The organism is Bordetella saccharivorans (genome assembly GCF_045862855.1).
Taxonomy (GTDB): domain Bacteria; phylum Pseudomonadota; class Gammaproteobacteria; order Burkholderiales; family Burkholderiaceae_B; genus Bordetella_A; species Bordetella_A petrii_F.
The window spans coordinates 2280488-2507582 of sequence record NZ_BAAFZO010000001.1; the positions used below are offsets into that span (position 1 = coordinate 2280488).

Sequence of the window (227095 nt, forward strand, 5' to 3'; positions counted from 1 at the left end):
GGCCGTGGCGGGCGCGCACCTGGGCGGCGCAGTCGAGTACCGCCGCGCGGTCGGTCACGTCCAGGGCCAGCGCATGGGCCCGGCCGCCGGCCTGCGCGAGGGCCTGCGCGCAGGCGGCCGCGCCGGCGGCGTCGCGGTCGGCCGCCAGCACGATCGCGCCTTCGCGCGCCAGCGCCTGCGCGATGGCGGCGCCCAGGCCGCGCGCCGCGCCGGTGACCAGGGCCAGCTTGTCTTGCATCATGAGCGGCATGACAGTCTCCGGGTGGTGGGGGCGGCGGGGCGCCGGATCAGGGACGTGAATGGCGCGGACATGGCCCTAGCCGCCCAGGTACGCGCGCTGCACGCTGGCGTCGCGCGCCAGCGCGGCGGATTCGCCTTGCAGCGCGATCTCGCCGTTCTCGAGGATGTAGGCATGGCTGGAGACGGCCAGCGCCAGCTTGACGTTCTGTTCCACCAGCAGGATGGTCATGCCCTGTTCGCGGTTCAGGCTTCGCACGATCTCGAAGATCTGCTCGATCACCAGCGGCGCCAGGCCCATGGACGGCTCGTCCAGCAGGATCATGCGCGGGCGCGCCATCATGGCGCGGCCGATGGCCAGCATCTGCTGCTCGCCGCCGGACAGCGTGGCGGCCTTCTGGTCGCGCCGCTCGCGCAGGCGCGCGAAAGTGTCGAAGATCCGCTCCATGTCGGCGCGCGCGGCCGCCCGGTCGGCGCGCAGGTAGGCGCCCATTTCCAGGTTCTCGCGCACGCTCATCTCGCGGAAGATCTCGCGTCCTTCCGGCACCTGCACGATGCCGCGCCGCACGACGGCATCGGCCGGCAGCCGCTGGATCGGCTCGCCGTCGAAGCGCACCGTGCCGGTGCTGGCATTGACCAGCCGCGAGACGACATTGAGGGTGGTCGATTTGCCGGCGCCGTTGGCGCCCAGCAGCGCGACGATGGCACCCTGCGGGACGCGCAGCGATACGTCGTGCAGCGCCTGGATGTTGCCGTAGGCGGCCGACACCCCGCTCAGTTCCAGCAAGGCTTCAGCCATGGGTCGCTCCCTTGCCCAGGTAGGCCTCGATGACGCGCGGATCGTCGCGCACTTGCGCCGGGCTGCCTTCGGCGATCTTCTGGCCGAACGACATGACGGTGATGCGGTCCGAGATGGACATGACCAGCTGCATTACGTGCTCGACCAGCAGCACCGTGATGCCGTCGCGTTCGCACAGCTCGGTGAGCAGGCGGTCGAGCGTCTCGATCTCGCGGTTGCGCAGCCCGGCGGCGGGCTCGTCCAGCAGCAGCAGGCGCGGCCGGATGGCCAGCGCGCGGGCCAGCTCCAGCATCTTCTGGCGCCCGAAGTCCAGGCCGGCGGCGGGCGTGTCCCGATAGGCGGCCAGGCCGACCCGTTCGAGCAGGTGGTCGGCGAACTCGCGCGCCGCCGCCGGGGCCGGGCACAGCCGCGCGGCGCGGTGGGCCGCGGCATGGGTGTAGGTACCCAGCAGCACGTTCTCGCATGCGCTGAGCGCGCCGAACAGCTCCAGGTTCTGGAAGGTGCGGGCGATGCCCAGCGCCGCCATCCGGTGGGGCGGCTGGCGGGTGATGTCCTGGCCCTCGTAGATGATGCGGCCAGCCGACGGGCGGTAGTAGCGTGAAATGCAATTGAAGGTGGTGGACTTGCCGGCGCCGTTCGGGCCGATCAGCGCGTGGATGCGACCGCGCTCGACTTCCATCGACAGGGCGTTGATGGCGGTCAGGCCGCCGAACTTGACGGTCAGGCCTGCCACGCTCAGGCAGGCGGGGGCGGCGCTCATGCGGGCCTCCTGGCGCGGCCGGCGAACAGGCCGCGCGGCGCGAACATCATGAAGCCCATCAGGATCAGGCCGTAGAAGATCTCCTGGAACGACAGCGCCTGGCGCAGCAGTTCCGAGATCAGCCCGAAGCCGATGGCCCCGGCGATGGCGCCGCGCACCGAGCCGATGCCGCCCACCACCACCATGGTCAGTACCAGGATGGTGGTCTGGAAGCCCAGGCTTTCGGGGTGGATATACGAGGCGAACAGGGTGTACATGCCGCCGGCGACGCCGGCGTACGCGGCCGACAGGGTGAAGGCGGTGCGCTTGACGGCGTTGACGTTCACGCCCATGGCCTGCGCCGCCACTTCGCTTTCGCGCACGGCCCGGAACGCCGAGCCGAGCTGCGAGCGGCACAGCGCCACCGTGGCCCACAACAGCAGCGCCGCCAGGATCACGACGAAGGGATAGGCGCGCGTATCGGACACCAGCTCGTAGCCGAACAGGCTGGCCGGCGACAGGCGCAGCCCGTTCGAGCCATTGGTCACGGCCTGCCAGTTCAGGAACACCCATTGCATCGCCTCGCCGAAGGCGAAGGTCGACAGCGCCAGGTAGATGTCGCGCATGCGCAGCGCCAGCGCGCCGATCACGAAGCCGAGCGCGGCGGCCAGCAGGCCGCCGGCGGCGATCGAGACCGGGAAGGGCGGATGCCACAGGTTGTTGATGAGCCCGGCCGTGTAGATGCCGACGCCGTAGAAGGCGGCGTGCGACAGGGCGAACTGGCCGGTTTCGCCGATCACCAGGTGCAGGCCCAGCGCCAGCACCATGAACACCATCAGCAGGTTCACCAGGTACAGCACGTAGCCGCTCGCCACGAACGGCAGCGCGGCCAGCAGCAGGGCGGCCAGCGCCAGCAGGATGCGGTCGAAATGGGCGCTCATACTTTCTTCACCTGCAGTTTGCCGCCCAGCAGGCCTTGCGGGCGCAGCAGCAGCACCACCATGATGGCGACGAAGGGCGCGACCACGATGGCGTTGGTGGAGATGAACAGGCCGACCAGGTTCTCGGCGATGCCGATCACGAAGCCGCCCAGCACCGCGCCCGGCACGCTGTTGATACCGCCGACGATGGCGGCCGCGTAGGCCAGGATAGCGATGTGGCCGATGTCCGGCGTGATGAGGATCTTGGGCGTGATGAGCAGGGCCGCGACGGCCGAGATCAGGCCGGACAGGGCCCACACCATCATGCGGATGCGCGCCAGGTTGACGCCCACCAGCCGTGCCGCCTTGGGGTTCATGCCGACCGCGCGCATGGCCTTGCCGGCGCGCGTGTAGGCGAACATGGCGAACAGCAGCAACATGACCAGCACCGCCGTGGCGAAGATGGCCAGGTCCAGCGTGGTGAGCACGGCGTCGCCGATGATGACGGGGTCGCCGGGCAGCAGCGACGGCAGCGAGCGCGGCGTGTCGCCCAGCCCGCTTTGCCGCACCAGCCCCTTGAGCGCATAGGCCAAGCCCAGCGTGGCGATCACCAGCTGCACGCCGACGCCCTTCGAGGCGATGACGCGCTCCATCACCATGCGCTGGAACAGGCCGGACAGCGCGGCCACCGCCGCCAGCGTCACGACGATGGCGGCCGCGTAGCGCCAGCCGGCCACCAGCATCAGGAACAGGGCGATGTAGCCGCCCAGCATGAAGATCTCGCCCTGCGCGAAGTTGGGCACGTCGGTGGTCTTGAAGATGATCACCACCGCGATCGCCAGCAGCGCGTACACGCTGCCGGTGACCAGGCCGGACAGCACGCCCTGTTGCAGGAACAGCCAGATGTCGCCGTAGCTCATGGGTGCGCGGGTCCTACGGCTGGTACTGCCACACGCTGGCGTAGGCGCCGGGCACCAGGGTCATGGCCTTGCCGTCGAACTTGATGTAGATGGCCGCTTCCTGCGCCGCGCGGTCATTGGGGCCGAAGGCGATGGGGCCGGCCATCACGCCGGAGTCGAACTTCATGGTTTCCAGCGCCTTCAGCACTTTTTCGCGGGTGGGCTGCGGGCCGGCCGCCTCGAGCGCGTTCACCACCGCCATGGCCGACGGGATGCCATAGGGCATGTAGCTCTGGGGATGGCCCGGCTTGGCCGCCAGGTCAGGGTAGGCCTTCTTGTACAGTTCGTACACCCATGCCACCTTGGGGCCGCCCGGCAGGTCGGCCAGCACGTCCTGGATGTACACGTTCTTGAAGGCGGCCGGGTCGCCGACGTTCTCGACCAGCTGCTTCAGGTCCGCCGTGCCGTTGACCGCCAGCACGATGGGCTTGGTCCAGCCCAGCTGGTGGGCCTTCTTGATGATGAGCGCGGCCGGCCGTGCATAGGTGGTCAGCAGCAGCACGTCCGGATTGGCGGCGCGGATCTTCAGCATCGGCGCGGTGACGTCGGTGATGGACGGGTTGACCGACTGGACTTGCAGCGCCACGTTGCCCAGGTGCCTGGCCTGGGCCTGCGCCGCTTCCAGGTTCCAGCCGCCGTAGGCGTCGTCGTGGTTGATGTAGCCGATCTTGGCCGCCTTGAGATGCTCCGCCGCGAACTGCACCATGGAACCGCCCACCGCGTGCTGCGAGATCGAGAAGGCGCCGTAGATGTAAGGCGAGGGCGGGTACAGCGCGCCGTCGCCGGAGGCGTTGAGCATGACCAGCGGGATCTTGCTGCGCTCGACATACTCGCGCGCGGCCACCACCGCCGCCGAGCACGAACCGCCGTTGAGCATGAACACGCGGTCCTGCTCGGTCAGCTTCTTCACTGCGGCGACGAGGTCGTTGGCGTTGCAGCGGTCGTCCTCGATCACCAGCTCGATCTTGCGGCCGTGCACGCCGCCTTCCTGGTTGACCTTGTCGTACCACATGCGCGCCGCGTTGACCACGTCGAAGCCGTAGGCCATGCCGCTGCCGGACAGCGGCGAGAACAGCCCGATCCGGATGCTCTTGTCGGTGATGCCGGGCTCGGCCTGGGCCCAGGCCGATGAGGCGACGGCCAGCGCCGCCAGGGCGGCCGCCGTCGCAAGACGACTGTGCGATTTCATGCTTGTCTCCTGTTGCTCTTGTGGGTGCGCGAGGGCGCGCGGCGAGCCTGCCTACTGCATGCGATAGCCGCCGTTGACGTCGATGATGCTGCCGGTGATGTAGCCCGCCGTTTCCGAGGCCAGGTAGCGCACCGCGTCGGCCACTTCCTCCGCCGTGCCGATGCGGCCCAGCGGGATGGCCTGCGCCGCGGTCGCCAGCGCGCCGCTGCTGGTGACCGTGGCGCGCAGCATGTCGGTGTCGATCAGGCCGGGCGCGATGCCGTTGACGGTAATGCCCAGGGGCGCGGCTTCGCGCGCCATGGCCTTGGTCAGGCCCAGCACCGCCGACTTGGCGGCGATGTACGAGGCGCTGGAACGGTAGCCGCCCAATTGCGCGGCCACCGAACTGAAGGTGATGACGCGGCCGTGCCGCACGGGGCGCTGCTCGCGCCGGCGCAGGTAGGCGCGCCCGCACAGGAATACGCCGCGCGCGTTGACGGCGAAGCTGCGTTCCCACAGCTCCAGCGAGGTGTTCTTGATCAGCGGCCGTTCGCCATCGGGCTGGAACAGCAGCAGCCCGGCGGCGCATACCAGGGTGCCGATCGGGCCGTGCTGTTGTTCGATGTCCTCGAAGGCGCTCTCCACCGCCTGTTCGTCGCTGACGTCGAAGGCGTGGGCCAGGTGCGGCCGGCCCAGCTCGTCGGCCACGCGCCGGGCGCGGCTGGCGTCGAGGTCGGCCGCGACCACGCGCTGGCCGGCCGCGGCGAGCGCGCGGCAGACCGCTGCCCCGATGCCGCCGCCGGCTCCCGTTACCAATGCCAGCGACGCGGTGTCGCCGCTGGCGGGCGTGGATACATTGGCCATCGAATTCCCCCGGATAGTGGCCGCCAGGCCATCTTTTGCAGCATGGAGAAAGCTAGAGTTCGGATGATTATGTATACATGGAAGTTTGGCGAGTATAGGGACTAACCCTTGCAAGAGCGGATATACCCGGTATTTTGAGTTAATCGACCCGGGAAGAATGGTCCATGTATTCTTCGTGTATACAATAACGGGCATGGACACCCTTTCCCAACACGTCACCGAAACCCTGCGCGACTGGGTCCTGCACGGCAAGTTCAGCCCCGGCGCGCGGCTGGAGGAAATCCCCCTGGCCGAGATGCTGGGCGTGTCGCGCACGCCGGTGCGGGCGGCGCTGGCCACCCTGGGCAGCGAAGGCCTGCTGGAGCACATGCCCAAGCGCGGCTATACCGTGCGCGCCTACGACCTGGACGAGATCGTGGCCGCCTACGAGGTGCGCGCCACGCTGGAAGGGCTGGCGTGCCGGCGCGCGGCGCATGCCGGCCTGAGCAACGACGCGGTGGCGGTGCTGAAGAACTGCCTGGACGAGGGCGACCGCATCCTGGGCAAGGGCGTGCTGCTGCCGGAGGACCACCTGCCCTACCAGCAGGTCAACATCACGCTGCACAACACCATCCTGGAAGCGGCGGGCAACCCGTGGCTGCGGCGTTTCGCGGCGCAGGCCCAGGCCATCCCGTATGCCTCGGACCGCATCATCCTGTGGGAAGACCACGGCATCATCCTGCGCTCGCACGATGATCACCACCGCATCGTCACCGCCATCATTGCGCGCGACGGCGCGCGCGCCGAAGCCCTGATGCGCGAGCATGTCTACTACGCCGGCATCATCCTGAAGAACAACTATGAACGCCTGGCGCGCGGCTACGGCGCGCAGGGCGAGCGGGTCTAGGGCGGCGCCCGGGGCGCGTGGGCCCTAGTCGATCTGGTAGTCCATCCAGGACGCCACCATGTCGCGCAGCCCGCCGTCGTGGCCGAACTGTTCGCGCGTGCCCTCGGCCTTGTTGCGGCCCAGCTCCAGGATGACCATGCGGTCGGCGATCTCGGCGCAGCGGCGCACGTTCTGGTCCACCAGCACCACCGTCATGCCTTCGTCGGCGAAGCCGCGGATCAGCGCGTAGATTTCCTTGGAGATCTTCGGCGCCAGCATGGCGGTGGGTTCGTCGAGCAGGATCACCGACGGCTCGATGAGCAGGGCGCGGCCGAACTCCACGAAGCGCTGCTGGCCGCCGCTCATGCTGGCGGCGGGGTCGCGGCGCTTGGCGGCCAGCACCGGGAAACGCTGGTAGACGGCGTCGATGCGGCGCCGCACGCGCGCCTTGTCGCCGCGGAACGGCCAGCAGCCCAGCAGCAGGTTGTCCTCGACCGACAATTCGCCGAACAGGCTGCGGTGCTGCGGCACGAAGGCCACGCCGCTGGCGGCGCGCTGGTGCGAGGGCTGGCGGCTGATGTCCTGGCCGTGCAGCGTGATGCGGCCGGCGCGCAGCGGCAGGAAGCCGAACAGGGTCTTGAGCACCGTGGATTTGCCGGCGCCGTTCGGGCCGATGATGCCGGTGACCTGGCCGGCGCGCGCCTGCACGCTGACGTCGTTCAGGATGGTGATGTCGCCGTGGTAGGCGACCGTGGCGTGTTCCAGCGACAGGGCGGGCGCGTCGGCCATGGTCAGGCTCCCAGGTAGGCCTCGATCACGCGCGGGTCGGCGCGCACGTGTTCGGCATTGCCCTCGCTGAGGATGGCGCCTTCGTTCATGACGACGATGTGGTGCGAGAGCTGGTAGATAGAGGTCAGGTCGTGCGACACCAGCACCACCGCGCAATCGTGCTCGGCGGGCAGTTCGCGGATCACGCCGATCAGCAGCTGCGCCAGCGACGGGTTGACGCCGGCGAAAGGCTCGTCCAGCAGCACCAGGCGCGGCCGCGCCGCCATGATGCGGGCCAGCTCCAGCAGCTTCTGCTGGCCGCCCGACAGTTCCTCGGCGTGGTTGTGGCGCAGGCGGTGCAGCTCGACCTTGCGCAGCCAGTACTCCGACTGCGCATAGCGCTCGTCGGCGCCGCGGCCGGTCTGCTGCTGCGCCACGTCGAGGTTGTCGAGCAGGCTCAGGTGGGCGAACACGCGCGGCACCTGGAAGGTGCGGCCGATGCCCTGGCGGGCGACCTCGTGCGTGGGCTTGCCGGTGATGTCCTGGCCGCCCAGCGCGATGCTGCCGGCGTCCGGGCGGTAAATGCCGTTGATGCAGTTCAGCAGGGTGGTCTTGCCCGAGCCGTTCATGCCGATGATGCCCAGGATCGAGCGCGGCGGCACGCGCAGGTCCACGCCCTGCAGCGCGACCAGGCCGCCGAAGCGCTTCTTGAGTTGGGTGACGGTGAGCACGGCGGGTTCCTCGCTTCAGCGCAGCATGCGATGGCCGAACAGGCCGGTGGGGCGGGCGAAGATCATGCCGACCATCAGCGCGAAGCCGCAGATGGTGGCGATGGACGGATTGAAGAACACCACCGAGACCTGCTCGGTGACGCCGTACAGCAGGGCGCCCACCAGCGCGCCCACCGGATGGCCCAGGCCGCCCAGCACGATCACGATGAAGCCGATCAGGGTGTAGTCGTTGCCCATGAAGGGCGAGAAGGCCGGGAACACCATGGCGATCAGCACGCCGCTGACGGCGGCCAGGCCGATGCCCAGCGCGAAGGCCACCGCCGACAGCCGCTCGGCGTCGATGCCGACGATGCGCACCGCGTCGCGGTTCATGATGATGGCGCGCAGCGCCTTGCCGGGCGTGGTGCGGTACAGGAACCACGCCAGCGCGCCGATGACGGCCAGCGCGACGGCCAGGGCCACCAGGCGCGCCGTGGGGACGAGCACCGGACCGAATTTCAGGAACACCGGCTCGATCTGGTAGGGCAGCGAGCGCGCGTCGGCGTCGAACGCCAGCAGCATCAGGGCGCTGAGCATGATGGACACGCCGAACATCAGCAGCAGCGAGCTGATCTCCGGGTCGTCGGCGCCGCGCAGGCGCGGGATCAGCACGAAGTACAGCAGGTAGCCGGCCGCGAAAAAGACGGCGAAGCCCAGCGGCAGCGCCAGGAGCGGATTGACCCCGGCGTTTTCGAGCAGGTAATAGGCGAAGTACGCGCCCAGCACCAGGAACTCGCCGTGCGCGAAATTGACCACGCGCAGCACGCCGAAGATGACGTTCAGGCCCACGCCGATCAGGCCGTAGAGGGTGCCGAGGATGAGGCCGTTGACGAGGCCCTGGATGACGAGTGCGGTCATGCGTTGGCTTCCTGGTCGGGGCGGTGGCTCAGGCGATGTAGCGGCGCCATTGCGGCTTGCGTTTCAGCAGGCCGCCGACGATGCCGCGCGGCAGGAACAGCATCAGCAGCACGATGACCAGCCCCAGCAACAGCAGGTTCAGGAGCGGGAAGCGCTGCCAGATCAGGTGGTCGACGCCGACCAGGGCCAGGGTGCCCACCACCGGCCCGAGGATGGTGCCGAAGCCGCCCGCCATGGCGTAGATGATGCTCTTGGCCGTGACCAACACGTGGAAGGCGTATTCGGGGTCCACCACGTTGGTGTACCAGGCCTCGATGCCGCCGGCCAGCGCCGGGAACAGCGCGGCCAGCATCCAGGCCTTCAGGCGGGTGTTGGGCACGTGGATGCCGACGCAGGCCGCCGCCGCGTCATCGTCGCGGATGGCCTTGAGCGCCTTGCCCAGCGACGAGGCCGACAGCCAGGTCACGGTGGCCAGGGTCGCGGCCATGACCGCCAGCATGGCGTAGTAGCTGTGCACGGGGCTGTTGGCGCTGGACAGGATCAGCCCCATGCTGCCGCCGGTGAGGTCGTCGGGCAGGTTGGCGATCAAGAGCCGCATGATGGTGGCCAGCGCCAGGCTGACGATGCCGAAGTACACGCCGCGCAGCCGCAGCGTGGGGGCGAACAGCAGGGACACCGCCAGGCCGGCCGCGCCGGCGGCCGCCAGCGCCGGCACGATGGGCCAGCCCAGCACCTTGTAGCAGATGCCGGTGGCATAGGCGCCGACCCCGTAGAACACCACGTAGCCGAACGGCAGGTAGCCGGTGAAGCCCACGCAGATATTCATGGCGCTGGCCAGCGTCACCCACAGCATCAGGTAGAACGCCAGCGACAGGTTGCCGGTGGCCAGCGGCACGGCCGCCAGCGCCGCGCCCAGCGCGATGAAGACGCCGGCCGCGATGCGGGTGCGCAGGCGTTCGGCGCGCCGGTCCTGGGCGCGATGCGAGGCCGTTTGCGCCGTGGGGGCGGCGGGGCTGTTCATGGGAGATCCTCCGGGCCGGGCTGCGGTTGGGGGCTTGCCGGAAATTATGAACAGTTTGCGCCCACAAAACCATAACTACAGGTTAAGTGTTAACCCTGGTTTTGGTCGGAAAAGGCCTCTTGCAGCACCGTGCGCAGGTCGTCCAGGAACTGCGCGCCCAGTTTCGACAGCGGCCGGTTGGTGGCGTGGACGGCGCTTATGTGCAGGGGGATCTCCTCGGCCAGCGGCACGATGACCAGCCCCGGCCACTGGTTGCTCATGACGGTGAACTCATCGACGATGGCGATGCCCACGCCGGCGTTGACCAGCGCGCAGGCCAGGTTGCTCCAGGGCACGTCGGCGCACATTCGGCACGGCAGGCCGGCCTGCTCGAAGGCGGATTGCACCAGCATGCCGTACGGCATCCGCGTGCCGACCACGATGTGGGGGTGCGGCGACAGGTCGGCCAGCGCGACCCGCGAGCGCTGCGCCAGCGGGTGGTCGCGCGGGATGGCGGCCACCATGCGGCCGGTGTGCAGGGGGTGGGCCTTCAGGAACGGGTGATCGGTCTGCATCACCACCAGGCCGAGCTCGGCCTCGCCCTGTAGGACGTCGGCGATCAGCGGCGGCAGCGCGGCGGCGTTCATGCGCAGCAGGATGTCGGGGTGGCGGCGCTGGAAGCGCGCCACCGCGCGCGGCACCAGGTACTGCGCCAGGCTGGGAATGGACGCCAGCCGCAGCACGCCGGCGCCGTGGCCGGCCAGGGCGTCGGCCAGGTCGTTGACGCGCTGCATCATGCGCTGGGTCTTCTCGATTTCCTCGAACAGGCTGTGCACCTGGGTGGTGGGCTGCAGGCGCCCGCGCACGCGTTCGAACAGGGTCAGGCCCAGCTGCTTTTCGGTCTGGGCCAGCATGCGGCTGACGGCCGGCTGGCTGATCGCCAGCAGCCGGGCGGCGCCGCTGATGGAGCCGGCCATGACGATGGCCCAGAGCATTTCGGTTTGCCGGTAACTCAGTTTGTTGTTCAAGGCGTGCGCTCCATGCCTATTTGTTATACGCTATCTTGCCCGTTGCGCAAGTATTGCTCAGTTTCTGCGCGCTTGCCATGCCGGGTCGGCTTCCATGTTGTCTCTCTCATACCCATGACAGGAGAAGTCTCATGTGCGGAAAATCGTGGTGGTCGCGGCTGCCGGCGCTTGCGCTGGCCGCCGCCCTGGTGCCGGCGGCCGGGTTGGCGCAGACGTCGGACAAAATACGCATCGGCATGACCGTGTCGTCCACCGGCAGCTTCGCGCTGGCCTCGCAGTCGGGCGTGCGCGGCGTGGAAGTGTGGGTCGACGACGTCAACCGGCGCGGCGGCATAGAGATCAAGGGCAAGAAGTATCCGGTGGAACTGGTCAAGCTGGACGACCGCAGCGACAAGCAGATGGTCACGCGGGTCTACGAGCGCCTGATTGTGGACGAAAAAGTCGATCTGGTCTTCGCGCCCTTCGGCTCGACCCTGACGGCCGCGGCCGCCACCGTGACCGAGCGCCTGGGCAAGTACATGATGGTGTGGTCGGCGGCCAGCGACGACCTGTACAAGCAGGGCTTCAAGTACATGGTGTCCGGCACCCAGATGCCGGTGTCGGCCATGCTCAGCGCCTCGATGGCGCTGGCCGGCAACCTGGGCGTGAAGAAGGCCGCCATCCTGTATTCGGACGAGCCGTATCCGGCCGGGCTGGCGCAGAGCGGCAAGGACCAGGCCGCCAAGAACGGCATCGAAGTGGTGATGTACGAGAAGTACCCGAAGGGGCAGAAGGACTTCAGCACGCTGCTGCAGAAGGCCAAGGCCTCGGGCGCGGAGGCGCTGTTTCCCACGCCGTATGAAGGCGACCTGATCAGCATGACGCGCCAGCTCAAGCAGTTGGACATCAACTTCCCGTTCATCTTCATGGTGTACGCGTCCACGCCGCAGTTCCAGGCCATCGGCGCCGACGCGCACTATATCTTCAGCCATACGAACTACCATCCGGCGATCAACTGGAAGGTCACGGCCGGCCTGTCGCGCGAGGAATTCGCCAAGGCCTACGACCGCCTGTATCCCAAGGCCGAGTTCCCGCCCGACTTCCAGACCGCGCTGGCCTATGGCGCGGCGGCGCTGACCGAGGAGATCATCGAGAAGGCCGGCGGCACCGACGCGGCCGCGCTGAAGCAGGCCTCGCTCGACCTGTCGGACAAGGTCACCGTGATGGCCGGGCCGTACGCCATCGACGATACCGGGCGCCAGCTCAAGATGCCGTTCCCGGTGGTGCAGGTGCTGCCGGGCAAGGGCATGGCGCCGGTCTGGCCGCAGGACGTGGCCGTACAGAAACCCGTGTATCCCATCCCCGCGTGGGACAAGCGCTGATCCTGGAGACGTATCGGCATGGCTGACCTGGCTTTTTCGACATTGTCCGAACTGGCGGCCGGCCTGGCCGCCGGGCGCTACAGCGCGGTCGAGCTGGCGCGCCACTACCTGGCCCGCATCGAGCGCGCCAACCCGGCCCTGCACGCCTATGTGCAGGTGGACGCCGAAGGCGCGCTGCAACTGGCGGCCGCCGCCGACGCGCGACGCGCGGCCGGCTATGTGCTGGGGCCGCTCGACGGCCTGCCGATCGCCGTCAAGGATTTGTGCGAGGTGCAGGGCCAGGTCACCACGGCCGGCTCGCAGGCCTGGCGGCAGCGCCGCAGCAGCTTCACCGCCACGGCGGTGCGGCGGCTGCTGGATGCCGGCATGGTGATCCTGGGCAAGACGCACATGGTCGAGTTCGCCTTCGGCGGCTGGGGCACCAACCCGGTCATGGGCACGCCCCGCAACCCGTGGGACCTGGCCTGCCACCGCATTCCCGGCGGTTCGTCGAGCGGCTCGGGCGTGGCGGTGGCCGCCGGCCTGGCGCCGGCGGCGCTGGGGTCGGACACGGGCGGGTCGGTGCGCATCCCGGCGGCGCTGAACGGCATCACCGGCCTGAAGACCACCCGCGGGCTGATCAGCCTGCACGGCGCGGTGCCGCTGTCGCATACCCTGGATTCGATCGGGCCCATGACGCGCGATGCGCACGACGCCATGCTGCTGGCCCAGGCGCTGGCCGGCCCAGACCCCCACGACGCGGCCACGCTGGCGGCGCCGCGCCTGGACTACGCCGCGCCGGGCGAGGATGATGCGCCGCTGGCCGGCGTGCACATCGCCGTGATGGCGCCGCGGCAGTATCCGGTGGCAGTGGACGCGGACATGGAGCGGTCCCTGCAGCAGGCGCGCGCAGTCCTGCAGGCGCTGGGCGCGCACGTGCAGGAGCGCGAGCTGCCGTTCGATTTCCATGCCATGATGCTGGCCAATGGCCGCATCATTGCCGCCGAGGCCTACGCCCGGCATCGCGGCTACATCGAGGATGCCGACCTGCCGCTGGGCGAATTCGTGCGCGCGCGGGTGCTGGGCGGCAAGGCGCTGTCGGCGGCCGAGTACATCGAGGCCATGCAGTGGCATGCCCAGGCATGCCGGCAATGGCGCGACTGGATGCGCGGCATCGACGCGCTGCTCACGCCCGCCCAGCCGTTCGCCGCCTGCCCGGTGGCCGAGGTCGACGAAGCGCAGACCCCCCTGGCGGCATTCAGCCGGCCGGGCAATTTCCTGGGCGCGGCGGGGCTGGCGCTGCCGGCCGGGTTTTCCGCGCAAGGGCTGCCGCTGGGCATCCAGCTGCTGGGCAAGCCGTTCGCCGAGGCGACCCTGGGCCGCATCGGCGTGGCGTTCCAGCGCGCCACCGATTGGCACCGGCGTACGCCGGACCTGGCGGCTGCGGGGTTGTAAGGCTTCTCGGGCAGGCCGGGCGAGGCCTGCCCTGGGGCGTCAGGCCGCCGGCTGCGCCTGGCAGGGCGAGAATTCGCCGGTGGCGGGATCGCGCAGGAACAGCAGGCCGGTGGCCACGCCGAAGTAGGCGCCATGCAGTTCCAGCTTGCCCTGCTGGACCCGGGCGCGGATCGACGGGAAGGTCATCAGGTTGGCCAGGCTGTGCCCCACCACCGCCCATTCGAGGCGCTGGATGTCGGTGGCGCGGTCGCCGGTGCGCGGCAGGTTTTCGGACACCGGCGTGATCTGCGACATCCACTTGCCGACGAAGTCGATCTTGGTCAGCGGTTCGGCGTCGTCGAACACCGCGCGCACGCCGCCGCACGAGGCGTGGCCCAGCACCACGATGTGCTTGACCTCGAGCGCGTTGACGGCGAATTCGATGGCCGCGCTGGTGCCGTGGTACGAGGACGATTCGGCTTCCCCTTCATAGGGCGGCACCAGGTTGGCGACGTTGCGGATCACGAACATCTCGCCCGGGCCGGCGTCGAAGATGACCTCGGGCGAGACGCGCGAATCGCAACAGCCGATGAGCAGGATTTCCGGGCTTTGCCCGGTTTCGCCCAGTTGCTCGTAGCGGGCGCGCTCGTTGTGGAAGCGGCCTTCCAGGAATGCCTGGTAGCCGTCGGAAAGTCGTTTCGGGAACATGGGGGATATCCTTTTGTTGTTATGGTTCACAACGGTCTCTATTTTCCCATACTGTGCTGACAGCCCGCTGGGGGCCTGCGACCGGGGCGAGGGCGCTATTGCGACTTGATGTCCAGGGCAGTGAAGCGGGTGAACGCATGCGGGGTGGCGGCGCGCACCAGCCAGGCTTCGCCCGGCGCCAGCGGGGCCTCGCGCTGGTCGGAGGTGCGGCCCACTTCGCGGCCGCCGGCGTCGTACAGTACGAAGGTGACCGACAGCCCGTGCACGGGCCGCTTGCCATAGTTGCGCACCGTGCCCGTGATGACCGACAGGCCATCGGCCTGGCGGAACGCGGCCAGGTCGTTGATCGACACGCCGTAAGGCAGGCTCTGGGCGCCGGCCGCGGCGCAGCCGAGGGCCAGCAACAGGCCGGCGAGACGGGATTTCATGGCGGCTCCTGCGTTGCGGGGCTGAGCGTTCAACATAAAGCCGGCCCGGGCGCCGCGCAACCACGGTTGGTAACAGGAATTTGATGCAGGCGCGGGCCGGCAGGGGCGAGTGCGAGGTGTCTGACACCCCCTGGGACGGTGCTTGCTGGCAGGGGGGCATCGCCAGGGGGTGTCAGACACCTGGGTGCTTGGGTGGGCGCGGTGGTGTTTTGGCGAGGTGTCTGACACCCCCTGGGACGGTGCCTGCTGGCAGGGGGGGGATCGCCAGGGGTGTCAGACACCTGGGTGCTTGGGTGGGCGCGGTGGTGTTTTGGCGAGGTGTCTGACACCCCCCTGGGACGGTGCTTGCTGGCAGGGGGGCATCGCCAGGGGTGTCAGACACCTGGGTGCTTGGGCGGGCGCGGTGGTGTTTTGGCGAGGTGTCTGACACCCCCCGGGACGGTGCCTGCTGGCAGGGGGGAATCGCCAGGGGTGTCAGACACCTGGGTGCTTGAGCGGGCCGTGGTGTTTTGGAGGTGCCAGACACCTGGCCCCGCGAGGGCTAGACCGTCGCGATGGGGGTGACCGGCGAGCCGATGGCGTGCGGCATGCGCAGGGGCGGGGCGGTCAGCATGAAGTGATGCCGGCCATTGGCGTGCAGCCAGTCGGCCAGGTCCTTCAGGTACCACAGTTCGGCCAGCGGCAGGCCCAGCTTGAACAGGCAATGGTGGTGCAGCGGCAGCATGGCGCGCGGGCCCTGGCGCTCGCGCGCGGGGTAATGCTCGACCGCGTAGTTGTCGGCGCAGATCGCCACGATGCCGCTGTCGGTGATCCACTGCAGCAGGGCCGCGTCGGTGCCGTCCAGCGCCGCGCCGTAGGCGTGCAGGACTTCCGGATCGGGCTGGCCGGCCATCTCGACGATTTTCTCGGCGAAGCCGGTGCGCAGCACCAGCATGTCGCCCGGCTCGATGGCGATGCCGGCGGCCTGCAGCGCCTGCATCAGCTCGGCGTGGCCGACCAGGGTGCGGCCGGTGCCGAAGTGGCGCGCCAGGTCGACCAGCACGCCGCGACCCTGCATGCCATGCTGCGCCAGGTTTTCCACGCCCAGCCGCAGGGCGGCGGACGGGCCGCCGCTGTTGCAGCCGCAGCCGACATGGTCGCCGTCGGCCGGCCCGACCACGTCGACGCCGGCCCGGTAGCCGTTGTAGTAGCAAAGCTCGGCGCGGCCGTCGCCGTCGGCGTCGAACAATGCGCCCACGTGGGCCAGCGAGTCCCACTGGGTGGAGTACTGCATGGACAGCAGCACCTGGTCGTCGCTGAGCACGTCGACGGCATCGGGGTTGAGGTTGCGCAGCGGGAAGTTCAGGTAGGGCGTGTCCTGCAGCCGGGTCGGGCTGAGCTGGGGCGGATGGCGGCGCGGGTTCAGCACGTTGCCGCCGGGCAGGTCCAGCGGCAGCGACAGGCAGAAGCTCTTGCCGGCGCGGATCTCGCGCGCGCCCTTGAGCACTTGCTGCTCGGTCAGCAGGTTGAGCCGGCCGAGCTGGTCGTCGGGGCCGAAATCCCCCCAGTTGGACCCTTCCGGGCGTTGCTTCCAGCGTTGCATAGGCTTACTCCGAAAGGAAGTCGGCCACCGCGCGGGTGTAGGCTTCCGGTTGTTCCCAGTTGGAAATGTGCGAGGTATCCAGCTCCAGGTAGCGCGCGCCGGCGATGCCGGCCGCCAGCTCGCGGCCGTCCTGCGGCGTGGCGGCCGGGTCCTGCGTGCCGGCGATGACCAGCGTGGGCACCTTGATGTCGGCCAGCCGGCCGCGCAGGTCGGCGTCGCGCAGGGCCGCGCAATTACCGCTGTAGCCGGCATCGGAGGTGCGGCGCAGCATGTCCACCAGCACCTGGGTCAGGCCCGGCTCGGCGGCGCGGTAGGCCGGCGACAGCCAGCGTTCGACCAGGGCCGGGGCCATGTTCGCCAGGCCGTTCTGCGCCACCGCGGCGATGCGGGCGGACCAGCTTTCGACGCTGCCGATGCGCGCCGCGGTATTGCACAGCACCAGCTTGCGCACCCGCTGCGGGTGGTCCAGGGCCAGTTGCAGGCCGGTGGGGCCGCCCATCGACAGGCCGCAGAAGTAGGCGTGGGGGATATCCAGGTGGTCGAGCAGCCCGGCGACGTCGCCGGCCAGCTGGGCGAAGCTGTATTCGCCCGCCGGCACCGACGACTTGCCGTGGCCGCGGGTGTCGTAGCGCAGCACGCGGAAGCGCCGCGACAGCTCGGGCACCTGGCGGGCCCACATGTCGGCGCAGGTGCCGAGCGAATTGGACAGCACCAGCACCGGCGCGTCGGCCGGGCCGTCGATGACGTAGTACAGGCGTACCTGGTCGAGATCAGCGTAAGGCATGGATGAATTCCTACAGCAGGCACTGCCCGCCCACGTAGGCCTTGCGCCAGCGGGTGATCGCCACGCGCTCGAACAGGCCGGCCTGGTGGAACGGGTCAGCGGCGATGAAGGCCTCGGCCGCCTCGCGGGTGTCGAGGTCGACCACATAGAGCCCGCCGCCGGCATCGGCGCCGTCGTCCTGCAGCTTGGCGCCGCACGCCAGCAGCAGGTGCTTGTTGGCGTCCAGGTATTCCAGGTGCGTGGCGCGATGCTGCTGGCGCACGGCCTGGTGGCCGGGCTTGTCGAAGGTTTCGATGATGTAGGGCATGGCGGGCTCCGGCGGGATCAGATGGCGGACGGGTGGCGCGCCAGCGCCGTGACCTGGATGTCCATGTACGGGAACAGCGGCAGCGACGACAGCAACTGGTGCAGTTCGTCGTTGTGCTCCACGTCGAAGATGCTGACATTGGCATAGCGGCCGGCCACGCGCCACAGGTGCGGCCACTTGCCGTCGCGCTGCAGCTGCTGCGCCAGGGCTTTTTCGTCGGCCTTGAGCTTGTCGGCGCGCTCGGCCGGCATGTCGGGCGGCAGGTTCACTTGCATCTGGACCATGAAAAGCATGGGGATCTCCGTTCGTGATTCGGTTTCAGCGGGAAAACTTCAGCGGCAGGCCGGTCAGGCGCAGCAGGTCGTCGGCGGTGGTGTCGCCGAACACGTCGGTGACGGTCACGCCGTCGGGGCGGATGTCGAACACGGCCACATCGGTGTACACGCGCGATACGCACTGCACGCCGGTGAGCGGATAGCTGCATTCGGCCACCAGCTTGCTCTGGCCGTCGCGGGTGAGCAGTTCCATCATTACGAAGACATCCTTGGCGCCGATGGCCAGGTCCATGGCGCCGCCCACGGCGGGAATGGCGTCCGGCGCGCCGGTGTGCCAGTTGGCCAGGTCGCCCTTCTGCGAGACCTGGAAGGCGCCCAGCACGCAGATGTCCAGGTGGCCGCCGCGCATCATGGCGAAGGAATCGGCATGGTGGAAGAACGAGCAGCCGGGCAGTTCGGTGACCGGCTGCTTGCCGGCGTTGATCAGGTCATAGTCTTCCTGGCCCTTGGCGGGCGCCGGGCCCATGCCCAGCATGCCGTTCTCGGTGTGCAGGATGACTTCGCGGCCGGCCGGCAGGTGATTGGCCACCAGCGTGGGCAGGCCGATGCCCAGGTTGACGTAGGCGCCCTCGGGAATGTCTTGCGCGACGCGGGCGGCGATCTGGTCGCGGTTCAATTTGCTGCTCATTGCTGCTCCTTGGCGGCCGGGGCGGCGTCGATCTGCACGACGCGCTTGACGAAGATGCCGGGGGTGACGACGGTCTCGGGGTCGAGCTCGCCCAGCTCGGCGATCTCGCGCACCTGCGCCACCGCCACGCGCGCGGCGCTGGCCATGATGGGCCCGAAGTTGCGCGCCGTCTTGCGGTACACCAGGTTGCCCCAGCGGTCGCCGCGTTCGGCCTTGATCAGCGCGTAGTCGGCGTGCAGCGGGTATTCCAGCACGTAGTGGCGGCCGTTGATCTCGCGCACTTCCTTGCCGTCGGCCAGCGGCGTGCCGTAGCCGGTGGGCGTGAAGAAGGCGCCGATGCCGGCCCCGGCGGCGCGGATGCGCTCGGCCAGGTTGCCCTGTGGCACCAGTTCGAGCTCGATCTTGCCGCTGCGGTACAGGCCGTCGAAGATCTGCGAATCCACCTGGCGCGGGAACGAGCAGATGATCTTGCGCACGCGGCCCGCGCCCAGCAGGGCGGCCAGCCCGGTGGTGCCGTTGCCGGCGTTGTTGTTGATGATGGTGAGGTCCTTGGCGCCCTGTTCGAGCAGGGCGTCGATCAGTTCCATCGGCTGGCCGGCGGTGCCGAAGCCGCCGATCATGACGGTCGCGCCGTCGGGTACGTCCGCCAGGGCGGCCGCCGCATTTGCAACGAGCTTGGAGATCATGGGTGTCTACGATAAAAAGGGCGTGTCATAATTTGTTCTGTATTAGAACTTTCGTTCTTTTTAAGAACATCGTTTCATGGTGACCGGGGGGTGTCAAGGCGGGTGCGCGCAGCGCCGCTCCGGGCGCCGGCCGGCGCCGCCTTCATGGATATGGATACGCAAGAATCCCTGCAACCCAGCGACAGCTACGTGCAATCGTTCGCGCGCGGTCTGTCGGTCATCCGGGCGTTCGGGCCGCAGCGCCCGCAAATGACGCTGTCCGAAGTGGCCGCCGCCTGCGGCCTGACGCGCGCGGGCGCGCGCCGCATCCTGCTGACCCTGGCGCACCTGGGCTACGTGACGGTCGAGGGCCGCAAGTTCGCGCTGACCCCGCGCATTCTCGAGCTCGGGTATTCGTACCTGTCGGCCACGCCCTTGTGGGACCTGGCCTTGCCGTACATGGAAGAGGTGGCCGAGACCACGCGCGAATCGTGTTCGGTGTCGGTGCTGGACGGCACCGACATCGTGTACATCCTGCGGCTGTCGACGCACAAGGTGATGAGCATCAACCTGTCGGTGGGCAGCCGCCTGCCGGCCTGGGTGACGTCCATGGGGCGGGTGCTGCTGGCCGGCCTGCCGCCGGCCGAGCAGGAGCGCCTGCTGGCTGCCAGCGACATCCGCGCGCACACGCCGCATACCGTCACCGACCTGGGCGAGCTCAAGCGCATCCTGGCCGGCGTGCGGGCCGACGGCTATGCCTGCGTGGTGCAGGAGCTCGAGCCGGGCCTGCAGTCGGTGGCGGTGCCCATCGTCGACCGCGCCGGGCGCGTGATCGGCGCCATGAACGTCAGCGGCCATGCCAACCGCTATTCGCGCGAGGCCATGCTGGAGGCGTTCCTGCCGCCGCTGCGCCGCGCGGCCGAGCACATCGACCAGGCGCTGCGGCGGCGCTGAGGCGCGACGCGCGCGGGCGGGCGTGGCGCGGCCGTCCATTCAGACCGGCGCCACGCCCAGCGTGGTGCCGCCGCATACGTACAGCATCTGGCCGGTCACGAAGCCGTTGTCGGGCGAAAGGAAGAACATGGCCGCGCGCGCCACGTCCTCGGGCGTGCCCAGCCGCTTGACCACGATGCTGTTGATGATGCGCTGCGTCTGCGGCGCGCCGTCGGGATTGCTGTTGCGGAACAGGTCGGTGGCGATGGGCCCGGGGCCGATGGCATTGACGGTGATGCCGTCGCCGCCCAGTTCCATGGCCAGCGTGCGCGTCAGCCCCACCAGGCCGGCCTTGGTGGCCGAATAGACGACGCGGTCGGGCTTGCCCAGCGCGGCGCGCGAGGACATGTTGACGATGCGGCCGAAACCGGCGGCGCGCATGTCGGGCAGCACGGCCTGGACCAGGATCAGGGCGGTGCGCAGGTGCAGGGCCACCACGTAGTCGAGGTCGGCCAGCGTGGCGGTGTCGGCGGTGCCGGGCCGCGTGGCGCCGGCGTTGTTGACCAGCCCGACGATGGCGTGGTCGCGGGTGGCCTGGGCGGCCGCCGCCTTGGTCTGCGCCTCGTCGGTCAGGTCGGCCTGGATCGACACCAGCCCTGCCGGCGGGTTGTCGGGCAGGCGATAGTCGATGTTGACCACGCGGTGCCCCGCGTCCAGCAGCGCCCGGACGATGGCGGCGCCGATGCCGGCGCTGCCGCCGGTGACCAGGTAAGCCTGGGGTTTCATAGGGATAGCCTCTTACGGATCAGTGGGTCAGGATGCCCCATGCCAGCACGGCGGTGATGTGGATGACGCCCACCCACAGCATCATGATGACGGTGTAGCCCATCACGTCGCGCAGTTTCAGCTTCGACAGCGCCAGCGCGGGCAGAATCCAGAACGGCTGCACCAGGTCGTTCCAGGCGTTGCCCAGCATGACCGACATCGAGGTCTGGCTGATCGAGCTGCCGATTTCCTTGGCGGCGTCGATCATGAAGGGGCCCTGGATGACCCAGTGGCCGCCGCCCGAGGGCGCGAAGAAGTTGATGAAGAACGAGCTGATGAGGCCCCAGAACGGCAGCGTGCCCGGCGTGGCCACGTCCACGAACACATGCGAGATGGTGTTCACCAGCCCCGAGCCGGCCATGATGGCCATGATGCCGGCGTAGAACGGGTATTGCAGGATGATGCCCGAGATGGTCTTGATGCCGTCGTTCAGCTTGGCCACGTAGGCGGCCGGCGTGCCCAGCAGCAGGATGCCGAGGAACAGGATGATGAAGTTGATCAGGTTCAGGTCCAGCGAGCCGCCATCGACGAAGTGGAAGGCCACGTAGGCCATGCCCAGCAGGCCGATCACCAGGCTCAGCAGGCGGCTGTTGTTCAGCTTCGAGGCAATCGTGTTCTGTTCGAGCAGGTCGCCGGCGGCCGAAGGCTCGGTCGATTTGTCGATGGCCGGGTCCACTTCCACCACCTTGTCGCCGGCGCGCGGGTGCAGCCAGGCATTGAGCAGCGGCAGCGTCACGATGATGACCAGGCTGGTCACCAGCATCGGCACCGAGAAGATCGTCTCCGACAACGGAATGACGCCCATCTGGTCGGCCATGGGATGGCCCGGGGTGGCGATCAGCACCGGGATGCTGGCCGACAGGCCCAGGCCGTACATGGTGAAGCCGCTGTACGCCGCCGCGATGATCAGCGGGTAGTGCACGCCCTTGACCTTCAGCGCCAGTTTCTTGGCCACGATGCCGCCGATCACCAGGCCGAAGCCCCAGTTCAGGTAGCTGCCGATGCCGCCCACCAGGGTGGCCACGATGATGGCCGTGCGCGGCTGGTGCACATGGCTGACGATGCGGTTGAGCAGGCGGTCGGTAAGCGGCGCGGTCGCCAGCACATAGCCCATGGCCAGGATCACCGCCATCTGGGTGGTGAAGGCCAGCAGGCTCCAGAAGCCCTTGCCCCATTCGCGGGTGATCTGGCCGATGCCCTGGCCTTCGATGCCCATGGCCATCAGCACGGTCAGCAGGGTCAGCGCAATGGCGAACACGAAGGGATCGGGCAGATACTTGCGCATCAGCTCGGTGAAGAAAGAGGCTAATTTGTTCATGCTGCTTCCAGCTCGCTACGGTAGGTCTTGTTCAAGGCTGCGCCGTGCCGGGGCAGCCGTGGGCGCGCTGCCGGGGCGGGCGCGCCGCCGGTTTGGATAAAGGGAATGTGTCAGCCGCTCTGGCGGCTGTTGAGCCACGCCACCAGTTCGCCCAATGCGGCGCTCTTGTCGCGCAGGACTTGCTCGCGGCGCTCGGCGGGCCAGGCGTAGAAGCCCTGGCCGCTCTTGGCGCCGATCTGGCCGCTGGCCACTTTTTCCGCCAGCAGGGGCGAGGGCGTGGTGCGGTTTTCCAGGTCGGCGTAAAGATAGGTGGCAATGGCGTGATGCACGTCGATGCCGTTCATGTCGCGCTGTTCCAGCGGGCCGGACAGCGCCAGGCGGATGCCGAGGCTCCATTTGACGACTTCGTCGATGTCTTCGGCGCTGGCGATGCCTTTTTCGAGCAGCGAGATGGCCTCGCGCGCCAGCGCGTGCTGGATGCGGTTGGCGATGAAGCCGGGGATGTCGCGCTTGACCAGCACGGGACGCTTGCCGACGCCGCGCAGCGCCGTCATGACGCGCTCGACGGTCGCGGCCGAGGTGTCGTCGTTGCGCACGACCTCGACCAGCGGGATGACGTCGGCGGGGGTGAAGAAGTGGGTGCCGACGAAGCGGTCGCGGCGGGTGACGGCTTCGGCGATGGCGTTGATGGACAGGCCGGAGGTGTTGGTGGCGAAGATGGCGCCGGGCTGGCACAGGGTGTCCAGCCGGGCGAAGATATCGCGCTTGAGCTGCAGTTTTTCGGGCACCGCCTCGATGACCAGGTCGCAGGAGCAGGCGGCTTCCAGGCCGGTTTCCATGCGGATGCGGCGGCGCGTTTCGGCGACGGCGTCGGGGGCGTAGACCCCGAGCTGCCGGTCGATGACGCCGGCGGCGCGCTCCAGCGCGCCTGCCACGGGGTCGATGAGAACTACGTCGAGCCCTTTGGCGGCAAACAGGGCGGCGATGCCGCTGCCCATGGCGCCCGCGCCGATGACGGCCAGGCTCTGGATAGGAAGATCCATGTCGATACGCTCTCGAGATGCTCGCGCAAGGCGGTCGGGCGCGACGGAGCGCGTCTCATCCTGAAGTGCCTTCCCGCGGGCCGGGAATCGTTATGTTCTATATGCGAACATTTGTGCGTATATAGAATTATCTGGGGATAGTACTAAGAAAGTCGGGGGAGCGCCAAATTGGGGGATGCGGAGGGGGGCTTCGTGGGGCGTCCTGGGCGTGCCGGGGCGCGCGGGCCGGCACGCCCAGGATCCACGGTGGCGGCTGGCTGTTCGCCTGTATTTGAGCGCTGGGGGTGTCCGCATTGGCGTGAGGGTATTTGCCATCGTATCCTCCCAGGGAGGATATGATGCGGCATGAGCAAAACTGATCCGCACCATCACCATGATGCGGTGGCCAAGCGTCTCAAGCGGGCGGAGGGCCACTTGCGCAGCATCCTGCTGATGATGGAAGAGCACCGCCCCTGTCTTGAACTGGCGCAGCAGTTGCATGCCGTCGAAAAGGCGATCTCGCAGGCCAAGAAGGTCTTGATCCAGGACCATATCGACCACTGCCTGCAGGATGCCGTGGGCAACTTGGACCAGGACCGGCAGCGCGCCATCGACGAGTTCAAGGAAATCACCAAGTACCTATAAGGCCCATTCCATGCTGTCGTTCGGCGAATTGATTGCCCAAGGGGCTGCGCAGGCCTGGCTGTTCATCCCCAGCGCCATCTTGCTGGGCGCGCTGCACGGGCTGGAGCCAGGCCATTCCAAGACGATGATGGCGGCCTTCATCGTCGCTATCCGGGGAACGGTATGGCAGGCGGTGCTGCTCGGCATCGCCGCGACCATTTCGCATACCTTGATCGTGTGGGGCATCGGCCTGGGCGGCATGTATCTGTGGCGCGGCGTTGCGGCGGAGGAACTGGAGCCGTACTTCCAGCTCGCCTCCGGGGCGGTCATCGTGCTGATCGCGGCGTGGATGTTCTGGCGGACCTGGCGCGAGCAGCATGCCGGCGCCAACGATCATCCGCACGCCGGCCATGCGCACAGCCATGGCACTGCCCATATGGAGACGCATGACGGCGGGCACGATCATGTTCACCAGGCACTGCACGGGTGGGAAGAGGCCGGCCAGGGGCACCAGGATGCCCATCAACTGGCGCACGCCAATGACATCCGCCGCCGTTTCGCCAACCGGAGCGTGACCAACTGGCAGATCGCCCTGTTCGGGCTGACTGGCGGCCTGATCCCTTGTCCCGCGGCCATTACCGTGTTGCTGCTGTGCCTGCAGCTGAAAGAATTCGCCCTGGGAGCCGTGCTGGTACTGTGCTTTTCCATCGGGCTGGCCATTACCCTGGTCACCGTCGGCGCCGCCGCCGCGCTCGGCGTGCGCCACGTCAATGCGCGCGCACCCTGGCTCGGCACGCTCGCCCGCCGGGCTCCCTACCTGTCGAGCCTACTGATCATCGCCGTCGGCCTGTACGTGGCCGTCCATGGCTGGCTGGCCCTGTCGACTCGATAGGACGCCTTCGCCGCTGAACGGAACCCGCATAGCCCGGCCGCGCGGCATTCCAATGGCGGATATCGCGAGCCCGCGCGTGCCGGCGGGGCCTGGGCGGCCAGTTGGAGCGAGGGCAGCCCCCGCAGGGGGCCGAGGGCGCCTGGTGGCGCGCCCGAGCCGAGCGACGTGGCCGGCCAGGCCCCGCCGGCACGCGCGGGCGCCTCAAGAACCCAAACGCCCCAACCCCCGCAAAAACACCCCTCAGCCGGAATTACGCAATCCTGCCGCGATCCCGTTGATGGTCAGGTGGATGGCGCTGCGCACCCGCTTGTCGGGTTCGGCCGAGCCGTCCCGCTGGGCGGCGCGCCAGCGGCGGATCAGTTCGATCTGCAGGTAGTTCAGCGGGTCGATATAGGCGAAGCGTTCCCGCAGCGAAGCCAGCAGCGCCGGGTTGTCGGCCAGCAGCTCGCGCTGGGTCAGCAGGCGCAGCATGGCGATCGTGCGGCCGTGCTCGGCGCTGATCTGGCCGAAGATGCGATTGCGCAGGTTGCGGTTCGGCACCAGCTGGGCATAGCGCGCCGCAATGGCCAGGTCCGACTTGGCCAGCACCATTTCCATGTTGGACAGCAGCGTGCGGAACGCCGGCCACTCGCGCGCCATCTCGCGCAACTGCGCCAGCCGCGCGCGGCGCGAGCGCGGCGCGCCGGGCGCGCCGGTTTCCAGGTAGGCCTCGATGGCCGACCCCACCCCGTACCAGCCGGTCAGCATCAGCCGGCACTGCGCCCACGAAAACCCCCAGGGAATGGCGCGCAGGTCGTCGATGCGCTGGCCCTGCTTGCGCGAGGCCGGGCGCGAGCCGATGTTGAGCCCGGCGATCTCGGTAATGGGCGTGGCCGCGAAGAAGTACTCGGCAAAGCCGGGGGTGTCGTAGACCAGGCCGCGATAGCTGCGCTGCGCGGCGTCGGACATGAACGACATGGCCGGGCCGTAATGCGCCATGTGCGCGTCTTCCGCGCTGGTGGCGGCCGCGCGCGGCGCCAGGGACGATTCAAGCGTGGCGGCCACCAGCAGTTCCAGGTGCCAGCGGCCCACCTCGGCATCCTTGTACTTGCTCTGGATGACCTCGCCCTGTTCAGTCAACCGCAACTGGCCGGCCACGGTGCCCGGCGGCTGCGCCAGGATGGCGTCGAAGCTCGAGCCGCCGCCGCGGCCGACCGAACCGCCGCGGCCGTGGAACAGGCGCAGGCGCACGCCGCGCGCGCTGAACACATCGACCAGCGCGCGCTCGGCCTGGTAGAGCGACCAGTTCGACGTGAGGAAACCGCCGTCCTTGTTGCTGTCGGAATAGCCCAGCATGACTTCCTGGGTGCCGTCCTGGGCCTGCTTGACGCGCTGGCGCACCTCGGGAAGATCGAGCCAGGCCGCCATGATGTCCGGGCCGCGCTGCAAGTCGGGGATGGTCTCGAACAGCGGCACCACCATCAGGCCGTCGCCGGCGGCGATCTCGCTGCCCGGCTCGGGATCGACGATGAGGCCGGTTTCCTTTTGCAGCACCAGCACCTCGAGCAGGTCGCTCAGGGTTTCGGTATGCGACACGATGGTCTGCTGCACCGCCAGCTTGCCGTAGCGGGCGCGGGCCGCGGCCGCGGCCCGCAGCACGGCCAGCTCGCGCGTGGTTTCCTCGCTGTAGGTGATCCAGGGCGAGACCAGCGGGCGCGCCAGCGCCAGCTCGGCGCGCAGCAGCGCCACCCGGCCTGCTTCATCGAGCGCGGCATAGTCCACCGGCTTGCCGTCATGCTGCGCGCCGGCGCGCTTGAACAGCTCGCCCAGCACACGTTCGTGCACATCGGAACTTTGCCGCAGGTCGACCGTGGCCAGGTGGAAACCGAAGACCTCCACCGCCTGCTGCAGGCCTGACAGGCGCAGCCGCGCGATCGGCGCGGCGTGGTGCGCCGACAGCGACGCGGCGATGACGGCCAGGTCGTCGGCCAGTTCGCGCGGCGCCCCATAGGCAGGCGCCGGGTGGGTGACGCGGCGCGCCAGGTCGCGGCCGGTGAGCTGCTGGGCGGTGGCGGCGAGCCGCGCATAGATGCCGACCAGCGCGCGGCGATAAGGTTCGTCGCGCCGATGGGGGGAGTCGTCGCCGCCGGCGTCGGCCAGGGCATGCAGCGCCGGATCGGCGCCGATCAGCAGCGTGGTGATCGACAGCTCGGCGCCCAGCGCGTGCACTTCCTGCAGGTAATACTCGAACAGCACCGTGGCCTGGCGCAACAGGGCCAGTTCCAGCGTGCCGGCATCGACGTTGGGATTGCCGTCGCGGTCGCCGCCGATCCAGCTGCCCATGCGCAGGAACGGCTCCAGCGGCGCGGGCGGGGCGGCGAAGGGCCTGGCCGAGTCGCGGCCCAGCAGGCGCGACAGTTCGGCGTACACGCGCGGGATGACGTTCAGGAAGGTGCTGCGGTAGTACGACAGCGCGTTCTCGATCTCGTCGGCCACGGTCAGGCGCGTATAGCGCAGCATGCGGGTCTGCCACAGCGTGGCGACGCGGCCCAGCAGGGTCAGGTCGAGTTCGGCGATTTCCTCGGCCGTGAGGGGGCCCTCGCGCTGCAGCAGCGCCGCGGCGATTTCGCGGTGCACGTCCAGCGTGCTCTTGCGCTGGACTTCAGTGGGGTGGGCCGTCAGCACCGGCACGACGCGGGCCTCGGCCAGCAGGCGGCGGATGCGGGCGGGGCTGACGCCCTGCTCCTTCAGCAGGGCCACGGCCTCGCGCAGGCTGCCGCGCGGCGGCGTGCCGTCGGCCAGGGCGCGCAGGCGCTGGGCGCGGTTCTGGTCGCGGTCCTCGGCGATGTTGGACAGGTGCAGGAAGTAGCTGAAGGCGCGCGCCACCGAGTTCGGATCGTTCTCGCGCAGGCGCTTGACGCGTTGTTCCAGCAGCTTGCCGTCGGCCTCGTTGCCTTCGCGGCGGAAGCGCACCGCGGTGCGGCGCAGCGTCTCGATGGTGTCGAATACCCGCTCGCCTTCGCAGGCCTGGATGACCTGGCCCAATAACCGGCCCAGCAGCCGGATGTCGTTGCGCAAGGGTTCGGCAGTGTCGGACTGCGGGCGGATGGCTTTCATCGGGCGAGGGATCCGTCAGGCAAGGGTTGCGAAGGGGGGCTTTGGGCGATACGGAGAACAGCGGATAAGGCAACGGCGGCCATTTTACGCATCCATCCTTACGGCTCGCCTTGCGGTACAGTTCCAGCATGGCGCCGTGCCTGGCTATTTGTTCAAGTGTGCTCATGCAGAATCATCAACGTCGCGCGCTGGTCCTGTTTTCCGGCGGCCAGGATTCCACCACCTGCCTGGCCTGGGCGCTGGACCGCTATGCCCATGTCGAGACCGTGGCGTTCGATTACGGGCAGCGCCATCGCATCGAACTGGACGCGCGCCTGGACGTGCTGCGCGAGCTGCGCGCGCGCTTTCCGCAGTGGGCCGCGCGGCTGAGCGAAGATCATCTGCTGGACTTGCGCGTGCTGGGCCAGGTGGGCGACACCGCCATGACCTCCGAGCGCGCCATCGAAATGCAGGCCAACGGGCTGCCCAATACCTTCGTGCCGGGGCGCAATCTGCTGTTCCTGACCCTGGCGGCGGCGCTGGGCTACCGGCGCCAGCTCGACGTGCTGGTGGGCGGCATGTGCGAAACCGACTTCTCGGGGTATCCCGACTGCCGCGACGACACCATCAAGGCCCAGCAAGTGGCGCTGGGCCTGGGGCTGGGGACGCGCGTCACGATCGAGACCCCGCTGATGTGGATCGACAAGGCGCAGACCTGGGAACTGGCGCAGCGGCTGGGCGGGCAGCCGCTGGTGGACCTGGTCGTCGAATACAGCCATACCTGCTACCTGGGCGAGCGCGGGGCGCGCCACGACTGGGGCTACGGGTGCGGAAAATGCCCGGCCTGCGCGCTCAGGCAGGCCGGCTGGCAGCGCTGGCAGGGATAGCGCTTGCCGCGCGGCCTGGATAGCGGGCCGGCGCGCCGACATTTGCGGAAAGGAAAGCGGCACACGGCGATTTCGTCGAGGGAATCGGCGGTTTCGTCGAAAAAAGCTGGTTGATCCTGCGACCTCTGGTTAATTTTTCACCGGTCCACGATCCATCCGGAAGGCTTCCCATGCTCGCCCGCCGCTCTCCCAAGAACCATCAGATCGCCTGCAAGACCATTCTGGCCATGAGCCTGGGCATGGTGTTCGGGCCATCGTCGGTACGGGCCGAAGACATGGAATGCTCCTCGGGCACGACATGCATCAAGCTCACCGAGGGCGCCGTCCGGACGACGGCCGCCGGCGTGGCCAGCGCCGGAGCCGACGGCAGCCACGATACCGGCAGGAACGGCAAGCCAGGCGGCAGCGTCGAATTGCTGGACCAGGGCGCTGTGTTCAACCTGGATCCCGCGGCCGGCGGATTTCCGCTGACTTCCTGGACAGGGGTGATGTATGCCACGTCGACGGGCGGCGACGGCAGCGAAGACGAGGACGCCGGCGCCGCCGGCGGCGTCAGGCTGGAAAGCGCCGGCCAGGTGAACTTGGTGGTGGGCGACCAGAACGGCTTGGGCCAGGTCGCGGCCGTGCTGTACGGTAAAAGCAGCGGCGGCCATGGCGACAGCGATGAGCACGATACCGACGGCCATGGCAACGGCAATACCAATAACGATACGGACGGCGGCCATGGCGGCGCGGGGAACCGGGTCGATGTCCGCACGTACAGCACCAGCCGGTACCAGGTCGCGGGCAAGATCACCAGCGACATGTCCGGCATTTTCGCCGCCAGCGCGGGCGGCGATGGCGGCGAGCAGAATTCATCCGACCTGGGCATCGGCAACCAGGTCGGCGGCGCCGGCGGCATCGGCGACGACGTGTATGTGCTCAATGCTGGCTCGTTCATTTTCGCCGGCGACGCCCTGGCGGGCGGCACCGGCGGCAAGCTGACCATCAACGATAACGTCCTAGTGGGCTTGATCCGGGGCGACTCGCATGGCGGCAAGGGCGGGCCGGACAACGGGGCGGCGGGCAGCGGCGGCGATGTCCGCATCGATCACCAGGCCGGATTGCTGCAGTTGGTGGCCGACGGGGCCAGCGGCACCACGGTATACGGCCTGCGCGCCACGTCAGAGGGCGGCGAGGGCGATGAGTCGAACGATTCGTCGGATCCGGGCGGGCAGGGCGGCCAGGCGGGCCATGCCACCATCTACGTCTCCAGCGCGATCGAAATCGACGTATCGCACGCCAAGGGTGCCGCCATCCAGGCGGTGTCGCAGGGCGGGCGGGGCGGAGACGGCCCCCGAAAGGACAAGAGCGGGGGCGCCGGCGGCGCGGGCGGCGATGTGTACGTCTCATTGAGCGCGGCCACGCCGTATACGATCCGCACCGCGGGCGGCTCGCACATGTATGGGGTCGAGGCGCAATCGAAAGGCGGCTTTGGCGGCTCCGGCAACGATTCCCTTGCGCTGGCGGGCGAACCCGGCGGCGCCGGGCAGGGCGGCGATGCCGGCGACGTGGCCGTCGATATCGGCGCCAACGTCGCGATATCGACCGGCGGCGATTATTCCTCCGGCGTGGTGGCCTATTCCGTGGGAGGTGGCGGCGGCACCGGCGGCGATTTCTACGCCATCCTGGGCGGCGGCGGCAAGGGCGGGGATGGTGGCGAATCCGGCACCGCGACGGTGCACAACTCGGGGGCCATCCAGACCGTGGGCGGCTGGGCGTTCGGCATCGATGCGCAGTCCAACGCGGGCGGCGGCGGCGCGGGCGGGATAACCGCGGGTATCGTCAGCGTGGGGGGCGATGGCGGGATCGGCGGCAAGGCCGGCAACGTCGATGTCGTCAATTTCGGTTCCATCGCGACCCAGGGCTACGGCGCCATCGGACTGAGCGCGCAGGCCGCCGGGGGTGGCGGCGGCAATGCGGGCGTGACGGCCGGCGTGGTGGCGGTCGGCGGCGGCAGCTACTCGTCGCTGGCGGGATCGTCCTCCCAGGACGCGGATGGCGGCATCGTGTACGCGTGGAATTCCGGCATCATCACGACGCAGGGTGACGCGGCCCCGGCGATCAGCGCGCAGTCGATCGGCGGCGGCGGCGGCAATGCCAGCGGCAATTTCGGCATCATCACGGTGGGGGCCACTGGCGGCGCCGGCGGCGATGGCGACGCCGTTCACTTCGACGGAGGGGGCGGACAACTGGGCACGCTCCAGACGTCCGGCGATTTTTCGTACGGCGTGATCGCGCAGTCGATCGGCGGCGGCGGTGGCAACGGCGGAGATACGCTGGACGTCGGCATCCTGGGCGCCGTGAGCGTCGGCGCGTCGGGAGGCCCCGGCGGCGATGGCGGCACGATCAACTTCCAGGGCACGGAACCCGCGACGATCACGACCGCGGGGCAGAACGCGCACGGCATCCTCGCGCAGTCGATCGGCGGCGGCGGCGGCACCGGAGGCGACATGTGGCACGTCGGGCTGGAGGCCCTGGCCGTGCTCGTGGGCGGCCAGGGCGGCGACGGGGGCGACGGCCATGATGTCGATCTCGACTGGCGGGGCCTGACGGTGAATACCTACGGCAGCGCGGCGCGCGGCGTTGCCTTGCAGTCGATTGGCGGCGGCGGCGGCAGCGCCGGCGGCCTGCGCGCCGACGTCGGCGGGATCGAGGGCCAGCTCATCGTCGGCGTGGGCGGGAGCGGCGGCGATGGCGGCAACGGCGGCGACGTCTATACCCGGCTCGGCGCGTCCTCCATCCATACCCACGGCCCGGATGCGTCGGATTCCGGCAACGACACGGGCAACGGCGGCCAGACCGATGGCGACGGCTATAAGGTCGCCGATGCGTCGGCGGTGGTCGCGCAGTCGATCGGCGGCGGTGGCGGGTCGGGCGGCAACGTGAAAGACCAGAGCGCCATGGTCGGCGTCATCTTCACGGAGATCGGCACCGCCGCCGCCTGGGAAAACTTGATCATGGTGGGCGGCCAGGGCGGCAACGGCGGCGATGGCGGCAAGGTCGACACCGCGGTCTGGGATTCGGCCCTGGGCACCGAAGGCCAGTTTTCGCATGGCGTGTTCGCGCAATCGGTGGGTGGCGGAGGCGGCGACGGCGGCTCGGCCTCGACATTTTCGGTCGACGCGGTGATCGGCCTGCAAAGCATCAATGTCCAGGACGAGGCGGCCGTGGGCGGCCGCTGCATCACCTCGGACGACGGTGACAATAGCTGCGGGGGTGGCAACGGCGGCGAGGTCAACGTCAACCTGGGCGATGGAGACGGCGCGGGCCGGACCGTGGTGCGGACCAGCGGCGACTATTCGAACGGCGTGCTGGCGCAATCGATTGGCGGTGGCGGCGGCGACGGCGGTTCGGCCAATGCGTATGCCTTCGATTTCGAGACCGGCGCGGCGATCAGCGTCGATGCGCTGGTCAGCGTGGGCGCCAAGGGCGGCAAGGGGGGCGACGGCGGCGCCGTCACGGTCGCGACGCTCGACGATACGCATATCCGGACCACCGGCTCGGGCGCGCGCGGCATCGTGGCGCAAAGCATCGGCGGCGGCGGCGGCACGGGGCAGGGCACCGCGGTGTTCCTGGGCGCGGAGGGCCAGGTCACGAAAGCGCTGGAGGCCGGCTTCAGCGTCGACGTCGGCGTGGGCATGACGGGAGGCGAAGGCGGCAATGCCGGGCAGGCCACCGTGAACAACTTTGGCCACATCGTCACCACCGGCCGCGACAGCGACGGCGTGCTGGTGCAGTCCATCGGCGGCGGCGGCGGGGTGGGCGGATCGATGGGCGCCGACGAAGGCGATATCCTCGACAATGTCTTCAATGCGATCAAGGCGCTGCTCGACCACAACCCGTTCACGCTGAACGGCAGCATCACGGTGAACGTGGGCGGCCGGGGCGGCACGGGCGGCGATGGCGCCGCCGCCACCTTGCATCAGTACGGCGTCGTGTCGACCTCGGGCGATTACGCGGACGGCGTCGTGGTGCAATCCATCGGCGGCGGCGGCGGGGCCGGGGGCGGCAGCTATTCGCAGAATTACGAGGACTGGCTGGACTTGAACATCGCCGTGGGCGGCAGGGGGGGCACGGGCGGCAAGGGCGGGCAAGCCTCGGTGACGCTGGAACGCACCGCGCTGGTCCAGACGCAGGGGTATGGCGCCTACGGCGTGCTGGCGCAGTCGATCGGCGGCGGCGGCGGCCAGGGGGGCAGCGGTACCCTGGCCACCAAGGGGCGGCTCGAGATCGGCGCGGGCGTCGGCGGGACCGGGGGCGACGGCAACGACGGCGGCACAGTCCTGTTCCAGTCGGACAGCAGCAACCGCATCCAGACGTTCGGCGAGGCGGCCCACGCGATCGCCCTGCAATCCATCGGCGGCGGCGGCGGCACCGGCGGGCTGACGCAGGGCGTCGGCGGCACCCGCATCGGCACCTCGCTGAATTTCACGGTGTCGGTCGGCGGGTCGGGCGGCGACGGCGGCGATGGCGGTGTGGTGGACATGTGTGCCAGCGCGGGGTGCCGGCCGGTCGATATTTATACCGGCGGCCACATGGCAAGCGGCGTGGTGGCGCAATCGATCGGCGGCGGCGGCGGTATCGGCTCGGTCGGCAGCCCCGACCAGAAGCCCGGCCTGGCCACCAGCTTCAGTCTCGACCTGTTGCTGGGCGGCGCGGGTGGCAATGGCGGCGATGGCGGCACCGTGAACATCGGCGGCGAGCACGACATCACGACCCGCGGCGATTTTTCCCACGGGATCGTGGCGCAGTCGCTCGGCGGCGGCGGCGGGATGGCCGGCATCAATGATCCGCTCGGCCTCGATTTCAGCTTGACGCCGCCCAGCGCTCAGTTCCAGCTGGTGGTCACGCTGGGCAGCATGGCCGACGGCCACGCCGGTGACGGCGGCGTCGTCGACGTGGCCAGCAGGGGCGAGATCGTGACCCTGGGAGACGGATCGCACGCGCTGGTGGCCCAGTCCATCGGCGGGGGCGGGGGCATGATGGGCGCCGTGCTGAAGGACGACGACGATAGCGATGCGCCCGATGGCTGGCCGGATGACGTGGAAATCGAACGGTCGTTGACACTGGGCGCCGGCGGCGATGCCGTCGGCACCGCGGCCGGCAGCAGCGGCGATGCCGCGGGCTCCGAGACCGGGGCGAGCCTGCCCGTGGTCCGCGTTTCGCACGACGGCACCCTGGCGACCAGCGGGGCCTGGGCCATGGGCGTGCTGGCGCAATCGATCGGCGGCGGCGGCGGTGTCGGCCATGCGGGCCTGGCGGTGGACGGCACGTTCGACAACGGCGCCGCCAGTATCCAGGTGGGCAGCCTCGGGCGTACCGGCGGCGCGGGAGGCGTGACGGTGGACGTGTCGCGCCAGGGCGGCAAGCTGCTCACGACAACCGGGGCGGGCGCCTACGGCGTGCTTGCCCAGTCGATCAGCCAGGGCGGCGGACTGGGCACCGGCATGGTGGCCGACAGCGCCGCGGTCATACAGGTAGGGGGCGGGTCGGATACGATCAAGGTGGCATCGGGCGATGCCGCGGGCGATGTGTCCGTGAACGTGCACACGAACGTCTTGACCTGGGGCGACGATGCAATCGGCATCGCGGCCCAGTCCATTGGCGGCGGCGGCGGGGTGGGCGGCGTGCAGGCGCTGGAGGGCACCCGCCTCGATGGCGCCCGCTTGCGGGTCGGCGGCTATATGGCGGGCCAGGGCGGGGCGGTTTCGCTCGCCTCGGACTGGACTGTCAACACCGCGGGAGACGGCGCGCACGGCATCGTCGCGCAATCGATAGGGGGCGGGGGCGGGATAGGCGTGATCGGCCTGACCGACTCGGCCTCGCCGGACGGCACTACCGTGCTGATCGGTGGGTACGATCCGGCGAACGAGGACGATGACATAGGCGACAACGGCGCCGGCCATATCGACCTGGACCTCGACGGCGTGATCTCGACCGGGGGCGCGGGGGCCCATGGCGTGGTGGCGCAAGCCATCGGCGGCGGCGGCGGGCTGGGCGGCGCGACCGGCAGCACCGCATCCGGCACGATGGCCGACGCAGCCAATGCGCCTTATAACGTGAGCCTGCTGGTTGGCGGCTCGGCGGCTGTCGGCGCGGGGGGTGCGATCGGCAGCGCCGACGACTATGCCCGCCTGGCGGCCCGCGTGACGACCTATGGCGATTTTTCCGACGCGGTGCTGTTGCAGTCGATCGGCAGCGGAGGCGGCCTGGGCGGGGCCTCGGCATCGGGGCCGGCGCCCATCTCGCTGGACCTGCGTGTCGGCGGCAATTCCAAGCCGGCGACGGCAACTTCCGCCGACCAGTCGGGCGGCGGCGCCATCGCCGTGGAATTCGATCCCGCCGGCGACAACAATGCCGCCTTCACCTATGGCTACGGGGCCAACGGCGTACTCGTGCAGTCGATCGGCGGCGGCGGCGGTGTCGCGGCGTCGGTGGCGGCTGGCGGCACGGGCACCGTCCGAGTGGGGGGCAGCAACGGGGCATGGGGCGCCGGCGGCCACATACAAGTATCGCCATCTAGCTGGGTCAGGGCGGGCACCAAGGGGCAGAGCGCCCACGGCCTGGTGGTGCAATCCATCGGCGGCGGCGGCGGACTGGCCACCGTCTACAGCGGCGATGCCGCGACGGGCGTGGTGGGGCAATTCGGCCTGGCCCTGGGGGCCGGCCAGGCGGGCAGCGGGGACGGCGGCAAGGTCGAGCTGACAACGGGCGGCGACCTGACTACCGAGGGCAAGGGATCGATCGCCATCATCGCGCAGTCGGTGGGCGGCGGCGGCGGCATTGTCAGCGCGGGCGACGGCGCTGCTTTAAGCAGTGTCAGCCTGGGCGGCGACAAGGATGTCCAAGGCAATGGCGGCGAAGTGTCGGTCGCGCTGACTGGAGGCACGGTCACCACCAGTGGCGCGGGCGCGCATGGCGTGGTGGCGCAGTCCGTTGGCGGTGGCGGCGGCATTGCCGGCGACCTCGCGCAAGCCATTTCGCTCGACCGCGACGGCTGGGCCAAGACCAGCGGCCAGGTCAGCGGCACGGGCGCCGATGTCGCGGTCGTGATCCAGAACACTGTCGTCACTCGCGGCGCCAACGCCCACGGCGTGATCGCCCAGTCCATCGGCGGCGGCGGCGGGCTGGCCGGCGCCGCGCAAGGCGGCTTTGCCGGCAGCGTGAATGCCGCTGATGGCAATACCGAGAACTGGGCGGGCCACGTCGACGTCACCGTCGATGGCTCGGTCAGCGCCACCGGCGACGGCAGCACCGGTGTCTTCGCACAGAGCGAAGGCTCGGACGAGAAGGGCTTTCCGGTCACTGTCACGGTCAACGGGACCGTGGCGGGCGGTTCGGGCAGCGGCGCGGGCGTCTGGGTGGCCGGCAACGGCGTGGGCGCCAGCCTGGTGGAGATCGGAACCGAGGGGGTCGTGACCGCGCTGTCCGGCGTCGCCGTCCGCTACGACGGCACGGCGGGCATGAACGTGCGCAATCATGGCTTGATGGAAGGCGGCACTCAGTGCGACAACCCGGGCCCTTGCGCGATCGAGAACACGCCGACCGGCAAGCTGGTCGGCGCGTCCCTGTACCAGGCCGACGTGACCAACGCGGGCCACCTGACGGTGGGATCTGCCGGCCGCTTCGGCCGCCTGACCGTGTCGGGCGACTACACCCAGGCCAGTTCCGGCGTGCTGCGCGCCGATATCGACTTTGCCGCCATGCGCGCCGCGCACATGACGGTGCAGGGCGATGCACAGCTCGATGGGCAGTTCGAGCTGGCCGCCACCAGCCTGCTGCCCGGGCGCGAACTGGCCGTGCTCGATGTCGAAGGCACATCGACGGGCGCGCTGCAGGCCAAGGATTCGCCCATTTTCGACTTCGCGGTGCGGCAGGTGGGCAAGCAGCAGCGAGTCAGCGTGCAAGGCGCCGATTTCAATGCCGCCAGCCAAGACCTGGCGCGCAACCAGCGCGCTGTCGCCGGGCATTTGCAGGAAATCTGGGACCAGGGAGGCACGCTCGAGCTGGCGCCGTTGTTCGCGGTGTTGAACACGGCGGCCAGCCACGGGTCGGGCGCTTACCGCGAGAAGCTGACCGACCTGTCGCCCGGCGTGAGCCTGGCGCCGGCGGCGCAGATGGCGGCCGGCATGGCGCGCTTTACCGGCTCGATGATGTCGTGTCCCGACATGGCAGGCGCCGGCACCGACGGGCGCGAGCAGGATTGCTTCTGGGGCCAGGTGTCGCGCCGCAGCGCCGACCAGGACGCGGTGCAGGGCACGCCGGGCTATTCCTTCGACAGCAACACCTACCAAGTCGGCGGGCAGCGCGAGTTCCGCCCGGGCTGGTTCATCGGCGGGTCGGCGGCCTACCAGAACAACAGCCTGCGGGCCGACAACGGCCGCGCAGGCGGCAGCGGCGACGCCGGCTATGCGGGCGTGGTGCTGAAGCACCAGGCGGGGCCGTGGGTCTATGCAGCGGCCATCGGCGGCGGCTACGGCTCGTACGACCTGGACCGCAGCCTCGGCATCGACGGCTACGACCGCCAGGCCAGCAGCAGCCCTGATGTCTACAGCGCCGGCCTGCGCCTGCGGGTGTCGCGCCACATCGGCATCACCGAGCAGTTCTACCTGAAGCCCTATGTGGACCTGGACGCGCTGTATGCGCGCATGCCCGGCTATACCGAGTCGGGCGGGCCGTTGAGCCTGGAGGTGGACAGCAGCGACCAGTTCGTGGTGGGCCTGTCGCCGATGCTGGAGGTCGGCGGGCGGGTGGACCTGCCCGATGGCGCGACCATGCGTCCGTATGCTTACGCCGGCGCGTCGTTCCTCAGCGACGACTCGTGGGATGCCCAGGCGCGCTTCAAGGGCGCGCCGGCCGGCAGCGACGGCTTCAGGGCCTCGCTGCCCGGCGATGATGTGATCGGTCGCTTTGGCGTGGGCGTGCAGGTCAACAACCGTTCGGGACTGGATTTCCGGCTGCAGTATGACGGCGAAGTGTCCAGCCATACGACCAGCCACGCCGGGCAGCTCAAGGTGATCTACCGGTTCTAGCGGCGCTGGCGCCGATGCGCCGCGCGGCTCAGCGCGCGGCGGCCTGGCGGCCGAAGCGCAGCGACAGCCACGCCGACGCCGCCAGGATGGTGGCGGCCAGGACCGTCGACACCACCATCGCGGCGCGCGGTCCGCCCCAGGCGATCAGTTCGGCGTATGCCACCGGCCCCGCGGCCGTCAGCAGGAAGCCCGGCACCAGCAGGCGGCCCACCAGCGCGCCGTATACGCGGTAGTCGAACAGGGCGAGCGGCAGGGTGCCGCGGGTGATGGTCAGCAGGCCGTTGCAGGCCCCGTACAGGCAGGCATAGAGCGCCGCCGCGACCGGGTGGCCGCCTAGCGTGCCGGCCAGGAAGCACAGCGGCAGTACGGCCGCGGTCAGCAGGTTCAGGGCCAGCGGGTGCAGGCGCGCGCCGAACAGCAATTCCAGCAGCCGCGCGCTGACCTGGCCGATGCCCCACAGCGCGGAAATGCCGACCGCCGCCGAGGCGGCCAGCCCCAGGCCGGTCAGCATGGCGATCAAGTGCGTGGCGTTGGCTGCGGCCAGGAAATTGGTGAGCATCGCGATCAGCGCGTAGAGCGCTTGCGCCAGCCGTTGGTCGGCGGGGCTGCGGGCCAGGCCCGGCTGCCGGCCGGCATGCGCCGCCTCGGCCGGGTACCGGCCCGCCGGCAGCGCCAGGTACAGGGGCAGGGTCAGCAAGGCCAGGCCCGCGTAGGCCAGCACGGCGCCGCGCCAGCCGAGCGCCTGCGCCAGCATCTGGCCGACCGGCCACATGACGGTGGAAGCCAGGCCGCCGAACAGGGTGATCTGCGACATGGCGCGCCGCGCCTGCGGGCCGCCGATGCGCGCCAGCGTGGCGAAGGCGGCGTCGTACAGCGACAGCCGCATGCCGATGCCCAGCGCGACCCAGGCGGCGTAGTACGGCACGGCGGCGTGCGCCGCCGCCAGCAGGCCGCAGCCCAGCGCGGTGAGCAGCGCGCCGGCCGGCATGACGCGGTGTCCGCCCCAGCGGTCGATGGCGTGGCCGGCCAGCGGCGAGGCGACCGCCATGATGACGATGGCCAGCGAGAAGCCGCCATAGATGCGCGCGGCGCTCCAGCCCAGTTCGGCCTGCATGGCCGGCCCGAAATTGCTGATCAGGTAGAACGAGACGCCCCAGCCGACCAGCTGGGTGATGCCCAGGCAGACGACCGCGCGGGCGGGAATGGCGGCGGACACGCGCGGATCTCAGGCGCGTTCGGCGGGCGCGCCGCGGTCGCCGTCGCCCAGCGCGCGCTGCATCAGCACCGTGTCGCGCCATTCGCCGAACTTGTAGCCCACCGAGCGCAGCGTGCCGGCCGGATGGAAGCCCTGGCTGGCATGCAGGGCCAGCGAGGCCGCGTTGCGGCTGTCGCCCACCACCGCCAGCATCTGGCGCCAGCCGCCGGCGCTGCAGCGTTCGATCAGCGCCGCCAGCAGCCTGCCGCCAATGCCGTGGCCGGCCTTGCCGGGCTTCACATAGACCGAGTCTTCCACCGTGTAGCGGTAGGCCGGGCGCGGCCGGTACGGCGTGGCGTAGGCATAGCCGACCAGCTCGCCGTCGAGCTCGGCCACCAGGTAGGGCAGCCGCTGCGCCAGCACCGCGTCGCGCCGCGCCCGCATATCGTCGCAGGAGGGCGGCTCCAGCTCGAAAGAGGCCGTGCCGTGTTGCACGTGGTGGGCGTAGATGGCGGCGATGGCGGGGATATCGGCGGCGGCGCTGTCGCGGATGACGAGCGGGGAAGCGGAAGCAGGCATGGAGCTGGGGGCGGCCGGGAGGGCGTTGACGACAAACCCGCAGTGTGCGCCCGGCCCATGCATTAATAAAGCTTTGGTTTATTATGCAATGCATAAGCAATTCTTTGGATATCGGGCACTGCATGCGCGGCCTCAACCTCGACCATCTGCGCATTTTCCTGGACGTGATCGAACTGGGCAGCTTCTCGGCCGCGGCCGACAAGCATGGGTTGACCCAGCCGGCGGTGAGCCTGCAGGTGCGCCAGCTGGAGCGCCGCTACGGCCTGCGCCTGGCCGAACGGGTGGGGCGGCGGGTCGCCGCCACCGCCGCGGGCGCCGACCTGCTGGCCCATGTGCGCGCCATCGACGCGGCGGTCGAGCAGGCCGAGCGCAGCATGCAGGCGCACAGCGCGCAGGTGGTGGGGCGCGTACGGCTGGGCACCGGCGCCACCGCCTGCACGTACCTGCTGCCGCCGCTGCTGGCCGACCTGCGGCGGCGTTTCCCGGCGCTGGAGATCGTCGCCAGCACCGGCAACACCGCCGACGTGCTGCGCGGCATCGAGGCCAATACCCTGGATATCGGCCTGGTCACTTTGCCCGCGCCGGGCCGCATGTTCCAGGTGACGCCGGTGCTCGACGACGAGTTCGTGGCCATCTTCCCGGCCAGTGGCACGCTGCCGGCGCGCGTCACGCCGCAGGCGCTGGCCGAGCGGCCACTGGTGTTGTTCGAGCCCGGCGCGCGCACGCGCGGCCTGGTCGACGACTGGTTCGAGGCCGCCGGCCTGCGCGCCCGGCCCGTCATGGAGCTGGGCAGCACCGAAGCCATGAAGGAGCTCGTGGCGGCCGGCCTGGGCTGCGCCGTGCTGCCGCGCATGGCGGTGCCTGCCGGACGCGGCCGGCCGGGGCTGCGCGTCAAGCCGCTGGCCCCGCGCCTGTCGCGCACGCTGGCGGTGGTGCTGCGCGGCGACAAGCCGTTGCATCGCGGGCTGGGCCAGCTGCATGCGGCGCTGCTGGCGCTGCGCGGCAGCCGGCCCTGAGCCGCGCCGGCCTTCCCGGGGCCACCCCTGTCAATCCGGCGTATTATTTAGCGTTTTGCCAAACCCCGTTTACGGTTCGCTAGCGCAATTCCGTCGTTGCAAGACCGCGTCCAGCGCTTTGCGAACCCCATCCGCCCGAGAAAGACCATGCCGCAATACCGTTCCCGCACGTCCACCCACGGCCGCAACATGGCCGGCGCCCGCGCCCTGTGGCGCGCCACCGGCATGCAGGACGGCGATTTCGGCAAGCCCATCATCGCGGTGGTCAACTCGTTCACGCAGTTCGTGCCGGGCCACGTGCACCTGCGCGACCTGGGCGCGCTGGTGGCCAGGGAAATCGAGGCCGCCGGCGGCGTGGCCAAGGAATTCAACACCATCGCCGTCGACGACGGCATCGCCATGGGCCATGGCGGCATGCTGTACTCGCTGCCGTCGCGCGAACTGATCGCCGATTCGGTCGAATACATGGTCAATGCGCACTGCGCCGACGCCATGGTGTGCATCTCGAACTGCGACAAGATCACCCCGGGCATGCTGATGGCCGCCATGCGCCTGAACATCCCGGTGGTGTTCGTGTCCGGCGGCCCCATGGAAGCCGGCAAGATCAAGTCGCCCACCGGCGGCAAGGTGGTGGCCAAGATCGACCTGATCGACGCCATGATCAAGGCCGCCGATCCCAACATCACCGACGCCGAGGCCGAACAGTACGAGCGCAGCGCCTGTCCCACCTGCGGCTCGTGTTCCGGCATGTTCACGGCCAACTCGATGAACTGCCTGACCGAGGCCATCGGCCTGGCGCTGCCGGGCAACGGCACCATCGTGGCCACGCACGCCTGGCGCAAGGGCCTGTTCGAGCAGGCTGGCCGCCTGGTCGTGGACCTGTGCCGCCGCTACTACGAACAGGACGACGCATCGGTCCTGCCGCGCAGCATCGCCACCAAGAGCGCGTTCCAGAACGCCATGACGCTGGACGTGGCCATGGGCGGGTCGACCAACACGGTGCTGCACCTGCTGGCCGCCGCGCAGGAAGCGGGCGTGGATTTCACCATGTCCGACATCGACCGCATTTCGCGCAAGACGCCGTGCCTGTGCAAGGCCGCGCCGGCCACCGACAAGTACCACATCGAAGACGTGCACCGCGCCGGCGGCATCCTCGGCATCCTGGGCGAACTGGCGCGCGCCGACCTGCTCGACCTGAGCTGCGGCAACGTGCACAGCGGCACCCTGGGCCAGGCCATTGCGCAGTGGGACATCAACGGCGGCGCGGGCGAGGCGGCGCAGAAGTTCTACCGCGCCGCGCCCGGCGGCATTCCCACCACGGTGGCCTTCAGCCAGGACGCCACCTTCCTGACGCTCGACCTGGACCGCCAGGGCGGCTGCATCCGCAGCAAGCAGCACGCTTATTCGCAGGACGGCGGCCTGGCCGTGCTGTACGGCAACCTGGCGCCCAAGGGCTGCATCGTCAAAACCGCCGGCGTGGATGAATCGCAGTGGGTCTTCACCGGCCGCGCGCGCGTGTTCGAAAGCCAGGACGACGCCGTCGAGGGCATCCTGGGCGACCAGGTCGCGCCGGGCGACGTGGTGGTGATCCGCTATGAAGGCCCCAAGGGCGGGCCTGGCATGCAGGAAATGCTGTATCCCACCTCGTACCTGAAATCCAAGGGCCTGGGCAAGACGTGCGCGCTGTTCACCGACGGCCGCTTCTCGGGCGGCTCGTCCGGCCTGGTCATCGGCCACGCCTCGCCCGAAGCGGCCGAGGGCGGCAACGTGGGCCTGGTCGAGGACGGCGATCGCATCGAGATCGACATCCCCAACCGCACCATCCACCTGGCCGTGTCCGACGAGGAACTGGCCAAGCGGCGCGCCGCCATGGAAGCGCGCGGCGCCCGGGCCTGGCAGCCGGTCGACCGCCGGCGCGTGGTCTCGCAGGCGCTGCAGGCCTACGCCGCGCTGGCCACTTCGGCCGACCGTGGCGCCGTGCGCGACGTGTCGCAACTGAAGCGGTAAGCGCTCAAGATACAAGGTGTCAGACCCCCGCGGATGTCAGGCACCTTCATGAAGCGATTTAGGTGCCAGACACTCTTTGGCATTTAGGTGTCAGACACCCAAGGGGTGTCTGACACCTGGCCGCCGGCCCACCGCCCGCGGTTCAGATCACCGAAGACGCCCCGCCGTCGACCGGGATGATCGCCCCCACCACATAGGCCGAGCGCGGGCTGGCGAGGAACAGCGCGACGTCGGCCACTTCTTCGGCCTTGCCGTAGCGGCCCAGCGGTATGCTGGACTGCCCTTCGGCCAGCGCCTCGTCGCGCGTGATGCCGCGGCGCTTGGCGTCCAGTTCCAGCACCTGCTCGACGCGCTGCGTGAAGACCGGGCCGGGGTTGATGCCGTTGATGCGGATGCCGTAGCGGGCGTAGTGCGCCGCCAGGCCCACGGTGGACAGCATCAGCGCGGCGTTGGCCGAGCCGCCGGCCAGGTGCGTGCTGGTGGGGCGCTTGCCGCCGTTGCCGATGATGTTCACCACGACGCCGTTGAGCGCGCCCGCCGGGCGGCTGGCGGCGCGCGCCCGCATGCGCGCCAGCGCGGCATCCTGCACGTGGATGTACGGGAAGAACTTGGCGTCCATGGCGGCGCGCCACTTGGCGGCGTCCAGGTCCTCGGGCTCGTGGCGGCGCGCGGCGCCGGCGCTGTTGACCAGGATGTCGATCGGGCCGATGTCGGTCTCGATGCGCTCGATGACTTGCGCGGCGGCCTGCGGGTCGGACAGGTCGGCCGCGTACACCGCCACGTTGTGGCCGCTGGCCTGCAGCTGCGCGCGCGCCTGCTCCAGGCCATCCGGATTGCGCGCGACGATGGCCACGTATGCGCCTTCGGCGGCGAACGCGTTGGCCACCGCAAGGCCGATGCCCTTGCTGCCGCCCGTTACCACCGTTATCTTGCCGTTCAGTTTCAGGTTCATCTTGCGCTCCCAGGGGACGATGGCGGTCAACGATACTCCATCCGCCCAACGTCCCGCCGCGAGCGCGGCGTCAGTCCCACTGCGGCGCAAGCCCTTCGGGCGACACCAGGCGGCCGTCGGGGCGCGCCAGGCCGGCCAGCGCGCGCATGTCGGCGGCGTCGAGCTCGAAGTCGAAGATGCGGGCGTTGTCGGCGGCCCGCTCGGCGCGCAGCGTCTTGCTCAGGGCAATGACATTGTCCTGCTGCACCAGCCAGCGCAGCGCGATCTGCGCCGGGGTCTTGCCCAGGCGCCGGGCGATGGCGCCGATGACCGGGTCCTGCAGCACCTTGCCATCGGCCATGCCGTAGTAGGCGGTGATGCTCATTCCCAGGCGCTGCGCTTCAGCGCGCACGGCCGACTGGTCCAGGTAGGGGTGGTACTCGACCTGGTTGTTGGCCAGCGGCGCGGCGCTCAGCGCGGCCGCCTCGCGCATCAGCGCGGTGGTGAAGTTGCTGACGCCGATATGGCGCGCGCGGCCGCTGGCATGGGCCTCGTTCAGCGCGGCGATCTGCTCGGCCAGCGGCACCTTGGCGCTGGGCCAGTGCAGCAGCAGCAGGTCGACATAGTCGGTGCGCAGGCGCGCCAGGCTGTCCTGCACCGACTGGCGGAAGTCGGCGCCGCGATAGTGGTCGACCCAGACTTTGGTGGTGACGAACACCTCGTCGCGCGGCACGCCGGATTCGGCCAGGCCGCGCCCGACCTCGGCTTCGTTGCCGTAGATCTGCGCGGTGTCGATATGGCGATAGCCCAGCCGCAGGGCCGTCTGGACCATGCGGACGGTGTCTTCGGCGGCCATGCGGAACACGCCCAGGCCCAGGGCGGGAATGGCGGCGCCGTCGCGGCCCAGGGGTTTGGTGGGGATCATTGCAGAAGGTTCCAGAAGTGAAGAGGGAAAGAAGGAATAAGGGGGGGGCGGCGGTGGCAGGTGTCTGACACCCCCTGGGTGTCAGACACCTTGTAATAGACACCTGGTAATGAGGGAGATAGGAGGCGTAGGGGAAGGCGTCAGACACCCCTGGGTGTCTGACACCTCAAGAGACACCCTGAGGTATCTGACACTCCCTACACCTCCCTACGCGCTGTGTCATGCCCGCGCGCACTCGGCGGCGGGCGCGGCGCGGCCGCGACGGTCCAGGTTCCAGCTGTACAGGGCGATGGCCAGGCCGCTGGCGGTCACGGCGGCGGCGACCAGCGGGGTGGCGGCCAGGCCGGGGCCGTGGTCGATGGTCAGGCCGCCCAGCCAGGCGCCGGCGGCATTGCCCAGGTTGAACGCGGCGATGTTGAAGGCCGACGCCAGGTTCGGCGCGCCGCCGGCTTTTTCCAGCACGCGCATCTGCAGGGGCGGCACGGTGGCGAAGGCAGCGGCGCCCAGCAGCGCCACGGTGGCCACCGCCGCGACCTTGGCGTATACCGTCAGGCTGAACACGGCCAGCACCACCGCCAGCAGGGCCAGGCTGCCGACCAGCGTGGGCATCAGGCGCCGGTCGGCCAGCTTGCCCCCGTAGGTGTTGCCTGCCACCAGGCCCACGCCGAACAGCAGCAGGATGGGCGACACGGCGCCGGGCCCGAAGCCGGTGAGTTCGGTCAGCAGCGGCGCGATGTAGGTGAAGGCGGTGAATACGCCGCCGAAGCCCAGCACCGTCATGGCGAAGCCCAGCAACACCTGCGGGCGGCCCAGGGCGCGCAATTCGCCCCTCAGGTCGCCGCCCTGGTCGCCGCGGCTGCGCGGCACCCAGGTGGCGATCGCCAGCATGGCCACCACGCCCACCGCGGTGACCGCCCAGAACGTCGAACGCCAGCCCCACGCCTGGCCGAGCCAGGTGCCGAACGGCACGCCCAGCACGTTGGCCAGGGTCAGTCCGGTGAACATCAGCGCAATGGCCGAGGCCTGCTTGTCGGGCTTGACCAGGCTGGTGGCGACCACCGAGCCCACGCCGAAGAACGCGCCGTGCGCCAGCGAGGTCAGCACCCGCGCGGCCATCAGGGTGGCGTAGTCGGGCGCCAGCGCACAGGCCAGGTTGCCGGCGGTGAAGATCAGCATCAGGCCGAGCAGCAGCGTCTTGCGCGGCAGGCGCGCGGTCAGGATGGCGACCGGGGGCGCGCCCACCACCACGCCCAGGGCGTAGCCGGTGACCAGCAGCCCGGCGCTGGACAGCGAGACGCCCAGGTCGGCGCCGACTTCGGGCAGCAAGCCCATGATGACGAATTCCGTGGTGCCGATGCCGAAGGCGCCGACGGCCAGCGCCCATAATGCGATAGGCATGAGTCTCTCCTGAGGTTTTTGGGGGTTTACCCGTAGGCCTCGCATTGTGCGCCGCGCCATCTGTGAGAAAAATAGGCCTACAATCACTTCACTTGTGACAGGAGGTCAAATATGGCCCTCAGTTCCGAAGCCTTGCGGGTCTTCCTGGCGGTGGTGGATACCGGCAGCATGAGCGCGGCCGCCGAGTTCCTGGGGCAGACTGCCTCGGGCGTCAGCCGCGGCCTGTCGCGGCTGGAAACGCAACTGGGCGTCACACTGCTGACCCGCACCACGCGGCGCATGGAGCTGACCGACGAAGGGCAGTTGTTCCTGCAGCGGGCGCGGCGCATCGTGGCGGAGCTCGACGATGCCGAAGAATGCATGCGCATCCGCCTGCAGCAGCCGGCCGGCAAGCTGCGCATCGACGCCTCGGCGCCGGTGATGCTGCATTGCGTGGTGCCCCACGTCGGCGAGTTCCGCGCGCGCTATCCCGAGATCTCCCTGGAACTCACCAGCAACGACCGCATCGTCGACTTGCTGGAACACCGCACCGATATCGCGCTGCGCGCCGGCCCGTTGTCGGATTCCAGCCTGCATGCGCGGCCGCTGCGGCCGGCGCCGCGTTTCGTGGTGGCCAGCCCGGCCTATGTGGCGCGGCGCGGCGCGCCGGCCACGCCCGAAGCGCTGGCCGGGCACGAGTTGCTGGGCTTCACGCAGCCCGAGACGCTGAATGTCTGGCCCCTGCGCCACGCGGGCGGCACCGGGCTGGCGATCGCGCCGACCCTGGCGGCGTCCAGCGGCGAGACCCAGCGGCAACTGGCGCTGGGCGGCGTGGGCATTGCCTGCCTGTCGGAGTTCATGCTGCGCGACGACCTGGCCAGCGGGCGCCTGGTGAAGGTGCTGGAACATGCCTACACCGATTACCTGCAGCCCATGCACGCCGTCTACTACCGCAACACCCAGTTGGCGCGGCGCATCGCCTGCTTCCTGGATTTCTTCGCCGAGCGGATCTGAACGGCGGGCTGCCGTCCAGGCTGCCGCTCGGGGTTCAGATATGCAGGGCGCGCCCGTAGGCCGCCAGTACCGATTCGTGCAGGGCCTCCGACAGGGTCGGGTGCGCGAACACCGTGTGCATCAGGTCCGCCTCGGTGGCTTCCAGCGTGGCGGCCACGCCGTAGCCGGCGATCAGCTCGGCGGCTTCCGGATGGATGATGTGCGCGCCCAGCAGTTCGCCCGAATCGGCGTCGAACACCGTCTTGACCAGCCCTTCCGCCTCGCCCATGGCGAGCGCCTTGCCGTTGCCGGCGTAGGGAAAGCGCCCGACGCGGATCCGCCGGCCGGCGGCCCCGGCCTGCTCGCGCGCGCGCGCTTCGCTCAGGCCCACGCTGGCCACCTGCGGATGGGCGTAGGTGCAGGCCGGGATGCGCAGCGGGTCGAGCGGCTGGACCGGCTGGCCGGCAATGGCGTCCACGCACAGCAGGCCTTCGTGACTGGCCTTGTGCGCCAGCCACGGCGCGCCGGCCACGTCGCCGATGGCGTACACGCCGGGTTCGGCGGTGCGGCCCAGGCCGTCGGTGACGATGTGGGTGCGCTCGACGCGCACGCGCGTCTGTTCCAGGCCCAGGTCCTCGACATTGCCGACGATGCCGGCGGCGACGATGACGCGCTCGACGTCGACCTCGCGGCGGCGGCCGCCCTGATCGAGCGTCACGCGCACCCCGGCGGCGGTGGGGCAGGAGGCCGCGACGGTGCAATCCGTCAGCACGCGGATGCCCTGTTTCTCGAACGCCTGGCGCGCCAGGCCGGCGATTTCGGCGTCTTCCTGGGGCAGGATCTGCGGCGCCATTTCCGCCAGCGTCACTTCGGCGCCCAGCGTGCGGTAGAAGCTGGCGAACTCGACCCCGATGGCGCCGCCGCCCACCACCAGCAGGGATGCCGGCAGCGCCGCCGGCGCCAGCGCCTCGCGGTAGGTCCAGATGCGTTCGCCGGCCGGCAGCGCGGGCAGGGCGCGGGGCCGGGCGCCGGTGGCCAGCACGATGTGGGCGGCCGACAGTGTCGCGCCGTCGTCGAGCGCCAGCCGGCCGGGACCGTCCAGGCGCGCGCGCGCCCGGTGCACGGCGACGCCGTTCTTCTTGAGCAGGTGCGCGACGCCGCGCCCCAGCTGGCCGGCCACTTTGCGCGAGCGCGCCACCATGGCGGCCAGGTCGGGGCGGGCCGCGGCGGCGCCGGCCACGCCGTAGTCCGCCGCCGCGCGGCAGGCGCGCAGCACGGCGGCGCTGTGCAGCAGCGCCTTGGTGGGGATGCAGCCCCAGTTCAGGCAGATGCCGCCCAGTTCGGCGCGTTCGACCAGGGCGGCGCGCAGGCCGAGCTGGGCGGCGCGCAGCGCGGCCACGTAGCCGCCCGGGCCGCCGCCCACCACGGCGATGTCGTAATCGTGTCGGCTCATCGCGGCCTCACAGCAGGATGCGCACGGGATGCTCGATCCGGGCGCGGAAGGCGGCCAGCCAGCGCGCCGCCACGGCGCCGTCGACCGCGCGGTGGTCGGCCGACAGCGTGACGGTCATGAGCATGGCGGCGCGGATCTCGCCGTCCTCGTCCACCACCGGCCGGCGCCGGGCCGCGCCGACCGCCAGGATGGCGGCCTGGGGCGGGTTGATGATGGCGGCGAACTGGTCGATGCCGTGCATGCCCAGGTTGCTGACCGTGAGCGAGCCGCCGGTGAACTCCTCGGGCCTGAGGCGGTTGGCGCGCGCGCGCGCGGCCAGCTCGGCGATCTCGGCGGCGATGGCGCCCAGCGGCTTGGCGTCGGCATCGCGCACGATGGGCGTGACCAGGCCGCCGTCGGTGGCGACCGCCACCGAGATGTCGGCGCCGGCATGGTGCAGCAGCGCATCGTCCTGCCACGACACATTCAGCCCGGGTTCGTCGCGCAGGGCCTGCGCGGCGGCGCGCACGATGAAGTCGTTGACCGTGGGACGCGCGCCGCCGTCCTGCCCCGCCTGCGCGCGCAAGGCCAGCAGCGCGTCGGCGCGGCAATCGACCGTCAGGTAGAAGTGCGGCACTGTCTGTTTGCTTTCGCTGAGGCGGCGCGCGATGGCGCGGCGCATGCCGGTATGCGGCACGCGCTGTTCGGCCAGGCGCGCGGCTGGCACGGCGGCCGGCGGCGGCGCGGCCGAGGCCGAAGCCGGCGCGCACCGGGCGGCCGCCTCGACGTCGCGCCGCACCACGCGGCCGCGCGGCCCGCTGCCGGCCAAGGCAGCCAGGTCCAGGTTCCATTGCGCCGCCAGCCGGCGCGCCAGCGGGCTGGCCAGGACGCGGCCGGCGATCGTGGCATCCGGCGCCGGGCCGGGCGTTGGCGACGCGGCCGGCGTGCCGCCGGGCTGGGCCGTCGCGGCATCATCTGCCCCGGCGCCCGCGCCTGCCGGCGCGGAGGCGTCGGCATGGCCCGCCAGCGCCGCCTCGATTGCCGCGGCGTCCTCGCCGGTTTCGAGCAGCACGCCCAGCACCGCATTGACCGGCACCGAGGCCGCGCCGGCCGGCACCACGATGCGGCCCAGCACGCCGGCCTGCTCGGCGTTGATCTCGACGATGGCTTTTTCGGTCTCGATTTCGGCCAGCGGCTCGCCCACGGCGACCGCGTCGCCTTCGCGCTTGAGCCACTGGTGCAGGGTGCCGCCGGACGCGTCGGCCGCCACGGCGGGTAGTCTGATCAGGTTTGCCACGCTCGTGTCCTCGCTATGCGGTTGCGGCCAGGTCGGGACGGTACTGCGCCAGGTCGTCGTATTCGACCAGCTCCAGCACGTTGCCCTCCGGATCGCGGAAGAAGGCCAGCCAGGTGCCGGGCCGCACTTCCATGGGCGCCGGCTGGCTGTCGAATGCCACGCCGCGCTCGGCCAGCCGGGCCGCCAGGCCGGCCAGGTCGCGCACGATGAAAGTCAGATAGCTGGCGTTGCGCCGGTCCAGGATGGCGGCGGTGGCGCCGGCCGCCTGCGGCGGCGCGGCCGGCTGCAGCAATTTCAGGCGCTCGCCATAGGGCGTCTGCAGGCGCGCCACTTCGTAGCCGTGCGGGCTCAGGCCGGTGGCCGCGGCCTTGTCGGCCGGCACGGTCACGCGGTTGACCAGCGCCAGGCCCAGCACGCCGACATAGAATTCCAGCAGGCGGTCCAGGTCGGCGCAGCACAGCCCGACTTCCAGGGGCGCGGCCATGTCCAGGCGGGGGGCGGCATTCATGCGCGTTCTCCTATGTCGGCCAGCGCCTCGCGCAGGCCTTCGATGATTTCTTCCGTGCCGGCGTAGGCGGCCCGTTCCAGCACCTTGGAGATGCTGGGCGAGGCCTCGCCGCCCGTGACCCGTTTGACCGGCTGGTCCAGCCAGTCGAAATAGCGTCGCTGGATTTCGTCGGCCAGCATGGCGCCGTAGCCGGTGCCGCGCGCGCCCTGTTCGACGATGAGCACGCTGTTGGTCTTGCGGATGCTGGCGCCGATGGTGTCCCAGTCGAGGCTGGCGCGGTCGAGCGTGCGCAGGTCGATCACCTCGGCATCCGCGCCGCTTTGCTCCACGGCCTCCAGCGCGCGCTGCACCATGGAAAGATAGGCCAGCACGGTGAGCTTGCCACCGGCGCGGCGCACGCGCGCCTTGCCGAAGGGAATATGGAAGTCCAGGTCGTCCTCGGGGATGGAGCCGCTGCTGCTGTAAAGATCGACATGCTCGATCACCAGCACCGGGTCCTTGGAAGCCAGCGCGGTATTCATCAGCCCCACGTAGTCATACGGGGTGGCCGGCGCCACGATGCGCCAGCCCGGCGCGGTGGCGAAGATGCCGGCCGGGTCCATCGAATGCTGCGAGCCATAGCCGGTGCCCATCGCCACCTTGGTGCGCAGCACCAGCGGCACGTCGATGTCGCCGCCGAACATGTGGCGGGCCTTGCCGATCTGGTTGAAGACCTGGTCGGCCGCCACCCACATGAAGTCGGGGTACATGAACTCGACCACGGGCTTGTAGCGGCCGTCCATGGCCAGCCCGCCGCCCAGGCCGGCGAAGGCGTTCTCGGAGATCGGCGTGCCCAGCACGCGGTCGGGGTAGCGCTCTTTCAGGCCGCGCGTGGCGCCGTTGGTCCCGCCCTTGAGCCGGTGCACATCCTCGCCCAGCACCACCACGCCGGCGTCGGCCTGCATGCGGCGGTCCAGCACGTCGGCCACGGCGTCGACGAACTTGCGCTCGGCCATGGGGCCATCGTGCTGGTCAGCTTCCAGGTAGCGCAGGCCTTGCAGTTCCGCGCCGTCGCTGCGCAGGCCCACATCGCGGAAATCCGGGCTGGGCCAGAGCGCCGCGCGGACGCGGCGCTTACCGCCGTCGGCCGCTTCGGTCAGGCGCCCGGCCACCTCGCGCATGGCCTGCTTGCAGGCCTGGCGCAGCGCGTCGACATCCGGCTGCGACAGCAGGCCGCGCCCGATCATCTCGGCGGCCGCCTTGTCGAGCGGGTCGCGGCGCCGCCATTGGGCTTCTTCTTCCTTGCTGCGATAGCCGAAGGCGCTGCCGGGGAACGGGCCGTTCTGGTGGAAGTAGCGGTACACGTCGGCCTCGACAATGGCGGGGCCGTTGCCCGCTCGCATGTGGGCCACTGCTTCGGACATGGCCAGGTACACCGCCAGCGGGTCCATGCCGTCCACTTTCCACGACGGGATGTTGAAGCCCTGGCCGCGCGCCGACAGGCGCGGCTCGGCGGTGGATTCTTCCACGGTGGTCGAGACCGCGTAGCGGTTGTTCTCGATGAAGAAGCACAGCGGCAATCGCCAGGCGGCGGCCAGGTTCATGGTCTCCAGGACCGAGCCGATATTCACCGCGCCGTCGCCGAAGTAGGTCACCGCGACCCGGTCGGTGCCGGCGTGCCGGTGCGCCCAGGCGGCGCCGGCGGCCAGCGGCACGCCGCCGCCCACGATGGCGTTGGTGCCCAGGGCGCCGGCCTCCAGCCAGCGCAGGTGCATGGAACCGCCGCGGCCGCGGCAATAGCCCTGCGCCAGGCCCATGATCTCGGCCAGGGTGCGCTGCAGGACCTCGTCCACCGCTGGCGTCAGCGGCGCGCGCGGATCCAGCCCGCCGGGCGCTACGTGCTGCAGCGCCTTGGCCAGGAACTGGTGGTGGCCGCGGTGCGAGCCGTTGATCTGGTCGCCCGCGCCCAGGGCCAGCACGGATCCGGCCGCGCCGCCTTCCTGCCCGACGGAGGAGTGGGCGGGCCCGTGGATCAGGCCTTCGGCGGCCAGTTCCAATACGGCTTCCTCGAACGCGCGGATCCAGTGCAGCTGGGTCAGCAAAGTGCCCAGCAGGGCCGGGTCGGCGGCGCGCCAGTCGTCGGACTGGGCGGTCAGTTCCCGCCAGGGCGCCCGCGGCGTCAGCGGTCGGTGTGTGGCCATGAGTGTCTCCAGTAGAACGGTGCGCTACAGGTAGCCGTAGCGGCTCCAGCCGCCGTCGGCCACCAGGGTGTGTCCGGTGATGTAGGCCGCCTGGCGCGAGGCCAGGAAGACGGCCAGGTCCGCCATCTCGCCCGGCTGGCCCAGGCGTCCCAGCGGCGTGCGGCGGCGCAGCTGCTCGGGGTCGAGCCGGCCGCGCGCGGCCAGGTCGCGCAGCAGGTCGGTCTCGATGTAGCCCGGCGCGAGCGCATTGACGCGCACCCCCGCATGGCCCCATTCGACCGCCAGGGTCTCGGTCAGCAGCACCACCGCGCCCTTGGTGGCGCAGTAGGCGGCGCGGTCGGGGGCGGCGACCACGCCGTACATCGAGGCCAGGTTGATGATCGCGCCGGCGCGCTGCGCCACCATGCGGCGGCCGGCCGCCTGCGCGCACAGGAACACGCCGGTCAGGTTGATGTCGACCGCGCGGCGCCACTCGTCGGGCTCGATCTCCAGCGCGGGCTTGTTGGCGGAAATGCCGGCGCTGTTGACCAGCACGTCGATGCCGCCGTGCGCCCGCTCGGCCGCGGCGAAGGCGCGCTCGACCGCTTGCGCGTCGGTGACCGAGGCGGGGCAGGCCACGGCCTGGACGCCTTGCGACTGCAGCGCGGCGGCGGCCTCGGCCAGCGCCGCTTCGTCCACGTCCAGCAGCGCGATGCGCGCGCCCTGGCGCGCAAAGGCCTGCGCGGCGGCCAGTCCGATGCCGCGGGCCGCGCCGGTCACGATCACGCTCTTGCCGCGCAGCTCCGGGTAGCAGGCCGGCGCGGCGGCGGTGTCTTCGATTTGCTTCAAGATAGGAATCCGTCAGGTAAGAGGGAGGGAAGCGCGCGCGCCCTGGGCGCTCGGCTCATACGGCCAGCCATTCCTGGACCACGTCCGGGCGTTCATGCAGCGCGGCGGGCGGGCCCTCGAACACCACGCGCCCGTGGCCCATCACATGCACGCGCGAGGACACTTTCAGCGCGATGGCCAGTTTCTGTTCCACCAGCAGCACCGACACGCCGCGCCGATGGATGTCGCGGATCACTTCGGCGATGACCTCGACGATCTTGGGCGCCAGGCCTTCGGTGGGCTCGTCGATCAGCATGACCTTGGGGTTGCCCAGCAGCGTGCGGCACATGGTCAGCATCTGCTGCTCGCCGCCCGACAGGTTGCCGGCCCGGGTGTTGCGCCGCTCTTTCAGGCGGGGGAAATACGTGAACATCTGCTCGGCGTCCCAGGCGGCCGCGCCGGGACGGGCGGGCTGCTCGCCCATGCGCAGGTTCTCGTCCACCGTCAGGTTGGCGAACACCTCGCGCTCTTCGGGCACGTACCCGACGCCCGCGCGGGCGATCTGGAACGCGCGCAGGTTGGTGATGTCGCGGCCCTCGATGGCGATGCGCCCGCGCGCGGCCGGCACCAGCCCCATGATGGTCTTCATGGTGGTCGAGCGGCCGGCGCCGTTGCGGCCCAGCAGGCTCACCACCTCGCCCTGCCGGATGGCCAGGTCGATGCCGCGCAGGATGTGGCTCTTGCCATAGTAGGCATGCACCTGCTGCAGGCTCAGCAGCGTCGGGTCGGTCATACGGTCTGCTCCCCCAGGTAGGCTTCGCGCACCCCGGCGTCGGCGCGGATCTGCTCCGGCGTGCCGGTGGCCAGGATCTCGCCGTACACCAGCACGCTGATGCGGTGCGCCAGCGAGAACACCACCTGCATGTCGTGCTCGACGATCAGCAGGGTGCAGTCGCGCGTGACCTCGCGGATCAGCTCGACGGTGTAGTCCACTTCATGCTGCGACATGCCCGCCATCGGCTCGTCCAGCAACACGACCTTGGGGCGCGAGGCCAGCGTCATGCCGATTTCGAGCGAGCGCTGCTCGGAATAATTGAGGTCGCCCGCGGCCACATCGCGGCGCGCGGTCAGGCGGATTTTCTCCAGCAGGCGGTCGATGTCCTCGTTGACGCCGCGCTGGCGCGCCACCGGACGCCAGAAGTGATACGTCAGCCCGTGCATGCGCAGCACCGCCAGGCGCAGGTTCTCGCGCACGCTCAGGCGCGGGAAGACGTTGGTGATCTGGAACGAGCGCGCCAGCCCCAGCCCGTTGATGCGTTCCGGCGGCAGGCCCTCGATGCTTGCGCCGTCCAGGCGGATATGCCCGGCGCTGGGCGCGAAGCTGCCCGATATCAGATGGAACAGGGTGGACTTGCCGGCGCCGTTGGGGCCGATCACGGCATGGCGCTCGCCGGCTTGCACCGCCAGGTTCACGCCGCGGATGATCTCGGCGTCGCCGAATGATTTGCGCAGGCCGTCCAGCGCGAGAATGGGAGCGGTCATGGCGCGGCCTCCAGCGACAGCGCGGGTTGGGACGGACGGCGCCACAGGGCGGCCGCCCAGCGCGCCGCCAGCAGGCCGGCGCCCAGCAGCGCCAGCGGCAGCCACCAGGTGGCCGGCGAGACGGGCGCCCACTCGCGGCCGAACAGCTCGATCGGCGGCCAGCCGGACGTGGGGTTCATGGCCAGCATGGCGCGGTAGTCGCGCGCGAACATGCGCTGCAGCAGCTCGACCGTGAACACGGTGGCGGCCGTCAACAGCAGTGCGGCGCCCAGCGACACGCCGAAGGGTGGCAGCCAGCGCGCCAGCCCGCGCTCGCGCAGCGAGTGCGCGCCGCGCTGCAGCAGCCCCACCAGGCCGTCCGGCACGAACAGCATCACCAGCACGAACAGGATGCCCTGGTACAGCAGCCACGAGCGCGTCAGGTCCGACAGGGTCTGGCTCAGGAACGTCAGCACCGAGGCGCCCAGCACCGGCCCCAGGAAGGCGTTGACGCCGCCGATGTAGGCGAACAGCACCGCGTCGGTCGACAGCTTGACTTCGAACAGCACGTAGTTGGCGGCCTCGATGTTCAAGGCCTGCAGGCCGCCGGCCACGCCCGAGAACATGGCCGACAGGGCGAACACCACGGTCTTCAGCGTGTGCGGGCGATAGCCCAGGTAGCGCAGGCGCTGGGTGTTCTCGCGCAGGCCGAGCGCCAGCCGGCCCAGCGGCGTGCGGGTCAGGCCGTAGAGCGCGGCCAGGCAGGCCACCACCCAGACCAGCACCAGGTAGTACACCTCGGAGGTCGAGCCGAAGGTGAAGCCCCAGGCCGGCATGCGCATGCTGGAGACGCCGGCTTCGCCGCCGAACAGGGCCTTCAGGTGCGGCGCCAGCGCGTGCAGCAGTTCGGCCAGGGCCAGCGTGATCATGGCGAAGTACACGCCGGAGCGCAGCGTGGCGAACCAGCCGGCCGCCAGCCCGAACAGCAGCCCGGCCGCGCCGCCGACCAGCGGCATCAGCGGCGTGGGCAGCAGCCCGGCGCCGCCCAGCGCGTTCATGGCGTGGATGGTGGCGAAGGTGCCCACGCCGAAATAGGCGGCGTGGCCGAACGACAGCATGCCGGCCTGGCCGGCCAGCAGGTTGAAGGCGCAGGCGAACAGGGCGGCGATCAGCATCTGCACCGCGGCCACCAGCTGGCCGGCCGGCAGCAGGTAGGGCAGGGCCAGCGCGCCGGCCACCAGCAGCGCGGGCAGGGCGAAGGACAGGCCGCGCTTCATGCCTGCTCTCCCTTCAGCCCGGAGGGCCGAACCAGCAGCACCAGCAGCATCAGCAGGAACGGCAGGGTGGCCGCCAGGCTGGAGATCTTCACCGTCATCAGGCCGCCCACCCGTTCGGCCCATTCGCCCGCGCCGAACAGGCCGAACAAGGTGGCCAGGCTGGCGTCGATGCCGACCGAGAACGAACTGAGCAGGCCGATCAGCAGCGAGGCGATCATGGCGCCTTCCAGCGAGCCCAGGCCGCCCACCACGACCACCACGAACACCAGCACGCCGAGCTCCAGCGCCATGTTCGGGTTGGTGGTGTAGAAGGCCCCGGCCACCGCGCCGGCCAGCCCGGCCATGGCGGCGCCCACGCCGAACACGCTCATGAACACCAGCGGCACGTTGTGGCCCAGCGCCTCGGCCATGCGCGGGCGATAGATCGCCGAGCGCACCACGATGCCGACCCGCGTGCGCGCCAGCAGCAGGTAGATGACGGCGAACATGGCCAGCGACACCACGCCCATCAGCAGGCGGTAGAACGGATAGTCGGCCGCGAACACGCGGAAGGCGGCGAAGTTGAGGAATTCGGGCACCCGGTAGTCGACCGGGAAGTCGCCGTAGAACAGCTTGACGAGCTCGGCCACGATGAAGGCCAGGCCGAAGGTGACCAGCAGTTCCTGCGCGTGGCCGTACTTGTGCACGCGGCGCAGGAAGAAGCGTTCCACGCCCATGCCAAGCAGGCCGGCCACCAGCGTGGCCAGCGCTAGCGCGGCCCAGAAGCCGGTGACCGGCGCCAGGGTGTAGGCGGCGTAGGCGCCGATCATGTAGAACGAGGCGTGGGCGAAGTTCAGCACGCCCATCATGCCGAAGATCAGGGTCAGGCCGGCCGAGACCATGAACAGCAGCAGGCCGTAGATCACGCCGTTCAATAGCGAGATGGTGAAGTATTCCATGTGCGCTCCGGAGAATCGTCCGCGCGGCCGCCTCGCCCCGGTGGCAAGGCGGCCGGACACCCGCGACGCGTGTGCGTATCAGCCCTGGTCGGGACGGGCCATCTTGCAGGTGCCCTGCGGCGGGGCCGACACGTCGCCCGCTGCCAGCACCTTGACCGGCTCGAAGCCCATGTCCGTGCCGTCGGTCTTGTACTGGGCGGTCTTGGTCACCTTGGACACCACCATCGGCAGTTGCACCTGGTGGTCTTCGGCGCGCATCGAGTATTCGCCCAGCGCCGTCTTGACCGTGACCTTCTCCAGCGCGCGCGCCAGGTCGGGCACCGGCAGCCGGCCGTCGCGCGGCTGCACCTGCTGCAGCGCCTGGCCGAGGAACCGCATGCCCATCACGGTCTGCGGCTCGACGTAGCTGGGGTAGTGGCCGGTCTTGGCCTTGTAGTCCTCGGCGAACCGGGCGCCTTCCTCGCCGGCCGCCTGGGCGTTGAAGGGATGGGCGATGTAATGGCCCAGCGCTACTTCGCCGGCGTTGGCCAGGTTGCCGACCTGGTCCAGGAACACCGTGCCGAAGCGCACCTTCAGGCCGCCGGCCTGGGTCGCCTTCATGAGCAGCAACAGGTCGTTGGACCAGTTGCCGGTGATGACGGTGTCGGGGTTGGCCGAACGGATGCGGGCGACGTAGGGGGCGAAGTCCTGGATCTTGTTGACTTCGTGCAGTGTCTTGCCCACCACCTGGTAGCCGTAGTCGTCGGCGTAGCGCTCGGTGGCGCTTTCCATGTCCTGGCCCCAGGAGTAGTTCTGGTTGATGGCGTAGACGCGCTTGCCCAGCGTGCCGTCGGCGGCCATGACGGCGGTCAGCGCCTTGACCCGCAGTTCGGCATTGGTGGTGAAGCGGAAATGATAGAAGTTGCACTTCTCGCCGGTCAGCTCGAGCGCTTCGCCGCCCATGTTCAGGAACACGATTTCCTTGCCGGGATTGCGCAGGTTGTATTTGCGCACGTCTTCGGTCAGCTGGCCGGAGATGGCCGACGAAGCGCCCTGGGCGATGATCTGCACGCCGTCCGCGGCGGCGGCGCGGAAGCGGTCCGACGCGCCCACCGGCCCGCCCTGGTTGTCGAACTCGACCAGCTCCAGCGGTTCGCCGTTCCAGCCGCCGGCGGCGTTGATGCGATCCAGCTCGTATTTGATGGCGGCGCGGAACATCTGGCCGGTCGAGGCCTGCGGCCCGGACAGCGTTTCGATCAAGCCGATTTTCACGGGCGCCGCCTGGGCGGCGGCGGCAAGTCCGGCCACGCATAGCGCGCCGGCGGTCAGGGCCAGTTTCATCGTGTCTCCTCCAAAAGATAGGGCAGGGCTTGCGCCTGCTTGCGTGGCGGCGCCAACTGTTTTACGCTTGGCGCCAAGTTGTCAGATAAATAAAAAAGTTATCAGACAAATTATCGGGCACGCTTTTTTGGCGTGTCAAGCAGGGTTTGCGCGGCCTGATGGCCGCCCGCGATGCCGGAGGAGGCAAGATGATTTCGTACCAGGGCCAGGTGGTGGCGATCACGGGCGCCGGCAATGGCATAGGCCTGGCTGCCGCGCGGTTGATGGCCGCGCATGGCGCGAGCCTGTTGTTGACCGACATCGACGCCGGGCGGCTGGCCCCGCTGGCCGCCGAGCTGCAGGCCGCAGGCGCACCGGTGCTGGCGCGCGCGCTGGACGTGGCGTCGTCGGCGGCATGCGAGGCGGTGCTGGGCGAGGCGGCCGCGCATTTCGGCGGGCTGGACCATGTAGTGCACTGTGCCGGCATCTATCCCGAGAAGCTGGCGCACGAGACCAGCGACGCCGACTGGCAGGCCCTGATGCGGGTCAACCTGGACGGCGCGTTTTATGTGTGCCGGGCCGCCCGGCCGCATTTGCGCGAGGCGGGCTCTATTGTGTTGCTGTCGTCCCTGGCGGCGCACCGCGGCAGCTATGCGCATGCCGCGTATGCGGCGTCCAAGGGCGCGGTGTTGAGCCTGGCGCGCAGCCTGGCGCTGGAGTTCGCGCCGCGCGTGCGCGTGAACGCCGTGTCGCCGGGCATCATCGCCACTGCCATGACGCGCGGGCTGATCGACCAGAAGGGCGGCCAGTTGCTCGACAGCACGCCGCTGCGCCGGTATGGCACGGCCGAGGAAGTGGCGGGCGCGATCGCTTTCTTGTGTTCGCCGCTGGCCGGTTTCGTGACGGGCGAAGTGCTGCAGGTCAACGGCGGCATCTACATGGGGTAGGCGTGTTGCCTGCCTCTATACTTCCCCATTCCCGCGAGCGCCGCCATGACCGACCTGTCCCGCCCCGAAGCAGCCCCTGAACCGCCGCCGTCCGGCGCCGCGCGCGGCTCGCTGTCGGCCGGCGTGGCCGATGCGCTGGCCGAGCAGATCCGCCAGGGTGTGCTGGCCCCGGGCGACCGCCTGCCCACCGAGAAGCAATTGACGGAACGCTATGCGGTCAGCCGCGCCGTGGTGCGCGAGGCCATGGCGCGGCTCAAGTCGGAAGGCATGGTGGTGTCGCAGCAGGGCAGCGGCGTGTTCGTCGATCCCAATGTGCACAAGAATGCGTTCCGCGTGTCGGCGCTGAAGCCGCACGACAGCAAGGAGCTGGAGCATATTCTCGAGCTGATGTTGTCGATCGAGGTCACGGCGGCCCGCTATGCGGCCGAACGCCGCAGCGAGGCCGACCTGAAGAAGATCCGCCAGGGGTTGGTGGGCATGGAGTACGCGCTGCTCAACGACCAGCTTGGCGACGAGGAGGACTACCAGTTCCACCAGGCCATTGTGCAGGCGACGCACAATCCATACCTGGTGGCGCTGAGCGAGCATCTCGAAGCAAGCGTGCGGCGCGTCATCCGCAGCGCACGCCACAATACGGCGCGCCGCTATGCGGAGCGCATGGCCGCGGTGCAGAGCGAGCACCAGGCGATTTTCCAGGCCATCGCAGCGGGCGACCCGGAAGCGGCCGGCCGCGCGGCCGAGCAGCACCTGCGCAACGCAGCCGACCGCCTGCGGTTGTTTCGCGCCGAGCGTCGCTAGGGAAAGGGTTGGCTGGCTTGGCCGGAGGGCGGTTGTCTTGAGCAGGGCAAGGTCTTTCTTGGGGCGTCCTGGGCGGGGCTGGGGAGTGCGGGCCGGCCACGTCGCTCGGCTCGGGCGCGCCACCAGGCGCCCTCGGCCCCCTGCGGGGGCTGCCCTCGCTCCAACTGGCCGTCCCGCACTCCCCAGCCCCGCCCAGGACTCGCAGCAGCGGCATGCGGCGGTCCGTTGGACCATTTGGGAACGGGGGGTCAGCGATTGCGTAGGCAGGTGTCAGACACCCCTTGCGACAGTCCCGCCTATCCGCCCCAACCGAGGCAGGGGTGTCTGACACCTGGGCAATACATGAGGGGTCTGATACCCGGGCAACACCAACGTAGGTGTCAGACACCCCCGTGCACATCGTCTCTTCAAGCACGACCGTCGCAAGGGGTGTCTGACACCTGTTAGACCAGCACAAAGGTATCCGACGCCGACCTACCCGAGATCCTGCGAGCCCGGGCGTGCCGGTGGGGCCTGGGCGGCCAGTTGGAGGGAGGGCAGCCCCCGCAGGGGGCCGAGGGCGCCTGGTGGCGCGCCCGAGCCGAGCGACGTGGCCGCCCAGGCCCCACCGGCACGCCCGGGCGTCTCAAGAACTCAGAAATCCCCTCGGACAAATCCCCCAGACTCCTTCACCGACAGCCCCCCGGGAGCTCTCCCCGGCAAGTCACGCGAAAGTCTGCTCCATCTCGCGCCGGAACTGCACCGCCGCGGCGCGTTCGTCGAAATCCACGTCGTGCCAGCGGATCGGCTGCGACTGCCGCACCGGATTCTTCAGCTTGACCTTGTGCGCCAGCCCCAGCGGCAAGTAGCCGTCGGCCACCGAGTCGCGCGCCGGCATCAGCTTGCCGTACACCGTGTAGCCGCCCTCGCCGTCCAGCTCGTCGCCCGGCGCGAGGTCGCGCTTGGCGGTGGCCACCACGTCGCCATGCCAGCCGGAGGCCGAGCCGGTGGGCTCGTGCCGCAGGCCCACGCTCGCCACGCTGATGCCCAGCTCAAGCCCGATCAGGTGATACGGCTTGTACATGGCCGCATAGTTGCCGCTCGGGTCGGTGATCAGGCCGTACTCCTTGAAACAGCGGCGTACGTAGTCGCTGTCCGCCGCCAGGGTCACGTACACCCCCCAGCGCAAGTCGCGGAACACCGGCCGGCCGTCGCGCTCCAGCGAGGAGATCACTTCCACCTGCCCGCGGTGGTGCAGCATGCCGCCTTCCTCGCGCGGGCGCAGCACCCGCGCCAGGTCATCCACCCCGCAGGGCGGGAAATGCAGCCCGGACGGCGCCGGCAGCAGGCCGGTGGCGTTGGCCACCGCGGCCATTTCGATGGCGCTCTTGGTGCCATCCAGGAAGCTGTTGAACATCTGCGCGTTGAAATCGCCCGCGGCCACCATCTCGTCGGTGAACCCGTAGTACGGCCAGACCGTGTCCGGGGTGGACGTGTGGAACTCCGGCAGGTACTTGGTGCCCTTGCCGGCGGCGATGACCTCGAAGCCACTGGCGCGCGCCCAGTCGACCATCTCGCAGATCAGGGCGGGCTGGTCCCCGTAGGCCAGCGAATAGACAATGCCGGCCTCGCGCGCGCGGCGCGCCAGCAGCGGACCGGCCAGCGCGTCGGCCTCGACGTTGACCATGATGATGTGCTTGCCGTGCTCGCAGCAGGCTTGCACGTGGGCGATGCCGGCGGCCGCCTGCCCGGTAGCGTCGATCACGATCTCGACTTCCGGGCTGGCGATGACCGCGGGCGTGTCGTCGCTGAAATAGACCCGCCCGGAGCGCGCCGCGTCATGCAGGCTCTCGGCGCGCAGCGCGTCGGCCGGCCATCCCACCCGCGTCAGCGCCGCGCGGGCCCGGTCCGGCCGCAGGTCGGCTACCGCCACCAGCTGGATGCCGGGCGTGCGGCGCGCCTGGCTGAGGAACATGGAACCGAACTTGCCGGCGCCGATCAGCGCCACCCGCAGTGGCTTGTGGTCGGCCTGGCGCTGCTTGAGCAGGCGGTGCAGGTTCATTGTGCAGTCTCCTCCAGGCGTTCGAGCGAGGTCCGTGCCGCCTCGGCCGGCGTGCCATTTTTCCATGGCAGTTCCACAGCATAGTCCTTTTGCAGGCAATCGTCGGGCAGGCAATCGATCGGCGTGAAATCCCGGTGGGCGATCCATTCCACCCGCTTGAAGCGCCGGATATGGTTCGATACCGCGCACAGGCTCAAATAGACGCTGACGCGGTTCCAGGGGCTGAGGTTGGAAGACGACGCATGCACCAGGCACGAGTGGAACAGCAGCATCGACCCGGCCGGCCCCTTGGGCGCGACGATGCCGCCGTCGCGGCCCCCGGCCTTTTCCACCATGGTGCGGATGTTGTCGTTGTTGATGGTCCAGAGCGGATAGCTGGTGGTGGTGGTGTCGTGGCCCGCCTCGAGCACGCCCAGCCGGTGGCTGCCCGGGATGAACATCAGCGGCCCGTTGTACTCGTTGACCTCGTCCAGGAAGATGGCCACGTTCATGGCCCGCGGGGTGGGCATCAGGTCGTCGTTCAGCCAGGTGCCGTAGTCCTGGTGCCATTGCCATACGTCGCCGTCGAACGCGTTCTTGCCGTTGATCTTGAACTGGTGCATGTACACGGGTTCGCCGAACAGCTGCTCGACCGGGCGCACCATGCGCGGATGCCGGGCCAGGCGCGCGAACGGCGCGCTGTACAGGTGGGCCGCGAAATTGGTGCGGACCGCGCCGCCGTGCTTTTCGCGCACGTTCTCGGGCCGGTCCTGCGCGTAAAGGCGCGGCACCTCCTCGGTGAGCGTGGCGATTTCCTGCGGGGAAAACAGGGCGGGGAAGAACAGATACCCGTCCCGGTCGAATTGATCGCGTTGCGCTTGGCTCAGTTGCATCGTCGTCTCCGGGTGGGGCCGGCTGCGGCCGGCTCTGGTGCTTCCGGCGTCGCGCGCCGGTGTAGGGAAAATCGCGCCTCAGGCGCGCGGGGCGTCGCGCAGGCGCGGGATCAGCCCGGCCGCGGCGCGTTCGGCATGTTCGCGCGACAAGGCGGCGGCGCGCTCGTCGTCGCCGGCGTTGATCGCGTCCACGATGGCAATGTGCTCGTCCCACAGGCCCGCGCGCACGCCGGCCGGCTCGGAGACGGCGCACATCACGCGCTCCAGGTGGCCCCATTGCGGCTGCATGACCGAGGCCAGCAGCCGGTTGCCCGATGCGTCGTAGATGGCATGGTGCAGCCGCGTATCGGCGGCGATCAGGGCCGGCATGTGGCCGCGCCGCATGGCGGCCAGGCCGCGCTCGACCAGGGCGGCGGGCAGCGGCGGCGCGGCGCCGGCCGCCACGCGCCGGGCGGCCAGCCGCGCCGCCAGGGCGTCCACCTCGGCGCGCAGTTGATAGAACTCGGCCACCAGTTGCGGGTCGAGCGGCGCGACCTGCAGGGTGCCGCGGCCGTCGGCGCGTATGGCCAGGCCATCGCGTTCCAGGTGGGCCAGCGCTTGCAGCACCGGTTGGCGCGAGATCCCGAAGCGCGTGGCGAGCTCTTCCTGTCCCAGCCGCAGGCCGGGGGCCAGCTGGCCGCCGATGACGGCTTCGCGCAATTGCGTGTAGACGGTGTGGGCCAGGTCGCTGGCGGGAGGCAGGGGCTTGAGCATGGCGCGGTCCGTGGATTTCTGTATTCAGAATACAGAAATCCACGGCCTTGTCACGCTGCGGCGCCGCATTGGCGCCGGCGCCGGCCCCTAGCGGTCCGCGCTGTAGAGTTCGCCGGCCAGCACGTTGCGCCAGTTGGCCCAGGTCAGGCGCGGCCGGTCGGTTTCCTGGCGGTTGTAGGGCGCGTCGTAGATGATGTGGCGCCAGCTGGGGCGCACCGCGCCGGTAATGCGCGGCTTGTCGTCGATCAGCAGGTCGCCGCGCACCAGGGTCTTGTCACGGGTCAGGATCAGGCGTTCGGTGGCGGCCCGGCCCAGGTGGCGTTCCACCCACAGGTATTTCTCGGCGACGCAGTTCTCGAACTGGTGCAGCGGCGACGAGCAAATGCGCACGTCCATGCCCAGCGCGGTCAGTTCGCGGTACGCCTCGATCGCGCCGGCCACTGGCGGCAGGTTGCGGATGAAGCCGGGCGCGGTATAGATCGCCTCGGCCCGGGCGCGCAACGCGGGCGGATAGTCTTCCAGGATGCGGAACGACTGGCGCTGCTCATAGGCGACCGGTTCGATGTCGGGGTGCCGCTGGCGCCAGGCGGCCAGGAAGGCGTGTTCGAAGTCGGCCAGGACGCCGTCTTGGTCTAGCAGGATGAGCATGGTGCGCGTGCGGCGGGGGCGGGGCCCCGATTTTGCCATGCGCCGCGGGGCCGCGCTCAGGCTGCCGAGCTGGCCAGCATGCGGTAGCGCGCCGTGCCTTGCTGGGGGCGCGATTCCATCAGCAAATAGCGGTCGTAGCGCCATTGCACCGGCGGCGGCGCTTGCGCGGGCCAGTCCAGGCTGGCGGCGCGGCGCAGCAGGGTGACGTGCGGGCGGAAGGGCTGCGCCGGGCGGTGCCAGCCCAGCGGCTCGAGCCAGTCCCACAGCTCGTCGTAGGTGCGCCGCAGCGCCGCGCCGACCTCGGGCGGGCCGGCCCAGACGATGCCCTGGCGCGCGAAGGCGCCGTAGCGGTCCAGGGTGATGCTGCCGGGCGTAGCGCGCCGCCGCGCCGTGCCGGCAACCAGCTCGGGCACGCGTTCAGCGTCGACCGCGCCCAAAAATGCCAAGGTCAGGTGCAAGGTGTCGGGCCGCATGGCGCGCCCGCCGCAGGCGGCCCGGGCTTGTGCGGCCCAGTCCGCCAGCGTGGCGGCCAGTGCGGGCCCAGGCCATAGTGCGAAGAACAGCCTGGCCCGGCTTGGCGGGACTGCACGGGCAGGCGCATCGGAAGGGGAAGAGGCGGGCATGACGCCACATTATGGCCGACTCCCGGCTGGTCGGGCGAGGACCCCTCGCCCGACCGCCTAGCGCTGCGCCAGCGCCGGCGGCAGCGGCGTATCCCAGCCGCCGCCCAGCGCGCGGATCAGGTCCACCGCCGAACGCGCCCGCTCGCCGTCCAGCTGCACGGCCACGCGCTGCTGCGCCAGCACGGTGCGGTCGGCTTCGATCACGTCCAGATAGCTGATAGAACCTTCGCGGTACTGCGTCAGCGAAATGCGCGCCGCCCGCTGCGAGGCCTGCAGCGCCGCGTCATGCACTTCGGTCTGGGTAGAAAGGATGCGCAGGTTGGCCAGGTTGTCTTCCACTTCGCGGAACGCCGTCAGGACCGTCTGGCGGTAATTGGCGACGTCTTCCTCGTACTCCGCGCGGGCGCGGTCCAGGCCGGCCTGGCGGCGGCCGCCATCGAAGATCGGCAGCGACAAGGCGGCTCCCACCAGCGGCCCCAGCAGGAAGGTGCGGCTGGACCATTCGAACAGGTCGCCCAGTTCCGCCGACTCGAACCCGGCCGCGCCGGTGATGTTCAGGCTGGGGAAGAACGCCGACTTGGCCACGCCGATGCGCGCATTGGCGGCGGCCATGGCGCGCTCGGCCGCGGCGATGTCGGGGCGGCGCTCCAGCAGGGTGGACGGCAGGCCCGCCGGCACGTTGATGGAAATCCGCGTCAACGGCTGCGAGGGCAGCGAGAATTCCGACGGCGCCTTGCCCAGCAGCACGGCCAGCGCGTGTTCGGCATTGGCGCGGCGGCGTTCGAAGCCCAGCGCTTCCGAGCGCGCCGATTCCAGTTCCGAGCGGGCGCGCGCCAGGTCCAGTTCGCTGATGTCGCCCGCGTCGTAGCGGCGCTGGATCAGTTGCAGCGTGTCCTCGCGCAGCTTGACGGTCTGCCGGTACAACTGCAGCCCGGCGTCCAGTTCGCGCACCTGGAAGTAAGCCGACGCCACGTCGGCCTGCAGGGCCAGCAGCACCGAGCGGTACAAGGCTTCGCTTTGCTGCGCGTCGGCGGTGGCGGCGTCCACGTTGGAGGCCACGCGGCCGAACAGGTCCACCTCATAGGACACGCCCGCCTGGACGCGCCATAGCGTCGAGGGGTCGGTCGAGGCGTCCGCCGCCAGGCCCTGCGAGGCGGGCGAAGGGCGCTGGCGCGTGGGGCCGAAGCCCGCGTCGAGGGTCGGGAACTGGTCCGAGCGCGCCGTGCCCAGCAGCGCGCGCGCCTGCTTCAGGCGGGCGGCGGCGGCCTGCAGGTTCTGGTTGGCCTGCTGCGCCTCGATCTCCAGCGCGTTCAGGGTGTCGTCGCCGAACAGCTTCCACCATTCGCCGCGCAGGGCCTGCTCGGCCGGCTGGGCCGTCTGCCAATTGCCGGCTTCGTGCGGGGCCAGGACGGGTTGCGCCGGGGCTTCCTTGTAGGCGGCCGGGGTGGCGACGTCGGGCCGCTGGTATTCGGGGCCCACCGCGCAGCCGGCCAGCACCAGCAGCATGGCCAGCAGGGCGGAAACACGAGTCGTTGAGTGCTTCATGATCAATCTTTCTCTTCAATGGCTGGCGTGCGGCGCGGTGACGGGCGCCTCGTGCGGGGCGGCCGAATGCAGCTTGCGCGCGCCCAGGGACCGCAGCAGCACATAGAACACCGGCGTCAGGAACAGGCCGAACAGGGTCACGCCCAGCATGCCGAAGAACACCGCCACGCCCATGGCATGCCGCATCTCCGAGCCGGCGCCGGAGGACAGCACCAGCGGCACCACGCCCATGATGAACGCGATCGAGGTCATCAGGATGGGACGCAGGCGCAGGCGGCTGGCCTCGATGGCCGCCTGCAGCGGCGTGCTGCCCTGCATCTCCAGTTCGCGCGCGAATTCCACGATCAGGATGGCGTTCTTGGCCGACAGCCCCACCAGCACCATCAGCCCTATCTGGGTGAAGATGTTGTTGTCGCCGCCGGTCAGCCATACGCCCGCCAGCGCCGCCAGGATGCTCATCGGCACGATCAGGATGACCGCCAGCGGCAGGGTCAGGCTTTCGTACAGCGCGGCCAGCACCAGGAACACCAGCAGCACGCTGATGGGGAATACCCAGATGCCGGCATTGCCCGCCAGGATCTGCTGGTACGTCAGGTCGGTCCATTCGAACTTGATGCCGCGCGGCAGCGTTTCGGCGGCGATGCGCTCGGCCGCGTCCTGCGCCTGGTCCGACGAATACCCGGGTGCCGGGCCGCCGTTGATGTCGGCGGCGGTGAAGCCGTTGTAGCGCACCACCATTTCCGGGCCGTAGGTCTGCTTGACGTCGACCAGCGCCGACAGCGGCACCATCTGGCCGTCCAGGTTGCGGGTCTTCAGCTGCAGGATGTCGTCCGGATGCGAGCGGTACGGCGCGTCGGCCTGGGCCCGCACCTGGAACACGCGGCCGAAGCGGTTGAAGTCGTTCACGTACATCGAGCCCAGGTAGATCTGCAGCGTGTCGAACACGTCGGTGACCGGCACGCCCAGCTGCTTGGCCTTTACCCGGTCCAGGTCGACGTCCAGTTGCGGCACGTTGATCTGGTAGTTGGAGAACGTCGGGCCCAGCTCGGGCGTCTGCCGCGCCTTGGCCAGGAAGGCCTGGGTGGCCTTGTCCAGCTCGGCGTAGCCCAGCGCGGCGCGGTCCTCGATCTGCAGCTTGAAGCCGCCCATGGTGCCCAGCCCCATCACCGGCGGGGGCGGGAACACCGCGATGAAGGCGTCCTTGATGCCGGCGAACTTGGCATTCAGCTTGCCCGTGATGGCGTCGCCCGACAGTTCGGCGCCGTGGCGCTCGGCGAACGGCTTGAGCGTCACGAACACGATGCCGGCGCTGGAACTGTTGGTGAAGCCGTTGATCGACAGGCCGGGGAAGGCAATGGCGCTTTCCACGCCGGGTTCCTTCAGGGCGATGTCGGACATGCGGCGGATCACGTCCTCGGTGCGGTCCAGCGAGGCGCCGTTGGGCAACTGCGCGAAGCCGATCAGGTATTGCTTGTCCTGCGCCGGCACGAAGCCGCCGGGCACGATGTACGAGATGCCCACGGTGGCCGCCAGCAGCAGGGCGTACACGCCCATGGCGCCGGCCTTGCGGCGGATCACGCCGGTCACGCCGGTGGCGTACGCATCCGACGAGCGCCCGAAGAAGTCGTTGAACCAGTTGAAGAACCGTCCGAACACCCGGTTCATGGCGCGCGTCAGCCAGTCGGGCTTGTCATGGTGGCCCTTGAGCAGCAGGGCCGACAGCGCCGGCGACAGGGTCAGCGAATTGAAGGCCGAGATCACCGTCGAGATGGCGATGGTCATGGCGAACTGCTTGTAGAACTGCCCCGACAGGCCGGTCATGAAGGCCAGCGGCACGAACACCGCGCACAGCGTCAGCGCGATGGCGATGATGGGCCCGCTGACTTCGCGCATGGCACGGTAGGTGGCCTCGCGCGGGGTCAGCCCGGCGGCGATGTTGCGCTCGACGTTCTCCACCACCACGATAGCGTCGTCCACCACGATGCCGATGGCCAGCACCATGCCGAACAGCGATAGCGCGTTGATTGAATAGCCGAACAGCAGCAATAGCGAGAACGTGCCCACGATCGACACCGGCACCGCCAGCAGCGGGATGATGGAGGCCCGCCAGGTCTGCAGGAACACGATCACCACCAGCACCACCAGCGCGATGGCTTCCAGCAGGGTCGAGATCACCGCCTTGATGCTGGCCCGCACGAATTGCGTCGGGTCGTACTCGATGCGGTATTCCACCGACGGCGGGAAATCGGCCGACAGTTCCTGCATCACTTCGCGCACCTGGGCCGACACGTCCAGCGCGTTGGCGCCGGGCGACTGCATGATGCCCATGCCGATGGCCGGCTTGTTGTTCAGCAGCGAACGCAGGCCGTATTCCTGCGCGCCCAGTTCGATGCGCGCCACGTCCGACAGGCGCGTCACGGCGCCGTCGGGCGATGACTTCAGGATGATGTTGCCGAACTCCCGCTCATCCTGCAGCCGGCCCTGCGCATTGACGGAGAACTGCATGGGGACGTCGCCCTGGGTGGGCGAGGCGCCGATCACGCCTGCCGCCACCTGCACGTTCTGTTCGCGGATGGCGTTGACCACGTCCATGGCGGTCAGGCCGCGCTGCGCGACCTTCTGCGGGTCCAGCCAGACCCGCATCGAGTAGCTGCCCGAGCCCCAGATCTGCACTTCGCCCACGCCGCTGATGCGCGACAGCCGGTCCTTGATGTTCAGGACCGCGTAGTTGCGCAGGTAGGTGATGTCGTAGCGGTCGTCCGGCGAGATCAGGTGCACCACCAGGGTCAGGGTGGGCGAGCTCTTGGTGGTGGTCACGCCCAGGCGCTGCACGTCCGGCGGCAGGCGCGGCAGGGCCTGCGACACGCGGTTCTGCACCAGTTGCTGGGCCTTGTCGGGGTCCACGCCGAGCTTGAAGTACACCGTCACCGCCAGGTTGCCGTCGCTGTTGGCCTGCGACTGCATGTACAGCATGTCTTCCACGCCGTTGATGGATTCCTCCAGCGGCGAGGCGACGGTGGCGGCGATGACTTTGGGGTTGGCGCCGGGATACTGGGCCCGCACCACCACCGAGGGCGGCACGACTTCGGGGTACTCGGAGATGGGCAGCTGGAACATGGCCAACAGGCCCGCCAGCAGCACCACCACCGACAGCACGCCCGCGAAGATCGGCCGGTCGATGAAGAACTTGGAGATATTCATGCTTGTGTCCGGTGACTTACTTCAGGCTGGCCGCGGCGGTCTGGACAGTGGCCGGGGGCGTGTCCATGGAAACCAGGTTGGGGGCCACCGTCTCGCCGGGGCGCACGCGTTGCAGCCCGTTGACGACGATGCGCTCGCCAGGCTGCAGGCCGCTGGTGATGACGCGCAGCTTGCCCTGGCTGGCCCCCAGCGAGACCTGGCGGTAGGCGGTGCGGTTGGCGTCGTCCACCACCAGGACGAACCGCTTGTCCTGGTCGGTGCCGATGGCGCGCTCCTCGACCAGCACGGCCTCGCGCGGCTCGGTGCCGCCCAGGCGGATGCGGGCGTACATGCCCGGCACCAGCAGGCCGTCGGCGTTGTCGAACACCGCGCGCACGCGGATGGTGCCCGAGGCGGTGTCGATGCGGTTATCCACCGAATACACCACGCCCTGGCGCGAATAGCCCGCCTCGTTGGACAGGCCCAGTTGCACCGGCACCTGCGCGGCGCCGCCGCGGGCCGGGCTGACATACTTCAGGTAGGCCTCTTCGTCGACGTCGAAGGCCGCGTACATGCGCGATACCGACACCAGCGTGGTCAGGGGCACCGAGCCGGCGCCGGCCGCCACCACGTTGCCGACCGTGACCTCGGCGCGCGACACCCGGCCGGACACAGGCGCCACGATGTTGGTGTAGCCCAGGTTCAGGCGGGCGGCGTCCAGCGCGGCCTCGGCGGCCTGCAGGTTGGCGGCGGCCTCGCGCGCGTCGTTGCGCTTGGATTCGAAATCGCGCCGGGCGATGGCATTCTCGGCCAGCAGGCGCTTGCCGCGCGCCAGTTCCGAGGCGGTGAAGGCGACCCGAGCGCGGGTCGCCGCCAACTGGGCTTCGGCGCGGGCCACTTCGGCCGCGTAGGGGCGCGGGTCGATGGTGAACAGCGGGTCGCCCTGCTTGACCAGGCTGCCGTCCTGGAAATGCACGGCGGTCAGGGTGCCCGACACCAGCGGCCGGATGTCGACCCGGTCGATGGCTTCCAGGCGGCCGGAATAGTCCTGCCAGTCGATAATGGTCTTGCCCAGGGCGGGCGCCACGTCCACCGCGGGCGCCGCCGGGGCGGCCTGGGCCTGGGCGGTGCCGGTCCCGGCCGGGCCGCGCAACAGGGTATAACCGCCGCCGGCGGCGATCAGGGTCGCGAAAACCGCCAGCAATACAATGCGTTGGCGCGAAACAATCATGGTGTTTCCTTGAGCAGAATAGGGGACGAATGACCGGGGCGGGCGGGGGAGGGAGCCCCTGCGGGCTATGGCCAGTGCGATTGCATTGGCCTCAGGCTATCGGTCGATCCAAGACGATTGCATTCTGAATGTTTTGTGGTGGGGGATAAACATCGCCAGGGCGTCAACACTGTTCGCCGTGAACGAACAATATCGGCACAAAGCGCGGTATGCTGACGCACTTCACCATCCAGGACACGACCATGGACCGCTTCCAAGCCATGCAGGTCTTCGTGCGCGTTGTCGACGCCAATAGCTTCACCCGCGCGGCCGACAGCCTGGCGTTGCCCCGCACCACTGTCACGACTGCCATCCAGAACCTAGAGCGCCGCCTGGGCGTGCGCCTGCTCAACCGCACCACGCGCCGCATCAGCCTGACGCCGGACGGCGCGGCCTACTACGAACACAGCACCCGCATCCTGGCCGAGGTCGAGGAAACCGAGGCCTGCTTCCAGGAAGCCGCCCTGCGGCCCAAGGGCAAGCTGCGCATCGACGTGCCGGCCAGCATCGGCCGGCTCATCCTGATCCCGTCGTTGTGTGAATTCCACACTCGCTATCCCGACGTGGAGCTGGTCATCGGCATGGGCGACCGGCGGGTCGACATGGTGCAAGAGGCCGTCGACTGCGTGATCCGCGGCGGCGAACTGGAAGATTCCAGCCTGGTGGCGCGCCGCATCGGCACCTTCCAGAGCCTGACCTGCGCGGCGCCGTCGTACCTCGAGCGCCAAGGCATGCCGCATACGCTGGAAGACCTGAAGAGCCATTATGCGGTGCATTATTTCTCGAGCCGCTCCGGCCGCAACTGCAACTGGGATTTCGTCATCGACGGCAAGACGCGCGAAGTGGACGTGCCCGGCTGCGTCTCGGTCAACGACTGGAGCGCCCACCTGGCCTGCGCCCTGCAGGGCTTCGGGCTGGTGCAGACCGCGCGCTTCATGGCCCTGCCGCACCTGCAGGCGGGCGAGCTGATCGAGGTGCTGCCGCAATGGAAGCCGCGTCCGGTGCCGATCTCGCTGCTGTATCCGCAAAGCCGCCAGTTGTCGCCCAAGGTGCGGGTGTTTTCCGATTGGGTGGCCGAACTGTTCGCGCGCTGCCCGCTGCTCAGCGGCGGCGACGGCACCGAGGGCTGCTATGGAATCGAGAAGGCCGAGCTGACCCCGGCCGCCGAAAAGGCCACCCGGCGCGGCGTGGCGGTGGAAGCCGAGTACGTACTCTGACGCCCCCCCTCCCGGGGGCGTTGCGCGCTTCCCTCTCAAGGGGGCGAAGCTGGCGGACCGGCGGAGCCGGCTCCGCGGCGTCCCCGGTCCAGCCGCGCCTGCCTGGGTGCGGGCGCCCCGATGAGCCGGCGTGGTCCGCCTGCCGGTGGCGGGCGGACCGGTACTGTATATTTGGGCGTCGCATTCACCCCCAGCCACCGCCCGCCCATGCAGCAGCCTGTCCTACCCGCGTACCTGATCGCCCGCTGGTTACTCCTGCTGGTGCTGCTGGCGGGTGCTTATTTCCTGAGCGGCTTCCTGGTGCCGGCCCTGGCGGCGCTGATCATCGGGCTGGCCACGTGGCCGCTGTACCAGCGGCTGGTCGAGCGCTGCGGCGGCCGGACCGTGCCCGCCGCCACGCTGGCCCTGGTCGGCGTCATCCTGGTGCTGATCATTCCCCTGACGCTGGCGCTGTCGTACGCCGTGCAGGAGGCCAGCAACTTCTTCGCGTGGGCCCTGGCCGCCAACCGCCACGGCGTGGCGGTGCCGGGCTGGATTTCCTCCCTGCCGGTGGTCGGCCCGCGGCTGTCGGTCTACTGGCAGACCTACCTGGGCGAGCCGCACGCCCTGGGCGCCCTGGTCGAGATGGTCAGCGGCGAACACCTCGGCAACATCTACCGCATGGTGCTGTCGGCGACCGGCAACGCGTTCCAGTTGCTGCTGAACGTGGTGTTCATGCTGATCACCCTGTTCTTCGTCTACAAGGATGGCGACCGCATGATCGCGCAGCTCGACGTGCTGGGCGAGCGCATCCTGCCTTCGCGCTGGCTGCGCTTCTCGCGCGTGGTGCCGGCCACGGTCGGGTCCACGGTCACCGGCATGAGCCTGATCGCCGTCGGCGAAGGCGTGGTGCTGGGCCTGGCGTACTGGGTGGCGGGCGTGCCGTCGCCCGTGCTGCTGGGCGTGGTCACCGGCTTCATGGCGCTGATCCCCGGCGGCGCGCCGCTGTCGTTCACGCTGGTGTCGCTGTACCTGGTCGGTTCCGGCCACTTGGCGGCCGGCCTGGCGCTGTTCGCCTGGGGTACCATCGAATTGTTCATCGTCGACAAGACGCTGCGGCCGCGCCTGGTGGGCGGGCCGGTGAAACTGCCGTTCCTGCCCACTTTCTTCGGCCTGATCGGCGGCGTCAAGACCATGGGTATCGTCGGGCTGTTCGTCGGCCCGGTGTTGATGGCGTTGCTGGTGGCAGTATGGCGCGAATGGGTGCGCAACGTCGAGCGCGAGCGCGACGCCGCCCGCCTGGAAGGCGTCGGCGAGCCGCGCGGCGACTGACCTCGGAGGAAGCATTCGTGTCGACCATCGCCGATCAAGTGGCGATATTGCGCCAGCAGGGTTTCGTGGTGGCGCGGCGGCTCGCCGCGCCGGATGTGGTGGCCGCGTTGCGGGACGAGGCCGAGCGCCAATTGGCGCAGGCCGTCGGCCCGCTCGAATACGAGGCCGACCTGCAGTATCCCGGCGCGCCCGCCTCGCGCCAGGCGCAGGGCGGCGCCACGGTGCGCCGGCTGCTCGGCGCCTATGGGCGCGGGCCGCTGTTTCGCCAGTGGGCCACCACGCCGGTGGTGGCCGAATGGCTGCGGGCCTATTTCAACGACACGCCGGTGCTGTCCACCGTGCACCACAACTGCGTGATGACCAAGCATCCGGCCTACGGCAGCCTGACCGGCTGGCACCAGGACATCCGCTACTGGTCGTTCAGCGCGTCCGACCTGGTGTCGACCTGGCTGGCGCTGGGCAACGAAACCGCCGACAACGGCGGCCTGTTCTTCCTGCCCGGCTCGCACTCCGTGTCCTTCCCGGCCGAGCGGTTCGACGACAAGAAATTCTTCCGGCCGGAACTGCCCGAGAACCGCGCCTGGATCGACCGCGCGGTGTGCCCGGAACTGCAACCCGGCGACGTGGTGTTCTTCCACTGCCGCACCCTGCACGCCGCGCGCCAGAACAGCAGCGACCGCGTCAAGCTGTCGCTGGTGCACACGTATCATCCCGCCAGCTGTACGCCGCTGCCCGGCACGCGCTCGGCATCGTCGCCGGGCGTGCCGCTGGACCCCGCCGGGCGCTGAATCCATCCCCCGCGGCCGTCCAGCCGCAAGACCTGGTCGTGAAACGCGTCCAGGGTATTGCGGTGCCCCACGCTGACCACCGTGCAGTCCGGCAGCGCGCCGCGCAGCAGGCTGTAGAGCGTGTGTTCCAGGCCGTCGTCGGTGGCCGACGTGGCCTCGTCCAGGAACACGATGGCCGGGCGATTGAACAGCACGCGCGCGAATGCCAGGCGCTGCTGCTCGCCCAGCGACAGCACGCGCGTCCAGTCCGCCGCCTGGTCCAGCATGGCGCACAGGTGGCCCAGGTTGACGCGCCGCAGGATCCCGGCGATGCGCGCATCGTCCGCGGCGGCGGCCGCGGACGGATAGGCTACCGCGGTGCGCAGGTCGCCCAGCGGCAGGTAGGGGCGCTGCGACAGGAACAGCGCGCGTGCGCCGAGCGGCCGCCACACCTGTCCGCTCGCGTATGGCCACAGGCCCGCCACGGCGCGCAGCAGCGTGGTCTTGCCGCTGCCCGAGGGGCCCTTGACCAGCAGCGCCTGGCCGGGCGCCAGCCGCAGCTGCAGCCCGGCGAGCAGCGGGCGGCCGTCCGGATAGCGCACATCCAGCGCATCGATGCGCAAGCCATGCCGGCAGTCGCCGGTCTCGACGCGGGGCAGGGCGCGGGCCTGCCGGTTGGCGTCCTGGAACCCGTCCAGCCGCGCCAGCGTGGCGCGGTATTGCGCAAAGCTGTCATACGACATGCGGAAGAACGACAGCGCATCCTGTACCTGGCCGAACGCCTGGGACGTCTGCATGACGTCGCCCAGCTTGATGGCGCCACTGAAAAAGCGCGGCGCCTGCAGCATGAACGGGAACACCACCGCCACTTGGCTGATGGCCAGGTTCAGGCCGCTGAATTTCAGCGTGCGGCGCACCAGCGCCCACAAGTTGGCGATATACGCCGCGAAGCGCGCGCGCAGGGTCCGGCGTTCGACCTCCGCGCCTCTGTAGAAAGCGATGTTCTCGGCATTCTCGCGCAGCCGCACCAGCGCGTAGCGGAAATTGGCGGCCAGTTGCTCGCCCAGGAAATTCAGGCGGATCAGCGGCCGGCCTATCTTGAACGCCAGCAGCGTGGCCAGGATCACATACAGGTAGACCAGCAGCACCATGGCGCGCGGCAACTGCAGCCCGCCCAGTTGCAGCGGGCCCGACAGGTTCCACAGGATGAGCGTGAACTCCACCAGCGACACCAGCGCGCCGACCGCGCCCAACGCCAGCGTGCGCGAGCCGCTGACAAAGGCGGCGATATCCAGCTCGATGCGCTGGTCGGGGTTGTCGACCGGCGAGTCCAGGAACTGGCCGCGGTAATAGGCGCTGCCGGCCAGCCAGTCGTGCGTCAGGGCTTCATTCAGCCAGCTGCGCCAGCCGATCTCGAACGACTGGCCGACGTAGTAGTCCAGCAGCGCGCGCAGCACGTGCACCGTCGCCAGTACGCCGAACACGGCCAGCATCGTCCAGAACGCGCGCGCGTTCAGCGCTTGCAGCGCGTTGTAGAACCCCTTGTACCAGTACGAGAACAGCACGGTCATGCGCACCGACCACAGGGCCAGCAGCAGTTGCAGCGCCAGGCTGGCAAGCGGCCGCCAGCCGCGCCGCGGCGTCAGGTAGGGCCAGGCCAGGCGCCAGAATTGCCGGCCCCAGCGCGTGCCGCGGACCAGGGCCCAGGCCATCGCGATGGCGCCGGCGCCGGCGATGGCCCAGGCGTAAAGCAGCCAGAGCAGGCTGTCGCCCAGTTGCCGATGCCAATTCAGGTCCATGAAAGGTGCGTCTTGTTCTTTTGCAAGTTAGACGCGCCCTGGAAGAATAGTTCCTGCTAGCCGGGGTGGGCGGCCGCCGCCGCGTCCCAGAAGGCCTCGGCCGCCGGCGTCTGCGCGGCGGCGGCGCGGAACAGGCGGATCTCGGCCTGCAGCCGCCAGGCCGCGTCGCCCGCCTCGACCAGCCGCCGCTCGCGCAGTTCGGCATCCACCATGCTGTGCGGCAGCCAGGCCACGCCGCGCCCGTCCAGCGCCATGCTCTTGAGCACCGCCGCCAGGTGCGCCGTGAACACCGGCTCGACCCGGGTGCGCTGCAGGGCCGGGCCCAGCAGGGCGCCCACCAGGCGGCCCAGGCCGGACTCGGCGCTGTAGGCCAGCATGGGCACGGCCTTGCGCGCGCCGCCGCCCAGGGCGTGGCGCGGCCGGCCCGCGCGATCCGGCGCGCAGACCGGCACCAGCGTCTCGGCGCCGACCCGCACGGAACGGTAGGCGGAGGTATCCAGCCGGCCGGGCGCCTGGGGGTGGGTATGGCACAGCAGGAACTGCACCCGGCCCTGCTGCATCCAGGCTTCGCACTGCTGCAGCATGTCCGAGACCAGTTGGATGGGGCCGACCGGTACGCGCGCTTCCAGGCCGCGCAGCCACTGCGGCAGGAAGGTCAGCGACAGCGCATGGGTGGCGGCGAAGCGCAGCGTCGCCGCGCCGGCCTGCGCCACGGCGCGCGCCTCGTCGGGCACGCGCGCCACGCGCGCGAGGATTTCCTGCGCCGTGGCGCGGAACCATTCGCCGGTTTCGGTCAGCGTGACCGGGTGGGTGGCGCGGTCGAACAGCGTCACGTCCAGCCAGGACTCCAGCGCGCGGATGCGGCGGCTGAAGGCCGGCTGGGTCATGTGGCGTTCCTGCGCCGCGCGCGAGAAATTGCCGCTGGCGGCCAGCGCCAGGAAGTCTTCCAGCCAGGACAGGTTCATGGGCGATGCCGGGAAAGCATGAAGGCAGAAAAAAACGGCATTGGGCAAGCCCGCCGCACGGCTCCGATAATACGCCGCATCATTCCCCGCGCTGGAGCCCGCCATGAAAATCGTCGACATCCGCGAATCGACGCGCCCCATACAGTCCAACATCCGCAACGCCTACATCGATTTTTCCAAGATGACACTGAGCCTGGTGGCGGTGGTGACCGATGTCGTGCGCGACGGCAGGCCGGTGGTGGGCTACGGCTTCAATTCGAACGGCCGCTATGGACAGGGCGGGCTGATCCGCGAGCGCTTCGCCCCGCGCGTGCTGGCCGCCGATCCCGCCAGCCTGCGCGACGACGCGCGCGACAACCTCGACCCGCACAAGATCTGGGCCGCCATGATGACCAACGAGAAGCCGGGCGGCCACGGCGAGCGTTCCGTGGCGGTCGGCACCATCGACATGGCGGTATGGGACGCGGTGGCCAAGATCGAAGGCAAGCCGCTGTACCAGCTGCTGGCCGAGCGCTACGGCGACGGCCAGGCCAGGCGCGAGGTGTTCGTCTATGCCGCCGGCGGCTATTACTGGCCGGGACAGGGCCTGGACGGCCTGCGCCGCGAGATGCAGAGCTACCTGGACCGCGGCTATTCCGTGGTCAAGAAGAAGATCGGCGGCGCCTCGCTGGCCGAGGATTGCGCGCGCATCGAGGCCGTGCTGAAGCTGCTGGGGCCGGGGCAGCGCCTGGCGGTCGACGCCAACGGCCGCTTCGACCTGCCGACGGCCATTGCCTATGCCAAGGCGCTGTCGCAATACGACCTGTTCTGGTACGAAGAGGCGGGCGATCCGCTCGACTATGCCCTGCAGGCCGAGCTGGCCAACCACTACGCCGGCCCGATGGCCACCGGCGAAAACCTGTTCTCCATGCAGGACGCGCGCAACCTGGTCCGCTACGGCGGCATGCGGCCCGACCGCGACTGGCTGCAGTTCGACTGCGCATTGAGCTACGGGCTGGTCGAGTACCTGCGCACCCTGGACATGCTCAAGGACCATGGCTGGTCCGCCAGCCGCTGCATCCCGCACGGCGGCCACCAGATGTCGCTGGCCATCGCGGCGGGGCTGGGGCTGGGCGGCAACGAGTCGTATCCCGACCTGTTCCAGCCCTATGGCGGCTTTCCGGATGGCGTGCAGGTGCGCGACAGCATCGTGACCCTGCCGGAACTGCCGGGCATCGGCTTCGAGGGCAAAGCCGACCTGTACGCCGAAATGCGCGCGCTGGCGGCGTAGCGGCGGGCCTCAGGGCGCGCGCACGGCGATGCCGGCGTCGCGCAGCGCATCGCGCAGGCCCTGCGCGAACACCAGCGCGTTGGGCTGGTCGCCGTGGATGCACAGGGTATCGGCGCGCACCGGCACTGCGTGGCCGTTGACCGAGCGCACCATGCCGTCGCGCACCATGCCCAGCACCTGGGCCACCGCCGCGTCGAGGTCCTCGATCATGGCACCGGGCTGGCTGCGCGGCGTCAGCGAACCGTCGTCCTGGTAGGAGCGGTCGGCAAACACTTCATGGGCGGCACGCAGCCCCAGCTCCTGCGCGGCGCTCACCAACTGGCTGCCGGCCAGCCCGTACAGCACCAGGCTGCCGTCCACGTCGCGCACGGCGCGGCAGATGGCCTGCGCCAGGGCGGCGTCCTTGGCGGCCATGTTGTACAGGGCGCCGTGCGCCTTGACGTGGTGCAGGCGGGCGCCCTGCGCCGCGGCCACGGCCGCCAGCGCGCCGACCTGGTAGACCACCATGTCATAGGCTTCCTGCGGCGTGATCTGCATGGGGCGCCGCCCGAAGCCGACCAGGTCGGGCAGGCTGGGATGCGCGCCCACCGCCACGCCGCGCGCCTGCGCCGCCGCGACGGTCTGGCGCATCGTCGACGGATCGCCGCCATGGAAGCCGCAGGCCACGTTGGCCGAGCTGACGAACTGCAGCACGGCCGCGTCGTTGCCCATGTGCCAGGCGCCATAGCTTTCGCCCATGTCGCAATTGAGATCAATGGCGGTACTCACGGCGGGTCTCCTCCGGCAGGCAGCAGGGCGCGCAAGGGATGCAGCGCGCTCTGCAATTGAATGAATGCTTCCTCGCGCTCGGCATCGAGCCGCTGCGCCTCGTCCAGCCCGACCGGGGCGAAGCGCACGGTCTGGCCAGGCCGGCGCTGCGCCAGCGCGGGCAGGTCGACGGTGATCACCTGGGCAATCTTGGGATAACCGCCGGTGGTCTGGCGATCCGCCATCAGCACGATGGCCTCGCCGCCGGCCGGCACCTGCACCGTACCGTAGCTGGCTGCCTCGGAAAGGATCTGGCGCGGCGCCGTCATGGCCAGGGGCGGGCCTTCCAGACGGTAGCCCATGCGGTCGGATTGGGCGCTGATGCGGAATTCGGCATGCAGCAGGGCGTGGCGCGAGGCGGCGTCGAATTCTTCCCAGTGTACGCCCGGCAGCACTCGCAGATTGGCGCGCGCGCGGCCCGCCAGACTGGCGGGCAGGTAGGCGCGCACTTGCCACAGTGCCTCGGCCAGGCGCGCCAGCGCGGCCGGGTCGCCGGGCAGCGGGGCGTGCAACCCGATCGAGTCGCCCCTGGCCAGCGCGCGCCCGGCGTGGCCGCCGAACCCGCCGCGCAGGTAGGTGCTGGCGCTGCCCATGACCGGCGTGAGCGCATAGCCGCCATGCACCGCCAGATAAGCGCGCAGGCCGGCCTCGGGCGCGGCCGCGCCGAATGCCAACACATCGCCGGCGCGCGCCACCAGCGGGCGATGGCACGGCGCCGCGGCGCCGTTCAAGGTGGCGCCCAGGTCGGCCCCGGCAATAGCGAAGCAGGCCGGCGCCTCGAAGCGCAGCATCGGTCCGGCCAGGGTGATCTCGAGCGTGGCGTGGTCGGCGTCATTGCCGGCCAGCAGGTTGGCCAGGCGGTGGGCCCGCTCGTCCATGGCGCCGCAGACCGGCACGCCCAGGTGCTGGCTGCCGGTGCGGCCGCCGTCCTGGAAGGTGGACAGCAGGCCCGGCTTGAGGACGGTCAGGCTCATTGCGCGACCTCGCGCTGCCGGCGGAACTCGTCGGCGTCGATCGGTACGAAGCGCACCCGGTCGCCCGGCTGCAGCAGGGCGGCCGGCTGGCGCGCCGGGTCGAACATCACCAGCGGCGTGGCCCCGATGATGTTCCAGCCGCCCGGCGACTGGCTGGGATAGATCATGCTCTGGCGGTTGGCCACCGCCACCGAGCCGGCCGGCACGGCGGTGCGCGGCGAAGCGCGGCGTGGAATGTTCAGGCGTTCGTCGTGCACGCCCAAGTAGGCCGCCCCGGGCGCGAAGCCCAGCATGAACACCAGGTTGCCGGGCTGTCCGTGCAGCGCCACGACTTCCTGGGTGGAAACGCCGGCATGGCGCGCCACGTCTTCCAGGTCCGGGCCGTGTTCGCCGCCATAGCACACCGGGATATCGACCTCGCGCCCCGCCAGGGCGTCGGGCGCGACGCCGCGCGCCAGGATCTGTTCGATCTGCTCGACCCGCTGCGCATAGCGCGGGCCGTGCCGGCCGTCGGGCCGGTAATGCACTGCCACCGCCACGAACGAGGGCACGACGTCGGTGACGCCGGGCAGCCGCGCCTCGCGCAGCAAGCGCGCCGCGGCCAGGCACAGCCGGCCGGTGTGGATATCGATGCCGTCGCCGAAGTAGACGAGCAGGCAGCGGTCGCCTTGCGGCTGGATGCGCCAGGCGACCGTGGCGCGGGGGGCGTTATCGTTCAACGGCGCGGCAGCCTCCGTGGCTTACTTGGCGAACAGGGAATCCAGGTTCTTGAACGACTTGAATTCCAGCGCGTTGCCCGACGGATCCAGGAAGAACATGGTGGCCTGTTCGCCGACTTCGCCCTTGAAGCGGACGTACGGCTCGATGACGAACTTGGTGCCCGCCTCGGTCAGCTTGCTGGCCAGCGCCTCCCAGTCCTGCATGGGCAGCACGGCGCCGAAGTGGCGCACCGGCACGTCGTGGGAATCGACCGAGCTGGTGGACTTGTGGCCGCACTCATCGGGCGACAGGTGGGCGACGATCTGGTGGCCGTAGAAATTGAAATCGACCCACTCATCGGAGCTGCGGCCCTCGGGACAGCCCAGCAGTTCGCCGTAGAACTTGCGGGCCTCGGCCAGGTCGCGGACGGGGAAGGCCAGGTGGAAGGGGGGCAGGGTGGCTTGTGCGGTCATGGAATGCTCCGGATTCGGCAAGAGTAAAACAAAACGCCCGGCTCCGCCGGCGGCGGGGCCTGGTTGCTTGCTTATCATTCTAGTGATTGTTTTTTTGATCGAAAAACGATATTTTTTTGCCCTGAGCATCGAAAAAATCGATTGTGATACGCGAATTCAAGACCTTTATCGCGGTCGCGCGCGACGGCACGTTTACCGGCGCGGGCCGCCAGTTGGGGCTGACCCAGTCCGCCGTCAGCGCGCAGATGCGCCGCCTGGAAGATTACCTGGGCGTCGCGCTGTTCGAGCGCACCGGCAAGTCGGCGGCCCTGAACGCGGCCGGCCGCGAAATGCTGCCGCAGGCCGAGGAGCTGGTCGCCATGGCCGAGCGCATGGTCAGCACCGCCGGGGCCGGCCACGTCAGCGGCCTGCTGCGCGTCGGCGCCATCGCGTCGGTGCAGCAGGCCGCGCTGGTGGCCGCGCTGGCGGATTTCCGCGACACTTTCCCCGATGTGCGGGTGCGCGTCGTGCCGGGCGTGTCGCTGTCGCTGCTGGGCCAGGTCGATGCCGGCGAGATCGACCTCGCCGTGCTGATCCGCCCGCCGTTCGCGCTGCCGCCGGAACTGGCATGGCGCCCCTTGTTGCGCGAGCCGGTGGTGCTGGCCGCGCCGACCGGACTGCCGCCGCAGTCCTGGCGCGAGCTGCTGGCCGGCCAGCCGTTCATCCGCTATGACCGCTCCTCGTTCGGCGGGCGCCTGGTGGACCTGTTCCTGAAGAAGCAGCGCATCGCCGTGCGCGAGGCCGTCGAACTGGACGAAATGGACGCCATTGCCAACCTGGTGCGGCGCGGGCTCGGCGTGGCGCTGCTGCCGCATACGCGGCAGCTCGATCCCCGCGGCCTGCGCCTGTACGACCTGGGCGAGGCCGGCTTCGACCGGGAGATCGGCCTGGTGGCCCGCCTGCCGCACGACCCGGCCACGCCGGCCGGGCATCTTGCGGACTGCCTGGCGCGCGCGGCCGGGACGCCTACAGCAGGTCGCAGCGCACCGTGACCGGGTGGGCGCGCAGCGCCGCCATCACGGTATCGCTCACTTCGCCGTCCACGTCGGTGACCACGTAGCCGATCTGGCCGCGTGTCTGCAGGCTCTGGCTGACGATGTTCAGGCCCTGCTCGGCCAGCAGGTTGTCCAGCGCGCCCAGCGCGCCGGGGGCGTTGCGGTGCACGTGCAGGATGCGGGCCGCGCCGGCGCGTTCCAGGTAGGGCAGTTCGGGGAAGTTGACCGCGCTCTTGGTGGTGCCCGCCTGCAGGAAGCGCACCAGCTTCTCGGCCACTTCGCGGCCGATGTTCTCCTGCGATTCCTGCGTGCTGCCGCCGATGTGCGGCGTGAGCAGCACATTGGGCAGGCCGATCAGCGGGCTGGCCAACGGTTCGTCGACGCCTTTGGGCTCGGTCGGGAAGACGTCCAGCGCGGCGCCGGCCAGGTGGCCGGAAGTCAGCGCCGCGTGCAGCGCCGCGATGTCGACCACGGTGCCGCGCGAGGCATTGATGAGAATGGCGCCGCGCTTCATCTGCTTGAGGGCGACGGCATCGATGAGGTTCTCGGTGCTCTTGCCGCCGGGCACGTGCAGCGTGACCACGTCGGCTTGTCCGAGCAGCTCGGCCAGCGAGCCGGCCGCGCGCGCGTTGCCTAGCGGCAGCTTGGCCTCGACGTCGTGGAAGACCACGCGCATGCCGATGCTCTCGGCCAGGGTGCTGATCTGCGAGCCGATGTTGCCGTAGCCCACGATGCCGAGCGTCTTGCCGCGCGTCTCGAAGGCGCCGGCGGCCGACTTGTCCCAGTGGCCCAGGTGCACGCGCGTGTTTTTCTCGGGGATGCGCCGCAGCAGCAGGATGGTCTCGCCCAGCACCAGTTCGGCCACCGAGCGGGTGTTCGAGAACGGTGCGTTGAAGACCGGAATGCCGCGCTGCATGGCATTGTTCAGGTCGACCTGGTTGGTGCCGATGCAGAAGCAGCCCACCACGCGCAGGTCGGGCGCGGCGCCCAGCAGTTCGGCATCCAGGTGTGTGCGCGAGCGGATCCCCGCCACCTGCGCGCCGCGCAGGGCCTCGCGCAACTCGGCCGGCGGCAGCGCGGACGCATGCGTGGCGATGTCGGTGTAGCCGGCCGCCGCGAAGACTTCGCGCGCGCTGGGATGGATATTCTCGAACAGGACGATTTGGGCCATGACTGCTGCAACAGGGAAGGGTGGAGGAAAAGCCTGCCCCTATTGTGGCGCAGTTTGGCGCGCCGATCGCCAGAGGCCATTCGGCCGGTGTGGCGATCAGGCGGACACGATGCGTTCGGCCGGGAACTGCAGTGAAAAGGTGCTGCCCTTGCCCACTTCGCTGGCGATCAGCAGTTCGGCGTCGTGGCGGATGGCGATGTGCTTGGTGATGGCCAGGCCCAGGCCGGTGCCGCCGGCGGCGCGCGAGCGGCCCCGGTCGACGCGGTAGAAGCGCTCGGTCAGGCGCGGCAGGTGCAGCGCGGCGATGCCGATGCCGGTATCCTGCACGCTGAAGCAGGCGCCGCCATCGGCGGCGCTGCGCCAGCGTACGGTGATCGAGCCGCCGTCCGGGGTATAGCGCACCGCGTTGGTCAGCAGGTTCGACACGGCCGAGGCCAGCTCGGTCTCGGCGCCCAGCACGTCGAGCGATTCGTCGATATGCCAGGTGAAGCTGTGGCGTCCGGCCGACAGCGCCTCGATCTGCTGGCGGGAGGTCTGCAGCAGGGCCGGCAGATTGACCGCGCGCGGGTCCGAGCCGGGCGAGGACTCCAGCGTGGACAGCGTCAACAGGTCCTCGACGATGGCCTGCATGCGCTGGGCCTGCTCGTGCATCATGGTCAGGTACTGCTCGCGCTGCTCGCTGCTGAGCGCCTCCGCCGGCATGTCGCGCAGGGTCTCGAGAAAACCGGCCAGCACGGTCAGCGGCGTGCGCAGCTCGTGCGAGACATTGGCCACGAAGTCGCGTCGCGTGGTCTCGAGCTTCTCGATCTGGGTGACATCGCGCGAGATCAGCAGCCGGCGATTGCTGGCATAGGCCGCCAGGTGCATCATCATGACGCGTTCCTGGCCGCCGTGCGCCAGGCGCACCAGGATGGGCTCGGGCCAATCGTCGCGATGCGCATAGGCGACGAATTCCGGCGCGCGCAGCAGGTTCAGCAGGTTGTGGCCGCGGTCGGCCGGCAGGCTCAGCCCCAGGTGGTGGCGCGCCATGCGGTTACACCACTCGATCTGGAAGTCCTCGTTCAGCGTCACCACGCCGTCGGGCAGCGCCTGCGCGGCGGCCAGCATGCCCTGCATGGTGCCGCGCGTCTCGGCCAGCTCGCGCGCGCGGGCCCGCGTGTAGCGGTACAGCGGCGCCAGGATGTCGTCCCAGGGGCCGACCGAGGCGGGCGGCGAAGTCTCGGGGTGGTGGGCCCAGTGCGACACCGCGCGCAGCCGCCAGCTGCGCCAGAACAGCATCACCAGCAAGGCGGCGCAGAAGACCACCCAGCCGGCCGGATCGCCGACCAGCCATTGGGCAAGCAGGGCCATGATCGCCCACAGGGCGACCAGGAAGAAAGTGCGCAGCCAGATCATCGTGGCGATGTTTTACCGTGTCGGCAGCTGTGCGGTAAACCGGTAGCCGCTGCCGCGCACGGTTTCCACATGCGCGTCGTGGCCGGTGGGCTCCAGGGCCTTGCGCAGGCGGCGGATGTGCACATCGACGGTGCGTTCTTCGACGAACACGTGATCGCCCCAGACCTGGTCCAGCAATTGCGAGCGCGAGAACACGCGCTCGGGGTGGGTCATGAAGAAGTGCAGCAGGCGGAATTCGGTCGGGCCGATCGACAGCGACTGGTCGTTGCCGGACAGGCGGTGAGTGACCGGGTCGAGCTTGAGGCCGCTGACATCGATGATGTCGTCGGTCAGCTGGGGCGCGCGGCGGCGCAGCACGGCCTTGATGCGCGCCATCAGCTCCTTGGGCGAGAACGGCTTGGTGATGTAGTCGTCGGCCCCGGCCTCCAGGCCGTCGACCTTGTCCTGCTCGGCGCCCTTGGCGGTCAGCATGATGACCGGCACGGCGCGGGTGCGCTCGTCGTCGCGCAGCTTGCGGGCCAGCGTCAGGCCGGAGGTGCCGGGCAGCATCCAGTCGAGCAGGATCAGGTCGGGCAGCTCGGCGCGGATGAGCGTCTGCGCCTGCTCGGCGTCGAAGGCACGCAAGACTTTATGGCCGGCGAACGACAGATTGACGGCGATCAGTTCCTGGATGGCGGGTTCGTCTTCGACGACGAGAATGGTGCTGGACATGGCGGCGTGGAATCGGGGCGGTGAGCGCCGTGCGGCGCGAACATTGCGATAGTATGGCCGGAATATTTCAGGTATGTGACCGAGGGCGGATGGTTCCGGGTTCTTGACGCGTCGGCGGGCGGGACCCTGCGCTTCCTCGCGCAGGTGTCAGACACCCCTTGCGCACCGTCCTGCCTGGCGGGATGACGCACAAGGGGTGTCTGACACCTATTCCCCAGGCGCCGCCCGTACGTCCGCGCTGCCTCGATCGGCTACCATTGAGCCATATATTGGGATCCGACCATGCAAAACCCCGCTTCTTCTTCCGATTCGTCCACCACCCATTTCGGCTTTCAGTCTGTCCCTGAAAGCGAGAAGGCCCGCAAGGTGGCGGAGGTTTTTCATTCGGTGGCTTCGCGCTACGACGTCATGAACGACCTGATGTCGGGCGGCCTGCATCGCGCCTGGAAGGCTTTCACCATTGGCCGGGCCGCGATCCGGCCGGGCATGAAGGTGCTGGACATCGCCGGCGGCACGGGCGACTTGGCGCGGGCTTTCGCCCGCCGCGCCGGGCCGACGGGCGAGGTCTGGCTGACCGACATCAACGATTCCATGCTGCGGGTCGGCCGCGACCGGCTGACGGACGCCGGCCTGCTGCTGCCCACCGCGGTCTGCGACGCCGAGCACCTGCCTTTTCCCAGCGGCCACTTCGACCGGGTCAGCGTGGCGTTCGGGCTGCGCAACATGACGCACAAGGACCGCGCGCTGGCCGAAATGACCCGGGTGCTCAAGCCCGGCGGCAAGCTGCTGGTGCTGGAGTTCTCCCGGGTGGCCAAGCCCCTGGCGCCCGCCTACGACTGGTACTCCTTCAACGTGCTGCCCTGGCTGGGCAAGAAAGTGGCCGGCGACGAGGCCAGCTACCGCTACCTGGCCGAGTCCATCCGCATGCATCCCGACCAGGACACCCTGGCCGACATGATGCGCATCGCCGGCCTGGAGCGCGTGCAGTACTTCAACCTGACGGCCGGCGTGGTTGCCCTGCACGAGGGCGTGCGGCTGGCCTGAGCGCCGCCGCGGGGGCGTCGGGGCGCCTGGCGGGGAACTTGTCGCCCGCCGGCTTGTCCGTTATTCTTCAAGTGTTCAGTTTTTTGTAAGAAAACCCCGACCAAGAAAAAATGCCGGCGCCTCGCGGGGGCCGGCGGCGGCGGCCAGCCGGCCGGCGCCATGCGCTCTAGGAGTCACACAATATGTCCCGATCCGGATTCACCCGGCTGTTTGCCGCCGCCTTGATCGCCGTCGCCGGCACCGCCATGCTGGCGGTGTCCTTCGACGCCGAGGCGCGTCGCATGGGCGGGGGCAGCAGCATTGGCCGCCAGTCCACCAACATCACCCAGCAGCGCCAGGCTGTCACGCCGTCCACGGCTACCACCACCAACCGCAGCACGGCGCCGGCCACCGGCGCCGCCGCCGGCACCGCCGCGGCGGGCACGGCCGCCAAGAGCGGCATGTCGCGCTGGCTGGGCCCCATCGCCGGCATCGCCGCGGGCCTGGGCATCGCCGCCCTGCTGTCGCACCTGGGCCTGTCCGGCGCTTTTGCCGAGTTCCTGTCCAGCATGCTGCTGATCGCGCTGGTGGTGTTTGCCGTGATGTTCATCGTGCGCCGCCTGCGCGGCGCCGGCCCGCGCCACGCCACCCAGGGCGCCTATGGCCCCGGCGCGGCCCGTGAAGCCAGCCAGCAGCAGTCCCAATCGACCTGGCGCCAGGCCATGCAGCCGTCCGCCGCTCCGGCGCCCGCAACCGCCCCGGCCGCGGCATCGGCCGCCGCCCCGCTGTCCGCCGCCGGCGCCGCCGACAACTGGTACATCCCTGGCGACTTCAACACCACCGAGTTCCTCAAGCACGCCAAGGACCAATTCGTGCGCATCCAGGCCATCTGGGACAGCGGCGACACCGACCGCCTGCGCGAATTCCTTACCGACGACCTGATCGCCGAGCTCAAGCAGCAACTGGCCGAGCGCGGTGCCACGCCGAACAAGACCGAAGTGGTGCTGCTCAACGCCGAACTGCTGGGCATCGAGACCGTCTCCGACGGCCACCTGGCCAGCGTCCGGTTCTCCGGCATGCTGCGCGAGGCGCCGGGCACCGAGGCCTTCCGTTTCGAGGAAGTCTGGAACCTGTTCAAGCCCGAGCAAGGCGGCTGGCTGCTGGCCGGCATCCAGCAGATCCCGGTCGAATACGCCAGCTGACGGGCCGCCGGGCGCCCCGCGCGTCCGGCCAGCCCGGGCGCGCGGCCCGCTGCGCGGGCGGCGCGCCGCTGCGCTTTCAGGGTGAAAGCGCCTCAACCCGGTAAACTCCGGGTTTGTCCTTTTTTCCGGTCGGGCTTGCCACGCGCCAGTCCGGCAAGCGTCGATGCTGCCCTTCTCCATTTTGCCCACTCCGCCGCGGCTGGCCGTGCGCGCGCTGAATACGCTGCTGGCGCGTGAAGCCTGGGCGCGCGAGCGCCTGGCGCGCCATGCCGGCAAGACGGTGCGCTTCGTCACCGGCGGTTTCACGGCAGGGCTGGCCATCGACAGCGAAGGGTATGCCGGCCTGGCCGACGCCGCCGTGGTGCCCGACGTCACCCTGACGGTCGACCTGGCCAGGCTCAACCCGCTGCGCTTGCTGTCCGGCCAGGACAAGCCCGACATGGCCGAGGCCACCCATATCGAGGGCGACGCCGCCCTGGCGCGGGTGGTGGCCGACCTGGCGGCCGACCTGCGCTGGGATGCCGAGGACGACCTGGCGCGCCTGGTCGGCGACATCCCCGCCGCGCGGCTGGTGGCCGGCCTGCGCGCCGCCGGCGAAGGCGCGCGCGGCGCGGCCGGGCGGCTGGGCCGGAACCTGTCCGAATACCTGTCTGAAGAACGGCCCGTGCTGGCCGGCGCGCCGCTGCTGGCGCAGTGGCGCCAGGACCTGGCCGACCTGGCCGCGCAGAACGAAGCGCTGGCGCGCGCCGCCGAGGCCCTGGATGCGCGCCTGGCGCGCCTGGCCGCGCGACGGGGCGCCTGACGCCATGCCGAGCCTGCTGCGCGTACTCCGTATCCTGTATGTGTCGTTCCGGTTCGGCCTGGACGACTTGGTGCTGTCCAGCCTGAATCATCCGCTGGCCTCGGCCCTGCGCTGGCTGATCCGGCTCGGCATGCGGCCGCGCGCGCCGCGCGGCTTGCGGCTGCGCCGGGCGCTGGAGTCGCTCGGCCCCATTTTCGTGAAATTCGGCCAGGTGCTGTCGACCCGCCGCGACCTCATCCCCGCCGATATCGCCGATGAACTGGCGCTGTTGCAGGACCGTGTCCCGCCGTTTCCGTCCGCCCAGGCGGCCGCCTGCATCGAGGCGGCGCTGGGCGCGCCTCCCGCGCAGCTGTTCGCGCAGTTCGACGTCGATCCGGTGGCGTCGGCCTCCATTGCCCAGGTGCATTTTGCCGTCCTGCATGACGGCCGCGAGGTGGCGGTCAAGGTGCTGCGTCCCGGCATGCGGCAGGCCATCGAGCGCGACCTGGCGCTGTTGCGCATCGTGGCGGGCATCGTCGAGCGCGCCGGCGCGGATGGCCGCCGCCTGAAGCCGCGCGAGGTGGTGGCCGAATTCGACAATTACCTGCACGACGAGCTCGACCTGGTGCGCGAGGCGTCCAATTGCAGCCAGTTGCGGCGCAATTTCGACGCGGCCTCGGGGCGCGGCGACATGCTGATCGTGCCCGAAGTCATCTGGGAATACACGGCCTCTACCGTATTCACCATGCAGCGCATGTATGGCATTCCGGTGGGGCAGGTCGACCGCCTGCGTGCCGCCGGCATCGACATTCCCAAGCTGGCGCGCAGCGGCGTGGATATCTTCTTCACCCAGGTGTTTTCCGACGGCTTCTTCCATGCCGACATGCATCCGGGCAATATCTATGTGTCCGACCGCCCCGAGACGCTGGGGCGCTATATCGCCCTGGACTTCGGCATCGTCGGCTCGCTGTCCGAATTCGACAAGAACTACCTGGCGCAGAATTTCCTGGCCTTCTTCCACCGCGACTATCGCCGCGTGGCGCAACTGCACATCGAATCGGGCTGGGTGCCGCCCGATACGCGCGAAGAGGAGCTCGAAGGCGCCGTGCGCGCCGTCTGCGAACCGTATTTCGACCGCCCGCTGGCCGAGATCTCGCTCGGGCAGGTCCTGCTGCGGCTGTTCCAGACCTCGCGCCGCTTCAATGTCGAGATCCAGCCGCAACTGGTGCTGCTGCAGAAGACCCTGCTGAACGTCGAGGGGCTGGGGCGCCAGCTCGATCCCAACCTGGATCTCTGGAAGACCGCCAAGCCTTACCTGGAAAACTGGATGCGGCAGCGCATGGGCCTGGACGGTCTGCGCAAGGCCCTGGCCAAGGAAGCCACGCAGTGGTCGCAGACCCTGCCGGCCCTGCCGAGGCTGCTGCACGAGCGGCTCAGCCGGCCCGATCCGGCGCCGGCGCTGCTGCTCGAAATGACCCGCCTGCGCAAAGCGCAGGAACAGGGCAACCGCCTGCTGGCCGCGCTGACGGCCGTGCTGGCGGTGGCCGTGGGCGTGGCTCTGTGGGCGCTGACCCGCTGATGCAGCCGCGTTCCTGTCGTCGCGCCACGTTTGTCATGAATTCGTCACCGGATTGTCATGACAGTTTCGTACGGGGCGGCGATAAATAACCCTGCGCAAACCACGCGCGCGGTCCGGGCCGTGCATGCACGGCACTTCTCTTTACCAAGCCCCATGCGGGACCAACAAGGGCACACCATGCTTTATCCTGAACTCTTCAAGACCATGGAAGCCGTGCGCTGGAACATGGCGAGCGATATACCCTGGGACGACTTCGACCGCAGCAAGCTTTCGGACGAGCAGGCATATACCATCAAGATGAATGCCATCACCGAATGGGCGGCGCTGCCTGCCACCGAGATGTTCCTGCGCGACAACCGCGACGACAGCGATTTCTGCGCATTCATGTCGGTGTGGTTCTTCGAAGAGCAGAAGCATGCGCTGGTGCTGATCGAGTACCTGCGCCGCTTCTGCCCCGACCTGGCGCCGACCGAGGAAGAGCTGCACAAGGTGCGCTTCGAATTCGATCCCGCGCCCGAGCTCGAGACGCTGATGCTGCACTTCTGCGGCGAAATCCGGCTCAACCATTGGTACCGGCGCGCCGCCGAATGGCATACCGAGCCGGTCATCAAGGCCATCTACCAGACCATCTCGCGCGACGAGGCGCGCCACGCCGGCGCGTACCTGCAGTACATGCGCCGCGCGCTGCACGACCGCGGCCAGCGCATCAGCGAGCAGGCGCGCCTGGCGTTCTCGAAGATCGGCGTGCTGATGGCCTCGGCCAGCCGCACCTCGCAGGCCATGCATCCCACCAACCTGCACGTCAACAAGGCGCTGTTCCCCAACGACACGGTGCAGTCGCGCCTGCCCGAGCCGGGCTGGCTGGAGCACTGGCTGGACACGCAGATCCGCTTCGATGGCGTGTGGGAGCAGAAGGTGGCCAGCCGCATTCTCCACATCCTGTCCACGTTGATGGACCGCAGCTTCGAAAGCGTCAAGGACCTGAACCGCTATCGCAAGGAAATGGCCAGCCTGGTGAGGCCGGCGGGGCAGCCGGAGCTGATCGTGCCGGCCGGCGCGTGAGCCCGCGCCGGCTTCAGCCTTCCTGGGCCAGCAGCACCGTCGCCCGCGGCCCCAGCGCCCTCAGGTAGGGGCATAGTCGCCGCGCCCGGTCGGCCAGCGCCCGGGCATCCTCCGGCGCGCGCCCAGGCAGGCTCACGCGCAGCACCACGCCCAGCTCGAAGCGCCGTTCGGCGGTGGCATATAGCGCGGCTTCGGCCCGCACCGCCGACTCGCCGCCGGCGATGCGGCCCAGCGTGGCATGGAACCCCGCCGCGCAGGCCGCCGCGAAGACCTGCAGCGGCGCGATCCGGTTGTCGTCGCCGGCCGTGGCCTGGCCGGCCGCCAGCAGGTCCAGGTCCAGCAGGCCGTCCGCGCCTTGCACGTGGGCATGGCGCGCATCGCGGGTCGAGACCGCGTCGGCCGCGTCCAGGCGGAAGTGGGCTCGCATGGCGCATTCCTCGTGTCGCGTGCCGGCGCGGCTCAGGCCAGGTGCGAGGCCGCCATGTCCTTGTCCCCGTGGCCGGCCGCCTGCGCCCGCTGGAACCGCTGCAGGCCGGCGGCCGCGCCGTCCAGTGTGATGCCGGCCTGTGCCGCGGCCTCGACGATCAGTTGCGAGTCCTTCAGCGCGTTGGTCACCGAGAAGCTGGGGGTGTAGTCGCCGCCCAGCATGGCGGCCGACTTGCCCTGGAAGTAGCCGTTGTCCAGCGGGCCGCCGCTCACGGCTTCGATTACCAGCGCCGGGTCGACGCCCAGGCCCTTGGCCAGCGCCAGGCTTTCGGCCACGCCATGCGTCAGCGCGAACACCCAGTGATTCAGCGCCAGCTTCAGCCGGCTGCTGGCGCCGCTGTGGTCGGATACCCAGATGGTGCGCTTGCCGATCGCGTCGAACGCCGGCTGGACAGTCGCGCGCGCGGCCGCCGGCCCGGCCGCCAGGATGATCAACTGGCCTTGCTCGGCGGGCTGGCGGGTGCCCAGGACCGGCGCGTCGTAGAACACCAGGCCCAGGTCGCGGGCCTGCGCGGCCAGCTGGTCGATCTCGGCGATGCCGACCGTGCTGAGCTGCAGCCACACGGCGCCGGGCGCCAGCCCCGGCGCAGCGGCCTGCATGGCCTGGCGCACCGCCACGCCGTCGTTGAGCGCAGTCAGCACCAGGGCGGCGCCGCGCACCGCCTCCGCCGGCGTGTCGCAGGGCTGCACGCCATCCGCGGCCAGGGCTTGCGCCTTGGCCGCGGTGCGGTTCCAGGCGCGCACCGTGAAACCATGCTTGCGCAGGTTGCGCGCCACCGGCGCGCCGATGATGCCCGTGCCCAGCACGGCGATGGTCCGCTCGTTCGACATGAGAATGCTCCTGTGAGGTAACGCGCTGCGCCGCCACGGCGCCGCACGGTTTTGGACTGATCAGTCCAGAATTGGCAAAAAGAAACGCGCCCAACGGCGCGGCGGGCCTGCCATTACAGATTGCTCATGGCGACCTCGACGATATCGTGCAGGCGCTGGCGCCGGTGGCGGCGCGCGCTGCCCTTGCCCAGCACCCGCAGGCCCTGGATGGTGCACAGCAGGAAACTGGCGAGCGCGCGGGGCGCCTGGCGGGCGGCGATCTCGCCGCTTTGCTGGCCCTCGCGCAGCGCCGCTTCCAGTGCGTTTTCCAGGCGCTGGAAATTCTGGCCGGTCAGTTCCGCCACTGCTTCGTCGCGGCCGGCCAGCTCGATCGCCGCATTGACCGCCATGCAGCCGCGCCGCAGCGGGTTGCCGAGTTCGTCCTCGACGATACGCGCTAGCAGTTGGCGGATGCGGTCCTTGACGGGGCCGGGCCCGGCCAGCAGGGCGACATTGGCCGCCGTGAACGCCTGGTAGCGCTGCAGGGCGCGCTGGTACAGGCCGTGCTTGCTGTCGAAGGCGTTGTACAGGCTGCTGCGCGCCAGGCCGGTGCCCTCGACCAGGTCTTGCACCGATGTCGCCGCATAGCCGCGCTGCCAGAATACCTGCAGAGCGGCGTCGGCCACGTCGTCGGGTTCGAAATCCTTGGGGCGCATGGCGAAAGCTATTTTGGAATGATCGTTCCCAAACTGTAGCCGCCGCGCCGCGCGTGTGTCAAGCCGCGCGCCGCGCGGGGGACGTACAATCCGGCACATGCCCGCCGCCCGCTTCGAATCCAAAATCCTGTCCCGCGACGCCGTCGCCGTCGCCATTGCCCAGGGCAAGCTGCCCCGGCCGCTGGTGTTCACCAATGGGGTCTTCGACATCCTGCATCGTGGCCATGCCACCTACCTGGACCAGGCCGCGCAGTTGGGCGCCACGCTGGTAGTGGCCATCAATACCGACGATTCGGTGCGCCGCCTGGGCAAGGGCGCCGACCGGCCGCTCAACGGCCAGGACGACCGCGCCGCGCTGCTGGCGGCGCTGGGCTGCGTCAGCGCGGTCACCATGTTCCACGAAGACACGCCGGTGGAAATCATCGGCGAACTGCGTCCCGACCTGATCGTCAAGGGCGGCGACTACGACATGGAAACCCTGCCGGAAACCGCCCTGGTCAAGAGCTGGGGCGGCCGCGCCGTGGCCATACCGTTCGAATTCCAGCGTTCCACGACGACGCTGGTGAAGAAAATCCGCGGTTAGTCCGGCAGCCGCAACAGCCGGTTGATGGCCTCCAGGTCGGCCTCGGCCAGGATGCCGCCGGCCGCCTTGAGCCGCAGCCCGTCGAGCAGGGTGCGGTAGCGCGCCTGCGCCAGGTCGCGCTGGGTGGCGTACAGCTGCTGCTGCGCATTGAGCACGTCCAGGTTGATCCGCACGCCGAGTTCGTAGCCGGTCTGGTTGGCCTGGACCGCCGCGCGGCTGGATTGCTCGCCGGCCTCCAGCGCGCGGATGCGCGCCAGCCCGGCCACCACGCCGGTGTAGTACTGGCGCGCCGACTGCACCGCCTGCCGGCGCGCGGCTTCGTAGTCCTTGCGCGCTTTTTGTTCGAGCTGGACTTTTTCTGTTACCTGGGAGGAGACCCCGCCGCCGGAATAGATCGGCACGGACAAGACCAGCCCGATTGTGTTGTCGACCGCCCGGCCGCCCGCGCTGTCGCGGTTGTTGCCATCGGCGTTGCCGCTGGTGGCGCGCAGGCTCAGGGTGGGGTAGTGGCCGCTGCGGGCGATCTGGATGTCGCGCGAGGCGATGCGGGTCTGCAATTGCGCCCGCGCCACTTCCAGGCTGGCGGCCTCGGCCTGGGTGGCCCAGTCGCTCAGGCGGGCCGGCTGCGGCGGCGGCAGGGGCAAGTCGCGCGGCAGTTCGGCCAGCGCGCCGGGCGGTTCGCCGATGATCTTGGCGAGCTGGTCGCGCAGCACGACCAGGGTGTTTTCCTGCAGCAGCGCCTGGGCGACCACCAGGTCGTAGCGCGACTGCGCTTCGTAGGTGTCGGCGATGGTGGCGTTGCCGAGCTCGAAGTTGCGCTTGGCGGATTCGAGCTGCGCGGCCACGGCGGCTTTTTCGCCTTCGGTGGCGGTCAGGGTGTCCTGGGCGGCCAGCACATTGAAATAGGCGTCGGCCACGCGCAGGATCAGGTCCTGGTAGGCCTGTTGCAACTGCAGTTCGGCATCGGCTACCCCCAGCTTGGCCTGCTCGTACTGCTGCCAGCGCGACCAGTCGTACAGGGGCTGGGTCAGGACCAGGTCCCAGGTGCCGCGGGTGCCGTCGCGGCTGCGCGACGAGAAGCTGCGCGTGGCGCGGGTTTCTTCGTACCGGCCGCCGAGTTCGGCGCTGACGGCCGGCAGCAGGCCGGCGCGGGCCTGGGGCAGTTGCTCGATGGAGGCGCGATAGGACGCGCGCGCGGCGGCGTAGGTGGGGTCCTTGGCGAGGGCGTCGCGCCAGATCTGCACCAGGTCCTGGGCCTGGGCCGCCGCGGCGCACCAGGCCCCCAGCGCCAGGACCAGCGTAGCCGCAAGTGGTCTGGCGCGCATGCCAGCCAGGTCAGAACCTGAACTGCGACACCGTGGCGCCGCGCAGCGGTTTGACGACCGTTTCGAACAGATTGACGGTTTCGAAGCTGGCGGCGGTGGTGCGGGTGATGCGACAGGCGGTCATGATGGGGGCCTGGCCCACGATGACGACCAGGCGGCCGCCGACGCGCAACTGGTACTTGAGGGCATCGGGCACGACGGGCACCGAGCCGGTGACCAGGATGGCGTCGTATTCGGTGGTGCCCCAGCCGTTGCGGCCGTCGCCGGTCTCGACCTTGACGTTGGTGACGTTGTTCATCTGCAGGTTCTGCTGCGCGAACGCCACCAGGCGGTTGTCGATCTCGACCGAGGTGACCTGCTGGGCCAGGTGGGCCAGCAGCGCGGCCTGGTAGCCCGAGCCGGTGCCGATCTCGAGCACGCAGTCGGTGGGGGTGAGCTGCAGTTCCTGGGCCAGGCGGGCCTCGACCTTGGGCGCCAGCATGTTCTGGCGGGTGTCGACGGCATTGATTTCCAGCGGGATTTCCAGGTCGGAGAACGCCAGCGCGCGCATCGCCGGCGGCACGAATTGTTCGCGGCGCACCGCGAACAGGGCGTCGAGCACCTTTTGGTCGAGCACCTCCCAGGGGCGGATTTGCTGCTCCACCATGTTGAAACGGGCTTTTTCTACGTCGGGCAGGGTCGAAGCGTTCATGACGGCAAAGAGGAAATCAGGAAGAACCAACCGGACATTGTACTGATTCGTAGCATTTCTGCGCGGTGGCGTCCCCGGATAGGACCAGGCTTACCACCAGGCGTGGAAGTGATGGGCGGGGCCGTGGCCCGAGCCCACCTGCAGGCGGTCGGCGTGGCGCAGCGCCTCGGCCAGGTAGGCCTTGGCGCGGCGCGCCGCTTCCGGCACGTCGGCGGCCTGGGGCAGCAGGGCGGCCAGCGCGGCCGACAGCGTGCAGCCGGTGCCGTGGGTGTTGCGGGTTTCGATGCGCTGGCCCGGCAGTTCGATCATGCGGTCGCCGTCGTGCAGCAGGTCGATCGTGTCGTTGCCCGGCAGGTGGCCCCCCTTGAGCATGACCCAGCGGTGCCCGGCGTGGGCCATCTGGTTGCGCAGGCGTTCGGCCACCCGGCGCATTTCCTTGAGGGTCTCGACCGGACGCTCGCCGAGCAGCACGCCCGCTTCGGGCAGGTTGGGGGTCAGCAGGGTGGCCTGCGGCACCAGCGCCTCGCGCAGCGCCCCCACGGCGTCGCGCTCGAGCAGCAGGTCGCCGCTCTTGGCCACCATGACCGGGTCCAGCACCACGTGCGGCGGCTGCCAGCGGGCCAGCTTCTCGGCCACCACCACGGTGACCGGCTGCTGGCCCAGCATGCCGATCTTGACCGCGTCGATGCGCACATCGGCGAACAGCGTGTCGATCTGCTGGCCGACGAAGGCCGGGGGGACCGGGGCGATGCCGGTGACGCCCTGGGTGTTCTGGGCGGTGAGCGCGGCGATGACCGCGCAGCCGTAGGCGCCCAGCGCGCTCATGGCCTTGACGTCGGCCAGCACGCCGGCGCCGCCGGAGGGATCGACACCGGCGATGCTCAACGCATTGGGAATGGGCCGCTCGCTGCCGGCCCGGTGCGGGGCGTTCATCGGGCGGCGGCGGTGATCAGGCCTTCGGTGGGCGAGCTGGGCGCGCCGCTGTACAGCTTGCGCGGCATGCGGCCGGCGCGGTAGGCCTCGCGGCCTGCCTCGACCGCTTTTTTCATGGCGCTGGCCATCAGGATCGGGTCTTGCGCGCCGGCGATCGCGGTGTTCATCAACACCCCGTCGCAGCCTAGTTCCATGGCGATGGCGGCATCGGAGGCGGTGCCCACGCCGGCGTCGACCAGCACCGGCACGCGCGCCTGGTCGATGATCAGGCGCAGGTTCCAGGGGTTGAGGATGCCCATGCCCGAGCCGATCAGCGAAGCCAGCGGCATGACGGCCACCACGCCCAGGTCTTCCAGCATGCGGCACTGGATCGGGTCGTCGGTGCAATAGACCATGACCTTGAAGCCGTCGTCGACCAGTGTCTTGGCGGCCCGCAGGGTTTCGGGCATGTTGGGGAACAGCGTGTGCGAGTCGCCCAGGACCTCGAGCTTGACCAGGTCGTGGCCGTCGAGCAGTTCGCGCGCCAGGCGCAGCGTGCGCACGGCGTCGTCGGCCGTGTAGCAGCCGGCCGTGTTGGGCAGCAGGGTGAATTGCGAAGGCGGGACGTAGTCGAGCAGGCTCGGCTCGCCGGGATTCTGGCCGATATTGGTGCGGCGGATGGCGACCGTGACGATCTGCGTGCCGCTGGCGTCCAGCGCGGCGCGGGTCTGCTCGAAATCTTTGTACTTGCCGGTGCCCACCAGCAGGCGCGACTGGTATTCGCGGCCAGCGATGGTCAGGGTATCTGGAGAAGTCATGGCGGTGCTTGCAAATAAGAGGAGGCGCCGGCCGCGCGCGGCGCGGCCGGCGATATCTTCATGATAAAGCACGCGGCGGCGGCCGACGGCACGGGCGCATGGGCACGGCGCAGTATGCCAGATCGCCGCGCCCGGCGCGGGGCGCGCCGTTCCGGATTTGGCGTTTCGCGTCGCGCGCGGGGGGGGGGCCGCGGCCGGCGTCAGCGCCGCGCCTGGTCCAGCGCCGCGCAAAGCTGTTCGGCGGCATCCACCAGGCGCGGGCCGGGCCGGTACAGCAGGTCGGCATCGAGGCTGATCACGCGCCCCGGCGCCGCCGCCGGCAGGCCGTGCCCGCGCCAGGCGCGCCGGCTGGCCTCGGCATCGGCCGGGCCGAGCGTGCCCGCCACCACGGCCTGCGGCCGCGCCGCCAGCACGCTTTCCAGCGACACTTGCGGGGCCAGCACGGGCGCGTCGGCGAATACGTTGACGCCGCCGCACAGGCGCACCGCATCGCTGACGATGCTGGCGCCGTTCAGGGTATAGAGGGGCTGCAGGCCGGCCTGGATGAACACCCGCACCGGCTGGCGTCCCGCATAGCGCGCCTGCAGCGCCGCCAGGCGCGCGCGCAGGGCGGCCGCGGCGGGCGCGGCCCGGTCTTCGGTGCCGAACAGCCGGCCGAGCGTTTCCACCGAATCCGCCACGGCGGCCAGTGTGCGCGGATCGCTGTAGTAAACCGGCACGCCCAGGCGCCGCATCAGGTCGGGCAGCGGTTCCGGCACGGCGGGCTGCCAGGCGATCAGCAGGTCGGGCCGCAGCGCCACGGCGCGTTCCAGGCTCGGCCGCAGGCTGTCGCCGATGGACGGCAGGGCGCGGGCTGCTGGCGGATAGTCGCTGCCGAGCACGGTGCCGGCCAGGTAGCCGCCGGCGCCGGCCGCGTAGGCCAGCTCGGTGGCGTGCGGCGCGGTGCTGATGGCGCGCCGCGCCGGGGCCTGCAGTGTCACGTGGCGGCCCTGGTCGTCGCGCACGGTGATGGGGCCGTCCGCCGCCTGCGCGGCAGCCGCGGCGCAGGCCAGCGCCGCCGCCAGCCAGCGCCGCCGTCCCGCCACGCGGCCAGCGATCGAGGCAGCGGCTGCAGACTTCGGTGTCTGACACCCTTGGGGTGTCAGACACCTGGCGGCCGAGCCGGTGATCGAGGCAGCCGCTGCGGACTTCGGTGTCTGACACCCGCCGGGTGTCAGACACCTGGCGGTGAGCGAGATTGTCGCCGCGGACTGCGGTGCGGGGGTGGGGCGCATGCGTATCAATAGCGGATGGTCAGCGCGGCCTGCACGTTGCGGCCGGCCGCGGGATACAGGTTGTACGCGCCGGTCGGACCCGTGCTGCCGGAGCGGATGCCATACGTGGCGTACTCGCGATCGAACAGGTTGTTGACCGCCAGGGTGCCGGACACATGCTCGGTGAAGGCGTAGCCGATCTTGCCGTTGACCAGCACGTAGTCGTCGAGGCGGGTATCGAACTCATTGGCCTGGTCGTTGTCCATGCGGGCCTTGCCGACATACTGGGCCGCCACGCTGACGAACAGCCGGTCGTCGGGCCGCCACGTGGCGCCCAGGTTGGCCATCCACTTGGGCACCAGCGGCACCGTCTTGCCGGCCAGGTCCACGCCGCCGTAGGTGCCGGAGCGGAATTCGGCTTGCAGCCAGGTCACATTGGCGTCCAGCGTCAGCGAGCGCGTCAAGGTGTGGCGGCCTTCCAGCTCGACGCCCTGGCGCCGGGTCGGCTCCAGGTTGGTGTTGGAGAACGTCACCGGGTTGTACTGGATCTCGTTGGTCAGATCGTAGCGGAACCACGCCAGCCGCGCGCTGGAGGCGTGCGATTGCCACAGGATGCCCAGTTCCTTGTCGGTGGAGGTCTGCGGCTTGAGCGGGGTGGCCACGTACAGCAGCTCATCGGAATTGGCCAGGCGGAAACTGCGCCCGACCTTGCCATAGGCGCTGAAGCCGCCGCCCATTTCCTGGCGCAGCGCCAGTTGCCAGGCGCCCAGGTGGCGCGTCTCGTCAGAATTGCCGCTGAAGCCCGCCAGGGTCTCGAGCTGGTCGCGGGCGTACTGCCGCCGGCCGCCCAGCGTCACGCGGGTGCTGTCGGTGGCCTGGATTTGCGCTTCGGCGAAGACGCCGTGCTGGCGCTGCTGCGCTTTCCAGCGGTCGCCCACGGGCGAGAACGAATATTCATTGGTGGCGTCCAGGTCGCTGTCGCGCATGTCCACGCCCACGACCAGGGCGTGCCGCTGCGCCACGGGCAAGTGATAGCGCAGGCTGCCCGTGGTCTCGTCCAGGTCCTGGCTGCGCGTGGTGTCGCCGAAGGCGCTGCCGCTGAAGCCGGTCAGCGACTTGTCGCGCTGACCCAGGTCGGCGTACAGCGTGCCGGCGCCCAGCCGCTGCTCGACCTGCACGCCGAAGGCGTCGGTCTGGGTCCTGATGAAGTCGTCGGGGGTGGAAGTGCCGCGCGGGTCGTCCTCGTATTCGTCCAGGCCGGTGGCCGGGTCGACCCGGCGCGGGCCGGGCAGCCCCAGCTTCTGGCGCGTGGTGCGCGCATACAGGCGCACCGAGCCGCTGTCGTGGTGCAGGCCGATGCCCACGCCGCCGCTGTCGCGGCTTTCCCGGTTGTTGTCACGGTAGTTGTCGGCGCGCAGGGTCTGGCCGTAGACATCCACGGTGACGCGCTCGTTCTGCAGGCCGATGGCCGCGTCGAGCTGGTGCAGGCCGTAGCTGCCCACCGTGCCAGTCACGCTGGCCGAGACGGGCTTGCCGGCGGCGCCGCCGCGCTTGGTGATGATGTTGATGACGCCGCCGGTGGCGCCCCCGCCGTATTGCACCGAGCCGCTGCCGCGCACGATCTCGATGCGCTCGATGCGCTCCAGCGGCACGGTGCCCAGCGAGGGCGCCGACAGGTCATTGTTGTTCTGCGGCACGCCGTCGATCAGCACCAGCGTGTTGCTCGGACCCGTCAGGCCGAAGCCGCGGATGTCGACCGAAGCCTGCTCGGCCGCGCCGGTGCTGTTGATGACATGGATGCCGGCCTGGCCGGAGAGCAGCTCCTGCACCGTGACGGCGCTGCTGGTGCGGATCTGCTCCGCGGTCAGCACCGATACCTGGACCGGCTGGTCGCGGGCCTCGGTGGGCACTCGCGAGGCGGTGATGGTGACCGTGTCGAGCTGCGGGACGGCGGCGGCGGCCGGATCTTGCTGGGCGGCGGCCAGAGCGGGCACGGCGCAAGCCAGCATGCCGGCCGTGCGCCGGAGGAGGGGGGATTTCATCGGCGAACCTCGGTGTGACGCGCGACCCCGCACGTCGTTCTCGGTATGGGGGCGCGCCAGGCGCGTCCCCGGTGGGCGAACCGGCCGGTATCGGGCTGCCATGCAGCGCAGGGCGCGGCATGGGGACCGTTGCGGGGGCAGCACAGGCTGGGCGCGCGGCGCCTTCCTGTTTCCCGTTTACCTTCCGCGCGCAGGCTGCGCCGGAAGCACCAGTTCGGGGCGGAACTGTATCATCCGCCGGCGGGCGGCGATCCATTTTGTTACCATCAAGCGTTGGTTTTCGGGCGTTTTTTGCCTTTTCGCCACATTTCCGAGACTCGCCGTGCCGTATCCCCGCCTGCCCTATCCGCCATCGTCGTACACCCGTGGCGGCGACTTTGCCCGCCTGCTGGGCGAACGCATCCTGATCCTCGACGGCGCCATGGGTACGATGATCCAGCGCTACAAGCTGGGCGAGGCCGATTTCCGCGGCGAGCGCTTCGCCGGCCACGGCAAGGACCTGAAGGGCGACAACGAGCTGCTGTCGCTGGTGCGGCCCGACATCATCGACGAGATCCATCGCCAGTACCTCGAGGCCGGCGCCGACGTCATCGAGACCAACACCTTCGGCGCCACCTCGGTGGCGCAGGCCGACTACGACCTGCCGGAGCTGGCCTACGAACTGAACCTGGCCTCGGCGCGCCTGGCGCGCGCCGCCTGCGACGCCTACAGCACGCCCGACCGGCCGCGCTTCGCGGCCGGCGCCCTGGGGCCGCAGCCCAAGACCGCATCCATTTCGCCCGACGTCAACGACCCCGGGGCGCGCAACATCACTTTCGATGAATTGCGCGACGCCTATATCGAGCAGCTCAACGGCCTGCTCGACGGCGGCATCGACATCGTGCTGATCGAGACCATCTTCGATACGCTGAACGCCAAGGCCGCCATCTTCGCGGTCGAGTCGGTGTTCGAAGAGCGCGGCGAGCGGCTGCCGGTCATGATCTCCGGCACCGTCACCGACGCCTCGGGCCGCATCCTGTCGGGCCAGACGGTCGAGGCGTTCTGGAATTCGGTGCGCCATGCGCGGCCCATCACCATCGGCCTGAACTGCGCGCTGGGCGCGGCCCTGATGCGCCCCTACGTGGCCGAGCTGGCCAAGCTCTGCGACACCTACGTTTGCGTGTATCCGAATGCCGGCCTGCCCAACCCCATGGCCGAGACCGGTTTCGACGAAACCCCGGCCGATACCTCCAGCCTGCTGGAAGAGTTCGCGCGCGCCGGCCTGGTGAACATGTCGGGCGGCTGCTGCGGCACCACGCCCGATCACATCCGCGCCATTGCCGCCAAGGTTGCCGGGCTGGCGCCGCGCGTGGTGCCCGAGGTCCCGGTCAAGACGCGCCTGTCGGGCCTGGAGCCGCTCAACATCGACGAGGAATCGCTGTTCGTCAACGTCGGCGAGCGTACCAACGTCACCGGCAGCAAGATGTTCGCGCGCCTGATCCGCGAGGAAAAATACGACGAGGCCCTGGCCGTGGCCCGCCAGCAGGTGGAGAACGGCGCGCAGATCATCGACATCAACATGGACGAGGCCATGCTGGATTCGGTGGCCTGCATGCGCCGTTTCCTCAACCTGATCGCCTCCGAGCCCGACATCGCGCGCGTGCCGATCATGATCGACAGCTCCAAGTGGGAAGTGATCGAGGCCGGCCTGAAGTGCGTGCAAGGCAAGCCCGTGGTGAACTCGATTTCCATGAAGGAAGGCGAGCAGGCCTTCCGCGAGCATGCGCGCCTGTGCCGCCGCTATGGCGCGGCGGTGGTGGTGATGGCCTTCGACGAGCAGGGCCAGGCGGACACGCTGGCGCGCCGCCGGGAAATCTGCGGGCGCGCCTACAAGATACTGGTCGAGCAGGAACAGTTCCCGCCCGAGGACATCATCTTCGACCCCAACGTGTTCGCCGTCGCGACCGGCATCGACGAGCACAACCATTATGCGATGGACTTCATCGAGGGCACGCGCTGGATCCGCCAGAACCTGCCGCACGCGCGCATCTCGGGCGGCATCTCGAACGTCAGCTTCTCGTTCCGCGGCAACGAGCCCATGCGCGAGGCCATCCATACGGTGTTCCTGTATTACGCCATCCGCGAAGGCCTGACGATGGGCATCGTTAACGCCGGGCAGCTGGGCGTGTACGCCGACCTGGCGCCGCAGCTGCGCGACCTGGTCGAGGACGTCATCCTGGACCGGGCCGAGCCGGTCGGCCGGCAGGACGCCGCCGACGACCGCAGCCCCACCGAGCGCCTGGTGCAATTCGCCGACAGCGTCAAGGGCGCGGGCGCCAAGAAGGAAGAAGACCTGGCCTGGCGCGCCGGCCCGGTCGAGGACCGCCTGTCGCACGCGCTCGTGCATGGCATCACCACCTTCATCGTCGAAGACACCGAGGAAGTGCGCCAGAAGATCGCCGCGCGCGGCGGCCGCCCCATCGAAGTGATCGAGGGTCCGCTGATGGACGGCATGAACATCGTGGGCGACCTGTTCGGCGCCGGCAAGATGTTCCTGCCGCAGGTGGTGAAGTCGGCGCGCGTCATGAAGCAGGCGGTGGCCCACCTGATCCCCTTCATCGAAGAAGAAAAGCGCCAGATCGCCGCCGCCGGCGGCGACGTGCGCGCCAAGGGCAAGATGGTCATCGCCACCGTCAAGGGCGACGTGCACGATATCGGCAAGAACATCGTCTCGGTGGTCCTGCAATGCAACAACTTCGAGGTGGTGAACATGGGCGTGATGGTGCCCTGTGCGCAGATCCTCGAAAAAGCCAAGGAAGAGCAGGCCGATATCGTCGGCCTGTCGGGCCTGATCACGCCCAGCCTCGAGGAAATGGCCTACGTGGCTTCGGAAATGCAGCGCGACCCGTATTTCCGCGAACGCAAGATCCCGCTCATGATCGGCGGCGCCACCACCAGCCGCGTGCACACGGCCGTCAAGATCGCGCCGAATTACGAAGGGCCGGTCATCTATACGCCGGACGCCAGCCGGGCGGTCGGGGTGGCCGCCAGCCTGGTGTCGGACCAGGCGCAGGCTTATATAGACGAAGTGGCGCAGGAATACGAAGAAGTGCGGCGGCGTCACGCCAACCGCAAGGCCACGCCGCTGATTTCGCTGGCCGAGGCGCGCGCGGCGCGTCCGCAGATCGACTGGTCCGCCTATACGCCGCCGCGCCCCAAGTTCATCGGCCGCCGCGCCTTCAAGAGCTACGACCTGGCCGAGATCGCCAAGTACCTGGACTGGACGCCGTTCTTCCAGACCTGGAGCCTGTTCGGGCAGTTTCCCGCCATCCTGGAGGACAAGGTGGTGGGCGAACAGGCGCAAAAGGTCTATGCCGACGGGCAGGCCATGCTCAAGCGCATCATCGACGGCCGCTGGCTGACCGCCAATGGCGCGGTGGCGTTCTATCCCGCCAATACCGTCAATGACGAAGACATCGAGGTCTACACCGACGAGTCGCGCAGCGAAGTGCTGTTCACCTATCGCAACCTGCGCCAGCAGGGCGCCAAGCGCGAGGGCGTCAGCAACAAGTGCCTGGCCGACTTCATCGCGCCCAAGTCGAGCGGGGTGGCGGACTACATCGGCATGTTCGCGGTGACAGCCGGCCTGGGCATCGAAAAGAAAGAGGCCGAGTTCCAGGCCGCGCTGGACGACTATTCCAGCATCATGCTCAAGGCCATGGCGGACCGCCTGGCCGAGGCGTTCGCCGAATGCCTGCACGCGCGGGTCCGCCAGGACCTGTGGGGCTATGCGCCGGACGAGGCCTTGTCCAACGACGACATGATCGCCGAGAAATACACAGGCATCCGGCCCGCGCCGGGCTATCCGGCCTGCCCGGAACACGTGGTCAAGCGCGACCTGTTCCGCGTGCTGGATGGCGACGACATCGGCATGGCCCTGACCGACAGCTACGCGATGTACCCCGCATCCAGCGTGTCGGGTTTCTATTTCAGCCACCCGCAATCGCAGTACTTCAACGTCGGCACCATCGGCGCCGACCAGTTGGCCGACTACGTCGCGCGCAGCGGCCGCAGCGAGGAAGACGTGCGCCGCACGCTGGCATCCAGCCTCGGATGACCGACGGCGGCCGGCGCGCAGGCGCGCCGGCCGCGCGGTGGTCCGGCTCAGTCGCGCCGCGCTACCAGGGTGGCGGTGTCGCTGCTGAACGAGCCGTCCGCCGCGATCGCATAGTGGCGGTGCACGGGTTCCGGCGCATGGGCCAGCATATGGCGCAGCGCCGCCACCAGCGGGGCCGGCGTGCGCATGCGTTCGACCCACGCGGCGAAATCCAGCGTGATGCGGCGCGGGGTGCAGCCGCGCAGCACGAAGCCGGACTCGGCCAGCAGGCGCAGCCATTCGGCCACCGAGTAGTTGCGCACGTGCGAACTGTCGCGCAGCACTTCCAGGGCCTGCAGCCAGGTATCGAGCAGCGGTTCTCCCGGCGACACCACATCGGCGAAGGCGGCGACGCCGCCCGGCTTGAGCACGCGCCGCGCTTCGCGCAGCGCCAGGCCCGGGTCCTGCCAGTGGTGCGTGGAGTAGCGGCACAGCACCAGGTCGAATTCGCCGTCGGCGAATGGCAGGCGCTCGGCCTTGCCGCGGCACGTGGCCAGGTTGCCGAGCCCGCGCCGCGCGGCTTCGGCCGCCACCACGTCCAGCATCGCTTGCGACAGGTCGTAGGCCGTCACGTGCGCCACGTGCGGCGCCACCTGGAAGCTCACGTGTCCGCCGCCACAGCCCAGGTCGAGCACGCGCGCGCCGGCATGCTCGCGCGCCAGCGCGGCGAACTGTTCCAGGTCCGCGCCTTGCGCATGGACCGCGCTGCTCAGGTAGGCGGCGGCGCGCGGGCCGAACTGGCGGTCCACCGCCTGGTCATGGGAAACGGGTGAGTTCATGGTTGGTCCTGTTAGCGAGGGAAACGGCCGCCGGCGGCCGCGGCACAGCGTGCCGGGAGTAAGATAGGCAACCTGATATACGCGTACAAGACCATTGCTTATCCTGGTATGAATGCTTCCCCCCAAGCCGGCCAAGGGGCCGTCCACGAGAGTTCGGCACGGCGCCGCCAAGCGCTCGGCGAGTTCGTGCGCGCAGCCCGCGCGCGCATTACGCCGCAGATGGCCGGCCTGCCTGAAGGCATGCGGCGCCGCACGCCGGGCTTGCGGCGCGAAGAGGTGGCCCAGCTGTGCGGCATCAGCGTCACCTGGTATACGTGGATCGAGCAGGGCCGCGAGGTGTCGGTGTCGCCCGCGGTGTGGGCGCGCATTGCCGGCGTGCTGCAACTGGCGCGCGCGGAACGGGCGTATCTGTTCGAGCTGGCCGAGTGCGCCGACCCCCGGCATCCGCGCGACGACGCGAGCGAGGCGCCCGGCCTGCTGCGCGAATGCGTGGATGTCATCGCGACCCCGGCCTATGTGCTGGACCGGGCCTGGAACGTGCTGGTGTACAACGCCCCCATGCGCGACCTGTTCGACGACTGGCCGGTGCGCGACCCGCGGCCCAACCTGCTGCGCTATATCTTCCTGGACCCGGCGGCGCGGCAACTGGTGGTGGACTGGGACCAGCGCGCGCGCCGGGTGGTGGCGGAATTCCGCGCCGACGCGGGAGCGCACTTGGACGAGCCGGATGTGCTGGCGCTGCTCGACGAGCTGAACCGCGACAGCGAGGTGTTCGCCCATTGGTGGACGCGCCATGCCGTGGTGGAGCGCGAGGGAGGCTTGCGGGAGTTCCAGCACCCGCGCCGCGGCCGGCTGGCCTACCAGCAGACGACCTTCCGGCTGGCCACGCATCCGGACCTGAAGCTGGTGATGCTGCTGGAGGGCGGCGCGGCCGGCGATGCCTGAGGCGCGCGCCTACCCGCCCACGCGGGTGATGACATAGACGGCGCTGGTCAGCAGGGTGCAGATGCCCGTGGTCCAGGCGATGACCTTCCAGGTGAGCTTGCCGATCTCGTGGTGCAGTTTGTTGATCTCGTGGTGCAGATCGGCCTTGGTGGTGTAGTTCGACAGCACGACCGCCAGGTCCTGGCGGATGAGCGCGACGTTGTGCTCCAGCGTGTTGACGCGAGTTTGCATGGGGCAGGCTTTCTTGCGCGGGGGTTCCATGGACGCAGGATAGGCTTGGCCGCGTCGCCGGTCTATGCGTAGTTGCCGAAGTCAGACTGTCGGCATGATTCCACGCAGGCTCATTCCGGCAGGCCCGCCGCCAGCAGGCCGTCCAGCAATTTGCGGATGGGCGCCGGCAGCGCCAGGCCGGGCAGTTCGGCGGCGCTGGCCCAGCGCTGGGGCAGGGCGGGCTCGGCCAGCGCGGCGGCCGGTTTCACCGGCAGGTACCAGGGCTTGATGTGCAGGCGGTAGTGCGTGAACGTATGCGCGAAGGCGGCCAGCTCGTAGCGTTGCAGCGGTTCCAGGCCGAGCCGGCGCGATGCCTGCGTCGGGTCGCCGCCGGCGTCGAATTCGGGCAGGCTCCAGAGCCCGCCCCAGATGCCGGGGGCGGGCCGCTGTTGCAGCAGGATGGCGCCGTCGCGCTGCAATACCAGCATGCCGGTCTGGCGTTCGGGGACGGCCTTGCGCGCCTTGGGGCTGGGCAGTTCCGCCTGGCGGCCGTCGCGCCGCGCGATACAGGTGCCGGCCACCGGGCAGCGCGCGCAGTCGGGCTTGCCGCGCGTGCACAAGGTGGCGCCCAGGTCCATCAGGCCCTGGGTGTAGGCGGCCATGTCCAGGCCGGGGGCGGCGGCGACCTGCGCCTCGGCCAGGGCCCACAGCCGCTGCTCGACGTCGCGTCGCGCCGGGTCGCCGTCGATGCCGAAATGCCGGGTGAACACCCGCTTGACGTTGCCGTCCAGGATGGGCGAGCGCTCGCCGTAGGCGAAGGCCGCGATGGCGGCGGCGGTGGAGCGCCCGATGCCGGGCAGGGTGGCGATTTGTTCGGCACTGGGGGGGAAGCGTCCGCCCCAGTCGCGCACGACCGCCTGCGCGCAGCGGTGCAGGTTGCGGGCGCGCGCGTAGTAGCCCAGCCCGGCCCAGTAGGGCATGACATCTTCCTGGCTGGCGGCCGCCAGGGTGGCCACGTCGGGAAAGCGTTCGAGGAAGCGCTGGTAGTACGGGATGACGGTGGCTACCTGGGTCTGCTGCAGCATGATTTCCGACAGCCAGATCCGGTAGGGGTCTTGCGTGCGCTGCCAGGGCAGGCCATGACGGCCGTGGCCGGCCTGCCAGGCGACGATGCGGGGAGCGAAATCCATGATGGGGGATTATCGCATTGCCATGTCGTCATGGTTGACGCACTTGTTGGGATTGAGTCTGGGCGTGGACGGGATCTGTTCTTGCCCCGTTCCGCGGCGTCCGGGCGGGCGGCGTCGGCGACGTCCGTCGGGCTCGGGCGCAACACCAGGCGCCCTCGGCCTGCTGCGCAGGCTGCCCCGCCGTCCAACTCGCCGCCCCCACCCGCCCGGACGCCACGGAACTCCACCAGCCCCAGCATGGCGCGCCGTGTCACCGCCTGCAGATGCCAAGCCCATGAGGTGTCAGACACCCACGAGAAAGTCAGGCAAATTCCGGACTGTCTCCCCCGGGTGTCTGACACCTGGATGAGATGCTGCCAGCCGCGCCTCCACCCCGTCTACCCTCACGCCCTATTGCGCCAACCTGCCGGCCCGGGTACAACCTGGATCAGAACAAAGCACAAAGGCACCCCGCCCGGACCGGCCCGCCCCCCGCTTCACGAGAGCCGGCGCGCGCAGCCTGCCCGGGCATTCCTGGACCCTCGGAGTAGACATGAATGCCCCTCTCACGCCCGCGCAGCGCGCGGCGCTCGAATCCGTCCAGCTGGACGACAAATACACCCTGGAAACCGGCCGCGCCTGGATGAGCGGCATCCATGCGCTGGTGCGCCTGCCCATGATGCAGCGCGTGCGCGACCAGCGCGCCGGGCGCAACACCGCCGGCTTCATTTCGGGGTACCGCGGCTCGCCGCTGGGCGGGGTCGACCTGAACATGTGGAAGGCCGCCAAATACCTGAAGGCGCACCACATCGAGTTCCAGCCGGGCATCAATGAAGACCTGGCCGCCACCGCCGTGTGGGGCTCGCAGCAGGTCAACCTGTTTCCCGGCGCGCGCTACGATGGCGTGTTCGGCATGTGGTACGGCAAGGGGCCGGGCGTGGACCGTTGCGGCGACGTCTTCAAGCACGCCAACGCCGCCGGCACCTCGCCGCACGGCGGCGTGCTGGTGGTGGCGGGCGACGACCACCCCGCCAAGTCGTCCACCCTGCCGCACCAGAGCGACCACATCCTGAAAGCCTGCATGATCCCGGTGCTGTTCCCGGCCAGCGTGCAGGAAGTGCTGGACTACGGCCTGCACGGCTGGGCCATGAGCCGCTACGCCGGCGTCTGGGCCGGCATGAAGTGCATCACCGATATCGTCGAAGTGTCCGCCTCGGTCGAAGTCGACCCCGAGCGCGTGCAGATCGTGCTGCCGGACGACTTCCAGCTGCCGCCCGACGGGCTCAACATCCGCCTGCCCGACACGCCCCTGCAGCAAGAGGCCCGCCTGCTCGACTACAAGCTGTATGCCGCGCTGGCCTACGCGCGTGCCAACCGGCTCAACCGCGAGTTGTGGCGCGTGCCCAATGGCGAGGCGCGCTTCGGCATCATGACTTCCGGCAAGGCCTACCTGGATACCCGCCAGGCCCTGGCCGACCTGGGCCTGACCGAGCCCGTATGCCGCCGCATCGGCCTGCGCCTGTTCAAGGTGGGCATGGTGTGGCCGCTGGAATCGACCGGCATGCAGCAGTTCGCCGAAGGGCTGGACGAGATCCTGGTGGTCGAGGAAAAGCGCCAGGTGCTCGAATACCAGTTGAAGGAAGAATTGTTCAGCTGGATCGGCACGGGCAAGAAGATTCCGCGCGTGGTGGGCAAGTTCGACGACAAGGATGGCGGCGAATGGTCGGTGCCGCAAGGCAACTGGCTGCTGCCGGCGCACTATGAGTTCTCGCCCGCCATGGTGGCCAAGGCGGTGGGTGCGCGGCTGCTGCGCTTCGCGCTGCCCGACGACGTGCGCGCCGGCATCGAGGCGCGCCTGGCCTTCATCGAGGCGCGCGAACGGGCGCTGGCCAGGCCGCGCGTCACCGCCGAGCGCAAGCCGTGGTTCTGTTCGGGCTGTCCGCACAATACCTCGACCCGCGTGCCCGAAGGCTCGCGCGGCATGGCCGGCATTGGTTGCCACTACATGGTGACCTGGATGGGCCGCAACACCCAGGCCTATACCCAGATGGGCGGCGAGGGCGTGCCCTGGCTGGGACAGGCGCCGTTCACCGACGAAAAGCACGTATTCGCCAACCTGGGCGACGGCACCTACTATCACTCCGGCCTGCTGGCCATTCGCGCGGCGGTGGCGGCCAAGGCGCCCATCACCTACAAGATCCTGTTCAACGACGCGGTGGCCATGACCGGCGGCCAGCCGGTGGACGGGCCGATCGACGTGCCGATGATCACCCGCCAGGTGGCGGCCGAGGGCGTCGAGAAAATCGTCATCGTCACCGACGAGCCGGACAAGTACCGGGGCATCGCCAACCTGGCGCCTGGCGTGCCGGTCCGCCATCGCGACGAGCTGGACGCCGTCATGCGCGAACTGCGCGAACATCCCGGTGTTTCGGCCCTGGTCTACGACCAGACCTGCGCCACCGAGAAGCGGCGCCGCCGCAAGCGCAATGCGTACCCCGATCCGGCGCGCCGGGTGGTCATCAACGAGCGGGTCTGCGAGGGGTGCGGCGACTGTTCCGAGCAATCGCATTGCCTGTCGGTCGAGCCGCTCGAGACCGAGTTCGGCCGCAAGCGCACCATCAACCAGTCCAGCTGCAACAAGGACTATTCCTGCCTGAAGGGCTTCTGCCCCAGCCTGGTCACCGTCGAAGGCGGCGCCTTGCGCAAGCCGAAGGCGCTGGCGCAAGAAGGCGATATCGATGGCGGCCTGCCGCAACCGCCGCTGCCGGGCCTGGCGCAGCCGTATGGCGTGTTCATTGCCGGCGTGGGCGGTACGGGGGTGGTCACCATCGGGCAATTGCTCGGCATGGCCGCCCACCTGGAAGGCAAGGGTTGTTCCGTGCTCGACATGGCGGGGCTGGCGCAGAAGGGCGGCGCGGTGTTCTCGCACGTGATGCTGACGCAGGCGCCCGATGACTTGCTGAATACGCGGGTGGCCATGGGCGAGGCCGACCTGGTGCTGGCGGGCGACCTGGTGGTGGCCGCCAGCCAGGAATCGGTGGCGCGCATGCGCGCCGGCCGCACGCGGCTGCTGCTCAACAGCGACGTGGCGCCCACCGCCGCGTTCGTCCAGGATCCGGACTGGCGCCTGCCCGGCGCCGACCTGCAGGCCGACCTGCGCGCCGCCTGCGGCGAGGGCGGAATGGACGCGGTCGATGCCGCCGCGCTGGCGCTGGGCCTGCTGGGCGACGCCATCTATGCCAATCCGCTGATGCTGGGCTATGTCTACCAGAAAGGCTGGCTGCCGCTGGGCGAAGCGGCGTTGCGGCGCGCCATCGAACTCAATGGGCAGCAGGTGGCCAGCAACCTGGCCGCCTTCGCCTGGGGCCGGCGCGCCGCCCACGACCTGGCCGAGGTGCAGCGCCTGGCCGGCCGCGCCGCCGCGCCGCAGGACGATGGCTTCGTCGAGGTGAGGCGCGGGCAGGCCGGCGCGGCCGTGCTGGACATGCGGCGTCCCGCCGGCGAGGTCGATGCACTGGTGGCGGTGCGCAGCGAGTTCCTCACCGCCTACCAGAACGCCGCGTATGCGGCGCGCTACCGCGAGCTGGTCGAGCAGGTGGCGCGGGCCGAGCAGGCCGCCACCGGTACCACGCGGCTGGCCGCCGCGGTGGCGCGCTATTACTTCAAGCTGATGGCCTACAAGGACGAGTACGAAGTGGCGCGCCTGTACACCGACGGAGAATTCCTGCGGCAGGTCGACGCCCAGTTCGAGGGCGACTGGAAGCTGCGCCTGCACCTGGCGCCGCCCCTGCTGGCCCGCCGCGATGCCCAGGGCCAGCTGATCAAGCGCGCCTACGGGCCAGGGGTCCTCAAGCTGTTCCGTGTGCTGGCGCGCCTGCGCTTCCTGCGCGGTACGCCGCTGGACGTGTTCGGCCATACCGCCGAGCGGCGGGCCGAGCGCGCACTGATCGAAACCTACCGCAGCGACCTGCTGGCGATCCTGCCCAAGCTCACGCGCGCCAACCTGGACCGCGCGGTGGCGCTGGCCAGCCTGCCGGACACGATCCGCGGCTATGGCCACGTCAAGGAAGCCGCCATGCAGCGGGCCGCCGTCCGCCGGGCGGAATTGCTGGGCGGGTTCAGCGCGAGCGTGGTGCCGATCGGGACCCGCGCGGCCTAGAACGCACCGGCCGGGGCGCGGCGGGCTCAGCCCGCCGTGGCGCCGGGGCGGCTGAAGCGCTCGAAGCGGGGCGCGCCGAACCGTTCTACGCGGGTCGGCTTGTGGGCCGCCGCCTGCGCCGTCTGGGCCGCCGCCTGCTCGCGCTGCGCGATCAGCGCCTCGGCCTTGTGGTGGTGCGGCGCCAGCCGGCGCACCATGACCCGTCCGTCGCGCGGGAAATAACCGATGCGCCGCGCGTGGACGTCGCCCAGGTCCTGGGCCAGCACCGGGATGCCTTCCGTCTTCAGGTAGTTCAGCACGAAGCGCGCATTGCGCTCGCCGATATTGAGCTGCTGCATGGCGCTCAGCACCGCGCCGCCGCCGAATACCTTGGCCTCCAGGCGTTCGCGCGCCGCGCCTGCCTTGAGCAGTTCGTTGACCAGCACTTCCATGGCGAACGCGCCGTAGCGCATGGTGGCCGATGCGGGGGATTCGGTGTCGCCCTCGGGCAGCATGAAGTGGTTCATGCCCCCGACGCCGGCGCGCGGATCGCGGATACAGGCCGCCACGCAGGATCCCAGCACGGTCGAGATCATGATGTCGTCGCGGGTCACGTAGTACTCATTGGGCAGCACCTTGACCGCGGCGCAATGGAACGCGCTATCAAAATAGTGACGCGTTGCGCGGGCATCGGGGCGAGAGGACATAGGAACACGCGAAGAGGGCGCGGGCAACGAAGCGGGGATGACTTCAGTGCCCGGCCGGAGGGATCGGGGCAAACATCTTGTGTAACTAAATTTTTCTAATTTGGCAATGCCATGGCACGGCCGACGGTCCCCGGCGGCGGGCCGGGGCCGCGCCTGCCCGGGAATTGTCCCCAATTCTTAGCGAGGCCGGCGCCGTGCGATGACGCACTGTAGCGGGCGCCGGCCTTTTCCTTTCGGGCTATTAACGGCCTTAAAAGCGCGTATTGCGCGTGACTGACCAGCGCGCCGCCAGGGCACCCAGGATGCTGGTACCCAGCACCGCCGCGGCCAGCACCGGCAGCGCCGGCAGGCGCAGGGCGAAGTCCGCCCCGTAGCTGCGCGCCAGCCCCAGCAGGGCGTCGTTCAGCGGCGCCAGCGCCAGCGCGGCCGCGCCGATGGCCAGCACGGCCGCCAGCGCGCCGGACAGGGCGCCCAGGTACAGGAACGGGCGCCGCACGAACGATTCGGTGGCCCCCACCAGCCGCGCCACGGCGATTTCCTCGCGCTGCAGCATGGCCTGCATGCGTACCGTGTTGAAAACGGCGGCCAGCACCACGGCGGCCACGCAGGCGGCCAGGAACACCAGGCCGACGCGCGCGAAGCGCAGAATGGCTTCCAGCCGCTGCACCCAGGCGCTGTCGAGCTGCACCTGGTCGACGTGCTCCCATTGGCGCCAGGCCTGGGCGAGCTGGTCGGCGCGGCCGGCCAGGTTGTCGCCTTCGGTGAGCGTGGCGACCACTGCGTCGGGCAGCGGGTTGCCTGGCAGCACGGCCAGCGCCTGTTCCCAGGTCGGGTCCTGGCGCAGCGCGGCCAGCGCGTCGTCGCGCGGCACCACGCGCACGGCTTGCACCTGGCCGGCGTACTCGGCGCCGATGCGGCGCGCGATCTCGGCCGCCGCCCCTGCGGGCGCGGCGGTCTGCAGGAACAGGGTCAGTTCCGGCGTGACCGACACCTGCCGCGCCACCGGCTGGGCCGACACGAGGATGGCGCCGCCCAGCAGCGGCAAGGCCAGGGCCAGGGCCATGACCAGCAGGTTGGCCAGCGACGAAAACGGCTGCTTGGCCAGCCGGCGCAGGGTGACGGTCAGCGCGTAGCGGTGCTGTCGTAGCCAGGATCTCATGCTTGGGCTCCCGAGTCGTGGAACTTGCCCGGTTCCAGCCGCAGCGTGCGCGTGGCGTACTGCGACAGCAGTTGTTCGTCGTGCGAGGCGATCAGGGTGGTGACCCCGACGCGGTTGAAGTCGCGGAACACATTCAGGATGCGCCGGGCGGTGTCGTGGTCCAGGTTGGCGGTGGGCTCATCCGCGATCAGGATGGCGGGCCGGTTCACGATGGCGCGCGCGATCGCCAGCCGCTGCTGTTCGCCGCCGGACAGCTCGATGGGGTTCATGTCTTCCTTGCCCGCCAGGCCGACCTTGTCGAGCGCGGCGCGCGCGCGGGCGCCAGCCGAGTCGGGCGACTGGCCGGTCACCGCCAGCGGCAGCATGACGTTCTGCAGCGCGCTGCGGTCGTACAGCAGATGGGTGTCCTGCAGGATGACGCCGACGGCGCGGCGCAAGTAAGGGCGCGCGCGCGCCGGCAGCTTGTCGAGCCGCTGGCCGTTGACCTGGATGGAGCCGCGGCTGGCGGGCTCCAGCCCGCCGATCAATTTGAGCAATGTGGATTTGCCGGCGCCCGAGGCGCCTGACACGAAGATGAATTCGCCGGCGCTGACGCGGAAGTTGATGTCGGCCAGGATGTTGCGGCCGCGCCCGTACGATTTGAAGACGTGCTGGAATTCGATCATGGCGGCAGGGTCGAGATGAAGCAGCAATAGTACCGCGCGGCGATCGCCCGGACGTTTGTATATATTTCCGTCCCTTTTTTTCTGTGGATTCGTCAAGGGATTTCCCCCATGTCCCCGAATAACCCCAGCCGCTACCATGCCGGCGATGCTTTATGCACCCACCGCTGCATGAAAAGCTTCCTACAGGAGATCAATGATGAAAGCACTGAAATTAGCCGCCGTGGCGGCCGCACTGTGCGCGGCATCCACGGCGGCCAACGCTGGCGCGACCTTCGATAGCGTCAAGAAAAAAGGCTTCGTCCAGTGTGGTGTGTCCACCGGCATCCCGGGCTTCTCCATGGCGGACAGCAAGGGCCAGTGGCAGGGTATCGACGTCGACATGTGCCGCGCCATCGCCGCCACCATGTTCAACGACGCGAGCAAGTTCAAGGTCACGCCGCTCAATACGCAGCAGCGCTTCACCGCGCTGCAGTCGGGCGAAGTCGACGTGCTGACCCGCAATACCACCCAGACGCTGACGCGCGACACCACGCTCGGCCTGATCGGCGCCGGCGTCAACTACTATGACAGCCAGGGCGTAATGGTGTCCAAGGAACTGGGCGTCAAGAGCGCCAAGGAGCTGAACGGCGCCACCATCTGCGTGCAGCCGGGCACGACCACCGAACTGAACCTGGCGGACTGGTTCCGCGGCCAGAAGATCGAGTTCAAGCCGGTGGTGATCGACAAGTACGACGAGATCATCCGCGCCTTCTCGGCCGGCCGTTGCGACGCCTTCACGACCGACAAGTCGCAGTTGGCCTCGACCCGCACCACGCTGGAGAACCCCGACAACTACGTCATCCTGCCGGAAGACTTCTCGAAGGAGCCGCTGGGCCCGATGGTGCGCCAGGGCGACGAGCAGTGGTTCAACGTGGTGCGCTGGTCGCTCAACGCCATGCTGGAAGCCGAGGAATACGGCATCACCTCCAAGAATGTCGACGAGATGACCAAGAGCTCCAACCCCAACATCCAGCGCATCCTGGGCGTGACTCCCGGCATGGGCAAGAACCTGGGCGTGGATGACAAGTGGGCCTACAACATCATCAAGCAAGTGGGCAACTACGGCGAGAGCTTTGAGCGCACGCTGGGCATGAGCAGCGCCATGAAGCTCGAGCGCGGCCTGAACGCCTCGTACAAGAACGGCGGTCTGATGTACGGCTGGCCGGTGCGCTGAGCACGGCAGCTGCCGGGCAGGGCGGGGCTCCCCCGCCTTGCCGAGCCCGCCCGCGGCGGGCGGCAGGAGCAAGGTGGCGTCAGGATTCTCCGGCCATCCCTGTTCGACTTCTGTAGATTCATCCCATGACGACAAACAATCAGCAAGTCCCGGTGGCCGCGCCCAAGCGCAGCCTCAGCTGGAACGATCCCGGCGTGCGCGCCGTGGTCTATCAGGTCGTCGCGCTGGCTTTGGTCGCCCTGGCCGTGTGGTTCCTGGTGTCCAACACGCTGAACAACCTGGCAGTACGCAACATCTCCACCGGCTTCGATTTCATCGGGCGCGAGGCCGGCTTCGCCATCGGCGAGACGCCCATCGCCTATTCTCCCGCCGACACCTACGGCCGCGCCATCTGGGTCGGCCTGCTCAACACGCTGCGCGCGGCCGTGCTGGGCATCATCCTGGCCACCATCCTCGGCACCCTGATCGGGGTGGGCCGGCTGTCGAAGAACTGGCTCATGGCCAAGGTGTGCTCGGTCTATGTCGAGATCATGCGCAACGTGCCGCTGCTGCTGCAGCTGTTCTTCTGGTATGCGCTGATCACCGAGAACATGCCGGGCCCGCGGCAGGCGGCCAACCCGCTGCCTGGCGTCTTCATCTCCAACCGCGGCCTGAAGGTGCCGGGGCTGGAAGGCGCTTCGCTGGACTGGATAGTGGTCGGGCTGGCGCTGGCCATCGTCGGCACCATCGCGGCCGCGCACTGGGGCAAGAAGCGCCAGGAAGCCACTGGCCGGGTATTTCCGCTGGGCCGCGTGGCGCTGGGCCTGTTCATCGTCCTGCCCGTCCTGGGCTGGCTGGTGGGCGGCGCCTCGTTGACGCTCGACATGCCGGAGCTCAAGGGCTTCAACTTTGCCGGCGGCCTGACGCTGTCGCCCGAATTCGCCGCGCTGCTGGCCGGCCTGGTGATCTACACGTCGGCCTTCATCGCCGAAGTGGTGCGTTCGGGCATCCAGGCCGTCAGCCACGGCCAGTGGGAAGCGGCCGGCTCGCTGGGCCTGCGGCGCTCGCGCATCCTGCGCCTGGTGGTGCTGCCCCAGGCGCTGCGCGTGATCATCCCGCCGATGACCAGCCAATACCTGAACCTGACCAAGAACAGTTCGCTGGCGGTGGCCATCGGCTATCCGGACATCGTCTCGGTGGTCAACACCACCATGAACCAGACCGGCCAGGCCATCGAGGGCATTCTCATCATCATGGCGGCCTACCTGACGGTCAGCCTGTCCATATCGATCTTCATGAACTGGTACAACAAGCGCATCGCGCTGGTGGAGCGTTGACATGAGCACGACTACGCATATCCCCAGCGAAGGCCTGCCGCCGCCCAGCAACCAGGTGGGCGCGTGGCCCTGGCTGAAAGAGCGCCTGTTCTCCTCGCCCCTGAGCATCCTGGCCACGGTGCTGGTGGCCTGGCTGCTGCTGATGGCGGTGCCGGCGTTGGTCGAGTGGGCGTTCCTGCAGGCCGACTTCACCTCGGCGACTTCGCAGGAATGCCGCAAGGCGGCCGGCGCGTGCTGGGCGTTCATCGTCGAGAAGCACCGCCTGATCCTGTTCGGCACCTATCCGTACGATGAGCAGTGGCGGCCCCTGCTGGCCACCATCATCCTCATCGCGGTGATCGTCTGCAGCGGCCTGCGGCGTTTCTGGAACCTGCGCCTGGCGCTGATCTGGGTGGTCGGCCTGACCGCGGTGGCGATCCTGATGTGGGGCGGCGTGTTCGGCCTGACCTACGTCGAGAACTCGCGCTGGGGCGGCCTGCCGCTGACGCTGATCCTGTCGACCTTCGGCATCGCCTTCGCCTTCCCGTTCGGCGTGCTGCTGGCGCTGGGCCGCAAATCGAAGATGCCCGCCATCAAGGCGCTGTGCGTCGTGTACATCGAGCTGATTCGCGGCGTGCCGCTGATCAGCCTGCTGTTCATGTCGTCGGTGATGCTGCCGCTATTCCTGCCGGTGGGCTTTTCCATCGACAAGCTGCTGCGCGCCCAGATCGCCATCATCATGTTCGCGGCGGCCTATATCGCCGAGACGGTGCGCGGCGGCCTGCAGGCCATCCCGAAAGGGCAGTACGAAGGCGCCGACTCGCTGGGCCTGACCTATTGGCAGCAGATGCGCAAGATCATCCTGCCGCAGGCGCTGCGCATCGTCATCCCGCCCCTGGTCAGCATCTTCATTGCCCTGTTCAAGGACACGTCGCTGGTGGTGATCATCGGCATCTTCGACCTGACGCTGGCGGCCAAGGCGGCCCTGTCGGACGCGGCCTGGCGCGGGTTCGGGGTGGAAGCCTATGTCTTCATCTCGCTGATCTACTTCGTGTTCTGCTTTTCAATGTCGAAATACAGCCAACGCCTGGAAAAACGCCTGGCGACCGGACACAAACGATAGCTGCCGGGCCCGCGCCCGCCGACGGCGGGCCGGGCCGGCGCACCTTATGGGAGTACAGGCATGAGCGATGCCATCATCCGCATGCAGAACGTGAACAAGTGGTACGGCCAGTTCCACGTGCTGCGCAACATCAACCTGGACGTGGCGCCGGGCGAGCGCATCGTGGTGTGCGGCCCTTCCGGGTCCGGCAAGTCGACCATGATCCGCTGCATCAACCGCCTGGAAGAACACCAGCAAGGCCAGATCATCGTCGACGGCACCGAGCTCACCAACGACCTCAAGCACATCGAGACGATCCGCCGCGACGTCGGCATGGTATTCCAGCACTTCAACCTGTTCCCGCACCTGACCGTGCTGGAGAACCTGACCCTGGGTCCGACCTGGGTGTTGAAGAAGCCGCGCGCCGAGGCCGAGGCCACCGCGATGAAATACCTGGAGCGCGTGCGCATCCCCGAGCAGGCCAACAAGTATCCCGGCCAGTTGTCCGGCGGCCAGCAGCAGCGCGTGGCGATCGCGCGTTCGCTGTGCATGAGCCCGAAGATCATGCTGTTCGATGAGCCTACCTCCGCCCTGGATCCCGAGATGGTCAAGGAAGTGCTGGACGTGATGGTGACGCTGGCCCAGGAAAGCGGCATGACCATGCTGTGCGTGACGCACGAGATGGGCTTCGCGCGCAAGGTGGCCAACCGCGTCATCTTCATGGACCGTGGCGAGATCATCGAGCAGAACAGCCCCGACGAGTTCTTCGACAACCCGCAGAACGAGCGCACCAAGCTGTTCCTGAGCCAGATCCTGCACTAGCCTAATGGCGCTCGGCACCCGCCGGCCGCGCGGCCACCGCGCGATACACCCGGGCGGTGTCGTCCAGGAAGGGCCGCAGGTCGAATGCCGCGAGGCTTTTCAGGCGAGCGGCCCGGCCCATTTCCCGCAGGTCGTGGGCGCCGCCGGCAATGCCGCGCAGGACCCCGGCCAGCGCCGCCGGCCGGGCCGGCGGGACGATCCAGCCGTCCCGCCCCGCGTCGATGTTCTCGGGCAGGCCTGCATAGTCGGTCACGATGACGGGCCTGGCCATGGCCATCATTTCCCGGCAGGCGAACGAAATCGTCTCCACGCGCGTGGACAGGACGAAACCGACGTCGATGGCGGCGATGAAAGGCCGCACATCCCGCAGCGCGCCGACATGGGTGATCTGGTCCTGCATGCCCAGGGCCGCGAGGTCGGCGCGCTGCGACGCGCTGAACGGCTCGCCGGCCAGCGCGATGAGGAAGCGGTCGGCGAGCTTGGCGGGCAGCAGCGCGACGGCGCGCACGATGTCGAGCCAGGCTTTGTAGGACGCCGTGCCCGCGTTGCTGCCAAGCACGATGCGGCCCTCGGCGCGCGCGCCCAGCAGCTCGCGCCGGTGCATCGCCGCGGCCTGGTCGTCGAGCGGCTTGAAGTGAGCGGTGTCCACGCCATTGAAAATGACGCTCACCGCGCCGGCGCCGTAGGGACTGGCGCGGACACGCTGCTCGACGTGCCGGCATACGGCGATGACGTGGTGCGTGCCGAAGCGGGCGCGCAACGCGGCGCCGAGGCGGGAGATCGGAATGGTGTTGTGCTTGGTGAAGACAATGCGCGGCGGGTCTTTCATGCACCGCGTTGCCAGGATCACCAGGCGGTGGTCGGCCGATCCGTTGACGTGGACGACGTCGAACCGTCCGGCCTCCAGCGCGGCGCGCAGCGTGCGCAAGGCGGCGGGAAGCTTGTACAGGCGCGACGGATAGTCCTGCGCATGTGTCGTGACGCCGGGCATTTGCGTGGCGAGCGCGTACAGGGCGCTGGAAGGCGGGGCCGCCACCGAGATTTCGAACTGCCCGGCCAGGCCCGCGGCCAGGCGGGATACATAGACCGTGTGTCCGCCAATGTGCGGGCCGGCGTGGAAATTCGTGTAGAGGATCTTCATGGGCATGGGCGCCGGGGGGAGCTTCCCGGACCATACGCGCTGCCGCATGTCGATCCGCTGTCCGCGCGCTGACAAATCCGTCAGCAAGCGCAGCGTGCCCGCCGGCCTTGCCGGGCAACGCCGCCAGGGCCGCTGGAGTATGCTACGTGCCGCACAGAAGCACATCCTGGAGACCAGAAAAAATGCGCAACCCGCTCTCTTGCCCCGTTTCACCCGTCCGCCGCACCCTGGTGGGCGGCGCCGTGGCCCTGGCCGCGACCCTGTCCTGCCTGGCGCCGGCCGCCGCGCAGGGCACCGACTTCCCCACCAAGCCGCTGCGCTTCGTGGTGCCGTATCCGCCCGGCGGCCCGCTCGATTCGACTGCCCGCCTGCTGGCGGAGAAAGTGCGCGCCTCGCTGGGCCAGCCCATCATCGTCGAGAACCGTTCCGGGGCGGGCGGCAACATCGGCGCCGACCTGGTGGCCAAGGCCGCGCCTGACGGGTATACGCTGGTGATGGGCGCGGTGGCCACGCATGCCATCAATCCTTGGCTGTTCGCCAACCTGCCGTACGACCCCATCAAGGATTTCGCGCCGGTCACCATCGTGGCGGCAGTGCCCAACGTGCTGGTGATGAATGTCGATTTCGCCAAGAAGAACGGCATCGAGTCGCTGGCCGACCTGATCGCCTACGCCAAGAAAAACCCGGACAGGCTGAATTACGGCTCGGGCGGCAACGGCAGCGCCGGGCACCTGGCGGGCGAACTGCTCAAGGCGCGCGCCGGCATCAAGGCGGTGCACATCCCGTACCAGGGCGCGTCGCCGGCGCAGCTTGCCCTGCTGGGCGGCCAGTCCGATTTCATGTTCGACAACCTGGCCTCCGCGGCGCCGCTGATCAAGGACGGCAAGGTCAAGGCGCTGGCCGTGACCACGCTGCAGCGTTCTTCGCTGCTGGCCGACGTGCCCACCATGGACGAGGCCGGCGTCAAGGGCTTCGACCTGGGCACCTGGTTCGGCGTGTTCACCACCGGCGGTACGCCGGCCACCGTGGTCGCCAAGCTGAACCAGGCCTATGCCGAAGCGCTGCGCCAGCCCGACGTGCGCCAGCGCCTGCTGGCCATGGGGTCGGAAGCGGAGCCCATGACGGCCGAGGCGTTCGCCGCATTCGTCAAGAAAGAGAAAGACAAGTACCAGGAAATCGTCAAGCTCTCGGGCGCCAGCCTGAACTGATCCGCCCGGCATGCCGCGCCAATGAGGCGCGGTGTCTGACACCTGTTCCGTTCGAGCACCTGCCGTGGCGCGCTGGTGAGGGGCGGTGTCTGACACCCCGTGCGATGTCCGTGGCCGGCCTCGGGGTGGGGCATGGGGTGTCAGACACCTTGCATCCACCCCGGCGGTTATTCCCGGGCGCCGGCCAGGCAGTTTTCCACCTTCCACCCGTACAGCCACTGCAGCGCATCGTAGAACTGCGCCTGGGTGCGGCCGGCCCACAGGCTGTTGCGCACCTGGCGCTCCACGCCCCGGGCGTGGTAGATGCGGCCCATCTCGCGGGTCGACCACACCACGCGTGCGCTGCGCGGAATGCGCACCGACTCGTACAGCCGGAAGGCCGCCTGCAGGTCGCCGTCGCGGGCCTTGACGGCCTCGCCCAGCGTGGCCGCATCCTCCAGCGCCATGCACGCGCCCTGGGCCATGTACTGGGTCATGGGGTGGGCTGCGTCGCCCAGCAGCGTGATGCGGCCTTGCCCCCAATGCTCGACGGGCTCGCGGTCGGCGGTGGCCCAGCGCCGCCATGACGTGGGGCGGTCCAGCATCTGGTGCGGGCGCGGGTGGATGCCCTGGAAATAGCTCAGCACCTCCTGCTTGCTGCCGTCGCGCACGCCCCATTCTTCCTGCTCGCGGCTGTGGAAGGTGACCACCAGGTTGTACTGCTGGCCGCCGCGCAGCGGGTAGTGCACCAGGTGGCAGCGCGGGCCCGCCCACAGCACTGGGGCGTTGATGCGCAATTCCTCGGGCATGTTGTCGCGTTCCACCACCGCGCGGTAGACCACGTGGCCGGTGACCCGGGCGGGGTCGCCCACCATGCGCTCGCGCACCACCGACTTGACCCCGTCGCAGCCGACCAGCGCGTCGCCGCGGTAGCGCCGGCCCTGGGCGTCCGTCACCTCGACCTGCGCGCCGTCCTGCCGTAAGTCCACGATCTGCGTCGAGGTATGGAAACTGATCAGCGGATCGCGCTGCACCGCCTCCAGGATGGACAGGTGGATGTCGGCGCGGTGGATGACCGCGTAGGGGCCGCCGAAGCGCGCGCGGAAGTCGGCGCCGGTGTCGATGCGCACCACTTCATGGGCGTCGACCGCGTCCATCATGATGATGTGGTCGGTGTACACGGCGCGGCCGCGCGCCGTCGCGCCCACGCCCAGCGCGTCCAGCGCCGCGAAGGCATTGGGCCCGAGCTGGATGCCGGCGCCGATCTCGCCGATGTGGCTGGCCTGTTCCAGCAACTGCACGGCGATGCCCTGGCGGGTCAGCGCCAGCGCCGCGGCCAGGCCGCCGATGCCGCCGCCCACCACGATGGCGGTTTGAGTCGTCGTTGTGCTGCTCATATGCGTTGCTCCTGCTGACTGGCCGGGCCGGCAGCCGGCCGGGTATGGCGGGGCTTCATGCCGGCTCCCCCAGGAAGGCGCCCTGGCGGCGCAACTGCTCCTGCACCGCTGCGGCGGGCAGCCGGCCGGGCGCCACGCCCGCGCGCAGCGCCAGCGCCGCGGTAGTGCCAGCGGCCTCGCCCATGACGAAGCAGCTGCCGCTGACGCGGGCGGCCGACTGGCCCTCGTGCGTCATGCCGGCGCAACGGCCCGCCACCAGGACGTTGGCTGCCGCGCCCGCCTGCTGGCGCGGCACGATCATGCGCAGCGGCAACTGGTTGTAGCCGCGCGACTCGGGAATGGGCGGCCAGACCCACTGCACGTCGCCCGCCACATGGATCTCCAGCGGCCAGCCGTTCACGCCGATGCTGTCGGGGAAGTCGGCGCAGCCCAGCACGTCATCGCGGCTGAGCATGTATTCGGCCACTACCCGGCGCGTCTCGCGGATGCCCAGCTGCGGTGCGATGTCCAGCACATAAGCCTGTTCGAAACCGGGCACCCGGGCGCGCAGGAAAGCCAGGTAGTCGACGATCTGGCGGCGGCCTTCCAGTTCGCCGGTCGACAGCGACAGCGCATCGGTGCCGTCGGCGGCCGAGCCGTCGGGGTTGCTGAGCTGTGTCACGTTGACGCGCCATTCATAATCGTGCTTCTGCGGCCGCACGATGGCGCCGCGCCGCGGGAAATGGAAGTCGCCGCTGGCCTCGGCCTCGTCCATCAGCCGCGGGATGGTCTTCCACGCTTCACGCGCGCGTTCGCCGTCGACATTGCCGACCTTGAACATCAGCGTCGGGTACATCATGTGGCCTTGCCCGTCGCCTTTTTCGAAAGGCAGGCCGGCCCAGTGCGCGATGTCGGCGTCGCCCGAGCAGTCGATGAAGACGCGGCCGCGCACCGCGCGGCGGCCCGACTTGGTTTCCAGCAACAGGGCATCGACCGCGCCGTCCGCGCCGCGCACGATGCCGCCGGCCAGGGCGTGGAACAGCACCTGGGCGCCGCTGTCGCGCAGCAGCCCGTCGGCGGCGCACTTGAACGCCGAGATGTCGTACGCCTGGGCGTGGATCTTGCCCAGGATCAGGTGCGGGTCGTTCAGGCCGTCGAGCGCGCGCATGCGGTCCAGCAGCTCATCGGCCATGCCGTGCACCACCTGGCGGATGTCGCCGTGCACATTGGCGTGCAGCCCGCAGAAATTGGACACGCCGGCCGCCGTGCCCATGCCGCCCAGGAAGCCGTAGCGTTCGAGCAGCAGCACGCTGGCGCCGTTGCGGGCCGCGCTGGCGGCGGCCAGCAGGCCGGCCGGGCCGCCGCCCAGTACGACCACGTCGTATTCGCCATGCAGCGGGACCTGGCGGGAGGGTTCGGTAACGTACATCGGTTGCTCCTCGGGGCTGCGCGCTACTGCGCCTGGATGCCCAATTGCTTGATCAAGGGCGCCCAGCGCCGCAATTCGTCATCCATGTAGGCGCGGAATTCGGCGGGGCTGTTGCCGACCGGCTCCATGAACTGGGCCTGCAGGCGCTGCTGCACGGCCGGGTCGCCAATCGCCTGGACCAGCGCGTCGGCCAGCTTCTTCTGGATATCGGCCGGCACCTTGGACGATACGACAAAGCCGATCCAGGCCGAGCCTTCGATGCCCGGCACGCCCACTTCGGCCAGCGTGGGAATGTCGGGCAGCAGCGCCGAGCGCTTGGACGAAGTCACCGCCAGCGCTTTGAGGCGGCCGTCCCGGACCATCGGCATCACCGCGATGGGCGGCAGCGCCGCGAACTGGGTATCGCCGGCCAGCACCGAGCTCAGCGCGGCTGGCGACGAGGGGTAGGGCACGTGCACGGCCTTGGCGCCGATGCGCTGCAGCAGCAGCTCGACCGACAGGTGCGAGACGGTGCCGGCGCCGGGCGACGGGAAGTTGTATTTGTCCGGCTGCGCCTTGAGCGCCTCCAGCAGCTGCCCGATGTCGGCGATGCCGGACTTGGCGGGCACCACCAGCACGTTGGGCTGGTGCACCGCCAGGGTCAGGGCGGCGAGGTCCTTGAAGGGGTCGTAGGGCAACTGCTCGAACAGCACGGTGTTGTTGACCAGCGGGCCGGTGATCGACACGCCGAAGGTGTAGCCGTCGGGCTTGGCATTGGCGATGGCGGCCGTGCCGATATTGCCGCTGGCGCCCGGCTTGTTCTCGACCACGATGGTCTGGCCGAGGATGCTGCCGGCCTTGTCGCCGACGACGCGCGCCACTTGGTCCGGGCTGGATCCGGGGCCGAACGGCACGATCAGCTTGAGGGGTTGCGCGGGCCAGCCGGCCGCCTGCGCGCCGGCCAGCGGCACCAGCGCCGCGGCCAGCATTCCGGCGCAAAGGCTGCGGCGCCAGTGGCGCGCGATGACTTCATTCATGCCTGTCTCCTGTGGGTGTCATTTTTTCGAAGTAGTGCTGCTCATTGGCGATGAAAGCCGCCACCATGGCGCGGTAAGTGGCCTCGACCACCTCCTCCAGGTTCTCGAAGCCGCGGTCGTGGCGGCGCGCCAGTTGCCGCGCCCGCGCATAGACCTCGGCCTGGCGCGCCGGCGCGCTGACCTGGAAGGCGTCGCGCTTGAAGCGGGCGGCATCCTTGACGTACATGGCGCGTTCGGCGATCAGCCGCACGATCTCGTCGTCCAGGCGGTCGATGTGGGCGCGCACTTCAGCCAGCGTGGCGCATAGCGGCCGGTAGGCCGGGTCCTGGTAGGCGCGCAGGGGGCCTGCCTGGGGATCGGGTTCAATGGGCATGGTGCGGGTCTCCCTATGCAAGCGGCCTCAGCCGGCGAAGTCGGGTTGCTGGCGCGGCGCGGCGGCCTGGAAGGCGGGCTGCGCGCTGCAGTGGCCGGCCACGCGCATGACGTTGGGGTAGGCCGACAGGTCGCAGCCCATGCGTTGCGCGTTAGCGACCTGCGGCACCAGGCAGCAGTCGGCCAGCGTGGGGGCCGCGCCGAAGCAGTAGGGGCCGTCGCCATGGCGCGCCAGCAGCGTCTCGACCGTGGCCATGCCTTCGCCGATCCAGTGGCGGTACCAGGCGTTCTTCTGCTCGTCCGACGCGCCCAGCACTTCCTGCAAGTAGCGCAGGATGCGCAGGTTGTTCACTGGATGGATGTCGCAGGCGATGGCGTACGACAACTCCAGCACGCGGGCGCGCCGCGCCGTGTCGGCCGGGACCAGGCGCGGCTCGGGATGCGCGGCGTCCAGGTAGTCGATGATGGCCAGCGACTGGCCCAGCGCGAATGGGCCGTCCTCCAGCAGCGGCACGTTGGCCGACGGGTTGCGCGCCACGTAGTCGTCGGCCCGGTGCTCGAGCCGGCGGATATTGACGGGCCGGTAGTCGTAGGGCAGGCCCTTGAGGGCGAGCGCGATGCGCACCCGGTACGAGGTCGAGCTGTTGAAGAAGCTGTGCAGTTGCATGGGATCTACGGAGTGGGTGGCGGGAAGGGCAGGGGCGCCGCGCAGCCGGCGGCCTAGTCGGCGCTGATGCCGGTGCGCGTGATGACGTCGTCCCAGCGCTTGGCGTCCTTGGCGACCAGTGCGCCGAACTCGGCCGGGGTGGAGGTGGCCGGCACCATGCCTTGTGCGTCGAACGCGGTGGCGGTGGCCGGGTCTTGCAGGATCACGTTGATCGCCTCGTTCATGCGCTGGATGATGGCGGCCGGCGTGCCGGCGGGCGCCAGCACGCCGTACCACATGTCGACATCGGCGCCCTGCAGGCCCGCCTCGGTCAGGGTCGGCACGTCCGGCAATTGAGGCAGGCGCTTGGGGCTGCCGGTGGCAATGACCTTGAGCTTGCCGGCGCGTACTTGCGGCAGCGCCACGTGGACCGGCAGGAACATGTAGTCCAGGCGTCCGCCCAGCATGTCGGTCACCGCGCCCGCGGTGCCTTTGTAGGGCACGTGCAGCATGTCGGCCTGGATGCGGTCCAGGAACAAGGCCATCGACAGGTGGTGCGGGGTGCCCACGCCGGGCGTGCCGTAGGTGAGCTTGCCGGGCGCCGCCTGGGCGGCCCGGGCCACATCGGCCACCGTGGCGGCCGGATTGGACGGATGCGTGACCAGCAGCAGCGAGCCCCACGAGGTCTGGCCGACCGGGGCGAAGTCCTTGAGCGGATCGAAATGCAGCTTGCCTTTGTACAGGCTGCTGTTCATCACCAGCGTGTTCACGGTGACCAGGAAGGTATAGCCGTCGGGGGCGGCGCGCGCCGCCTTCTCGGTGCCGATGTTGCCGCTGGCGCCCGGCAGGTTTTCCACCACCACCGGCTGGCCCAGCTTGCCGGGCAGGTGCGCCGACAACTGGCGGGCGATCAGGTCGATGCCGGTGCCCGGCGTGAACGGCACGATCAGGGTGATGGGGCGCTCGGGCCAGGCGGCCTGGCTGGCGGCGGCCGCCAGCGACAGGGCCAGCGCGCCCAGGGCGCGTATGAGGGTAAGCATGTTTGTCTCTCCTGGTGTTGTTGTGGTGTCGTGGCCGTGCGAGGTGTCTTGTGAGGTGTCAGACACCCTATGCATCCGTGATAAGCGTCTCTGGAGAGGTGCCAGACACCCTGCGGGTGTCTGGCACCTGTTCAACACCTGTTCATCCTTCCGCGTGCCCGGCAGCTGGCCGTCTGTGCGGCGGCCCCTACAGGAACGACGCGCGTGCCTTCAGGCTGGCCGGGTCGAAGCCGGCGATCTGCTTGTAGCGGTTCGAGATGCCTTCCAGTTCCGCGCGGCTGATCACGTCGTCGATGCGCTGGTACGGCCGGTCGCCGGAACGTTCGTAGACTTCCCGCAGGATGGCGTCGGGCGGGTTGGCGCGGTTGGTCAGCACCACGCGCGTGGTGGCCTCGACGCGCACGCGGTCGTATTCCTGCAACGCCGCCGTGCCCAGGCCCTGCCGCTTGAGCTGGCCGGCCAGGAAGCGCGCGTCGATCACCGCCTGGCCGGCGCCGTTCGAGCCGCGCGGCACCATCGGGTGGGCGGCGTCGCCCAGCAGGGTGACGCGTCCGCGCGTCCAGGTCGGCAGCGGGTCCTGGTCCACCATGGGATATTCCAGGATCGATTCGGCGTTGCGGATCAGCGCCGCGACGTCCAGCCAGTCGAACTGCCAGTCGGCGAAAGCGGGGTAGAAGTCGTCGAGCCGGCCGGCGCGGTTCCAGTCGCGCTGCGCGGGTACCGGCGCCTCGATCTCGGCCACCCAGTTGATCAACTGGTTGCCCTCGGCGTCGATGGCGTCGCGGATCGGATAGATGACCATCTTGCCGGTCGCCAGCCAGCCGGCGCGCACCATGCTGCCGCCGCTCAGGAACGGCCGGTGGCGCGTCACGCCGCGCCACATGTTGACGCCGGAATAGCGCGGCGGCCCTTCGTCGGGATAGAGCTGCTTGCGCAGCGCCGAATGGATGCCATCGCAGCCCACCGCGATGGCGCCGCGCACCGGCGGCAGCGCCTGGCCGGCCGCGTCGGTGAAGTGCGCCGTGACGCCGTCGTCGTCCTGGTCGACCCGCAGGCAGCGGTGGCCGGTCACCACGCTGTCCGGGCCCAGGCGCTCGCGTACCGCCGCCAGCAGCGCCATTTGCAGGTCGCCGCGGTGGATCGAGTATTGGGGCCAGTCGTAGCCGGCGGCCTTGCCGGCCGGCTCGCTGTAGATGAACTGGCCGTGGCGGTTGAAGAAGATCGACTCGCGGGTGTGCACGCCCAGCGCATCCAGCGCCGGCAGCAAGCCCAGTTCGTCGAGTTCGCGTGCGGCGTGCGGCAGCAGGTTGATGCCCACGCCCAGCGGCCGGATCTCGGCCACGGCTTCATAGACGCGGCAGCCGATGCCGGCCTGGTGCAGGCTCAGCGCCAGCACCAGGCCGCCCACGCCGGCGCCGACAATGACGACTTCGGTGTCGCGCTGCATGGCTACACCACCTTCACGCGCAGCGTATCCAGCCCGTCGACGCCGCCTTCCATGAGGTCGCCGGCGACCACCGGGCCCACGCCCTCGGGCGTGCCGGTGTAGATCAGGTCGCCCGGCTCCAGCCGGAAGTAGCGCGACAGGTAGGCGATGGTCTCGGCCACCGACCAGATCAGCTTGGCGGTGTCGCTGCGCTGTCGGTCCTGGCCATTGACTTGCAGCCAGATCGCCGCGCGCGACAGGTCGCCCGCCTCGGCGGCGCGATGCAGCGGCGAGATGGGCGCGCTCTGGTCGAACGCCTTGCCCAGCTCCCAGGGCCGGCCGGCCTCGCGCATTTTCATCTGCAGGTCGCGGCGCGTCATGTCCAGGCCCACGGCATAGCCCCAGACGTGGGCCAGCGCGTCGTCCACCGCGATATTGCTGCCCGCCTTGCCGATGGCCGCCACCAGTTCGATCTCGTAGTGGTAGTTGGCGGTCTCGGCCGGATAGGGGATCTCCAGCGTGGCGCCCGGCTCGGCCGGCACCACCGCGTCGGCCGGCTTGCAGAAGAAGAACGGCGGCTCGCGGTCGGGATCGAAGCCCATTTCGCGGGCGTGGGCGGCGTAGTTGCGGCCCACGCAATAGACGCGGCGCACGGGGAAGCGCTCCTGGCTGCCGGCCACGGCAATGGTGGTCGGCGCGGCGGGCGGGAAGACGAGAGACATGGGCAAACCTTCGGTGTTGCGTAAAAGGGGAAAGGGATCAGGCCTCGCGCGACTCGCGCAGCAGGCCCAGCGCGGCCTGCACGGGCCGGTCGGAATAACTGAACAGCGTGGCGTCCTCGAGCGCGCCGAGCTGCACCGGCTGCCAGGACGGCGCCACGAAGATGTCGCGCGGGCCGAAATCGAACTGCTGGTCGCCGATGCGCGCCGTGCCGCGGCCTTCCACCACGCTGTAGACGGTGGAGTCGGTGCTGCGGTAGGTCCTGCCATGAAAGCCGGCCGGCAGGAACTGCATGAAGGTGGCCATGGTCGGCATCGGGTAGCCGCCGGTGGCGGGGTTCACATAGCGCAGCTTGACGCCGTCCCAGGCGTCGAGCTCGCCATGGCGGTACAACTGGTCCAGCGCCTCGCGGCTGCGCTCGTACGGGTAGTTGAAGATCGGCGAGGAGCCGCCGCCCGGCTGGTAGCGCACCGGCAGCATGTTGTGGCTGAAGCGCGCGGCGCTGTCGCCCTCGGGCCGGCTGACCGGCTGCGTGGCGGTCGGATAGTTCTCGGCGAAGCCGGCATCCAGGAACCGCAGCAGGGGAATGTCCAGGCCGTCCAGCCAGATGACCGGCTCGCCGCCGTCGGCGGCCTCCGGGTTGCCGTGGTCGTGCCATGTCCACGACGGCGTGATGATGAAGTCGCCGGGCCGCATGGTGGTGCGCTCGCCGTCCACGGCGGTGTAGGCCCCGCGCCCTTCGACGATGAAGCGCAGCGCCGACTGCGTATGCCGGTGGCTGGGGGCGATCTCGCCGGGCAGGATCAACTGCAGCCCGGCGTACAGGGTCTGGGTGATGCTGGCCTGGCCCGGCAGCCCGGGGTTCTCCAGGATCAGCACGCGGCGCACGGCCTCTTCGGCGCTGATCAGCTCGCCGGAGGCCAGCACGTCGGCGCGCACGTTCTCGTACTTCCAGATGGCCGGCAGGCAGCGCGAGGCCGGCTGGCGCGGCACCAGGTTGTGCAGCGATTCCCACAGCGGGGCCATGTGCTTCTGGGCGATGCGGGCGTAGTAGGCGGCGCGCGCGTCGGCGTTGACTGGGCCGTCGGGCATGATTTGTCTCCGGTTCGGGCCGGCCGGGCATGGCCGGCCGCTGCTGGCGATGTTGTTTCAGCCATTATGCGGCGCCAGGTATGCTCATTAAAATGAAATAATCTTATTATTCATACGTAAAACAATATGGGTGGAGACTCATGGACTGGACCCACCGGCTGCGCCTGCGCAACCTGAAAATGCTGTTGAGCCTGGCGCAGACGCGCAACATCAGCCATTCGGCCGCCATGCTCAACACCACCCAGCCGGGCCTGTCGAAGTGGCTCAAGGACCTGGAAGAGGACATCGGCCTGCCGCTGTTCGAGCGCCATGCGCGCGGCCTGCGGCCCACCCCCTACGGCGAGGCGCTGATCGCGCATGCCCAGCGCATCGACGCGCAGCTCGACCGCGCCAGCGGCGACATGGCGGCGCTGCGCGAAGGCGGGGGCGGGCGCGTGGTCATCGGGGCCTCGGGCGCCTCGGCGTCGGACACCGTGCCGCTGGCGGTCATCCGCCTGCTCGAGCGCATGCCGCAGGCCCGCGTCAAGCTGGTCGAGGGCACCACCGACCGCCTGCTGGCGCAGCTGGCCCAGGGCGAGCTGGACATCGTGGTGGGCCGCTACGCCCCGGAACACCACGACCCGGCGATCCAGTCCGAAGCCCTGTACCTGGAGCCCATCCACCTGGTGGCGCGGCCCCGCCATCCGCTGTTCGCGCTGGCCGCGCCGCAATGGGCCGACCTGCGCGCCTACCGCTGGATCCTCTGGCCCAAGGGCACGCCCATCCGCAACGCGCTGGACACCGCGCTGGAAGCCGTGGGCCTGTCGGCGCCGGCCGACGCGGTGGAGTCGAACTCGGTCACGGTGAACCTCACGCTGATCAACAACAGCGACATGATCGGCGTGGCCTCGCATCGCGCCGCCCTGCGCTTTTCGCAGATGAATGCGATGCGCATCGTGCCGCTGCGCCTGTCGGGCTTCGGCTCGGTGGCCATGTATTGGCGCCGCGAGACTTTCCTGCCGGCCGCGGTCGAGGCCGCCATGGCGTGCCTGCGCCAGGCTGTGGCCGACCATGCCCCGGGCGGCGCGGCGCGCTGAGCACGTGCTGGCGGGCGCGGCCTGCAACAGGGCCGTCCGGGCAGCGCTACTGCCACCTTGAATTGAAGTATTGGCGTCATCCGGCTTGCCTAGCATTGTCGCGGAGCCGCGCGGCTCCGGCCTTGCGCGCCGCACCAGACGGACGAAGCCGGGCCGGTCCCGCGCGTGGTCAATATCTTTACTCGAGGACGCCTGCAGGGATGAGCAACGCCGGATGGTGGGTGATCGGGACAGTGGCGGGGCTGGCGTTCGTGGCGTTCGTGGCCATGATCGTGCGCGACGCGGCCCGCCCGTATGAGGATGAGCGCTCGCTGGCGGAGCGCCTGGCGCGCACCGGCCAGCAGGCCCTGGCCGAGGTGCTGAACCTGGAGCGCCAGCCGGGCGGCGACGTGTACGCCGTGCCGATGAAGCTAGGCCTGCGCTATGGCGATGCGCACGGCCGCCAGCAGCGCGTCGACCTCAGGGTGTACATCGACCGTGAACTGCTGTCGGCTTTCATGCCGGGCAAGATCGTGCACGTGCGCTACGACGCCCGGCATCCTTCGCGCATCGCCGTCGACCGGCAACTCAGTCCCACCGAGATTCCCGCTGCCTGGCGCGAAAAGTAAGCCCTAGCCTCCGTCGCCGGCGCGCGCCCAGCCCTTGGCGTGTTCCACCGCCTGGCGCCAGCGGGCCAGGCGGGCCGCGCGGCGGTCGGCGTTCCAGGTCGGCTCGAAGCGCCGTTCGGCTTCCCACTGGCTGGCGAATTCGTCCAGCCCCGTCCAGAAGCCGGTGGCCAGGCCGGCCAGCCCGGCCGCGCCGCGCGCCGTCGATTCGGATACGCGCGGGCGCACGACCGGCACGCCCAGCAGGTCGGCCTGCATCTGCATCAGCAGGTCGTTGCGGGCCGCGCCGCCGTCGACCCGCAGCTCGGACAGCTCGATGCCGCTGTCGGCGTTCATGCAGGTGAGCAGTTCGGCGCTCTGCAGCGCGATGGCCTCCAGCGTGGCGCGCGCCACGTGCGCGGCGGTGGTGCCGCGGGTCAGGCCCACCAGGGTGCCGCGCGCATACGGGTCCCAGTCGGGGGCGCCCAGGCCGGCGAAGGCCGGCACCAGGAACACGTCGTCGGTATCCGGCACGCTGGCCGCCAGCGCCTCCACCTGGTCGGAGCGCTGGATGATGCCGAGTCCGTCGCGCAGCCATTGCACCGCCGCGCCCGCCATGAACACGCCGCCTTCCAGCATGTAGGTGGGCCGCCCGCCCGGGCCGGCGCCGTCGGCGGGCAGGCCCCAGCCCACGGTGGACAGCAGGTTGTTGCGCGACGCCACCGGGGCGTCGCCCACGTTCATCAGCATGAAGCAGCCGGTGCCGTAGGTGTTCTTGGCCATGCCCGGCACGAAGCACGCCTGTCCGAAGGTGGCGGCCTGCTGGTCGCCGGCGATGCCGGCAATCGGGATGGGGCCGCCGAACCACTCGGGCAAGGCCTGGCCGATCTCGGCGCTGCTGGGCGCCAGCGACGGCAGCACGCTGCGGGGGATGTCGAACAGCGCCAGGATTTCGTCGTTCCAGTCCTGCGTGTGGATGTCGAACAGCAGGGTGCGTGACGCGTTGCTGGGGTCGGTGCTGTGCACCGCGCCGCCGGTCAATTGCCACACCAGCCACGTGTCGACCGTGCCAAAGGCCAGTTCTCCGCGCCGGGCGGCCTGGCGCGCGCCGGGCACGTGCTCGAGCAGCCAGGCCAGCTTGGTGCCGGAGAAGTAAGCGTCCAGCACCAGCCCCGTGCGTTCCTGCAGCAGCCGGTCGTGGCCTTGCTCGCGCAGCTTGTCGCACAGCGGCGCGGTGCGGCGGTCCTGCCAGACCAGCGCGTGCGCCAGCGGGCGGCCGCTGGCGCGGTCCCAGATGAGCGTGGTCTCGCGCTGGTTGGTGATGCCGATGGCTGCCACGTCGGCGGCCGTGGCGCCGGCGTTGCGCAGCGCCTCGCGGGCGACGTCGAGCTGGCTCTGCCAGATCTCGCCGGCGTCGTGCTCCACCCAGCCCGGCTGCGGGTAGTATTGGCGGAATTCGCGCTGGCCCACGCCGCGCGCATGGCCGTCGCGGTCGAACACGATGGCGCGCGAACTGGTGGTGCCCTGGTCCAGCGCCAGGATGAACGATCTCGTCACGGTACCCCCCTGCCTACGACCCCTGCAATTGGGCGCCGGCGGTCGGCGCCAGCCTCCGGAACGACAGGAGGCTGGCCACGCACAGGCCGCCGATCACCAGGAACGCCACCATCACGTCGCCGATGGCGACATGCTGCGCGCCGCGCGCGGCCATGCTGAGATTCAGCGTGACGGCCGCCACCCCCACGCCCAGGCTGATGCCCAGTTGCTGGGCCATGGCGGCGAAACTGCTGGCGCTGCTCATGCGCGCGGGCGCGATATCGGCATAGGTTAGCGTATTTACGGCGGTGAACTGCAGCGAGCGGAAGAACCCGCCGGCCAGCAGGATGGCGATCATCAGCCATACCGGCGTGGCCGGCGTGAAGGCCGCGCAGGCCACGATGAACAACCCGGTCAGGATGGCGTTGATGGTCAGCACGCGGCGGAAGCCGAAGCGCTGCACGATGGGCGTGGCGACGAATTTCATCAGCAGCGCCCCGGCCGCGCTGGCGAAAGTGATCAGGCCCGCCGAGAAGGGCGTCAGGCCGAAGCCCACCTGCAATTGCACCGCCAGCAGGAACGGCATGGCGCCCACCGCGAAGCGGCACAGGTTGCCGCCCAGCACCGAAATGGCGAAGGTCGGCTCGCGCAGCAGGGTCAGGTCGATGATGGGATGCTCGGCCCGCCGGGCATGCAGCACATACAGCGCGCCGCACAGCAGGCCCACGGCGGCCAGCGCCGCCACCGCCAGCGGCGGGATCAGGCTGTGCCCCAGCGCCTCGAAGGCGCTGACCAGGGCGGCCAGGCACACTGCGCTGAGCAGGAAGCCCGGCCAGTCCAGGCGCGGCGCGCCCGCCTCGCGGATTTCCGGCACGTAGCGGCGCACCAGCGCGATGCCCAGGATGCCGATCGGGATGTTGATCAGGAAGATCCAGTGCCAAGACATGTAGGTGACCATGAAGCCGCCCAGGGGCGGACCGATCACCGGGCCCAGCAGGGCAGGGATGGACAGGAACGACATGGCCTTGAGGAGGTCCTGCTTGGGCACCACGCGCAGCAGGATGATGCGCCCGACCGGCACCATCATGGCGCCGGCGATGCCCTGCGCGACCCGGGCCAGTACCAGGTGGGTCAGGTTTTGCGCCAGCGCGCAGGCCACCGAGCTGAGGGTGAACAGGGCGATGGCCGCCATGAAGACGCGCCGCGCGCCGTAGCGGTCGGCCGCCCAGCCGCTGACCGGCACGAACACCGCCACTGCCAGCAGATACGACGTGATGGCCACGTTCAGCCGCACCGGCGTCGAGCCGAGCGCCTGGGCCATGGCCGGCAGCGCCGTGGCGACCACGGTGGAGTCGAGCATCTGCATGAACAGCGCGCACCCGACGATGAAGGGGATCATCCGCGCCGCGCGGGCGGCGTCCGGGAAAGAGGAATGAGAAGGGGAATTACTGGCGGATTCAGCGGACATGTCGGACGGGGACGGGGGGGCAGGTCGATTGTAACGCCGGCGCCCGGGCCGGGCTGAAGTAAACTTGCCGTATCCGCAACCTGCTGAATCCGGTGCCATGGCAAGCAATTACGAATCTGAAATCACCCGCTTCCTCAAGGCGTACAAGGCGGCGCATCCCGATGTGGAGCAGCGCCAGCGCGAGGGCCGCGCCCGCCTGTGGGACAAGCCCCAGGATACGGAACTGCTCGAAGGCTTCCGCGCGGCGCGCGTACCGCAGAAGCCGTACGTGTACCAGGCCGACTGAGCCCCCAGCGGCCGCCCATGCCCTCCCAGCCTCCTGTTTCCGGCGAAGCCCTGGCGGCGCTGGTGGAACCCCCGGTGGACAGCACGCCCGACGTCGTCGACAGCGTGGCGTTCGCGCGCCTGTACGGCGAACCGCTGTTCCAGCTGCCCACCGATCTCTACATTCCGCCCGACGCGCTCGAGATCTTCCTGGAAACCTTCGAGGGGCCGCTCGACCTGCTGCTGTACCTGATCCGCAAGCAGAATTTCAACGTGCTGGACATCCCCATGGCGGATGTCACGCGCCAGTACCTGTCGTACGTCGAGCAGATCCGCCTGCACAACCTCGAGCTGGCGGCGGAATACCTGCTGATGGCCGCGATGCTCATCGAGATCAAGTCGCGCATGCTGCTTCCGGTCAAGAAGAGCGATACCGGCGAAGAGCCCGAGGATCCGCGCGCCGAGCTGGTGCGGCGCCTGCTCGAATACGAGCAGATGAAACTCGCCGCGCAGAAGCTCGATGCCATGCCCCAGCTGGGGCGCGACTTCACCCGCGCGCAGGCGGTGGCCGACCTCAGCGTCGAGCGCATGCTGCCCGAGGTCAGCGTCGACGACCTGCGCGCCGCATGGGCCGACATCCTCAAGCGCGCCAAGCTGAACCAGCATCATCACATCACGCGCGAGCAGCTCTCGGTGCGCGATCACATGACCCACATCTTGCGCCGCCTCAACGACGTGCGCTTCATGGAATTCGGCGAGCTCTTCATGGAGCGCATCCGCGAGGGCGCGCCGGTGGCGGTGGTGGTGGTGCATTTCATCGCCATGCTCGAACTGGCGCGCGAATCCCTGCTGGACATCACGCAGGCCGAACCCTACGCGCCCATCTACGTCCGCCTGGCCTATACCAGCGTGGCGGCGGCGGCCTGAGCCGGCCCGCCGAGCGTTCCCGGAGACCCCCGTGAAAGTCGTACACACGATTCAAGAATTGCGCGACCACCTGCGCGGCCAGAACCGCGTGTCCTTCGTGCCGACCATGGGCAACCTGCACGAAGGCCACCTGGCCCTGATGAAGCTGGCGCGCCAGCATGGCGACCCGGTGGTGGCCAGCATCTTCGTCAACCGCCTGCAGTTCGGCCCCAACGAGGATTTCGACCGCTATCCGCGCACCTTGCGCGACGACATCGACAAGCTCGAGCGCCAGCGCGACGTCTACGTGTTGTTCGCGCCCGATGAGCGCGAGATGTATCCCGAGCCGCAGAACTACCGGGTGCAGCCGCCCGACGACCTGGGCGACATCCTGGAAGGCGAATTCCGGCCCGGTTTCTTCGGCGGGGTCAGCACCGTGGTGCTCAAGCTGCTGTCGTGCGTGCAGCCGCGCGTGGCCGTATTCGGCAAGAAAGACTACCAGCAACTGATGATCGTGCGGAACATGTGCCGCCAGTTCCAGCTGCCCGTGGAGATCGTTGCGCACGAAACCGTGCGCGCCGACGACGGCCTGGCGCTGTCCTCGCGCAACCGCTATTTGTCCGAAGCCGAGCGGGCCGAGGCGCCGGCCCTGTATGCGGCCCTGCAGTCCATCAAGCAGCGCGTCGCCGCCGGCGGGCACGACCTGCCGGCCATCGAGCGCGAAGCCGTCCAGGCGCTGGCCGCCCGCGGCTGGCAGGTGGACTACCTGGCCGTGCGCCGCCAGCGCGACCTGCAGCCGCCTTCGGCCGACGAAGCGCGGGCTGGCGAGCCGCTGGTGGCCCTGGCGGCCGCCAAGCTGGGCAACACGCGCCTGATCGACAACCTCGAGCTGTAGCCGCCCGCGGGGCCGCGCGTCCGTGCAATCTCGAAGCCGGATGAAATAATCCTGTGCGGATTGCCAGCTTTCTAGCAAAAAGATTGCCATGGCAGACTCTCTTGCAACCTTGCAATACAAGAGAGCCTTCAAGAGAGTCTTCATGCTGGATCCCACCGAGCCGCCCGGCGCCGATGCCGTTACCCGGCTGACCGCGCGCGAGCAGCAAATCGTGGCCTATCTGGCCGCGGGCAAACCCAACAAAGTCGTCGCCATCGAGCTCGGTATTTCCCTGCGCACCGCGGAAGCCCATCGCGCGCGCATTTTCCGCAAGCTGGGCGTGCGCAACGCGCTGGAGCTGGCGTGCCGCCTGTGTCGCCATCGCCGCCGCTCCATCCATTCCTGACTGGCGGCCGGCCCGCCATCCCGCGATCGCCAGCTCAGGGTTGCGCCGCCGGGGCCGCCGGCTTGGCGCTCGAAATCGCCAGCACGCCGGGGTCCTGGGCGACGCTGGCGAATGGGCCGCCTCCATTGAGCGGCAGGTCGCCGATCGACGCCGCGGCGGACCACACGCCGTTGCTGCGCGCCAGGACTTGATAGGCCTGCAGGCGTCCAGAGGCGCGCGCCACGATGTACAGGGTGCCGTGCACGAAACGCATGGCCGGCAGCGAGGCGGCATGGGCTTCCAGCTTGGTCGCCCGGCCGTCCTCGATGAGCCATAGCGGCCCGCCCTGGCGTTCCAGCACGGCGACCGCCACGTCGCCGTTGCGGTCCGCGCCGATAGCCGGCTTGCCTACGTACTCCACGCCCAGGTCGACGGCGGCGCTCCAGCGCAGGGCTGCCATATCGGACGGAATGGCCGGATCCTGCACGATGCGCAGCATGCGGCGGCTGTCGCGGGCGCGCAGGTAGAGTTCGATCAACCCCTCGGCATTGCGAATGGCCGCCAGGCCGCCGCCGCACGCGGGCGCGGGCACGATGCGCCAGGGCGACCAGGCGGCCTGGTCGTTCGCGGTGTGCTGCGCGGTGGCGTACAGGCGCCCGGCCTGGTCGATGGCGAAGACCACATAGCGGTTGGCGCCATCGCGGGCAATGGCGGCGTTGCCCATGGCGCCCGGTAGCGGGGGCAGCGCCTGCCAGGGCGTCCAGCTGTGGTCCAGCCCGGTCAGGGTAGTCCAATGGTACAGGCCGTCGTTGCCCATCGCCACGGCGGCCGCGTCGCCGCGCGGCGCTACTGCCGGCGCGCGGGCCGCCCGTACGCCGGCCATGGCTTGCCAGCCTTTCCAGGTGCCGTCGGCGTTCTGCTTGTTGAGCCACAGGCCGCCCAGCGTGTCGCGGGCGAACAGGCCGACGGTCGAGTCCGGGTAGGCGAACGACACCAGCGGCCCGGCGGTGCGCCCGCCCAGCGTGTTCCAGCGGCGCTTGCGTTCGTCCCACATGTTGACCGCATCGTTGGCCTCGCCCGCGGCAAACACCATCAGGCCGCCCTGCGGGTCGGGGAACAGTTCCGGCGCCACATCGTGGCGCGACACATAGTACGAGCGGCGCACCCAGGCCGCGGCGGGGCCGGCCGGTTCCATGCACCCCTGCGGGCCCGAGCAATAGTGATAGTCGTTCCACGCATACTGCCGGAAGATCTCCGACTTGCTGGCGATTTCCGCGTCGGCCAGATTGGCGTCGCGTTCCTGGCTGGGGTAGTCGACATAGCCCGTCTCGGCATAATTGCCCGGCACCCGCGCCATGGCCTCGCGCACCAGGCGCGCGCTGGCGATGTGGTCCGGATGCCCGTGGCCGGCGCAACGCCAGCACAGCTGGGTGTAGGGCACGCTGATGGTGTCGTCGAGGTGGCGCACGGCGGTCGGGCCGTAGTCCTCGATGATGGCCGCGAGCGTGCGCACCAGGTCCTCGCGGGTATATACATCGCGGTACGGGCCAAGCGTATCGGCCGTCTTGCCCGGCACGGACTCGGCCTGGCTCAACGGCGTCAGGCTGCCCCAGCCCTTGCCCAGCCAGGGATCCTCCAGGCGCATGTGCCACAACTGCACGCGCGGGTTGCCCTGCAGCACGAAACGCGCGATATGGTAGGCGCCGACCTCTACCGTGTCTTCTTTCCACAAGTCGGGCTGCCCGGCCATGTAAGCGTAGGCGGCCCGCACGCCGCGCTCGCGGCCCAGCATGTAGCGTTCGCCTTCGCCGGCATCGCTGGCGGTCAGGTACACCACCTGCACGCAGCCGCCCGCGCCGATGTTGGCGGCGATGTCCGGGTTCATGAACAGCAGGTCGTCATCCAGGTGGGCGACGAAGGCCAGGTCCTTGATGCCATGGCATTCGCCCAGGAGCGGGCCGGCGGGGGCCGCCCGGGCCGCCCCTGCGCAGAGCGCGAGGCAGCCCAGCCATGGCAGCGCGAGGCGGACGGCGCGAAGAAGACGGGCCGGAAAGGCGGGCATGATGGGTCAGGCGGCCGGCATCCCGACACGGAGCCTGGCGATGTGCTGCATCAGCCCTGTATCTTGGTATGACGTAACGTTGTTTTTTATGTGGCGCGCTGAGTATAGCGGCTTCGGCCCGGCCGGGCGCCGGGGGTTTCCCCCGGGCCCGTTGCCGTTTGCCTACAGTCCGGTCAGGCGTCGGCCGCCGTGGCGGTCAGGGGCACTTGGGCGCGCTCTGGCCGGACAGTTCGTCGATGGGGTCGAGGTCGGGCTGGCGCGTCATGCTGTAGTTCAGGTTGGGTGTCTTGCCCAGCACCGATTTGACGCGCAGCACGTTATTGGCGGCGACCACGAATTCGACCCGCAGGTTGCCGGCGGCGTCGGACAGCAACACGCGGGCCGGGCGCTCCGCCGTCGCGTCCCAGCAGCCTTGTTCGGCGGTGGGTTCGCTGAGCTTGCCGGCATTGTCGAGGAAGGCGGTGCGGCTGCGCCAGCGGCCGTTGGGGGCGAGGGTCAGCGTGACGCGCTGGGCCACGCATTGCAGCGAGGGCGTCAGGCACGGCAGGGTGCCCATGTAGGTTTGCGCTTGTGGCACCAGGGCCTGCGCGGCGGGCGAGTGGCCGGCCGGCGCGTTGGCGGCGGCCACGGCCTGTTGTTCGGCGTCCGCTTCGGCGGGTTCGCCGGCGTTGCCGGGTTTGCCCTGCTGGCCGGGCGGGCGGCCTTTCAGTTCGATCTGGAGCTGCGGGGGCGCATGCACCACCTGGCGATAGCCGGCCCCCTGGCCCTGGTATTGTGCGTCGGTGATGGTGCTGGCCGACGGCGGGTTGTAGTAGCCCTCGGTGCGCTGCTGGGCGCAGCCCGCCGCCAGTGCGGCGCCGGCCAGGGCGGCCGCGAGCAGGACGGGGGGGCTGCGGCGGGGCGCCGGGGCGGGCACGGGATCAGGCATGATGGCGGTTCGCGGTTGTTGGATACGTACGGAATTCTACGCATTTATGCAAACATCCGATACGCGCGTCCTGGCCATCGTCGTGTTTGAACAATTCGCCGCATGCCGGAATAATGCGGGCTCGCCGGTGCCGAGCCCGGCTGTTGGCCCCGCGCGGGCGTTTCTTTGTATTGTCGAATTCCATGTGGCATGCTTTTGCAGTCGATCCAGGTTGGGCGATCGTGCTGGCCGCGGTGCTGGGGCTGGCGGTCGGCGCCTGGCTGACCGTGCTGGCGCACCGCCTGCCGCGCATGATGGAGCGCGAATGGCTGCAGCAGTACCAGGAGGTCCGCCAGGCCGATCCGGCGCCGCATGAGCCGGTGGGCGAATACAGCCTGTGGCGCCCGGCCTGGCATTGTCCGGCCTGCGAGGCGCCGGTGCGCGGCTGGCGCCGCCTGCCGCTGGCCGGCTGGGCGCTGTTGCGCGGCCGCTGCGCCGATTGCGGCGCGGCGATCGGCTGGCGCTACCCCGTCACCGAGGCCCTGACCGCCCTGTTGTTCGCGCTGTGCGCGTGGCGCTTCGGCCCCACGCCGCTGGCCCTGTGCGCCATGGCGCTGTGCGCGGCCCTGTTGGCGCTGGCCTGGATCGACCTGCAGGCCAGCCTGCTGCCCGACGCGATCACGCTGCCGCTGGCCTGGGCCGGGCTGCTGGTGAACCTGGGCGGCGCCCTGGCGCCGCTGCCGCTGGCCGTGCTGGGCGCCGTGGTAGGGTATGCGTTCCTGTGGCTGCTGTTCCACATGTTCCGCCTGCTGACCGGCCGCGAAGGCATGGGCTATGGCGACTTCAAGCTGCTGGCGGCGCTCGGCGCCTGGTTCGGCCTGGCCGCGCTGCCCGGCGTGCTGCTGGTGGCATCGCTGGCCGGCGTCGCGGGCGCGGGCCTCCTGCGCCTGAGCGGCCAGGCGCAGCGGGGCCAGCCGCTGCCATTCGGGCCTTACCTGGCGCTGGCCGGCGTCGCCATGCTGCTGGCCATGGGGCGGCCTGCCTGGTTCTAGCGGCGCGCTGAATTCGCGGCCCGATGGGCGTATGCTGGCTGGCAACGGAGTTTTTCATGAGCGACCAGGTATGTACAAGATCGGCCTGACCGGCGGCATCGGCTCCGGCAAGACCCGGGTGGCGGACATGCTGGCCGAATGGGGCGCGGCGCTGGTCGACACCGATGAGATCGCGCACGCGCTGACCGCCCCGGGCGGCGCCGCCATGCCGGCCATCCGCGAAACCTTCGGCGGCGCCGCCGTGGCGCCGGACGGCGCGCTCGACCGCGCCTGGATGCGCGACCTGGTGTTTCGCCAACCCGAGGCGCGCGCGCGCCTGGAAGCCGTGCTGCATCCCTTGATCGGCCTGCATGCCGCGCGCGCGGCCGAAGCCGCGCACGGCACCTACCTGGTGTTCGTGGTGCCCCTGCTGGTCGAGTCGGGGCGCTGGCGCGACCGGGTGGACCGCATCTGCGTGGTCGACTGCGATCCCGAAACCCAGGTGGCCCGCGTGCAGGCCCGCAGCGGGCTGACGGAGCCTGCCATCCGGCGTATCATGGCGGCACAGGCCGCGCGGGCAACCCGGCTCGCCGCAGCGGACGACGTCATCGTCAACGATGGCGCCACCACTGCCGAGCAGTTGCGCGCGCGGGCAAAGGCTCTGCACGACCGCTGGTGCCAGTTCGCCACGGCACCGCGCCGGCCGCCGCGTTCCGCGGCCGGCTTCCCTGAATAACCTCGGCCCGCGGGTCGACCACCAACAGGCCTGTATCAAGCGTGATTCTTTACGAATATCCTTTCAACGAGCGTATCCGCGCCTATCTCCGCCTGGAATATCTGTTCGACAGATTGTCCTATTTCGCGCGCGAAGGCGACCCCCGCCAGCACCAGATCGCGGTCGCCACCTTGTTCGATATTCTTGACGCCACCGAACGCACCGACATCAAGACCTCCGTCCTGCAAGACCTCGAACGGCAGCGCGTGGCGCTGCTCGCATTGCGCGACCATCCCGGCGTCGCTCAGGACGCCCTGGAAGCCATGCTGACCGAAATGGAACGCACCGTCGGCGCGCTGGCCGCGCAAGGGCGGGCCGGCCAGCCCCTGCGCGAAAACGAATGGCTGGTCAGCCTGCGCGGCCGGCTGGCCGTGCCGGGGGGCGCCACCCAGGTGGACATGCCTTCCTATCATGCCTGGCAGCACAAGGCCGGGCCGGCGCGCTGCGCCGACCTGCAGGCCTGGTCCGCGCCCTTGCGGCCGCTGCAAGACGCAGTGACCATGGCGCTGCGGCTGCTGCGTGAATCCGGCCGCCGCTCGGACATCGTGGCCGAGCAGGGCGGCTACCAGCAGATGCTGGCGGGCAAGCTGTTCCAGCTGCTGCGCGTCTGGATCGATCCCGCCGCGGGCGTCTTCCCCGAAATCAGCGCCAACAAGTACATGATCTGGATCCGCTTCTCGGCGCAGGACGGCGACGCCAAGCCGCAGCAGGTGGCGCGCGACGTCGGTTTCCAGATGTCGCTTTGCAGCGCCTGAGGCCGGCCCGCGCCAGCGCAAACCCCGGCCGGATTCCTGTTGCGGTGTATTTCAAGGCGGCCCGGCCGGCGCCGTAAACAGGCGCACTTGGGAGACAATAGCGGCTCCTGCCGCCTTGCGCCCGAAGTTCCATGCCTGACCGCCGCCCCGCCACGCCCGCCTCCCGCCGCTCCCGCCTGATCGCACTTGCCCTGGCGCTCGCGGCCGTGGCCGTCGTCGCGTGGCTGGTGGCCAAGCCCGGCGGCAACGGCGGCCAGCGGCCCGGCCGGGGCGGCAATGGCGCCGGCATGGACACGGCAGTGCCGGTGCGGGTGGCGCAGGCCGGCACCCAGAACATCGATATCGTGCTGCGCGCCCTGGGCACGGTGACCGCGTACAACACCGTCACGGTGCGCAGCCGGGTCGACGGCGAGCTGGTGAGCGTCGCGTTCGACGAAGGCCAGCACGTCCAGGCCGGCGACCTGCTGGCGCAGATCGACCCGCGCCCCTTCGAAGTGGCGCTGGCGCAGGCGCAAGGCCAGCAGCAGCAGAACCAGGCCCTGCTGGCCAATGCCCGGCGCGACCTGCAGCGCTACCAGACGCTGTACAAGCAGGACTCGATCGCGCGCCAGCAGCTCGACACCCAGGCCGCGCTGGTGCGCCAGTACGAGGGCACGCAGAAGATCGACCAGGCCGCGGTGGACGACGCCAAGCTGCAGCTCGGCTACACCCGCATCACCGCGCCCATCAGCGGGCGGCTGGGCCTGCGCAAGGTGGATCCGGGCAACCTGGTGTCCACCGGCGACACCGATGGGCTGGTGGTCATCACCCAGACGCAGCCGATCTCGGTGGTGTTCTCGCTGCCCGAGACGCAACTGCCGGAGGTGCTCGAGCAGGTGCGCGCCGGGCGCACGCTGGCCGTGCAGGCCTACGACCGCACCGATACACAGGCCATTGCCGCCGGCCAGCTCGAGACCATCGACAACCAGATCGACGTCGCCACCGGCACCGTCAAGCTCAAGGCGCGTTTCGACAATGCCGACGAGGCGCTGTTTCCCAACCAGTTCGTCAATGTGCGGCTGCTGGTGCAGACGCGCGACGACGCCACCGTCATTCCCACGGCCGCGGTGCAGCAGGGCTCGGCCGGCGCATTCGTATTCCTGCTGCGCGACGACGCCACGGTGGAAGTCCGCCAGGTGAAGCTCGGCGCCATCAATGGCGACCGCGTCGCCGTCAATGAGGGCCTGGCGCCCGGCGACCGCGTCGTGGTCGAGGGCACCGACCGCCTGCGCACCGGCTCCAAGGTGAATGTCGTCGCCGACGCGGCCGCCATCCCCGCCACGCCCGGCCAATCGCTGGGGGCCGGCAAGCCGGCCCTGAAGGCGCCGTGAGCCCGTCGCGCCTGTTCATCCTGCGGCCGGTCGCCACCACGCTGTCGATGGTGGCGATCCTCATCGCCGGCTTCATCGCGTACCGCCTGCTGCCGGTGTCGGCGCTGCCCGAGGTGGACTATCCCACCATCCAGGTGGTGACGCTGTACCCGGGCGCCAGCCCCGATGTCATGACATCGCTGGTCACCTCGCCGCTGGAACGCCAGTTCGGCCAGATGCCCGGGCTGAACCAGATGTCGTCCACCAGTTCGGGCGGGGCTTCGGTCATCACGCTGCAGTTCAGCCTCGACCTGCCGCTGGACGTGGCCGAACAAGAAGTCCAGGCGGCCATCAACGCCGCGTCGAACTTGCTGCCCGACGACCTGCCGGTGCCGCCCGTCTACAACAAGGTCAACCCCGCCGACGCGCCGGTGCTGACCCTGGCCGTCAGTTCGCCGACCATGCCGCTGCCGCAGGTGCGCGACCTGGTCGATACCCGCATGGCGCAGAAGCTCTCGCAGATCCCCGGGGTGGGCCTGGTGAGCGTGGCCGGCGGCCAGCGGCCGGCCGTGCGCATCCAGGCCAACCCGCGCGCGCTGGCCGCCGCCGGCCTGTCGCTGGCCGACCTGCGCACCGCCGTGGTGGGCGCCAACGTCAACCAGCCCAAGGGCAACCTGGACGGGCCGGAGCGTTCCACCACCATCGACGCCAATGACCAGCTCAAGTCGCCCACCGACTACAACGACCTGATCATCGCCTACCGCAACAACGCGCCGCTGCGCCTGTCCGACGTGGCGCGCGCGGTGCAGGGCGCCGAAGACGTGCGGCAGGCCGCCTGGGCGGGCGACCAGCCGGCCATCCTGTTGAACGTGCAGCGCCAGCCGGGCGCCAACGTCATCGACGTGGTCGACCGCATCCAGGCGCTGTTGCCGCAACTGCGCGAGGCCCTGCCCGCCACGCTGGATGTCAGCGTGGTGTCGGACCGCACCCAGACCATCCGCGAGTCGGTGGCCGACGTGCAGTTCGAGATGCTGCTGGCGGTGGCGCTGGTGGTCATGGTGACCTTCCTGTTCCTGCGCAGCCTGACGGCCACGCTGATTCCCAGCGTGGTGGTGCCGCTGTCGCTGATCGGCACCTTCGGCATCATGTACCTGGCGGGCTTCAGCATCAACAACCTGACGCTGATGGCGCTGACCATCGCCACCGGGTTCGTGGTCGACGATGCCATCGTCATGATCGAGAACATCGCGCGCCATCTCGAGGAAGGCGAGACGCCGCTGCAGGCCGCGCTCAAGGGCGCCGCGCAAATCGGTTTCACGCTGATCTCGCTGACCTTCTCGCTGATCGCCGTGCTGATCCCGCTGTTGTTCATGACCGAGGTGGTAGGGCGGCTGTTCCGCGAGTTCGCCATCACGCTGGCGGTGGCGATCCTGATCTCGCTGGTGGTGTCGCTGACGCTCACCCCAATGATGTGCGCGCGCCTGCTGCGGCCCGAGTCGGAACAGCGCCACGGCCGGTTCCACCAGGCCAGCGGCGCCTTCATCGACCGCATCATCGCCGGCTACGACCGCATGCTGCAGCGCGTGCTGGCCCATCAGCCCCTGACGCTGCTGGTGGCGGTGGGCACCTTCGTGCTGACCGCGCTGCTGTATCTGGCCATTCCGAAAGGGTTCTTCCCCCAGCAGGACAGCGGCATGATCCAGGCCATCACCCAGGCGCCGGCCTCGGTGTCCTTCGCCGCCATGGCCGAGCGCCAGCAGGAGGCCGCCCGCATCATCCTGCAGAATCCCGACGTGGCATCGGTCTCGTCCTTCATCGGCGTGGATGGCACCAACGCCACGCTCAACACCGGCCGCATGCAGATCGCGCTCAAGCCGCACGACGAACGCGCCGGCGACCTGGCCGACGTCATCGCCAGCCTGCAGCAGGCGCTGCGCGCGCAGCAAGGCCTGACCGTCTACATGCAGCCCGTGCAGGATCTCACCATCGAGGACCGCGTCAGCCGCACGCAGTACCAGATGACCCTGTCCAACCCGGACCTGGCCGTGCTGGCCGAGTGGGCGCCCAGGCTGGTGGAGCGCCTGGAGCGCCTGCCCGAGCTTACCGACGTGGCCCACGACCTGCAGAACGATGGCCTGCAGACCTGGGTCGAGATCGACCGCGACGCCGCCTCGCGCCTGGGCATTTCCACCGCTACCATCGACGAGGCGCTCTATAACGCTTTCGGCCAGCGGCTCATCTCGACCATCTTCACGCAGTCCAACCAGTATCGCGTCGTGCTGGAAGTGCTGCCGCAATTCAGCCAGTCGCCCGAGGCGCTCGGCCAGATCCACCTGCCCACCGCGTCGGGCGCGGTGGTGCCGCTATCCACCGTGGCGCGCATTTCGCAGGGGCGCACCATGCTGGCCATCAGCCGGCTCGACCAGTTCCCCATGACCACCGTGTCGTTCAACCTGGCGCCGGGTGCCTCGCTGTCGGCGGCGGTCCAGGCCATCGAGGCGGCCGAGGCCGAGATCGGCATGCCGGGCGCCATCGAAGTGCGCTACCAGGGGGCGGCGCTGGCGTTCCAGAATTCGCTGTCGAGCACCCTGTGGCTGATCCTGGCGGCGGTGGTCACCATGTACATCGTGCTGGGCGTGCTGTACGAAAGCTATATCCATCCCATCACGATCCTCTCCACGCTGCCGTCGGCCGCCGTGGGGGCGCTGCTGGCGCTGATGATCACCGGCACCGAGCTGGACATGATCGGCATCATCGGCATCATCCTGCTGATCGGCATCGTCAAGAAGAACGCGATCATGATGATCGACTTCGCCCTCGAGGCCGAGCGCAAGCGCGGGCTGGCGCCGCGCGCGGCCATCCATGAGGCCGCGCTGCTGCGCTTCCGGCCCATCCTCATGACCACGCTGGCGGCGCTGTTCGGCGCGCTGCCCCTGATGCTGTCGACCGGCACCGGCGCCGAGCTGCGCCAGCCGCTGGGCCTGGTCATGGTGGGGGGGCTGCTGCTCAGCCAGGTATTGACGCTGTTCACCACGCCGGTCATCTACCTGATGTTCGACCGCCTGGCGCGGCGCCGCCCGCGGCCCGCCGCAGCGCCGGAGCAGCCATGATCCTGTCGGCGCCCTTCATCGTCCGCCCCGTGGCCACCGTGCTGCTGTGCCTGGGGCTGGTGCTGGCGGGCGTGCTGTCGTTCCGCCTGCTGCCGGTCGCGCCGCTGCCGGAGGTCGACCTGCCCATCATCTCGGTGACGGCCAGCCTGCCTGGCGCCAGCCCGGAGACCATGGCTTCCAGCGTGGCCACGCCGCTGGAGCGCTCGCTCGGCAGTATCGCGGGCGTGACGGAAATGACGTCGCGCAATTCGCAGGGCTCGACGCGCATCATCCTGCAGTTCGACCTGAGTCGCGACATCAACGGCGCGGCGCGCGACGTCCAGGCCGCCATCAATGCCGCGCGCTCGCTGCTGCCGACCGGCCTGCGCAGCAACCCGACCTATCGCAAGGTCAACCCGTCCTCGGCGCCCATCATGGTGCTGGCGCTGACCTCCGACACGCTCAGCCAGGGCAAGCTGTACGACCTGGCCTCCACCATCGTGGCGCAGAAGGTGGCGCAGATCAACGGCATCGGCGAGGTCTCGGTGGGCGGCAGCTCGCTGCCGGCCGTGCGCGTCAACCTGATCCCCGGGGCGCTGTCGAGCCGCGGCGTGTCGCTCGACGAGGTGCGCACCGCACTGACCCAGGCCAACGCCAACCGCCCCAAGGGCATGATCGAGAACGACGACTACCACTGGCAGATCATGGCCAGCGACCAGCTCGAGCGCGCCGAACAGTACCGCCCGCTGATCGTCGCCTGGCGCGACGGCTCGGCCGTGCGGCTGTCCGACGTGGCCACGGTGGAGGACTCGGTCGAGGACCTCTACCAGACCGGCTTCTACAACAACAGCAAGGCCATCCTGCTCATCCTGCGCCGCCAGGCTGGCGCCAACATCATCGAGACAGTGGACGCGGTGCGCGCCCAGTTGCCGCAGCTGGCCGAGCTGCTGCCCGGCGACGTCGACCTGACGGTGGCGCAGGATCGCACTCCCAGCATCCGCGCTTCGCTGCACGAGGCCGAACTGACGCTGGTCATCGCCGTGGGCCTGGTGATGCTGGTGGTGCTGCTGTTCCTGCGGCACTGGCGCGCCGCGCTGATACCCAGCGTGGCGGTGCCGGTATCGCTGATCGGCACCTTCTGCGTCATGTACTTGTGCGGCTACACGTTGAACACCATTTCGCTGATGGCCCTGATCGTCGCCACCGGCTTCGTGGTCGACGACGCCATCGTGGTGCTGGAGAACATCATCCGCCACATCGAGCAGGGCGCCTCGCCCATGCGCGCGGCGCTGCGCGGTTCGCGCGAAGTGGGTTTCACGGTGCTGTCCATGAGCCTGTCGCTGGTGGCGGTGTTCATTCCCATCCTGCTGATGGGCGGGGTGGTGGGGCGGCTGTTCCGCGAGTTCGCCGTGACCCTCTCGGCCGCCATCATGGTGTCGCTGGTGGTGTCGCTGACGCTCACGCCCATGATGTGCGCGCGGCTGCTGCGCCGCCGGGCGCCCGGGTCGCCGCAGCCGCGCGTGGCGCCGGGCCGGATGGCGGCCGCGCTGGAGCGCGGTTTCGAGGCGTTGCTGGCGCAGTACCGGCGCAGCCTGTCATGGGCGCTGGCCCACGGCCGCATCATGATGCTGATCCTGGCCGCCACCATCGGCCTGAACGTGTATTTGTACGCGGTGGTGCCCAAGGGATTCTTTCCGCAGCAGGATACCGGCCAGCTGCTGGGGTTCTTCCGGGTCGACCAGGGGACGTCCTTCCAGGCCTCGGTGCCCAAGCTGGAGTACTTCCGCAAGGTCATCCTGGCCGATCCGGCCGTGCAGAGCATCACGGCCCACGCGGGCGGGCGCGGCGGCAGCAACAGCAGCTTCATGATGATCCAGCTCAAGCCGCAGGCCGAACGCCAGGCCAGCGCCAACGACGTGGTCAACCGCTTGCGCGAGCGCCTGCAGAATACGCCGGGCGCGCGCGTGTTCCTGGTGCCGCAACAGGACATTTTCCTCGGTGGCGGGCAGGGTAGCGGTTCGTACGACTACACCCTGCTGGCCGGCGAACTGTCGCTGCTGCGCACCTGGATGCCCCGGGTGCAGCGCGCCATGGCCGCATTGCCCGAGCTTACCGACGTGGACACCAGCGTCGAGGACAAGGGCCGCCAGGTCGAGCTGGTCATCGATCGCGAGGCGGCCACCCGCCTGGGCATCAGCATGTCGGATATCTCCGCCGTGCTGAACAACTCGTTCAGCCAGCGCCAGGTGTCGGTCATGTATGGCCCGCTGAACCAGTACCACGTCGTCATGGGAGTGGACCCGCGCTTCGCCCAGGATGCCGAGTCGCTCAAGCAGGTGCATGTCATCACCCAGGACGGCCAGCGCGTGCCGCTGTCCGCGTTCGCCCGCTTCGAGACCGGCAATGCGCCGCTCAGCGTGCAGCACAACGGGCTGTTCGCGGCCGACGATATCTCGTTCAACCTGGCGCCGGGCGTCTCGCTGGACCAGGCCATTGCCGCCATCGACGCCGCCGTGGCCCGCATCGGCCTGCCGTCGGACCAGATCCAGGCGGGCTTCCTCGGCACCGCCGCGGCCCAGCAGCAGGTGCAGAGCCAGCAGCCGTGGTTGATCCTCGCGGCGCTGGTCACCATGTATATCGTGCTGGGCATCCTGTACGAGAACCTGGTGCATCCGCTCACCATCCTCTCGACCCTGCCGTCGGCCGGCATCGGCGCGCTGCTGGCCCTGATGCTGGTGGGCAGCGAATTCACCATCATTGCCTTGATCGGCGTGTTCCTGCTGATCGGCATCGTCAAGAAGAACGCCATCATGATGGTCGACTTCGCGCTGGAGGCCGAGCGGCGGCGTGGCCTGGCGCCGCGCGACGCCATTTTCGAGGCGTGCCTGACGCGCTTCCGGCCCATCATGATGACCACGCTGGCCGCCATTTTCGGCGCGCTGCCCCTGGTGCTGGCCACCGGCGCCGGCGTCGAGATCCGCCAGCCGCTGGGGGTGACCATCGTGGGCGGCCTGATCCTCAGCCAGATCCTCACGCTGTACACGACGCCCGTGGTGTACCTGTACCTGGACCGTTTCCGCCTGTGGGCCCGGCGCCGCCGCGCCGGTCTCCATGTCACCGGCCCGCAACCCGACGCATGACCATGAGCCGCGCATTTTCCCGTCTTCCCGCTTTCCCTGGCTCGCGCGCGCCGCGCTGGGCCGGCATCGCGCTGTGCTGCGCCCTGCTGGGCGCCTGCGCGGTCGGCCCCGACTACCAGCGGCCCGCCATCGATGTGGGCGGCGCCTACAAGGAAGGCCAGGACCAGGTGCCCGGCTGGACCCCGGCACAACCGCGCGATACCGCCGACCGCGGCGCATGGTGGCAGGTCTACGGCGACGCCACGCTGGACGGCCTGATGGAACGCCTGAACGCGTCGAACCTGTCCGTTGCCCAGGCCGAAGCCAATTACCGCCAGGCGCAGGCCCTGGTGCAGGGCGCGCGCGCCGGCTTCTTCCCCACCGTGGGCGCCAATGCCGGCGCTACCCGCTCGGGGGCTGGCAGCCGGGCCGGCGGCACCGGCGTTGCCAACCAGTACAACCTGGGCGGCAGCGTCAGCTGGGAAGCCGACCTGTGGGGCCGCGTGCGCCGCGAAGTCGAGGCCAGCCGCGCCGAGGCCGAGGCGAGCCTGGCCGACCTGGCGGGCGCGCGGCTCAGCGCGCAGGCGGCGCTGACGCAAAACTATTTCCAATTGCGCGTCCTCGACGAGCAGAAGCGTCTGCTCGAATCCACCGTGGCCGCCTACGAGCGCTCGCTGCAATTGACGCAGAACCGCTACCAGGCCGGCGTGGCCGGCAAAAGCGACGTATCGGTGGCGTTGGCCCAGCTCGAGGGCGCGCGCGCCCAACTGGTCGACCTGGAATGGCAGCGCGGTCAGTTCGAGCATGCCATCGCGGTGCTGGTCGGGCTGGCGCCATCGCGTTTCACGCTGCCGCCCGAGCCGTTCGGCCAGCAGGTGCCGCAGATCCCGGTCGGCATGCCGTCGCAGCTGCTCGAGCGCCGGCCCGACGTGGCCGCGGCCGAACGCCGCGCCGCGGCGGCCAATGCCCAGATCGGCGTGGCCACCTCGGCCTGGTTTCCCGACCTGGTGCTGAGTGCCGACGGCGGTTTTCGCAGCGGCCAGTTCGCGCAATGGCTGACCGCCCCGGCGCGCTACTGGTCGCTCGGCCCGGCGCTGGCGCTCACCCTGTTCGACGGCGGCGCGCGCCAGGCGCAGATCGACCAGGCCCGCGCCGCCTATGACGCGCAGGCGGCCGCCTACCGCCAGACGGTGCTGGGCGCCCTGCAAGAGGTGGAAGACTACCTCATCCAGCTGCGCGTGCTCGAGCAAGAGCAGGTGGTGCAGCGGCGCGCGCTCGAAGCCGCCCGCGAATCGCTGCGCCTGGCGCGCAACCAGTACCAGGCCGGCCTGATCGGCTACCTGGACGTTGCGGTGCTGGAAACCACCGCGCTCAACAGCGAACGCACCGCCCTCACGCTGCTGGGCAACCGCCTCACCGCCAGCGTCCAGCTGATCGCCGCGCTGGGCGGCGGATGGCAGGGAGTGGACGCCGAACTGGCCGAGCGCGGAAGCGGCCAATAAGGGCTTAGTGCTTGCTTAGGTGTCAGACACCCCATGGGTGTCTGACACCTGTACGCCAGTGTTTTGCGCCCAATTAATGGGTGCCCACCAGCCTTGGCCGCGCACATTCTGTCAAAAAGAGGCGATAAGCCTCGCGTCTGGCCTCATCGCTGTTGCCCATGGCCAGATATAACGGGTGGAAAGCCAGCAGACGGGATGCCGCCATGCCCATGCGCTCGCGGCAACTCGACCAGGGATAGCCGTCTGGCGTGCGCGCCAGTCCGGCGCGTACCGGATTCAGTTCGATATAGCGGCAGCATTCCAGCAGGTAGCGTTCCTCGTCGACGACCCGGGACTTGAACCTGGCTTCCCAGAGCGAGCCTGTCGTCCGTCTCCGGGCGTTCCAGCGTACCGTTGCCCGCCAGGCAAGATACTGCAGTACCCGGGAAATCGTCCGGGGGTCGTCGCCAGGGGTCAAGAGTAGATGGACATGATTCGGCATCAGGCACCAGGCATGCACTGCCACGCCGAGCGCGGATGTTTGCTGGTACAGGTCACTCAGATAAGCGCGATAGTCTGACGGAATGCGGAAAACGGCTTCTTGCCGATGCCCGCGCTGGACGATGTGATGCGGCTGGTGTGCGAGCAGGATACGGGGAGATCTGGGCATGGCTGGGGCCGGAGAACCAATCACGCGGAAGAATACGGCGCGGGGATGCCGTTCGGCGTGGCAGGTAGGCTCGATTGGTCATGCCCGGTGCGCGGAAGGGAGGCCAGAGGTGTCAGACACCCTGCTGGTGTCTGACACCTGACGCACAAGAATCGCCCTCGTCCACGATGACAGGGGAGGTGTCAGACACCCCATGGGTGTCTGACACCTTTGTCGTGGTCGGTCGGTCTTGTGCAACCCGGGTGCCGCCTCGCCGCGGCGGCCGCGCGGCCGCCAGCCTGCACAGCCGGCGAACGGCCGTCTCTGCTATGCGATGATCCCGCGGATTCCCGCCACGCCATGCGCGCCGTGCTGGCGCGCTTCCGCCAGGGTGTCGGCGGATTGGCCGCCCAGCGCGAACACCGGCAGGCCCGCGTCCCGGTTGCCGGCGACGAAGCCCTGCCAGCCGATGCCTGGCATGCCGGGATGCGAGGGGGTTGCCAGCACCGGCCCCAGCACCGCGAAGTCGGCTCCCAGGTCGCGCGCGTGCACTACCTGGGCGTTGTCGTGCGCCGAGACGCCCACCAGCGCGCCGGCCGGCAGGTCGGGCCGGACCTGCAGCGCGGCGGCGTCGGCCCAGCGCAGGTGGACGCCGTCGGCCTGGCGCCACCAGGAGGCCGGGTGGATGCTGTTGACCAGCAGGCGCGCGCCGGCGGCGTGGCAGAGCCGCAGCACGGCCTGCATGGCGTCGCGCAGCGAGGTCGCGCCGGGGCCGTCGGGCCAGTCGGGCTCGCGCAGCTGCACCAGCTTGAGGCCGCGCGCCAGGGCCCGTTCCAGGCGCTCCAGGAACGCCGGCAGGCCGGCGCGGCCGCCGATCGACGAGATGCCGTAGGTGTTGGGCAACTGCAGCCAGCGCAGCGGCGGCAGGGTGGCCGGCAGCAAATCGCCGACCACGTCGGCGCGGGCCGGATCCACCCATTCGAGCCGCTGGTTCTCGAGCCCGCGCGGTTCGCCGCGCCACCCCGTGACATGGCAGAAGGCCAGCCGCACAGTGGTGTGGGGGTAGGCATGCACATACGTCACCCACGGCACGGCCTGCGTGATCTCGATGCCGATTTCTTCGCGCAGCTCGCGCGCCAGCGCCTGCAGCACGGTTTCGCCGGGCTCGAGCTTGCCGCCGGGCAGTTCCCACCAGCCGGCCCAGGGCTTGTCGGCGGGGCGCTGCCCCAGCAGCAACTGGCCGTCGGCGCGCAGGATCAGGCCGGCGGCGACGTCGATGATGCGCTCAGACATGGCGGGCGGCCCAGTCGCGGGCGAACTGGTAGGCGACCCGGCCCGAGCGCGAGCCGCGCTCGAGCGCCCATTGCAGCGCCTCGGTGCGGCAGGCTTCGATCTGTTCGGCCGGGCAGCCCAGTTCGCGCAGCCAATGGTGGACGATGTCGAGGTAGTCGTCCTGCTTGAAGGGATGGAACGACAGCCACAGCCCGAAGCGTTCCGACAGCGAGATTTTCTCTTCCACCGTTTCGCCGGGGTGGATCTCGCCATCGGGCTGGTGCCTGGCCTGCAGGTTCTCGCTCATGTATTCCGGCATCAGGTGGCGCCGGTTCGAGGTGGCGTAGATGAGCACGTTGTCGCCGGCGGCCGATACCGAGCCGTCCAGCACCGACTTGAGCGCCTTGTAGCCGGCCTCGCCTTCCTCGAACGACAGGTCGTCGCAGAATACGATGTAGCGCTCGGGGCGCGCCGCGACCAGTTCGACGATATCGGGCAGGTCGCCCAGGTCGGATTTGTCGACCTCGATCAGGCGCAGGCCCTGGTCGCCGTAGGCGGCCAGCATGGCCTTGACCAGCGAGCTCTTGCCGGTGCCGCGCGCGCCCGTCATGAGCACGTTGTTGGCGGGTTTTTTCTGCAGGAACTGGCGCGTATTGCGGTCGATGATGCCCTTCTGGCGCTCGATATGCTGCAAGTCGGCCAGGTCGATGCGGGCGACGTGGCGCACCGCGTCGAGCCAGCCGCGCGCGCCGCCGCGCTTGCGCCAGCGATAGGCGTGCGCGGACCAGTCGATCCCGGGCGGGGCGGCCGGCAGCCAGGCTTCCAGTTGGGCCAGCACGCGCTCGGCGCGCTCGATCAGGACGGAAAAGTCGGAAGAAGTCACGTCGGTTGTCCGGATGCCGTGGGTTCAGGAACGATAGTCGGCGTTGATGCTGACGTATTCGTGCGAGAAGTCGCAGGTATAGACCGTGTCGGCGGCCTGGCCGCGCGCCAGCGCGATGCGCACGCCGATCTCGGCTTGCTTCATGACGCGCTGGCCGTCGGCTTCCTGGTAGTCGGGGTTGCGGCCGCCGTCGCGCGCCACCAGCACGTCGTCCAGCCACAGGCGCAGCTTGGAGACGGCCAGGTCGTCGATGCCGGCATAGCCGATGGCCGCCAGGATACGGCCCAGGTTGGGGTCGGACGCGAAGAACGCCGTCTTGACCAGCGGCGAATGCGCCACCGAGTAGGCCACCTTGAGGGCTTCCTCGGTGGTCAGGGCTTCTTCGACGCGGATGGTGATGAATTTGGTGGCGCCTTCGGCGTCGCGCACGATCTTCTGGGCCAGGTCCAGCGCGGCGGCCGCCAGCGCGTCGCGCACGGCGGCATAGTGCGGGTCGGCTTCCGAGGCGATGTCGATGCCCGACTGGCCGGTGGCGGCGATGATGAACGAGTCGTTGGTCGAGGTGTCGCCGTCGACCGTGATGCGGTTGAACGAGCGGTTGGCGATTTCCAGCGCCAGCTTGCGCAGCACCGGCTGGGCGATGCCGGCATCGGTGGCCAGGAAGCTCAGCATGGTGGCCATGTTGGGGCGGATCATGCCCGCGCCCTTGCTGATGCCGGTGAAGGTGACCGTCTTGCCGCCGATCTGCACGCGCTGGGAATGGATCTTGGGCAGCGTATCGGTGGTCATGATGCCGTGCGCGGCGTTGAACCACTGGTCGGCGCCCAGGTTGGCCAGCGCGGCGGGCAGCGCGGCGGTCAGGCGGTCCAGCGGCAGCGGCTCGAGGATCACGCCGGTGGAAAAGGGCAGGATCTGCTGGGCCGGCACGCCCATCAACTGGCCCAGGGCGACGCAGGTGTCCTGGGCTTTTTGCAGACCTTCGGCGCCGGTGCCGGCATTGGCGTTGCCGGTGTTGATGACCAGGGCGCGGATGGGGCCGCCGGCCGCCAAGTGGGCTTCACAGACTTGCACCGGGGCGGCGCGGAAGCGGTTGCGGGTGAATACGCCCGCCACGTTGGTGCCTTGCGCCAGGCGGAAAACGGTCAGATCGCGTCGGTTGGCCTTGCGGATGCCGGCTTCGGTAACACCGATTTCAACGCCGGCAACGGGGAAAATATCGGACTCGGAGGGGATCTGCAGGTTAACGGCCATGACGTGGTCTCTGGGGCTTGGGGGACGGGAATGCCGCCGGTCGGGCGGGGTGAAACTGCCTATTATCCCACTGCTGCAGTGGGGGATATCCCTGGGCGGGCTTACGGCTGTGGCTCGGGTGGCGGATGTCCAGGCTGTCCTGGCGTTCTTGGCCCGTCCCGCGCCGCCCGGCCAGGCGGTGGCGGCGACGTCCGTCGGGCTCGGGCGCGAAACCAGGCGCCCCCGGCCTGCTGCGCAGGCTGCCCCGCCGTCCAACTCGCCGCCACCGCCTGGCCGGGCGGCGCGGGACTCCGGTTTCTGCAAGGGTGGGGCATTCCCCTTCTACGGTGGAACGGCGCCTTCAGGAGCGTACGGAGGGCCGGGCTGGCTGGGGTCAGCCGCCGGCTTAGCGCGGCCCGCTGCCGCGCGCGGCCACCACCTGCAGCTTGAGTTCGCCCAGCGCCTGGTAAAGCGCGTCGCGGCTGGCGTCGGGCAGGTCGTTGAACATGCCCTTGACCCAGCTTTCGTGGGCGCGCGCCATGCGGGCGAAGGCACGGCGGCCCTGCGGGGTGAGCTTGAGGACCGAGCTGCGCCGGTCGGTTTCCATCTTGGTGCGCATCACCAGGCCTTCTTTTTCGAGCTGGTCGGTGATGCCGGTGATGTTGCCGTTGGTGACCATCATGCGGCGCGACAGCTCGCCCATTTTCATGCCCTTGGGCGCGCGCTGCAGCTGCGCCATCAGGTCGAAGCGCGGCAGGGTGGTGTCGAACTCGGTGCGCAGGCGGCCGCGGATCTCCGATTCGATCAGGTTGCAGCAGGTCAGCATGCGCAGCCACAGGCGCAAGGCATGATGGTCGTCGGGCGCGGCGCGCGTTTCCAGGTCAGGGGAGTCGGTCATGGTGGGCATCAGTCGGCCGGCAGGCCCATTTGCGCGAAGATGGCGCGGGTCAGGGGGCTGGCGGGGTCGTTCAGCGTGAGCACGATGTCGTAGTGGTTGGTGCCCGGCATGGGCACGTGGCGGGCGGGCAGGCCGCGCGCGCGCCACGCCTGCAGGTAGTCGTCGGTCTGGCGCTTGAATTCGTCGGTCTCGGTAGCCCCGTAGCTGGCCAGCAACGGGCAGGCCGCGCCCGGCGGCAGCAGGGCGGGGCTATTGCGCTCGGCATCGGCCGGGCTCATGCGCATCCACTCGTTGACATGCGTATGCACCAGCGGGCGCAGGTCGAACAGGCCCGACAGCGGCGCCGCGCCGGCCACCACGCCGGCGGGAACGTCGTACGCTGCGTGCCAGCCGCCAGCCAGCAGCATGCCCACCAAGTGGCCGCCGGCCGAACTGCCGCAAACATGGATGCGCCGCGGATCGCCGCCATGGCGGGCGATGTGGCGGTACACCCACGCCAGGGCGCGGCGGTTCTGGTCGACGATGCGGTCCAGCGTCACGGCCGGGGCCAGCGAGTAGTTCACCGCCACCACCACGGCGCCGGCCCGCGTGAAGGCGGGCGCCATGTTGCAGGAATCGTCCTTCGACAGCAGCCGCCAGTAGCCGCCGTGGATGAACACGAATACCGGCGCGCCGGACGGCGGCGTGCTGGCGCGCGGCGCGGCAGGGAAGATGTCGAGCAGTTCGTCGGGATGGTCGCCGTAGGCTACGTCGGCCACGCAGGGCAGCGTGGCGCGGGCGGCCCGGCTTTGCGCCGCATACTGCGCCAGGATGGGCTGGATATCCGGCACCGTGGCGCGCGCGTTGTACTGCACGTCGAGCGCGGCGCGGTCGTATTGGCGATAGAGGGCGGGCATGGCTTGGGCGGCAACCTTGGTAAAAACCCTAGGCTTGTCTTGCCGAATACTTTAAACCTAAACTATACGGCACGCCAGCCCTTGCCGCGTCGTCCGGGCGATGCCGGATTGGCGACAGAAGCATCCGCAATCGAACTATTCCATAAAAACGTCCGCTGCGCGTCGCGCAAGGAGCTTCAAGATGCGTTTCCTGACTACCCTGGTGGCCGCCGCCGCGCTGGTGCCCGCGCTGTCGGTTGCCGATTCCATCAAGGTCGGCATCGCCAATGATATCTCGGGGCCGTTCTCGGCGCTTGGCGCGGAGGCGCGCGATGGCTTCAACCTGGCGATCAAGCAGCTGGGCAGCAAGCTGGGCGGCCAGCCCGCCGAGTTCCTGCAGACCGATATGGGTGGCAACCCCGACCAGGCGCGCCAGTTGGTGACGCGCTACATCCAGCGCGACGACATCGATTTCTTCACCGGCCCGATCGGCTCGAACGTGGCGCTGGCCGTGGGGCCGGCCCTGTTCGCCGCCAAGGTGCCGTACTTGTCCAACAACCCGGGCCCCAGCCAGTACGCGGGCGCGCGCTGCAATCCGTACTGGTTCGGCACTTCCTACCAGAACGACGCTTTCCACGAGGCGGCCGGCAAGGTCGCGGCCGACCGCGGCTTCAAGAAGGTCTTGATCATGGCGCCCGACTACCCGGCGGGCAAGGATGCGCTCACCGGCTTCAAGCGCGGCTACCAGTCCGAGGTGGCCGAAGAGGTCTATACCAAGCTCGGCCAGCTCGACTACGCCGCCGAGCTGGCGCAGATCCGCGCCGCCAAGCCGGATGCGGTGTTCATCTTCCTGCCGGGCGGCATGGGCATCAATTTCATCAAGCAGTTCGTGTCCACCGGGCTGTCGCAGAGCATCAAGCTGATCGGGCCGGGCTTTTCGGCCGACGAGGACGTGATCCAGGCGGTGGGCGAGCCCATGCTGGGCATGTACAACACCGCGCAATGGGCCCACGACCTGGATGTGCCGCAGAACAAGGAATTCGTGGCGGCGTTCCGCAAGGAGTATGGCGGCCGCTACCCGTCGGTGTACGCGGCCCAGGCCTACGACGTGATCATGGCCATGGACGCCGCCGTCAAGCAGGCCGGCGGCAAGGCGTCGGACCGCGAAGCCATCGTGCAGGCGCTGGCCAAGGCCGACTTCCCCTCGGTGCGCGGCAAGTTCACCTACGGCAAGAACCACTATCCCATCCAGGCCTACTACCTGCGCGTCATCGAGAAAGACGGCGAAGGCCGCATCACCAACAAGCTGGTCGGCAAAGTATTCGACCAGTACCAGGACGTGTACGTGGGCGAGTGCAAGCTCTAGCCGCACAACGCGCGCGGGACGCCGGCGCGGCGCACCCGCGCCACAGGGGATGAGGTTTCATGACGCTGGTCGTCGAACAACTGTTGAATGGGCTGCAATTCGGGCTGATGCTGTTCCTGATCGCCGCCGGGCTGACCCTCGTGTTCGGCATCATGGACATCATGAACCTGGCGCACGGTTCGCTGTACATGGCCGGCGCCTATGTGGCGGCCGAGACGATGCAGCGCACCGGCTCGTTTACCGCCGCCGTGCTGGTCGCCGCGCTGGTCACCGGCCTGGTCGGCGTGGCGCTGGAGCTGGTGCTGGTGCGGCGCCTGGCGGTGCGTGACCACCTGGCTCAGGTGCTGGGCACCTATGCGGTCATCCTGATCGCCAATGACCTGGTCAAGATGATCTGGGGGCCCGCGCCGATGATGCTGAACATGCCGTCCGCCCTGTCCGGGCCGGTGCGGCTGCTGCCCGACCTGCTGTATCCCGCCTATCGCCTGATGATCATCGTCTGCGGCCTGGCCGCCGCCGCCGGCCTGTACTGGTTCGTCACGCGCACCCGCGCCGGCGTGCTGGTGCGCGCCGGCGCATCGAACCGGCAGATGGCCACCCTGATGGGCGTGCGGGTGCCGCTGCTGTTCCTGGGCGTGTTCGCCCTGGGCGCCGTGCTGGCGGCGGTGGCCGGCGCGCTGCTGGGCCCGATTACCGCCGTGCAGATCGGCATGGGCGAGGAGATCCTGATCCTGGTGCTGGTGTGCATTGTCATCGGCGGCATCGGCTCTATCCGCGGCGCGTTCGTGGGCGCGCTGCTGGTCGGCATGGTCGACACCGCGGGCCGGGCCTTCCTGCCCATGCTGCTGCGCGAAGTATTGCCGCCGGCCATGGCGTCGAGCCTGGCGGCCACGCTGGCGGCGATCTCGATTTATCTGCTCATGGCCGGCGTGCTGGTATTCCGGCCGGCCGGGCTGTTCCCGGCGCGCGGGTGAATGATGCGCAGATCGACATTCTGGTGCCTGGGCCTGCTGCTGGCATTGGCGCTGTTTCCCTTCATCGCGGCCGCGCTGGGCCTGGATTTCTACGTTTCGCTGGTGCGGCGGGTGCTGATCTACGCGCTGGCCGCCACCAGCCTGAACCTGATCCTGGGTTATGGCGGCATGGTGGCGCTGGGCCACGCCGCGTTCTTCGGCGCCGGCGCCTATGTGGTGGGCATCCTGGACGCCGCCGGCGTGCATGCGGCGCTGGTGGCCTGGCCTGCGGCCGCGGCGCTGGCGGGCCTGCTGGCGCTGGTGATCGGCGCGGTGTCGCTGCGCACGCGCGGCGTGTATTTCATCATGATCACCCTGGCCTTCGCGCAGATGGTGTACTACCTGTTCATCTCGCTGCGCCAGTATGGCGGCGAAGACGGCCTGAACCTGTCGGGCTATTCCCTGCTGCCCGGGCTGGACCTGGCCGACAGCCGCACGTTCTACTACCTGGTGCTGGCGCTGTTCGCCGTGCTGCTGTGGCTGTTCGGCCGCCTGGTGGATTCGCGCTTCGGCGCGGCGCTGCAAGGCATCCGCGAGAACGAGTCGCGCATGGAGGCGCTGGGCTACCCGGTGTACCGGCTCAAGCTGGCCGCCTTCGTCATCAGCGGCGCGGCCGCCGGGCTGGCTGGGGCGCTGCTGGCCAATCACAACCTGTTCATCTCGCCGAGCCTGATGCACTGGACGCAGTCGGCCAACCTGCTGGTCATGGTGCTGGTGGGTGGCATCGGCCTGCGCTACGGCGGCGTGGCGGGCGCCGTCGTGATGCTGGCGCTGGAAGAAATGCTGCGCATGTGGACGGAGTACTGGCACCTGCCGCTGGGCGTGCTGCTGCTGTGCGTGGTGTTCGGCGCGCCGCGCGGTGTCGCCGGCCTGGTGGGGCCATGGTTCGCCGGGACGGCGGCGCGCGGAGGACGGCCATGACGGCAGCCGGCATTTCGCCTGCCGGCGCGGCCGCGCCGGCCCTGCAGGCCAGCGGCCTGGTGCGGCGCTTCGGCGCGCTGCTGGCCACCGACCATGTGTCGCTGACCCTGGCGCCCGGCGAGATCCATGCCCTGATCGGGCCCAACGGCGCCGGCAAATCGACCCTGATCCACCTGCTGTCCGGCACGCTGGCGGCCGACGCGGGCCGGCTGGATCTGGCCGGCGCCGACATCACGCGCTTGAATGCGCACCAGCGGGTGGCGGCCGGGCTGTCGCGCTCGTACCAGGTCACTAATATTTTCAAGTCGTTCAGCGTGCGCGACAACCTGCTGCTGGCCGCGCAGGCCCATGCCGGCAGCAGCTTCGGCTGCTGGAAACCGCGCGCGGCCGATGCCGCGCTGCACGACGCCGCGCATGCGCTGGCGCGCCAGTGCGCCATCGATGCCGGCCTGCTCGACCGCCCGGCCGGGACGCTGCCGCACGGCGAGCAGCGCAAGCTGGAGTTCGCCCTGGCCCTGGCCGCCCGCCCCAGCGTCCTGCTGCTGGACGAGCCCATGGCCGGCATGGGGCCCGACGAGACCTTGCGGCTGACCGAGTTGATCGAATCGCTGCGCGGGCAGGCCGCCATGCTGCTGGTCGAGCACGACATGCAGGCCGTGTTCCGCCTGGCCGACCGCATCTCGGTGCTGGTGTACGGGCGCATCATCGCCACCGGCACGCCCGATGAAATCCGGGCCAACCCGGAGGTGCGCCAGGCCTATCTGGGCGAGGACGAGGCCGGCATCCAGGAGCAGGCGCCATGCTGAACATGCGGGCGGTGGAAAGCGGGTATGGCGCCAGCCAAGTGCTGTTCGGCGTCGACCTGGAGATCGGCGCCGGCCAGATGGTGACCCTGCTGGGTCGCAATGGGATGGGCAAGAGCACCCTGCTGCGCACCCTGTTCGGCCAGTTGCCCCTGCGGGCCGGCAGCGTCCGCTTCGCCGGCCAGGACATAGGCGGCTGGGCGCCCGACCGCATCGCCCGCGCCGGCCTGGCCATCGTGCCCGAAGGCCGGCAGTGCTTTCCCAATCTGACGGTGCGCGAACACCTGACCGCCTTCACCGCCAGGCGCAATCCGGACATCGCCGAACCCTGGACGGCCGGGCGCGTATTCGAGTTGTTTCCACGCCTGAAGGAGCGCGCCGGCAACCTGGGCAACCAGCTATCCGGCGGGGAGCAGCAGATGCTGGCCATCGGCCGGGCGTTGGTGACCAACCCGCGCCTGCTGGTGCTGGACGAGGCCACCGAGGGCCTGGCGCCGCTGGTGCGCGAGGAAATATGGGCCTGCCTGGCTACCCTGCGGGCGGCCGGCCAGACCATCCTGGTGATCGACAAGTACGTCGAGCGCCTGCTGGCCCTGGCCGACCGCCACGTCATCCTGGAGCGGGGCCGGGTCGTCTGGAGCGGCGACTCCGCCGCGCTGGACGGCGACCGCAGCCTGTGGGAACGGTACTTGGGCGTGTAGCGCAGGCTGTCCGGGCCGCCCGGCACGCCGCTTGCTGCCCCTGGGGCGCCCATCTGGAGCACATCATGGGGATGACACATACCTACGCCGCTGAATCCGAGGCGCCCGCGCGCGCCGACATCGACCGCCGGCCCGAGGCCCTGGTGCTGGAATTCGGCACCGCCTGGTGCGGCTATTGCCAGGCAGCCCAGCCGCTCATCGAACAGGCTTTCGCCGCCTATCCGCAGGTGGACCACCTGAAGATCGAGGACGGCAGCGGCCGCGCCCTGGGGCGCTCATTCCGCGTCAAGCTGTGGCCCACGCTGGTCTTCCTGCGCGACGGACAGGAAGTGGCGCGCCTGGTGCGCCCGGCCAGCGCGCAGGATATTGCCCGCGCGCTGGGGCAGATCGCCTGAACCGTCGCACGCTGCCGTCTCCCGCGGCATTTCTTGCATGGGGCCTGCTTGCGGTATATAGTTGAAGCCTAAACTAATTACGGCGCCTCGCATCCCCAGGATGGCCGCGCGGTTTCACGGAGCCTGTAGCGCAATGAAGATCGTCTGCCTGGGCGGCGGCCCCGCCGGCCTCTATTTCGGCCTGCTGATGAAGCTGCAGGACCCCGCCAACGAAGTCACCGTCATCGAGCGCAACCGCCCGTACGACACGTTCGGCTGGGGCGTGGTGTTCTCGGACGCCACCATGGAAAACCTGCGCGAGGCGGACCCGGTTTCCGCGCAGACCATCGGCGACGCGTTCAACCACTGGGACGACATCGATATCCACTTCAAGGGCCGCAGCGTGCGCACCAGCGGCCACGGCTTCATCGGCATCGGTCGCAAGAAGCTGCTGAATATCCTGCAGGCGCGCTGCGAGGCGGTGGGTGTCAAGCTGGTGTTCGAGACTTTCGTGCAGGACGACCAGGCCGTCGCGCTGCAGTACGACGCGGACCTGGTCATCGCCTCCGATGGCATCAACAGCCAGGTGCGCACCCGCTATGCCGATACCTTCCAGCCGGATATCGACACGCGGCGCTGCCGCTTTGTCTGGCTGGGCACTACCAAGGTCTTCGACGCCTTCACGTTCGCCTTCGTGCAGACCGAGCACGGCTGGTTCCAGGCGCACGCCTACCGCTTCGAAGACGGGCTGTCCACCTTCATCGTCGAGACGCCGGAAGAGACCTGGCAAGCCGCCGGCATCGGGGCGATGAGCCAGGAAGAGGGCATCGCCTATTGCGAGCGGCTGTTCGCGCCCTGGCTGGACGGCCATCCGCTCATCAGCAATGCCAAGCACTTGCGCGGCGCCGCCATCTGGATCCGCTTCCCGCGGGTGATCTGCCATACCTGGGTGCGCTGGAACACGCTCGATACGCCGCGCGGCCAGCGCCGCGTGCCGGTGGTGCTGATGGGCGACGCGGCCCACACCGCGCACTTCTCGATCGGGTCCGGCACCAAGCTGGCCCTGGAGGACGCGATCGAGCTGGCGCGCTGCCTGAGCGGCGCGGAGGGCGGCCTGCAGCAGGGCCTGCAGCACTATGAAGACGTGCGCAGCGTCGAAGTGCTGAAGATCCAGAACGCCGCGCGCAATTCCACCGAATGGTTCGAGAACGTGGCGCGCTACGCCGGCCTCGACCCGGAACAGTTCGCCTATTCGCTGTTGACGCGTTCCCAGCGCATTTCGCACGAGAACCTGCGGTTGCGCGACCCCGGCTGGCTGGAAGGCTACGAACGCTGGCTGGCCGGCCGCGCCGGCGCGGCAGCCGGCGGCGCCGGCCGGCCGCCCCTGCCGATGCTCACACCGTACCGCCTGCGCGGCGTCGAACTGAAGAACCGCGTGGTCGTCTCGCCCATGGCCATGTACTCGTGCGTGGACGGCGTGCCGGGCGAGTTCCACCTGGTGCACCTGGGGGCGCGCGCCATGGGCGGGGCCGGGCTGGTCATGGTGGAAATGACCTGCCCTTCGCCCGACGCGCGCATCACGCCGGGCTGCCCGGGTTTGTGGAACGACGAGCAGGCGTGCGCCTTCGGCCGCATCGTCGATTTCGTGCACGCGCACAGCGAGGCGCGCATCGGCATGCAGCTCGGCCACGCGGGCCGCAAGGGCTCGACCCAGCTGGGCTGGCAGCAGATGGACCACCCGCTGCCGGCGGGCAACTGGCCCTTGCTGTCGGCCTCGGCGCTGCCATATCTGCCCGGCATTTCGCAGACGCCGCGGGCCATGGACCGGGCCGACATGGACCGCGTGCGCGACGACTTCGTCGCCGCCGCGCGCCGCGCCGCCCGGGCCGGGTTCGACTGGCTGGAGCTGCACTGCGCGCACGGCTACCTGCTTTCCAGCTTCATTTCCCCGTTGACCAACCAGCGCGATGATGAATACGGCGGCAGCCTGGACAACCGGCTGCGCTATCCGCTGGAAGTGTTCCGCGCGGTGCGCGAAGTCTGGCCGCAAGACCTGCCCATGTCGGTGCGCATCTCGGCGCACGACTGGGTCGAGGGCGGCATCACGGCCGATGACGCCGTGGAGATCGCGCGCCGCTTCAAGGCGGCGGGGGCGGACATGATCGACTGTTCGTCGGGCCAGGTCAGCCCCGACCAGCACCCGGTGTACGGCCGCATGTACCAGACGCCGTTCGCCGACCGGGTCCGCAACGAGGCCGGCATCGCCACCATCGCGGTGGGCGCCATTTTCGAGGCGGACCATGTCAACGGCATCATCGCCTCGGGCCGCGCCGACCTGTGCGCCCTGGCGCGCCCGCACCTGGCCGACGCATCCTGGACGCTGCGCGAGGCCGCCCGGGTTGGCTACTGCGACACCACCTGGCCGCGCCAGTACGCAGCCGGCAAGCGCCAGCTGGAAACCAATTTCGAGCGGGCCCAGGCCCAGCAGGAGTACAAATGACTACCTCCGTGCCTGTGCTGCAGGAACGCCATGCGCTGGTCACCGGCGGCGCGCGCGGCATCGGCCTGGCCTGCGCGCGCGCGCTGCTGCAGCGCGGCGCCACAGTGACCTTGCTGGGGCGCGACCGCGCGGCGCTGGATACCGCCGTCGCCGGCCTGGCGGCCCTGGGCCGGGTCCATGCCGTGACCGCCGACATCGCCGACGAGGCGGCGGTGCGCGCGGCCTTCGGGCAGGCCGCCCACGCGGCCGGCACGGTCGACATCCTGGTCAACAACGCCGGCCAGGCGGTCAGCCAGCGCTTCGACCGCACCGACGCCGCGCTGTGGCAGGCCATGCTGGCGGTGAACTTGACCGGCACCTTCCATTGCGTGCAGGCGGCGTTGCCGGCGATGCTTGCCGCCGGCTGGGGCCGCGTCATCAACGTGGCGAGCACGGCCGGCCTGATCGGCTACCCATACGTCGCGGCATACTGCGCCGCCAAGCATGGGGTGGTGGGGCTGACCCGGGCGCTGGCGCTGGAGGTGGCGCGCAAGGGCGTCACCGTGAACGCGGTGTGTCCCGGCTTCACGGATACCGACATTGTGCGCGGCGCGGTCGACAATATCGTGCAGAAGACCGGCCGCACGGCCGAGGCGGCCCGCGCCGAGCTGGCCGCCCGCAACCCGCAGGGTCGGCTGGTGCAGCCCGAGGAAGTGGCCGAGGCCGTGGCCTGGCTGGCCCTGCCGGCTTCCGCGTCGATCAATGGGCAGGCCATCGCCGTGGACGGCGGTGAAGTCATGCCCGGCTGATTTCCCCTGGAGAAACCATGACCAGCGCGTCCCCCGAACACACCATGAAGCATCACCGGCGCCCCTATGCCGGCTATGCGGCCCGCACCTTCCTGTGGCAGGTGTCCGAAGACGGCAAGGTCGGCACCATCGTGCTGAACCGGCCGGACCGCAAGAACCCGCTGACCTTCGATTCCTACGCCGAATTGCGCGACCTGTTCCGCGGCCTGGTGTATGCCACCGACATCAAGGCGCTGGTGATCGCCGGCGCCGGCGGCAATTTCTGCTCGGGCGGCGACGTGCACGAGATCATCGGCCCCCTGACCCGCATGAGCATGCCCGAGCTGCTGGACTTCACCCGCATGACGGGCGACCTGGTCAAGGCGATGCGCGCCTGCCCGCAACCCATCGTGGCGGCCGTCGACGGCGTATGCGCCGGCGCCGGCGCCATGCTGGCCCTGGCGTCTGACCTGCGGCTGGGCACGCCGGCCGCCCGCACCGCTTTCCTGTTCACCCGGGTGGGCCTGGCCGGCGCCGACATGGGCGCCTGCACGCTGCTGCCGCGCGTGATCGGCCAGGGCCGCGCTTCGGAACTGCTGTACACCGGGCGCGCCATGAGCGCCGACGAAGGCGTGCAATGGGGGTTTTTCAACAGCCTGCATGACGGTGCCGGGCTGCTCGAGGCGGCCCAGGCGCTGGCCGCGCAGCTGGCGGCCGGCCCCACGTTCGCCCATGGCATCACCAAGAAATTGCTGCACCAGGAATGGAACATGGGCGTGGACGAGGCCATCGAGGCCGAGGCCGAGGCGCAGGCCATCTGCATGCAGACGCGCGACTTCCGCCGCGCCTACGAGGCCTTCGTGGCCAAGCGCAAACCCGTATTCGAGGGAGACTGACGTGGCCGATACCTCGTGGCTGGACTGGCCGTTCTTCGATGCGCGTCACCGCGCCATGGCGGGCGAGCTGGAGGCATGGTGCATCGACGCGCTGGCGGATATCGACCATCGTGACACCGATGCCGCCTGCCGCGCGCTGGTCGCGTCGCTGGGCCAGGCCGGCTGGCTGCGCTACTGCGTGCCGGCCGGCCCCGATGGCGCCTGGGGCGGGGCACTGCCGGAGATCGATTCGCGCATGGTGTGCATCCTGCGCGAGACCCTCGCGCGCCACGACGGCCTGGCCGATTTCGCGCTGGCCATGCAGGGCCTGGGCAGCGGCGCGATCGCGCTGATGGGGTCCGAGGAACTGCGCCGGCGCTATCTGCCGCGCGTGGCGGCCGGACAGGCCATCGCGGCGTTCGCCTTGTCCGAGCCGGACGCCGGGTCCGATGTGGCGGCGTTGGCATGCGCCGCGCGCGTCGACGGCGACCACTATGTGCTCGACGGCGCCAAGACCTGGATTTCCAACGGCGGCATCGCCGATTTCTATTGCGTATTCGCGCGCACCGGCGAGGCGCCGGGCGCGCGCGGCATCAGCGCCTTCGTGGTCGAGGCCGGCACGCCGGGTTTCGAGATTTCCGAGCGTATCGAGGTCATGGCGCCGCATCCGCTGGCCACGCTGACCTTCGACAATTGCCGCATCCCGGCCGCACAGCGGCTGGGCGAGCCCGGGCAGGGGTTCAAGCTGGCCATGATGACGCTGGACATTTTCCGCGCCTCGGTGGCCGCCGCCGCGCTGGGCTTCGCGCGCCGCGCGCTGGACGAGGCGCTGGGGCGCGCGCGCGGGCGCCGCATGTTCGGCCAGGCGCTGGCCGACCTGCAACTGACCCAGGCGGCGCTGGGCGAGATGGCCACCGCCATCGACGGCGCAGCGCTGCTGACCTACCGCGCGGCCTGGCTGCGCGATGTGCAGGGCAAGCGCACCACGCGCGAAGCGGCCATGGCCAAGATGGCCGCCACCGAGTCGGCGCAGGCGGTCATCGACCGCGCGCTGCAGATGTTCGGCGGGGCCGGCGTGGTATCGGGCATGCCGGTGGAAAAACTGTACCGGGAGATTCGCGCCCTGCGCATCTACGAAGGCGCGACCGAAGTCCAGAAACTGATCATAGCCAGAGAGCTGCTCAAGGCCTGAACGCAGCCGCTCACCGCATTGCCAAGGGGGATTTCATGGAACGTTCCGCACACCTGGATACCTACGCCCGGGATCACCTGCCCCCGGCTGACGAATGGCCCGAGTTCCTGCTCGACGGGCCGGACGTGGCGTATCCCGCCCGCTTCAATTGCGCGGTCGAGCTGGTCGATGCCGTGGTGGCGCGCGGCGACGGTGCGCGCGTGGCATTGCGCTGGCGCCGCGACGGCGGCGCGGCAACCATGACCTACGCTGAATTGCAGGCGCTCACCAACCGCGTGGCCCGCGTGCTGGTCGAGGACATGGGCCTGGTGCCTGGCAACCGCCTGCTGCTGCGCGGCCCCAACAACCCGATGATGGCGGCTGCCTGGCTGGCCGCCATCAAGGCCGGGCTGGTCACCGTGCCCACCATGCCGCTGCTGCGCGCCAAGGAACTGAAGCAGATCATCGACAAGGCCCAGGTGTCGGCCATGCTGTGCGACGCGCGGCTGGCCGAGGAGGCGCGGCACTGCATGCAGCCCGGGCACGAGCATTATTGCGGCGGGCTGGCGCAGATCATGCTGTTCAACGACCCCGCCGCGGACGCGCTGGACGCGCGCGCGGCGGCCAAGCCCGACGATTTCACGGCCTGCGACACGGCCTCCGACGATGTCTGCCTGATCGCCTTCACCAGCGGCACTACCGGCATGCCGAAGGGTTGCATGCATTTTCACCGCGATGTGCTGGCGATGTGCGACCTGTTCCCGCGCCATGTCATCAAGCCGGGCCCGGACGACATCTTCTGCGGCACGCCGCCGCTGGCCTTCACTTTCGGCCTGGGCGGGCTGCTGTGCTTCCCGCTGCGGGTGGGCGCCAGCACCGTGCTGGCCGAGAAGCTCACGCCGGACGGCCTGCTGGAACTGATCCAGGACTTCCGCGCCACGATCGTCTTCACCGCGCCGACGTTCTATCGCCAGATGGCGGCGCTGGCGGACAAGTACGACATCGGTTCGCTGAAGAAGAGCGTGTCCGCCGGCGAGGCCTTGCCCGACGCCACGCGCCAGCTCTGGAAGCAGGCCACCGGCATCGAGATGATCGACGGCATCGGCGGCACCGAGATGATCCACGTGTTTGTCTCCAGTCCGCCCGACCAGGTGCGGCCGGGCGCCATCGGCAAGGTGGTGCCCGGGTATGTGGCGTGCGTGGTGGACGAGAACATGCGGCCGGTGCCCAACGGTACGCCGGGACGGCTGGCGCTCAAGGGCCCCACGGGTTGCCGCTACCTGGCCGACGAACGCCAGCGCCGCTTCGTGCAGCAGGGCTGGAACCTGCCGGGCGACACCTTCGTGCAGGACGACGACGGCTACTTCTTCTACCAGGCGCGCAATGACGACATGATCGTCTCGGCCGGCTACAACATCGCCGGGCCGGAAGTCGAGGATGCCCTGCTGCGCCATGAGGCGGTCGCCGAGTGCGGCGTGGTGGGCGCGCCGGATGATGAACGCGGCCAGCTGGTCAAGGCGTTCGTGGTCCTCAAGCCAGGCTACGAGCCGGGGCCGGATATGGTCGCCGCGCTGCAGGCGTTCGTGAAGGCGGCCATCGCGCCCTACAAGTATCCGCGCGCGATTGTGTTCGTGGAATCGTTGCCGCGCACCGAGACCGGCAAGCTGCAGCGCTTCGCGCTGCGCAAGATGGCGTGAGGCCGGTCATGGCGGCGCCGTTCGTGAGCGAGGTGGAAGTGCGGTTCCGGCATTGCGACCCGGCCGGCATTGTGTTCTACCCACGCTATTTCGAGATGATCAACGACTTTGTCGAGGAATGGTTCGACAAGGGCATGGACTTGCCGTTCCATGCGTTGCATGTCGACCGGCAGATCGGCACGCCGCTGGTGTCGGTGCAATGCGATTTCTGCGCGCCCAGCCGCTGGCACGAGAAGCTGCGGCAGGAACTGGAAGTGCAGCGCATCGGCGGCGCCTCGTTCAGCGCGGCGGTGCGCTTCCTTGGGCCCGACGGCGCCACGCGCCTGGCCGCCGCGCTGACCATTGTCACGGTGGATCTGCGCAGCATGCGCTCCACGCCTCTTCCCGACGACCTGCGTCAGCGCATGCAGGCATTTCTTACTACAGGATGACTCCATGAAAATTCTGCAACCGCCCGGCTGGCTGCCGCCGCGGGGTTATTCGAACGGCGTGATGACGCAGGTGGCGGCGGGGGATCGCCTGCTGTTCGTGGGCGGCCAGATAGGCTGGAATGGCCAGCAGCAGTTCGAGACCGATGACTTCGCCGGACAGGTCCGGCAGACGCTGGTCAATATCGTGGCCATCCTGGCCGAGGGCGGGGCGGGGCCCGAGCACATCGTGCGCATGACCTGGTACGTGAAGGACAAGCGCGAGTACGTGGCTTCGTATCCCGAGATCGGCAAGCACTACCGGGAAGTGATCGGCCGGCATTTCCCGCCGATGACGGCGTTCCAGGTTGCCGACCTGATCGAGGATCGCGCCAAGGTGGAGATCGAGGTGACGGCGGTGGTGCCGGGGGGGTGATGCGATCGGGGTTTTTGCGGTGGGCGCGTGCGTGTTCGTAGGGAGTCCGGGGCGGGGCCGGGGCGTGCGGGACGGCCACGTCGCTCGGCTCGGGCGCGCCACCAGGCGCCCTCGGCCCCCTGCGGGGGCTGCCCTCGCTCCAACTGGCCGTCCCGCACGCCCCGGCCCCGCCTCGGACTCCCGGCAGCGGCATGCGCGGGGCCCGTCGGCCGATCGGCGCGGCTTTCGAACTCAAGGTGTCAGACAGGCGAAGGGTGTCTGACATCTTCTCGGAAGGCATTGGCGCCCATTCCCGCCGAATGACCGCTCGGCCCCACAGGTGTCAGACACCCTTTGGGTGTCTGACACCTTCCTCGAACGCATTGACGTCCATTCCCGCTGGATGACCGCTCGGCCCCGCAGGTGTCAGACACCCATAGGGTGTCTGACACCTTCTTCGAACGTATCGGTGCCCATCCCTAGCGTATGACGAGCTGGCCGGCTTCCAGGCCGGCCTTGCCGCCTACCTGGTCTTCGAGCAGGTGGGTCACCTTGATGCCTATTTGCAGCGTGGTGCCGCCGTAGAAACGCTTGGCCGCCGTGATGGTGGCCGATTGCAGCGGCTGCAGCTGGCGTTCCAGGGCGGCCTGCTGGCGGTCGAGGTCCTGCAGCGCGGCTGCGAGCCGGGCATGGGTGTTGGCGGCGCGCTCGCCGATGCCGCCGGCGGCCTTGCCGGGGTGCGTGCGCAGGAATTCCAGCAGCTTGTCCAGCTTGGCCCTCTCTTCGTCCAGCCGCTGGCGCTCCGCTTGCAGCGCGGCGCGGCGTGCATCGGCGTGCGGATCGAGCCCCACGCGCACTGAGGTCGCCACGCCGGCCATCGAACCCAGCGTGCCTGCCCGCACCGAGTGCAGAGCGCAGACCTCGCCGCCGGTGACCGCGCCCTGGTGCGAACCTGGCGGACCGACCGTCACGCTATGGCCCGCGATGACGCGGCTATTGCGGATTTCGCGCTCGGCCGCGACGTGCTGGCCGGCGCTTACCTCGGCGTTCTCGATGAAGCGCGCCTTGACCGATCCCGCGCATTGCACCTGGGCGGTGCGCGCCGCCTGGCCCCGTTCGCCGGGGGCCGCCTCCGCCATGCCGATGATGCCGCCGCTGACCGCCAGGCTGCCGCCGGCCTGGACCTGCGCGGCTTCGATCGTGCCGGCCACGACGATGTCGCCGCTGACCCGCACCGTCATGCCGCTGGTGATGTCGCCCTTCACACGCAGCGTGCCATCGAAATCGATGTTGCCGGTGTTCAGGTCCACCGCGGCCACCTCGACCACCGAGTTCACCTGGACGCCCTGCGGCAGCAACATCGGGGCGCCGGCCACCGCCGCGCGCAGGAGGCAGGGATCGTCATCGTCCACTGCCACCCCGGCCAAGCCGTCCGCGAAGGGCAGGTCGGGCACGGGCTCGGGGGCCACCGGCTGGCCGCAGACGTCCAGGCCGGCCGTGCCCGGCTCGGCCGGCACGCGCCGCATCAGCGGCGTGCCGGGCTGGACCAGCACCAGGCTGCCCAGCGCGCGATAGTCGACGGGCGCATTGTCGTCGTCGCGGCCCGCCGGCGGCCCGGCCTGCAGGCCGACGAAGCGGGTGGGCACGCCCGGCGTCGGCGGCGTGCCGCGGGCGATCACGAGGGCTTCGCAGCGGCCTTGGACCACGGCTTGGCTAACTGCTTCGGCGTCGATGCCGGCGACTACGTCCTGCGCGGCCATTCCGGCATGGATCTCGTCCGCCGTGATCGCCCGGCCGCCGCGCGGGGCCGTCAGCGTGAGCAGGGCGCTCATGCGGTCGGTCTCGATCTCGATGGAGAAGCTGCCGTCGTGCACGGCGCCGACCGGCGCTGTGACTGTGCCGGAGGTCTCGCGGCACTGCGCGCAGAACGCCGCCGCCTGGGCGGAGTCCAGCGCGTCGGAGGTCCAGCCGCCAGCCTGCGCCGCCGCCGCCAGGTCGTCCCAGGCCGGTGGTGGGGCCGAGGCATCGGCGGGCGCATACGTGGCCGACAACACGCGCGTGTCCGGGTCCAGCGCGAGCTGGAGCGGTTCGTTACCCATGGCTGCTCCTGTGCGGGCGCTCCAAGAGGAATTATTAATTAGTAAAACACAGAAATATTAAGTCATATAAGCGGCGCACGAGAGCTTTTTCGGCGTCGGGCGACGCAAATCAAGCGCGGAATTCGGGGAGCGGGGATGGCGTGCCAGGCACCCGGCGGTGCCCGGCAACGGTGTGGCGAGGGCCTAGGCCTTCATGCCGGCGAACACGGCCTCGGCGGCGTCCAGGGTGGCATCGATGACGGCGTCGTCGTGGGTGGCCGACACGAAGCCGGCCTCGTAGGCCGAGGGCGCGAAATGCACGCCGCGCTCCAGCATGGCGTGGAAGAACCGCTTGAAGGCGTCGACATCGCTGTCCGATACCTCCGCGAACGAGGTGGGCACGCTGTCGCGGAAGTACAGGCCGAACATGCCGCCGATGGCGTCGGCGGCGAACGGGATGCCGGCCGCCTGGGCGCGCTGCCGCAGGCCGTCGGTCAGGCGCAGCGTCTGGGCGGCCAGCCGCTCGTAGAAACCGGGCTGGCCGATCAGGCGCAGCGTGGCCAGCCCGGCCGCCACGGCGACCGGGTTGCCCGACAGGGTGCCGGCCTGGTAGACCCCGCCCAGCGGCGCCAGGTGGGCCATCAGGTCGGCGCGGCCGCCCACGGCGCCCACTGGCATGCCGCCGCCGATCACCTTGGCCAGCGTGGTCAGGTCGGGCTTGATGCCGGTCAGGCCCTGCACGCCCTGCGGGCCGACCCGGAAGCCGGTCATGACTTCGTCGAAGATCAGCACGGCGCCATGGCGCGTGCAGAGCTCGCGCAGGCCTTCCAGGAAGCCCGGCGCGGGCTTGATCAGGTTCATGTTGCCGGCCACCGGCTCGACGATCACGCAGGCGATGTCGGCGCCGTGCTCGGCGAAGGCCGCCTGCGCCGCCGCCAGGCTGTTGTATTCCAGGGTCAGCGTGTGCGAGACGAACTCGGGCGGCACGCCGGCCGAACTGGGGTTGCCGAAGGTGAGCAGGCCCGAGCCCGCCTTGACCAGCAGGCTGTCCGAGTGGCCGTGGTAACAGCCCTCGAACTTGACGATCTTGGCCCGCCCGGTCGCGCCGCGCGCCAGCCGGATGGCGGTCATGGTGGCCTCGGTGCCGGAACTGACCAGCCGCAGTTGGTCCAGCGAAGGCAGGCGCTGGATCAGGACTTCGGCCAGCTCCACTTCGGCGCGGGTGGGCGCCCCGAACGACAGGCCGTCGAGCGCGGCCGCGCGCACGGCCTCGACGACTTCGGGATGGGCGTGCCCCAGGATGGCCGGCCCCCAGGAGCCGACGTAGTCGATGTAGCGGGTGTCCTCTTCGTCCCACACGTACGGCCCTTGCGCGCGCTTGATGAAGCGCGGCGTGCCGCCCACCGAGCGGAAGGCCCGCACGGGCGAATTGACGCCGCCGGGAATGCTGCGGCAGGCGCGGTCGAAGAGTTCGGCGTTGCTGGACATGATGTTACGGCTTGGAGTTGGAGTGAAGGAAGGGCGCCGCGCAGGCCAGCGCGGCCGCCTTGATGTCGGGCGCCTCGAACAGGGCCGAGATGACGGCGATGCTGTCGGCGCCGGCCCGGACCGCCTGCGCGGCGTTGCCGGGCGTGATGCCGCCGATGGCTACCACGGCGGGGCGGGGTGCCGCGCCGCCGGCCGCCAGCGCGCGCGCCTGGCCGAGCAGTTCCAGCGGCGCGTGCACCGCCTGGGGCTTGGTGGGCGAGGGAAATACCGCGCCGAAAGCGATATAGTCGGCGCCGGCGTCGAGCAGCTCGCGGGCGCGCTGCAGGTCGTTGTAGCAGGACGCGCCGAGGATCAGGTCCGGGCCGGCCGCGGCGCGCGCCTGCGCCAGGTCGCCGTCGTCGCGCCCCAGGTGGGCGCCGTCGGCGCCGACTTCCAGCGCCAGGCGCCAGTGGTCGTTGACCAGGAACACCACCCCCAATTCGCGGCACAGCGGGGCCAGCGCGCGCGCCAGCGCGGCGCGCTGGGCGTCGCTGCATTGCTTGCTGCGCAGCTGCAGCGCGCGCATGCCCCCGGCGGCGGCTTCGCGCACGGCGGCGAGCAGGCGGCCGGCGTCGGTCCAGTCGGGCGTGACGCCGTACAGGCCGGCGGGAAAGCGCAGCGTGCTCATGGCGTGCCGATCCGGTTGGGAATGCGCCGGCCCATGCCCGCCAGGAAGGCCGCGCCCAGCGTTTCGTCGGCGTGGCGCAGGGCCTGTTCGACCGCCTTGGGCATCTCCAGCCCCTGGGCCAGCATGGCGGCCACCGCGGTGGCCGCCACGCCGCCGGTGTCGCCGTTGCGGTCCGGCGGGGCCTGCCAGGGCCAGGTGGCGGTTTCGCCGCTGGGGCCCAGCAATACGTTGGCCTGGTGCCCCGGGCGCACGGGCGCGCCGAGCACCAGCACCCACTGGGCGCCGCCGGCGACCAGCGCGTGCATGGGGCTGGGCGCGTCGCCGATGTCGATGTCGCCATCGGCATGCCATTGCGCCAGCCGCAGGTGCTCGACCACCACCAGGTCGGTCTGCGGCAGCACCAGCTCCAGCGTGGCCGCCAGCAGGTCGTCGGCGTCGTCCTGCGCAGCCGCGTCGTGCGCCGGCAGCCCGCGCTGGCCCAGGTGCAGCACCAGCGGCACCTGGCTGTAGTCGGCGGCGATCTGGGCGGCCACGCTGGCCGCCTCGGCGGTATGGAGGCCACCCACCTTGATCGCCTGGACCGGCATGTCCTCGAGCAGGCAGCGGGCCTGGTCGTCGAGCAGGTCGGGCGAGACGGGGTGGATTTCCTCGATGCCGGCGGTGTCCTGCACCGTCAGCGCCGTCGCGGCGGCCAGGGCATGGCAGCCCAGCCGCGCGCAGGTCACCGCGTCGGCCGGCAGCCCGTCGGCGCCGGAGGGGTCGACCGGGCCGAAAATCAGGATAAGGGGGGGAGTCACTGAGGCCACACGCTGCGTGAAAAGACGGGGCGGCTCCGGCTGCGTGGCGGCAAATCGGGCAACCCCTGTTGGGTTTCGGTAAGATTGCCCCATTCTAATGGATGCGACCCGTGCTTTGCCCGCTTCCGGGGCGGCGACGGTTGATGTAACAGAGAATAGAGAACTATGCGTACTTGGATGTGTCTGATCTGTGGCTGGGTATACGATGAAGAGGCTGGCTTGCCCGACGAAGGCATCGCCCCCGGCACCCGCTGGGAAGATGTCCCGCCGAACTGGGTGTGTCCCGAATGCGGTGCCCGCAAGGAAGACTTCGAACTGATGGAAATCTGATCGTGCGCAAGTCCGGGCCGTTCGCGGCGCGGCCGCTCGTGAAAGGCTCCAGGGGGTTGCCATGAAAGACGAAAACCACGACACGCACGACGACGATGCCGACGGCGGCAACGCCGATGCGCCGGCCACCGATTTTTCCAACCAGTTCCTGATCGCCATGCCGCACATGGTCGAAGGCAGCCTGGCCGGATCGGTCATTTATGTGTGCGAACACACCACGCGCGGCGCCCTGGGCCTGGTCATCAACCGGCCCACCGACCTGACCCTGGCCAGCCTGTTCGAGCGCATCGACCTCAAGCTCGAGATCCGTCCGGCCAAGGACGAGCCCGTGTTCTTCGGCGGCCCCGTGCAGACCGACCGCGGCTTCGTGCTGCACGCTCCGGCCGGCGACTACAGCTCCAGCATCAAGCTCGGCGACCTGGCCCTGACCACCTCGCGCGACGTGTTGCAGGCGGTGGCCGATGGCAACGGGCCGGCGCGCATGCTGGTCACGCTCGGCTACGCCGGGTGGGGCGCAGGCCAACTCGAAAGCGAAATGGCCCAGAATGCGTGGCTGAGCGTGGGCGCCGATGCCGACATCATCTTCGACGTGCCCCCCGAGGAACGCTATCCGGCCGCGCTGAAGCTGCTGGGCATCGATCCGGTCATGCTGTCCGGCGGCGCCGGGCATGCCTGAGGAAACCCTGCTGGCGTTCGATTTCGGCGAAAAGAAAATCGGCATCGCCATCGGCAACACCCTGACGCGCCAGGCGCGCCCGCTCGAGATCATTTTTTCCGAAACGCGCGAGGCGCGCTTCGGCCGCATCGCGCAACTGCTGCAGGAATGGCAGCCGCAGCGCGCGGTGGTCGGCCTGGCGCTGGCCGCCGATGGCGGCGAACAGCCCGCCACGGCGCGCTGCCGCCGGTTCGCCAACCAATTGCATGGGCGTTTCGGCCTGGCCGTCGAACTGGTCGACGAACGCGGCTCCAGCATGGAGGCCCAGCGGCTGCTGGGCACCCACGCGCCCGACGACGCCATGGCGGCGGCGGTGATCCTGCAACGCTATCTCGACGCCTTGCCGTGACGCCTGCCCGGCTCCTCCGTCATCCGCGCGACCGGTTCGCGGGTATGATGCTGGCCGGCCGGACGCGCGCCACGGGGGTGGCTGCCGGACCGGCCCGGGAGTCCTAGACTTGCTCAAGCTGCTGCGCGTCGTCCTGCGCCTTTTCCTGGTAATACCCTGGATTCTGTTCGGCCTGCTGTGCGTCGGGCTGGCCTACCCCTTCATGAGCCTGCCCGCGCGCGCCGGCCTGAACCGCTTCTGGTCGCGCTGCCTGATGCGCATGTGCGGCATCAAGGTGGTGGTCGGCGGCCAGGCGCTGCGCGACGGCCCGGTGCTGTGGGTGGCCAACCATGTGTCCTGGATCGACATTTTCGTGGTCAATTCGGTGCGCGCCACCGCCTTCGTGGCCAAGAGCGAGATCCGCGCCTGGCCCGTGATCGGCTGGCTGGCCGCCGGCGCCGGTACGCTGTTCATCGAGCGCGGCCAGCGCCATGCCGTGCATGCCGTCAGCGAGGCGGTGCAGGCGCGTTTCCGGCAAGGGGTGGCGGTGGGGCTGTTCCCGGAGGGCACCACCACCGAAGGCGACATGCTGCGGCCGTTCCATGCCAGCCTGTTCGAGCCCGCCCGCGCCGCGGGGGTGCCCATCCAGCCGGTGGTGCTGCGCTTCCTGCAACATGGCCGGCGCAGCGCGCTGGCCGCATTCGTGGGCGAGGAAACCCTGGCCGCCAATCTGTGGCGCGTCCTGGGCGCCACCGGCCTGGCCGTCGAAGTGGAATTCCTGCCGCCGCTGGCGGCCTGTCATGTCGATGGCCAGCCCGCCACGCGCCTCGAACTGTCCAAGCAGGCGCGCGCGGCCATCGCGGCGCGACTTTGAAGCGTCATTGAGCTGGGCCGGCATCTTTGATTGAGGCGGTGTCTGACACCCCCTGAGACACCCCGGCAGGCAGCGAACATCTCCCCGGGGGGTGTCAGCCACCTGGCGAAGCGCCAGCGTCGTTCCAGAAGGTGTCAGACACCTGCCGGCGACACCCGCCGCCACGACCTCAATCGGCCGTGGGATCCTGGAATTGCGAGCACTTCACCTGCACCAGCTTGCGGTCCTGCAGCCGCATGGCGGTCAGCGATCCGCCCCATACGCAGCCGGTGTCCAGGCAGATGACGTCTTCGCGCATCATCAGGCCCAGGGTCGACCAGTGCCCGAACACCACGGTGACGTCGCGCGTGGCGCGGCGCGGCACGTCGAACCACGGCACCAGCCCGGGCGGCCAGGCGCCCGGCGCCACCTTGGTGGCGAATTCCATGTGGCCCGCCGGCGTGCACAGGCGGATGCGCGTCAGCGCGTTGATGATCACCCGCAGCCGCTTGCCGCCCTTGTGGCGGTCTTTCCATTGCACCGGCTCGTTGCCGTACATTTTCTGCAGGGCCTTTTGCCAGTTCGGCCCGCGCAGCAGTTCTTGCACTTCGGCCGCCAGTGCGAGCGTCTTGGCCACGTCCCATTTCGCCAGCACGCCGGCATGGACCAGCAGGTGTCCATGCTCGAAATGCGCCAGCGGGCGCTGGCGCAGCCAATCGATCAGGTCGGCGGCATCGGGCGCCTGCAGGATTTCGTCGATGGTGTCGGACTTGGACGGCTTGCGCACGCCGGCGGCGGCGGCCAGCAGGTGCAGGTCATGATTGCCCAGCACCGCCACCGCGCGCTCGCCCAGTTCGATGATGCGGCGCAGGCTGGCCAGCGACTGCGGCCCGCGGTTGACCAGGTCGCCGGCGAACCAGAAGCGCGCGTCGGTTTCGTCTGCAATGTCGGGATGGTTCAGAAGTTGGTCCAGCGGCGCGCAGCAGCCCTGCACGTCGCCGATCATCCAGATGCTGCTGCCTTTCATGCGGGACTTCTTCTCCAGGGCCAGCGCGCCTGCGCGAAGCGGGCCGTCGCATGGCGGTATTCCATCAGGCTGAGCGCGCCCAGCGCCAACAGGACGGCCCCCACGTTGGGACCCAGCGCGGTCAGCCAGGGCGGCCAGCGGCTGAGCATGCCGACGTTCAGGGCCAGTTGATTCAGCATGAAGAAGCCCACGCCCAGCAGGATGCCGATGAACACCTTGGCGCCCACGCCGCCGCGGCGCGTCTGCATGAAGCCAATGGGCGCGGCGATGGTGATCATCACCAGCAGCGTGAATGGGTAGGCCACCTTGCGCCACAGGGCGACCACCTGCCGGCCCGCATCGAGCTGGTTGTGGTGCAGGTAGTCGATGTAGTCGAGCAGCGTGGCCAGCGACATGCGTTCCGGCGTCAGTACACGCGCCAGCAGGCGTTCCGGGCTGAGAGTGGTGTCCAGCTCGCGCTGCGGCAGCTTGACGACCTGCGCCGGCGGCGTGACCGGCTGCTTGGCGTTGGCCAGCGCCTCGGCCGCGGCGTCGTCGATGCGCGTTTCGGCCACGTCCTGCAGCACCAGCTTGTCGCCCGAGAAGGCCCCGGTGGCGGCCTTGGACAGCGAGCGCAGCTCCAGGCCCGGCTTGAATTCGTACAGCGTCACGTCCTCGACATTGCCGTCGGCAAGCAGCTTGCCGATGTTGATGATCCGGGTGCCGCCGTCGCGGGTGGGCTCCTTGAACCAGTAGCCGCTGTCCATGAGGTTGCCGCTGGCCTTGCCGCGGAACAGCAGGGCCGCCTCGCCGCTCCTGATTTCGGCGGCGGGGGTGACGAATTCCGACAGCAGGGTGGCGCCTATCATCAGCGGCACGGTGATCAGCCACAGCATGCGCAGCAGGCGCATGCCGCTGACGCCCGAGACGCGCAGGATGACCAGCTCGTTGCGCTGGGCCAGCCCGGCCAGCGCCAGGATGGCGCCGATCAGCAGGCCGATGGGCAGCAGGTCGTACAGGCGGGTGGGCAGGGCCAGGGCCTGCATGTACAGCAAGGCCGGCATGCTGAATTTGTCGCCGACGTTGTCCAGGTCGTCTACCAGGGCGAAGAACGTGAAGAGCCCCAGCAGGGCGAGCAGGACCACTGCGCAAGAGCGATAGATTTCGCGGGCCAGGTAGCGGCGGGCTGTACGCATGGAATGGACGCTGTTGGTATGCGCGTAAACGTGAAAGCTTACCAAAATCCGGTGGGCCGGCAGGCGCCGCCGGCCGGGGAGCGGCTTCCTTTAGTGTGAACAGGCCCTACGGAATGTCAACCATGCGCATGCGCCGCGTCAGGGTGGCGGTGCGCGAGTTCAGGTAACTGGTGTTGCCGCGCTTGTCGTAATAGCGGGGGTTGGGCAGCATGGCGGCCAGCCGGGCCGCCTGGCTGGTGCCCAGGCGCGCCGCGCTGGTCCTGTAATAGTGGCGCGCCGCCGCTTCCGCGCCGAACACGCCCACGCCCCATTCGGCCACATTCAGATACAGCTCCAGGATGCGCTGCTTGGTCATGACGTGCTCGATCATGTAGGTCAGCACCAGTTCCTGTCCCTTGCGCAGGTAGCTGCGCGAGCTGGACAGGAACAGGTTCTTGGCCAGCTGCTGGGTGATGGTCGAGCCGCCGCGCATCTTGTGGCGCCCCAGCTCTTCCTGGCGCTGGTTGTATTCCCAGGCCTTGCGTATGGCATCCCATTCGACCCCGTCGTGCTCGGTGAAATTGGCGTCTTCCGAGGCCACCACCGCGCGTTTGAGCGAGTTGCTGATGCGGTCGTAGGGCACCCATTGGTATTGCAGTTCGGCGTCGGGGTCGGACTCGCGCAGGCGCGACAGTTCCTGGCGCATGATGGCGCTGCTGCCCGGGTCGCGGTAGGCATACCAGACCACCAGGCAGAACATCCACAGCTGGTACATCAGGATGAGGCACAGCAGGGCCATGAAGGCGGCGCCGATGACCCGGCCCCAGCGGATCCGGCTCGCGGTAGAACGGGCAGAGCGGCGCGCGGGCATCGCCGGTCAGTCCTTGGCCAGCAGCGCGGCGCGCAGGGCGGTCAGCACCGGCGAGGGATCGGGCCGCACGCCGTGCCAGATCAGGAAGCTTTCGGCGGCCTGGCCCACCAGCATGCCCAGTCCATCGGCCGTGCGCGCCGCCCCATCGGCGGTGGCCTGGCGCATGAAGGCGGTGGGGTGCGCGGCATACATCATGTCGTAGGCCAGGGCGTCCGGACCATACAGGTCCGGCGGCAGTTCGGGCGCGGCACCCTGCAGGCTGCTGGCCGTGGCATTGACCACCACGTTCCAGCCGCCGGCCACGCCCGCCTCGGCCAGGCCGCCGGCCGTGACTCGCGTGCCCGGCGCCACGCCGGCCGCCGACCAGGTGGCGGCCAGCTCGTGTGCGCGCGCGGCCGTGCGGTTGACCACGTGGATGCGCGCGCAGCCCGCCTCGGCCAGCGGCTGGAGCACGCCGCGCGCCGCGCCGCCCGCGCCCACCAGCAGCACGCGCGCGCCTTCCAGCACCACGCCGAGCCGCAGCAGGTCGCTCACCAGCCCCACGCCATCGGTATTGCAGCCGTGCCAGGCGCCTTCCCGCAGCCACAGGGTGTTGACCGCGCCGGCCAGCCGGGCGCGTTCGCTCAGGTGGGCGCCGGCCAGGGCGCGCGCTTCTTCCTTGAAGGGCACGGTCACGTTCAGTCCCACGCCGCCTTGCTCGCGAAACGCCTGCACCGTCGCTGCGAAGCCGTCCAGCGGCGCCAGCAGCCTTTCGTATTGCAGCGGCCTGCCGGTCTGGGCCGAGAACATCGCATGGATCTGCGGCGAGCGGCTGTGGGCGACCGGGTTGCCGATCACGGCGTAGCGGGGCAGGGGGCTGGCCGGGCTCATGGGGCTTGGGTTTCCAGGGTGTCGTTGACGAAATGCCAGGTGCGCGTGATGACCAGCATGTCGGCCTCGCGCGCCAGCTCGGGCGGGAATGGCGGAAAGGGCGCCGCCATCTGCACGATGCGCCGCGCCGCCTGGTTCAGCACCGCATGTTCGGACGGCCGGTCGATCTCGACCGCGGCCACGCTGCCGTCGGCGCGCACCGACACCGTGATCTGCAACGAGCCGTAGATGCGGCCGCGCGCTTCTTCGGGATAGTGCCGCGTGCCGATGGTCTCGATGCGCGTGCGCCAGGTGTCCAGGTAGGCCGCATAGCGCGAGGCCCGTGCCGACGGCGCCACGAATTCCTTGCGCGGCTGGGCGTTGTAGGACTGCACTCGCGCCGCCAGCGTCGCGACCCGGGCATTTTGCACCAGCCCGGGCTGGTCGTGCACGTCTTCGCCCTGCGCGGTGGCGTCGGGCCACGGGTATACCGGCTGGCGCTCGGTGCCGGTCTTGGCCTGCGCCTGCAACTGGCTCAGCAGGCGGGCCTGCTCGGCCTCGAGCTGCGCCTGGCGCTTGCGCATCGCCTGCAGCACGATGGTCTCGGCAGACTGGCCGGTGCGCGGCAGGGGCGTCGCGGCCACCCCGCGCTCGGCATTGCCGCCGCCGTCCACCTGGCTCTGCGCGATCACCTGCGGCCGGGCCGGGGCCGACTCGGTGCGGGCATTGACCAGCATGATCTCCAGGGCCGGCTGCGCGGGCCGCGCCGGCGCCGGCGCGCCGAAGCGCCACGCCAGCACGCCGGCGTGCAGTAGCAGCGAGATCGCGATGCCGATCCGCAAGTAGTGCTGGGCAGGCGCAGTCAGCCAGTGCAGGAACCGGCCCGGCGTCGGGTGAGTGTCAGCAGAACGTTGCACGCGGGCATTTTAGACCCCTGCGGCGGCAAGGAGCGATGGAGGCGTCGACGAAGGTGTCTGACACCCCTCGCAACGCCATGGGCGGGCGGATGCCGCCGCATGGGGTGTCAGACACCTGGGGATTGCGGAAGGGGTCGGACACCGTGTGACGAAGGTGTCTGACACCCCCCGCAACGCCATGGACGGGCGGATGCCGCCGCATGGGGTGTCAGACACCTGGGGCTTTGCAGAGAGGTGCCGGACCCCTGGGCGGCTCCGCTGGCGGCCGCCGCTACGCCGCCGGCCCCGCATACCGGCAGTCCAGCTCCAGGGCGAGCTCGTCCATGCCCATGATGTCCACCTCGACCGCGGCGCCGCGGTCCAGTTCGGGCATGCCGCCCACGCGGGTGACGAGCGGCGCATTGGCGAGCCGCACCAGGTCCTCGCGCAGCACGTGGGCCACTGTGCGGGTGATGCCCTGCTGCTTGAGCCAGCGCAGGCACCAGTAGCGCTCCATGTTGCCCTGGAACTCGTTCCAGGCGGCGTACTGGGCGTCGAACGCGCCGATGATGGCGAACAGGTCGGCGTCACGCGGCTTGAAGGGCGCCACCAGTCGCGCCGATACCCCGTGCTCCACCGCGGCGATCAACTGCCACTGGTTCACCAGGTCGACGTAGCGGCGCAGCGGCGAAGTGCTCCAGGCATATTGCGGCACGCCGATGGCCTCGTGGGGCAGGGCCTGGGTGCTCATGCGCACCCGGCCCGCCTGTTGCGAGCGGTAGATGCCCGGCACGCCGTGCTGGTGCAGCAAGCCGCCCCACAGGTTGTTCGCCAGGATCATGTATTCCGCCACCATGCGGTCCAGCGGCGCATTGCGCTGGCGCGGCACCAGGCGCACCGGGGTGTCCGGATCGTCCGGGCTGCCGTCCAGGTAGAAGCTGTACTCGACCCGCGTGTTGTTTTCCGGCTTGCCGCGCACCGCGTCGCGCTGGGCCGACAGGGCCGACGCCAGCCGCCACAGCGGCCGCAGCCAGTGTCCGTAGGGCAGGGGGGCGTCCGGGTCATTCAGGGCGGCCTCGGTGATCTGGCTGTCCAGTTCGTTATGCCGCAGGTTGGCGCGCACCACGATGCGTTCCAGGCGGGTTTCCGATGCCGCGACCTCGCCGGTGGCCGGATCGGCCGTCACGTACAGCGACACGGCCGGGACTTCGCGGCCGGCATCCAGCGAGAACGCCTGGATGACGTGGTCGGGCTGCATGGGAATTTTCTCGCCGGGCATGTAGACCGTCGACAGGCGCGCCCGCGCCAGCTTGTCCAGCTCGCCGCCGCGCGTCACCGCCAGGCCGGGCGCCGCCACGTGGATGCCGACCCGCAGCTTGCCGTCGGGCAGTTCGACGACCGACAGCGCATCGTCGATCTCGGTCGTGGTGACGTCGTCGACCGAATAGATCTCGGCATCGGCCAGCGGCAGTTCGCGCTCGATGGCCGGCACCGGCACGTCCGGGAAGCCGGTGCCGCGCGGGAAATGCGTGGCCAGGAAGCGACGCTTGTGCAAGGCCAGGGGATGCGGCCAGGCGCCCAGTTCGAGCAGCAGGCGGTCGGGGCTTTTCTGCAACCGGGCGCAGGCGGCGTCCAGCGCCTTCCATTGCATGCTGTTCTTGTCGGGCCGGATCAGCAGCGACTCGGCCGCCTGGGCGATCTCGCCGGGCAGGCGGCCGTCCGCCATTTCGTCGACCCATTGCTGCTGCTGTTCGGCCTGTCTCTGCTTTTTTTCCAGGGCGGCCAGCGCCGCCGCGAGGATGTCCGGCGGCGCGGGCCGGTAGCGGCCCTTGCCGCGCCGGTGGAAATACGCTGGCGCGCCGTGCAGGCGCATCAGCAGCGCCGCCTGCTCGACCGCGGCCGGGGCGTGGCCGAAATAGTCGGCGGCCAGCGCAGCCGCATCGAACTCCTCCTGCGGCGCGCATTCCCACAGGAACTGCAGGTCCAGCGTCTCGGCCAGCCCGGCCGCCTCCGCCATCAGTGCGGCGGGGGCCGGTTCGGCGAAGGTGAACAGCGTGTTGGCCCGCTTGATCTTGCTGCGCTTGCCCGATTCCGACTCCACCTGCAGGCTGGCGTCGGTCTCGGACAGGATATTGCCGGCCTTGAAGCTGCCGTCTTCTTCGTAAAACACGTACATAGTCAGTCCATAGGGCGCGGCGTCCGCGCCGTCGGCGCCAGGCGGGCGCCGTTGTCCATATTCAATATAGTAGGGTGCCCCTCAGGGGGCGGGGGTCTCTTGCGAGGAAGGCGGCGCCAGCGCGAAATCCAGCACTTCGGGCAGCCAGCGCGCGAAGTCCGACAGGCCATGGTCGCTGCCCTGCACGATGCGCTGGCGGCAGCCCGCGTAACGGTCGCGCATTTCGCGCCAGTCCAGCACCTCGTCCCCCGTGGCGGCCACCAGGAAATACCGTTCGGGCTGCGTGACGGTCGCCACGCGGGCCTGGGCCAGCTCATCGACGTATTCGGCGCGGAATTCGAACGGGGCGTCGGAATGATACATGCGGTGCTGGCCCACCTGCGTGGCCAGGTCGCGCGCCGCCTCCACGGCGGGGTTCAGCAGCACCGCCCTGCAGCCGAGCTGTTCCGCCAGCCAGGTGGCGTAGTAGCCGCCCAGCGACGAACCAATGATGGTCAGGGCGCGCGGGTCGGCCGCGCCGGCGAGCTGGCCGCGCGCCAGGTCCAGCGCCAGGTCGAGCGCCTGGCGCGGGCTGGCGGGCAGTTGCGGGCACTGCCAGTCGCGCGCGCCGGCCAGCCCGCGCGCGGCCAGGGCATCGGCCATCAGCCGGGCCTTGAAAGATCCGGGCGACGAGCGGAAGCCATGCAGGTACAGAATCATCGCGCATCCCGCCGGGCCAACGCCTCGAGCAGCTTGCCGTGCACGCCGCCGAAGCCGCCGTTGCTCATGACGAGCACGTGGTCGCCCGGCCGGGCCGCCGCGGCGACCGCTTCGACCAGGGCGTCCAGGTCATCGTAGCTGGAGGCGCGCTCGCCCAGCGGAGCCAGCACCTCGGCCGGGTTCCAGCCCAGCGCATGCTTGCCGGTGCGGGCGCCGAAGCAGAAGACCTGGTCGGCCTGGCGCAGCGAGTCCGGCAGGCGGGCCGCCATCGCGCCCAGCTTCATGGTGTTGGAGCGCGGCTCCAGCACGGCCAGGATGCGGTCCTGCCCGACCTGGCGGCGCAGGCCGTCCAGGGTGGTCTCGATGGCGGTGGGGTGATGGGCGAAGTCGTCGTAGACCTTCACCCCGCCGGCCGTGCCGCGCAGTTCCATGCGGCGCTTCACCCCGCCGAAGCGGCTGAGCGCTGCCATGCCATCGGCCGGCGCCACGCCGGCGTGCTCCGCCGCCGCCAGCGCCGCCAGCGCATTCATGCGGTTGTGCGCGCCGCCCAGCGTCCAGCGCACCGTGCCGAGCGCCTGCTCGCCGCGGCGGACTTCGAAGGCGCCGCTGTCGTCGGCCGGGCCGGCCTGCCAGGCGCCGCCGGGGCCGAAGGTGACGGTTTCCGACCAGCATCCGCGCGCCAGCACGCGTGCCAGCGCTTCGCTCCCGGTGGGCACGACAATGCGCCCGCTGGCCGGGATGGTGCGCACCAGATGGTGGAATTGGGTCTCGATGGCCGCCAGATCGGGAAAAATGTCGGCGTGGTCGTATTCCAGGTTGTTCAGGATCGCCGTGCGCGGCCGATAGTGGACGAACTTGGAGCGCTTGTCGAAGAAGGCCGTGTCGTACTCGTCCGCCTCGATCACGAATGGCCGGACCGAAGGGTCGTAGCGGGCCGACACCTTCAGGTCGTGCGCGACGCCGCCGATCAGGAAGTTGGGCCGCTTGCCGCAGGCTTCGAGTATCCATGCCAGCATCGAGCTGGTCGTGGTCTTGCCGTGCGTGCCGGCCACGGCCAGCACGTGGGCGCCGGGCAGCACGTTGTCGCCCAGCCATTGCGGCCCCGACACATAGCGCGCGCCGGCGTCCAGGATGGCTTCCATCAGGGGGTTGCCGCGCGTGACCACGTTGCCGATCACGAACAGGTCGGGGGCCAGGGCGAGCTGGTCGGCGCCGTATCCCTCGATCAGCTCGATGCCCTGCTCGGCCAGCTGAGTGCTCATCGGCGGGTACACGCCCGCATCGCACCCCGTGACCCGATGTCCGGCGGCCCGCGCGATCAGCGCCAGGCCGCCCATGAAAGTGCCGCAAATGCCAAGAATATGCAGGTGCATTGATGTTCTCCTGCGCGCATTGTAGAGGCTGCCCGCTGCCGGCCGCCGCCTGCGGTTATGATCTGGCCATGAATCGTCGCCTTTTCATGTATGTCGGCGCGGCCGCCGCCGTGGCGGTCGGCGGCGGCTATGCCTGGCGCGAGCGCGCCCGCCCGCAGCCGTCCGCCGCCACGCCGCCGGCCGATCCCGCGGACGCCGTCGCGGCCTTGCGCACCCTGTCGCTGCCCGATCTCGACGGGCGGCCCCATACCCTGGCCGCCTGGCAGGGCCGTCCCATGGTGGTCAATTTCTGGGCCACCTGGTGCGCTCCGTGCGTCAAGGAAATGCCCGAACTGCAGGCCCTGCACGAAAAATACCCCGGTATCCAGTTCGTCGGCATTGGCGTGGATAAAGCGGAAAACATGCGCCAATTCCTGCAAAAAGTGCCCGTTTCGTACCCCTTGCTGGTCATGGGGGCGGGCGCCATCGATACCCTGCGCGGCCTCGGCAATCCGGCCGGTGGCCTGCCCTTTACCCTGGTTTTCGACGCAGATGGCGGCGTGAACCGTAAAATACTCGGCCAGATCCAACCAGACGACCTCGACCGCACGCTTGCCGGCCTGGCCGCCTGATTCCATCTTTCGCCGCAGCTTTCCGGTCGCCGGGGCTGCGCGGCGCGCTGTTGGACAAATGGCGTGAATAGGCGTAAAAAGGCGGTTTATCGTTAGTTTTGCCTACACTTTGTGGCAAGCCTTCCGGCGCAACCTTCATGGCGCAACACATCCTGGTATTGCACGGCCCCAACCTGAACCTGCTGGGTTCACGCGAGCCCCATCTCTACGGCAGCCTGACGCTGGCGCAGATCAACCAGGGGCTTGAAGCGCTGGCCGCGCAACTGGGAGTCGGGCTCACCACCTGGCAAGGCAACCACGAAGGCGCGCTGGTCGAGCGCATCCAGGCGGCGCGCCAGGATGGCACCGATTTCATCGTCATCAATGCGGCTGCGTACACGCATACCAGCGTGGCGGTGCGCGATGCGCTGGCGGCGGTCGCAATTCCTTTTGTTGAAGTACATTTGTCGAACCTGTATAAACGCGAGCCATTCCGGCAGCATTCCTACTTGTCCGACCTGGCCGTCGGCCTGGTCTGCGGCCTGGGCGCAGACGGCTACGAGGCAGCGGTGCGTTATGCGGCACGGCATTAGCGCCGCATTCCAACTCCGGTTTCAACGTCTTCAATCCACATACTAGATACGGCGCGGCCCTGATGCAGACGCGCCGCCAACACTAATCGGGAAGCAGCTTCTATGGATCTCCGAAAACTCAAGACCCTGATCGACCTGGTGGCGGAATCGGGCATTGCCGAGCTTGAAATCACCGAGGGCGAGGGCAAGGTCCGCATCGTCAAGTTCTCGCAGACCGTGCAGCCGGTGGCGTACCACGTGCCCGAAGCGCCCCCGGCCGCCGCGCCCGCCGCGGCGGCTCCGGCCGCGGCGCCCGCGCCGGCCGCCGAGGCCGCGCCGGCCATTCAGGGCCATGTCGTCAAGGCCCCCATGGTCGGCACGTTCTACCGCGCGCCCAACCCGGGCGCGGCGCCCTTCGTGGATGTCGGCCAGTCGGTCAAGGAAGGCGACCCGCTGTGCATCATCGAAGCCATGAAGCTGCTCAACGAAATCGAGGCCGACAAGGCCGGCGTCATCAAAGAGATCCTCGTTGAAAACGGCGAGCCCGTCGAGTACGGCCAACCGCTGTTCGTCATTGGCTGATTGCTGATATGTTCGAAAAAATCCTGATCGCCAACCGCGGCGAGATCGCGCTGCGCATCCAACGCGCCTGCCGCGAGCTCGGCATCAAGACGGTGGTGGTGCACTCCGAGGCCGATCGCGACGCCAAGTACGTGCGCCTGGCCGACGAATCCGTGTGCATCGGGCCGGCTCCCTCGCGCGAAAGCTACCTGAACATGCCGGCCATCATTTCGGCCGCCGAAGTCACCGATTCCGAAGCCATCCACCCGGGTTATGGCTTCCTGTCCGAGAACGCCGATTTCGCCGAGCGCGTCGAAAAGAGCGGTTTCGTGTTCATCGGCCCGCGTCCCGACACCATCCGCCTGATGGGCGACAAGGTCAGCGCCAAGCGCGCCATGATCGAGGCCGGCGTGCCGGTGGTGCCCGGCTCGGAAGGCGCCTTGCCCGACGACCCGCAGGAAATCCTGCGCATCGCGCGCGAAGTGGGCTATCCGGTCATCATCAAGGCCGCGGGCGGCGGCGGCGGCCGCGGCATGCGCGTGGTCTATACCGAAGCCGCGCTGCTCAATGCCGTTACCATGACCCGCTCGGAAGCCGGCGCGGCCTTCAACAACCCCGAAGTCTACATGGAGAAGTTCCTCGAGAACCCGCGCCATGTGGAAATCCAGGTGCTGGCCGACGGCGGCCGCAACGCCGTCTGGCTGGGCGAGCGCGACTGCTCCATGCAGCGCCGCCACCAGAAGGTCATCGAAGAGGCGCCGGCCCCGGGCATTGCCCGCCGCCTGATCGAGCGCATCGGCGACCGCTGCGCCGACGCCTGCCGCAAGATGGGCTACCGCGGCGCCGGCACGTTCGAATTCCTGTACGAGAACGGCGAGTTCTATTTCATCGAAATGAACACCCGCATCCAGGTCGAGCATCCGGTCACCGAGCTGATCACCGGCGTGGACCTGGTCCAGCAGCAGATCCGCATCGCCTCCGGCGAGAAGTTCCTGCTGCGCCAGCGCGACATCGCCTTCAAGGGCCATGCCATCGAGTGCCGCATCAACGCCGAGGACCCGTTCCGCTTCGTGCCCAGTCCCGGCCGCATCACCAACTGGCATACCCCCGGCGGGCCGGGCGTGCGCATCGATTCGCATGCCTTCAATGGCTATTTCGTGCCGCCGAACTACGACTCGATGATCGCCAAGGTCATTACTTACGGCGACAATCGCGAGCAGGCCCTGGCCCGCATGCGCATCGCCCTGTCCGAGATGGTGGTCGAAGGCATTTCCACCAACATTCCGCTGCACCGGGAATTGCTGCAGGATGCCCGCTTCATCGAAGGCGGCACCAGCATCCATTATCTCGAGCACAAGCTGTCCCAGCGCCCCTGATGCGCCGGCGGGCGCGGGTCCTGTCATCCGCCAGGATCCACGGCCCGCCGCACCGGAAGAACCGTCATGCGTGAACTCGTGCTCCACTGCCTCGAGGCGCAGGCCGAAGCGCTGTCCGACGCGCTGCTCGAGGCCGGCGTGCTGTCGGTCTCGGTGGAGGATGCCGACCTCGGCACCGAAGCCGAGCGGCCCTTGTTCGGCGAACCCGGCACCGAGCCCGACGTCCAGGCCTGGGACCGCAACCGCGTGGTGGCGCTGCTGCCCGACGGCGCCGACCCGGCCCAGATCTACGAGCAGGCCATGGCCGGCGCCGGCATGGACCCGATCCAGGCCGGCGGCTGGACCCTGCGCGAGGTGCCGGACGCCGACTGGGTGCGCCTGACGCAAGCGCAATTCGGTCCCATCCATATCGCCGAGCGGCTCTGGATCGTGCCCAGCTGGCATCGCGACGATCCGGCCGTCCCGGGGCCGGCGGCGCCGGCCGAGGCCGGCGCCATTCACATCGAGCTCGACCCGGGCCTGGCCTTCGGCACTGGCAGCCATCCCACCACGCACCTGTGCCTGGCCTGGCTGGAAGCCGAGCTGCCGTCCGGCGCCACCGTGCTCGACTACGGCTGCGGGTCCGGTATCCTGGCGATTGCCGCGCGCAAGCTCGGCGCCGGTGCCACCGATGCGGTAGATATCGATCCGCAGGCGGTGCAGGCCACGGCCGACAACGCCCGCGTCAATCATGTCGAGTTGCGGGCCATGCTGCCCGACGCGCTGCCCGACGGCGCCTACCAGGTCGTGGTGGCCAACATCCTGTCCAATCCGCTCAAGGTGCTGGCCCCCATGCTGGCGGGCCGGGTGGCGCCGGGCGGCAGCCTGGTGCTGTCGGGCGTGCTCGAGCGCCAGGCCGGGGAAGTGGCCGCGGCCTATGCGCCCTGGCTCGCGCTGTCCGTCTGGCAGGCTCGCGATGGCTGGGTCTGCCTGCACGGGCGCAGAACCTGAGCCCGCATCCCCGGGGGAACGCCATGGCCATGACGACCCGTTGCCCGCAGTGCGGTACCGCCTTCAAGGTCGTGCCGGACCAACTGCGGGTGCGCAATGGCCTGGTGCGCTGCGGCGCTTGCGAGACGGTATTCGACGGGCGCGCCTGCCTGGTGGCGCAGATTCCCCAGTCCGCGCCCGCGGACACGACGCTCCAGCCGCCGCCGGCCGCTCCGCCTCCGCCCGCCGCGCCATCGCCGGTCGTGCCGACGCTGGCGCCAGTTCCGGCGCCGGCGCGCGCCGAACCGGTCCTGGCCGCCGAAACCTCGCCCGCCGTGCTGCGCGGCCGGGCCGATATCCAGCGCCAGGATCCGTTCCTGGGCGACGCGCCGCGCGACGAGGACGATCCCGACGACGAGAGCGACGATACCGCCCAGGCCGGCGACGAGCGCCTGGATGCGCCCGGGCACGAACCGGTGCCCATCCCGTCGTCCGAACCCCACGTGACGGTCGCGCCGGCAGTGCTGGGCGAGGCCCGCACCCGCTACTTCGGCGCCACCGACGTGGGCCGCACCCCGCCCGAGTTCCTCGATGCCGACCGGCTGCGCAGCAAGCGGCTGGTGCGCAGCCTGTGGGGCTATGGCTGCCTGCTCGGCTTGCTGCTGCTGGCGGCGCAACTGCTGTTCGTCTACCGCTCGGCCATCGCCGAGGCTTCGCCGGCGCTGCGGCCCGCGCTCGAATCGCTGTGCCGGCCGCTGGGCTGCCAGGTTGGCTATGCGCGCCGCATCGAGCGCATCTTCATTACTTCGTCTTCCCTGCAGCCGCCGCGCGGCCAGGCCGGCGCTCCCGACGACGAGCTGCGCCGCCTGGTGCTGCGGGTCGCGCTGCGCAACCGCTACGACCAGCCGCAGCATTGGCCGGCGCTGCGGCTCTCGCTGACGGACATGTCCGACACGGTGGTGGTGCGCAAGGTCCTGCGGCCCGCCGACTACCTGCCCAAGGATCTCGTCGACCGCCCGTTCGAGCCGGGCGCCGAGGTCAACGCCGCCGTGCCCATCGAGGTTTCCGGCGCGCAGGTCAACGGCTATCAACTCGACAAGTTCTTTCCCTGAAGGATGACAGCATGACGGCTCCTGTACTGGTTTGCGGCTCGATGGCGTTCGACACGATCGCGGTGTTCGACGGCAAGTTCAAGGACCACATCCTGCCCGACCGCATCCAATCGCTCAGCGTGTCTTTCCTGGTGCCTGCCATGCGCAAGGAATACGGCGGCTGCGCCGGCAATATCGCCTACAACATGAAGCTGCTGGGCGGGCGCCCCGTGCCGGTGGCCACGGTGGGCGACGATGCCGCGGAATATCTCGACCGCTTCGCCGGCCTGGGCATCGATGTCTCGCGCCTGCGCGTCATGCCGGGCACTTTTACCGCGCAGTGCTTCATCACCACCGATCTCGAAGACAACCAGATCGCCGCCTTCCACCCGGGGGCGATGGAGCTGTCGGCCGAGAATGACCTCAGCGGGGCCGAGGCGGCCTGGGCCATCGTCGCGCCGGACGCCAAGGCCGGCATGTTCGCCCACGCCGAGCGCCTGCGCGCCGCCGGCATCCCGTTCATCTTCGACCTGGGGCAGGCCATGCCGCTGTTCGACGGCGCCGACCTGGACCGCATGCTCGGCCTGGCGCAGGCGCTGACCGTAAACGACTACGAGGCCGGCGTGGTCGAGCAGCGCACCGGCCGCAGCATGGAGCAGATCGCCGCCCAGTTGCAGGCCGTGGTGGTGACGCGCGGCGCCGAGGGGGCCACGCTGCTGACCGGCGGCGTCACCACGCACGTGCCGCCGGTGCGGGCCGGCGGGGTGGTGGACCCCACCGGTTGCGGCGACGCGCACCGCGCCGGCCTGCTCTACGGCCTGACCAGCGGCTGGAGCTGGCTGGACAGCTGCCGCCTGGCCAATCTGATGGGCGCCATCAAGATCGCCTCGCGCGGTCCCCAGAACCACGCGCCGACGCGGGCCGAGATCGACGCCCAGTTGCGCGCCGCCTATGGCATCGGCCTGCCGGCCCAGTGAACCAGGTCGTGGCCTGGCCGCGCAGGAACCGCCGGCCCGGCGGTCGAATTCCGCGCCGCCCCGTTGAAATATCGGTGACGGACGCTTTACGCCGCGTTGCGGCACTGTTTTAAAAGTTGCATGCTGTTTCGTACCCTTTTTTTTGGTGCCTGGCGGAGTATCATCAAGCCCATAAAGAAGAGAGTGGTTACCGACCAAGGAGTCCACATGAGCCAAACCCTGTCCCCCTCTGTGATCGCGCCGCGCCCCGGCCGTTGGCTGGCCGTGGCCGCGGTGGTCGCGTCCATGGCCGTCCTGGGCGGCTGCGCCAACCGCAGCGCTTCCAGCGGCGTCTACAGCTATGACCAGGCCCAACGCGAGCAGATCGTCCGGATCGGCACGGTGACCGGCGTGCGTCCCATCACCATCCAGGACGACAAGTCCAGCGGCGTAGGCATGATCGCCGGCGGTGCGCTGGGCGGCGTGGCCGGCAATGCTGTCGGCGGGGGCACCGGGCGCGCCCTGGCCACCGTCGGCGGCGCCATCCTGGGCGCGCTGGCGGGCAACGCCATCGAGAACCGCGCGGGCCGCGCCTCCGGCCTGGAGATCACGGTGCGCCTGGACAACGGCGAAACCCGCGTGGTCGCCCAGGAAGCCGACGTGCCCATCAGCGTGGGCCAGCGCGTGCAGGTCATCAGCGGGGCCGGCCCCACGCGCGTCACCCCGTATTGACGCGCCCGGCGCCGTCGTGCGGCGCCCGCGCCGGCGGGTTGCTCCGCCATGCCGCGACGCAATGCGCCCGCCCCTGGCGGGCGCTTGTCATTGCAGGCGCGGCTTCAGATCCCGAACAGGCCGTACGTCAGGCGGCCCAGCATCATCAGCGCGATCTGCGCCAGTATCAGCAGCACCAGCGGCGAGAAATCGATTGCCGCGCCGCGCGGCAGAATGCGCCGGATGGGATCAAGCAGCGGCGCGGTCAGGGTCTGCAGCAGGGCCATCAGGGGCGACATGGGATTGATCCATGACAGTATCGCCTGCAGCAGCGTCAGCCAGACGATCAGGTTGAGCGCCCATTTCACCACCAGCAGCAGCGACGAACCCACCGCCGATGGCAGCATCGAGGCGGGCACCAGCGAGCCCGCAGCCACCAGCCAGATCAGCACCAGGTAGACCAGGGCGGTGATCCAGGCGGCCACCAGGCTGGACCAGTCGACGGAATGGCCGGCGGGAATGAGCTTGCGAAGGGGCAGTACCAGCCAGTTGGTAGCCTGGTAGATGGCCCGCGCCAGCGGGTTGAACGGGTGCAGGCGCACGGCGTGGATCCAGGCACGCGCAATGAGGGCGGCGCCGAACAGCGTGAAAGTGATTTCGAGCAGGAAGCGGAGGATGTCGCCGAACATGTAGACGGTCTGCCAAAAAAAGACGGCTTTTATTGTCGCACGGCCACATGGGCGCGCGCCGCGCCCGAACGCAAAAGCCGCCTGGCCGAAGCCAGGCGGCTGAGGGTACCGCTAGTGAACGGTTCCGCCCGTATTACGGACGGCCGCCCGTCGGGAACGGCCACGACGCGGCAGGGTTCAGCGCGGTCTTCGCGCCCGGGGCGGCAGCCGTGGACGGCGGCGTGGCGGGCTTCTTCGGCGCAGCCTTCTTGGCCGCAGGCTTCTTCGCGGCAGGCTTCTTGGCGGCGGCCTTCTTGGCCGGCGCCTTCTTGGCTACGGCTTTCTTGGCAGCCTTCTTGGCCGGGGCGGCTTTCTTGGCCGCTTTCTTGGCAGGCGCCTTCTTGACCGCCTTCTTGGCGACGGCCTTCTTGGCTACTGCTTTCTTGGCGGCTTTCTTGGCCGGGGCTTTCTTGACCGCTTTCTTCACGGCCTTCTTGGCGGGTGCCTTCTTGACCGCTTTCTTGGCGACCGCTTTCTTCACAGCCTTCTTGGCGGCGGCTTTCTTCACGGTCTTCTTGGCGGCGGTCTTCTTCACTGCCGGCTTCTTGGCCGCCGTCTTCTTCACGGCGGGTTTCTTGGCCGCAACCTTCTTCACGGCGACTTTCTTCACGGCCTTCTTGGCCGGGGCTTTCTTGGCCGCGGCTTTTTTGGCCGGGGCTTTCTTCACCGCCTTCTTGGCGGCTTTCTTGGCTGTTGCCATGGTTATGCTCCTTAGGTTCAGGGGTCCCAGAACTTAAACCCGTGCCGCAATCCGTCGGAAGACGGACGGCGCCCGGGCTATTCATCGGCGCATGCCGCTGCCCCATGCGGGCGACAGCTACTACGGTTTGCGCTAATGAATTCGGCACAGCCATTTGATATGGCCCCCGCACCGTGCGCGAGCCATCTCAAATGGCGCCGGCAGGCGGCCCATGGGGCCGCCTACCGCTTGGTACTGCGTATTCGAATACCCAGGCCGACGGAGCTGCCATCGAGCGCCGCGCGAAGCCAGTTCGCGCGCGGCGCCGATGCGCGTCATTCCCAGCTCAGCGTACCGCCGGTCTGGTATTCGATCACGCGTGTTTCAAAAAAGTTGCGTTCCTTTTTAAGATCGATCATTTCCGCCATCCACGGGAAGGGGTTTTCTTCCTGGGGGAACAGCGGCTCTATCCCAATTTGCTGGCAACGGCGATTGGCGATGAAGCGCAGGTACGACTTGAACATGGGGGCGTTCAAGCCCAGCACGCCGCGCGGCATCGTGTCTTCGGCGTAAGCGTATTCGAGTTCTACCGCCTTCTGGAACAGCTCGCGGATTTCCTCGCGGAACTCCGGCGTCCACAGGTGCGGGTTTTCCAGCTTGATGGTGTTGATCAGGTCGATGCCGAAATTGCAGTGCATGGATTCATCGCGCAGGATGTACATGTACTGCTCGGCGGCGCCGGTCATCTTGTTCTGGCGGCCCAGCGCCAGGATCTGCGTGAACCCCACATAGAAGAACAGGCCTTCCATGAGGCACGCGAACACGATCAACGACTTCAGGAGCTTCTGGTCGGATTCGGGCGTGCCCGTATGGAAGTTCGGGTCCGCGATCGCGTCGATGAACGGGATCAGGAATTCGTCTTTGGCCCGGATGGACGGCACTTCGTTGTAGGCGTTGAAGATCTCGGCTTCGTCCAGGTCGAGGCTTTCGACGATGTACTGATAGGCGTGCGTGTGGATGGCTTCCTCGAACGCCTGGCGCAGCAGGAACTGGCGGCACTCGGGCGCCGTGATGTGGCGATAGGTGCCCAGCACGATGTTGTTCGCGGCCAGCGAGTCGGCCGTGACGAAGAAGCCCAGGTTGCGCTTGACGATGCGTCGCTCGTCCTCGGTGAGCCCGTTGGGGTTCTTCCAGAGCGAGATGTCGCGCGACATGTTGATTTCCTGCGGCATCCAGTGGTTGGCGCAGGTGGCCAGGTATTTTTCCCAGGCCCACTTGTATTTGAACGGAACCAGCTGGTTGACGTCGGTCTTGCCGTTGATGATGCGCTTGTCGGCGACCTTGACGCGGTGGGCGGCGGCATCGCCGCTGCCTTGCAGGTTGGCGGCGTGCTGCGGCGCGGCCGGGGTCGGCAGCGCCGCGTCGCCGAACACGCCGGTGGCGGCGCGGGCCGGCTGGGCCGCAGGCGCAGCCGGCTGCCCGCCCGCCGCGGGGGCGGGCGATTGCGCCGGTTGGACTGCGAGGTTGTCTTCTTCCCAATTAAGCATGAATGAATTCTCCGGAGGCGGTGTGGACTACTGGCAGGCTTCGCACTCTTCGAAGCCGGGATCGCCCGGCCTCATGGTGCAAACCGCCCCGAGAACTTCGGGTTCCGGCAAAACAGGGGCTGCCGCGGCCGCGACCGCCGTGGCGGTCCCGGCGCTGACGGCGTTCAGTTCGCCGCCGCGGCCCGTGGACTTTTCAGCGCTGGTGGCGCCCAGCGTACGCAGGTAGTAGGTGGTCTTCAGGCCACGCTGCCACGCGAGCTTGTAGGTGTCGTCGAGCTTCTTGCCCGAGGCGCCCGCCATGTAGATGTTGAGCGATTGCGCCTGGTCGATCCACTTTTGCCGGCGCGCCGCGCACTCGACCAGCCAGCGCGGTTCGACTTCGAACGCGGTGGCGTAGAGTTCGCGGAGTTCGGAAGGTACGCGATCGATACGGGACAGGCTGCCGTCGAAGTACTTGAGGTCGGCGACCATGACTTCGTCCCAGAGACCGAGTTTCTTCAGGTCACGCACGAGGTAATCGTTTACGACCGTGAACTCGCCGGAGAGATTCGATTTGACGTACAAGTTCTGGAAAGTGGGTTCGATGCACGCAGATACACCAATGATATTGGAAATTGTCGCAGTTGGGGCAATTGCAATGCAGTTGGAGTTGCGCATGCCATGCTCTTTGATGCGTTCGCGCAACGCATTCCAATCGAGCGTGCTCGATTCATCGACTTCGACATGGCCGCCGCGCGCATCGCGCAGCATCGCCAAAGTGTCTTGCGGCAAGATGCCGCGCGACCACAGCGAGCCTTCATACGAAGGGTAGCGGCCACGTTCCTGCGCCAGTTCGCTCGAGGCCCAGTAGGCTTGATAGCACACCGCTTCCATGGAGCGGTCGGCGAATTCGATGGCGGCTTGCGAGGCGTACGGCACGCGCATCATTTGCAGGCAGTCCTGGAAGCCCATGATGCCCATGCCCACCGGGCGGTGGCGTTCGTTGGAGTCCTTGGCTTTCTTGACGGCGTAGTAATTGATGTCGATCACGTTGTCGAGCATGCGCATGGCAATGCCGACGGTGCGCTTGAGCTTGTCGTGGTCGAGCTCGAAACCGCCGGCGGCGGCCGGCTTCATGTGCGCGACCAGGTTCACCGAACCCAGGTTGCAAACGGCGATTTCAGATTCGTTGGTGTTCAGGGTGATCTCGGTGCACAGGTTCGAGCTGTGCACCACGCCCACGTGCTGCTGCGGCGAGCGGATGTTGCACGGGTCCTTGAACGTGATCCAGGGATGGCCGGTCTCGAACAGCATCGACAGCATCTTGCGCCACAGCGAGACGGCCGGCATTTTCTTGAACAGCTTCAGCTCGCCGCTGGCCACCTTGGCTTCGTAGCCCAGGTAGGCCTGCTCGAAGTCCTTGCCGTACTTGTCGTGCAGGTCGGGGCAGTCCGACGGCGAGAACAGGGTCCACTCGCCGTTTTCCATGACGCGCTTCATGAACAGGTCCGGGATCCAGTTGGCCGTGTTCATGTCGTGCGTGCGGCGGCGCTCGTCGCCGGTGTTCTTGCGCAGTTCGAGGAATTCCTCGATGTCCAGGTGCCAGGTTTCCAGGTAGGTGCAGACCGCGCCCTTGCGCTTGCCGCCCTGGTTCACCGCCACGGCGGTGTCGTTGACGACCTTCAGGAACGGCACCACGCCCTGGCTTTCGCCGTTGGTGCCCTTGATGTGGCTGCGCAGCGCGCGCACCGGGGTCCAGTCGTTGCCCAGGCCGCCGGCGTACTTGGCCAGCAGCGCGTTTTCCTTGATGGCGTCGTAGATGCCTTCCAGGTCGTCGGACACGGTGGTCAGGTAGCACGACGACAGTTGCGAGTGCAGGGTGCCCGAGTTGAACAGCGTCGGGGTCGAGCTCATGAAGTCGAACGACGACAGGATTTCATAGAACTCGATGGCGCGCGCCTCGCGGTCGGTCTCGCGCAGGGCCAGGCCCATGGCGACGCGCATGAAGAACACCTGCGGCAGCTCGATGCGGGTGCCGCGGATGTGCAGGAAGTAGCGGTCGTACAGGGTCTGCAGGCCCAGGTAGCCGAACTGCAGGTCGCGGCGGGCGTCCAGCGCCGCGGCCACGCGCGCCAGGTCGTAGTCGGCCAGTTGCGGGTCGATCAGCCCGCCCTCGATGCCGCGCTGGATGAAAGTGGGGAAATAGTCGGCGTAGCGGGTGGCCATGTCGGCTTGCGAGACTTCCTCGCCCAGCACTTCCTTGCGGATCGTGTGCAGCAGGAGGCGCGCCGTGACCTGGCTGTAGGCCGGGTCTTTCTCGACCAGCGCGCGCGCCGACAGGATGGCGGACTTGAACACTTCGTCGACGGGGATGCCGTCGTACAGGTTCTTCACCGTTTCCTTCAGGATGGCCTCGGTGTCGATGAATTCGGCCAGGCCTTCGCCGGCCGCCTCGATGGTGGCGCGCAGCGCGGCCAGGTCGAGCGGGCGGCGCACGCCGTTGTCCACCACGTTCAGGTGGCTCTCCTGGGCGGCGGCGGGGGCCTTGTCCAGCACTTCGGCGGCCGCGGCGCGCTCCTGGGCGCGCTTCTCGCGGTACAGCACGTAGGCGCGGGCCACGTCGTGCTCGCCCGAGCGCATCAGGGCCAGTTCGACCTGGTCCTGGATGTCTTCAATATGGAAGGTGCCGCCGGCCGGGCGGTTGCGGACCAGCGCATTGACTGCCTGCGAGGCCAGCGTCTCGACCAGTTCGCGCACGCGCGCGGAGGCCGCGCCCTGGCCGCCATTGACGGCCAGGAAGGCCTTGGTCATGGCGATGGCGATCTTGCTGGGCTCGAACCCCACCACGGAGCCATTGCGCCGGATGACGTTGTAACTGGCCCACTTGCCGCCATTGGCATCGGCCTGGGTTTCGGTTTCGGAAGGCGGCACGGCGGAAGGCCGGGTCACAGAGGCGATCGTAGTCTGCATGGAAGCTCCTGTGGAATAGCGTCGATAAAAGGCATGGGCAGGCCCATGCCAGGTGCTGAATGTATTTGGGGAGGGGTCGCGCCGAGCCGGAACGAACGCCCGGCAGCGCCAGGCGGAAGAGAATCCGACAATTCTGACGACCACTACATATAGTGTAACACCCCTCGTATGGCACTAATTCTAGTGATCGAGGGGGGAGGGAACAAGGAGAACGATAGCCAAGCTTGCCAATTAATTGTGACAAAATACGACATACGCGCCGGCGAGGCGCGTACAGCGTAGTGTTCGCTCTCAGGCCGCCGTTTTATGCGCTTCTGCGCCAGGAAACGTCCGGAGAGGCAGGCGGCCCGTAGTGTTGCAGCATCTGCTGCAAGCTCTTGCGATAGCTGGCCACGCTGGCCGCCTTGACATGTCCGAACCCCCGCACCTTGTCGGGCAGGGCCGCGATGCTGGCGGCCTGCGCCAGGTTGGCCGGCGACAGGTGGTCCAGCAGGGTCTGCACCGTGCCGCGGTATTCGTCGATCAACTCCCGCTCCATGCGCCGCTCGGCGCTGTGGCCGAACGGGTCCAGCCAGCTACCGCGCAAGCCCCTGAGCCGCGCCAGGACCCGCATGACCGGGAGGGTGGCCGGGCCCAGCGCGATCTTGCGGGGAATGCCGGTGCGGGGGTCCTTGCGCGCCAGCAGCGGCGGCGCCATGTGGAAGCGCAGCGTATAGTCGCCCTCGAACTGCTCGCGTAACTGTTGCTGGAAGCCGCCATCGGTGTAGAGCCGGGCCACTTCGTACTCATCCTTGTAGGCCATCAGCTTGAACAGATTGCGCGCCACCGCCATCGCCAGCCGCGGGCTGCGCGCGTCCGGCGCCAGTTCGCGCTCGCGTTGCGCCACCCGCTCGACGAGCTGGCGGTACTGCTGCGCGTAGGCGGCATTCTGGTAGGCCGTCAGGTCGCGCACGCGGCGCTCCACGGCGCGCTCGAACGATTCGGGCACATGCAGCTGCACCACCTGGGCGCGCGGCCGCAGCGCGGTCTCCAGCGCCTGCGGTTCATGCGCGGCCAGCCGGCCGGCCTCGAACGCATCGCGGTTGGCCTGTACCGCCACGCCGTTCAGTTCGATGGCGCGCACCAACGCGGCATGCGACAGCGGCACGCCGCCGCGCTGCCAGGCATGCCCCAGCATGAACATGTTCGACAGGATGCTGTCGCCGAACAGCGCCAGCGCGGCTTGGTGCGCGTCCAGCGCGGCAGTGTTGGGCGCGCCCGCGGCGTGCTGGATCTTGGCCAGCAGGGCCTCGGGCCGCAGCGCGGCGTCGGGGTCGCGGGTGAATTCGGATACCGGCGCCACATACGTGTTGACGGTGACCTGGGTATGCCCGCGGCGCAGCGCGCCCAACGAGTCGGGCGCCACTGCCGCGACAGGGTCGCACAGGATGGCCGCGTCGGCCTGCTGCCAGTCCAGCCGCACCGGCCCGCCGGCCGCGCCGGCCGCGCCGGCCGGCGCCAGGCGGATATGACTGACTACGGTGCCGCCCTTCTGGGCCAGGCCGGTCAAGTCCAGCACCGAGGCCGACAGGCCCTGCAGGTGCGCGGCCATCGACACGATCGCGCCGATGGTGATCACGCCGGTGCCGCCCATGCCGGCCACCAGCAGCCGGTAGGGCTGGTCGGGCGCATGGGCCGGCGGCAGCGGCAGCGCATCCAGGCGCTGCCGCCAGGCCGGCGCGCGCTCGGCCGGGGCGGCCTGCTTGCGCAGCTTGCCGCCCACCACCGACACGAAGCTGGGACAGAAGCCTTCGGCGCACGAGTAGTCCTTGTTGCAGCTGGACTGGTCGATGGCGCGCTTGCGCCCGTACGGTGTTTCCAGCGGCACGATGGACAGGCAGTTGGATTGCGTGCCGCAGTCGCCGCAGCCTTCGCACACGGCGCTGTTGATCAGCAGCCGGCGCGCCGGGTCGGGGAACTGGTTCTTCTTGCGGCGCCGGCGTTTTTCGGCCGCGCAGGTCTGGTCGTGGATCAGCACGGTCACGCCGGGCGTGGCGCGCAGCTCGCGCTGCAGGGCGTCGAGCTCGCGCCGGTGGTGCACGGTGACGCCGGCGGGCAGGGCGACGCCCTGGTACTTGTCCGGCTCGTCGGTGGTCACCACGATGCGCGCCACGTTCTCGCCGCGCAGCTGCTGGCAGATCTGCGGCACCGAGATCGGCCCGTCCACCGGCTGGCCCCCGGTCATGGCCACTGCGTCGTTGAACAGTATCTTGTAGGTGATGTTGGCGCGCGCCGCCACGGCCTGGCGGATGGCCAGGTAGCCGGAATGGTAGTACGTGCCTTCGCCCATGTTCTGGAACACGTGCGGCATATCTATATAGCGGGACAGGCCGATCCAGTCGACGCCTTCGCCGCCCATCTGGGTCAGGCCGCCGGTGTCGCGGTCCATCCAGGCTGCCATGTAGTGGCAACCCACGCCCGCCAGCGCCTGGCTGCCTTCCGGCACCTTGGTGGAGGTGTTGTGCGGGCAGCCGGAGCAGAAGTAGGGGCGCCGCCGCATGCCGTCCGCGTCGTTGGACAAAGGCGCGGGACAGGCGAACGCGGCCGGGTCGGCGGCGCTGCGCAGGCCGGCCGCGCGCGCCAGCCATGCCGCCAGTGGCGCGGCCAGCAGGGAAGGGCGCAGTTGCCCGGCCGCCGGAATCAGCGGCGCGCCATCCAGGCCGGTCTTGCCGGCTACCGTGGGGCGCTCGGCGCGGTTGTACAGCAGTTCCTTGATCTGGCTCTCGACCACGGCGCCCTTTTCCTCGATCACCAGGATGTGCGACAGGCCGCGCGCGAAGTCGTACAGCCGTTCGGCGTCCAGCGGCCAGGTCAGGCCGGGCCGGTAGATGCGCACCGGCGTGTGGGCGGCCTGCGGGTCGATGCCCAGCCGGGCCAGCGCCTCCACCGTGTCCAGGTGCGCCTTGCCGACCGTCACCAGGCCCACCGTGGCGCGCGGCGCGGCGCATTCCAGCGTGTCGATCGAGTGGCGGCGCGCGAACGCGCGCACGGCCTGCAAGCGCGTCTGCATGCGGGTCTCGACGGCCGGCGACAGGAAGTCGCGCGCCGTGTATTCCAGCGCCTCGCGCGGCAGGTCCGGGTCGGCGGGCATGTCATAGCAGGCGGGCGGCGCCGGCTCGAACGCCTGGCCGCTTTCCACGGTCTCCGAAATGGCCTTGAAGGCCACCCAGGTGCCGCTGTGGCGCGACAGCGCCCACCCCCACAGCCCGAAAGTCTCGTATTCCTGGATCGAAGCCGGGTGCACGATGGGCATCTGCCAGCCGATCAGCGAGGCTTCGCTGGCATGCGGGATCGACGAGGACACGGCGGTATGGTCGTCGCCCACCACCACCAGCACGCCGCCATGGCGCGAGGCGCCGGCGGCATTGCCGTGGTGCAAGGCATCGCCGGCGCGGTCGACGCCCGGCCCCTTGCCGTACCACAGCGCGAATACGCCATCGACTTTGCGGTCGGCGCGCACGCCGGCCTGCTGGGTGCCCATGATGGCGGTAGCCGCCATGTCTTCATTGATGCCGGGCACGAAGCTGACCTGGTGGGCGTCCAGGATCTCCTTGGATTTCCACATCGCCATGTCCACACCGCCCAGCGGCGAGCCGCGATAGCCCGACACGAAGCCGGCGGTGTTCAGGCCGCGCTCGCGGTCCAGGCGGCGCTGCGTCAGCAGCATGCGCACTAGCGCCTGCGTGCCGGTCAGGAACACGCGGCCGCGCGTGCGGGTCAGGTTGTCTTGCAGTCGATAGTCCAGGTCCAGGACCGGCTCGGCCGCCGGGGTTCCGTCCATGATGGCGCTCCTATGGTTCTACCCATGATAGGTGCGCAGGACTGGCGGTTTATTGCGTTATCGGATCGTGAAATCCCTATAATTCGAAATAAACATTTCGTTTGTGGCCAAAAGGAGGTGTGGCGTGGACAAAACCGATATCGGCATCCTGCGCGCGCTGCAGGAGGATGGGCGCGCATCGGCGCAGCAATTGTCCGAACGGGTGGGGTTGTCGACCGCGCCGGTGTGGCGCCGCGTCAAGGCGCTGGAAGCCGCCGGCGTCATCCGCGGCTACAGCGCGCAGGTCGATCGCGCCCAGGTCGGGCTGCATGGCTGCATGTTCGCCCAGATCAGCCTGGAACGGCATTCCGCCAGCACGGTCGAGAACTTCGAGCGCTCGGTGCGCGATGCGCCGGAGATCCTCGAATGCTACGCGGTGACGGGCGATTCCGATTTCCTGCTGAAGATCCTGGTGGAAAGCCCGGAGGCCTACGACCGCTTCCTGCACCGCTTCCTGTTCAACCTGCCGGGCATCCGCCAGACCCGCACCATCGTGGCGCTGCGCGAGATCAAGCACGAGGTGCGGCTGCCGCTCAGCGCGGCTTGAGGCCGGCGATATCCACCCATTCTTTCCAGCGCGCCGTGTCTTCCTTGACGAAGGCATCGAACTGCGCCACATCCATCGACTCGGGCTGCAGACCCAAGTCGCGGAATTTGCGCACCGTCTCGGCGTCGGCCAGGGCGGCGCGCATATGTTCGTTCATCTTCCGCACGATGGCCGGCGGCGTGCCGGCGGGCGCCGACAGGCCTAGCCATCCCGCGACCGCGTAGCCCGGATAGTAGGTGGCCATGGTGGGCACGTCGGGTCAGGCGGGGTTGGGCGTGGCGGCGCTTACGGCGATCGGTCGCAGCCCCTTGCCCTGGATCTGTCCCATGGCCGTCAGGTAGTCGACGAACGCAAAGCCGATCTGCTTGCCGCGCAAGTCAGTGATGATCTGCGTGATGTTCTTGTAGGCCGCGCCGTTGATCTCGATGCGGGCGCGCGCCTTGAACAGCTCGGCCGGCACTTGCGACGAGGAGCTGTAATAGCCGAAGAACACTTCGCCCGGATGCTTGCGCGCGTACTCCACCAGCTCGGGAACGCTGCGGTAGGGGGCGTCCGGCGCCACGATGCCGACTGAGCCGAACGTGCCGAACAGGCCTACTTGGACGAAATCTTTCTGGGCGTCGTAGGGTAGCGACTTGTACAGGAACTGGTTGGCGCTGTGCGTGGAGTTGGTCGACAGCAAATAGGTATAGCCGTCGGCGGCCGCCTTGCTGGCGGCCTGCGTGCCGACGATGCCGCCGGCGCCCGGGCGGTCTTCCACCACGACGGTCTGGCCGGTGCGCTGGCCCAGGTAGTGCGCGAAGGTGCGGGCGGTCAGGTCGGCGGCGCCGCCCGGCGCCGACGGCACAATCAGGGTCACGGTCTTGGCGGGCCATGCGGCCGCCTCGGCGTTGCCGGCGGCGTGGGCGGGGGCGGCTGGCAGCAACATGGCCAGCATGACCGGCGCGGCGCGAATGATGCGGGGGGTGGGCATGAGGGTTTCCTCCTTTGCTGTCTCGTTGTCTTGTATAGGCGCGGGCCGGCTATGAAAGATACGGCGCCGCCCAGCCATGGATGGCCTGGGCGCTCTGCTGCCAATTGCGGGAATACATCATGCAGTGTGGCTGTCCGGACAGCCGCTGGTGCGAGAAGCCGAACAGAGCCGCCACCGCGCGGTCCTGGCCGGGGGGATGGCGTTCGGGCGTGTCCAGCCCGGCTTCCAGGCACAGGCCGGGAGCGCTGACTTGGGCCGGGTCCACCGGCACGCGCAGCCGATAGCGGTCGTTGATGACCTCCGGGCTTTCCGGGCACAGTCGCTGGGCGACCAGGGCGGCGTCTTCCGGGGCGCAGGGTCCCAGGAAGCGCACGCCGATCTGCTCCGGGCCGGGCGGCGCCACCACGCGGCCTTGCGGCACTGCGCGCAGTGCCCGTGCGTTCGCCAGGTTGGCCGGTGGCGAGGGCGCCATCAGCACCACGCCCGTCACCGGCCGCGCGGCGGCGCACAGCAGCGTCGGCAGGGCGCCCATGCTGTGTCCGGCGACGATGACCGGTCCGCCGATCCGGTCGCAGGCATCGATCACGCAGGCCGCCAGGTCGACGACGGCAAGGCGCGCGAAATGCTCCGGCTGGGCCAGGCCGCCGTGGCCCGGCAGGTCCAGGGCCGCGCAGGCGATTTCCCGCTCGGCGAAGAAGCGCAGGAAATGCGCATAACACCAGGCGCCATGGAACGCGCCCGGCACGAACAACAGCGTGGCCGCGCCCTGGCGCGGGGCCCGCCCGGTTACCAGGCGCCCGCCGCCGACGGACTGGGCGCTCAAGGTATCGATAAAACTGAAATCCAGGTGCGGGGGCGGTCTGCTTGGCATCCCGGCATCTTAGGCTGGCGCTTTCAATCAGAAAATTTTATTTTTCATATCAAAAAATAAGTCAGCCAAATCACGAGCCCGATCCCATGTCCCGTCTTCCCGAGTTGTCCGTGCAGCACTACCGGCATTTCCTGCTGGTGGCCGAATTGCGCAGTTTTCGCGCCGCGGCCGCGCGCGCCTGTCGCTCGCAGCCGGCCCTGTCGCTGTCGATCAAGGAAATGGAGCACCGGCTGGGCCAGCCGCTGTTCGAGCGCGGCAGCAGGGTCGTGCTGACCCATTTCGGCCAGCAATGCCTGCCGCTGGCGCGCGAACTGGTCGAGCACCACGACCGCGTCGCCGGCGCGCTGGGCGGCCTGGCCCGCAACGAGGGCGGGCTGCTGGCCCTGGCGTCGGTGGCGACCGTGGCCACGCACTGGCTACCGGAGCTGGTGGCAGCCTATCGGCGCCAATATCCAGGCGTGTCGCTGCGCATCTTCGATGACAATTCCGAAGGCGTTGAGCGCATGGTGCTGGCGGGCGAAGTCGAACTGGGCGTGTGCAGCCCGGTGGCGCGCGATCGCCGGCTCGAATTCGAGCCCCTGCTGCACGACGCTTTCGGCCTGGTGTGTCATAAGAAGCATCCGCTGGCGGGCCGCAAATCCGTCACCTGGCGCGAGATCGCCGCCTTGCCGCTGGTCGGGACGGTGGCGCACCGCCAACTGGCCGGACATCCGCAGGCGGCCTTCATGATGGATCGCCCCGTATTCGTCTCCAATATGATGTCGCTGCTCGCCATGCTGGAGCGCGGCGTCGGCGTGACGGTACTGGCCCGGCTGGGCGTGCCGCCGGATTCCGGCCGACTGGCCTTCGTACCGCTGAGCCGTCCGCGCATCGAGCGGCAATTGGGCATCATGCGCCTGGCGGGGCGGACGCTCTCGCCCGCGGCGGCGGCCATGCAGGCCTTATTGCGCGGCAAGGCGGCCGGCGGCTAGGGGCACTGTTGCTCCTGCACACCAGATGTCGGATGTGTTCATTGCATCCGCGGCGTGCCGTCATTAGAGTGCGTGCTTGCATACGCGTGCCGCACGGCGCCCGTCGTTTCGAGGAAGTCATGAATAGTGTGTTGTGGTACCGCCGTATCGGCGCCCTGGGCGCCGCGTTGATCCTGGCCGGCTGCGCCGCCCGTAAAACCGCCGAGGCGCCCGCGGGGCCTCGCGCGCCGGACGCGGCGCCTGCCCCGGCCGCTTGCGTGCCCGCTGCGGCCGGCAGCCCGTTGGCCGGGACCTGGCTGTCGAACACCCGGCCGCGCGGCGTGGCCGGCGAATTCCGCGCGCTGATCGTGCTGGGCGCCGACGGTACGCTGCGCTACGAAACGCAACTGAAAGTCGGCAAGCGCACCCGGCCGGCGCTGCGGGAAACCGGCTGCTGGCTGCTGGACAACGGCGTGCTCACCCTGCAGACCACGCGCTCCAACGGCGAACTGGTCGACACCGCCGATCCCATCTATCAGAACCGCTATCGCGTCGAGAAAACCGAGGCCGCGCGCCTGACACTGCGTGAACTGCGTTCGGGTGGACAGGTCATCACGGCGCGCCGCATGCCGGCCGGCTATCGCCTGCCCGACTGACGGTCCCGCGATGCCGCCGATCCAGTCCCGCAACCGCGCCATCGCGCTGCTGGCGCTGGCCGCCTTCGTCAGCGCCAGCGCCTTCCGCATCTGCGATCCCATGCTGCCCCGGCTGGCCAGCGAATTCGGCACATCTACCGGGCAGGCGGCCGCCACGGTCACCGCGTTCGCCATCGCCTATGGCGTGCTGCAGATGTTCTTCGGCCCGGTGGGCGACCGCTACGGCAAGTACCGCGTGGTGGCGGTCGCCACCTTCGCCTGCGCCATCGGCAGCGCCGGGGCTGTGCTGGCCCCCTCGCTGGATGTGCTGGTGCTGTGCCGCGCGCTGTCCGGCGCGGCCGGCGCGGGCATCGTGCCCCTGTCGATGGCCTGGATCGGCGACACCGTGCCCTACGAAGAGCGCCAGGCCACCCTGGCGCGCTTTCTCACCGGCACCATCCTGGGCATGGCCGCCGGCCAATTGGCCGGCGGCTGGTTCGCCGACACGGTCGGCTGGCGCTGGGCCTTCGGCGCGCTGGTGGCGGGCTACCTGGTCGTCGGCGTGCTGCTGTGGCGCGAAGTCGGCCGCCAATCGGCCGATGCCGCGGCGGCGCCGTCGGCCGCGCCGCGCCAGGGATTCGTGGCGCAAGTGCGCACGGTGCTGGGCGTGCCCTGGGCGCGCATCGTGCTGGCCACGGTATTCGTCGAAGGTTTGCTGGTGTTCGGCACGCTGGCATTTGCGCCAGCCTATCTGCACGAGCGCTTCGGCCTGTCGCTGACCGCGGCCGGCGCGGCGGTGGCGGTCTATGCGCTGGGCGGGCTCCTGTACACGCTGGTGGCCGGGCCGGTGCTGCGCCGCCTGGGCGAGCGTGGCCTGGCCAATGCAGGCGGCCTGGTCCTGTGCGCGGCATTCGCCATTTACCTGTTCGGTCCCGTGTGGGGCTGGAGCCTGCTGGCCAGCATGCTGGCCGGTTTCGGCTATTACCTGCTGCACGCCACGCTGCAGACACATGCCACCCAGATGGTGCCCAGCGCGCGCGGCACGGCGGTGGCCTGGTTCGCTTCCTGCCTGTTCCTGGGGCAGGCGGTGGGCGTGGCCCTGGCCGGGCTGGTGGTCGATGCGGCGGGCGCGGCGGCGCTGTTCGGCGCGGCCGCGGTGCTGCTGCCCCTGCTGGGCGGCAGCTTCGCGTGGGCCCTGCGCCGCCGGCTGGCCGCGGTCGCCGCACGTTGAGCGCGCGTGTTCTTCCGAGGCCCATGCAGGCAGGCGCCAGGCTCCCACGGTGCCTGACAGCGAAGCATGGCCAGGCCTTCTCTATAGCAAAAGGTGTCAGGCACCCACAGCGTGCCTGACACCTCCTGGCTTATTCGAGAGGGGCTTCAAGGGCGCCAGGCTCCCGCAAAGAGCCTGGCCCGATTCACAGCGCGCCCAGGCGCTCCAGCACCGCTTTCTTGCCGATCAGCGCCAGCACGGCGTCCACCGCCGGCGTCTGCGGCTGGCCCGCCACCGCCACGCGCAGCGGGATCGCCAGTTGCGGCATCTTCAGGCCGCGCTCGGTCAGCACCGTCTTGATCAGCGCGGCAATCGCCTCGCGGGTCCAGTCGGTGTCCTGGGCGCGCCGGGCGAAATCGGCCAGCGCTTCGCGCGCGGCCGGCGTCAGGTGCTGTTCGGCCAGGTCGGCGCTGGCGGGACGGTATGGCCCGCAGAACAGCATGGCGGCCTCGGCCAATTGCTCCAGCGTTTCGGCCCGGTCCTTCAGCAGTCCCATCGCGCCGGGCAGGTCGACCGCGGCGGGATTGCCGCCGCGCCGCTCGATGCGCGGCGCCACGCGCCCGGCCAGTTCGGCGTTGTCCATCTGCTTGATGTAGTGCGCGTTGACCCAGTTCAGCTTCTTGGGGTCCCATTGCGATGCCGACTTGGACAAGTGCCGCGTGTCGAACCATTGCACCAGCTGGTCCCGCGTGAACAGCTCGTCGTCGCCGTGGCTCCAGCCCAGGCGGGCCAGGTAGTTCACCATGGCTTCGGGCAGGTAGCCCTGGGCGTCGTATTCCATGACGTTGACCGCGCCGTGGCGCTTGGACAGCTTTTCGCCATCCGGGCCCAGGATCATCGGCACGTGGCCGTATTCCGGCAGCGTGGCGCCCAGCGCGCGCAGGATGTTGATCTGGCGCGGCGTGTTGTTGACGTGGTCGTCGCCGCGCAGCACATGGGTGATGCCCATGTCCCAGTCGTCGACCACCACGCAGAAGTTATAGGTGGGAGTGCCGTCGGGGCGGGCGATGATCAGGTCGTCCAGCTCGGCGTTGTCGAAGCTGATGGGACCCTTGACCATGTCGTTCCAGCCGGTCGCGCCGTCCTGCGGGTTCTTGAAGCGCACCACCGGCTGGCGGCCGGCCGGCACGGGCGGCAGGGTCTTGCCGGGCTCGGGGCGCCAGGTGCCGTCGTAGCGCGGCTTCAGGCCCTTGGCGCGGGCGGCTTCGCGCATCGCCTCGATTTCCTCGGGCGAGCTGTAGCAATGGTAGGCGGTGCCGTCCTTGAGCATCTGCGCGATGACTGCGCGGTAGCGGTCCATGCGCTGCATCTGGTAGAACGGCCCTTCGTCGGGCTGCATGCCGAGCCAGTCCATGCTGTCCAGGATGGCCTGCACCGCCTCGGGCGTGGAGCGTTCGAGGTCGGTGTCTTCGATGCGCAGCACGAACACGCCCTGGTGGTGGCGCGCGAACGCCCAGGAAAACAGCGCGGTGCGCGCGCCGCCCAGGTGCAGGAAACCGGTGGGCGAGGGCGCGAAGCGGGTACGGATGGTTGCGGGAGCGTTCGAGGTCATAGGCGGCTACAAAAAACGGCGGGACGGAGTGCCGCGCCAGTGCAAAGGAGCATGGGCTGCGTCATGGCGATCGCGTGCCCGTCTTGTTACGATGGCCGTATTTTAGAATAGCGTCCGACTCGCTCATGCTGCGCCACGCTCTCGCTCCGCTGTTCGAACCCGGTTCGCTGCTCATCGTGGCCGACCGCAGCCTGCCCGCCGCCGCGACGCTGCCGGCCGCTTTGCGGGCCCGCACCGCCGTGGTCGACGCCGAGCCCGGCCTGGCGCCCGAACTGCCTGACTCCGGCGCCGAACTCGCCTGCGGCCAGCGGCCCGACCTGGCGTTGGTTTGCGTATCGCCGGCCGTCCTGCCGGAAACCCTCCGCCGCCTCGCGCCCCTGCGGCCGCGCGCCCTCATCGTGCTGCCGCACGAGCTGCCCGACCCATACCCCGGCGGCACCTTGGCGCTGTGCCGGGCCTGGGCCCAGGAAACCGGCTGCGCGCTGCTCGGGCCGCGCGCCTTCGGCGTGCAGCGCCCGCATGCGGGCTTGAACCTCAGCCAGCATCCCGCCCTGGCGCGGTCCGGCCGCGTGGCGCTGGTGGCGCAGTCGCGCTCCATCACCGCCGCCGTGATGGACTGGGCCGAAGATGTCCACATCGGTTTTTCCACGGCCGTGTCGCTGGGCGACGAAGCGGTCGTCGGCCTGGGCGAGGTGCTCGATTTCCTGGCCAGCGATCCGCGCACCGACAGCATCGTGCTCTACCTGGAAGACGTCGGCACGGCGCGCGAATTCATGAGTGCCCTGCGTTCCGCCGCCAGCGTCAAGCCGGTCATCGTGCTCAAGGCGGGCCGCGATGGCCCGCCCGGTAGCGACGCGGCGCTCGATGCCGCCCTGCGCCGCGCCGGCGCCGTCCGGGTGCGCTATTTCGTCCAGTTGTTCTCGGCCGTCAAGGTGCTGGGCTACACGCGCCGCCCGCGTGGCCGCCGCGTCGCCCTGCTATCCAACGGCAGCGGCCCGCCGCAACTGGCGCTCGATCTCATCGGCCCGGATGCCGCCGTGCTCAAGGCCGAACTGGCGCCCGCCACGCGCCGCGCGCTGGCCAGCCTGCTCGAACCGGACGCCTCGACCGCCAACCCGGTCATCACCTGCGTGCCACTCACTCCCGGGCGCATCCAGGCGGTGCTGGACTGCCTCATCGACGACAACGGGGTCGACGGCGTGCTGGTGCTGCTGGCGCCCGACCCGCTGGCCGACATGCCGGCAGTGGCTCGCCAGCTGGCACAGATCGCCCCCAAGGCGCGCAAGCCGGTGGTGAGCTGTTTCATGGGCGATGCCGGCATGCGGCCGCTGCGCCGCATGCTGGACGACGCCGGCACCTCGGCCTTCCGCACGCCCGAATCCGCCGCCGATGCATTCGGCGTGCTCGCCACGCACTATTACAACCAGCAGTTGCTGCTGCAGACGCTGCCACCCGAGCCGCCCGCCCGCCTGCCGGACCTGGCTCGCGCGCGCGCCATCCTCGAGCGCGCGCGCGCGGAAGGCCGGCGCGACTTGTCCATCGCCGAATGCCGCAGCCTGATGGACGCCTTCCACGTCCCCCTGCGCGACGTCCCCGCCGGCGTGCTGCCGGGCGAGCCCGAATCGCGGCCCATGGCCATCCGGGTGCGCCGCGATCCGCGTTTCGGGCCGACCATCCAGTTCGGCATCGGCGGCCCCGATGCGCTCCTGACCAGCGCCCCCGACCGCGGCATGGACCTGCCCCCGCTCAACGGCTTCCTGGCCCGCCAATTGGTCGAGCGCAGCCGCGCCTGGCGGCGGGTGCTGGCCCCGCACATCAGCGGCGCGGCCGCCGAGGCGGTCCAGTCCGCGCTGGTGCAGGTCTCCGAACTGATCTCCGAGCTGCCCGACATCGAATCGCTCGACATCGACCCGCTCTACGCCGGCGAGGCGCAACTGCGCGCCGCCGGCCTGCGTGTCGTCCTGTGCGCCGAACCGGCCTGCGCCACGCCGCGCGCCAGCGGCTACCCGCACATGGCCATCCATCCGTATCCGGCGCGGCTGGTCCGTACCCGCCAGTTCGAGGACGGCACGCAATGGACCATCCGCCCGATCCGTCCCGAAGACGGCCAGTCGCTGCAGGACTTCATCCGCGGCCTGTCCGAGCGGTCGCGCTACATGCGCTTCGTGTCCATGATGCGTGAACTGACGCCGCGCATGGTGGCGCGCTACACCCAGATCGACTACCACCGCGAGCTTGCCCTGGTGGCCACCACGCAGGTCCCCAATCCCGAGAACCGCGGCCACCCGCGCGAAGTCATCATCGGTTTCGCCCACTACCTGCGCAACGCCGACGGGCGCGGCGCCGAATATGCCCTGGTCATCGGCGACGACTGGCAGCGCCGCAAGCTGGGCGGGCAACTGATGGAAGCGCTGATCGACGCCGCGCGCGAACAGGGGCTGGAATACATCGACGGCCTGGTGCTGGCCAACAACCGGCCCATGCTGACGCTGATGACCCGCCTGGGTTTCACCAACGACCCGGATCCCGAAGACCCGTCCATGCGGCGCGTCTGGCTGGACCTGCATCCCGCCGGATAGCCCGGTCCGCGCGCAGGGTGCCAGGTTCCGCAGGGGTGCCGTGCCTCGGTGTCTGACACCCTGGCGGGAGTCAGACTCCTGTCGCAAGGGGGGGCAGGTGTCAGGCTCCGCAGGTGCCTGACACCCGTTTGCGCAGGTGCCCGAGACACGTCTCCATGCCCGCCGCGCGCGGGGCAAACATTTGCCGGCCTGCCGCGCCGGCTATGCCTTCAGCACTTCCTGCAGGAACGTCGCGATATCGGCGATTTCCGGCGCGCATACCGAGTGCGGCATCGGATAGGTGTGCCAGCGCACGTCGTAGCCCAGCGCCTGCAATTGCGCCAGCGACGCCTGCGCGCGGGGCAGGGCCACCACGGGGTCGAAGGTGCCATGGGCCAGGAAGATCGGCGTGTCGGCGTTGGCGCCATGGCGTTCGGCGGCCGCCATGTCCAGCAGCGGCAGGTAGCCCGACAAGCCGATCATGCCGGCCAGTTTTTCTTCGAGCCGCAGGCCGGTGTGCAAGGTCATGGCGCAGCCTTGCGAGAACCCCGCCAGCACGATGCGGGACGTCGGGATGCCGCGCGCGTTTTCCCGCGCGATCAGGGCGCGCACCGCGGCTTCCGATTGGCGGATGCCGGCGGCGTCCTCCTGCCGCACCAGGTCGGTGACCAGGATGTCGTACCAGGAACGCATCGCCATGCCGCCGTTGATGGTCACCGGCTGCACCGGCGCGTGCGGAAAAATGAAGCGCACCGCCGGGCTGGCGCCCAGCCGCAGCTCCGGCACGATGGGCGCGAAATCGCTGCCGTCGGCGCCCAGGCCGTGCAGCCAGATGACGGCGTGGGTGGGGTTGGGGGCGGTTTCGAGCTGGATGCAGTCGAGCAGGGCGGAGTCGGCGCTCATGATAGGAAGTCGGATAGGTTCGGGACCAGGCCGCCGGTCAGGCGGCCAGCGATTTCAGGGCCTGGAACAGGGCGCGGTAGTGCTTGCGCTGCGGGTCCTGGCCCGGCTGCAGGGCGGCATTGTGCTGCGCTTCCTTGCGTGCGGCCCGGATCGTCGCGCGCAATTGCTGCGCATCGGCGTCGGGGTGCGCGTTCAGCAGCTCGGTCAGCGCCTCGTCGTCGGCCAGCAGGCGTTCGCGCAGGGTTTCCAGCCGGTGCATGGCGGCGGTTTCCTCGCGCGAGCCGTTCTGCCAGGTGTCGAGCTGGGCGCGGATCTCGTCGGCCGGCGCATCGCGCATCAGCTTGCCCACGAAATGCGTCTGCCGGCGCCGGCCCTCGCGGCTCGTGGTGCGCTGCGCCAGGCGGATGGCCTCGTACAGGCGCTCGGCCAGCGGCAATTGCTTGAGGCGGTCGTCGGGCAGGTCGATCAGTTGCTTGCCCAGGTCCAGCAGGGCATGCATTTCGCGCTTGACCTGCGATTTGCTGGGACGGTCGTAGCCGTTGTCATCGAATTCGGCCTGGTCGGCCGGATCGGGGGTAGGGAAAGTCATGGAAACAGCGCAAAGACGGACTTGGCTATGATAACCGTCTCTGTACACTGGACAGCAATGGTCAACACTCCCACCTCCTCCTTGCCCCTGGCCGCCAACCAGGCCCGTTTCAGCGAACTGGTCGAGCAGGCGCTGGCCCATGCGCGCCGCATCGGCGCCAGCGACGCGGTCGCCGAAGTCTCGGAAAGCCTGGGCCTGTCGGTCACGGTGCGCAAGAACGACATCGAAACCGTCGAGCAGACCCGCGACCGTTCGCTCGACCTCACCGTCTATGCCGGCCAGAGCCGCGGTTCGGCCTCGACCTCCGACTTTTCCGAAGAAGCCCTGCGCCAGACCGTCGAGGCGGCCTGGCACATTGCCCGCCACACGGCTGCCGACCCGGCCGCCGGCCTGCCCGACGCCGACCAACTGGCGACCGACATCCCGGACCTGGCGCTGCACTACCCCTGGCCGATCGCCACCGAAGAGGCGGCCGAGCTGGCCTTGCGCGCCGAGCGCGCGGCCCGCGCGGTCGACCCGCGCATCACCAATACCGACGGCGCCACCGTGGGCACCTACGAAGGCCAGTTCGTCATGGGCAATACCCGCGGCTTCCTGGGCGGGTACCCCTATTCGCGCCACAGCCTGTCGGTCGCGCCCATCGCCGGCCGGGGCGACCACATGCAGCGCGACTACTGGTACACCTCCGAGCGCGACCCGGCCCGCCTGGCCAGCCCGGAAGCCATCGGCCGCTACGCCGCCGAACGCACCCTGTCGCGCCTGTCGGCGCGCCGCATCCGCACCGGCAAGTTCCCGGTCCTGTTCGAGGCGCCGCTGGCGCTGGGGCTGCTGGGCGCCTTCACCCAGGCCACCAGCGGCGGGGCGCTGTACCGCAAGGCCAGTTTCCTGGTCGACGCACTGGGCAAGCCGGTGTTCTCGGACCACATCGACATTTCCGAAGACCCGCACGTGCCGGGCGCCATGGGCAGTTCGCCGTTCGACGATGAAGGCGTGCGCACGCGGGCCCGCAGCGTGGTGGCGGGCGGCGTGCTGGAAGGCTACTTCCTGTCCAGCTACACGGCGCGCAAGCTGGGGCTGGCCACCACCGGCAATGCCGGCGGCTCGCACAACCTGACGCTGTCTTCGCGCCACACCCGGCCCGGCGACGACTTCGAAGCCATGCTGCGCAAGCTCGGCACCGGCTTCCTGGTCACGGAGCTCATCGGCCAGGGCGTCAACTACGTCACCGGCGACTACTCCCGCGGCGCCTTCGGCTATTGGGTCGAGAACGGCCGCATCCAGCATGCCGTCCAGGAAATCACCATCGCTGGCAACCTGGCCGACATGTTCCGCCAGATCGTCGCCGTGGGCACCGACACCATCGCGCGCGGCACCAAGCGCACCGGTTCCATCCTGATCGAGCAGATGGCCATAGCGGGCGCCTGAGGGCGCCGCCTTCGGATATCCCCGTGGTCCGCTCAGGTATGACAACGTGTAATATCCGCCAGTATCGCTTGCGATATCCCATACCGAGTTGCCACCGAGGAGCCAACAAATGCAACGTCGTTCCTTCCTGAAACAAGCCGGCCTGGGCGCCGTGGCGGGTAGCGCCGCCGTCGCCGCGCCGGTGTTCGCGCAAGATGCGCCCACCCTGAACTGGCGCATGGCGTCCAGCTTCCCGCGCAGCCTGGATACGCTGTTCGGCACGGGCGAGATCTTCTGCAAATTCGTCAACGAAGCCTCGGGCGGCAAGTTCACCATCCGCCACTTCCCCGGCGGCGAAATCGTCCCGGCGCTGCAGGTCATGGACTCGGTGTCCAACAATACTATCGAGTGCGGCCACACCGTCTCGTACTACTACTACGGCAAGAGCCCCGCATTCTGCTTCGATGCCGCCGTGCCGTTCGGCCTGAACGCCCGCCAGATGAACGCCTGGATGTTCGACGGCGACGGCATGAAGCTGACCCGCGAAATGTTCAAGCCGCACAAGATCGTCAACTTCCCCATGGGCAACACCGGCGTCCAGATGGGCGGCTGGTACCGCAAGGAAATCAAGTCGGTCGAGGACCTCAAGGGCCTGAAGATGCGCACTGCCGGCTTCGCCGGCGAAGTGCTGTCGCGCCTCGGCGTGGTGCCCCAGCAGCTGGCCGGCGGCGACGTCTACCCGTCGCTCGAAAAAGGCACGCTGGATGCCGTCGAGTTCGTCGGCCCGTACGACGACGAAAAGCTCGGCTTCAACAAGGTGGCCAAGTACTACTACTACCCGGGCTGGTGGGAAGGCGGCCCGCAGGTGTCGCTGTACCTGAACGAAGGCGCGTGGAACGGCCTGCCCAAGTCCTACCAGGCCATCGTCGAGGCCGCCAGCCGCGTGGCCCACGTGGCCATGACCTCGCGCTACGACGCCGTGAACCCGGGCGCGCTGCGCAAGCTCATCGCCGGCGGCGCCGAGCTGCGCCCCTTCCCGCGCTCGGTCATGGACGCCTCGTACGAGGCCGCCCAGACGGTCTACAAGGAATTCTCCGACAAAGACCCGAAATTCAAGGCCTTGTACGAGAACTACATGGGCTTCCGCGACAGCGTGGTGCCCTGGTTCCGCCTGGCCGAAGGCTCGTACGACCAATACCTCGGCGTGGCGATGTCGGCCAAGAAGTAGTAACCCGATGCCACGGACGCAGCCGGCCCCGCCGGCGCGTCCCGGGCATCCGGTGGGGCGGGCGCCATGCCCGCCCCGTTTGCATTCCGGGACTGTTGCTCGGTGTCGAGAGGTGTCTGACACCTTTGTTGGGTGCCGATTGCCCAATATTTGCGCAATCGTGCTAGAATAGTCAGCTTTCCCTTATTCCGGTTGGTAGCACGGGCGGGTAATAACGCTTAGGCCGGTCTTGGGTTGACCCCAGGTTTTCCATCAAGACACAACGGAATAGGAAAAAATTCTTGCCAGGCTCTTCTGGCAAGAAAATTCTTATATTAGGAACCAATCATGAAGACCTTTGTGGCCAAGCCGCATGAAGTCCAGCGTGACTGGTTTGTGATCGACGCCAAGGGCAAAGTCCTCGGTCGTGTGGCCAGCGAAGTCGCACGCCGCCTGCGTGGCAAGCACAAACCCGAATTCACGCCGCACGTTGATACCGGCGATTACATCGTCATCATCAACGCCTCCGAGATCGTCGTTACGGGCAACAAGGCGCAAGACAAGAAGTACTTCCGCCACACCACCTACCCGGGCGGCATCCGCGAAACGAACTTCGAGAAAATGCAGCAGCGTTTTCCCGGCCGCGCCATCCAGAAGGCCGTCAAGGGCATGCTGCCCAAGGGTCCGCTGGGCTACGCCATGATCAAGAAACTCAAGGTGTACGCCGGTGCCGAGCACCCGCACACCGCTCAGCAGCCCAAGCCGCTGGATATCTAAGGAAACGCCATGATCGGTAACTGGAACTACGGAACCGGCCGTCGCAAAACCTCGGTGGCTCGTGTTTTCATCAAGAAAGGTTCGGGCAAGATCATCGTCAACGGCAAGCCCGTCGACGAGTTCTTCGCGCGCGAAACCGGCCGCATGATCGTGCGCCAGCCGCTCGAGCTCACCGGCCACCTCGAATCGTTCGACATCAAGGTCAACGTGCACGGTGGCGGCGAAACCGGCCAGGCCGGCGCGGTGCGCCACGGCATCACGCGTGCCCTGATCGACTACGACGCGGCGCTCAAGCCCTCGCTGTCGCAAGCTGGCTTCGTCACCCGCGACGCCCGAGAAGTCGAACGCAAGAAAGTCGGCTTCCGCAAGGCACGTCGGCGCAAGCAGTTCAGCAAGCGCTAATGTCCCCGAAAAGGCCGCGAAAGCGGCCTTTTTGTTTCAGGGCGCGGCGCGCGAAGCGATACAATCTTTTTTCGTCCTACGGAAGCACCACACCATGGCCAACGCATCGAATTCCCGCATCAAGGTCGGCATCGTCGGCGGCACCGGCTATACCGGCGTCGAGCTGCTGCGCCTGCTGTCGCAGCACCCGAACGTGGAACTCACCGCCATCACGTCCCGCAAGGAAGACGGGTTGCCGGTGGCCGACATGTTCCCGAACCTGCGCGGCCGCGTGAAGCTGGCGTTCTCCGCGCCCGAAAAGGCCAACCTGGCCGATTGCGACGTGGTGTTCTTCGCCACCCCGCATGGCGTGGCCATGGCCCAGGCTCAGGAACTGCTCGCCGCCGGCACCCGCATCATCGACCTGGCCGCCGATTTCCGGCTGCAGGACACGGCCACGTTCGAGCGTTGGTACAAAATGCCGCACAGCTGCCCCGACATCCTGGCCGAATCGGTGTACGGCCTGGTCGAACTCAACCGCGAAGCCGTGGCCAAGGCCCGCGTCATCGGCAACCCTGGCTGCTATCCCACCACCGTCCTGCTGGGCCTGGCGCCGCTGCTCGAAAACGGCCTGGTAGATACCCAGACCCTCATCGCCGACTGCAAGTCGGGCGTTTCGGGGGCCGGCCGCAAGGCCGAGGTGGGCACGCTGTTCTCCGAGGCAAGCGACAACTTCAAGGCCTACGGCGTGGCGGGCCACCGGCACCATCCCGAGATCACCGAACAGCTCGAAAAGCTGGCCGGCGGCAAGGTCGGGCTGACCTTCGTGCCCCACCTGGTGCCCATGATCCGCGGCATGTTCTCGACACTCTATGCGCGCATCCGTCCCGAGGCCCTGGGCACGGATTTCCAGGCGCTGTACGAAAAGCGCTACGCCGACGAGGCCTTCGTGGACGTCATGCCGGCCGGCAGCCAGCCCGAAACACGCTCGGTACGCGGGTCCAACAACCTGCGCATCGCCGTGCAGCGCCCCGGCAACGGCGACCTGCTGATCGTGCTGGTCATCCAGGACAACCTGGTCAAGGGCGCTTCCGGCCAGGCGGTGCAGAACATGAACCTCATGTTCGGCCTGCCCGAATCGGCCGGCCTGGACCAGGTCGCCATCCTGCCGTAATGCCATGCCGGGTCGCCCGTACGCGGGCGGCCCGGCGGACACGATGCAAGCCGTCCCCGAACCGACCCCCGCGCGCCGATCCGGCACCCTGGTGCGATGGCTGGCCGCGCTCTGCGTGCTGGCCGTGGGGGCGGCGCTGGGCGCGGCGGCGGGCTACCGTTATGCCCGGCACGTGGCCGATACGCCGGGCAGCGTGATGCTGTCCGCCGACCAGGCTGCCGCCCAGGAGGCCGCGGTCCGGCAAAGCCAAGCGGAAAGCCGGTTCCTGCGCGCCCAATTGGATACGGCCGATGGCGAGATCGCCGTCGAGCGCGCCGCGCGCAAGGAGCTGGAAACCCAGTTGCGCACCACCCAGGACGAGCTCGGCCGGGTGCGCGACCGGCTGGCGTTCTTCGAGCAGCTCCTGCCGCCGGGTCCGGAAGGGGCGGTCGACATCCGTGGCGCCGAGATCCAGCGCGAAGGCCCGGGGCTGCGGTATCGTGTGCTGCTGATGCGCAGCGGCCGAGGCGACACTCCCTTCACGGGCATGCTGCGTTTCCAGGCGGCCGGCGTCTTGAAAGGCGAAACGGTCTCGGTGGACCTGGCGCCCATGCAGGTCAAGGCCGATACGCCGGCCGACCCGGGCGCGGTGCCGGCCGCGGATGCCAGCCCCCTGGCCCTGCAGTTCGACCAGTACCAGCGCAGCCAGGGCATGCTGCAATTGCCCGAGGGATTTGTCCCCGAAACAGTCACGGTCAGTGTGCTGGAAGGCAGCACGGTGCGGGCGTCGCGCACCATCAAACTGGAATTTTGAACGGCGCCGCGTCTGCGCTATAGTGAACCCATGCAGGCGGCTTCGCCGCCCGATCCCATATGGCCGACACGGCCAGGAGCTCCACCATGAATGCAGTTACCGAAACCGTCGATCTCCAGGCGCCTCCGTCGCCGCTGATCTTCACCGATTCCGCCGCGGCCAAGGTCAAGGACCTGCTGGCCGAAGAGGGCAACCCCGAGCTGAAACTGCGCGTGTTCGTGCAGGGCGGCGGCTGTTCCGGCTTCCAGTACGGCTTCACCTTCGACGAAGCCGTCAACGAAGACGACACCGTGCTGGACAAGAACGGCGTGCAATTGCTGGTCGATCCCATGAGCTTCCAGTACCTGGTCGGCGCCGAGATCGACTACAAGGAAGACCTCGAAGGCGCGCAATTCGTCATCCGCAATCCCAACGCCACCACTACCTGCGGCTGCGGCTCGTCGTTCTCGGTCTGAGGCGGCGCGGGCGCTGCGGCGCACGGATGCAACCCAAACCCCCGCCAAAGGCGGGGGTTTGTCATTGACGCAGGGGTACCGTGGCGGGCCTGGCCGCGGCGGGCATGTCGTGGTCAGGCCGGATACAACGCCCCCAGCACGCGCGGGCCGCGCGCGCCGGTGACTTCCGGCACGCCCGCGGGCGTGCGGTCCAGGCAGGCCTGCGCCAGCCAGGCGAAGGCCATGGCCTCCACCCATTGGGCCGGCACGCCGGCTGTGTCCGTGGGCTGCACGGGCCGCTGCAGGCAGTAGGCCAGTTCACGCATCAGTCCCGCGTTGCGGGCGCCGCCGCCGCACACCAGCACATCGCGCGTGGCCGGCGCGCAGGCCTCCAGTGCGTCTGCCACCGTGCGGGCGGTGAACCGCTGCAGCGTGGCCTGTACGTCCTCGGGCGCAGAGCGGCCGCCGTCATGGCTTTGCAGGCGCTGGTCCAGCCAGGCGGCATCGAACAGGTCGCGCCCGGTGGATTTGGGTGGCGGCAGGGCCAGCCACGGTTCGCTGGCGATCAGGTGTTCGAGCAGGTCCGGCAGCACCCGGCCGGACGCGGCCCAGCGGCCGTCGGCGTCGTAGGCTTGCCCGGTATGCCGGTGGCACCAGGTGTCCAGCAGCACGTTGGCGGGGCCGGTGTCGAAGCCGCGCGGCGGCTGCCCGGCCTGCAGCAGGGTGAGGTTGGCGATGCCGCCCAGGTTGAGCACGGCGCGCGGGTGCGCAGCCTGGAACATGGCGGCGTGGAAGGGCGGCACCAGCGGCGCGCCCTGGCCGCCGGCCGCCACGTCGCGGCTGCGGAAGTCGGCCACTACGTCTATGCCGGTAAGTTCGGCCAGCAGGGCCGGGGCATTGAGCTGCACGGTATAGCCCTGGTCGGGCCGGTGGCGCACCGTCTGGCCATGTGCCCCGATGGCCCTCACCGCCGAGGCGGGTTGGCCTGCCTGTTCCAGCAGGGTGTGTACCGCGCCCGCGTACAGGCGCGCCAGGCCTTGCGCGGCCACGGCTGCGCGATGCAGTTCGTCGGCGCCGCTGGCGTTCAGCGCCAGCAGTTCGGCGCGCAGATCCGGCGGCATGGGCAGCCCGGCGCTGGCCAGTACCTGCGGTGCCGCGCCAGGCGCCAGGCGCACCAGCACGCCATCGGCGCCGTCCAGGCTGGTGCCGGACATCAGGCCAATGAAAAGGCGGCCAGGCGTCGGGGAACGCGGGCCGCCGGATCGAGTCATGGGCGTGCTGGCCGAGCCGGGCGCGGGCCTAGCGGCTGGCCACGTTGGTGGTGGATTCGGGCAGCGTCTGCTGGAACTCGGTCAGCAGGGCGATCTGCTGCTTGTACGGCAGCACGGCCTCCTTGAACTTGCGGGCCTCGGCGGCGTCCAGCGGGCGGCTGACCGGCAGGTCGGCCGCCAGCGGATCGACCGGCCGGTCGTCGATGCGGAATTCGTAGTGCAGGTGCGGCCCGGTGGCCCAGCCGGTGGAACCCACGTAGCCGATGAGCTGGCCCTGCGAGACCTTGGCGCCGCGCTTGATGCCCGCGGCGATGCGGCTCTGGTGCGCGTAGACGGTGGAATACTTGCCGAAGTGCTTGATGATGACCACGTTGCCGTAGCCGCGCTGCTGGCCGGCGAATTCGACCGTACCGTCGGCGGTGGTGTGGATCGGCGTGCCGGTGGGGGCGGCGTAGTCCACGCCCTTGTGTCCCGTCCAGGTCTTGTGGATGGGATGCATGCGCATGCCGAACGTGGAGCTGATGCGCGAGAACTTCAGGGCGGTGCGCAGGAACGCGCCGCGCAGGCTGACGCCGTCGAAGTCGTAGTAGGCGCCCGACTTGCCGTCGGGGCTGAACCAGACGGCGTTGTAGGTCTTGCCGTTATTGACGAACTCCAGCGCCAGCACGCGGCCGGCGCCGGCGTAGCGGCCCTGGTGCGAGCGGACTTCGTAGACCACGCGGAACTGGTCGCCGCGCCGGATGTCGCGCAGGAAGTCGACCTTGGAATTGAGGATGTCGGCCATCTGCATGGTGACCGAATCCGGCACGCCGGCGGCGTCGGTCGCGCCGAACAGCGACGAGCGGATGGTGCCGACCGCGACGCGGGTCTGGCGGTCGGTGTTGTCGGTGATCTCGCGGGCAACGTAGGAGTCTTCGGACGGCGTCACCAGCAGCATCTTGGTGGTGATCTGGCCGTTTTCCTCGTCGCCGGGCGTATGGATGTAGCGCAGCCAGACCAGCTTGCCTTCGGCGTCGGTGGCGGCCTGCACCGAGCGTCCCGGATACAGCTTGTAGATGCTGCGGGCGCTGGGGGCCTGGGTCAGGAAGCGTTGCAGGCCAGGAGCGTCGATATCCAGGCGCTGCAGCACGGCCGCCAGCGTGTCGCCGCGTCGGATGCGGGTTTCGCTGATGTACGGGGCGGCGTCGTCGATACTGCTGATGCTGACCTGGGCGGCCTGCAGCGGCAGGACGCTTTCGATCTGCCGGGACGGCGGGAGTTCGGTGCGGTCCGGTTGCTGGACCATGCCGAGCGCGGCGGCGCCGGCGAACAGGCCGATGGCGGAAACCAGGAGCGTGCGGCGGAAAAGACCGGCGCGGCGGGACGTGGACTCGGGGCGGGGGGCGAACAGGGCGGCGGCCTTGGCGCGCAGGCTGCCTGCCAGACTGTTGGAGCCACGATTCATCGTGTAGGACCTTTCAGGGTGGCGTGAGTCCCCAGGATGCTTGCGCAGATACAGGCCGGCCTGGCATGCGCGCTGGCACGCGGGGGCCTGGGCCCTGCGACACATCTGTGAACAACGGGTGTTTAGCCGGGACAGCAACTGCGACGGCGACAGTTGCGTATGATTAGGGCAGTATCCTAGCTGATTCAGCTAGAATTTTCGACTTCTTTTTGACTTATTTTGGTACTTTTTTCACGTTTTTGCCGGTACCAGCCCTGTTTAGCACCCATCATGTCCCAACCCCAAGCTCCCATCACTTCCGAGGTCGAAGCCGACCTGCGCGTCGCCACCCGTGGCTGCGACGAACTGCTGGTCGAATCCGAGTTCGCCCAGAAGCTGGCCAACAGCCGCGCCAGCGGCGTGCCGCTGCGCATCAAGCTGGGGCTGGATCCCACCGCGCCCGACATCCACCTGGGCCATACGGTGGTGCTCAACAAAATGCGACAACTGCAAGACCTGGGGCACACGGTCATCTTCCTGATCGGCGATTTCACCTCCATGATCGGCGATCCGAGCGGGCGCAATTCCACCCGGCCGCCGCTCACCCGCGAGCAGATCGAGACCAACGCGCAGACCTACTACGCCCAGGCCAGCCTGGTGCTCGACCCGGCGCGCACCGAGATCCGCTACAACTCTGAATGGAACGACCAGCTCGGCGCGCGCGGGCTGATCCAGCTGGCGTCGCGCTACACGGTGGCGCGCATGATGGAGCGCGACGATTTCACCAAGCGCTTCAAGGGCGGCGTGCCGATCGCCGTGCACGAGTTCCTGTACCCGCTGATGCAGGGCTATGACTCGGTCGTGCTCAAGGCCGACCTGGAGCTGGGCGGCACCGACCAGAAGTTCAACCTGCTGGTGGGCCGCGAGCTGCAGAAGGAATACGGCCAGGCGCCGCAGTGCGTGCTGACCATGCCGCTGCTCGAGGGCACCGACGGCGTCGAGAAAATGTCCAAGTCCAAGGGCAATTACATCGGCATCTCGGAAACCCCCGAATCCATGTTCGGCAAGCTGATGTCCATCTCGGACACGCTGATGTGGCGCTACTACGAGCTGCTGTCGTTCCGCTCGCTCGACGATATCGCGGCGCTCCAGGCCGCCACCGAGGCAGGCGCCAACCCGCGCGATGCCAAGGTCGCGCTGGCGCAGGAAATCGTCACGCGCTTCCATTCGGCCCAGGCCGCCGAAGCCGCGCTGGCGGCCTTCCAGGCCCGCTTCCGCGACGGCGCCATGCCCGACGACATGCCCGAGATCAATGTGGCCGGTGCGCCGCTCGGTATCCTGAAGGTATTGCGCGAGGCCGGGCTGGTGGCTTCCGGCGCCGAGGCGCAGCGCAATGTCGAACAGGGCGGGGTGCGGGTCAACGGCGATCGCGTCGAAGACAAATCGTTGCAATTACAGGCCGGCACCTATGTCCTGCAAGTGGGCAAGCGCAAGTTCGCCCGTGTTAACTTGGCAGGGTAGGAAGCGCCTACGGCCTCGCAGGAGCACGACATGAAACTTTCGAGTCTATCTTTTTCCGATAACGAGTCGATTCCCGATCGCTACGCTTTCGGCAAGATCGACCCGCAGTCGCACGTCGCACTCGCGGACAACTTCAATCCCCAGTTCTCGTGGGACGACGTGCCCGAGGGCACCCGTTCGTTCGTCCTGATCTGCCACGACCCCGACGTGCCCTCCAAGCCCGACGACGTCAACCAGGAAGGGCGGACCGTGCCGGCCGACCTGCCGCGCGTCGACTTCTTCCACTGGGTGCTGATCGACCTTTCCGCCGACCTGCGCGAGATCGAAGAGGGCGCCTTTTCCAGCGGCATCACGCCGCGCGGCAAGGGCGGTCCGCTGGCGCCCAACGACGCGCGCCAGGGCATCAATGACTACACCTCGTGGTTCGCCGCCGACCGCGACATGAACGGCGACTACTTCGGCTACGACGGCCCGTGCCCGCCCTGGAACGACGAAATCCCCCACCGCTACGTGTTCACCCTGTACGCGGTCGACGTGCCCCAGCTCGACGTGCAGGGCAACTTCAACGGCAACGACGTGCTCAAGGCGCTGCAGGGCCACGTGCTGGCCCAGGCCAGCCTGACCGGCGTGTACACCTTGAACCCCGAGCTGGCGCCGCGGCAGATCGGCGACACGTCGGCCTGAGCCGCACCCGGCCAGGCGCCGCCGGCCGCCAGGCCGGGCGGGCGCCCCGGCCGGGATCAGCCGGCGGCCCGCCGCAATCGCAGCAGGGCGACGCCGAACGACACGAACGCCGCCCCGATGGCGCGGTTCAGCCACAGCACGACCGACGGGCGGCGCAGCAGCCCGCGCGCCTGCTGCGCCAGGCCGCCGTATAGCAGCAGGCTGGCGCACGAAATCGCCATGAATAGCCCGGTCAGGACGAAGAACTGCGGCAGCAGCGGGCGGGCGGTATCCAGGAACTGCGGGAAAAAGGCGCTGAAGAACAGAATCGGCTTGGGGTTCAGCCCGGCCACCAGCAGCGCCTCGCCATATAGCCGCGCCGTGCTGCGCGGCGCCGCGGCGTCCGGCTCCGGCGGCGCCAGCTGCACGCGGCCGGCCAGGTGGCGCAGGCCCAGGTAGATCAGGTAGCAGGCGCCGGCGACCTTCACGATGGCGAACGCCAGGGCGGAGGCCTGCAGCAGCACGCCCAGCCCCAGCATGGCGGCCGCCGACAGCAGGAACAGCCCGGTGATATTGCCCAGGGTGGACGGCAGCACGGCCCGCCAGCCGCCGTTCGCGCCGTTGCGCATGGCCAGCAGGACCGCGGGGCCGGGGCTCATGATGTTGAGCGCGGCGACCAGGACGAAAGCGAGCAGGGTCTGGGGGTCCATGAAAGTTCCTCAAGCTGGGTTGAGCGGATTTGCGGGTTGCGCGGCGTTGCGTGTTTTTCGGCGGCCCGCAAGCGGCATTTTGCGCGTTTTCGGCCCCGGCGGCGCATGGGCGGGGCCGGCCGGCGCGGTAAACTAGCGGCCATTCCCGCATTTCGGCTTTCCCCTTTTTACCGCTCCAGGAACCCCCCGCCATGTTCGACCGCAAACTGACCCTGTCCCAGGTAGACCCCGACGTCTGGGCCGCCATCCAGAAAGAAGAAGTCCGCCAGGAACAGCACATCGAGCTGATCGCGTCGGAAAACTACGCCAGCCCCGCCGTCATGCAGGCGCAGGGCACCCAGCTCACCAACAAGTACGCCGAAGGCTATCCGGGCAAGCGCTACTACGGCGGCTGCGAGTACGTCGACGTGGTCGAGCAGCTCGCCATCGACCGCCTCAAGCAGCTGTTCGGCGCCGAAGCCGCCAACGTGCAGCCCAACTCCGGCTCGCAGGCCAACCAGGGCGTGTACATGGCGGTGCTCAAGCCGGGCGACACCGTGCTGGGCATGAGCCTGGCCGAAGGCGGCCACCTGACGCACGGCGCCTCGGTCAACGCCTCGGGCAAGCTGTACAACTTCATTTCGTACGGCCTGGACGCCAACGAAGTGCTCGACTACGCCCAGGTCGA

200 protein-coding genes, 1 pseudogene and 1 riboswitch (2 of these 202 cut by a window edge) are annotated in these 227095 nt (G+C 69.3%); of the genes and pseudogenes, 85 read left to right on the forward strand and 116 right to left on the reverse strand.

What is annotated here, in order from left to right; translation table 11 throughout:
* The 7 genes from ACKTT0_RS10975 to ACKTT0_RS11005 form a co-directional block, all read right to left on the reverse strand.
* On the reverse strand, window positions 1–250 hold the 5' portion of the coding sequence (locus tag ACKTT0_RS10975; protein WP_407849942.1) for an SDR family NAD(P)-dependent oxidoreductase. The gene continues 506 nt to the left of window position 1, outside the view; the window shows 250 of its 756 coding nt (coding positions 1–250); it begins with the start codon at window positions 248–250; the stop codon falls past the left edge of the window.
* Window positions 251–316: 66 nt separating this feature from the next.
* Entirely contained in the window at window positions 317–1036 is a 720-nt protein-coding gene (locus tag ACKTT0_RS10980; protein WP_407849943.1) for an ABC transporter ATP-binding protein, read from the reverse strand.
* Window positions 1029–1796, reverse strand: a complete 768-nt coding sequence (locus ACKTT0_RS10985) for an ABC transporter ATP-binding protein (RefSeq protein ID WP_407849944.1) — start codon at window positions 1794–1796, stop codon at window positions 1029–1031. Before ACKTT0_RS10985 ends, ACKTT0_RS10980 begins: the two co-directional genes overlap by 8 nt.
* Window positions 1793–2716, reverse strand: coding sequence for a branched-chain amino acid ABC transporter permease (locus ACKTT0_RS10990; RefSeq protein ID WP_407849945.1), 924 nt, complete (start codon window positions 2714–2716; stop codon window positions 1793–1795). The genes ACKTT0_RS10985 and ACKTT0_RS10990 overlap by 4 nt, the downstream gene beginning before the upstream one ends.
* Window positions 2713–3615: a branched-chain amino acid ABC transporter permease gene (locus ACKTT0_RS10995; protein ID WP_407849946.1), complete on the reverse strand. Its 903-nt coding sequence runs from the start codon at window positions 3613–3615 to the stop codon at window positions 2713–2715. The genes ACKTT0_RS10990 and ACKTT0_RS10995 overlap by 4 nt, the downstream gene beginning before the upstream one ends.
* A gap of 13 nt (window positions 3616–3628) precedes the next feature.
* A complete protein-coding gene (locus ACKTT0_RS11000) occupies window positions 3629–4843 on the reverse strand; it encodes an ABC transporter substrate-binding protein (protein WP_407849947.1) in 1215 nt (404 codons plus the stop codon).
* Window positions 4844–4894: 51 nt separating this feature from the next.
* Window positions 4895–5686 (reverse strand): SDR family NAD(P)-dependent oxidoreductase, encoded by a 792-nt coding sequence (locus ACKTT0_RS11005; protein ID WP_407849948.1) that lies wholly within the window; start codon window positions 5684–5686, stop codon window positions 4895–4897.
* Window positions 5687–5879: 193 nt separating this feature from the next.
* On the opposite strand from ACKTT0_RS11005, the gene ACKTT0_RS11010 reads away from it, so the two are divergent.
* On the forward strand, window positions 5880–6572 hold the full coding sequence (locus ACKTT0_RS11010) for a GntR family transcriptional regulator (RefSeq protein WP_028355281.1): 693 nt from the start codon (window positions 5880–5882) through the stop codon (window positions 6570–6572).
* 24 nt (window positions 6573–6596) lie between these two features.
* Here ACKTT0_RS11010 and ACKTT0_RS11015 read toward each other — a convergent pair whose 3' ends face one another.
* The 5 genes from ACKTT0_RS11015 to ACKTT0_RS11035 form a co-directional block, all read right to left on the reverse strand.
* Entirely contained in the window at window positions 6597–7340 is a 744-nt protein-coding gene (locus ACKTT0_RS11015) for a branched-chain amino acid ABC transporter ATP-binding protein (protein WP_028355282.1), read from the reverse strand.
* Window positions 7341–7342: 2 nt separating this feature from the next.
* Entirely contained in the window at window positions 7343–8050 is a 708-nt protein-coding gene (locus ACKTT0_RS11020; protein ID WP_407849949.1) for an ABC transporter ATP-binding protein, read from the reverse strand.
* A gap of 15 nt (window positions 8051–8065) precedes the next feature.
* Window positions 8066–8947, reverse strand: coding sequence for a branched-chain amino acid ABC transporter permease (locus tag ACKTT0_RS11025; protein WP_028355284.1), 882 nt, complete (start codon window positions 8945–8947; stop codon window positions 8066–8068).
* Window positions 8948–8975: 28 nt separating this feature from the next.
* Entirely contained in the window at window positions 8976–9968 is a 993-nt protein-coding gene (locus tag ACKTT0_RS11030; protein ID WP_028355285.1) for a branched-chain amino acid ABC transporter permease, read from the reverse strand.
* An 89-nt stretch (window positions 9969–10057) separates the two neighbouring features.
* Entirely contained in the window at window positions 10058–10942 is an 885-nt protein-coding gene (locus ACKTT0_RS11035; RefSeq protein ID WP_354666427.1) for a LysR family transcriptional regulator, read from the reverse strand.
* 164 nt (window positions 10943–11106) lie between these two features.
* Here ACKTT0_RS11035 and ACKTT0_RS11040 point away from each other — a divergent pair, with 164 nt between their 5' ends.
* Together ACKTT0_RS11040 and ACKTT0_RS11045 are read left to right on the forward strand one after the other, a co-directional pair.
* A complete protein-coding gene (locus tag ACKTT0_RS11040; RefSeq protein WP_028355287.1) occupies window positions 11107–12336 on the forward strand; it encodes an amino acid ABC transporter substrate-binding protein in 1230 nt (409 codons plus the stop codon).
* Between the two features lie 18 nt (window positions 12337–12354).
* A complete protein-coding gene (locus ACKTT0_RS11045; protein WP_407849950.1) occupies window positions 12355–13770 on the forward strand; it encodes an amidase in 1416 nt (471 codons plus the stop codon).
* Between the two features lie 39 nt (window positions 13771–13809).
* On the opposite strand, the gene ACKTT0_RS11050 is transcribed toward ACKTT0_RS11045, so the two are convergent.
* The 8 genes from ACKTT0_RS11050 to ACKTT0_RS11085 form a co-directional block, all read right to left on the reverse strand.
* Entirely contained in the window at window positions 13810–14457 is a 648-nt protein-coding gene (locus ACKTT0_RS11050; protein WP_407849951.1) for a carbonic anhydrase, read from the reverse strand.
* A gap of 95 nt (window positions 14458–14552) precedes the next feature.
* Complete coding sequence (locus tag ACKTT0_RS11055) at window positions 14553–14885, reverse strand: FxLYD domain-containing protein (RefSeq protein ID WP_407849952.1); 333 nt, start codon at window positions 14883–14885, stop codon at window positions 14553–14555.
* Between the two features lie 541 nt (window positions 14886–15426).
* Window positions 15427–16467 carry a cyclase family protein gene (locus tag ACKTT0_RS11060; protein WP_028355291.1) on the reverse strand — a complete coding sequence of 347 codons (1041 nt, stop codon included), beginning with the start codon at window positions 16465–16467 and terminating at the stop codon, window positions 15427–15429.
* Between the two features lie 4 nt (window positions 16468–16471).
* The gene (gene pcaD / locus ACKTT0_RS11065) at window positions 16472–17251 is read right to left on the reverse strand and encodes a 3-oxoadipate enol-lactonase (protein ID WP_407849953.1); all 780 of its coding nucleotides are present in this window, start codon (window positions 17249–17251) and stop codon (window positions 16472–16474) included.
* A 10-nt stretch (window positions 17252–17261) separates the two neighbouring features.
* On the reverse strand, window positions 17262–17558 hold the full coding sequence (locus tag ACKTT0_RS11070; RefSeq protein ID WP_407849954.1) for a YciI family protein: 297 nt from the start codon (window positions 17556–17558) through the stop codon (window positions 17262–17264).
* Between the two features lie 17 nt (window positions 17559–17575).
* Window positions 17576–17851 (reverse strand): muconolactone Delta-isomerase, encoded by a 276-nt coding sequence (gene catC, locus ACKTT0_RS11075; RefSeq protein WP_407849955.1) that lies wholly within the window; start codon window positions 17849–17851, stop codon window positions 17576–17578.
* 25 nt (window positions 17852–17876) lie between these two features.
* Window positions 17877–18521 (reverse strand): 3-oxoacid CoA-transferase subunit B, encoded by a 645-nt coding sequence (locus ACKTT0_RS11080; protein WP_028355295.1) that lies wholly within the window; start codon window positions 18519–18521, stop codon window positions 17877–17879.
* Window positions 18518–19207, reverse strand: coding sequence for a 3-oxoacid CoA-transferase subunit A (locus ACKTT0_RS11085; RefSeq protein WP_407849956.1), 690 nt, complete (start codon window positions 19205–19207; stop codon window positions 18518–18520). Before ACKTT0_RS11085 ends, ACKTT0_RS11080 begins: the two co-directional genes overlap by 4 nt.
* Before the next feature lie 144 nt (window positions 19208–19351).
* Here ACKTT0_RS11085 and ACKTT0_RS11090 point away from each other — a divergent pair, with 144 nt between their 5' ends.
* The gene (locus ACKTT0_RS11090) at window positions 19352–20140 is read left to right on the forward strand and encodes an IclR family transcriptional regulator (protein WP_407849957.1); all 789 of its coding nucleotides are present in this window, start codon (window positions 19352–19354) and stop codon (window positions 20138–20140) included.
* 39 nt (window positions 20141–20179) lie between these two features.
* On the opposite strand, the gene ACKTT0_RS11095 is transcribed toward ACKTT0_RS11090, so the two are convergent.
* From ACKTT0_RS11095 to ACKTT0_RS11105, 3 genes are all read right to left on the reverse strand, one after another.
* Window positions 20180–20905, reverse strand: a complete 726-nt coding sequence (locus tag ACKTT0_RS11095) for an SDR family NAD(P)-dependent oxidoreductase (protein WP_407849958.1) — start codon at window positions 20903–20905, stop codon at window positions 20180–20182.
* A 19-nt stretch (window positions 20906–20924) separates the two neighbouring features.
* On the reverse strand, window positions 20925–22262 hold the full coding sequence (locus ACKTT0_RS11100) for a short-chain fatty acid transporter (RefSeq protein ID WP_407849959.1): 1338 nt from the start codon (window positions 22260–22262) through the stop codon (window positions 20925–20927).
* A gap of 110 nt (window positions 22263–22372) precedes the next feature.
* Window positions 22373–23305: a 3-hydroxyacyl-CoA dehydrogenase family protein gene (locus tag ACKTT0_RS11105; protein WP_407849960.1), complete on the reverse strand. Its 933-nt coding sequence runs from the start codon at window positions 23303–23305 to the stop codon at window positions 22373–22375.
* A 345-nt stretch (window positions 23306–23650) separates the two neighbouring features.
* Here ACKTT0_RS11105 and ACKTT0_RS11110 point away from each other — a divergent pair, with 345 nt between their 5' ends.
* Both ACKTT0_RS11110 and ACKTT0_RS11115 read left to right on the forward strand, forming a co-directional pair.
* Window positions 23651–23929: a metal-sensing transcriptional repressor gene (locus ACKTT0_RS11110; protein ID WP_407849961.1), complete on the forward strand. Its 279-nt coding sequence runs from the start codon at window positions 23651–23653 to the stop codon at window positions 23927–23929.
* A gap of 10 nt (window positions 23930–23939) precedes the next feature.
* Entirely contained in the window at window positions 23940–24800 is an 861-nt protein-coding gene (locus ACKTT0_RS11115) for a nickel/cobalt efflux transporter (protein ID WP_407849962.1), read from the forward strand.
* A 240-nt stretch (window positions 24801–25040) separates the two neighbouring features.
* Here ACKTT0_RS11115 and ppc read toward each other — a convergent pair whose 3' ends face one another.
* Window positions 25041–27896 (reverse strand): phosphoenolpyruvate carboxylase, encoded by a 2856-nt coding sequence (ppc, locus tag ACKTT0_RS11120; RefSeq protein ID WP_407849963.1) that lies wholly within the window; start codon window positions 27894–27896, stop codon window positions 25041–25043.
* A 164-nt stretch (window positions 27897–28060) separates the two neighbouring features.
* On the opposite strand from ppc, the gene queC reads away from it, so the two are divergent.
* Window positions 28061–28762 (forward strand): 7-cyano-7-deazaguanine synthase QueC, encoded by a 702-nt coding sequence (gene queC / locus ACKTT0_RS11125; RefSeq protein WP_407849964.1) that lies wholly within the window; start codon window positions 28061–28063, stop codon window positions 28760–28762.
* Between the two features lie 170 nt (window positions 28763–28932).
* Window positions 28933–37836: a hypothetical protein gene (locus tag ACKTT0_RS11130; protein WP_407849965.1), complete on the forward strand. Its 8904-nt coding sequence runs from the start codon at window positions 28933–28935 to the stop codon at window positions 37834–37836.
* Window positions 37837–37864: 28 nt separating this feature from the next.
* Here ACKTT0_RS11130 and ACKTT0_RS11135 read toward each other — a convergent pair whose 3' ends face one another.
* Both ACKTT0_RS11135 and ACKTT0_RS11140 read right to left on the reverse strand, forming a co-directional pair.
* The gene (locus tag ACKTT0_RS11135; RefSeq protein WP_407849966.1) at window positions 37865–39052 is read right to left on the reverse strand and encodes an MFS transporter; all 1188 of its coding nucleotides are present in this window, start codon (window positions 39050–39052) and stop codon (window positions 37865–37867) included.
* 9 nt (window positions 39053–39061) lie between these two features.
* Window positions 39062–39610 (reverse strand): GNAT family N-acetyltransferase, encoded by a 549-nt coding sequence (locus tag ACKTT0_RS11140; RefSeq protein ID WP_407849967.1) that lies wholly within the window; start codon window positions 39608–39610, stop codon window positions 39062–39064.
* Window positions 39611–39732: 122 nt separating this feature from the next.
* Between ACKTT0_RS11140 and ACKTT0_RS11145 the strand changes: the two genes are divergently transcribed.
* Together ACKTT0_RS11145 and ilvD are read left to right on the forward strand one after the other, a co-directional pair.
* Window positions 39733–40626 (forward strand): LysR family transcriptional regulator, encoded by an 894-nt coding sequence (locus tag ACKTT0_RS11145; RefSeq protein ID WP_407849968.1) that lies wholly within the window; start codon window positions 39733–39735, stop codon window positions 40624–40626.
* A gap of 147 nt (window positions 40627–40773) precedes the next feature.
* A complete protein-coding gene (ilvD, locus tag ACKTT0_RS11150) occupies window positions 40774–42633 on the forward strand; it encodes a dihydroxy-acid dehydratase (protein WP_407849969.1) in 1860 nt (619 codons plus the stop codon).
* A gap of 142 nt (window positions 42634–42775) precedes the next feature.
* On the opposite strand, the gene ACKTT0_RS11155 is transcribed toward ilvD, so the two are convergent.
* The 3 genes from ACKTT0_RS11155 to ACKTT0_RS11165 all read right to left on the reverse strand — a co-directional run bounded on the left by ACKTT0_RS11155 (window position 42776) and on the right by ACKTT0_RS11165 (window position 45887).
* The gene (locus ACKTT0_RS11155; RefSeq protein ID WP_407852415.1) at window positions 42776–43585 is read right to left on the reverse strand and encodes an SDR family oxidoreductase; all 810 of its coding nucleotides are present in this window, start codon (window positions 43583–43585) and stop codon (window positions 42776–42778) included.
* Between the two features lie 70 nt (window positions 43586–43655).
* Window positions 43656–44489, reverse strand: coding sequence for an aldo/keto reductase (locus ACKTT0_RS11160; RefSeq protein WP_407849970.1), 834 nt, complete (start codon window positions 44487–44489; stop codon window positions 43656–43658).
* 219 nt (window positions 44490–44708) lie between these two features.
* Window positions 44709–45887: an MFS transporter gene (locus ACKTT0_RS11165; RefSeq protein WP_407849971.1), complete on the reverse strand. Its 1179-nt coding sequence runs from the start codon at window positions 45885–45887 to the stop codon at window positions 44709–44711.
* A gap of 111 nt (window positions 45888–45998) precedes the next feature.
* On the opposite strand from ACKTT0_RS11165, the gene ACKTT0_RS11170 reads away from it, so the two are divergent.
* On the forward strand, window positions 45999–46880 hold the full coding sequence (locus ACKTT0_RS11170; RefSeq protein ID WP_407849973.1) for a LysR substrate-binding domain-containing protein: 882 nt from the start codon (window positions 45999–46001) through the stop codon (window positions 46878–46880).
* 34 nt (window positions 46881–46914) lie between these two features.
* Here ACKTT0_RS11170 and lpdA read toward each other — a convergent pair whose 3' ends face one another.
* The 10 genes from lpdA to ACKTT0_RS11220 all read right to left on the reverse strand — a co-directional run bounded on the left by lpdA (window position 46915) and on the right by ACKTT0_RS11220 (window position 58139).
* Window positions 46915–48312, reverse strand: a complete 1398-nt coding sequence (lpdA, locus tag ACKTT0_RS11175) for a dihydrolipoyl dehydrogenase (protein WP_407849974.1) — start codon at window positions 48310–48312, stop codon at window positions 46915–46917.
* A gap of 7 nt (window positions 48313–48319) precedes the next feature.
* The gene (locus tag ACKTT0_RS11180; protein ID WP_407849975.1) at window positions 48320–49588 is read right to left on the reverse strand and encodes a 2-oxo acid dehydrogenase subunit E2; all 1269 of its coding nucleotides are present in this window, start codon (window positions 49586–49588) and stop codon (window positions 48320–48322) included.
* 13 nt (window positions 49589–49601) lie between these two features.
* Entirely contained in the window at window positions 49602–50096 is a 495-nt protein-coding gene (locus ACKTT0_RS11185; protein ID WP_094805589.1) for a VOC family protein, read from the reverse strand.
* Window positions 50093–52276, reverse strand: a complete 2184-nt coding sequence (locus ACKTT0_RS11190) for an alpha-ketoacid dehydrogenase subunit alpha/beta (RefSeq protein WP_407849976.1) — start codon at window positions 52274–52276, stop codon at window positions 50093–50095. The genes ACKTT0_RS11185 and ACKTT0_RS11190 overlap by 4 nt, the downstream gene beginning before the upstream one ends.
* 24 nt (window positions 52277–52300) lie before the next feature.
* On the reverse strand, window positions 52301–53104 hold the full coding sequence (locus ACKTT0_RS11195; RefSeq protein WP_407849977.1) for an SDR family NAD(P)-dependent oxidoreductase: 804 nt from the start codon (window positions 53102–53104) through the stop codon (window positions 52301–52303).
* Window positions 53105–53159: 55 nt separating this feature from the next.
* Window positions 53160–53876, reverse strand: coding sequence for an ABC transporter ATP-binding protein (locus ACKTT0_RS11200; RefSeq protein WP_028355316.1), 717 nt, complete (start codon window positions 53874–53876; stop codon window positions 53160–53162).
* The gene (locus ACKTT0_RS11205) at window positions 53873–54625 is read right to left on the reverse strand and encodes an ABC transporter ATP-binding protein (RefSeq protein WP_407849978.1); all 753 of its coding nucleotides are present in this window, start codon (window positions 54623–54625) and stop codon (window positions 53873–53875) included. Before ACKTT0_RS11205 ends, ACKTT0_RS11200 begins: the two co-directional genes overlap by 4 nt.
* Window positions 54622–55881: a branched-chain amino acid ABC transporter permease gene (locus ACKTT0_RS11210; protein ID WP_407849979.1), complete on the reverse strand. Its 1260-nt coding sequence runs from the start codon at window positions 55879–55881 to the stop codon at window positions 54622–54624. The genes ACKTT0_RS11205 and ACKTT0_RS11210 overlap by 4 nt, the downstream gene beginning before the upstream one ends.
* Window positions 55878–56819 (reverse strand): branched-chain amino acid ABC transporter permease, encoded by a 942-nt coding sequence (locus ACKTT0_RS11215; RefSeq protein ID WP_407849980.1) that lies wholly within the window; start codon window positions 56817–56819, stop codon window positions 55878–55880. Before ACKTT0_RS11215 ends, ACKTT0_RS11210 begins: the two co-directional genes overlap by 4 nt.
* A gap of 78 nt (window positions 56820–56897) precedes the next feature.
* Window positions 56898–58139, reverse strand: coding sequence for a branched-chain amino acid ABC transporter substrate-binding protein (locus ACKTT0_RS11220; RefSeq protein WP_407849981.1), 1242 nt, complete (start codon window positions 58137–58139; stop codon window positions 56898–56900).
* Between the two features lie 188 nt (window positions 58140–58327).
* On the opposite strand from ACKTT0_RS11220, the gene ACKTT0_RS11225 reads away from it, so the two are divergent.
* Entirely contained in the window at window positions 58328–59065 is a 738-nt protein-coding gene (locus ACKTT0_RS11225) for an SDR family NAD(P)-dependent oxidoreductase (protein ID WP_407849982.1), read from the forward strand.
* A gap of 45 nt (window positions 59066–59110) precedes the next feature.
* Complete coding sequence (locus ACKTT0_RS11230; protein WP_407849983.1) at window positions 59111–59863, forward strand: FadR/GntR family transcriptional regulator; 753 nt, start codon at window positions 59111–59113, stop codon at window positions 59861–59863.
* A gap of 703 nt (window positions 59864–60566) precedes the next feature.
* On the opposite strand, the gene ACKTT0_RS11235 is transcribed toward ACKTT0_RS11230, so the two are convergent.
* From ACKTT0_RS11235 to ACKTT0_RS11270, 8 genes are all read right to left on the reverse strand, one after another.
* Window positions 60567–61904: an NAD(P)H-dependent oxidoreductase gene (locus ACKTT0_RS11235; RefSeq protein WP_407849984.1), complete on the reverse strand. Its 1338-nt coding sequence runs from the start codon at window positions 61902–61904 to the stop codon at window positions 60567–60569.
* Window positions 61901–62776: a phytanoyl-CoA dioxygenase family protein gene (locus ACKTT0_RS11240; RefSeq protein ID WP_407849985.1), complete on the reverse strand. Its 876-nt coding sequence runs from the start codon at window positions 62774–62776 to the stop codon at window positions 61901–61903. The genes ACKTT0_RS11235 and ACKTT0_RS11240 overlap by 4 nt, the downstream gene beginning before the upstream one ends.
* A gap of 78 nt (window positions 62777–62854) precedes the next feature.
* Window positions 62855–63529: a GntR family transcriptional regulator gene (locus tag ACKTT0_RS11245; RefSeq protein ID WP_407849986.1), complete on the reverse strand. Its 675-nt coding sequence runs from the start codon at window positions 63527–63529 to the stop codon at window positions 62855–62857.
* An 87-nt stretch (window positions 63530–63616) separates the two neighbouring features.
* Entirely contained in the window at window positions 63617–64177 is a 561-nt protein-coding gene (locus ACKTT0_RS11250) for a 5'-3'-deoxyribonucleotidase (protein ID WP_407849988.1), read from the reverse strand.
* A gap of 56 nt (window positions 64178–64233) precedes the next feature.
* Window positions 64234–64800 (reverse strand): RNA 2',3'-cyclic phosphodiesterase, encoded by a 567-nt coding sequence (gene thpR, locus ACKTT0_RS11255; protein ID WP_407849989.1) that lies wholly within the window; start codon window positions 64798–64800, stop codon window positions 64234–64236.
* Window positions 64801–64857: 57 nt separating this feature from the next.
* The gene (locus tag ACKTT0_RS11260) at window positions 64858–66345 is read right to left on the reverse strand and encodes an efflux transporter outer membrane subunit (RefSeq protein WP_407849990.1); all 1488 of its coding nucleotides are present in this window, start codon (window positions 66343–66345) and stop codon (window positions 64858–64860) included.
* Window positions 66346–66360: 15 nt separating this feature from the next.
* Window positions 66361–69546 (reverse strand): efflux RND transporter permease subunit, encoded by a 3186-nt coding sequence (locus ACKTT0_RS11265; RefSeq protein ID WP_407849991.1) that lies wholly within the window; start codon window positions 69544–69546, stop codon window positions 66361–66363.
* Between the two features lie 16 nt (window positions 69547–69562).
* On the reverse strand, window positions 69563–70756 hold the full coding sequence (locus ACKTT0_RS11270) for an efflux RND transporter periplasmic adaptor subunit (protein ID WP_407849992.1): 1194 nt from the start codon (window positions 70754–70756) through the stop codon (window positions 69563–69565).
* Window positions 70757–70998: 242 nt separating this feature from the next.
* On the opposite strand from ACKTT0_RS11270, the gene ACKTT0_RS11275 reads away from it, so the two are divergent.
* The 3 genes from ACKTT0_RS11275 to ACKTT0_RS11285 all read left to right on the forward strand — a co-directional run bounded on the left by ACKTT0_RS11275 (window position 70999) and on the right by ACKTT0_RS11285 (window position 74111).
* Window positions 70999–72012: a LysR family transcriptional regulator gene (locus ACKTT0_RS11275; RefSeq protein ID WP_407852416.1), complete on the forward strand. Its 1014-nt coding sequence runs from the start codon at window positions 70999–71001 to the stop codon at window positions 72010–72012.
* Between the two features lie 207 nt (window positions 72013–72219).
* Entirely contained in the window at window positions 72220–73323 is a 1104-nt protein-coding gene (locus ACKTT0_RS11280) for an AI-2E family transporter (RefSeq protein ID WP_407849993.1), read from the forward strand.
* Between the two features lie 17 nt (window positions 73324–73340).
* Window positions 73341–74111 (forward strand): phytanoyl-CoA dioxygenase family protein, encoded by a 771-nt coding sequence (locus ACKTT0_RS11285; protein WP_407849994.1) that lies wholly within the window; start codon window positions 73341–73343, stop codon window positions 74109–74111.
* Here the strand turns inward: ACKTT0_RS11285 and ACKTT0_RS11290 are convergent.
* Both ACKTT0_RS11290 and ACKTT0_RS11295 read right to left on the reverse strand, forming a co-directional pair.
* The gene (locus tag ACKTT0_RS11290; protein ID WP_407849995.1) at window positions 74030–75889 is read right to left on the reverse strand and encodes an ABC transporter ATP-binding protein/permease; all 1860 of its coding nucleotides are present in this window, start codon (window positions 75887–75889) and stop codon (window positions 74030–74032) included. The two genes, ACKTT0_RS11285 and ACKTT0_RS11290, sit on opposite strands and share 82 nt — an antisense overlap.
* Before the next feature lie 56 nt (window positions 75890–75945).
* On the reverse strand, window positions 75946–76854 hold the full coding sequence (locus ACKTT0_RS11295; protein WP_407849996.1) for a LysR substrate-binding domain-containing protein: 909 nt from the start codon (window positions 76852–76854) through the stop codon (window positions 75946–75948).
* Between the two features lie 103 nt (window positions 76855–76957).
* Between ACKTT0_RS11295 and ACKTT0_RS11300 the strand changes: the two genes are divergently transcribed.
* Window positions 76958–78124, forward strand: coding sequence for a mandelate racemase/muconate lactonizing enzyme family protein (locus tag ACKTT0_RS11300; RefSeq protein WP_407849997.1), 1167 nt, complete (start codon window positions 76958–76960; stop codon window positions 78122–78124).
* Window positions 78125–78133: 9 nt separating this feature from the next.
* Here the strand turns inward: ACKTT0_RS11300 and ACKTT0_RS11305 are convergent, their stop codons facing one another.
* Genes ACKTT0_RS11305 through ACKTT0_RS11320 form a run of 4 tightly spaced genes read right to left on the reverse strand, consistent with a single transcriptional unit; the run spans window position 78134 to window position 81077 of the window.
* Entirely contained in the window at window positions 78134–78892 is a 759-nt protein-coding gene (locus tag ACKTT0_RS11305; RefSeq protein ID WP_407849998.1) for a LamB/YcsF family protein, read from the reverse strand.
* The gene (locus tag ACKTT0_RS11310; protein ID WP_407849999.1) at window positions 78889–79905 is read right to left on the reverse strand and encodes a 5-oxoprolinase subunit C family protein; all 1017 of its coding nucleotides are present in this window, start codon (window positions 79903–79905) and stop codon (window positions 78889–78891) included. The genes ACKTT0_RS11305 and ACKTT0_RS11310 overlap by 4 nt, the downstream gene beginning before the upstream one ends.
* A complete protein-coding gene (pxpB, locus tag ACKTT0_RS11315; RefSeq protein ID WP_407850000.1) occupies window positions 79902–80624 on the reverse strand; it encodes a 5-oxoprolinase subunit PxpB in 723 nt (240 codons plus the stop codon). Before pxpB ends, ACKTT0_RS11310 begins: the two co-directional genes overlap by 4 nt.
* A 21-nt stretch (window positions 80625–80645) precedes the next feature.
* Complete coding sequence (locus ACKTT0_RS11320) at window positions 80646–81077, reverse strand: VOC family protein (RefSeq protein WP_028355129.1); 432 nt, start codon at window positions 81075–81077, stop codon at window positions 80646–80648.
* A gap of 143 nt (window positions 81078–81220) precedes the next feature.
* Here ACKTT0_RS11320 and ACKTT0_RS11325 point away from each other — a divergent pair, with 143 nt between their 5' ends.
* Window positions 81221–82108 carry a LysR family transcriptional regulator gene (locus ACKTT0_RS11325; RefSeq protein ID WP_407850001.1) on the forward strand — a complete coding sequence of 296 codons (888 nt, stop codon included), beginning with the start codon at window positions 81221–81223 and terminating at the stop codon, window positions 82106–82108.
* Here the strand turns inward: ACKTT0_RS11325 and serA are convergent.
* From serA to phoB, 3 genes are all read right to left on the reverse strand, one after another.
* Window positions 82083–83282, reverse strand: coding sequence for a phosphoglycerate dehydrogenase (gene serA, locus ACKTT0_RS11330; RefSeq protein WP_407850002.1), 1200 nt, complete (start codon window positions 83280–83282; stop codon window positions 82083–82085). The two genes, ACKTT0_RS11325 and serA, sit on opposite strands and share 26 nt — an antisense overlap.
* A 96-nt stretch (window positions 83283–83378) precedes the next feature.
* Window positions 83379–84677 (reverse strand): phosphate regulon sensor histidine kinase PhoR, encoded by a 1299-nt coding sequence (phoR, locus tag ACKTT0_RS11335; protein ID WP_407850003.1) that lies wholly within the window; start codon window positions 84675–84677, stop codon window positions 83379–83381.
* A gap of 12 nt (window positions 84678–84689) precedes the next feature.
* The gene (phoB, locus tag ACKTT0_RS11340; protein ID WP_407850004.1) at window positions 84690–85388 is read right to left on the reverse strand and encodes a phosphate regulon transcriptional regulator PhoB; all 699 of its coding nucleotides are present in this window, start codon (window positions 85386–85388) and stop codon (window positions 84690–84692) included.
* A gap of 282 nt (window positions 85389–85670) precedes the next feature.
* Between phoB and ubiE the strand changes: the two genes are divergently transcribed.
* From ubiE to ACKTT0_RS11365, 5 genes are all read left to right on the forward strand, one after another.
* Window positions 85671–86432, forward strand: coding sequence for a bifunctional demethylmenaquinone methyltransferase/2-methoxy-6-polyprenyl-1,4-benzoquinol methylase UbiE (gene ubiE, locus ACKTT0_RS11345; RefSeq protein ID WP_407850005.1), 762 nt, complete (start codon window positions 85671–85673; stop codon window positions 86430–86432).
* Between the two features lie 182 nt (window positions 86433–86614).
* Entirely contained in the window at window positions 86615–87613 is a 999-nt protein-coding gene (locus ACKTT0_RS11350; protein WP_407850006.1) for a Tim44 domain-containing protein, read from the forward strand.
* A 163-nt stretch (window positions 87614–87776) separates the two neighbouring features.
* Window positions 87777–88415, forward strand: a complete 639-nt coding sequence (locus ACKTT0_RS11355; protein WP_407850007.1) for a ubiquinone biosynthesis accessory factor UbiJ — start codon at window positions 87777–87779, stop codon at window positions 88413–88415.
* A 4-nt stretch (window positions 88416–88419) separates the two neighbouring features.
* The gene (gene ubiB, locus ACKTT0_RS11360) at window positions 88420–89973 is read left to right on the forward strand and encodes a ubiquinone biosynthesis regulatory protein kinase UbiB (RefSeq protein WP_407852417.1); all 1554 of its coding nucleotides are present in this window, start codon (window positions 88420–88422) and stop codon (window positions 89971–89973) included.
* Window positions 89974–90150: 177 nt separating this feature from the next.
* Window positions 90151–91035: a ferritin-like domain-containing protein gene (locus tag ACKTT0_RS11365; protein ID WP_407850008.1), complete on the forward strand. Its 885-nt coding sequence runs from the start codon at window positions 90151–90153 to the stop codon at window positions 91033–91035.
* A gap of 13 nt (window positions 91036–91048) precedes the next feature.
* Here the strand turns inward: ACKTT0_RS11365 and ACKTT0_RS11370 are convergent, their stop codons facing one another.
* From ACKTT0_RS11370 to ACKTT0_RS11380, 3 genes are all read right to left on the reverse strand, one after another.
* Entirely contained in the window at window positions 91049–91462 is a 414-nt protein-coding gene (locus ACKTT0_RS11370; protein ID WP_407850009.1) for an OsmC family protein, read from the reverse strand.
* A 32-nt stretch (window positions 91463–91494) separates the two neighbouring features.
* On the reverse strand, window positions 91495–92358 hold the full coding sequence (locus tag ACKTT0_RS11375) for an NAD(P)-dependent oxidoreductase (RefSeq protein WP_407852418.1): 864 nt from the start codon (window positions 92356–92358) through the stop codon (window positions 91495–91497).
* 107 nt (window positions 92359–92465) lie between these two features.
* Window positions 92466–93047 carry a TetR/AcrR family transcriptional regulator gene (locus ACKTT0_RS11380; RefSeq protein ID WP_407850010.1) on the reverse strand — a complete coding sequence of 194 codons (582 nt, stop codon included), beginning with the start codon at window positions 93045–93047 and terminating at the stop codon, window positions 92466–92468.
* A gap of 97 nt (window positions 93048–93144) precedes the next feature.
* Here ACKTT0_RS11380 and ACKTT0_RS11385 point away from each other — a divergent pair, with 97 nt between their 5' ends.
* Window positions 93145–93630, forward strand: coding sequence for an adenylyltransferase/cytidyltransferase family protein (locus tag ACKTT0_RS11385; RefSeq protein WP_407850011.1), 486 nt, complete (start codon window positions 93145–93147; stop codon window positions 93628–93630).
* On the opposite strand, the gene ACKTT0_RS11390 is transcribed toward ACKTT0_RS11385, so the two are convergent.
* The 6 genes from ACKTT0_RS11390 to ACKTT0_RS11415 form a co-directional block, all read right to left on the reverse strand.
* Window positions 93627–94955 (reverse strand): TolC family outer membrane protein, encoded by a 1329-nt coding sequence (locus tag ACKTT0_RS11390; RefSeq protein WP_407850012.1) that lies wholly within the window; start codon window positions 94953–94955, stop codon window positions 93627–93629. The two genes, ACKTT0_RS11385 and ACKTT0_RS11390, sit on opposite strands and share 4 nt — an antisense overlap.
* A gap of 10 nt (window positions 94956–94965) precedes the next feature.
* Window positions 94966–95646, reverse strand: coding sequence for a protein-L-isoaspartate O-methyltransferase family protein (locus ACKTT0_RS11395; protein ID WP_407850013.1), 681 nt, complete (start codon window positions 95644–95646; stop codon window positions 94966–94968).
* A gap of 90 nt (window positions 95647–95736) precedes the next feature.
* On the reverse strand, window positions 95737–96579 hold the full coding sequence (thiD, locus tag ACKTT0_RS11400) for a bifunctional hydroxymethylpyrimidine kinase/phosphomethylpyrimidine kinase (protein WP_407850014.1): 843 nt from the start codon (window positions 96577–96579) through the stop codon (window positions 95737–95739).
* Entirely contained in the window at window positions 96576–97376 is an 801-nt protein-coding gene (locus tag ACKTT0_RS11405; RefSeq protein WP_407850015.1) for a thiazole synthase, read from the reverse strand. The genes thiD and ACKTT0_RS11405 overlap by 4 nt, the downstream gene beginning before the upstream one ends.
* A gap of 200 nt (window positions 97377–97576) precedes the next feature.
* On the reverse strand, window positions 97577–98461 hold the full coding sequence (locus tag ACKTT0_RS11410) for an ABC transporter substrate-binding protein (protein ID WP_407850016.1): 885 nt from the start codon (window positions 98459–98461) through the stop codon (window positions 97577–97579).
* Window positions 98462–98655: 194 nt separating this feature from the next.
* Window positions 98656–100671 carry a TonB-dependent receptor gene (locus ACKTT0_RS11415; protein WP_407850017.1) on the reverse strand — a complete coding sequence of 672 codons (2016 nt, stop codon included), beginning with the start codon at window positions 100669–100671 and terminating at the stop codon, window positions 98656–98658.
* 77 nt (window positions 100672–100748) lie between these two features.
* A riboswitch (cobalamin riboswitch) is annotated at window positions 100749–100887 on the reverse strand.
* 106 nt (window positions 100888–100993) lie between these two features.
* Here ACKTT0_RS11415 and metH point away from each other — a divergent pair.
* Window positions 100994–104767, forward strand: coding sequence for a methionine synthase (metH, locus tag ACKTT0_RS11420; protein WP_407850018.1), 3774 nt, complete (start codon window positions 100994–100996; stop codon window positions 104765–104767).
* Window positions 104768–104814: 47 nt separating this feature from the next.
* On the opposite strand, the gene ACKTT0_RS11425 is transcribed toward metH, so the two are convergent.
* Window positions 104815–105585 (reverse strand): class I SAM-dependent methyltransferase, encoded by a 771-nt coding sequence (locus ACKTT0_RS11425; protein ID WP_407850019.1) that lies wholly within the window; start codon window positions 105583–105585, stop codon window positions 104815–104817.
* Between the two features lie 108 nt (window positions 105586–105693).
* Here ACKTT0_RS11425 and ACKTT0_RS11430 point away from each other — a divergent pair, with 108 nt between their 5' ends.
* Complete coding sequence (locus ACKTT0_RS11430) at window positions 105694–106530, forward strand: helix-turn-helix transcriptional regulator (RefSeq protein WP_407850020.1); 837 nt, start codon at window positions 105694–105696, stop codon at window positions 106528–106530.
* A gap of 9 nt (window positions 106531–106539) precedes the next feature.
* On the opposite strand, the gene ACKTT0_RS11435 is transcribed toward ACKTT0_RS11430, so the two are convergent.
* Together ACKTT0_RS11435 and mutY are read right to left on the reverse strand one after the other, a co-directional pair.
* Window positions 106540–106761, reverse strand: coding sequence for a hypothetical protein (locus tag ACKTT0_RS11435; RefSeq protein WP_407850021.1), 222 nt, complete (start codon window positions 106759–106761; stop codon window positions 106540–106542).
* A 110-nt stretch (window positions 106762–106871) separates the two neighbouring features.
* Window positions 106872–107930, reverse strand: coding sequence for an A/G-specific adenine glycosylase (gene mutY / locus ACKTT0_RS11440; RefSeq protein WP_407850022.1), 1059 nt, complete (start codon window positions 107928–107930; stop codon window positions 106872–106874).
* A gap of 532 nt (window positions 107931–108462) precedes the next feature.
* Between mutY and ACKTT0_RS11445 the strand changes: the two genes are divergently transcribed.
* Window positions 108463–112068 (forward strand): indolepyruvate ferredoxin oxidoreductase family protein, encoded by a 3606-nt coding sequence (locus ACKTT0_RS11445; protein ID WP_407850023.1) that lies wholly within the window; start codon window positions 108463–108465, stop codon window positions 112066–112068.
* Between the two features lie 26 nt (window positions 112069–112094).
* On the opposite strand, the gene cheD is transcribed toward ACKTT0_RS11445, so the two are convergent.
* From cheD to ACKTT0_RS11460, 3 genes are all read right to left on the reverse strand, one after another.
* Window positions 112095–112754 (reverse strand): chemoreceptor glutamine deamidase CheD, encoded by a 660-nt coding sequence (gene cheD / locus ACKTT0_RS11450; RefSeq protein WP_407850024.1) that lies wholly within the window; start codon window positions 112752–112754, stop codon window positions 112095–112097.
* Window positions 112755–113004: 250 nt separating this feature from the next.
* The gene (locus ACKTT0_RS11455) at window positions 113005–113913 is read right to left on the reverse strand and encodes a cell division protein FtsX (RefSeq protein ID WP_407850025.1); all 909 of its coding nucleotides are present in this window, start codon (window positions 113911–113913) and stop codon (window positions 113005–113007) included.
* Window positions 113910–114578 (reverse strand): cell division ATP-binding protein FtsE, encoded by a 669-nt coding sequence (locus ACKTT0_RS11460; protein WP_407850026.1) that lies wholly within the window; start codon window positions 114576–114578, stop codon window positions 113910–113912. Before ACKTT0_RS11460 ends, ACKTT0_RS11455 begins: the two co-directional genes overlap by 4 nt.
* Window positions 114579–114774: 196 nt before the next feature.
* Here ACKTT0_RS11460 and ACKTT0_RS11465 point away from each other — a divergent pair, with 196 nt between their 5' ends.
* The 4 genes from ACKTT0_RS11465 to ACKTT0_RS11480 all read left to right on the forward strand — a co-directional run bounded on the left by ACKTT0_RS11465 (window position 114775) and on the right by ACKTT0_RS11480 (window position 119010).
* Window positions 114775–115791, forward strand: coding sequence for an amino acid ABC transporter substrate-binding protein (locus ACKTT0_RS11465; RefSeq protein ID WP_094805629.1), 1017 nt, complete (start codon window positions 114775–114777; stop codon window positions 115789–115791).
* A gap of 125 nt (window positions 115792–115916) precedes the next feature.
* Window positions 115917–117107 carry an amino acid ABC transporter permease gene (locus ACKTT0_RS11470; RefSeq protein ID WP_407850027.1) on the forward strand — a complete coding sequence of 397 codons (1191 nt, stop codon included), beginning with the start codon at window positions 115917–115919 and terminating at the stop codon, window positions 117105–117107.
* Between the two features lies 1 nt (window position 117108).
* On the forward strand, window positions 117109–118209 hold the full coding sequence (locus tag ACKTT0_RS11475) for an amino acid ABC transporter permease (protein ID WP_407850028.1): 1101 nt from the start codon (window positions 117109–117111) through the stop codon (window positions 118207–118209).
* Window positions 118210–118269: 60 nt separating this feature from the next.
* Window positions 118270–119010 (forward strand): amino acid ABC transporter ATP-binding protein, encoded by a 741-nt coding sequence (locus ACKTT0_RS11480; RefSeq protein WP_407850029.1) that lies wholly within the window; start codon window positions 118270–118272, stop codon window positions 119008–119010.
* A gap of 1 nt (window position 119011) precedes the next feature.
* Here the strand turns inward: ACKTT0_RS11480 and ACKTT0_RS11485 are convergent, their stop codons facing one another.
* Window positions 119012–120151 (reverse strand): glycosyltransferase, encoded by a 1140-nt coding sequence (locus ACKTT0_RS11485; RefSeq protein WP_407850030.1) that lies wholly within the window; start codon window positions 120149–120151, stop codon window positions 119012–119014.
* Window positions 120152–120333: 182 nt separating this feature from the next.
* On the opposite strand from ACKTT0_RS11485, the gene ACKTT0_RS11490 reads away from it, so the two are divergent.
* On the forward strand, window positions 120334–121359 hold the full coding sequence (locus ACKTT0_RS11490) for a Bug family tripartite tricarboxylate transporter substrate binding protein (RefSeq protein WP_407850031.1): 1026 nt from the start codon (window positions 120334–120336) through the stop codon (window positions 121357–121359).
* Window positions 121360–121526: 167 nt separating this feature from the next.
* Here ACKTT0_RS11490 and ACKTT0_RS11495 read toward each other — a convergent pair whose 3' ends face one another.
* The 9 genes from ACKTT0_RS11495 to gtdA all read right to left on the reverse strand — a co-directional run bounded on the left by ACKTT0_RS11495 (window position 121527) and on the right by gtdA (window position 130455).
* Complete coding sequence (locus ACKTT0_RS11495; protein WP_407850032.1) at window positions 121527–122735, reverse strand: 3-hydroxybenzoate 6-monooxygenase; 1209 nt, start codon at window positions 122733–122735, stop codon at window positions 121527–121529.
* A 55-nt stretch (window positions 122736–122790) separates the two neighbouring features.
* Window positions 122791–124143 (reverse strand): FAD-dependent oxidoreductase, encoded by a 1353-nt coding sequence (locus tag ACKTT0_RS11500; RefSeq protein ID WP_407850034.1) that lies wholly within the window; start codon window positions 124141–124143, stop codon window positions 122791–122793.
* A gap of 23 nt (window positions 124144–124166) precedes the next feature.
* Window positions 124167–125159 carry a Bug family tripartite tricarboxylate transporter substrate binding protein gene (locus ACKTT0_RS11505; RefSeq protein ID WP_407850035.1) on the reverse strand — a complete coding sequence of 331 codons (993 nt, stop codon included), beginning with the start codon at window positions 125157–125159 and terminating at the stop codon, window positions 124167–124169.
* On the reverse strand, window positions 125152–125532 hold the full coding sequence (locus ACKTT0_RS11510) for a chorismate mutase (RefSeq protein ID WP_094805635.1): 381 nt from the start codon (window positions 125530–125532) through the stop codon (window positions 125152–125154). The genes ACKTT0_RS11505 and ACKTT0_RS11510 overlap by 8 nt, the downstream gene beginning before the upstream one ends.
* A 27-nt stretch (window positions 125533–125559) precedes the next feature.
* The gene (gene maiA, locus ACKTT0_RS11515) at window positions 125560–126198 is read right to left on the reverse strand and encodes a maleylacetoacetate isomerase (protein ID WP_407850036.1); all 639 of its coding nucleotides are present in this window, start codon (window positions 126196–126198) and stop codon (window positions 125560–125562) included.
* Between the two features lie 53 nt (window positions 126199–126251).
* Window positions 126252–127217, reverse strand: coding sequence for a tripartite tricarboxylate transporter substrate binding protein (locus ACKTT0_RS11520; RefSeq protein ID WP_407850037.1), 966 nt, complete (start codon window positions 127215–127217; stop codon window positions 126252–126254).
* A 187-nt stretch (window positions 127218–127404) separates the two neighbouring features.
* Window positions 127405–128664, reverse strand: a complete 1260-nt coding sequence (locus ACKTT0_RS11525; protein ID WP_407850038.1) for a flavin-dependent oxidoreductase — start codon at window positions 128662–128664, stop codon at window positions 127405–127407.
* A gap of 2 nt (window positions 128665–128666) precedes the next feature.
* Complete coding sequence (locus ACKTT0_RS11530; RefSeq protein ID WP_028355090.1) at window positions 128667–129365, reverse strand: fumarylacetoacetate hydrolase family protein; 699 nt, start codon at window positions 129363–129365, stop codon at window positions 128667–128669.
* A gap of 37 nt (window positions 129366–129402) precedes the next feature.
* Window positions 129403–130455, reverse strand: a complete 1053-nt coding sequence (gtdA, locus tag ACKTT0_RS11535; protein ID WP_028355089.1) for a gentisate 1,2-dioxygenase — start codon at window positions 130453–130455, stop codon at window positions 129403–129405.
* Window positions 130456–130595: 140 nt separating this feature from the next.
* On the opposite strand from gtdA, the gene ACKTT0_RS11540 reads away from it, so the two are divergent.
* Window positions 130596–131531: a LysR substrate-binding domain-containing protein gene (locus tag ACKTT0_RS11540; protein WP_028355088.1), complete on the forward strand. Its 936-nt coding sequence runs from the start codon at window positions 130596–130598 to the stop codon at window positions 131529–131531.
* 200 nt (window positions 131532–131731) lie between these two features.
* Window positions 131732–132139 (forward strand): DUF3592 domain-containing protein, encoded by a 408-nt coding sequence (locus ACKTT0_RS11545; protein ID WP_407850039.1) that lies wholly within the window; start codon window positions 131732–131734, stop codon window positions 132137–132139.
* Window positions 132140–132142: 3 nt separating this feature from the next.
* Here the strand turns inward: ACKTT0_RS11545 and glpK are convergent, their stop codons facing one another.
* Both glpK and ACKTT0_RS11555 read right to left on the reverse strand, forming a co-directional pair.
* Entirely contained in the window at window positions 132143–133672 is a 1530-nt protein-coding gene (gene glpK, locus ACKTT0_RS11550) for a glycerol kinase GlpK (RefSeq protein ID WP_407850040.1), read from the reverse strand.
* A 13-nt stretch (window positions 133673–133685) separates the two neighbouring features.
* Window positions 133686–135050, reverse strand: coding sequence for a DHA2 family efflux MFS transporter permease subunit (locus tag ACKTT0_RS11555; RefSeq protein ID WP_407850041.1), 1365 nt, complete (start codon window positions 135048–135050; stop codon window positions 133686–133688).
* A 166-nt stretch (window positions 135051–135216) separates the two neighbouring features.
* On the opposite strand from ACKTT0_RS11555, the gene ACKTT0_RS11560 reads away from it, so the two are divergent.
* From ACKTT0_RS11560 to ACKTT0_RS11575, 4 genes are all read left to right on the forward strand, one after another.
* Window positions 135217–135405 (forward strand): DUF3460 family protein, encoded by a 189-nt coding sequence (locus ACKTT0_RS11560; RefSeq protein ID WP_028355084.1) that lies wholly within the window; start codon window positions 135217–135219, stop codon window positions 135403–135405.
* Between the two features lie 17 nt (window positions 135406–135422).
* Window positions 135423–136310 (forward strand): segregation and condensation protein A, encoded by an 888-nt coding sequence (locus ACKTT0_RS11565; RefSeq protein ID WP_407850042.1) that lies wholly within the window; start codon window positions 135423–135425, stop codon window positions 136308–136310.
* 31 nt (window positions 136311–136341) lie between these two features.
* Entirely contained in the window at window positions 136342–137184 is an 843-nt protein-coding gene (panC, locus tag ACKTT0_RS11570) for a pantoate--beta-alanine ligase (protein ID WP_407850044.1), read from the forward strand.
* A 142-nt stretch (window positions 137185–137326) separates the two neighbouring features.
* Window positions 137327–137569: a LuxR C-terminal-related transcriptional regulator gene (locus ACKTT0_RS11575; protein ID WP_051439494.1), complete on the forward strand. Its 243-nt coding sequence runs from the start codon at window positions 137327–137329 to the stop codon at window positions 137567–137569.
* 34 nt (window positions 137570–137603) lie between these two features.
* Here the strand turns inward: ACKTT0_RS11575 and ACKTT0_RS11580 are convergent, their stop codons facing one another.
* Both ACKTT0_RS11580 and ACKTT0_RS11585 read right to left on the reverse strand, forming a co-directional pair.
* Window positions 137604–139610: a DUF8189 domain-containing protein gene (locus ACKTT0_RS11580; RefSeq protein ID WP_407850045.1), complete on the reverse strand. Its 2007-nt coding sequence runs from the start codon at window positions 139608–139610 to the stop codon at window positions 137604–137606.
* Between the two features lie 196 nt (window positions 139611–139806).
* Window positions 139807–140538 (reverse strand): hypothetical protein, encoded by a 732-nt coding sequence (locus tag ACKTT0_RS11585; protein WP_407850046.1) that lies wholly within the window; start codon window positions 140536–140538, stop codon window positions 139807–139809.
* Window positions 140539–140720: 182 nt separating this feature from the next.
* Here ACKTT0_RS11585 and ACKTT0_RS11590 point away from each other — a divergent pair, with 182 nt between their 5' ends.
* The 7 genes from ACKTT0_RS11590 (at window position 140721) to ACKTT0_RS11620 (ending at window position 152137) form a co-directional block, all read left to right on the forward strand.
* Window positions 140721–141569, forward strand: a complete 849-nt coding sequence (locus tag ACKTT0_RS11590) for a prepilin peptidase (RefSeq protein ID WP_407850047.1) — start codon at window positions 140721–140723, stop codon at window positions 141567–141569.
* Between the two features lie 70 nt (window positions 141570–141639).
* Window positions 141640–142284, forward strand: coding sequence for a dephospho-CoA kinase (gene coaE, locus ACKTT0_RS11595; RefSeq protein ID WP_407850048.1), 645 nt, complete (start codon window positions 141640–141642; stop codon window positions 142282–142284).
* Between the two features lie 41 nt (window positions 142285–142325).
* Window positions 142326–143078: a cell division protein ZapD gene (gene zapD, locus ACKTT0_RS11600; protein ID WP_407850049.1), complete on the forward strand. Its 753-nt coding sequence runs from the start codon at window positions 142326–142328 to the stop codon at window positions 143076–143078.
* A gap of 131 nt (window positions 143079–143209) precedes the next feature.
* On the forward strand, window positions 143210–144448 hold the full coding sequence (locus ACKTT0_RS11605) for an MdtA/MuxA family multidrug efflux RND transporter periplasmic adaptor subunit (protein ID WP_407850050.1): 1239 nt from the start codon (window positions 143210–143212) through the stop codon (window positions 144446–144448).
* The gene (locus ACKTT0_RS11610) at window positions 144445–147537 is read left to right on the forward strand and encodes an MdtB/MuxB family multidrug efflux RND transporter permease subunit (protein WP_407850051.1); all 3093 of its coding nucleotides are present in this window, start codon (window positions 144445–144447) and stop codon (window positions 147535–147537) included. Before ACKTT0_RS11605 ends, ACKTT0_RS11610 begins: the two co-directional genes overlap by 4 nt.
* Window positions 147534–150656, forward strand: a complete 3123-nt coding sequence (locus ACKTT0_RS11615; RefSeq protein WP_407850052.1) for a multidrug efflux RND transporter permease subunit — start codon at window positions 147534–147536, stop codon at window positions 150654–150656. The genes ACKTT0_RS11610 and ACKTT0_RS11615 overlap by 4 nt, the downstream gene beginning before the upstream one ends.
* A 2-nt stretch (window positions 150657–150658) precedes the next feature.
* Complete coding sequence (locus tag ACKTT0_RS11620; protein ID WP_407850053.1) at window positions 150659–152137, forward strand: efflux transporter outer membrane subunit; 1479 nt, start codon at window positions 150659–150661, stop codon at window positions 152135–152137.
* Between the two features lie 73 nt (window positions 152138–152210).
* On the opposite strand, the gene ACKTT0_RS11625 is transcribed toward ACKTT0_RS11620, so the two are convergent.
* The 6 genes from ACKTT0_RS11625 to ACKTT0_RS11650 form a co-directional block, all read right to left on the reverse strand.
* Window positions 152211–152786, reverse strand: a complete 576-nt coding sequence (locus ACKTT0_RS11625) for a transposase (protein ID WP_407850054.1) — start codon at window positions 152784–152786, stop codon at window positions 152211–152213.
* Window positions 152787–153092: 306 nt separating this feature from the next.
* Window positions 153093–154058, reverse strand: coding sequence for a Nudix family hydrolase (locus ACKTT0_RS11630; RefSeq protein WP_407850055.1), 966 nt, complete (start codon window positions 154056–154058; stop codon window positions 153093–153095).
* Window positions 154051–154920: an ATP-binding protein gene (locus ACKTT0_RS11635; RefSeq protein ID WP_407850056.1), complete on the reverse strand. Its 870-nt coding sequence runs from the start codon at window positions 154918–154920 to the stop codon at window positions 154051–154053. The genes ACKTT0_RS11630 and ACKTT0_RS11635 overlap by 8 nt, the downstream gene beginning before the upstream one ends.
* Window positions 154921–154944: 24 nt before the next feature.
* Complete coding sequence (gene argJ / locus ACKTT0_RS11640; RefSeq protein WP_407850057.1) at window positions 154945–156171, reverse strand: bifunctional glutamate N-acetyltransferase/amino-acid acetyltransferase ArgJ; 1227 nt, start codon at window positions 156169–156171, stop codon at window positions 154945–154947.
* A gap of 385 nt (window positions 156172–156556) precedes the next feature.
* The gene (locus ACKTT0_RS11645) at window positions 156557–157048 is read right to left on the reverse strand and encodes a MarR family winged helix-turn-helix transcriptional regulator (RefSeq protein ID WP_407850058.1); all 492 of its coding nucleotides are present in this window, start codon (window positions 157046–157048) and stop codon (window positions 156557–156559) included.
* A gap of 8 nt (window positions 157049–157056) precedes the next feature.
* Window positions 157057–157944 carry an alpha/beta hydrolase gene (locus ACKTT0_RS11650; RefSeq protein WP_407850059.1) on the reverse strand — a complete coding sequence of 296 codons (888 nt, stop codon included), beginning with the start codon at window positions 157942–157944 and terminating at the stop codon, window positions 157057–157059.
* A gap of 181 nt (window positions 157945–158125) precedes the next feature.
* Between ACKTT0_RS11650 and ACKTT0_RS11655 the strand changes: the two genes are divergently transcribed.
* The 13 genes from ACKTT0_RS11655 (at window position 158126) to ACKTT0_RS11715 (ending at window position 170954) form a co-directional block, all read left to right on the forward strand.
* On the forward strand, window positions 158126–159289 hold the full coding sequence (locus ACKTT0_RS11655) for an ABC transporter substrate-binding protein (protein WP_407850060.1): 1164 nt from the start codon (window positions 158126–158128) through the stop codon (window positions 159287–159289).
* A 59-nt stretch (window positions 159290–159348) separates the two neighbouring features.
* Window positions 159349–160263, forward strand: coding sequence for a branched-chain amino acid ABC transporter permease (locus tag ACKTT0_RS11660; RefSeq protein ID WP_407850061.1), 915 nt, complete (start codon window positions 159349–159351; stop codon window positions 160261–160263).
* A 3-nt stretch (window positions 160264–160266) separates the two neighbouring features.
* On the forward strand, window positions 160267–161223 hold the full coding sequence (locus tag ACKTT0_RS11665) for a branched-chain amino acid ABC transporter permease (RefSeq protein WP_407852419.1): 957 nt from the start codon (window positions 160267–160269) through the stop codon (window positions 161221–161223).
* Complete coding sequence (locus ACKTT0_RS11670; protein WP_407850062.1) at window positions 161220–162029, forward strand: ABC transporter ATP-binding protein; 810 nt, start codon at window positions 161220–161222, stop codon at window positions 162027–162029. The genes ACKTT0_RS11665 and ACKTT0_RS11670 overlap by 4 nt, the downstream gene beginning before the upstream one ends.
* Entirely contained in the window at window positions 162023–162727 is a 705-nt protein-coding gene (locus ACKTT0_RS11675; protein WP_407850063.1) for an ABC transporter ATP-binding protein, read from the forward strand. Before ACKTT0_RS11670 ends, ACKTT0_RS11675 begins: the two co-directional genes overlap by 7 nt.
* Before the next feature lie 65 nt (window positions 162728–162792).
* Window positions 162793–163122 carry a thioredoxin family protein gene (locus ACKTT0_RS11680; protein ID WP_407850064.1) on the forward strand — a complete coding sequence of 110 codons (330 nt, stop codon included), beginning with the start codon at window positions 162793–162795 and terminating at the stop codon, window positions 163120–163122.
* Window positions 163123–163255: 133 nt separating this feature from the next.
* Window positions 163256–165601 carry a bifunctional salicylyl-CoA 5-hydroxylase/oxidoreductase gene (locus ACKTT0_RS11685; RefSeq protein ID WP_407850065.1) on the forward strand — a complete coding sequence of 782 codons (2346 nt, stop codon included), beginning with the start codon at window positions 163256–163258 and terminating at the stop codon, window positions 165599–165601.
* Entirely contained in the window at window positions 165598–166389 is a 792-nt protein-coding gene (locus ACKTT0_RS11690; protein ID WP_407850066.1) for an SDR family NAD(P)-dependent oxidoreductase, read from the forward strand. Before ACKTT0_RS11685 ends, ACKTT0_RS11690 begins: the two co-directional genes overlap by 4 nt.
* Window positions 166390–166406: 17 nt before the next feature.
* Window positions 166407–167264, forward strand: coding sequence for an enoyl-CoA hydratase family protein (locus ACKTT0_RS11695; protein ID WP_407850067.1), 858 nt, complete (start codon window positions 166407–166409; stop codon window positions 167262–167264).
* A 1-nt stretch (window position 167265) separates the two neighbouring features.
* The gene (locus ACKTT0_RS11700) at window positions 167266–168435 is read left to right on the forward strand and encodes an acyl-CoA dehydrogenase family protein (protein ID WP_407850068.1); all 1170 of its coding nucleotides are present in this window, start codon (window positions 167266–167268) and stop codon (window positions 168433–168435) included.
* A gap of 35 nt (window positions 168436–168470) precedes the next feature.
* Window positions 168471–170111, forward strand: coding sequence for an AMP-binding protein (locus ACKTT0_RS11705; protein WP_407850069.1), 1641 nt, complete (start codon window positions 168471–168473; stop codon window positions 170109–170111).
* 8 nt (window positions 170112–170119) lie between these two features.
* Entirely contained in the window at window positions 170120–170542 is a 423-nt protein-coding gene (locus tag ACKTT0_RS11710) for an acyl-CoA thioesterase (protein WP_407850070.1), read from the forward strand.
* Window positions 170543–170546: 4 nt separating this feature from the next.
* Window positions 170547–170954, forward strand: a complete 408-nt coding sequence (locus ACKTT0_RS11715) for a RidA family protein (RefSeq protein ID WP_407850071.1) — start codon at window positions 170547–170549, stop codon at window positions 170952–170954.
* A gap of 458 nt (window positions 170955–171412) precedes the next feature.
* On the opposite strand, the gene ACKTT0_RS11720 is transcribed toward ACKTT0_RS11715, so the two are convergent.
* The 4 genes from ACKTT0_RS11720 to ACKTT0_RS11735 all read right to left on the reverse strand — a co-directional run bounded on the left by ACKTT0_RS11720 (window position 171413) and on the right by ACKTT0_RS11735 (window position 175972).
* Window positions 171413–173032: a DUF342 domain-containing protein gene (locus ACKTT0_RS11720; protein ID WP_407850072.1), complete on the reverse strand. Its 1620-nt coding sequence runs from the start codon at window positions 173030–173032 to the stop codon at window positions 171413–171415.
* A 183-nt stretch (window positions 173033–173215) separates the two neighbouring features.
* On the reverse strand, window positions 173216–174499 hold the full coding sequence (hemL, locus tag ACKTT0_RS11725) for a glutamate-1-semialdehyde 2,1-aminomutase (protein WP_407850074.1): 1284 nt from the start codon (window positions 174497–174499) through the stop codon (window positions 173216–173218).
* Between the two features lie 4 nt (window positions 174500–174503).
* A complete protein-coding gene (gene thiE, locus ACKTT0_RS11730; protein ID WP_407850075.1) occupies window positions 174504–175166 on the reverse strand; it encodes a thiamine phosphate synthase in 663 nt (220 codons plus the stop codon).
* Window positions 175163–175972, reverse strand: a complete 810-nt coding sequence (locus ACKTT0_RS11735; RefSeq protein ID WP_407850077.1) for a bifunctional hydroxymethylpyrimidine kinase/phosphomethylpyrimidine kinase — start codon at window positions 175970–175972, stop codon at window positions 175163–175165. The genes thiE and ACKTT0_RS11735 overlap by 4 nt, the downstream gene beginning before the upstream one ends.
* Window positions 175973–176128: 156 nt before the next feature.
* On the opposite strand from ACKTT0_RS11735, the gene ACKTT0_RS11740 reads away from it, so the two are divergent.
* From ACKTT0_RS11740 to ACKTT0_RS11755, 4 genes are all read left to right on the forward strand, one after another.
* Entirely contained in the window at window positions 176129–176293 is a 165-nt protein-coding gene (locus tag ACKTT0_RS11740) for a rubredoxin (protein ID WP_003814980.1), read from the forward strand.
* Window positions 176294–176354: 61 nt separating this feature from the next.
* Window positions 176355–176969, forward strand: a complete 615-nt coding sequence (locus tag ACKTT0_RS11745; RefSeq protein WP_028354936.1) for a YqgE/AlgH family protein — start codon at window positions 176355–176357, stop codon at window positions 176967–176969.
* Window positions 176962–177357 (forward strand): Holliday junction resolvase RuvX, encoded by a 396-nt coding sequence (gene ruvX, locus ACKTT0_RS11750; RefSeq protein WP_028354935.1) that lies wholly within the window; start codon window positions 176962–176964, stop codon window positions 177355–177357. Before ACKTT0_RS11745 ends, ruvX begins: the two co-directional genes overlap by 8 nt.
* A gap of 109 nt (window positions 177358–177466) precedes the next feature.
* Window positions 177467–178210 carry a lysophospholipid acyltransferase family protein gene (locus ACKTT0_RS11755; RefSeq protein WP_407850078.1) on the forward strand — a complete coding sequence of 248 codons (744 nt, stop codon included), beginning with the start codon at window positions 177467–177469 and terminating at the stop codon, window positions 178208–178210.
* A gap of 169 nt (window positions 178211–178379) precedes the next feature.
* Here the strand turns inward: ACKTT0_RS11755 and ACKTT0_RS11760 are convergent, their stop codons facing one another.
* The 8 genes from ACKTT0_RS11760 to mpl all read right to left on the reverse strand — a co-directional run bounded on the left by ACKTT0_RS11760 (window position 178380) and on the right by mpl (window position 187234).
* Window positions 178380–179216 (reverse strand): symmetrical bis(5'-nucleosyl)-tetraphosphatase, encoded by an 837-nt coding sequence (locus ACKTT0_RS11760; RefSeq protein WP_407850079.1) that lies wholly within the window; start codon window positions 179214–179216, stop codon window positions 178380–178382.
* Entirely contained in the window at window positions 179213–180391 is a 1179-nt protein-coding gene (lptG, locus tag ACKTT0_RS11765) for an LPS export ABC transporter permease LptG (RefSeq protein ID WP_407850080.1), read from the reverse strand. Before lptG ends, ACKTT0_RS11760 begins: the two co-directional genes overlap by 4 nt.
* A 106-nt stretch (window positions 180392–180497) precedes the next feature.
* Window positions 180498–181241 (reverse strand): monofunctional biosynthetic peptidoglycan transglycosylase, encoded by a 744-nt coding sequence (mtgA, locus tag ACKTT0_RS11770; RefSeq protein WP_407850081.1) that lies wholly within the window; start codon window positions 181239–181241, stop codon window positions 180498–180500.
* A 6-nt stretch (window positions 181242–181247) separates the two neighbouring features.
* Window positions 181248–182111, reverse strand: coding sequence for a shikimate dehydrogenase (aroE, locus tag ACKTT0_RS11775; RefSeq protein WP_407850082.1), 864 nt, complete (start codon window positions 182109–182111; stop codon window positions 181248–181250).
* Window positions 182108–183007 (reverse strand): TonB family protein, encoded by a 900-nt coding sequence (locus ACKTT0_RS11780; RefSeq protein WP_407850083.1) that lies wholly within the window; start codon window positions 183005–183007, stop codon window positions 182108–182110. The genes aroE and ACKTT0_RS11780 overlap by 4 nt, the downstream gene beginning before the upstream one ends.
* 271 nt (window positions 183008–183278) lie before the next feature.
* Window positions 183279–185162, reverse strand: a complete 1884-nt coding sequence (locus ACKTT0_RS11785; RefSeq protein ID WP_407850084.1) for a ribonuclease catalytic domain-containing protein — start codon at window positions 185160–185162, stop codon at window positions 183279–183281.
* 81 nt (window positions 185163–185243) lie between these two features.
* Window positions 185244–185861, reverse strand: a complete 618-nt coding sequence (locus tag ACKTT0_RS11790) for a YqiA/YcfP family alpha/beta fold hydrolase (protein WP_407850085.1) — start codon at window positions 185859–185861, stop codon at window positions 185244–185246.
* Window positions 185858–187234 carry a UDP-N-acetylmuramate:L-alanyl-gamma-D-glutamyl-meso-diaminopimelate ligase gene (gene mpl, locus ACKTT0_RS11795; protein ID WP_407850086.1) on the reverse strand — a complete coding sequence of 459 codons (1377 nt, stop codon included), beginning with the start codon at window positions 187232–187234 and terminating at the stop codon, window positions 185858–185860. Before mpl ends, ACKTT0_RS11790 begins: the two co-directional genes overlap by 4 nt.
* A gap of 68 nt (window positions 187235–187302) precedes the next feature.
* Between mpl and ACKTT0_RS11800 the strand changes: the two genes are divergently transcribed.
* The 8 genes from ACKTT0_RS11800 to ACKTT0_RS11835 all read left to right on the forward strand — a co-directional run bounded on the left by ACKTT0_RS11800 (window position 187303) and on the right by ACKTT0_RS11835 (window position 194081).
* Window positions 187303–187845: a TlpA family protein disulfide reductase gene (locus ACKTT0_RS11800; protein WP_407850087.1), complete on the forward strand. Its 543-nt coding sequence runs from the start codon at window positions 187303–187305 to the stop codon at window positions 187843–187845.
* A 137-nt stretch (window positions 187846–187982) separates the two neighbouring features.
* Window positions 187983–188417, forward strand: a complete 435-nt coding sequence (gene aroQ, locus ACKTT0_RS11805) for a type II 3-dehydroquinate dehydratase (RefSeq protein ID WP_028354925.1) — start codon at window positions 187983–187985, stop codon at window positions 188415–188417.
* 102 nt (window positions 188418–188519) lie between these two features.
* A complete protein-coding gene (gene accB, locus ACKTT0_RS11810) occupies window positions 188520–188978 on the forward strand; it encodes an acetyl-CoA carboxylase biotin carboxyl carrier protein (protein ID WP_407850088.1) in 459 nt (152 codons plus the stop codon).
* 8 nt (window positions 188979–188986) lie between these two features.
* Window positions 188987–190333 (forward strand): acetyl-CoA carboxylase biotin carboxylase subunit, encoded by a 1347-nt coding sequence (gene accC / locus ACKTT0_RS11815; RefSeq protein WP_407850089.1) that lies wholly within the window; start codon window positions 188987–188989, stop codon window positions 190331–190333.
* 66 nt (window positions 190334–190399) lie between these two features.
* Window positions 190400–191323 (forward strand): 50S ribosomal protein L11 methyltransferase, encoded by a 924-nt coding sequence (gene prmA, locus ACKTT0_RS11820; RefSeq protein WP_407850090.1) that lies wholly within the window; start codon window positions 190400–190402, stop codon window positions 191321–191323.
* A gap of 23 nt (window positions 191324–191346) precedes the next feature.
* Window positions 191347–192414, forward strand: a complete 1068-nt coding sequence (locus ACKTT0_RS11825) for a DUF3426 domain-containing protein (protein WP_407850091.1) — start codon at window positions 191347–191349, stop codon at window positions 192412–192414.
* An 11-nt stretch (window positions 192415–192425) separates the two neighbouring features.
* The gene (locus ACKTT0_RS11830; RefSeq protein WP_407850092.1) at window positions 192426–193370 is read left to right on the forward strand and encodes a carbohydrate kinase family protein; all 945 of its coding nucleotides are present in this window, start codon (window positions 192426–192428) and stop codon (window positions 193368–193370) included.
* A gap of 207 nt (window positions 193371–193577) precedes the next feature.
* The gene (locus ACKTT0_RS11835) at window positions 193578–194081 is read left to right on the forward strand and encodes an outer membrane lipoprotein (protein WP_407850093.1); all 504 of its coding nucleotides are present in this window, start codon (window positions 193578–193580) and stop codon (window positions 194079–194081) included.
* Between the two features lie 104 nt (window positions 194082–194185).
* Here ACKTT0_RS11835 and ACKTT0_RS11840 read toward each other — a convergent pair whose 3' ends face one another.
* From ACKTT0_RS11840 to ACKTT0_RS11860, 5 genes are all read right to left on the reverse strand, one after another.
* Complete coding sequence (locus ACKTT0_RS11840) at window positions 194186–194749, reverse strand: YggT family protein (RefSeq protein ID WP_407850094.1); 564 nt, start codon at window positions 194747–194749, stop codon at window positions 194186–194188.
* Between the two features lie 133 nt (window positions 194750–194882).
* On the reverse strand, window positions 194883–195488 hold the full coding sequence (locus ACKTT0_RS11845) for a histone H1-like repetitive region-containing protein (RefSeq protein ID WP_407850095.1): 606 nt from the start codon (window positions 195486–195488) through the stop codon (window positions 194883–194885).
* Between the two features lie 314 nt (window positions 195489–195802).
* Window positions 195803–197014: a ribonucleotide-diphosphate reductase subunit beta gene (locus ACKTT0_RS11850; protein WP_407850096.1), complete on the reverse strand. Its 1212-nt coding sequence runs from the start codon at window positions 197012–197014 to the stop codon at window positions 195803–195805.
* A 27-nt stretch (window positions 197015–197041) separates the two neighbouring features.
* Complete coding sequence (locus tag ACKTT0_RS11855; RefSeq protein WP_407850097.1) at window positions 197042–199963, reverse strand: ribonucleoside-diphosphate reductase subunit alpha; 2922 nt, start codon at window positions 199961–199963, stop codon at window positions 197042–197044.
* A 304-nt stretch (window positions 199964–200267) separates the two neighbouring features.
* The gene (locus ACKTT0_RS11860; RefSeq protein WP_407850098.1) at window positions 200268–203783 is read right to left on the reverse strand and encodes an indolepyruvate ferredoxin oxidoreductase family protein; all 3516 of its coding nucleotides are present in this window, start codon (window positions 203781–203783) and stop codon (window positions 200268–200270) included.
* Window positions 203784–203907: 124 nt separating this feature from the next.
* Between ACKTT0_RS11860 and ACKTT0_RS11865 the strand changes: the two genes are divergently transcribed.
* The gene (locus ACKTT0_RS11865) at window positions 203908–204369 is read left to right on the forward strand and encodes an Lrp/AsnC family transcriptional regulator (protein WP_407850099.1); all 462 of its coding nucleotides are present in this window, start codon (window positions 203908–203910) and stop codon (window positions 204367–204369) included.
* Here ACKTT0_RS11865 and ACKTT0_RS11870 read toward each other — a convergent pair.
* Together ACKTT0_RS11870 and ACKTT0_RS11875 are read right to left on the reverse strand one after the other, a co-directional pair.
* Window positions 204356–205420 (reverse strand): annotated as a pseudogene (locus ACKTT0_RS11870) (Bug family tripartite tricarboxylate transporter substrate binding protein). The gene ACKTT0_RS11865 and the pseudogene ACKTT0_RS11870 overlap by 14 nt on opposite strands.
* Window positions 205392–206213: an alpha/beta hydrolase gene (locus ACKTT0_RS11875; RefSeq protein ID WP_407850100.1), complete on the reverse strand. Its 822-nt coding sequence runs from the start codon at window positions 206211–206213 to the stop codon at window positions 205392–205394. Before ACKTT0_RS11875 ends, ACKTT0_RS11870 begins: the two are co-directional and overlap by 29 nt.
* A gap of 86 nt (window positions 206214–206299) precedes the next feature.
* On the opposite strand from ACKTT0_RS11875, the gene ACKTT0_RS11880 reads away from it, so the two are divergent.
* From ACKTT0_RS11880 to ACKTT0_RS11890, 3 genes are all read left to right on the forward strand, one after another.
* Window positions 206300–207184: a LysR family transcriptional regulator gene (locus ACKTT0_RS11880; protein WP_407850101.1), complete on the forward strand. Its 885-nt coding sequence runs from the start codon at window positions 206300–206302 to the stop codon at window positions 207182–207184.
* A gap of 119 nt (window positions 207185–207303) precedes the next feature.
* Entirely contained in the window at window positions 207304–207819 is a 516-nt protein-coding gene (locus ACKTT0_RS11885; protein WP_407850102.1) for a hypothetical protein, read from the forward strand.
* 10 nt (window positions 207820–207829) lie between these two features.
* Window positions 207830–209029, forward strand: coding sequence for an MFS transporter (locus tag ACKTT0_RS11890; RefSeq protein WP_407850103.1), 1200 nt, complete (start codon window positions 207830–207832; stop codon window positions 209027–209029).
* Between the two features lie 184 nt (window positions 209030–209213).
* Here ACKTT0_RS11890 and gltX read toward each other — a convergent pair whose 3' ends face one another.
* Entirely contained in the window at window positions 209214–210620 is a 1407-nt protein-coding gene (gltX, locus tag ACKTT0_RS11895; RefSeq protein WP_407850104.1) for a glutamate--tRNA ligase, read from the reverse strand.
* Between the two features lie 125 nt (window positions 210621–210745).
* Here gltX and ACKTT0_RS11900 point away from each other — a divergent pair, with 125 nt between their 5' ends.
* Window positions 210746–213199 (forward strand): bifunctional acetate--CoA ligase family protein/GNAT family N-acetyltransferase, encoded by a 2454-nt coding sequence (locus ACKTT0_RS11900; protein ID WP_407850105.1) that lies wholly within the window; start codon window positions 210746–210748, stop codon window positions 213197–213199.
* 201 nt (window positions 213200–213400) lie between these two features.
* Here ACKTT0_RS11900 and ACKTT0_RS11905 read toward each other — a convergent pair whose 3' ends face one another.
* Entirely contained in the window at window positions 213401–214081 is a 681-nt protein-coding gene (locus ACKTT0_RS11905; RefSeq protein WP_407850106.1) for an alpha/beta hydrolase, read from the reverse strand.
* Window positions 214082–214118: 37 nt separating this feature from the next.
* Complete coding sequence (yjgA, locus tag ACKTT0_RS11910; protein WP_407850107.1) at window positions 214119–214670, reverse strand: ribosome biogenesis factor YjgA; 552 nt, start codon at window positions 214668–214670, stop codon at window positions 214119–214121.
* Between the two features lie 57 nt (window positions 214671–214727).
* Here yjgA and pmbA point away from each other — a divergent pair, with 57 nt between their 5' ends.
* The 7 genes from pmbA (at window position 214728) to erpA (ending at window position 220861) form a co-directional block, all read left to right on the forward strand.
* The gene (pmbA, locus tag ACKTT0_RS11915; protein WP_407850108.1) at window positions 214728–216095 is read left to right on the forward strand and encodes a metalloprotease PmbA; all 1368 of its coding nucleotides are present in this window, start codon (window positions 214728–214730) and stop codon (window positions 216093–216095) included.
* 109 nt (window positions 216096–216204) lie between these two features.
* Window positions 216205–217302 carry a TRAP transporter substrate-binding protein gene (locus tag ACKTT0_RS11920; protein WP_407850109.1) on the forward strand — a complete coding sequence of 366 codons (1098 nt, stop codon included), beginning with the start codon at window positions 216205–216207 and terminating at the stop codon, window positions 217300–217302.
* Between the two features lie 327 nt (window positions 217303–217629).
* Window positions 217630–218058, forward strand: coding sequence for a 50S ribosomal protein L13 (gene rplM, locus ACKTT0_RS11925; protein ID WP_028354901.1), 429 nt, complete (start codon window positions 217630–217632; stop codon window positions 218056–218058).
* A 9-nt stretch (window positions 218059–218067) separates the two neighbouring features.
* Window positions 218068–218460, forward strand: a complete 393-nt coding sequence (gene rpsI / locus ACKTT0_RS11930) for a 30S ribosomal protein S9 (RefSeq protein ID WP_028354900.1) — start codon at window positions 218068–218070, stop codon at window positions 218458–218460.
* A gap of 94 nt (window positions 218461–218554) precedes the next feature.
* A complete protein-coding gene (argC, locus tag ACKTT0_RS11935) occupies window positions 218555–219613 on the forward strand; it encodes an N-acetyl-gamma-glutamyl-phosphate reductase (RefSeq protein WP_407850110.1) in 1059 nt (352 codons plus the stop codon).
* 43 nt (window positions 219614–219656) lie between these two features.
* The gene (locus tag ACKTT0_RS11940; protein WP_407850111.1) at window positions 219657–220406 is read left to right on the forward strand and encodes a DUF6776 family protein; all 750 of its coding nucleotides are present in this window, start codon (window positions 219657–219659) and stop codon (window positions 220404–220406) included.
* An 86-nt stretch (window positions 220407–220492) separates the two neighbouring features.
* Window positions 220493–220861, forward strand: a complete 369-nt coding sequence (erpA, locus tag ACKTT0_RS11945) for an iron-sulfur cluster insertion protein ErpA (RefSeq protein WP_407850112.1) — start codon at window positions 220493–220495, stop codon at window positions 220859–220861.
* A gap of 113 nt (window positions 220862–220974) precedes the next feature.
* Here erpA and ACKTT0_RS11950 read toward each other — a convergent pair whose 3' ends face one another.
* Together ACKTT0_RS11950 and ACKTT0_RS11955 are read right to left on the reverse strand one after the other, a co-directional pair.
* Window positions 220975–222111, reverse strand: coding sequence for an anhydro-N-acetylmuramic acid kinase (locus tag ACKTT0_RS11950; protein ID WP_407850113.1), 1137 nt, complete (start codon window positions 222109–222111; stop codon window positions 220975–220977).
* A 28-nt stretch (window positions 222112–222139) separates the two neighbouring features.
* A complete protein-coding gene (locus ACKTT0_RS11955; protein ID WP_407850114.1) occupies window positions 222140–223555 on the reverse strand; it encodes a M23 family metallopeptidase in 1416 nt (471 codons plus the stop codon).
* Between the two features lie 270 nt (window positions 223556–223825).
* On the opposite strand from ACKTT0_RS11955, the gene tyrS reads away from it, so the two are divergent.
* Window positions 223826–225055: a tyrosine--tRNA ligase gene (gene tyrS, locus ACKTT0_RS11960; RefSeq protein ID WP_407850115.1), complete on the forward strand. Its 1230-nt coding sequence runs from the start codon at window positions 223826–223828 to the stop codon at window positions 225053–225055.
* 30 nt (window positions 225056–225085) lie between these two features.
* Window positions 225086–225739 carry a YbhB/YbcL family Raf kinase inhibitor-like protein gene (locus ACKTT0_RS11965; protein ID WP_407850116.1) on the forward strand — a complete coding sequence of 218 codons (654 nt, stop codon included), beginning with the start codon at window positions 225086–225088 and terminating at the stop codon, window positions 225737–225739.
* A gap of 56 nt (window positions 225740–225795) precedes the next feature.
* Here ACKTT0_RS11965 and ACKTT0_RS11970 read toward each other — a convergent pair whose 3' ends face one another.
* Complete coding sequence (locus ACKTT0_RS11970; RefSeq protein WP_407850117.1) at window positions 225796–226428, reverse strand: LysE family translocator; 633 nt, start codon at window positions 226426–226428, stop codon at window positions 225796–225798.
* Between the two features lie 191 nt (window positions 226429–226619).
* Here ACKTT0_RS11970 and glyA point away from each other — a divergent pair, with 191 nt between their 5' ends.
* A protein-coding gene (gene glyA, locus ACKTT0_RS11975) for a serine hydroxymethyltransferase (RefSeq protein WP_407850118.1) crosses the window boundary here: on the forward strand, window positions 226620–227095 show its beginning. Its footprint extends 772 nt past the window's final position; the window shows 476 of its 1248 coding nt (coding positions 1–476); it begins with the start codon at window positions 226620–226622; the stop codon falls past the right edge of the window.

Coding starts and splice junctions, on each gene's coding strand:
- argC (WP_407850110.1), top strand. CDS start 218,555: ATGGCCAACGCATCGAATTCCCGCATCAAGGTCGGCATCGTCGGCGGC.
- lpdA (WP_407849974.1), bottom strand. CDS start 48,312: ATGAGCCGACACGATTACGACATCGCCGTGGTGGGCGGCGGCCCGGGC.
- coaE (WP_407850048.1), top strand. CDS start 141,640: ATGTACAAGATCGGCCTGACCGGCGGCATCGGCTCCGGCAAGACCCGG.
- ACKTT0_RS11670 (WP_407850062.1), top strand. CDS start 161,220: ATGACGGCAGCCGGCATTTCGCCTGCCGGCGCGGCCGCGCCGGCCCTG.
- ppc (WP_407849963.1), bottom strand. CDS start 27,896: ATGAAAGCCATCCGCCCGCAGTCCGACACTGCCGAACCCTTGCGCAAC.
- ACKTT0_RS11740 (WP_003814980.1), top strand. CDS start 176,129: ATGCGTACTTGGATGTGTCTGATCTGTGGCTGGGTATACGATGAAGAG.
- ACKTT0_RS11240 (WP_407849985.1), bottom strand. CDS start 62,776: ATGCAACTGAGCCAAGCGCAACGCGATCAATTCGACCGGGACGGGTAT.
- ACKTT0_RS11100 (WP_407849959.1), bottom strand. CDS start 22,262: ATGAACAAATTAGCCTCTTTCTTCACCGAGCTGATGCGCAAGTATCTG.
- pcaD (WP_407849953.1), bottom strand. CDS start 17,251: ATGCCTTACGCTGATCTCGACCAGGTACGCCTGTACTACGTCATCGAC.
- ACKTT0_RS11950 (WP_407850113.1), bottom strand. CDS start 222,111: ATGACTCGATCCGGCGGCCCGCGTTCCCCGACGCCTGGCCGCCTTTTC.
- ACKTT0_RS11620 (WP_407850053.1), top strand. CDS start 150,659: ATGAGCCGCGCATTTTCCCGTCTTCCCGCTTTCCCTGGCTCGCGCGCG.
- accC (WP_407850089.1), top strand. CDS start 188,987: ATGTTCGAAAAAATCCTGATCGCCAACCGCGGCGAGATCGCGCTGCGC.
- thpR (WP_407849989.1), bottom strand. CDS start 64,800: ATGCCCGCCTCTTCCCCTTCCGATGCGCCTGCCCGTGCAGTCCCGCCA.
- ACKTT0_RS11475 (WP_407850028.1), top strand. CDS start 117,109: ATGAGCACGACTACGCATATCCCCAGCGAAGGCCTGCCGCCGCCCAGC.
- ACKTT0_RS11110 (WP_407849961.1), top strand. CDS start 23,651: ATGAGCAAAACTGATCCGCACCATCACCATGATGCGGTGGCCAAGCGT.
- rpsI (WP_028354900.1), top strand. CDS start 218,068: ATGATCGGTAACTGGAACTACGGAACCGGCCGTCGCAAAACCTCGGTG.
- ACKTT0_RS11845 (WP_407850095.1), bottom strand. CDS start 195,488: ATGGCAACAGCCAAGAAAGCCGCCAAGAAGGCGGTGAAGAAAGCCCCG.
- cheD (WP_407850024.1), bottom strand. CDS start 112,754: ATGTCCTCTCGCCCCGATGCCCGCGCAACGCGTCACTATTTTGATAGC.
- ACKTT0_RS11270 (WP_407849992.1), bottom strand. CDS start 70,756: ATGATTGTTTCGCGCCAACGCATTGTATTGCTGGCGGTTTTCGCGACC.
- ACKTT0_RS11275 (WP_407852416.1), top strand. CDS start 70,999: ATGGACCGCTTCCAAGCCATGCAGGTCTTCGTGCGCGTTGTCGACGCC.
- ACKTT0_RS11310 (WP_407849999.1), bottom strand. CDS start 79,905: ATGAGCCTGACCGTCCTCAAGCCGGGCCTGCTGTCCACCTTCCAGGAC.
- queC (WP_407849964.1), top strand. CDS start 28,061: ATGCAGAATCATCAACGTCGCGCGCTGGTCCTGTTTTCCGGCGGCCAG.
- ACKTT0_RS11205 (WP_407849978.1), bottom strand. CDS start 54,625: ATGACCGCTCCCATTCTCGCGCTGGACGGCCTGCGCAAATCATTCGGC.
- ACKTT0_RS11645 (WP_407850058.1), bottom strand. CDS start 157,048: ATGACCGACTCCCCTGACCTGGAAACGCGCGCCGCGCCCGACGACCAT.
- serA (WP_407850002.1), bottom strand. CDS start 83,282: ATGGCCCAAATCGTCCTGTTCGAGAATATCCATCCCAGCGCGCGCGAA.
- ACKTT0_RS11160 (WP_407849970.1), bottom strand. CDS start 44,489: ATGATCCCCACCAAACCCCTGGGCCGCGACGGCGCCGCCATTCCCGCC.
- ACKTT0_RS11415 (WP_407850017.1), bottom strand. CDS start 100,671: ATGAAATCCCCCCTCCTCCGGCGCACGGCCGGCATGCTGGCTTGCGCC.
- ACKTT0_RS11260 (WP_407849990.1), bottom strand. CDS start 66,345: ATGAAGCACTCAACGACTCGTGTTTCCGCCCTGCTGGCCATGCTGCTG.
- ACKTT0_RS11705 (WP_407850069.1), top strand. CDS start 168,471: ATGGAACGTTCCGCACACCTGGATACCTACGCCCGGGATCACCTGCCC.
- ACKTT0_RS11880 (WP_407850101.1), top strand. CDS start 206,300: ATGTCCCGTCTTCCCGAGTTGTCCGTGCAGCACTACCGGCATTTCCTG.
- ACKTT0_RS11090 (WP_407849957.1), top strand. CDS start 19,352: ATGGATATGGATACGCAAGAATCCCTGCAACCCAGCGACAGCTACGTG.
- ACKTT0_RS11045 (WP_407849950.1), top strand. CDS start 12,355: ATGGCTGACCTGGCTTTTTCGACATTGTCCGAACTGGCGGCCGGCCTG.
- ACKTT0_RS11625 (WP_407850054.1), bottom strand. CDS start 152,786: ATGCCCAGATCTCCCCGTATCCTGCTCGCACACCAGCCGCATCACATC.
- ACKTT0_RS11720 (WP_407850072.1), bottom strand. CDS start 173,032: ATGGGTAACGAACCGCTCCAGCTCGCGCTGGACCCGGACACGCGCGTG.
- ACKTT0_RS11390 (WP_407850012.1), bottom strand. CDS start 94,955: ATGCGCGCCAGACCACTTGCGGCTACGCTGGTCCTGGCGCTGGGGGCC.
- erpA (WP_407850112.1), top strand. CDS start 220,493: ATGAATGCAGTTACCGAAACCGTCGATCTCCAGGCGCCTCCGTCGCCG.
- ACKTT0_RS11680 (WP_407850064.1), top strand. CDS start 162,793: ATGGGGATGACACATACCTACGCCGCTGAATCCGAGGCGCCCGCGCGC.
- mpl (WP_407850086.1), bottom strand. CDS start 187,234: ATGCACCTGCATATTCTTGGCATTTGCGGCACTTTCATGGGCGGCCTG.
- ACKTT0_RS11525 (WP_407850038.1), bottom strand. CDS start 128,664: ATGCAGCGCGACACCGAAGTCGTCATTGTCGGCGCCGGCGTGGGCGGC.
- ACKTT0_RS11280 (WP_407849993.1), top strand. CDS start 72,220: ATGCAGCAGCCTGTCCTACCCGCGTACCTGATCGCCCGCTGGTTACTC.
- ACKTT0_RS11575 (WP_051439494.1), top strand. CDS start 137,327: ATGCTGGATCCCACCGAGCCGCCCGGCGCCGATGCCGTTACCCGGCTG.
- ACKTT0_RS11560 (WP_028355084.1), top strand. CDS start 135,217: ATGGCAAGCAATTACGAATCTGAAATCACCCGCTTCCTCAAGGCGTAC.
- ACKTT0_RS11695 (WP_407850067.1), top strand. CDS start 166,407: ATGACCAGCGCGTCCCCCGAACACACCATGAAGCATCACCGGCGCCCC.
- ACKTT0_RS11790 (WP_407850085.1), bottom strand. CDS start 185,861: ATGATTCTGTACCTGCATGGCTTCCGCTCGTCGCCCGGATCTTTCAAG.
- ACKTT0_RS11835 (WP_407850093.1), top strand. CDS start 193,578: ATGAGCCAAACCCTGTCCCCCTCTGTGATCGCGCCGCGCCCCGGCCGT.
- ACKTT0_RS11210 (WP_407849979.1), bottom strand. CDS start 55,881: ATGAAGCGCGGCCTGTCCTTCGCCCTGCCCGCGCTGCTGGTGGCCGGC.
- ACKTT0_RS11850 (WP_407850096.1), bottom strand. CDS start 197,014: ATGCTTAATTGGGAAGAAGACAACCTCGCAGTCCAACCGGCGCAATCG.
- ACKTT0_RS11385 (WP_407850011.1), top strand. CDS start 93,145: ATGCCCGCCGCCCGCTTCGAATCCAAAATCCTGTCCCGCGACGCCGTC.
- ACKTT0_RS11500 (WP_407850034.1), bottom strand. CDS start 124,143: ATGTACGTTACCGAACCCTCCCGCCAGGTCCCGCTGCATGGCGAATAC.
- ACKTT0_RS11660 (WP_407850061.1), top strand. CDS start 159,349: ATGACGCTGGTCGTCGAACAACTGTTGAATGGGCTGCAATTCGGGCTG.
- ACKTT0_RS11170 (WP_407849973.1), top strand. CDS start 45,999: ATGGCCCTCAGTTCCGAAGCCTTGCGGGTCTTCCTGGCGGTGGTGGAT.
- aroE (WP_407850082.1), bottom strand. CDS start 182,111: ATGAGCCCGGCCAGCCCCCTGCCCCGCTACGCCGTGATCGGCAACCCG.
- ACKTT0_RS11715 (WP_407850071.1), top strand. CDS start 170,547: ATGAAAATTCTGCAACCGCCCGGCTGGCTGCCGCCGCGGGGTTATTCG.
- ACKTT0_RS11465 (WP_094805629.1), top strand. CDS start 114,775: ATGAAAGCACTGAAATTAGCCGCCGTGGCGGCCGCACTGTGCGCGGCA.
- ACKTT0_RS11050 (WP_407849951.1), bottom strand. CDS start 14,457: ATGTTCCCGAAACGACTTTCCGACGGCTACCAGGCATTCCTGGAAGGC.
- ACKTT0_RS11365 (WP_407850008.1), top strand. CDS start 90,151: ATGCTTTATCCTGAACTCTTCAAGACCATGGAAGCCGTGCGCTGGAAC.
- ACKTT0_RS11190 (WP_407849976.1), bottom strand. CDS start 52,276: ATGGCCACACACCGACCGCTGACGCCGCGGGCGCCCTGGCGGGAACTG.
- ACKTT0_RS11585 (WP_407850046.1), bottom strand. CDS start 140,538: ATGCCTGATCCCGTGCCCGCCCCGGCGCCCCGCCGCAGCCCCCCCGTC.
- ACKTT0_RS11545 (WP_407850039.1), top strand. CDS start 131,732: ATGAGCAACGCCGGATGGTGGGTGATCGGGACAGTGGCGGGGCTGGCG.
- lptG (WP_407850080.1), bottom strand. CDS start 180,391: ATGCGTACAGCCCGCCGCTACCTGGCCCGCGAAATCTATCGCTCTTGC.
- ACKTT0_RS11215 (WP_407849980.1), bottom strand. CDS start 56,819: ATGGAATACTTCACCATCTCGCTATTGAACGGCGTGATCTACGGCCTG.
- ACKTT0_RS11425 (WP_407850019.1), bottom strand. CDS start 105,585: ATGAACTCACCCGTTTCCCATGACCAGGCGGTGGACCGCCAGTTCGGC.
- ACKTT0_RS11940 (WP_407850111.1), top strand. CDS start 219,657: ATGCAAGCCGTCCCCGAACCGACCCCCGCGCGCCGATCCGGCACCCTG.
- ACKTT0_RS10995 (WP_407849946.1), bottom strand. CDS start 3,615: ATGAGCTACGGCGACATCTGGCTGTTCCTGCAACAGGGCGTGCTGTCC.
- ACKTT0_RS11165 (WP_407849971.1), bottom strand. CDS start 45,887: ATGCCTATCGCATTATGGGCGCTGGCCGTCGGCGCCTTCGGCATCGGC.
- ACKTT0_RS11655 (WP_407850060.1), top strand. CDS start 158,126: ATGCGTTTCCTGACTACCCTGGTGGCCGCCGCCGCGCTGGTGCCCGCG.
- gtdA (WP_028355089.1), bottom strand. CDS start 130,455: ATGCCCGACGGCCCAGTCAACGCCGACGCGCGCGCCGCCTACTACGCC.
- ACKTT0_RS11095 (WP_407849958.1), bottom strand. CDS start 20,905: ATGAAACCCCAGGCTTACCTGGTCACCGGCGGCAGCGCCGGCATCGGC.
- ACKTT0_RS11540 (WP_028355088.1), top strand. CDS start 130,596: ATGGACTGGACCCACCGGCTGCGCCTGCGCAACCTGAAAATGCTGTTG.
- ilvD (WP_407849969.1), top strand. CDS start 40,774: ATGCCGCAATACCGTTCCCGCACGTCCACCCACGGCCGCAACATGGCC.
- ubiB (WP_407852417.1), top strand. CDS start 88,420: ATGCCGAGCCTGCTGCGCGTACTCCGTATCCTGTATGTGTCGTTCCGG.
- ACKTT0_RS11965 (WP_407850116.1), top strand. CDS start 225,086: ATGAAACTTTCGAGTCTATCTTTTTCCGATAACGAGTCGATTCCCGAT.
- ACKTT0_RS11615 (WP_407850052.1), top strand. CDS start 147,534: ATGATCCTGTCGGCGCCCTTCATCGTCCGCCCCGTGGCCACCGTGCTG.
- ACKTT0_RS11105 (WP_407849960.1), bottom strand. CDS start 23,305: ATGGATCTTCCTATCCAGAGCCTGGCCGTCATCGGCGCGGGCGCCATG.
- ACKTT0_RS11070 (WP_407849954.1), bottom strand. CDS start 17,558: ATGCCCTACATCATCGAAACCTTCGACAAGCCCGGCCACCAGGCCGTG.
- ACKTT0_RS11760 (WP_407850079.1), bottom strand. CDS start 179,216: ATGAAAGGCAGCAGCATCTGGATGATCGGCGACGTGCAGGGCTGCTGC.
- ACKTT0_RS11830 (WP_407850092.1), top strand. CDS start 192,426: ATGACGGCTCCTGTACTGGTTTGCGGCTCGATGGCGTTCGACACGATC.
- ACKTT0_RS11590 (WP_407850047.1), top strand. CDS start 140,721: ATGTGGCATGCTTTTGCAGTCGATCCAGGTTGGGCGATCGTGCTGGCC.
- accB (WP_407850088.1), top strand. CDS start 188,520: ATGGATCTCCGAAAACTCAAGACCCTGATCGACCTGGTGGCGGAATCG.
- ACKTT0_RS11665 (WP_407852419.1), top strand. CDS start 160,267: ATGCGCAGATCGACATTCTGGTGCCTGGGCCTGCTGCTGGCATTGGCG.
- ACKTT0_RS11355 (WP_407850007.1), top strand. CDS start 87,777: ATGCTGCCCTTCTCCATTTTGCCCACTCCGCCGCGGCTGGCCGTGCGC.
- hemL (WP_407850074.1), bottom strand. CDS start 174,499: ATGTCCAGCAACGCCGAACTCTTCGACCGCGCCTGCCGCAGCATTCCC.
- ACKTT0_RS11605 (WP_407850050.1), top strand. CDS start 143,210: ATGCCTGACCGCCGCCCCGCCACGCCCGCCTCCCGCCGCTCCCGCCTG.
- ACKTT0_RS11115 (WP_407849962.1), top strand. CDS start 23,940: ATGCTGTCGTTCGGCGAATTGATTGCCCAAGGGGCTGCGCAGGCCTGG.
- ACKTT0_RS11675 (WP_407850063.1), top strand. CDS start 162,023: ATGCTGAACATGCGGGCGGTGGAAAGCGGGTATGGCGCCAGCCAAGTG.
- ACKTT0_RS11970 (WP_407850117.1), bottom strand. CDS start 226,428: ATGGACCCCCAGACCCTGCTCGCTTTCGTCCTGGTCGCCGCGCTCAAC.
- phoR (WP_407850003.1), bottom strand. CDS start 84,677: ATGATCTGGCTGCGCACTTTCTTCCTGGTCGCCCTGTGGGCGATCATG.
- ACKTT0_RS11300 (WP_407849997.1), top strand. CDS start 76,958: ATGAAAATCGTCGACATCCGCGAATCGACGCGCCCCATACAGTCCAAC.
- mutY (WP_407850022.1), bottom strand. CDS start 107,930: ATGGATTTCGCTCCCCGCATCGTCGCCTGGCAGGCCGGCCACGGCCGT.
- ACKTT0_RS11085 (WP_407849956.1), bottom strand. CDS start 19,207: ATGATCTCCAAGCTCGTTGCAAATGCGGCGGCCGCCCTGGCGGACGTA.
- ACKTT0_RS11825 (WP_407850091.1), top strand. CDS start 191,347: ATGGCCATGACGACCCGTTGCCCGCAGTGCGGTACCGCCTTCAAGGTC.
- ACKTT0_RS11235 (WP_407849984.1), bottom strand. CDS start 61,904: ATGAACCTGCACCGCCTGCTCAAGCAGCGCCAGGCCGACCACAAGCCA.
- ACKTT0_RS11480 (WP_407850029.1), top strand. CDS start 118,270: ATGAGCGATGCCATCATCCGCATGCAGAACGTGAACAAGTGGTACGGC.
- ACKTT0_RS11405 (WP_407850015.1), bottom strand. CDS start 97,376: ATGACTTCTCCAGATACCCTGACCATCGCTGGCCGCGAATACCAGTCG.
- ACKTT0_RS11510 (WP_094805635.1), bottom strand. CDS start 125,532: ATGCCCATTGAACCCGATCCCCAGGCAGGCCCCCTGCGCGCCTACCAG.
- ACKTT0_RS11490 (WP_407850031.1), top strand. CDS start 120,334: ATGCGCAACCCGCTCTCTTGCCCCGTTTCACCCGTCCGCCGCACCCTG.
- ACKTT0_RS11690 (WP_407850066.1), top strand. CDS start 165,598: ATGACTACCTCCGTGCCTGTGCTGCAGGAACGCCATGCGCTGGTCACC.
- phoB (WP_407850004.1), bottom strand. CDS start 85,388: ATGTCCAGCACCATTCTCGTCGTCGAAGACGAACCCGCCATCCAGGAA.
- ACKTT0_RS11920 (WP_407850109.1), top strand. CDS start 216,205: ATGCAACGTCGTTCCTTCCTGAAACAAGCCGGCCTGGGCGCCGTGGCG.
- ACKTT0_RS11565 (WP_407850042.1), top strand. CDS start 135,423: ATGCCCTCCCAGCCTCCTGTTTCCGGCGAAGCCCTGGCGGCGCTGGTG.
- ACKTT0_RS10990 (WP_407849945.1), bottom strand. CDS start 2,716: ATGAGCGCCCATTTCGACCGCATCCTGCTGGCGCTGGCCGCCCTGCTG.
- ACKTT0_RS11295 (WP_407849996.1), bottom strand. CDS start 76,854: ATGAACCTGTCCTGGCTGGAAGACTTCCTGGCGCTGGCCGCCAGCGGC.
- ACKTT0_RS11555 (WP_407850041.1), bottom strand. CDS start 135,050: ATGATCCCCTTCATCGTCGGGTGCGCGCTGTTCATGCAGATGCTCGAC.
- ACKTT0_RS11220 (WP_407849981.1), bottom strand. CDS start 58,139: ATGAAACTGGCCCTGACCGCCGGCGCGCTATGCGTGGCCGGACTTGCC.
- maiA (WP_407850036.1), bottom strand. CDS start 126,198: ATGCAACTGCACAGCTTCTTCAACAGCTCGACCTCGTACCGGGTGCGC.
- ACKTT0_RS11350 (WP_407850006.1), top strand. CDS start 86,615: ATGTCCCGATCCGGATTCACCCGGCTGTTTGCCGCCGCCTTGATCGCC.
- ACKTT0_RS11320 (WP_028355129.1), bottom strand. CDS start 81,077: ATGACCGCACAAGCCACCCTGCCCCCCTTCCACCTGGCCTTCCCCGTC.
- ACKTT0_RS11785 (WP_407850084.1), bottom strand. CDS start 185,162: ATGTACGTGTTTTACGAAGAAGACGGCAGCTTCAAGGCCGGCAATATC.
- ACKTT0_RS11530 (WP_028355090.1), bottom strand. CDS start 129,365: ATGTCTCTCGTCTTCCCGCCCGCCGCGCCGACCACCATTGCCGTGGCC.
- ACKTT0_RS11900 (WP_407850105.1), top strand. CDS start 210,746: ATGCTGCGCCACGCTCTCGCTCCGCTGTTCGAACCCGGTTCGCTGCTC.
- ACKTT0_RS11155 (WP_407852415.1), bottom strand. CDS start 43,585: ATGAACCTGAAACTGAACGGCAAGATAACGGTGGTAACGGGCGGCAGC.
- ACKTT0_RS11060 (WP_028355291.1), bottom strand. CDS start 16,467: ATGCAACGCTGGAAGCAACGCCCGGAAGGGTCCAACTGGGGGGATTTC.
- ACKTT0_RS11840 (WP_407850094.1), bottom strand. CDS start 194,749: ATGTTCGGCGACATCCTCCGCTTCCTGCTCGAAATCACTTTCACGCTG.
- ACKTT0_RS11015 (WP_028355282.1), bottom strand. CDS start 7,340: ATGGCCGACGCGCCCGCCCTGTCGCTGGAACACGCCACGGTCGCCTAC.
- ACKTT0_RS11130 (WP_407849965.1), top strand. CDS start 28,933: ATGCTCGCCCGCCGCTCTCCCAAGAACCATCAGATCGCCTGCAAGACC.
- ACKTT0_RS11520 (WP_407850037.1), bottom strand. CDS start 127,217: ATGCTTACCCTCATACGCGCCCTGGGCGCGCTGGCCCTGTCGCTGGCG.
- ACKTT0_RS11800 (WP_407850087.1), top strand. CDS start 187,303: ATGAATCGTCGCCTTTTCATGTATGTCGGCGCGGCCGCCGCCGTGGCG.
- yjgA (WP_407850107.1), bottom strand. CDS start 214,670: ATGACTTTCCCTACCCCCGATCCGGCCGACCAGGCCGAATTCGATGAC.
- ACKTT0_RS11485 (WP_407850030.1), bottom strand. CDS start 120,151: ATGAAGATCCTCTACACGAATTTCCACGCCGGCCCGCACATTGGCGGA.
- thiD (WP_407850014.1), bottom strand. CDS start 96,579: ATGAACGCCCCGCACCGGGCCGGCAGCGAGCGGCCCATTCCCAATGCG.
- ACKTT0_RS11860 (WP_407850098.1), bottom strand. CDS start 203,783: ATGGACGGAACCCCGGCGGCCGAGCCGGTCCTGGACCTGGACTATCGA.
- tyrS (WP_407850115.1), top strand. CDS start 223,826: ATGTCCCAACCCCAAGCTCCCATCACTTCCGAGGTCGAAGCCGACCTG.
- ACKTT0_RS11710 (WP_407850070.1), top strand. CDS start 170,120: ATGGCGGCGCCGTTCGTGAGCGAGGTGGAAGTGCGGTTCCGGCATTGC.
- ACKTT0_RS11855 (WP_407850097.1), bottom strand. CDS start 199,963: ATGCAGACTACGATCGCCTCTGTGACCCGGCCTTCCGCCGTGCCGCCT.
- aroQ (WP_028354925.1), top strand. CDS start 187,983: ATGGCGCAACACATCCTGGTATTGCACGGCCCCAACCTGAACCTGCTG.
- ACKTT0_RS11580 (WP_407850045.1), bottom strand. CDS start 139,610: ATGCCCGCCTTTCCGGCCCGTCTTCTTCGCGCCGTCCGCCTCGCGCTG.
- ACKTT0_RS11495 (WP_407850032.1), bottom strand. CDS start 122,735: ATGAGCAGCACAACGACGACTCAAACCGCCATCGTGGTGGGCGGCGGC.
- ACKTT0_RS11035 (WP_354666427.1), bottom strand. CDS start 10,942: ATGCTCTGGGCCATCGTCATGGCCGGCTCCATCAGCGGCGCCGCCCGG.
- ACKTT0_RS11470 (WP_407850027.1), top strand. CDS start 115,917: ATGACGACAAACAATCAGCAAGTCCCGGTGGCCGCGCCCAAGCGCAGC.
- ACKTT0_RS11250 (WP_407849988.1), bottom strand. CDS start 64,177: ATGCTCATCCTGCTAGACCAAGACGGCGTCCTGGCCGACTTCGAACAC.
- ACKTT0_RS11185 (WP_094805589.1), bottom strand. CDS start 50,096: ATGAATGCCGCCCCCCGCCTGGACATGGCCGCGCCCCTGGAAGTCGGG.
- ACKTT0_RS11455 (WP_407850025.1), bottom strand. CDS start 113,913: ATGAGATCCTGGCTACGACAGCACCGCTACGCGCTGACCGTCACCCTG.
- prmA (WP_407850090.1), top strand. CDS start 190,400: ATGCGTGAACTCGTGCTCCACTGCCTCGAGGCGCAGGCCGAAGCGCTG.
- ACKTT0_RS11380 (WP_407850010.1), bottom strand. CDS start 93,047: ATGCGCCCCAAGGATTTCGAACCCGACGACGTGGCCGACGCCGCTCTG.
- ACKTT0_RS10980 (WP_407849943.1), bottom strand. CDS start 1,036: ATGGCTGAAGCCTTGCTGGAACTGAGCGGGGTGTCGGCCGCCTACGGC.
- ACKTT0_RS11005 (WP_407849948.1), bottom strand. CDS start 5,686: ATGGCCAATGTATCCACGCCCGCCAGCGGCGACACCGCGTCGCTGGCA.
- ACKTT0_RS11200 (WP_028355316.1), bottom strand. CDS start 53,876: ATGACCGACCCGACGCTGCTGAGCCTGCAGCAGGTGCATGCCTACTAT.
- ACKTT0_RS11140 (WP_407849967.1), bottom strand. CDS start 39,610: ATGCCTGCTTCCGCTTCCCCGCTCGTCATCCGCGACAGCGCCGCCGCC.
- ACKTT0_RS11745 (WP_028354936.1), top strand. CDS start 176,355: ATGAAAGACGAAAACCACGACACGCACGACGACGATGCCGACGGCGGC.
- ACKTT0_RS11435 (WP_407850021.1), bottom strand. CDS start 106,761: ATGCAAACTCGCGTCAACACGCTGGAGCACAACGTCGCGCTCATCCGC.
- ACKTT0_RS11885 (WP_407850102.1), top strand. CDS start 207,304: ATGAATAGTGTGTTGTGGTACCGCCGTATCGGCGCCCTGGGCGCCGCG.
- ACKTT0_RS11290 (WP_407849995.1), bottom strand. CDS start 75,889: ATGGACCTGAATTGGCATCGGCAACTGGGCGACAGCCTGCTCTGGCTG.
- ACKTT0_RS10985 (WP_407849944.1), bottom strand. CDS start 1,796: ATGAGCGCCGCCCCCGCCTGCCTGAGCGTGGCAGGCCTGACCGTCAAG.
- ACKTT0_RS11395 (WP_407850013.1), bottom strand. CDS start 95,646: ATGAACGCTTCGACCCTGCCCGACGTAGAAAAAGCCCGTTTCAACATG.
- thiE (WP_407850075.1), bottom strand. CDS start 175,166: ATGAGCACGCTGCGCTTTCCCGCCGGCCTGTACGGCGTCACGCCCGAC.
- ACKTT0_RS11685 (WP_407850065.1), top strand. CDS start 163,256: ATGAAGATCGTCTGCCTGGGCGGCGGCCCCGCCGGCCTCTATTTCGGC.
- argJ (WP_407850057.1), bottom strand. CDS start 156,171: ATGGCCGTTAACCTGCAGATCCCCTCCGAGTCCGATATTTTCCCCGTT.
- ACKTT0_RS11245 (WP_407849986.1), bottom strand. CDS start 63,529: ATGCTCAAGCCCCTGCCTCCCGCCAGCGACCTGGCCCACACCGTCTAC.
- ACKTT0_RS11145 (WP_407849968.1), top strand. CDS start 39,733: ATGCGCGGCCTCAACCTCGACCATCTGCGCATTTTCCTGGACGTGATC.
- ACKTT0_RS11000 (WP_407849947.1), bottom strand. CDS start 4,843: ATGAAATCGCACAGTCGTCTTGCGACGGCGGCCGCCCTGGCGGCGCTG.
- rplM (WP_028354901.1), top strand. CDS start 217,630: ATGAAGACCTTTGTGGCCAAGCCGCATGAAGTCCAGCGTGACTGGTTT.
- ACKTT0_RS11460 (WP_407850026.1), bottom strand. CDS start 114,578: ATGATCGAATTCCAGCACGTCTTCAAATCGTACGGGCGCGGCCGCAAC.
- ACKTT0_RS11025 (WP_028355284.1), bottom strand. CDS start 8,947: ATGACCGCACTCGTCATCCAGGGCCTCGTCAACGGCCTCATCCTCGGC.
- gltX (WP_407850104.1), bottom strand. CDS start 210,620: ATGACCTCGAACGCTCCCGCAACCATCCGTACCCGCTTCGCGCCCTCG.
- ACKTT0_RS11265 (WP_407849991.1), bottom strand. CDS start 69,546: ATGAATATCTCCAAGTTCTTCATCGACCGGCCGATCTTCGCGGGCGTG.
- pmbA (WP_407850108.1), top strand. CDS start 214,728: ATGGTCAACACTCCCACCTCCTCCTTGCCCCTGGCCGCCAACCAGGCC.
- catC (WP_407849955.1), bottom strand. CDS start 17,851: ATGCTTTTCATGGTCCAGATGCAAGTGAACCTGCCGCCCGACATGCCG.
- ACKTT0_RS11905 (WP_407850106.1), bottom strand. CDS start 214,081: ATGAGCGCCGACTCCGCCCTGCTCGACTGCATCCAGCTCGAAACCGCC.
- mtgA (WP_407850081.1), bottom strand. CDS start 181,241: ATGCCCGCGCGCCGCTCTGCCCGTTCTACCGCGAGCCGGATCCGCTGG.
- ACKTT0_RS11230 (WP_407849983.1), top strand. CDS start 59,111: ATGACCGACCTGTCCCGCCCCGAAGCAGCCCCTGAACCGCCGCCGTCC.
- ACKTT0_RS11030 (WP_028355285.1), bottom strand. CDS start 9,968: ATGAACAGCCCCGCCGCCCCCACGGCGCAAACGGCCTCGCATCGCGCC.
- ACKTT0_RS11630 (WP_407850055.1), bottom strand. CDS start 154,058: ATGTCTGAGCGCATCATCGACGTCGCCGCCGGCCTGATCCTGCGCGCC.
- ACKTT0_RS11650 (WP_407850059.1), bottom strand. CDS start 157,944: ATGCCCGCCCTCTATCGCCAATACGACCGCGCCGCGCTCGACGTGCAG.
- ACKTT0_RS11505 (WP_407850035.1), bottom strand. CDS start 125,159: ATGAATGAAGTCATCGCGCGCCACTGGCGCCGCAGCCTTTGCGCCGGA.
- ACKTT0_RS11040 (WP_028355287.1), top strand. CDS start 11,107: ATGTGCGGAAAATCGTGGTGGTCGCGGCTGCCGGCGCTTGCGCTGGCC.
- ACKTT0_RS11955 (WP_407850114.1), bottom strand. CDS start 223,555: ATGAATCGTGGCTCCAACAGTCTGGCAGGCAGCCTGCGCGCCAAGGCC.
- ACKTT0_RS11370 (WP_407850009.1), bottom strand. CDS start 91,462: ATGCGAGCCCACTTCCGCCTGGACGCGGCCGACGCGGTCTCGACCCGC.
- ACKTT0_RS11055 (WP_407849952.1), bottom strand. CDS start 14,885: ATGAAATCCCGTCTCGCCGGCCTGTTGCTGGCCCTCGGCTGCGCCGCG.
- ACKTT0_RS11890 (WP_407850103.1), top strand. CDS start 207,830: ATGCCGCCGATCCAGTCCCGCAACCGCGCCATCGCGCTGCTGGCGCTG.
- ACKTT0_RS11080 (WP_028355295.1), bottom strand. CDS start 18,521: ATGAGCAGCAAATTGAACCGCGACCAGATCGCCGCCCGCGTCGCGCAA.
- ACKTT0_RS11225 (WP_407849982.1), top strand. CDS start 58,328: ATGATTTCGTACCAGGGCCAGGTGGTGGCGATCACGGGCGCCGGCAAT.
- ACKTT0_RS11430 (WP_407850020.1), top strand. CDS start 105,694: ATGAATGCTTCCCCCCAAGCCGGCCAAGGGGCCGTCCACGAGAGTTCG.
- ACKTT0_RS11875 (WP_407850100.1), bottom strand. CDS start 206,213: ATGCCAAGCAGACCGCCCCCGCACCTGGATTTCAGTTTTATCGATACC.
- ruvX (WP_028354935.1), top strand. CDS start 176,962: ATGCCTGAGGAAACCCTGCTGGCGTTCGATTTCGGCGAAAAGAAAATC.
- ACKTT0_RS11010 (WP_028355281.1), top strand. CDS start 5,880: ATGGACACCCTTTCCCAACACGTCACCGAAACCCTGCGCGACTGGGTC.
- ACKTT0_RS11445 (WP_407850023.1), top strand. CDS start 108,463: ATGAATGCCCCTCTCACGCCCGCGCAGCGCGCGGCGCTCGAATCCGTC.
- ubiE (WP_407850005.1), top strand. CDS start 85,671: ATGCAAAACCCCGCTTCTTCTTCCGATTCGTCCACCACCCATTTCGGC.